198 protein-coding genes and 2 pseudogenes are annotated in these 217653 nt (G+C 59.6%); 84 read left to right on the forward strand and 116 right to left on the reverse strand.

Annotated elements, in window-relative coordinates; genetic code table 11:
• Window positions 1-295: 295 nt before the first annotated feature.
• Both KBY02_RS18400 and KBY02_RS18405 read right to left on the reverse strand, forming a co-directional pair.
• Complete coding sequence (locus tag KBY02_RS18400) at window positions 296-1519, reverse strand: CaiB/BaiF CoA transferase family protein (RefSeq protein WP_225650690.1); 1224 nt, start codon at window positions 1517-1519, stop codon at window positions 296-298.
• Window positions 1520-1528: 9 nt separating this feature from the next.
• On the reverse strand, window positions 1529-2710 hold the full coding sequence (locus KBY02_RS18405; protein WP_003401217.1) for an acyl-CoA dehydrogenase: 1182 nt from the start codon (window positions 2708-2710) through the stop codon (window positions 1529-1531).
• Window positions 2711-2863: 153 nt separating this feature from the next.
• On the opposite strand from KBY02_RS18405, the gene KBY02_RS18410 reads away from it, so the two are divergent.
• From KBY02_RS18410 to KBY02_RS18455, 10 genes are all read left to right on the forward strand, one after another.
• Window positions 2864-3778, forward strand: coding sequence for a LysR family transcriptional regulator (locus KBY02_RS18410; RefSeq protein WP_057458169.1), 915 nt, complete (start codon window positions 2864-2866; stop codon window positions 3776-3778).
• A gap of 419 nt (window positions 3779-4197) precedes the next feature.
• Complete coding sequence (locus KBY02_RS18415) at window positions 4198-5319, forward strand: Re/Si-specific NAD(P)(+) transhydrogenase subunit alpha (RefSeq protein WP_003401222.1); 1122 nt, start codon at window positions 4198-4200, stop codon at window positions 5317-5319.
• A 10-nt stretch (window positions 5320-5329) separates the two neighbouring features.
• Window positions 5330-5653 (forward strand): NAD(P) transhydrogenase subunit alpha, encoded by a 324-nt coding sequence (locus KBY02_RS18420; RefSeq protein WP_002555867.1) that lies wholly within the window; start codon window positions 5330-5332, stop codon window positions 5651-5653.
• Window positions 5650-7104, forward strand: coding sequence for an NAD(P)(+) transhydrogenase (Re/Si-specific) subunit beta (locus KBY02_RS18425; protein ID WP_225650676.1), 1455 nt, complete (start codon window positions 5650-5652; stop codon window positions 7102-7104). The genes KBY02_RS18420 and KBY02_RS18425 overlap by 4 nt, the downstream gene beginning before the upstream one ends.
• 179 nt (window positions 7105-7283) lie before the next feature.
• A complete protein-coding gene (locus tag KBY02_RS18430) occupies window positions 7284-8777 on the forward strand; it encodes an acetyl-CoA hydrolase/transferase family protein (protein ID WP_003401225.1) in 1494 nt (497 codons plus the stop codon).
• Between the two features lie 320 nt (window positions 8778-9097).
• A complete protein-coding gene (locus KBY02_RS18435; protein WP_002555870.1) occupies window positions 9098-9313 on the forward strand; it encodes a DUF1127 domain-containing protein in 216 nt (71 codons plus the stop codon).
• A gap of 310 nt (window positions 9314-9623) precedes the next feature.
• Window positions 9624-9941 carry a DUF2388 domain-containing protein gene (locus tag KBY02_RS18440; protein ID WP_003340363.1) on the forward strand — a complete coding sequence of 106 codons (318 nt, stop codon included), beginning with the start codon at window positions 9624-9626 and terminating at the stop codon, window positions 9939-9941.
• 86 nt (window positions 9942-10027) lie between these two features.
• Window positions 10028-10333: a DUF2388 domain-containing protein gene (locus KBY02_RS18445; RefSeq protein ID WP_003401226.1), complete on the forward strand. Its 306-nt coding sequence runs from the start codon at window positions 10028-10030 to the stop codon at window positions 10331-10333.
• Between the two features lie 38 nt (window positions 10334-10371).
• Complete coding sequence (locus KBY02_RS18450; protein WP_003316115.1) at window positions 10372-10692, forward strand: DUF2388 domain-containing protein; 321 nt, start codon at window positions 10372-10374, stop codon at window positions 10690-10692.
• A complete protein-coding gene (locus KBY02_RS18455; RefSeq protein ID WP_225650677.1) occupies window positions 10689-12650 on the forward strand; it encodes a DUF4105 domain-containing protein in 1962 nt (653 codons plus the stop codon). Before KBY02_RS18450 ends, KBY02_RS18455 begins: the two co-directional genes overlap by 4 nt.
• Here the strand turns inward: KBY02_RS18455 and KBY02_RS18460 are convergent, their stop codons facing one another.
• From KBY02_RS18460 to KBY02_RS18480, 5 genes are all read right to left on the reverse strand, one after another.
• Window positions 12651-13028, reverse strand: coding sequence for a hypothetical protein (locus tag KBY02_RS18460; RefSeq protein WP_011269382.1), 378 nt, complete (start codon window positions 13026-13028; stop codon window positions 12651-12653). It abuts the gene before it with no gap.
• Window positions 13029-13193: 165 nt separating this feature from the next.
• Window positions 13194-13637: a hypothetical protein gene (locus tag KBY02_RS18465; RefSeq protein WP_003401233.1), complete on the reverse strand. Its 444-nt coding sequence runs from the start codon at window positions 13635-13637 to the stop codon at window positions 13194-13196.
• Window positions 13638-13884: 247 nt separating this feature from the next.
• The gene (locus KBY02_RS18470; RefSeq protein ID WP_011269383.1) at window positions 13885-14160 is read right to left on the reverse strand and encodes an HU family DNA-binding protein; all 276 of its coding nucleotides are present in this window, start codon (window positions 14158-14160) and stop codon (window positions 13885-13887) included.
• Window positions 14161-14352: 192 nt separating this feature from the next.
• Window positions 14353-15501, reverse strand: coding sequence for an NAD(P)/FAD-dependent oxidoreductase (locus KBY02_RS18475; protein ID WP_011269384.1), 1149 nt, complete (start codon window positions 15499-15501; stop codon window positions 14353-14355).
• Between the two features lie 63 nt (window positions 15502-15564).
• Window positions 15565-15732, reverse strand: a complete 168-nt coding sequence (locus KBY02_RS18480; protein WP_003401239.1) for a rubredoxin — start codon at window positions 15730-15732, stop codon at window positions 15565-15567.
• Between the two features lie 189 nt (window positions 15733-15921).
• Between KBY02_RS18480 and KBY02_RS18485 the strand changes: the two genes are divergently transcribed.
• The 5 genes from KBY02_RS18485 (at window position 15922) to KBY02_RS18505 (ending at window position 21052) form a co-directional block, all read left to right on the forward strand.
• The gene (locus KBY02_RS18485; protein WP_011269385.1) at window positions 15922-16482 is read left to right on the forward strand and encodes a chorismate--pyruvate lyase family protein; all 561 of its coding nucleotides are present in this window, start codon (window positions 15922-15924) and stop codon (window positions 16480-16482) included.
• Window positions 16482-17372, forward strand: coding sequence for a 4-hydroxybenzoate octaprenyltransferase (ubiA, locus tag KBY02_RS18490; RefSeq protein ID WP_003401244.1), 891 nt, complete (start codon window positions 16482-16484; stop codon window positions 17370-17372). The genes KBY02_RS18485 and ubiA overlap by 1 nt, the downstream gene beginning before the upstream one ends.
• 167 nt (window positions 17373-17539) lie before the next feature.
• Window positions 17540-18229: a phosphate regulon transcriptional regulator PhoB gene (gene phoB, locus KBY02_RS18495; protein ID WP_002555882.1), complete on the forward strand. Its 690-nt coding sequence runs from the start codon at window positions 17540-17542 to the stop codon at window positions 18227-18229.
• A 60-nt stretch (window positions 18230-18289) separates the two neighbouring features.
• A complete protein-coding gene (gene phoR, locus KBY02_RS18500; protein ID WP_003401247.1) occupies window positions 18290-19612 on the forward strand; it encodes a phosphate regulon sensor histidine kinase PhoR in 1323 nt (440 codons plus the stop codon).
• A gap of 99 nt (window positions 19613-19711) precedes the next feature.
• On the forward strand, window positions 19712-21052 hold the full coding sequence (locus KBY02_RS18505; RefSeq protein WP_003367992.1) for a hemolysin family protein: 1341 nt from the start codon (window positions 19712-19714) through the stop codon (window positions 21050-21052).
• 170 nt (window positions 21053-21222) lie between these two features.
• Here KBY02_RS18505 and KBY02_RS18510 read toward each other — a convergent pair whose 3' ends face one another.
• From KBY02_RS18510 to KBY02_RS18545, 8 genes are all read right to left on the reverse strand, one after another.
• Entirely contained in the window at window positions 21223-22125 is a 903-nt protein-coding gene (locus KBY02_RS18510; protein ID WP_011269387.1) for a peptidoglycan DD-metalloendopeptidase family protein, read from the reverse strand.
• Between the two features lie 190 nt (window positions 22126-22315).
• Window positions 22316-23200 (reverse strand): response regulator, encoded by an 885-nt coding sequence (locus KBY02_RS18515; protein WP_003401252.1) that lies wholly within the window; start codon window positions 23198-23200, stop codon window positions 22316-22318.
• Between the two features lie 204 nt (window positions 23201-23404).
• The gene (gene phoU / locus KBY02_RS18520; protein ID WP_003401254.1) at window positions 23405-24166 is read right to left on the reverse strand and encodes a phosphate signaling complex protein PhoU; all 762 of its coding nucleotides are present in this window, start codon (window positions 24164-24166) and stop codon (window positions 23405-23407) included.
• A gap of 70 nt (window positions 24167-24236) precedes the next feature.
• Window positions 24237-25070: a phosphate ABC transporter ATP-binding protein PstB gene (pstB, locus tag KBY02_RS18525; RefSeq protein WP_003401255.1), complete on the reverse strand. Its 834-nt coding sequence runs from the start codon at window positions 25068-25070 to the stop codon at window positions 24237-24239.
• A gap of 66 nt (window positions 25071-25136) precedes the next feature.
• Window positions 25137-26753 carry a phosphate ABC transporter permease PstA gene (gene pstA / locus KBY02_RS18530; RefSeq protein ID WP_173645876.1) on the reverse strand — a complete coding sequence of 539 codons (1617 nt, stop codon included), beginning with the start codon at window positions 26751-26753 and terminating at the stop codon, window positions 25137-25139.
• A 69-nt stretch (window positions 26754-26822) separates the two neighbouring features.
• Window positions 26823-29108: an ABC transporter permease subunit gene (locus KBY02_RS18535; protein WP_225650678.1), complete on the reverse strand. Its 2286-nt coding sequence runs from the start codon at window positions 29106-29108 to the stop codon at window positions 26823-26825.
• 143 nt (window positions 29109-29251) lie between these two features.
• On the reverse strand, window positions 29252-30250 hold the full coding sequence (locus KBY02_RS18540) for a phosphate ABC transporter substrate-binding protein PstS (RefSeq protein ID WP_024639001.1): 999 nt from the start codon (window positions 30248-30250) through the stop codon (window positions 29252-29254).
• A 166-nt stretch (window positions 30251-30416) separates the two neighbouring features.
• Window positions 30417-31706 (reverse strand): MFS transporter, encoded by a 1290-nt coding sequence (locus KBY02_RS18545; protein ID WP_011269391.1) that lies wholly within the window; start codon window positions 31704-31706, stop codon window positions 30417-30419.
• Between the two features lie 430 nt (window positions 31707-32136).
• On the opposite strand from KBY02_RS18545, the gene KBY02_RS18550 reads away from it, so the two are divergent.
• Together KBY02_RS18550 and KBY02_RS18555 are read left to right on the forward strand one after the other, a co-directional pair.
• Window positions 32137-32538, forward strand: coding sequence for an acyl-CoA thioesterase (locus tag KBY02_RS18550; protein WP_003316086.1), 402 nt, complete (start codon window positions 32137-32139; stop codon window positions 32536-32538).
• A gap of 91 nt (window positions 32539-32629) precedes the next feature.
• Window positions 32630-33541: a D-hexose-6-phosphate mutarotase gene (locus KBY02_RS18555; RefSeq protein WP_024651544.1), complete on the forward strand. Its 912-nt coding sequence runs from the start codon at window positions 32630-32632 to the stop codon at window positions 33539-33541.
• Window positions 33542-33565: 24 nt separating this feature from the next.
• Here KBY02_RS18555 and KBY02_RS18560 read toward each other — a convergent pair whose 3' ends face one another.
• The 4 genes from KBY02_RS18560 to purE form a co-directional block, all read right to left on the reverse strand.
• Window positions 33566-34108, reverse strand: a complete 543-nt coding sequence (locus KBY02_RS18560; RefSeq protein ID WP_003401267.1) for a DUF3299 domain-containing protein — start codon at window positions 34106-34108, stop codon at window positions 33566-33568.
• Between the two features lie 83 nt (window positions 34109-34191).
• A complete protein-coding gene (locus tag KBY02_RS18565; protein WP_003401269.1) occupies window positions 34192-34437 on the reverse strand; it encodes a GlsB/YeaQ/YmgE family stress response membrane protein in 246 nt (81 codons plus the stop codon).
• Window positions 34438-34774: 337 nt separating this feature from the next.
• The gene (locus tag KBY02_RS18570) at window positions 34775-35857 is read right to left on the reverse strand and encodes a 5-(carboxyamino)imidazole ribonucleotide synthase (protein WP_003401272.1); all 1083 of its coding nucleotides are present in this window, start codon (window positions 35855-35857) and stop codon (window positions 34775-34777) included.
• A gap of 9 nt (window positions 35858-35866) precedes the next feature.
• A complete protein-coding gene (gene purE / locus KBY02_RS18575) occupies window positions 35867-36358 on the reverse strand; it encodes a 5-(carboxyamino)imidazole ribonucleotide mutase (protein WP_003340324.1) in 492 nt (163 codons plus the stop codon).
• Between the two features lie 360 nt (window positions 36359-36718).
• Between purE and KBY02_RS18580 the strand changes: the two genes are divergently transcribed.
• Window positions 36719-37333, forward strand: a complete 615-nt coding sequence (locus KBY02_RS18580; protein WP_003401274.1) for a reprolysin-like metallopeptidase — start codon at window positions 36719-36721, stop codon at window positions 37331-37333.
• Window positions 37334-37383: 50 nt separating this feature from the next.
• Here the strand turns inward: KBY02_RS18580 and KBY02_RS18585 are convergent, their stop codons facing one another.
• Window positions 37384-38283: a LysR substrate-binding domain-containing protein gene (locus tag KBY02_RS18585; RefSeq protein ID WP_003401277.1), complete on the reverse strand. Its 900-nt coding sequence runs from the start codon at window positions 38281-38283 to the stop codon at window positions 37384-37386.
• 318 nt (window positions 38284-38601) lie between these two features.
• On the opposite strand from KBY02_RS18585, the gene aspA reads away from it, so the two are divergent.
• The 3 genes from aspA to KBY02_RS18600 all read left to right on the forward strand — a co-directional run bounded on the left by aspA (window position 38602) and on the right by KBY02_RS18600 (window position 42793).
• On the forward strand, window positions 38602-40026 hold the full coding sequence (gene aspA / locus KBY02_RS18590; RefSeq protein ID WP_024651546.1) for an aspartate ammonia-lyase: 1425 nt from the start codon (window positions 38602-38604) through the stop codon (window positions 40024-40026).
• Between the two features lie 281 nt (window positions 40027-40307).
• Entirely contained in the window at window positions 40308-41759 is a 1452-nt protein-coding gene (locus KBY02_RS18595; protein ID WP_032654703.1) for an alanine/glycine:cation symporter family protein, read from the forward strand.
• A gap of 29 nt (window positions 41760-41788) precedes the next feature.
• Window positions 41789-42793 (forward strand): asparaginase, encoded by a 1005-nt coding sequence (locus KBY02_RS18600; RefSeq protein WP_011269397.1) that lies wholly within the window; start codon window positions 41789-41791, stop codon window positions 42791-42793.
• 55 nt (window positions 42794-42848) lie between these two features.
• Here the strand turns inward: KBY02_RS18600 and KBY02_RS18605 are convergent, their stop codons facing one another.
• The 3 genes from KBY02_RS18605 to KBY02_RS18615 form a co-directional block, all read right to left on the reverse strand.
• A complete protein-coding gene (locus tag KBY02_RS18605; RefSeq protein WP_003316074.1) occupies window positions 42849-43736 on the reverse strand; it encodes a bestrophin family protein in 888 nt (295 codons plus the stop codon).
• Between the two features lie 119 nt (window positions 43737-43855).
• Window positions 43856-45067 (reverse strand): YeeE/YedE family protein, encoded by a 1212-nt coding sequence (locus tag KBY02_RS18610; RefSeq protein WP_116893928.1) that lies wholly within the window; start codon window positions 45065-45067, stop codon window positions 43856-43858.
• Window positions 45068-45121: 54 nt separating this feature from the next.
• Window positions 45122-46684, reverse strand: a complete 1563-nt coding sequence (locus KBY02_RS18615) for a PLP-dependent aminotransferase family protein (protein WP_225650679.1) — start codon at window positions 46682-46684, stop codon at window positions 45122-45124.
• Between the two features lie 90 nt (window positions 46685-46774).
• Between KBY02_RS18615 and KBY02_RS18620 the strand changes: the two genes are divergently transcribed.
• The 3 genes from KBY02_RS18620 to KBY02_RS18630 are packed head-to-tail and all read left to right on the forward strand — an operon-like array spanning window position 46775 to window position 48540.
• On the forward strand, window positions 46775-47413 hold the full coding sequence (locus KBY02_RS18620) for an FMN-binding negative transcriptional regulator (RefSeq protein ID WP_011269399.1): 639 nt from the start codon (window positions 46775-46777) through the stop codon (window positions 47411-47413).
• Complete coding sequence (locus tag KBY02_RS18625) at window positions 47410-47856, forward strand: GNAT family N-acetyltransferase (RefSeq protein ID WP_011269400.1); 447 nt, start codon at window positions 47410-47412, stop codon at window positions 47854-47856. The genes KBY02_RS18620 and KBY02_RS18625 overlap by 4 nt, the downstream gene beginning before the upstream one ends.
• Window positions 47857-47871: 15 nt before the next feature.
• The gene (locus tag KBY02_RS18630; protein WP_011269401.1) at window positions 47872-48540 is read left to right on the forward strand and encodes a GNAT family N-acetyltransferase; all 669 of its coding nucleotides are present in this window, start codon (window positions 47872-47874) and stop codon (window positions 48538-48540) included.
• A gap of 152 nt (window positions 48541-48692) precedes the next feature.
• On the opposite strand, the gene oadA is transcribed toward KBY02_RS18630, so the two are convergent.
• Together oadA and KBY02_RS18640 are read right to left on the reverse strand one after the other, a co-directional pair.
• Window positions 48693-50501 (reverse strand): sodium-extruding oxaloacetate decarboxylase subunit alpha, encoded by a 1809-nt coding sequence (gene oadA / locus KBY02_RS18635; RefSeq protein WP_011269402.1) that lies wholly within the window; start codon window positions 50499-50501, stop codon window positions 48693-48695.
• Between the two features lie 100 nt (window positions 50502-50601).
• On the reverse strand, window positions 50602-52017 hold the full coding sequence (locus tag KBY02_RS18640; RefSeq protein ID WP_003401293.1) for an acetyl-CoA carboxylase biotin carboxylase subunit: 1416 nt from the start codon (window positions 52015-52017) through the stop codon (window positions 50602-50604).
• Window positions 52018-52177: 160 nt separating this feature from the next.
• Here KBY02_RS18640 and KBY02_RS18645 point away from each other — a divergent pair, with 160 nt between their 5' ends.
• A complete protein-coding gene (locus tag KBY02_RS18645) occupies window positions 52178-53128 on the forward strand; it encodes a LysR family transcriptional regulator (protein WP_011269403.1) in 951 nt (316 codons plus the stop codon).
• Here the strand turns inward: KBY02_RS18645 and KBY02_RS18650 are convergent.
• Window positions 53082-53267, reverse strand: a complete 186-nt coding sequence (locus KBY02_RS18650) for a PA3496 family putative envelope integrity protein (RefSeq protein ID WP_003401296.1) — start codon at window positions 53265-53267, stop codon at window positions 53082-53084. The genes KBY02_RS18645 and KBY02_RS18650 overlap by 47 nt on opposite strands.
• A 256-nt stretch (window positions 53268-53523) precedes the next feature.
• On the opposite strand from KBY02_RS18650, the gene KBY02_RS18655 reads away from it, so the two are divergent.
• Window positions 53524-53835, forward strand: a complete 312-nt coding sequence (locus KBY02_RS18655) for a hypothetical protein (protein WP_003401298.1) — start codon at window positions 53524-53526, stop codon at window positions 53833-53835.
• 92 nt (window positions 53836-53927) lie between these two features.
• On the opposite strand, the gene hexR is transcribed toward KBY02_RS18655, so the two are convergent.
• The gene (gene hexR / locus KBY02_RS18660; RefSeq protein ID WP_003401299.1) at window positions 53928-54794 is read right to left on the reverse strand and encodes a transcriptional regulator HexR; all 867 of its coding nucleotides are present in this window, start codon (window positions 54792-54794) and stop codon (window positions 53928-53930) included.
• A gap of 312 nt (window positions 54795-55106) precedes the next feature.
• Between hexR and uvrD the strand changes: the two genes are divergently transcribed.
• From uvrD to KBY02_RS18675, 3 genes are all read left to right on the forward strand, one after another.
• Window positions 55107-57290, forward strand: a complete 2184-nt coding sequence (gene uvrD, locus KBY02_RS18665) for a DNA helicase II (protein WP_104684686.1) — start codon at window positions 55107-55109, stop codon at window positions 57288-57290.
• A gap of 211 nt (window positions 57291-57501) precedes the next feature.
• A complete protein-coding gene (locus tag KBY02_RS18670; RefSeq protein ID WP_011269406.1) occupies window positions 57502-58347 on the forward strand; it encodes a Tim44 domain-containing protein in 846 nt (281 codons plus the stop codon).
• A gap of 130 nt (window positions 58348-58477) precedes the next feature.
• Complete coding sequence (locus tag KBY02_RS18675; RefSeq protein ID WP_003316056.1) at window positions 58478-58885, forward strand: SMI1/KNR4 family protein; 408 nt, start codon at window positions 58478-58480, stop codon at window positions 58883-58885.
• A 37-nt stretch (window positions 58886-58922) separates the two neighbouring features.
• Here the strand turns inward: KBY02_RS18675 and KBY02_RS18680 are convergent, their stop codons facing one another.
• Window positions 58923-60686, reverse strand: a complete 1764-nt coding sequence (locus KBY02_RS18680; protein WP_111522543.1) for a cation:proton antiporter — start codon at window positions 60684-60686, stop codon at window positions 58923-58925.
• A 291-nt stretch (window positions 60687-60977) separates the two neighbouring features.
• Between KBY02_RS18680 and KBY02_RS18685 the strand changes: the two genes are divergently transcribed.
• A complete protein-coding gene (locus KBY02_RS18685) occupies window positions 60978-61463 on the forward strand; it encodes an acyl-CoA thioesterase (RefSeq protein WP_003316052.1) in 486 nt (161 codons plus the stop codon).
• 47 nt (window positions 61464-61510) lie between these two features.
• Here the strand turns inward: KBY02_RS18685 and pdxY are convergent, their stop codons facing one another.
• On the reverse strand, window positions 61511-62377 hold the full coding sequence (gene pdxY / locus KBY02_RS18690) for a pyridoxal kinase PdxY (RefSeq protein WP_024642075.1): 867 nt from the start codon (window positions 62375-62377) through the stop codon (window positions 61511-61513).
• A 118-nt stretch (window positions 62378-62495) separates the two neighbouring features.
• Between pdxY and KBY02_RS18695 the strand changes: the two genes are divergently transcribed.
• A complete protein-coding gene (locus tag KBY02_RS18695; RefSeq protein WP_003401310.1) occupies window positions 62496-62888 on the forward strand; it encodes a DUF3301 domain-containing protein in 393 nt (130 codons plus the stop codon).
• A 136-nt stretch (window positions 62889-63024) separates the two neighbouring features.
• Here the strand turns inward: KBY02_RS18695 and KBY02_RS18700 are convergent, their stop codons facing one another.
• Entirely contained in the window at window positions 63025-63996 is a 972-nt protein-coding gene (locus tag KBY02_RS18700) for a CobW family GTP-binding protein (protein ID WP_058399177.1), read from the reverse strand.
• Window positions 63997-64048: 52 nt separating this feature from the next.
• On the opposite strand from KBY02_RS18700, the gene KBY02_RS18705 reads away from it, so the two are divergent.
• Window positions 64049-64423, forward strand: a complete 375-nt coding sequence (locus KBY02_RS18705) for a hypothetical protein (RefSeq protein ID WP_011269409.1) — start codon at window positions 64049-64051, stop codon at window positions 64421-64423.
• A gap of 3 nt (window positions 64424-64426) precedes the next feature.
• Here the strand turns inward: KBY02_RS18705 and KBY02_RS18710 are convergent, their stop codons facing one another.
• Window positions 64427-65077 carry a DUF1826 domain-containing protein gene (locus tag KBY02_RS18710; protein WP_058822543.1) on the reverse strand — a complete coding sequence of 217 codons (651 nt, stop codon included), beginning with the start codon at window positions 65075-65077 and terminating at the stop codon, window positions 64427-64429.
• Window positions 65077-66285: a zinc metallochaperone GTPase ZigA gene (gene zigA, locus KBY02_RS18715; protein ID WP_058399163.1), complete on the reverse strand. Its 1209-nt coding sequence runs from the start codon at window positions 66283-66285 to the stop codon at window positions 65077-65079. Before zigA ends, KBY02_RS18710 begins: the two co-directional genes overlap by 1 nt.
• A gap of 140 nt (window positions 66286-66425) precedes the next feature.
• Between zigA and KBY02_RS18720 the strand changes: the two genes are divergently transcribed.
• Window positions 66426-66809 (forward strand): hypothetical protein, encoded by a 384-nt coding sequence (locus tag KBY02_RS18720; protein ID WP_024651559.1) that lies wholly within the window; start codon window positions 66426-66428, stop codon window positions 66807-66809.
• Window positions 66810-66814: 5 nt separating this feature from the next.
• On the opposite strand, the gene KBY02_RS18725 is transcribed toward KBY02_RS18720, so the two are convergent.
• Both KBY02_RS18725 and KBY02_RS18730 read right to left on the reverse strand, forming a co-directional pair.
• A complete protein-coding gene (locus KBY02_RS18725; protein WP_024638986.1) occupies window positions 66815-68041 on the reverse strand; it encodes an N-acetylmuramoyl-L-alanine amidase in 1227 nt (408 codons plus the stop codon).
• A gap of 200 nt (window positions 68042-68241) precedes the next feature.
• Complete coding sequence (locus tag KBY02_RS18730) at window positions 68242-68763, reverse strand: DUF3617 domain-containing protein (RefSeq protein ID WP_003316040.1); 522 nt, start codon at window positions 68761-68763, stop codon at window positions 68242-68244.
• A gap of 169 nt (window positions 68764-68932) precedes the next feature.
• Here KBY02_RS18730 and cls point away from each other — a divergent pair, with 169 nt between their 5' ends.
• On the forward strand, window positions 68933-70372 hold the full coding sequence (gene cls, locus KBY02_RS18735; protein ID WP_024641007.1) for a cardiolipin synthase: 1440 nt from the start codon (window positions 68933-68935) through the stop codon (window positions 70370-70372).
• Between the two features lie 46 nt (window positions 70373-70418).
• Here cls and cfaB read toward each other — a convergent pair whose 3' ends face one another.
• The 5 genes from cfaB to hflK (KBY02_RS18760) all read right to left on the reverse strand — a co-directional run bounded on the left by cfaB (window position 70419) and on the right by hflK (KBY02_RS18760) (window position 77863).
• On the reverse strand, window positions 70419-71606 hold the full coding sequence (gene cfaB / locus KBY02_RS18740; protein WP_024641006.1) for a C17 cyclopropane fatty acid synthase CfaB: 1188 nt from the start codon (window positions 71604-71606) through the stop codon (window positions 70419-70421).
• A 236-nt stretch (window positions 71607-71842) separates the two neighbouring features.
• Entirely contained in the window at window positions 71843-73807 is a 1965-nt protein-coding gene (locus KBY02_RS18745; RefSeq protein ID WP_032654732.1) for a heavy metal translocating P-type ATPase, read from the reverse strand.
• The gene (hflK, locus tag KBY02_RS18750) at window positions 73804-74874 is read right to left on the reverse strand and encodes a protease modulator HflK (RefSeq protein WP_003401338.1); all 1071 of its coding nucleotides are present in this window, start codon (window positions 74872-74874) and stop codon (window positions 73804-73806) included. The genes KBY02_RS18745 and hflK (KBY02_RS18750) overlap by 4 nt, the downstream gene beginning before the upstream one ends.
• Entirely contained in the window at window positions 74871-75905 is a 1035-nt protein-coding gene (hflC, locus tag KBY02_RS18755; protein WP_003401340.1) for a protease modulator HflC, read from the reverse strand. Before hflC ends, hflK (KBY02_RS18750) begins: the two co-directional genes overlap by 4 nt.
• An 11-nt stretch (window positions 75906-75916) precedes the next feature.
• Complete coding sequence (hflK, locus tag KBY02_RS18760; RefSeq protein ID WP_058822546.1) at window positions 75917-77863, reverse strand: protease modulator HflK; 1947 nt, start codon at window positions 77861-77863, stop codon at window positions 75917-75919.
• 528 nt (window positions 77864-78391) lie between these two features.
• Between hflK (KBY02_RS18760) and KBY02_RS18765 the strand changes: the two genes are divergently transcribed.
• The 3 genes from KBY02_RS18765 to KBY02_RS18775 all read left to right on the forward strand — a co-directional run bounded on the left by KBY02_RS18765 (window position 78392) and on the right by KBY02_RS18775 (window position 83861).
• Window positions 78392-80011 carry a glucan biosynthesis protein D gene (locus KBY02_RS18765; protein ID WP_003401346.1) on the forward strand — a complete coding sequence of 540 codons (1620 nt, stop codon included), beginning with the start codon at window positions 78392-78394 and terminating at the stop codon, window positions 80009-80011.
• 588 nt (window positions 80012-80599) lie between these two features.
• Window positions 80600-81883 (forward strand): hypothetical protein, encoded by a 1284-nt coding sequence (locus KBY02_RS18770; RefSeq protein ID WP_060409287.1) that lies wholly within the window; start codon window positions 80600-80602, stop codon window positions 81881-81883.
• Window positions 81884-81977: 94 nt separating this feature from the next.
• Complete coding sequence (locus KBY02_RS18775) at window positions 81978-83861, forward strand: acyltransferase family protein (RefSeq protein WP_225650680.1); 1884 nt, start codon at window positions 81978-81980, stop codon at window positions 83859-83861.
• A 102-nt stretch (window positions 83862-83963) separates the two neighbouring features.
• Here the strand turns inward: KBY02_RS18775 and KBY02_RS18780 are convergent, their stop codons facing one another.
• The 8 genes and pseudogenes from KBY02_RS18780 to KBY02_RS18810 form a co-directional block, all read right to left on the reverse strand.
• On the reverse strand, window positions 83964-84602 hold the full coding sequence (locus KBY02_RS18780) for a response regulator transcription factor (protein WP_003401355.1): 639 nt from the start codon (window positions 84600-84602) through the stop codon (window positions 83964-83966).
• Complete coding sequence (locus tag KBY02_RS18785; RefSeq protein ID WP_011269420.1) at window positions 84602-85669, reverse strand: sensor histidine kinase; 1068 nt, start codon at window positions 85667-85669, stop codon at window positions 84602-84604. The genes KBY02_RS18780 and KBY02_RS18785 overlap by 1 nt, the downstream gene beginning before the upstream one ends.
• 51 nt (window positions 85670-85720) lie before the next feature.
• Window positions 85721-87025, reverse strand: coding sequence for an AAA-associated domain-containing protein (locus KBY02_RS18790; RefSeq protein WP_024640682.1), 1305 nt, complete (start codon window positions 87023-87025; stop codon window positions 85721-85723).
• Window positions 87026-87047: 22 nt separating this feature from the next.
• A complete protein-coding gene (locus KBY02_RS18795; protein ID WP_003401364.1) occupies window positions 87048-88802 on the reverse strand; it encodes an ABC transporter permease in 1755 nt (584 codons plus the stop codon).
• A 469-nt stretch (window positions 88803-89271) separates the two neighbouring features.
• Window positions 89272-90135: a methyl-accepting chemotaxis protein gene (locus KBY02_RS26605; RefSeq protein ID WP_371136417.1), complete on the reverse strand. Its 864-nt coding sequence runs from the start codon at window positions 90133-90135 to the stop codon at window positions 89272-89274.
• A 39-nt stretch (window positions 90136-90174) separates the two neighbouring features.
• Window positions 90175-91194 (reverse strand): annotated as a pseudogene (locus KBY02_RS26610) (methyl-accepting chemotaxis protein); the annotation flags it as partial.
• 181 nt (window positions 91195-91375) lie between these two features.
• On the reverse strand, window positions 91376-93406 hold the full coding sequence (locus KBY02_RS18805; RefSeq protein ID WP_104684692.1) for a methyl-accepting chemotaxis protein: 2031 nt from the start codon (window positions 93404-93406) through the stop codon (window positions 91376-91378).
• A gap of 426 nt (window positions 93407-93832) precedes the next feature.
• Window positions 93833-94057 (reverse strand): DUF6555 family protein, encoded by a 225-nt coding sequence (locus tag KBY02_RS18810; RefSeq protein ID WP_003316018.1) that lies wholly within the window; start codon window positions 94055-94057, stop codon window positions 93833-93835.
• A 426-nt stretch (window positions 94058-94483) separates the two neighbouring features.
• Here KBY02_RS18810 and KBY02_RS18815 point away from each other — a divergent pair, with 426 nt between their 5' ends.
• The 3 genes from KBY02_RS18815 to KBY02_RS18825 all read left to right on the forward strand — a co-directional run bounded on the left by KBY02_RS18815 (window position 94484) and on the right by KBY02_RS18825 (window position 96189).
• Window positions 94484-95365: a manganese catalase family protein gene (locus KBY02_RS18815; RefSeq protein WP_024660760.1), complete on the forward strand. Its 882-nt coding sequence runs from the start codon at window positions 94484-94486 to the stop codon at window positions 95363-95365.
• Between the two features lie 36 nt (window positions 95366-95401).
• Window positions 95402-95599, forward strand: coding sequence for a hypothetical protein (locus KBY02_RS18820; RefSeq protein WP_024640376.1), 198 nt, complete (start codon window positions 95402-95404; stop codon window positions 95597-95599).
• 92 nt (window positions 95600-95691) lie between these two features.
• A complete protein-coding gene (locus KBY02_RS18825) occupies window positions 95692-96189 on the forward strand; it encodes a ferritin-like domain-containing protein (protein WP_011269425.1) in 498 nt (165 codons plus the stop codon).
• Window positions 96190-96257: 68 nt separating this feature from the next.
• On the opposite strand, the gene KBY02_RS18830 is transcribed toward KBY02_RS18825, so the two are convergent.
• Complete coding sequence (locus KBY02_RS18830) at window positions 96258-96776, reverse strand: DUF4142 domain-containing protein (protein WP_010428410.1); 519 nt, start codon at window positions 96774-96776, stop codon at window positions 96258-96260.
• Between the two features lie 334 nt (window positions 96777-97110).
• Here KBY02_RS18830 and KBY02_RS18835 point away from each other — a divergent pair, with 334 nt between their 5' ends.
• From KBY02_RS18835 to KBY02_RS18880, 10 genes are all read left to right on the forward strand, one after another.
• Window positions 97111-98562 carry an iron-containing redox enzyme family protein gene (locus tag KBY02_RS18835; RefSeq protein WP_104684749.1) on the forward strand — a complete coding sequence of 484 codons (1452 nt, stop codon included), beginning with the start codon at window positions 97111-97113 and terminating at the stop codon, window positions 98560-98562.
• Window positions 98559-99506 (forward strand): methyltransferase, encoded by a 948-nt coding sequence (locus tag KBY02_RS18840; protein ID WP_104684694.1) that lies wholly within the window; start codon window positions 98559-98561, stop codon window positions 99504-99506. Before KBY02_RS18835 ends, KBY02_RS18840 begins: the two co-directional genes overlap by 4 nt.
• Before the next feature lie 159 nt (window positions 99507-99665).
• The gene (locus KBY02_RS18845) at window positions 99666-100079 is read left to right on the forward strand and encodes a VOC family protein (RefSeq protein WP_058822552.1); all 414 of its coding nucleotides are present in this window, start codon (window positions 99666-99668) and stop codon (window positions 100077-100079) included.
• 212 nt (window positions 100080-100291) lie between these two features.
• The gene (locus tag KBY02_RS18850; RefSeq protein WP_024640373.1) at window positions 100292-101620 is read left to right on the forward strand and encodes a UDP-glucose dehydrogenase family protein; all 1329 of its coding nucleotides are present in this window, start codon (window positions 100292-100294) and stop codon (window positions 101618-101620) included.
• Window positions 101617-102612, forward strand: coding sequence for an NAD-dependent epimerase (locus KBY02_RS18855; RefSeq protein ID WP_024640372.1), 996 nt, complete (start codon window positions 101617-101619; stop codon window positions 102610-102612). Before KBY02_RS18850 ends, KBY02_RS18855 begins: the two co-directional genes overlap by 4 nt.
• An 11-nt stretch (window positions 102613-102623) precedes the next feature.
• The gene (locus KBY02_RS18860; protein ID WP_024640371.1) at window positions 102624-103367 is read left to right on the forward strand and encodes a glycosyltransferase family 2 protein; all 744 of its coding nucleotides are present in this window, start codon (window positions 102624-102626) and stop codon (window positions 103365-103367) included.
• Entirely contained in the window at window positions 103364-103648 is a 285-nt protein-coding gene (locus tag KBY02_RS18865; RefSeq protein WP_003367870.1) for a lipid-A-disaccharide synthase N-terminal domain-containing protein, read from the forward strand. Before KBY02_RS18860 ends, KBY02_RS18865 begins: the two co-directional genes overlap by 4 nt.
• Window positions 103645-105174, forward strand: a complete 1530-nt coding sequence (locus KBY02_RS18870; RefSeq protein WP_096126716.1) for an ArnT family glycosyltransferase — start codon at window positions 103645-103647, stop codon at window positions 105172-105174. The genes KBY02_RS18865 and KBY02_RS18870 overlap by 4 nt, the downstream gene beginning before the upstream one ends.
• A 41-nt stretch (window positions 105175-105215) precedes the next feature.
• Window positions 105216-106196 (forward strand): SdiA-regulated domain-containing protein, encoded by a 981-nt coding sequence (locus KBY02_RS18875; RefSeq protein WP_111522534.1) that lies wholly within the window; start codon window positions 105216-105218, stop codon window positions 106194-106196.
• 350 nt (window positions 106197-106546) lie between these two features.
• Window positions 106547-107272, forward strand: a complete 726-nt coding sequence (locus tag KBY02_RS18880) for an NAD-dependent epimerase/dehydratase family protein (protein ID WP_096135240.1) — start codon at window positions 106547-106549, stop codon at window positions 107270-107272.
• Window positions 107273-107378: 106 nt separating this feature from the next.
• Here the strand turns inward: KBY02_RS18880 and glmS are convergent, their stop codons facing one another.
• The 21 genes from glmS to rpmH form a co-directional block, all read right to left on the reverse strand.
• On the reverse strand, window positions 107379-109214 hold the full coding sequence (gene glmS / locus KBY02_RS18885; protein ID WP_057444971.1) for a glutamine--fructose-6-phosphate transaminase (isomerizing): 1836 nt from the start codon (window positions 109212-109214) through the stop codon (window positions 107379-107381).
• Between the two features lie 9 nt (window positions 109215-109223).
• The gene (locus KBY02_RS18890; protein ID WP_225650681.1) at window positions 109224-109991 is read right to left on the reverse strand and encodes a DeoR/GlpR family DNA-binding transcription regulator; all 768 of its coding nucleotides are present in this window, start codon (window positions 109989-109991) and stop codon (window positions 109224-109226) included.
• Window positions 109992-110327: 336 nt separating this feature from the next.
• The gene (gene glmU, locus KBY02_RS18895; protein WP_111522533.1) at window positions 110328-111695 is read right to left on the reverse strand and encodes a bifunctional UDP-N-acetylglucosamine diphosphorylase/glucosamine-1-phosphate N-acetyltransferase GlmU; all 1368 of its coding nucleotides are present in this window, start codon (window positions 111693-111695) and stop codon (window positions 110328-110330) included.
• Between the two features lie 125 nt (window positions 111696-111820).
• Window positions 111821-112246 (reverse strand): F0F1 ATP synthase subunit epsilon, encoded by a 426-nt coding sequence (locus KBY02_RS18900; protein WP_003413751.1) that lies wholly within the window; start codon window positions 112244-112246, stop codon window positions 111821-111823.
• 43 nt (window positions 112247-112289) lie between these two features.
• Window positions 112290-113669 carry a F0F1 ATP synthase subunit beta gene (atpD, locus tag KBY02_RS18905; protein WP_002555982.1) on the reverse strand — a complete coding sequence of 460 codons (1380 nt, stop codon included), beginning with the start codon at window positions 113667-113669 and terminating at the stop codon, window positions 112290-112292.
• Window positions 113670-113696: 27 nt separating this feature from the next.
• Window positions 113697-114557: a F0F1 ATP synthase subunit gamma gene (gene atpG / locus KBY02_RS18910; protein ID WP_003367855.1), complete on the reverse strand. Its 861-nt coding sequence runs from the start codon at window positions 114555-114557 to the stop codon at window positions 113697-113699.
• A 50-nt stretch (window positions 114558-114607) separates the two neighbouring features.
• Window positions 114608-116152 carry a F0F1 ATP synthase subunit alpha gene (atpA, locus tag KBY02_RS18915; protein ID WP_002555984.1) on the reverse strand — a complete coding sequence of 515 codons (1545 nt, stop codon included), beginning with the start codon at window positions 116150-116152 and terminating at the stop codon, window positions 114608-114610.
• A 21-nt stretch (window positions 116153-116173) separates the two neighbouring features.
• Window positions 116174-116710, reverse strand: coding sequence for a F0F1 ATP synthase subunit delta (locus KBY02_RS18920; RefSeq protein ID WP_003315956.1), 537 nt, complete (start codon window positions 116708-116710; stop codon window positions 116174-116176).
• A 12-nt stretch (window positions 116711-116722) separates the two neighbouring features.
• Window positions 116723-117193: a F0F1 ATP synthase subunit B gene (locus KBY02_RS18925; RefSeq protein WP_003401414.1), complete on the reverse strand. Its 471-nt coding sequence runs from the start codon at window positions 117191-117193 to the stop codon at window positions 116723-116725.
• 57 nt (window positions 117194-117250) lie between these two features.
• Window positions 117251-117508: a F0F1 ATP synthase subunit C gene (atpE, locus tag KBY02_RS18930; RefSeq protein WP_002555987.1), complete on the reverse strand. Its 258-nt coding sequence runs from the start codon at window positions 117506-117508 to the stop codon at window positions 117251-117253.
• Between the two features lie 138 nt (window positions 117509-117646).
• A complete protein-coding gene (gene atpB, locus KBY02_RS18935) occupies window positions 117647-118516 on the reverse strand; it encodes a F0F1 ATP synthase subunit A (protein WP_003315954.1) in 870 nt (289 codons plus the stop codon).
• 16 nt (window positions 118517-118532) lie between these two features.
• Entirely contained in the window at window positions 118533-118940 is a 408-nt protein-coding gene (locus tag KBY02_RS18940; protein WP_002555989.1) for a F0F1 ATP synthase subunit I, read from the reverse strand.
• 146 nt (window positions 118941-119086) lie between these two features.
• Window positions 119087-119959: a ParB/RepB/Spo0J family partition protein gene (locus tag KBY02_RS18945; protein ID WP_003315951.1), complete on the reverse strand. Its 873-nt coding sequence runs from the start codon at window positions 119957-119959 to the stop codon at window positions 119087-119089.
• A 9-nt stretch (window positions 119960-119968) separates the two neighbouring features.
• Window positions 119969-120760, reverse strand: a complete 792-nt coding sequence (locus KBY02_RS18950; RefSeq protein ID WP_002555991.1) for a ParA family protein — start codon at window positions 120758-120760, stop codon at window positions 119969-119971.
• A gap of 18 nt (window positions 120761-120778) precedes the next feature.
• Complete coding sequence (gene rsmG, locus KBY02_RS18955; RefSeq protein WP_225650682.1) at window positions 120779-121423, reverse strand: 16S rRNA (guanine(527)-N(7))-methyltransferase RsmG; 645 nt, start codon at window positions 121421-121423, stop codon at window positions 120779-120781.
• Window positions 121420-123312: a tRNA uridine-5-carboxymethylaminomethyl(34) synthesis enzyme MnmG gene (mnmG, locus tag KBY02_RS18960; RefSeq protein WP_057457258.1), complete on the reverse strand. Its 1893-nt coding sequence runs from the start codon at window positions 123310-123312 to the stop codon at window positions 121420-121422. The genes rsmG and mnmG overlap by 4 nt, the downstream gene beginning before the upstream one ends.
• A gap of 588 nt (window positions 123313-123900) precedes the next feature.
• Window positions 123901-125271 carry a tRNA uridine-5-carboxymethylaminomethyl(34) synthesis GTPase MnmE gene (mnmE, locus tag KBY02_RS18965; protein ID WP_024639356.1) on the reverse strand — a complete coding sequence of 457 codons (1371 nt, stop codon included), beginning with the start codon at window positions 125269-125271 and terminating at the stop codon, window positions 123901-123903.
• A gap of 78 nt (window positions 125272-125349) precedes the next feature.
• On the reverse strand, window positions 125350-127041 hold the full coding sequence (gene yidC, locus KBY02_RS18970) for a membrane protein insertase YidC (RefSeq protein WP_225650683.1): 1692 nt from the start codon (window positions 127039-127041) through the stop codon (window positions 125350-125352).
• Window positions 127042-127043: 2 nt separating this feature from the next.
• Window positions 127044-127289, reverse strand: coding sequence for a membrane protein insertion efficiency factor YidD (gene yidD, locus KBY02_RS18975; protein ID WP_002551313.1), 246 nt, complete (start codon window positions 127287-127289; stop codon window positions 127044-127046).
• A complete protein-coding gene (gene rnpA / locus KBY02_RS18980; RefSeq protein WP_002551314.1) occupies window positions 127282-127683 on the reverse strand; it encodes a ribonuclease P protein component in 402 nt (133 codons plus the stop codon). Before rnpA ends, yidD begins: the two co-directional genes overlap by 8 nt.
• A 16-nt stretch (window positions 127684-127699) precedes the next feature.
• Entirely contained in the window at window positions 127700-127834 is a 135-nt protein-coding gene (gene rpmH / locus KBY02_RS18985; RefSeq protein ID WP_002551315.1) for a 50S ribosomal protein L34, read from the reverse strand.
• A 584-nt stretch (window positions 127835-128418) separates the two neighbouring features.
• Here rpmH and dnaA point away from each other — a divergent pair.
• Genes dnaA through gyrB form a run of 4 tightly spaced genes read left to right on the forward strand, consistent with a single transcriptional unit; the run spans window position 128419 to window position 134644 of the window.
• Window positions 128419-129954, forward strand: coding sequence for a chromosomal replication initiator protein DnaA (gene dnaA, locus KBY02_RS18990; RefSeq protein WP_003401422.1), 1536 nt, complete (start codon window positions 128419-128421; stop codon window positions 129952-129954).
• 38 nt (window positions 129955-129992) lie between these two features.
• The gene (gene dnaN / locus KBY02_RS18995) at window positions 129993-131096 is read left to right on the forward strand and encodes a DNA polymerase III subunit beta (protein WP_003421522.1); all 1104 of its coding nucleotides are present in this window, start codon (window positions 129993-129995) and stop codon (window positions 131094-131096) included.
• 22 nt (window positions 131097-131118) lie between these two features.
• Window positions 131119-132222 (forward strand): DNA replication/repair protein RecF, encoded by a 1104-nt coding sequence (gene recF / locus KBY02_RS19000; protein ID WP_111522531.1) that lies wholly within the window; start codon window positions 131119-131121, stop codon window positions 132220-132222.
• A gap of 4 nt (window positions 132223-132226) precedes the next feature.
• Window positions 132227-134644 (forward strand): DNA topoisomerase (ATP-hydrolyzing) subunit B, encoded by a 2418-nt coding sequence (gene gyrB, locus KBY02_RS19005; RefSeq protein WP_003340175.1) that lies wholly within the window; start codon window positions 132227-132229, stop codon window positions 134642-134644.
• 54 nt (window positions 134645-134698) lie between these two features.
• On the opposite strand, the gene KBY02_RS19010 is transcribed toward gyrB, so the two are convergent.
• Genes KBY02_RS19010 through KBY02_RS19020 form a run of 3 tightly spaced genes read right to left on the reverse strand, consistent with a single transcriptional unit; the run spans window position 134699 to window position 137660 of the window.
• The gene (locus KBY02_RS19010; protein WP_024639357.1) at window positions 134699-135586 is read right to left on the reverse strand and encodes a transporter; all 888 of its coding nucleotides are present in this window, start codon (window positions 135584-135586) and stop codon (window positions 134699-134701) included.
• Window positions 135587-135613: 27 nt separating this feature from the next.
• Window positions 135614-136648: a phenylacetaldoxime dehydratase family protein gene (locus KBY02_RS19015; protein WP_111522530.1), complete on the reverse strand. Its 1035-nt coding sequence runs from the start codon at window positions 136646-136648 to the stop codon at window positions 135614-135616.
• A 1-nt stretch (window position 136649) separates the two neighbouring features.
• On the reverse strand, window positions 136650-137660 hold the full coding sequence (locus KBY02_RS19020) for a nitrilase (protein WP_003401434.1): 1011 nt from the start codon (window positions 137658-137660) through the stop codon (window positions 136650-136652).
• A gap of 166 nt (window positions 137661-137826) precedes the next feature.
• Between KBY02_RS19020 and KBY02_RS19025 the strand changes: the two genes are divergently transcribed.
• Window positions 137827-138816 carry a helix-turn-helix domain-containing protein gene (locus KBY02_RS19025; protein WP_024639360.1) on the forward strand — a complete coding sequence of 330 codons (990 nt, stop codon included), beginning with the start codon at window positions 137827-137829 and terminating at the stop codon, window positions 138814-138816.
• Between the two features lie 126 nt (window positions 138817-138942).
• Here KBY02_RS19025 and KBY02_RS19030 read toward each other — a convergent pair whose 3' ends face one another.
• From KBY02_RS19030 to glyQ, 4 genes are all read right to left on the reverse strand, one after another.
• Complete coding sequence (locus KBY02_RS19030; protein WP_011266128.1) at window positions 138943-139713, reverse strand: lysophospholipid acyltransferase family protein; 771 nt, start codon at window positions 139711-139713, stop codon at window positions 138943-138945.
• Between the two features lie 65 nt (window positions 139714-139778).
• Complete coding sequence (gene gmhB / locus KBY02_RS19035; protein WP_032654805.1) at window positions 139779-140321, reverse strand: D-glycero-beta-D-manno-heptose 1,7-bisphosphate 7-phosphatase; 543 nt, start codon at window positions 140319-140321, stop codon at window positions 139779-139781.
• A gap of 12 nt (window positions 140322-140333) precedes the next feature.
• Entirely contained in the window at window positions 140334-142388 is a 2055-nt protein-coding gene (gene glyS, locus KBY02_RS19040) for a glycine--tRNA ligase subunit beta (protein WP_225650684.1), read from the reverse strand.
• Window positions 142385-143332 (reverse strand): glycine--tRNA ligase subunit alpha, encoded by a 948-nt coding sequence (glyQ, locus tag KBY02_RS19045; RefSeq protein WP_002551326.1) that lies wholly within the window; start codon window positions 143330-143332, stop codon window positions 142385-142387. The genes glyS and glyQ overlap by 4 nt, the downstream gene beginning before the upstream one ends.
• Before the next feature lie 80 nt (window positions 143333-143412).
• On the opposite strand from glyQ, the gene KBY02_RS19050 reads away from it, so the two are divergent.
• Window positions 143413-143964, forward strand: a complete 552-nt coding sequence (locus KBY02_RS19050) for a DNA-3-methyladenine glycosylase I (RefSeq protein WP_024642347.1) — start codon at window positions 143413-143415, stop codon at window positions 143962-143964.
• 38 nt (window positions 143965-144002) lie between these two features.
• A complete protein-coding gene (locus tag KBY02_RS19055) occupies window positions 144003-144890 on the forward strand; it encodes a lysophospholipid acyltransferase (protein WP_003401447.1) in 888 nt (295 codons plus the stop codon).
• Between the two features lie 219 nt (window positions 144891-145109).
• Here the strand turns inward: KBY02_RS19055 and KBY02_RS19060 are convergent, their stop codons facing one another.
• The 5 genes from KBY02_RS19060 to def form a co-directional block, all read right to left on the reverse strand.
• Window positions 145110-147473, reverse strand: a complete 2364-nt coding sequence (locus tag KBY02_RS19060; protein WP_225650685.1) for an FdhF/YdeP family oxidoreductase — start codon at window positions 147471-147473, stop codon at window positions 145110-145112.
• A 154-nt stretch (window positions 147474-147627) separates the two neighbouring features.
• Window positions 147628-149001 carry a Trk system potassium transporter TrkA gene (gene trkA, locus KBY02_RS19065; RefSeq protein ID WP_024659693.1) on the reverse strand — a complete coding sequence of 458 codons (1374 nt, stop codon included), beginning with the start codon at window positions 148999-149001 and terminating at the stop codon, window positions 147628-147630.
• A 4-nt stretch (window positions 149002-149005) separates the two neighbouring features.
• Window positions 149006-150331 carry a 16S rRNA (cytosine(967)-C(5))-methyltransferase RsmB gene (rsmB, locus tag KBY02_RS19070; RefSeq protein ID WP_024641173.1) on the reverse strand — a complete coding sequence of 442 codons (1326 nt, stop codon included), beginning with the start codon at window positions 150329-150331 and terminating at the stop codon, window positions 149006-149008.
• On the reverse strand, window positions 150328-151272 hold the full coding sequence (gene fmt / locus KBY02_RS19075; protein WP_004403438.1) for a methionyl-tRNA formyltransferase: 945 nt from the start codon (window positions 151270-151272) through the stop codon (window positions 150328-150330). Before fmt ends, rsmB begins: the two co-directional genes overlap by 4 nt.
• A gap of 53 nt (window positions 151273-151325) precedes the next feature.
• Window positions 151326-151832, reverse strand: coding sequence for a peptide deformylase (gene def, locus KBY02_RS19080; RefSeq protein WP_003401459.1), 507 nt, complete (start codon window positions 151830-151832; stop codon window positions 151326-151328).
• A 125-nt stretch (window positions 151833-151957) separates the two neighbouring features.
• Between def and KBY02_RS19085 the strand changes: the two genes are divergently transcribed.
• The 3 genes from KBY02_RS19085 to KBY02_RS19095 all read left to right on the forward strand — a co-directional run bounded on the left by KBY02_RS19085 (window position 151958) and on the right by KBY02_RS19095 (window position 154821).
• The gene (locus KBY02_RS19085) at window positions 151958-152983 is read left to right on the forward strand and encodes a LysM peptidoglycan-binding domain-containing protein (protein WP_003401462.1); all 1026 of its coding nucleotides are present in this window, start codon (window positions 151958-151960) and stop codon (window positions 152981-152983) included.
• A 123-nt stretch (window positions 152984-153106) separates the two neighbouring features.
• The gene (dprA, locus tag KBY02_RS19090; RefSeq protein WP_104683522.1) at window positions 153107-154225 is read left to right on the forward strand and encodes a DNA-processing protein DprA; all 1119 of its coding nucleotides are present in this window, start codon (window positions 153107-153109) and stop codon (window positions 154223-154225) included.
• A gap of 38 nt (window positions 154226-154263) precedes the next feature.
• On the forward strand, window positions 154264-154821 hold the full coding sequence (locus KBY02_RS19095; RefSeq protein WP_003340101.1) for an L-threonylcarbamoyladenylate synthase: 558 nt from the start codon (window positions 154264-154266) through the stop codon (window positions 154819-154821).
• A 36-nt stretch (window positions 154822-154857) separates the two neighbouring features.
• On the opposite strand, the gene KBY02_RS19100 is transcribed toward KBY02_RS19095, so the two are convergent.
• A complete protein-coding gene (locus KBY02_RS19100) occupies window positions 154858-155835 on the reverse strand; it encodes an NADPH:quinone reductase (RefSeq protein ID WP_104683523.1) in 978 nt (325 codons plus the stop codon).
• A 171-nt stretch (window positions 155836-156006) separates the two neighbouring features.
• Here KBY02_RS19100 and hemF point away from each other — a divergent pair, with 171 nt between their 5' ends.
• Together hemF and aroE are read left to right on the forward strand one after the other, a co-directional pair.
• Window positions 156007-156921 (forward strand): oxygen-dependent coproporphyrinogen oxidase, encoded by a 915-nt coding sequence (hemF, locus tag KBY02_RS19105; protein WP_104683524.1) that lies wholly within the window; start codon window positions 156007-156009, stop codon window positions 156919-156921.
• Window positions 156921-157745 (forward strand): shikimate dehydrogenase, encoded by an 825-nt coding sequence (gene aroE / locus KBY02_RS19110; protein WP_103359891.1) that lies wholly within the window; start codon window positions 156921-156923, stop codon window positions 157743-157745. The genes hemF and aroE overlap by 1 nt, the downstream gene beginning before the upstream one ends.
• A 257-nt stretch (window positions 157746-158002) precedes the next feature.
• Here aroE and KBY02_RS19115 read toward each other — a convergent pair whose 3' ends face one another.
• The 4 genes from KBY02_RS19115 to betC all read right to left on the reverse strand — a co-directional run bounded on the left by KBY02_RS19115 (window position 158003) and on the right by betC (window position 162599).
• Entirely contained in the window at window positions 158003-159571 is a 1569-nt protein-coding gene (locus KBY02_RS19115) for a SulP family inorganic anion transporter (RefSeq protein ID WP_104683525.1), read from the reverse strand.
• A gap of 71 nt (window positions 159572-159642) precedes the next feature.
• Entirely contained in the window at window positions 159643-159960 is a 318-nt protein-coding gene (locus KBY02_RS19120) for a hypothetical protein (protein WP_096126637.1), read from the reverse strand.
• Window positions 159961-160130: 170 nt separating this feature from the next.
• Window positions 160131-161057, reverse strand: a complete 927-nt coding sequence (locus KBY02_RS19125; protein ID WP_110392892.1) for a choline ABC transporter substrate-binding protein — start codon at window positions 161055-161057, stop codon at window positions 160131-160133.
• 36 nt (window positions 161058-161093) lie between these two features.
• Complete coding sequence (betC, locus tag KBY02_RS19130) at window positions 161094-162599, reverse strand: choline-sulfatase (protein ID WP_024651199.1); 1506 nt, start codon at window positions 162597-162599, stop codon at window positions 161094-161096.
• Window positions 162600-162713: 114 nt separating this feature from the next.
• Between betC and KBY02_RS19135 the strand changes: the two genes are divergently transcribed.
• From KBY02_RS19135 to KBY02_RS19165, 7 genes are all read left to right on the forward strand, one after another.
• Complete coding sequence (locus KBY02_RS19135) at window positions 162714-163664, forward strand: choline sulfate utilization transcriptional regulator (protein WP_024651198.1); 951 nt, start codon at window positions 162714-162716, stop codon at window positions 163662-163664.
• 442 nt (window positions 163665-164106) lie between these two features.
• Window positions 164107-165936 carry a hypothetical protein gene (locus KBY02_RS19140; protein ID WP_225650686.1) on the forward strand — a complete coding sequence of 610 codons (1830 nt, stop codon included), beginning with the start codon at window positions 164107-164109 and terminating at the stop codon, window positions 165934-165936.
• A gap of 39 nt (window positions 165937-165975) precedes the next feature.
• Window positions 165976-167715, forward strand: coding sequence for an RHS repeat protein (locus tag KBY02_RS19145; protein ID WP_225650687.1), 1740 nt, complete (start codon window positions 165976-165978; stop codon window positions 167713-167715).
• A gap of 23 nt (window positions 167716-167738) precedes the next feature.
• Window positions 167739-168689, forward strand: a complete 951-nt coding sequence (locus KBY02_RS19150) for an RHS repeat domain-containing protein (RefSeq protein WP_104683527.1) — start codon at window positions 167739-167741, stop codon at window positions 168687-168689.
• A gap of 14 nt (window positions 168690-168703) precedes the next feature.
• Window positions 168704-169009 carry a hypothetical protein gene (locus tag KBY02_RS19155; RefSeq protein ID WP_003401510.1) on the forward strand — a complete coding sequence of 102 codons (306 nt, stop codon included), beginning with the start codon at window positions 168704-168706 and terminating at the stop codon, window positions 169007-169009.
• Between the two features lie 523 nt (window positions 169010-169532).
• Complete coding sequence (locus tag KBY02_RS19160) at window positions 169533-169865, forward strand: DOPA 4,5-dioxygenase family protein (RefSeq protein WP_058822568.1); 333 nt, start codon at window positions 169533-169535, stop codon at window positions 169863-169865.
• 213 nt (window positions 169866-170078) lie between these two features.
• A complete protein-coding gene (locus tag KBY02_RS19165) occupies window positions 170079-170903 on the forward strand; it encodes an alpha/beta fold hydrolase (protein ID WP_104683528.1) in 825 nt (274 codons plus the stop codon).
• A 224-nt stretch (window positions 170904-171127) separates the two neighbouring features.
• On the opposite strand, the gene KBY02_RS19170 is transcribed toward KBY02_RS19165, so the two are convergent.
• From KBY02_RS19170 to trpB, 3 genes are all read right to left on the reverse strand, one after another.
• Entirely contained in the window at window positions 171128-171658 is a 531-nt protein-coding gene (locus KBY02_RS19170) for an anti-virulence regulator CigR family protein (protein ID WP_011266142.1), read from the reverse strand.
• A gap of 125 nt (window positions 171659-171783) precedes the next feature.
• Window positions 171784-172593 carry a tryptophan synthase subunit alpha gene (trpA, locus tag KBY02_RS19175; RefSeq protein WP_003318459.1) on the reverse strand — a complete coding sequence of 270 codons (810 nt, stop codon included), beginning with the start codon at window positions 172591-172593 and terminating at the stop codon, window positions 171784-171786.
• The gene (gene trpB / locus KBY02_RS19180; RefSeq protein ID WP_024640017.1) at window positions 172590-173819 is read right to left on the reverse strand and encodes a tryptophan synthase subunit beta; all 1230 of its coding nucleotides are present in this window, start codon (window positions 173817-173819) and stop codon (window positions 172590-172592) included. The genes trpA and trpB overlap by 4 nt, the downstream gene beginning before the upstream one ends.
• Window positions 173820-173898: 79 nt before the next feature.
• Here trpB and KBY02_RS19185 point away from each other — a divergent pair, with 79 nt between their 5' ends.
• On the forward strand, window positions 173899-174855 hold the full coding sequence (locus KBY02_RS19185; protein ID WP_060409256.1) for a LysR family transcriptional regulator: 957 nt from the start codon (window positions 173899-173901) through the stop codon (window positions 174853-174855).
• Here the strand turns inward: KBY02_RS19185 and KBY02_RS19190 are convergent, their stop codons facing one another.
• The gene (locus tag KBY02_RS19190) at window positions 174856-175182 is read right to left on the reverse strand and encodes a DUF883 family protein (RefSeq protein WP_003318456.1); all 327 of its coding nucleotides are present in this window, start codon (window positions 175180-175182) and stop codon (window positions 174856-174858) included.
• 165 nt (window positions 175183-175347) lie between these two features.
• Between KBY02_RS19190 and KBY02_RS19195 the strand changes: the two genes are divergently transcribed.
• Window positions 175348-175563 carry a dodecin gene (locus tag KBY02_RS19195; RefSeq protein ID WP_003318455.1) on the forward strand — a complete coding sequence of 72 codons (216 nt, stop codon included), beginning with the start codon at window positions 175348-175350 and terminating at the stop codon, window positions 175561-175563.
• Window positions 175564-175711: 148 nt separating this feature from the next.
• Window positions 175712-175936, forward strand: a complete 225-nt coding sequence (locus KBY02_RS19200; protein WP_003318454.1) for a DUF1161 domain-containing protein — start codon at window positions 175712-175714, stop codon at window positions 175934-175936.
• A gap of 137 nt (window positions 175937-176073) precedes the next feature.
• Here the strand turns inward: KBY02_RS19200 and KBY02_RS19205 are convergent, their stop codons facing one another.
• Window positions 176074-177075 carry an LLM class flavin-dependent oxidoreductase gene (locus KBY02_RS19205; RefSeq protein ID WP_003401526.1) on the reverse strand — a complete coding sequence of 334 codons (1002 nt, stop codon included), beginning with the start codon at window positions 177073-177075 and terminating at the stop codon, window positions 176074-176076.
• 212 nt (window positions 177076-177287) lie between these two features.
• Here KBY02_RS19205 and KBY02_RS19210 point away from each other — a divergent pair, with 212 nt between their 5' ends.
• A complete protein-coding gene (locus KBY02_RS19210; protein WP_003340074.1) occupies window positions 177288-177719 on the forward strand; it encodes an OsmC family protein in 432 nt (143 codons plus the stop codon).
• A gap of 118 nt (window positions 177720-177837) precedes the next feature.
• Window positions 177838-178071, forward strand: a complete 234-nt coding sequence (locus tag KBY02_RS19215; RefSeq protein ID WP_003318449.1) for a DUF1161 domain-containing protein — start codon at window positions 177838-177840, stop codon at window positions 178069-178071.
• On the opposite strand, the gene KBY02_RS19220 is transcribed toward KBY02_RS19215, so the two are convergent.
• Window positions 178072-178437 (reverse strand): hypothetical protein, encoded by a 366-nt coding sequence (locus tag KBY02_RS19220; RefSeq protein ID WP_024640020.1) that lies wholly within the window; start codon window positions 178435-178437, stop codon window positions 178072-178074.
• 77 nt (window positions 178438-178514) lie between these two features.
• Window positions 178515-179183, reverse strand: coding sequence for a hypothetical protein (locus tag KBY02_RS19225; protein WP_024651192.1), 669 nt, complete (start codon window positions 179181-179183; stop codon window positions 178515-178517).
• A 288-nt stretch (window positions 179184-179471) separates the two neighbouring features.
• On the opposite strand from KBY02_RS19225, the gene KBY02_RS19230 reads away from it, so the two are divergent.
• A complete protein-coding gene (locus KBY02_RS19230) occupies window positions 179472-180527 on the forward strand; it encodes an aminopeptidase (RefSeq protein ID WP_096135228.1) in 1056 nt (351 codons plus the stop codon).
• A gap of 171 nt (window positions 180528-180698) precedes the next feature.
• On the opposite strand, the gene KBY02_RS19235 is transcribed toward KBY02_RS19230, so the two are convergent.
• On the reverse strand, window positions 180699-181244 hold the full coding sequence (locus KBY02_RS19235) for a gamma carbonic anhydrase family protein (RefSeq protein ID WP_058822572.1): 546 nt from the start codon (window positions 181242-181244) through the stop codon (window positions 180699-180701).
• Between the two features lie 76 nt (window positions 181245-181320).
• On the opposite strand from KBY02_RS19235, the gene prlC reads away from it, so the two are divergent.
• Complete coding sequence (gene prlC, locus KBY02_RS19240; protein WP_161632401.1) at window positions 181321-183408, forward strand: oligopeptidase A; 2088 nt, start codon at window positions 181321-181323, stop codon at window positions 183406-183408.
• Window positions 183405-183695, forward strand: a complete 291-nt coding sequence (locus tag KBY02_RS19245; protein WP_024651191.1) for a YheV family putative zinc ribbon protein — start codon at window positions 183405-183407, stop codon at window positions 183693-183695. Before prlC ends, KBY02_RS19245 begins: the two co-directional genes overlap by 4 nt.
• A 44-nt stretch (window positions 183696-183739) precedes the next feature.
• Here KBY02_RS19245 and KBY02_RS19250 read toward each other — a convergent pair whose 3' ends face one another.
• From KBY02_RS19250 to KBY02_RS19275, 6 genes are all read right to left on the reverse strand, one after another.
• Entirely contained in the window at window positions 183740-184042 is a 303-nt protein-coding gene (locus tag KBY02_RS19250; protein ID WP_024651190.1) for a hypothetical protein, read from the reverse strand.
• 93 nt (window positions 184043-184135) lie between these two features.
• Window positions 184136-184363, reverse strand: a complete 228-nt coding sequence (locus KBY02_RS19255) for a hypothetical protein (RefSeq protein ID WP_003401541.1) — start codon at window positions 184361-184363, stop codon at window positions 184136-184138.
• A 214-nt stretch (window positions 184364-184577) separates the two neighbouring features.
• On the reverse strand, window positions 184578-186476 hold the full coding sequence (locus tag KBY02_RS19260) for a cytochrome c/FTR1 family iron permease (protein ID WP_104683529.1): 1899 nt from the start codon (window positions 186474-186476) through the stop codon (window positions 184578-184580).
• 156 nt (window positions 186477-186632) lie between these two features.
• A complete protein-coding gene (locus tag KBY02_RS19265) occupies window positions 186633-187265 on the reverse strand; it encodes a LysE family transporter (RefSeq protein ID WP_096135226.1) in 633 nt (210 codons plus the stop codon).
• A 67-nt stretch (window positions 187266-187332) separates the two neighbouring features.
• The gene (locus KBY02_RS19270; RefSeq protein WP_024651188.1) at window positions 187333-187926 is read right to left on the reverse strand and encodes a mechanosensitive ion channel family protein; all 594 of its coding nucleotides are present in this window, start codon (window positions 187924-187926) and stop codon (window positions 187333-187335) included.
• A gap of 16 nt (window positions 187927-187942) precedes the next feature.
• The gene (locus tag KBY02_RS19275; RefSeq protein ID WP_024640024.1) at window positions 187943-189853 is read right to left on the reverse strand and encodes an ATP-binding cassette domain-containing protein; all 1911 of its coding nucleotides are present in this window, start codon (window positions 189851-189853) and stop codon (window positions 187943-187945) included.
• Between the two features lie 46 nt (window positions 189854-189899).
• Between KBY02_RS19275 and KBY02_RS19280 the strand changes: the two genes are divergently transcribed.
• Window positions 189900-190376 (forward strand): TIGR02444 family protein, encoded by a 477-nt coding sequence (locus KBY02_RS19280; RefSeq protein ID WP_024651186.1) that lies wholly within the window; start codon window positions 189900-189902, stop codon window positions 190374-190376.
• Here the strand turns inward: KBY02_RS19280 and KBY02_RS19285 are convergent.
• Window positions 190373-191386 carry an AlgP family protein gene (locus KBY02_RS19285; RefSeq protein ID WP_104683530.1) on the reverse strand — a complete coding sequence of 338 codons (1014 nt, stop codon included), beginning with the start codon at window positions 191384-191386 and terminating at the stop codon, window positions 190373-190375. The genes KBY02_RS19280 and KBY02_RS19285 overlap by 4 nt on opposite strands.
• Window positions 191387-191602: 216 nt before the next feature.
• Here KBY02_RS19285 and KBY02_RS19290 point away from each other — a divergent pair, with 216 nt between their 5' ends.
• Window positions 191603-192280 (forward strand): FKBP-type peptidyl-prolyl cis-trans isomerase, encoded by a 678-nt coding sequence (locus KBY02_RS19290; protein ID WP_003401556.1) that lies wholly within the window; start codon window positions 191603-191605, stop codon window positions 192278-192280.
• Between the two features lie 77 nt (window positions 192281-192357).
• Here KBY02_RS19290 and KBY02_RS19295 read toward each other — a convergent pair whose 3' ends face one another.
• From KBY02_RS19295 to KBY02_RS19330, 8 genes are all read right to left on the reverse strand, one after another.
• Complete coding sequence (locus KBY02_RS19295; protein WP_003340038.1) at window positions 192358-192831, reverse strand: Rsd/AlgQ family anti-sigma factor; 474 nt, start codon at window positions 192829-192831, stop codon at window positions 192358-192360.
• A 174-nt stretch (window positions 192832-193005) separates the two neighbouring features.
• Window positions 193006-193533 carry a disulfide bond formation protein B gene (locus tag KBY02_RS19300; protein WP_104683531.1) on the reverse strand — a complete coding sequence of 176 codons (528 nt, stop codon included), beginning with the start codon at window positions 193531-193533 and terminating at the stop codon, window positions 193006-193008.
• A 216-nt stretch (window positions 193534-193749) separates the two neighbouring features.
• A complete protein-coding gene (locus KBY02_RS19305) occupies window positions 193750-194994 on the reverse strand; it encodes a heme biosynthesis protein HemY (protein ID WP_003401559.1) in 1245 nt (414 codons plus the stop codon).
• Entirely contained in the window at window positions 194991-196112 is a 1122-nt protein-coding gene (locus KBY02_RS19310) for a uroporphyrinogen-III C-methyltransferase (RefSeq protein WP_024641405.1), read from the reverse strand. Before KBY02_RS19310 ends, KBY02_RS19305 begins: the two co-directional genes overlap by 4 nt.
• A 53-nt stretch (window positions 196113-196165) precedes the next feature.
• Window positions 196166-196939, reverse strand: a complete 774-nt coding sequence (locus KBY02_RS19315) for a uroporphyrinogen-III synthase (RefSeq protein ID WP_225650688.1) — start codon at window positions 196937-196939, stop codon at window positions 196166-196168.
• Window positions 196936-197877, reverse strand: a complete 942-nt coding sequence (hemC, locus tag KBY02_RS19320) for a hydroxymethylbilane synthase (protein WP_003318426.1) — start codon at window positions 197875-197877, stop codon at window positions 196936-196938. The genes KBY02_RS19315 and hemC overlap by 4 nt, the downstream gene beginning before the upstream one ends.
• 233 nt (window positions 197878-198110) lie before the next feature.
• Window positions 198111-198857, reverse strand: a complete 747-nt coding sequence (locus KBY02_RS19325; RefSeq protein WP_003401565.1) for a LytR/AlgR family response regulator transcription factor — start codon at window positions 198855-198857, stop codon at window positions 198111-198113.
• Window positions 198854-199936: a sensor histidine kinase gene (locus tag KBY02_RS19330; RefSeq protein WP_116893976.1), complete on the reverse strand. Its 1083-nt coding sequence runs from the start codon at window positions 199934-199936 to the stop codon at window positions 198854-198856. Before KBY02_RS19330 ends, KBY02_RS19325 begins: the two co-directional genes overlap by 4 nt.
• A gap of 133 nt (window positions 199937-200069) precedes the next feature.
• Between KBY02_RS19330 and argH the strand changes: the two genes are divergently transcribed.
• Together argH and KBY02_RS19340 are read left to right on the forward strand one after the other, a co-directional pair.
• Complete coding sequence (gene argH, locus KBY02_RS19335) at window positions 200070-201464, forward strand: argininosuccinate lyase (RefSeq protein WP_003401567.1); 1395 nt, start codon at window positions 200070-200072, stop codon at window positions 201462-201464.
• A gap of 546 nt (window positions 201465-202010) precedes the next feature.
• On the forward strand, window positions 202011-203252 hold the full coding sequence (locus tag KBY02_RS19340; RefSeq protein ID WP_011266161.1) for a nucleoside recognition domain-containing protein: 1242 nt from the start codon (window positions 202011-202013) through the stop codon (window positions 203250-203252).
• Between the two features lie 4 nt (window positions 203253-203256).
• Here KBY02_RS19340 and KBY02_RS19345 read toward each other — a convergent pair whose 3' ends face one another.
• The 6 genes and pseudogenes from KBY02_RS19345 to KBY02_RS19365 all read right to left on the reverse strand — a co-directional run bounded on the left by KBY02_RS19345 (window position 203257) and on the right by KBY02_RS19365 (window position 211237).
• Window positions 203257-204450, reverse strand: a complete 1194-nt coding sequence (locus tag KBY02_RS19345; RefSeq protein ID WP_003401574.1) for a DUF5924 family protein — start codon at window positions 204448-204450, stop codon at window positions 203257-203259.
• 96 nt (window positions 204451-204546) lie between these two features.
• Complete coding sequence (locus KBY02_RS19350; RefSeq protein WP_225650689.1) at window positions 204547-205923, reverse strand: M16 family metallopeptidase; 1377 nt, start codon at window positions 205921-205923, stop codon at window positions 204547-204549.
• Between the two features lie 57 nt (window positions 205924-205980).
• Window positions 205981-207633, reverse strand: coding sequence for a Na/Pi cotransporter family protein (locus KBY02_RS19355; protein WP_024642305.1), 1653 nt, complete (start codon window positions 207631-207633; stop codon window positions 205981-205983).
• 520 nt (window positions 207634-208153) lie between these two features.
• Window positions 208154-209014: a methyl-accepting chemotaxis protein gene (locus tag KBY02_RS26615; RefSeq protein WP_370661165.1), complete on the reverse strand. Its 861-nt coding sequence runs from the start codon at window positions 209012-209014 to the stop codon at window positions 208154-208156.
• Window positions 209009-210130: pseudogene (locus KBY02_RS26620) on the reverse strand (Cache 3/Cache 2 fusion domain-containing protein); the annotation flags it as partial. The pseudogene KBY02_RS26620 and the gene KBY02_RS26615, both read right to left, overlap by 6 nt.
• 186 nt (window positions 210131-210316) lie before the next feature.
• The gene (locus KBY02_RS19365) at window positions 210317-211237 is read right to left on the reverse strand and encodes a LysR substrate-binding domain-containing protein (protein WP_024641759.1); all 921 of its coding nucleotides are present in this window, start codon (window positions 211235-211237) and stop codon (window positions 210317-210319) included.
• A 158-nt stretch (window positions 211238-211395) separates the two neighbouring features.
• Here KBY02_RS19365 and KBY02_RS19370 point away from each other — a divergent pair, with 158 nt between their 5' ends.
• Window positions 211396-212778, forward strand: a complete 1383-nt coding sequence (locus tag KBY02_RS19370; protein ID WP_024641760.1) for a NorM family multidrug efflux MATE transporter — start codon at window positions 211396-211398, stop codon at window positions 212776-212778.
• 12 nt (window positions 212779-212790) lie between these two features.
• Here the strand turns inward: KBY02_RS19370 and KBY02_RS19375 are convergent, their stop codons facing one another.
• A complete protein-coding gene (locus KBY02_RS19375; protein ID WP_024660940.1) occupies window positions 212791-214455 on the reverse strand; it encodes a putative bifunctional diguanylate cyclase/phosphodiesterase in 1665 nt (554 codons plus the stop codon).
• Between the two features lie 204 nt (window positions 214456-214659).
• On the opposite strand from KBY02_RS19375, the gene rep reads away from it, so the two are divergent.
• Window positions 214660-216669 (forward strand): DNA helicase Rep, encoded by a 2010-nt coding sequence (gene rep, locus KBY02_RS19380; RefSeq protein ID WP_003401585.1) that lies wholly within the window; start codon window positions 214660-214662, stop codon window positions 216667-216669.
• A 51-nt stretch (window positions 216670-216720) separates the two neighbouring features.
• The gene (locus tag KBY02_RS19385; RefSeq protein WP_003401587.1) at window positions 216721-217290 is read left to right on the forward strand and encodes a xanthine phosphoribosyltransferase; all 570 of its coding nucleotides are present in this window, start codon (window positions 216721-216723) and stop codon (window positions 217288-217290) included.
• Window positions 217291-217653: the final 363 nt, after the last annotated feature.

The following is a 217653-nucleotide window of genomic DNA, read 5'->3' on the forward strand; positions in this document are numbered from 1 at the left end:
AGTTGCTCATCAGCGGGAGGCGAATTCTACAGCGTTACAACCGCGTGTCAAACTCTTTTTTCTCACCGCTGTCGATCACTCCAGACCCGACCTCTTTCCTCGCTGACTCTTCACTCCAAAAACTTGCAAACTATTGATCTACAAGGCTTTTTCGTTTCCGTCTGCGCCGGAAGTGGGGCGAATTATAGACACCTCACAGAGGGCGTCAACCGTTAATTTCAAAATTGCCAAAATTAACCTTAAAGGCCCCTTGGCTATATAGAAGAGCCCGTCGCAAACGCTTTCTTCTATATAGCTACAGCACCCCTGCCTCGCGCAGCAGAGTGATCTCTTCCTCACCCATCCCCAGCAGCGCCTGCAGCACTTGCGCCGTATGCTCTCCCAGCAACGGCGGCGCCCTTGTGTATTCGACTGGCGTCTCAGACAGCCGTATCGGGCTGGCGACCTGCGGAACACGCCCGGCCAGCGCATGGGGAAGCTCTATGGCCAGGACACGCGCTACCACGTGCGGATCGGCAAACACCTGGGCCAGGTCATTGACCGGCCCGCAAGGCACACCGGCGGCCTCCAGCTCACTGACCCACTGGGCAGTGGTCTTGAACACCGTTACCTGGCGAATCAACGGAATCAGCTCGGCACGATGAGCCACTCGTAGCGTATTGGTCAGGAAGCGCGGATCGTCCGCCCACTGCGGCTGCCCCGCCACAGCGGCAAACTTCCTGAACTGACTGTCATTGCCGACGGTAAGAATCAGGTCGCCATCAGCCGTAGGGAAGTCCTGATACGGCACGATGTTGGGATGAGCATTTCCCAAACGTTTTGGCGCTACCCCTGTCGTCAGGTAGTTCATGGCCTGATTGGCCAGACAGGCTACTTGTACATCCAGCAGCGCCATATCGATATACTGGCCGATATCGCTTTGATCACGATGCGCCAGAGCAGCGAGAATGGCCGTCGTCGAATACAGCCCCGTCAGAATGTCAGTCAATGCGACGCCGACCTTCACCGGCCCGGCCCCCTCTTCACCGTCCGGCAGACCGGTAAGGCTCATCAAGCCACCCAGCGCCTGGATCATGAAGTCGTAACCCGGACGCCGCGCATACGGCCCGCTTTGCCCGAAGCCGGTAATGGAGCAATAGATCAGCCTCGGGTTGACCGCCCTCAGCGACTCGTAATCCAGTCCGTAAGCCGCCAGCCCGTCGACCTTGAAGTTTTCGATCACGATGTCGGACTTCGCTGCCAGTTCGCGCACCAGCCTTTGCCCTTCAGAACGCGTGAAGTCGATGGTCACTGACTGCTTGTTGCGATTGGCGGACAGGTAATAAGCCGCCTCGCTGGTGTTCTGCCCCGCAGCATCCTGAAGGAACGGCGGCCCCCACGAGCGCGTATCATCGCCACACCCGGGGCGCTCGACCTTGATGACGTCAGCGCCGAGGTCAGCAAGGATCTGCCCGGCCCATGGCCCGGCCAGGACTCTCGACAGGTCGAGCACCCGGATATGCGAAAGCGCCCCCATGATCAGCCCTCCTTAATAGAAAGCCTGAATGCCGGTCTGCGCACGCCCAAGGATCAACGCATGCACGTCGTGCGTGCCTTCGTAGGTATTCACCACTTCCAGGTTGACCAGATGCCTGGCGATGCCAAACTCGTCCGAGATGCCATTGCCGCCCAGCATGTCGCGGGCCAGACGCGCGATATCCAGCGACTTGCCGCACGAGTTGCGCTTCATGATCGAGGTGATCTCCACGGCAGCCGTACCTTCGTCCTTCATGCGCCCCAGACGCAGGCAACCCTGCAAGGCCAGAGTGATTTCGGTCTGCATGTCTGCCAGTTTCTTCTGGATCAGCTGATTGGCCGCCAAAGGACGGCCGAATTGCTGGCGATCCAGGGTGTATTGTCGCGCGGTGTGCCAGCAGAACTCCGCGGCACCCAGCGCACCCCAGGAAATGCCGTACCGTGCCGAGTTGAGGCAGGTGAACGGCCCCTTCAGACCGCGCACGTCGGGGAAGATGTTCTCTTCGGGGACGAACACGTTATCCATGACGATCTCGCCGGTGATCGATGCGCGCAAACCAACCTTGCCGTGAATGGCCGGAGCGCTCAGGCCTGCCCAGCCTTTTTCGAGAACGAAACCGCGAATATCGCCGGCATCGTCCTTGGCCCACACCACAAACACATCGGCGATCGGGCTGTTGGTGATCCACATCTTGCTGCCGCTCAAGCGGTAACCACCCTCGACACGCCGGGCACGGGTAATCATCGCTCCAGGATCGGACCCATGATCAGGCTCGGTCAGGCCGAAGCAGCCGATCCATTCGCCCGAAGCCAGTTTGGGCAGGTACTTCTCTTTCTGGGCCTGCGTACCGAACTCGTTGATCGGCACCATGACCAGCGAGGACTGCACACTCATCATTGAACGGTAGCCCGAGTCGATACGCTCGACTTCACGCGCGATCAGCCCATAACACACATAATTCAGACCGCTGCCGCCGAACTCTTCCGGGATGGTCGCCCCCAACAGCCCCACTTCGCCCATCTCGCGAAAGATGGCCGGGTCGGTTTTCTCGTGACGGAATGCTTCCAGCACGCGCGGGGCCAGCTTGCTCTGGGCGAACTGCTCGGCCGTGTCGCGGACCATGCGCTCTTCTTCAGTGAGCTGTTGATCCAGCAACAAGGGGTCAATCCAGTTAAAGCTTGCCTTACCGCTCATGCCAGTTCCTCGCATTCAGATGAAATCATGCAGCGATCCTAGTCCCGGCCCATGCCAGCGACAAACGAGGTTTTATCAAGCGTCTGTGCTAATTTCTCACTCCGTGATACCAAAATTCGCTCTAAAACAAAAATATCAGTGAGAAGAAAGTACATGAGACGCAAGATACCCAGCACCACTGCACTGGTCAGTTTCGAGGCAGCCGCCCGCCACGAGAGCTTCACCAAGGCCGCCAATGAGCTGTCCCTCACGCAAGGCGCTGTGTGTCGGCAAATCGGCGGACTGGAGGAGTTTCTCGGCGTTGAGCTGTTCCGGCGTTCGCGCAGGGGCGTAAAGCTCACGGAAGCGGGGCTTTCCTATAGTCGTCGTGTGTCCCAGCAACTGGACGCGGTCGAGCGTGACACACTGTCGGTCATGGGCCAGCAAGGTGCCAACGCCATCGAGCTCGCCGTGGTGCCGACCTTCGGAACTCAGTGGCTGCTGCCGCGCCTGAAGGACTTCCAGCACAGGCACCCCGACGTCACGGTCCACCTGACCAACCGCACCCGCCCGTTCCTGTTTGCCGACACCGACTTCGATGCCGCGATCTACTTTGGCGATGCCGACTGGTCCGGCACCCAGTCGCATCGGCTGATGGGTGAAAACTCCATGCCGGTCTGCAGCCCCTCCTTTCTTGAAGGTCGCGACAGCCTGGAAGCACGCGAACTGGCCGAATTGCCGCTGCTGCAACAGACCACCCGGCCCTACGCCTGGCGGCAATGGTTCAACGCACAGGATCTGGATGTAGCGCGTGACATGACCGGTCCGCGCTACGAGCTGTTCTCCATGCTGGCGCAGGCGGCCATGCACGACATGGGCATCGCCCTGATTCCGCCCTTCCTCATTCAGCGTGAACTGCAGGAAAGGCGCCTGGTGATCGCAAACACCCGCGCACTGCCCGGCAGTAGCAGTAAGGCCTATTACCTGATGATTCCCGAGCGCAAAGTGGAATCGGCCTCGCTGACTGCATTTCGTGACTGGCTGATCGAACAGGCCCAGCGCTACCGGCTGCCCCAGGAACAAGCCTGAAGCCGTTCAAAGGTAGTCCATAGCGAAAGTCGCCTACAGATATAAGCTTATGTCGCAATGAAGAAACTTCCCACTGTTCACAAAAATCCGGCATCCCCCTTTGTTTATAGGGACTTTAGTGCTATTCGCTGCTTTTCCCGGTTTTCCGCCAGAAAACTTCTATCACCTGTTTTTTGTAAGGAATAGCGCCACAAGCCTTACAAATAAAGGTCCTCGTCAGATCAGTGCGACAATAGGTCACAGTATGACTTGTAGTTCATCTATAGTTTCGTTACAGAATGTATTGAAGCCCGCAAACTTCGCCTGCAAAATGCCCCGCCCCTGCTGCACAGGGGTGTGCTGATTGGCCAAGCCAGACGCACCAGCCGTAGTGCACTGGCCTACATACGAACGATAAAAAATCGCGCAGGAGATTTGTCGTGCACATTGGTGTTCCTCTCGAAACACAAGCGGGCGAAACCCGGGTAGCTGCTACCCCGGAGACCATCAAAAAGCTGATCAGCCAGGGTCACAGGGTTACGGTGCAAAGCGGCGCGGGCCTTCATGCCAGCGTTCCGGACAGCGCTTACGAGGCTGCTGGCGCAGTGATCGGTGACACTGACGAGACCTATGCGGCCGAGCTGATTCTCAAGGTCGTCGCACCTGACGATGAGGCGCTGAGTCTGATCAAAAGTGGCTCGGTGGTCGTCGGCATGCTCAACCCCTTCAACAATGAACTGATCGGCAAGATGGCCGCACGCGGCATTACCGCGTTCGCCCTGGAAGCCGCGCCGCGCACATCGCGCGCGCAAAGCCTTGATGTGCTGTCTTCGCAAGCCAACATCGCGGGCTACAAGGCAGTACTGCTCGCCGCACATCATTACCCGCGCTTCATGCCCATGCTGATGACCGCTGCCGGCACCGTCAAAGCTGCCCGGGTGCTGATCCTGGGCGCCGGCGTTGCCGGTCTGCAGGCCATTGCCACCGCCAAAAGGCTGGGCGCCGTGGTAGAAGCCTCGGATGTACGTCCGGCAGTGAAGGAGCAGATCGAGTCGCTGGGCGCAAAATTCATCGATGTGCCCTACGAGACCGACGAAGAGCGCGAATGCGCCGAAGGCGTCGGCGGCTACGCGCGGCCCATGCCGGCCAGCTGGATGCAGCGCCAGGCCGCCGCCGTTCATGAGCGCGCGAAATTGTCGGACATCGTCATCACGACCGCACTCATTCCCGGCCGCAAGGCACCGGTGCTGCTCGGCGCAGAAACCGTGGCGCAGATGAAACCAGGCTCGGTGGTGATCGACCTGGCCGCTGCACAGGGCGGCAACTGCCCGCTGACCGTTGCCGATCAAGTGGTTGTCGAGCACGGCGTGACCATCGTCGGCCACACCAACCTGCCCGCTCTGGTCGCAGCCGATGCATCGGCGCTCTACGCCCGCAACCTGCTGGACTTCATGAAGCTGCTGTTCGACAAGGACGGCACATTCTCGATCAACCTCGAAGACGACATCGTCGCCGCATGCCTGATGTGCCGCGACGGGCAAGTTGTCCGCAAGAACGGCTGAGGACACACCAATGGAAGAGCTGATTTCCCCCGGCGTCTACAACCTGATCATTTTCGTACTGGCGATTTATGTCGGCTACCACGTGGTCTGGAATGTCACGCCTGCGCTGCACACGCCACTCATGGCGGTCACCAATGCCATCTCCGCCATCGTCATCGTCGGCGCCATGCTCGCCGCTGCGCTCACGGTCACCCCGCTGGGCAAGACCATGGGCACGCTGGCGGTCGCACTGGCGGCCGTGAACGTGTTTGGCGGGTTTCTGGTCACTCGGCGGATGCTGGAGATGTTCAGGAAAAAGGCCCCCAAGGCAAAGGATGAGGCGCCCAAGTCATGAGCATGAATCTGGTTACTCTGCTGTACCTGATCGCATCGATCTGCTTCATCCAGGCACTCAAAGGCTTGTCGCACCCGACCACCTCGCGCCGTGGCAACCTGTTCGGCATGCTCGGCATGGGCCTGGCGGTCATCACCACAATCGGCCTGGTGTTCAAACTGGCGGCACTGTCTAGCGCTGAAGGGACCAGCGCAGGCATCGGCTACATCGTGGTCGGCCTGCTGGTGGGCGGAACCGCTGGCTCGATCATGGCCAAGCGCGTCGAAATGACCAAAATGCCGGAGCTGGTGGCGTTCATGCACAGCATGATCGGTCTGGCAGCGGTGTTCATCGCTATAGCAGCCGTGGTCGAGCCTCAATCGCTGGGTATCGTTCGCAATCTGGGCGATGCGATTCCGGCCGGCAACCGTCTGGAGCTGTTCCTCGGGGCAGCCATCGGTGCGATTACCTTCTCGGGCTCGATCATCGCTTTCGGCAAACTCTCGGGCAAGTACAAATTTCGCCTCTTTCAAGGCGCACCGGTACAGTTTGCCGGCCAGCACACGCTCAATCTGGTCCTGGGTCTTGCCACGCTGTTCTTCGGCCTGACCTTCATGTTCACCGGCAGCCTCACTGCCTTTGCGATCATGCTGGCGCTGGCCTTCGTCATCGGTGTGTTGCTGATCATCCCGATTGGCGGGGCCGATATGCCAGTGGTGGTCTCGATGCTCAACAGCTATTCAGGCTGGGCAGCAGCCGGCATCGGCTTTTCGCTGAACAACTCGATGCTGATCATTGCGGGCTCACTGGTAGGCTCCTCGGGCGCGATCCTTTCCTACATCATGTGCAAGGCGATGAACCGCTCGTTCTTCAACGTGATCGGCGGTGGCTTCGGCGGCGCAACGGAGTCGGCAGGCCCGGCGGGTGCCAAGGAAGCGCGCCCGGTGAAGTCAGGTTCGGCAGACGACGCAACCTTCTTGCTGACCAATGCCGATACCGTGATCATCGTGCCCGGCTACGGCCTGGCAGTGGCTCGTGCCCAGCATGCGCTCAAGGAACTGACCGAGAAGCTCGTACACCGCGGCGTCACTGTGAAGTACGCCATTCACCCGGTGGCCGGACGCATGCCGGGGCACATGAACGTGCTCCTGGCCGAAGCCGAAGTGCCTTACGACCAGGTCTTCGAGATGGACGACATCAACTCCGAATTCGGTCAGGCCGATGTGGTGCTGGTGCTCGGCGCCAACGACGTGGTCAACCCGGCCGCCAAGAACGATCCGAAATCCCCTATCGCCGGGATGCCCATCCTGGAGGCGTTCAAGGCCAAGACCATCATCGTCAACAAACGCTCGATGGCCAGTGGTTACGCAGGTCTGGATAACGAATTGTTCTATCTGGATAAAACCATGATGGTGTTCGGCGACGCCAAAAAGGTGATCGAGGACATGGTGAAGGCCGTCGAAAACGCCTAGCCTCACAGCGCTCCATTGAAGCCCCGGCTCGCTTGGCGACCGGGGCTTTTTACATTCCGCGCAACAGTGTTTTGCGCTGGAACCCGCCAATCAGAGCGCTCAAATGCGACCTTGGTAGCAGGACGAAGCCCGTCCAAGGCTCTAGACTTGTCGTTCGCTTCTATCTACGAGACAGACCCATGTACCGTGACCGTATCCGCCGGCCCTCCCTGATGAGCAAGGTTATGAGCGCAGCCGACGCTGCCGCCTTGATTGAAGACGGCATGACCGTCGGCATGAGTGGCTTCACCCGTGCAGGCGAAGCCAAGGCCGTACCCCACGCGCTGGCCGAGCGCGCCAAAGTGACGCCGCTGAAAATCAGTCTGATGACCGGCGCCAGTCTGGGCAATGACCTGGACAAGCAACTGACCGAGTCCGGCGTTCTGTCCCGGCGCATGCCCTTTCAGGTCGACAGCACGCTGCGCAAGGCGATCAACAACGGCACGGTGATGTTCATCGATCAGCATTTGTCCGACACCGTCGAGCTGCTGCGCAATCGGCAGATCAAGGCTGTGGACCTGGCCGTGATCGAATGCGTGGCGATCACCGAAGAGGGTCATCTGGTGCTGAGTACCTCCGTGGGCAACTCGGCCAGCTTCGCCATTCTGGCCAAACAGGTCATCGTGGAAATCAACCTGTCCCAGCCACTGGAGCTGGAAGGCCTGCACGACATCTATATACCCAGCTACAGACCGACACGCCTGCCGATTCCGGTCCTGGAGGCCGATTCGCGTATCGGCAGCCACGCGGTGAAAATCGACCCGGCAAAAATAGTCGGCATTGTCATCAGCAACCAGCCCGACTCGCCTTCCACGGTAACGCCACCTGACGCGGACACGCAGGCCATCGCCAATCATCTGGTGGAGTTCTTCAAGAAGGAAGTGCGCGAAGACCGCCTGACCGACAAGCTGATGCCATTGCAGGCCGGTATCGGCAACATTGCCAACGCCGTGATGCATGGCCTGCTGGCGTCGCCCTTCACCGACCTGACGATGTATTCCGAGGTGCTGCAGGACTCGACCTTCGACCTGTTCGATGCAGGCAAACTGACTTTCGCCTCGGGCAGCTCCATGACCTTGTCGGCGGCCAAGCACGCCGAGGTCTTTGCCGACTTCAATCGCTACAAGTCCAGGCTGGTATTGCGCCCCCAGGAAATCTCCAACCACCCCGAGGTGATCCGCCGTCTGGGCATCATCGGGATCAATACCGCGCTGGAGTTCGACCTGTACGGCAATGTGAACTCCACCCACATCTGCGGGACACGCATGATGAACGGCATCGGCGGCTCCGGAGATTTCTCGCGCAACGCGCACCTGGCGATCTTCGTCACCAAATCGATCGCCAAAGGGGGCGCGATATCCAGCGTTGTGCCGATGGTCAGCCATGTCGACCACACCGAACACGACGTCGACATCCTGGTCACCGAGCAGGGCCTGGCGGACCTGCGCGGTCTGGCGCCTCGCGAGCGCGCCAGGGTGATCATCGACAACTGCGTGCATCCGGATTATCGCGACGCGCTGAACGCCTATTTCAGTGCTGCTTGCGCTGTGGGCGGGCACACCCCGCACATCCTGCGCGAAGCACTGAGTTGGCACATCAACCTGGAAGAAACCGGGCGGATGTTGCCAGCCTGAACAGGACAGTTGGAAGTGAGCAAGACCTTTTCTGGCTCACTTGTCGCGAGTACTTGCACGCTTATCGAAAAACTGTACTTCTGTACCGGTCATAAAAACGCCTTAAAAGGCCAAAATCACTACAATCGACCACAAAATGCACCCATAAAGTGCAGACCGGTACAGTTGCCCCATTTATGAACAAAACAGTGCCCGATCACAGTTAACTGAACCCTCACAATACAGGTGAACTGTGTCTATGGAAGCTGGACGCGCACGAGGAAAATGGGCACCAGTCAAGCAACTCACTTATCCCGCCACAAGCGGAAGGAAGTCACACCATGGAACGTACAATCAGTTCCGATCTGTTCAGCGAAAGCACCGTTACCACCGCAAAAGCCTCTCTGCCTCTGCGCGTATTCGCCAACCTGATGCTCTGGCAGCGTCGCCTGTCCAGCCGCCACCAGCTGGCCCGTCTGGATGCACGCCTGCTGGCTGACGCCGGTATCAGCGAATCCCAGCGTTACGAAGAGCTGAGCAAGCCGTTCTGGCGCTAAACATGCGCCCGCTGGTTCTTGACCTTTAGGTCTCCTGCCAGCACCCCGAATTGCTTCATACAAGACCCGTCTCAGGCAACTGAGGCGGGTTTTGTCGTTTCAGGGGGCGATTAAAGAGTTCTGGCTAGACAGGTACAGTTTTTAAGAAGTCTCAAACTGCAGGTACAGTTACCAAATATTGCAAACTGTGTAAGCCGAAGCCATCGACCGTCATGACAACTGCGGTATCGGTGGGATAGTCTAGCGCTCTACCTCAGCCCTTCGGCTTCGCAGGCAGTCTGTGCCCACTTGTCCACAACGGAACTCGATCATGTCTCTGCTACGTAACCTTGGCGCTGTCTTTCTGTTGACCGCCGCAGCCGGTGCAAACGCCTCCAGCTTCATTGTCACCACCGACGCAGTGGTCGATGCCGTCAATGCAGCGACGCGCGCGACCTCCAACGTTTCTTCTTCCCTGAAAGACGACAAGATCGTTCTTGCCGCCCGTGACGACGCCGCCAGCTTCGTGGCCAGCTCCGGCGACATCCGCAGTGCTCGACTCGAAGGCGCGCTGCAGCATATCCGCCAGGTTCTGCCTGAACTGCAAGCCAGCGACAGCCAATTGGCTCAAGCCATCCTGGCCATCTGACCGCTGCGCCCCGGCCATGTGCCGGGGTAGCTCTGGCCCGCGCATTGCGCTAGCCTTGGAGGCTGTTTTGCCGGTTCGTGAAAGTCATGCGTTTAGTGCACCTTCTGTATATCGCTCCCTTTGCCAGCCTGATGTACGTCAGTCAGGTTCAAGCGTTCGATACGACCACGCAAGGCCTGGTCAAGACCGGCTACGCCACCAGTCAGGTTTCGACAGGACCGTTCGATAACAAACTGATCATGGCTGCCCGTGACGATGCTGCTGCATTCATCGCCAGCGGCGGAGAAATGCGCGGTGCCCGGCTTGAGTCAGCGCTGCACGCCCTGCGTCAGGCAGATGCAAAACTTCATGCCAGCGACCTTGAACTGGCGCAGGCAATCCTCGTCCAATAGCCACTTTCCCCTCTTCGCGTAACTGGAGACGTCACTACATGCGTACCCCGCTGATTGCTGCTTCCCTTGGCCTGCTCTTGCTGGCCGATTTTGCCCAGGCCCAGACTGTTGTGGCCACGAGCAACATCATCGTTCGTGCGTTCGGCCGTACCATCGATTTCACTTCCGACACCACCACATCGATCCGCGATTCCAAGGTCGTTCTCCAGGCCAAGGACGATGCTGCCAGCTACGTTGCCACCGGCGGTGATATCCACGGTGCCCAACTAGATGCTGCGTTCGACACGCTGCGTACCCGCGTGCCGGAAGCGCGCGGTGCAAGCGATCAGACCCTGGCTGAAGCAATCCTCGCATTGTGAGGCGGCTTCGCGCCTGGCTGCTCGCTGGCGCGCTGTCGCTGGTCGGTACGCATGCCTTTGCCAGCCTGAAGCTGGAACTGCACACCGACGGCCTCGATGCACCTCAACAGCAAGCCAGCCAGGCGCTGCTCGACGAAGCCCTGCATGCGTTACCGCCCAGCTTCGTCGAAGCACTGGACCGCACCGTCGAGGTGAGCTGGTCCGCTGACATGCCGCAGAATGCCTACGGTCAGGCTGCCGGTCCCTATCAGCTGTACCTCAACAACCACCTGCTGGCGTCATTGACGGACGGCTCGGCCGCCACCGCCCAGACGGGCCGGCCACACGGCACGGTGCGTCGTGAGTTGCTCGCCACTGTCCTGCATGAGCTGACCCACGTCTACGACCGCGCCCGCCTGTGGTCGCCCAGCGAGCGAGCGGCGATTTTTCGCTGCACATCACGCAGCAGTTCGCTGGGCAAGGTCGGCCTGCCTGACAACTGCCGCGGCCAGACCGAGCGACGCTTCACCCTGAGTGACGATCCACGCCTGCTGGACCTGGCGGGCTGGCAGCAATATGTCGGACGTCGTGGCGACCGCGAGGAACATAACGGCCAGGTTGCCCGCAGCCCGGACATCTACGAAACCACCAGCCCGCTGGAATTCGTGGCGGTGAACATGGAGTACTTCCTCCTTGATCCGGCCTACGCCTGCCGTCGCCCTGCCCTGTATGCGTATTACAAGGAGCGTTTCGGCTGGGCACCTGCAGCCCATAACGAATGCCCAAAGTTTTACCCCTACCTGAACGCCGGCAGCGACTTCGGCCGGGAGCCGCTGGGCAAGCTGGACCCGGAACGGGTCTATGCGGTGGACTATCTGCTGGCCGAGGCGAACCAGAACTGGGCAAGCCGCTGGGGCCACAGCATGTTGCGCCTGGTGATCTGCAAACCCGGTCGCCCGCGCGGCCCGGATTGCCGATTGGACCTCGATCAGCATCTGGTGCTGTCTTACCGGGCGTTTGTCGGCGACGTGCAGCTGTCCAGCTGGGACGGCCTGATGGGGGCCTACCCGTCGCGCCTGTTCGTCCTGCCACTGGCGCAGGTCATCGATGAATACACCAAGACCGAACTGCGCAGCCTGGCGTCGGTACCGATCAAGCTGTCGCGTCCGGAAATAGAAGGGCTGGTGCAGCACGCTGCCGAGATGCACTGGAGCTACGACGGCAACTACTACTTCCTTTCGAACAACTGCGCCGTTGAAAACCTCAAACTGCTGCGCGCCGGTACGCACAACCCCAAACTCGTCGGCCTGGACAGCATTTTGCCCAACGGTTTGCTTGAAGTCCTCGAAGGCCGTGGGCTGGCTGACACCAGCGTACTGGATGATCCCAAGGAGGCGCTGCGTCTGGGCTATCGGTTCGACTCCTATCGCGACCGCTATCAGGCGATGTTCGAAGTGCTGAAGAAGCACCTGCCGATCAAACAGAACACCGTGGAAGACTGGATGGCCCTGCCAGCCAGTGAGCGCAGCCAGTGGTTCGCTAAAGCCGATCTACGTACCAGCGCTGCGATTCTGCTGCTCGAGCAGGCCAGCCTGCGCAGGCAACTGCTGTTGGCCCAGGACGAAGTGAAACAGAGCTACCTGGGTGCACGGGAATTGAAAGACGGCAAAGTCTCCAACGCGACCAAAACGCTGCAGGAAATCCTCGCCAGCAGCGGGTTCCTCAGCCGGCCTGCCGAGCTGCTGGGCAGCGACGGGTACGGTTTGCCACAGGCGGGTGAATGGCAGCGTCTTGAGGCAGAAAGCAGTCAGCGCCAGAACCAGCTCAAGCGCCTGACCGGCGATCTCGACAAGGAAGTGCGAGCCCTGCTGGAGCCTGAGCGCGCCAAAGAGATTGCCGCCAACGAAGCCAACCTCAAACAGGTGTCCGAGCACCTCAGGGCGTTGCACAAGGCTGCAGGCGGGCTGCAGCTGCCGTGATCAGGCGGCTTTCTTTCTCGGTTTGAGGTATTTGACCAGGCCCTGGAACCAGATCACCAGGGCCGGGTTGCCCTTGATCTGAATATCCTTGTCCTGAATGCCCTTCATGAACGCCAGCTGCTTGTTCTTCGCCTGCAGGGTATCAAAGCCGAAGGCTGCATCACGAAACACGATGGCAAAGGCCGGCTCTGCAACCGTGCCGCTTGCACTGCGGATCCGCTGATCGTGGACCATGAAGTGACGTGCAACCTTGCCATCTGCGGTCTGCAACTGAAAGGTCAGGTCCTTGCCAGCCAGTTGCTGCTGAAACGCAGGGTTGTTACGACTGGCGCGAGCCATCAGCAGGCCCAGCATCCACAACAGAAAACGAAATTTCATACACGGCCTCTGAACACGCGGGTTCCGATTCGGGATCGGCGTGGCAGTGTAGCGGGTTATCGGCGCAAAACCTGTAGAACAAAATGGATATCGAAGGAGATCGGCACTAAACGGCCGTTGAGCGCGAGGATGCTGCTCCGCGTGGGAAGCAGCATCACACTGACATCAACGAATGCTGTTGATGCTGCCTTTGTTACCCGTGACCTTTACATCGACCTTCTTGAAGATGAAGTAGTCCTTGACGCTGACTTCGTAGCGCGGCGCGACGATCAGATCGGCGCCGGAGGATTTGACCGCTTTGAAGGCGGCTGCCGCTTTGGTCGTCGAGACAGGATCAGGCAACGCCAGACCCAGGCCGCCACCGCCACTTGCGCCACCGTAGGTCACGCCATCGGCGAACTGATTATCGCCGCCGAAGCTCAGGAAATTGAACAGCACGTTGGTGGACGACTCGCCGCTGATGGTGCCGCCAACCTTGACGTCAGCCTTCAGGTCGGTTTTGACCGTGCCTTCCAGCGGTGCGCTTGGCTGGCTGACGTTGTAGCTCACACAACCGCTGGTCGTGGCGATCAGCGCCGCAACAGCAGCAAACTTCCATGGCTTTTTCATTCGAGATTTCCCAAGAGTAATTGAAGGGGTGCAGCAGGGGCGGCACTCTAAGGGAATCAACAACAAGAAGAAGTCAGGCAAAGCTGGGGCTTTGGAAGGCAATTACACGCAATGGGGTAGGACAATTCTCGCAGGGAGCGAAAGGCATCATCGGCGTCATACGACAGAAACAAGAAACGGGCACCCAATCCGATTGGTGTGCCCGCCTGTGGGTCGCGCGCCTCCCGCCGAGGCGCACAACAGGGTGTCAAGGATTGACGCTGTCTTTCAGGGCTTTCCCCGGTTTGAAGGCAACCGTGTTGCTTGCCTTGATTTTAACCGGCTCCCCGGTCTGTGGGTTCTTGCCAGTGCGAGCGCCGCGGTGGCGTTGCAGAAAAGTACCGAAACCTACCAGCGTGACACTGTCCTTGCGGTTCAGTGCGCCAGTAATCTCTTCAAGGATGGCATTGAGAACGCGATTGGATTGTTCTTTGGTGAGATCCGCCTTTTCAGCGATGGCGGCTGCAACATCTGGTTTGCGCATATGAAGCCTCTTTTACGGTTTTTTGTTTTTATGTCCCGCGCCGCTTTTGTAAAACAACGGCAACAAGGCGCCGCGACAGCTCTACGTAGCGGCAGACAAGACCGAGGATGGCATGCCGAACTGACCCGCGCCAGTGCATGAACGCGGTTTATTGGCAGAAATACAGGGTCAATCCGACAAAATGACGAGAAATCACGCCAATAACGCAGGTAACGCCTTGTTGAGTGCGAGTTTTTCCATAACCGCAGCGCCTGTCAGGGCATAGCCCAGCAGATGGCCATCAGCGTCGTGACACAGCGCCTTGATGTCAGCGCCCTGCCCTTCGACGCTCCAGTGGCCATCGCTGCCACGCGGCGGCGGCGAAACCACCAGCGGGCAGGCGGGCGTCTTCACGGTGATCGGCATGGGCCCGTATTTGACGGAAGTCGGGTTTCCGGCCAGCGTCTGGGCCAACGCACGAGCGCAGCTCATCAACGGCATCACGTAGAGCAGGTTCAGGCCATCGACTTCAGCGCAATCACCCAGCGCGTGGATGTTGGCGTGGGAGGTTTGCAACAGGCGGTCGACCAGAATGCCGCGCCCGGTCTGCAGCCCGGCGGCAGCGGCCAGTTCGATGCGAGGACGCAGGCCGATGGCTGACACCACCAGGTCGCAGTCCATCACCTGCCCGTCCGACAAGTGCGCTTGCAGGCCATCACCATTGCGATTCAGACGGGTCAGCACCGGCCCCAGATGGAAACGTGCACCCAGGCTTTCAAGGCCGGACTTCACAGCAGCCGCAGCCTCAGGGGGCAACAGGGTCGGCATGACCTGTTCGCACGGCGCCACCAGATCCACTTCATAGCCGCCCAGGATCAGGTCGTTGGCGAACTCACAGCCAATGAGCCCTGCGCCGAGAATCAGCACCCGGCGTTTGCCCGCCGCAGCCGCCCGGAAACGGGCGTAATCCTGAAGATCGTTGATCGGGAAAACCGCGTCGCCGGCGTCGCCTTCCACCGGTACACGAATGGTTTCGGCGCCCCAGGCCAGCACCAGATCGCGGTAATACACCGCCTCTTCGCCGATCCACAGGCGTTTGTGGCCGGCATCGATCCCGCTGATGCGCGTGTGCGTACGAATCTCGGCCTTGAGCTGATCGGCCATGGCGCCGGCTTCAGCCATGCTCAGGCCGTCAGCCTCCTTGTTTTTGCCAAAGCCGGTAGAGAGCATCGGCTTGGAGTAGGAACGGCCATCGTCGGCCGTGATCAATAGCAGCGGCGTGTCCACGTCCAGCTTGCGAAACTCTCGGGCGAGGTTATACCCCGCAAGGCCGGTGCCGATGATGACGACAGGTGCGCTCATTGTTCTTCCCTATTTCACTGTGCCTGGTGCTCGTTGTTGCCAGCCCTTGTTTGCGGGCAGCAATCAGCCGATTTCGATCATCTCAAAGTCCATCTTGCCCACGCCGCAATCCGGGCACATCCAGTCTTCAGGCACATCCTGCCAGAGGGTGCCGGGCGCAATTCCGTCATCCGGCCAGCCATCGGCTTCGTTATAGACCAGGCCGCAGACGATGCATTGCCACTTCTTCATGTCAGGTTCTCTCGTTTATCAGGCTCAATAGCGTACGACGGTCGGTTGCCGTCTTCTGAAGGGGCGTTGTACTGATCGGCAGGCGCGGATGCAAGTCTGATTCTATAACCCGACGCTCTATCGACCGTCGGTCGAGACCGGCAATCATGCTAAGCTCGCGGCCTCGTTGGCTGCCGGAACTGGCTTACCGTGACCCAGCAATCCCCCGCATTCATTGGCCCTGCCTGGCTTGAGCGCGAGCAATTGATCGACGCACCGGACCCGGTAATGCTCGACTGGTTGTTCAATCAGGACTCCCTCACTCGTCGGTTGGACCGTTTGTCTGACGGTCGTTTCAGCGTATTTCCGCAGTTTGAAGGCTGGCAGCCCTTGCGCCCTGACGAGTGCCTGGCGCTGGGCCTGCCAGAGGCTGGCGAAGGCTGGGTGCGCGAGGTGTACCTGCGTGGTAACGGCAACAACTGGGTGTTCGCGCGCAGTGTCGCCGCCCGCAGCGCCCTGCAGGATGGTGGCCTGGATATGGACGAGCTGGGCACTCGCTCGCTGGGTGAGTTGCTGTTCAGCGACCCGGCGTTCGTGCGCGGCACGCTTGAAGTGTGTCATTACCCCGAGGCCTGGCTGCCGGCTGCCGATGCAGCGCGCGGACTGTGGGCACGGCGCTCGCGCTTTGATCGCGATGCCTTGAGCGTGCTGGTCGCCGAAGTTTTCCTGCCTGCCCTGTGCACTGCGATTCATGACAAGGACCACGTCTGATGTACCTGTCCCTCCTCAAATCCCTCAATCGTCTGAGCCCGCGCGCCTGGGACTTCATCCAGCTGACGCGCATCGACAAGCCCATCGGCGTCTACCTGCTGCTGTGGCCGACCCTGTGGGCGGTCTGGATTGCAGGCAAAGGCGCGCCGTCGCTGCAGACCGTGTGCATTTTTGTGCTCGGCGTCTTTCTGATGCGCGCGGCAGGCTGTGTGATCAATGACTTCGCCGACCGCAAGGTGGATGGCCACGTCAAACGCACCGAGCAGCGTCCGCTGGTCAGCGGCAAAGTCAGCCCCCGGGAAGCGCTGGTGCTGTTTGCGGTGCTGGTCGGCCTGAGCTTTGTGCTGGTGCTGTTCACCAACGCGGCGACTATCTGGCTGTCGTTCGGCGGTCTCGCCCTGGCGGCCAGCTATCCGTTCATGAAGCGCTACACCTATTACCCGCAAGTGGTGCTGGGGGCTGCGTTCTCGTGGGGCATGCCGATGGCCTTCACTGCCGAAACCGGAGAGCTGCCCGCTGCAGCCTGGCTGCTGTACATCGCCAACCTGCTGTGGACCGTGGGCTACGACACCTACTACGCCATGGTCGATCGCGACGACGACCTGAAAATCGGCGTGAAATCCACGGCCGTCCTGTTCGGCGATGCCGACCGGGTCATCATCCTGACCCTGCAAGGGCTGGCACTGGGCTGCCTGATGCTGGCCGGTGCGCGCTTCGAACTGGGCGCGTGTTTCTACATCGGTCTGCTGGCAGCGGCAGGCTGCTTTGCCTGGGAATTCTGGAGCACCCGAGAGCGCGAGCGAGACGCCTGCTTCAAGGCCTTCCTGCACAATCACTGGGCCGGGCTGGCGATATTCCTGGGCATCGTCGCCGACTACGCGGTGCGCTGAAAACAGCCAGCGCCAGCCTGGGCACGAATTAAATAACTTCAGGATCGCGGGGCCTGCGGGCCCCCGCAGCCTGTCAGCGTGCTAGCCTCATTCAGACCTGTCACACGACTGCAATAATTCCGTTATCTAATGCGCCCCAAGACAGTTAAATGACAAGAGGTTCGAGCATGGCTGGCAGGAGCATCCTGATCGTTGACGACGAAGCGCCAATTCGCGAAATGATCGCCGTTGCGTTGGAAATGGCTGGATACGACTGTATTGAAGCCGAAAACTCTCAGCAGGCCCACGCGATCATCGTGGACCGCAAGCCTGACCTGATTCTGCTCGACTGGATGCTGCCTGGCACGTCCGGCATCGAACTGGCCCGGCGCCTCAAGCGTGATGAACTGACCGGGGACATCCCGATCATCATGCTCACCGCCAAGGGTGAAGAGGACAACAAGATTCAGGGCCTGGAAGTCGGCGCCGACGATTACATCACCAAGCCTTTCTCGCCCCGCGAGTTGGTGGCACGCCTCAAGGCTGTGCTGCGTCGCGCTGGCCCGACTGACGGCGAAGCGCCCATCGAAGTCGGCGGCCTGCTGCTCGACCCGATCAGCCACCGGGTCACCATCGACGGCAAACCGGCCGAAATGGGCCCGACCGAATACCGTCTGCTGCAGTTCTTCATGACCCACCAGGAGCGCGCCTACACGCGCGGTCAGTTGCTGGATCAGGTATGGGGCGGCAACGTCTACGTCGAGGAACGCACCGTCGATGTTCACATCCGCCGCCTGCGCAAGGCTTTGGGGGATGCGTATGAAAATCTGGTACAAACCGTACGCGGCACTGGCTATCGTTTCTCGACCAAAAGCTGACAACCGCTGCGTCGACGCAGGGCAAGGGCCGGTGCAGACCAGACAAGGATTTACCCCTAATTGAATCAAAATTGGCACGGCACTCTGATACGCCACATGTTGTTGCTGGTCACCGCCTGCCTGTTGGTCGGCCTGATCAGTGGGCAATATGCCTGGAGCCTGGCCGCCGGGCTGGGGCTGTATCTGGCCTGGACCCTCAAGCAACTGTTGCGCCTGCATGAATGGCTGAGCAGCCACAAGGCCGACGAGCCGCCTCCGGACGGTTACGGTCTGTGGGGCGAGGTCTTCGATAGCATTTATCACCTGCAACGTCGTGATCAACGCGTCCGCGGTCGCCTTCAGGCGGTCATCGACCGCGTGCAGGAATCCACCGCCGCGCTGCGTGATGCGGTGATCATGCTCGACAGCGACGGCAATCTGGAGTGGTGGAACCGTGCCGCTGAAACCCTGCTGGGCCTGAAGACGCCGCAGGACAGCGGGCAGCCCGTGACCAACCTGGTGCGGCATCCACGTTTCAAGGAATACTTTGCGTTGGGCGACTACAGCGAGCCGCTGGAAATCCCGTCGCCGACCAACGACCGCCTGCGCATTCAGTTGCTGATCACCCGTTATGGCAACAATGAGCATCTGATGCTGGTGCGCGACGTGACGCGCATTCATCAGCTGGAGCAGATGCGCAAAGACTTCGTCGCCAACGTGTCTCACGAGTTGCGGACGCCGCTCACGGTGATCTTCGGCTACCTGGAAACGCTGCTCGACAACGTGGACGAGGTCAATCCACGCTGGGTACGTGCGCTGCAACAGATGCATCAGCAGGGCGGGCGCATGCAGACGCTGCTCAACGACCTGCTGTTGCTGGCCAAGCTCGAGGCCACCGATTACCCCTCGGACAACCACCCGGTGGTCGTCAATTCCCTGCTCAAGACCATCACCGCCGATGCCAACGCGCTGTCGGGCAGCAAGAACCAGCAGATCCACCTCAGCCTGGAAAGCGACATGCGCCTCAAGGGCAGCGAAAGCGAACTGCGCAGCGCGTTTTCCAACCTGATTTTCAATGCCGTCAAATACACCCCGGCCGAGGGCGTGATACGTGTTCGCTGGTGGGCCGACGAACGGGGCGCGCACCTGAGCGTGCAGGATTCAGGGATCGGCATCGAGACCAAACACCTGCCGCGCCTGACGGAGCGCTTCTACCGGGTCGATACCAGCCGCGCGTCCAATACCGGCGGTACAGGGCTCGGTCTGGCCATCGTCAAACATGTGCTGCTGCGCCATCGCGGCAACCTTGAGATCAACAGTGTTCTCGGCAAGGGCAGTGTTTTTACCTGTCACTTTGCCAGCGCTCAGTTGTCCAAACCCGCGAGCGACGATTCAGACTACTAGGCAATCCCGCTTCGAGCCGCTACATTGCCGGGTTCATAGCGTCCTCTCTGGCGTGACACGACCCTCTTCCTGTTAATACGGACCCTGCAAAACCCAATCATGGACCCTTCCCCTAGTTTTAACCTGTCTTCACTCTTCGCCGATTTCGGCATGATTCTTTTTGCTTTGTTCCTGGTCCTGCTCAACGGCTTTTTCGTTGCGGCAGAGTTCGCCATGGTCAAACTGCGCTCGACCAAGGTTGAAGCCATTGCCGACAAGAACGGCTGGCGCGGGCACATTCTGCGCAAGGTCCATGGCCAGCTGGACGCCTACCTTTCGGCCTGCCAGCTGGGGATCACCCTCGCCTCTCTGGGCCTGGGCTGGGTCGGTGAACCGGCCTTCGCGCACCTGCTGGAGCCGTTGCTCGCGGCGATGGGCGTGGACACTCCGGAATTGATCAAGGGCGTGTCGTTCTTTACCGCCTTCTTCATCATTTCCTATCTGCACATCGTCATCGGCGAGCTGGCCCCCAAATCCTGGGCGATCCGCAAACCGGAGCTGTTGTCGCTGTGGACAGCGGCGCCGTTGTACTTCTTCTACTGGTTGATGTACCCGGCCATCTACCTGCTCAACGCCAGCGCCAACGCCATTTTGCGCATCGCCGGCCAGGGTGAGCCCGGCCCGCACCATGAACACAGCTACAGCCGCGACGAATTGAAACTGATCCTGCACTCCAGCCGTGGCCAGGACCCCAGCGATCAGGGCATGCGTGTGCTGGCGTCGGCTGTGGAAATGGGCGAGCTGGAAGTGGTCGACTGGGCCAACTCCCGCGAAGACATGGTGTCACTGGACTTCAATGCGCCGCTCAAGGAAATCCTTGCCTTGTTCCGCCGTCACAAATTCAGCCGTTATCCGCTGTATGACGCTGAACGTGGCGAGTTCGTCGGCCTGCTGCACATCAAGGACCTGCTGCTGGAGCTGGCAGCGCTGGACCATATTCCGGAATCGTTCAACCTCGCCGAGCTGACCCGCCCGCTGGAACGTGTTTCCCGGCACATGCCGCTGTCGCAATTGCTCGAGCAGTTCCGCAAGGGTGGCGCGCACTTCGCCGTGGTGGAAGAAGCCGACGGCAAGATCGTGGGCTACCTGACCATGGAAGACGTGCTCGAAGTGCTGGTGGGCGACATCCAGGACGAACACCGCAAGGTAGAGCGCGGCATTCTTGCCTATCAGCCCGGCAAACTGCTGGTACGCGGTGACACGCCATTGTTCAAGATCGAGCGCTTGCTGGGCGTCGACCTGGATCACATCGAAGCCGAGACACTGGCCGGTCTGATCTACGACACACTCAAGCGCGTGCCGGAAGAAGAGGAACAACTGGAAGTCGAAGGCCTGCGCATCATCATCAAGAAGATGAAAGGCCCGAAAATCGTCCTGGCCAAGGTGCTGAAGCTGGACTGACCCGATCAGCGGCGCCTGTTCAGCATCGGGCGCAGGGTGTTCTACCGGACGCCCATCGTTCCTCACGCTCCAGTGGGAATGCCTTGCGTGACGCTCCGCGTCACAACTCTGTGCCGCGCCCCATGTTCAGGATCGGACGCAGGGCGTGGGAGCTATGAATGGCCCCCTGCTCAATTCCCGCCGACGGCGAAGTTGGGCAGGCTCTGCACCGGTGTGGCGAATTCGTAGGGGATCGAGACCAGTTCATTGCCCGAGTTGCGCTGCACGACAAAGTGCAGGTGCGGGCCGGTGCTGTTGCCGGTGTTGCCCGACCGTGCCAGCGCTGTTCCGACACTCACCCGCTGACCTTCCCTGACACTCACCGAGCCGCGCATCAGGTGCAGGTAGACGCCCATGGTGCCGTCGTCGTGCAGGATGCGCACAAAGTTGCCTGACGCATTCGAGCCCCGCCCTGACTGGCTGTTTTCGATCTTCACCACCGTGCCGCCGCGCGCGGCAATGATCGGCGTTCCCTCCGGCATGGCGATGTCCATTGCATAGCGCCCCTTGACGCCGTAATGGCTGTACCTGCCATTCGGGCCCTGAGTCAGGCGGAACGGGCCGCCAATCCACGGCAGCGGGTATTTGTAGGCCTGCACCGAGCCTTTGGGGTCTCCCAGAGTTGAAGTCAGCATCGAGGCGTAGTTCATCGGCTTGCTGCCCACCTTGGGGCTCAAGACCACCACGCGCTGGTTGCTGCGCGCAGCGATCGTGCGGCGCAGCGTTGCCGACGAGCCAGAGACCCCCAGCACGTTGGTCACACTGGAAAGCTTGAGTTCGACCTCGACCGGGGCATACAGATCATTGCGCACGTACAGACTGTGTACGCCCTTTTCACGTCTGACACTCAAGTGCACCTGGCCGTCGATACGCTCGACCATGCGGTCCCGAAACACCATGACCGATGCGCCGGGCGTCGGCCGGTCCGAGAAGGACACCACGCCATTGGCATCGGTGAATTTATAAATCGTGACCGCCCCGGCCGACTGCACAGTCAACGTCAGGGCAAACAGGATAAGCAGGCGTTCAAGCATCGGGATGGTCGGGTTCAAGGGCACTGGGTGCCAAGCCTAGCAGCCTTGCAGGCAGAAGAGGACGCAAGGGTATCAATCGGACATGAATGAAGCGTCAAGGAAGGCACGCCAGAGCGCCGGTACGCGGTGTTGTGTAACACCGCGCAAGGCTGACGCAGCGTGGGCACGCCGTTCAGCTCAGAGGTGGATGTCAGGCACCCGGGATAAAGTGCTTCTGCGCCGTACCGCGTGCAATCAGACGCGACAGATAGTCGAGCTTCTGCGCATCCTGGTCGACGAAACGGAAAGACACCTGCAGCCATTCGCTGTCGGGCTTCTGCTCGAACGCGGCAACCGAGTGCAGGTAGCCATTCAGGCGCGCGACTTCGTTGCTCTCGCCCTGCTCAAGGTCCAGCACCGCGCTGTCGAGTACCTGCGGCAGGTTTTCGCTGACGCGAATCACCAGCGTGGCGTCTTTCAGGGTGAGGGCCTTGATCACGCACGACTGAATGCCGTTGGGCAGACGCAACTGGCCCTGTCCGCGACCGGTCGGCTCTGCCGATCTGGCGGGTGCAGGTGCTGGCTTGGGAGCTGCGGCAGCAGCAGGCGCGCTACGAACCACTTCGGCCTTGCCACCGGTCAATGCACTCAGCGAGTCATTGAGCGGCGAGTTCATGCGTGCCGGGGCTGTGGACATGACAGCGTCAAGCTTGCCGACTTTTGCCAGCGCTTTCTTGACCTTGGTCAGCAACTGTTCATTGGTGAACGGCTTGCCGACAAAATCGGTCACTCCAGCCTGAATGGCCTGCACGACGTTTTCCTTGTCACCACGGCTGGTCACCATGATGAACGGAACGGTTCTCAGGTAATTGTCTTGCTGGCGGCACCATGTCAACAGCTCAAGGCCGGACATTTCTGGCATTTCCCAGTCGCACAGGATCAGATCGAACGCCTCTTTGCCCAGCAACGTCTGAGCCTTGCGACCATTGACCGCGTCCTCGGTATGAATCCCGGGAAAATAATTGCGCAGCCCTTTCTTGACCAAGTCGCGAATGAAAGTCGCGTCATCCACCACCAATACACTGACCTTACTCATCGACGCTCCTGCGGGCGTGTTCACCTGGAGGCGAACTGCGGTATGCCAACACGCCCTTTGTTTCGGCAAGCATAGCGTTGACTGATAGCCAACTGCCATATTGATTGACTGCGCCGCGGCATTTAATCCGCTGGCGACGGGAAATACTGATCTGCACAACGAAAAACGCCCAGCGCGTGCTGGGCGTTTTTCTCGCAGGCAATCTTACTTATCGTCAGCGTCGCCCGGAACATTAGCGGTTTCGCTCGATATACCCTGCACTTCTTCCTTCATGCGCTTGAGACCCATGTGCCGCACGTCGGTCCCGCGCACCAGGTAGATCACCAGTTCGGAAATGTTGCGTGCATGGTCGCCAATTCGCTCCAGAGAGCGCAGCACCCAGATGATGTCCAGTACCCGGGAGATCGAGCGTGGATCTTCCATCATGTAGGTCGCCAGCTCGCGCAGAGCCGTCTTGTACTCGCGGTCGATGGTCTTGTCGTACTGCGCAACCGACAGGGCCAGCTCGGCGTCGAAGCGGGCGAACGAGTCCAGCGCATCGCGCACCATGTTGCGCACCTGATCGCCGATGTGACGCACCTCGACGTAACCACGCGGCGCCTCGCCCTCTTCGCAAAGCTTGATGGCACGGCGTGCGATCTTGGTGGCTTCATCACCAATGCGCTCCAGGTCGATCACCGACTTGGAAATGCTGATGATCAGGCGCAGGTCGGACGCCGCAGGCTGGCGACGAGCCAGAATGCGCAGGCACTCTTCGTCGATGCTGCGTTCCATCTGATTGATCCGGTCGTCGACCTCGCGAACACGCTGGGCAAGACCGGAGTCGGCCTCGATCAACGCCGTGACCGAATCGTTCACCTGCTTCTCGACCAGGCCACCCATTTCGAGCAAATGGCTGCGAACATCTTCGAGTTCAGCGTTGAACTGTTGGGAAATGTGATGCGTATGGCTGTCTTTGTGGATCATGCTGGGTGTCCTTGGAACGTCCGGTTAATTGCGAAAACGCAGCGGTGGTTCAGGGCTGACGAAGCACGTACTACCCGTAACGACCGGTGATGTAGTCTTCTGTCTGTTTTTTTGCCGGGTTGGTGAACAAGGTATCCGTATCACCGAACTCGACAAGCTTGCCCATGTACATAAACGCGGTGTAATCCGACACCCGAGCCGCCTGCTGCATGTTGTGGGTAACGATCACAATGGTGTATTTCGATTTCAGTTCGTAGATCAGTTCTTCGACCTTGAGAGTCGAAATCGGATCAAGTGCCGAACAGGGTTCGTCGAGCAGCAGGACTTCCGGCTCCACGGCGATCGTTCGGGCAATGACCAGACGCTGCTGCTGCCCCCCGGACAAACCCAATGCCGACTCATGCAGTCGATCCTTGACTTCATCCCAGAGCGCAGCGGCTTTCAGCGCCCACTCGACAGCTTCATCGAGCACGCGCTTCTTGTTGATCCCCTGAATGCGCAGCCCGTAGACCACGTTTTCATAAATCGTCTTGGGGAACGGATTGGGCTTCTGAAACACCATGCCGACGCGTCGACGCAACTCGGCGACTTCCTCGCCCTTGGTGTAGATGTTGTGCCCGTACAGGTTGATCGCGCCCTCGACACGGCAACCATCGACCAGGTCGTTCATGCGGTTGAAGCAGCGCAACAACGTCGACTTGCCGCACCCGGAAGGGCCGATGAACGAGGTCACCTTCTGCTTCGGGATATTCAGGGCAATATCGAACAGCGCCTGCTTGTCGCCATAGAACAGATTCAGGCCTGGCACTTCGATGGCCACGCTCTCGTCGGCCAGATCCAGGCGTTGCTTGTGCCGCCTCAGGGCCGACATGTTCATGCCACTCGTCGGGCTTTCATGCTGCATGGATTGCTCCTGTGCGAACAGTTCGCGTCATCGAACGGCCGCGTTTGCCAAAGGGCGAATTCGGAATCAATTGTCGAGCGCCTTGTACTTTTCCCGCAAATGGTTACGGATGCTCACCGCCGACAGATTGAGCAAGGCGATGACCAGTACCAGCAGCAGTGCGGTGGCATAGACCAGCGGGCGGGCTGCCTCGACGTTGGGGCTCTGGAAGCCGACGTCGTAAATATGGAAACCCAGGTGCATGATCTTCTGATCGAGGTGCAGATAAGGATAGTTGCCGTCCAGCGGCAGTGACGGCGCCAGCTTGACGACGCCCACCAGCATCAAGGGCGCAACTTCCCCGGCGGCACGCGCCACCGCGAGAATCAGCCCGGTCATCATTGCCGGGCTAGCCATCGGCAGTACGATCTTCCACAGCGTCTCGGCCTTGGTTGCACCCAGTGCCAGCGAACCTTCACGCAGGGTCAGCGGAATGCGCGCCAGCCCTTCTTCGGTTGCCACAATCACCACCGGCACGGCGAGCAGTGCCAGGGTCAGCGAGGCCCATAACAGGCCAGGCGTGCCGAACGTCGGAGCCGGCAGCGCTTCAGGAAAGAACAGCCGATCCACCGAACCGCCCAGTACATAGACGAAAAAGCCCAGGCCGAACACGCCGTAGACAATCGCAGGCACACCGGCGAGGTTGTTCACCGCGATGCGAATCAACCGGGTCACCGGCCCCTGACGCGCGTACTCACGCAGGTAGACCGCCGCCAGCACACCGAACGGCGTGACGATCACGGCCATGATCAGGGTCATCATCACCGTGCCGAAGATCGCCGGGAAGATACCGCCTTCGGTGTTGGCTTCGCGTGGATCGGCACTGAGAAACTCCCACAGCTTCTCGAAGTAGAAGCCGAGCTTGGTCACCGTGCCCATCGCATTGGGCTGATAGGCACGCACCACTTTGCCCAGGCTGAGTTCGATCTCTTTGCCGCTGCCATCACGCGCGGTCAGGCTGTCGCGATCAAAGGCCTGGTGCAGCCCGTCAAGACGCGCCTCGATCACCTTGTAACGCGCATCCAGCTCGGCACGCTCGGCGGCCATGTCCGCTTGCGCGGCGGCATCCAGCCGGCCATCGAGCTCCAGCTTGCGGGCCTGCAGACGCAGGCGCTCGATGCTGTGATTGATGGCACCAATGTCTTTCTTTTCCAGGGTATAGAGTTCGTCAGCCAGCTTTTCGACGCGTTTGATGCGCTCTTGCAGGACCGGCCAGGCCGCCTCGCCTTCGGCCACGATGCGTCCGCCCTCCTTGACGTTGACCAGATAGCCGTAGAAATTGCCCCACTCGCGCCGCTCCAGCGTCATCAGGTCTGCAGGCCGGCTCTGCCCGGTCAGCCATTCGCCTACCACCCAGTTGAAGTCACTGGGGTTGATATCCCGATTGCCGACCTTGTACAGCTCGCGGGTCATGAATTCCGGCCCTTGATCAGGCACCGGCAGGCCCGCGCTTTTCAGGCGCGCACGAGGTACCTGCTCCTGCTCGACCCGTTCACCGACCAGAACACTCGATTCCTGATTGGGTACCGCGTACTGCGCGCTCACCAGATCGGCGGGCCAGAAATGCCCAAGGCCGCGCACGGCGATCACCGCCAACAGGCCGATGGTCATGATCACAGCGATGGATACGGCACCCGCACTCATCCAGACGCCGGGGGCGCCACTTTTGAACCAGTTCCTGAGGGAGTTCCGCTTCACCAATGCTTACCTTCCTTACAGCGACGAGTATTGCTTGCGCAGACGCTGACGAATCAGCTCTGCGAGGGTGTTCATCACGAAGGTGAACATCAACAGCACCAACGCCGCCAGAAACAGCACCCGATAATGGCTGCCGCCCACTTCCGACTCCGGCATCTCCACCGCGACATTCGCCGCCAGCGTACGCATGCCTTCAAACAGGTTCATGTCCATGATCGGCGTATTGCCGGTCGCCATCAGCACAATCATGGTTTCCCCCACGGCCCGGCCCATGCCGATCATCAAGGCGGAAAAGATGCCGGGGCTGGCGGTCAGGATCACCACCCGCGTCAGGGTCTGCCACGGCGTTGCGCCCAGTGCCAGCGAACCCAGCGTCAGGCTGCGCGGCACGCTGAACACGGCATCTTCGGCAATCGAATAAATGTTGGGGATCACTGCGAACCCCATGGCGATACCGACCACCAGCGCATTGCGCTGATCGTAGGTGATACCCAGGTGGTCGCGAATCCAGGTGCTCATGTCCCCGGCGAAGAACCAGCTCTCCAGGTGCGGGCTCATGCTCAACGAGAACCAGCCCACCAACAGCACGACAGGAATCAGGATCGCGCTTTCCCAGCCATCGGGAATACGCAGGCGAAGCGAATCAGGCACGCGGGTCCAGAAAAAGCCCGCCAGCAAAATGCCGATCGGCGTGAGCAGCAGCACACTGAAAATGCCGGGCAGATGCCCTTCCAGATACGGGGCCAGAAACAATCCGGCAAAAAAGCCGAGAATCACCGTCGGCATCGCTTCCATCAATTCGATCACCGGCTTGACCTTGCGGCGCATGCCCGGGGCCATGAAGTAGGCGGTATAGATCGCCGCAGCCACGGCCAGCGGCGCGGCCAGCAACATGGCGTAGAACGCCGCTTTCAGCGTGCCGTAGGTCAACGGTGCCAGGCTCAGCTTGGGCTCGAAGTCGGAGTTGGAGGCCGTGGACTGCCAGATGTACTTGGGCTCATCGTAATTCTCGTACCAGACCTTGCCCCACAGCGAACTCCAGGAGACTTCCGGGTGTGGGTTGTCCAGCGTCAGCGGCAGCAGCTTGCCAGCGCTCTCGATCAGAATCCGGTTGGCGCGCGGCGACAACGCCAGAATGCCGGGCCCCTCGGCAACCTGGTCGATCAACAGGGTGCGGTGCGCAGTGCTGTGGAATACGCCCAGCTTGCCGGAAGTATCCAGAGCGATGAAGCCCTTGCGGCGCTGCTCGGCCTTGATCTGCGCGATAGGTGCGCTGCCCAGGCCGAAATCGCGGATGCGCATCAGGCGCTGCTCACCGTCGGTGCCACGGGCCATGAACCACTGGGACAGGCTGCCCTTGGAGTTGCCGATGATCAGCGAAATGCCGCCGACCAGTTGAGCGCTCGCCGTGATCTCGGCGTTGCCGTCTTCCAGCAATTTATAGCGGCCATTGAGGCTGCGATCGCGCAGGCTGAACACATCCGCCTGCGCGCGCCCGTTGATGACATACAACCATTGCTGGCGCGGGTCGATGTAGATCGCCTTGACTACAGCAGACATCTGCGGCAATTCGATGCGCGTCTGCTCGCGGGTCATCTCGCCGGTCATCATGTTTTCTTTCTGTTCGAGCGAGACGACATGCAACTGAGTGCCGGTCGCCCCTGCCAGCTTCAGGCTGTCGCCATCGGAGCTGACGGTGACATGCTCGACCGCACGCCCGGCCTCATCCAGTACCAGGGGCGCTTCGCCGTAGGGCCAGGCCACGCTCGGGGTGATGGTTTTCTGATCGTTCGGGTAGGTCGTCAGGTACGAGTGCCTGAACACCAGCACCTGACCGTTGGACAAGCCCAGGGCTATCAATGGCGCGCCGGGCTGGTCCTTGCCGATGGACGCGACGGACACGCCCGCGGGAAGCGGCAAGGCAATGCGCTGCAGCTCTGCGCCGTCCTCGAGGTTGAAAAAGACCACTTCGCCCTTGTCGGAAATGCGCATGCCGATCTGGTTCTGCTCTTCGATGGTGATCATCAGCGGCGCACCAGCGTCCTGCAGCCAGGCGGCATTCAGCGCAGGCTCGGCGGTCAGGCTGGCGCCTTTGAAAAGCGGCGCAACGACATAGGCAAGGTAGAAGAAGATCAGCGTGATGGCCGCCAGCACGGCAAGGCCACCAATGGCGACGTACCAATGAGTGAGACGATCCTTCAACGCACGGACACGACGCTTTCGCACCATCGCTGGCGTATTGAAATCAATACGCTCTGGAGGCGAAATCTGGTCCATCGTCGATTTGAACAGCTCATTCATGCGCACACACCGTAGACGCCTTGTATGACAGAAACATTACAGCAAGGTGACACAAGAAAGCCCGCTGCCTGCGCAACCGGCGGCGGACTGTTCAATTTTGTGTGCAGGCCAGTCCATCGAGCCTCGCCCCAACGCGTACGCGATTACTTTAACGCCACGCCGCTCGCGCCCTGCAGGCCAAGATCGGCCAGCGTCTTTTCCACGACACGCGCAGGCAGCGGGATGTAACCGTCCTTCATCACCACTTCCTGGCCCTGTCTCGACAGCACCAGTTTCACGAACTCGGCTTCCAGCGGCGCCAAGGGCTGATTCGGCGCCTTGTTCACATACACATAAAGAAAGCGCGACAGTGGATAACTGCCGTTCAGGGTATTGGCTTCGCTGTCTTCGACAAACTCGCCCCCTTCCTTCTTCGCCAGCGCAACAGCCCTGACGTTGGATGTCTTGTAACCGATCCCCGAGTAACCGATGCCGTTACGCGAATTGCTGATCGCGCTGACTACCGAAGCAGAGCCGGGCTGCTCGTTGACGTTGGCCTTGAAGTCGCCTTTGCACAGGGCTTCTTCCTTGAAGTAACCGTAAGTGCCCGACACCGAGTTACGACCGAACAACTGGATCGGTTTGCCTGCCAGATCGCCGGTCACACCGACATCACCCCAGGTTTTCGCATCTGCCCTGGCACCGCACAGGCGGGTCGCGGAAAAGATCGCGTCCACTTGCTGCAGGGTCAGGCCCTTGATCGGGTTGTCCTTGTGCACGAAAACCGCCAGGGCGTCCACCGCGACCGGAATCGCGGTCGGCTTGTAGCCATGTTTCTGCTCGAAAGCCGACAACTCGCCGTCTTTCATCTTGCGGCTCATCGGGCCCAGATTGGCCGTGCCCTCGGTCAGCGCGGGTGGCGCCGTGGAGGAGCCGGCCGCCTGGATCTGGATGTTCACGCTCGGGTATTCTTTCTTGTAGGCCTCGGCCCACAATGTCATCAGATTTGCCAGGGTATCGGAGCCGACACTGGAGAGATTGCCCGACACACCGGAGGTCTTGGTATAGGCCTTGATGGCAGGGTCGACCGCAGCCAGCGTATTGGCTGCCGTCACTCCGGCGGCAACCAGGGTCAGTGCAGTCATCAAACGCTTGAGTGTCATCCTTGCGCTCCTGGCAGGGTGTGTCGGTGTCCACGAGCCTTTTTTGGCCAGTCTTGTGACTACTCTATGAATTGATTATGACAATAAGATGAAAAGGCTATCGACCTGTGCAGGTAGATAGCCTTTGGCTGTAGCGGTGCCAGAGCGATTCAACAGTGGGCGATGATCAACGCTTTCGGCTCAGCAAGAACGCACCGATGGCCATGCCCAGGCCGCAGAGGATCGCGACGTACCACGCCGGCCCCATCGGACTGCTCTTGAGCATGAAGGTCACGACCATCGGCGTCAGACCGCCGAAGATCGCATACGCCAGGTTGTAGGAGAACGACAGCCCCGAGAAGCGCACCACAGGCGGGAACGCCTTGACCATGACGTAGGGAACTGCGCCGATCGTACCGACGAACAGGCCCGTCACCGCATACAGCGGGAACAGCACTTCCGGATGGCTGCCGAGGATGTGATAGAACGTCCAGGAACTGATCAGCAGACCTGCGCTGCCCAGCAGAAACACCCAGCCTGCGCCGAAGCGATCCGCCAGTGCGCCCGCGGCGATACAGCCCACGCTCAGGAAGACAATGGCCAGGCTGTTGGCTTTCAGCGCCGTAGCAGCCGGAAAGCCATAAATGGTCTGCAGAATGGTCGGCGTCATCAGGATCACCACGATGATCCCGGCAGACAGCAACCAGGTCATCAGCATCGACAGCGCAACGGCGCCACGATGATCGCGCAGCACCGCCTTGAGCGGCACTTCCTCGGCCAGTGCCTTGCGCAGTTGCAGCTCGGCGAAGACCGGCGTTTCATGCAGCAGGCGGCGCAGATACACCGACATCAGGCCGAACACGCCACCCAGCAGGAAAGGGATACGCCATGCGTAATCCGATACCTCGACCGGGGTGTAGATGCTGTTGATCGCCGTGGCGACCAGCGAGCCCAGCAGGATGCCCGCTGTCAGGCCGGCGGTCAGGGTGCCGCAGGCATAGCCGACACGACGTGCAGGCACATGCTCGGACACGAACACCCAGGCGCCCGGCACTTCACCGCCAATGGCGGCACCTTGAATGACGCGCATCAACAGCAGCAGAATCGGCGCCCACATGCCGATCTGTGCGTAGGTCGGCAGCAGACCCATGATCAGGGTCGGCACCGCCATCATGAAAATGCTCAGCGTGAACATTTTCTTGCGCCCCAGCAGATCGCCGAAGTGCGCCATGATAATGCCGCCCAGAGGCCTCGCCAGATAACCGGCGGCGAAAATGCCGAACGTCTGCATCATGCGCAGCCAGTCGGGCATGTCCACCGGGAAAAACAGTTTGCCGACCACCGCCGCGAAAAACACGAAAATGATGAAGTCGTAGAACTCCAGCGCACCACCCAGAGCCGACAGCGACAGGGTTTTGTAATCGCTGCGAGTCAGAGGCCGCGCAGGCTGCGTGGAACTTGGAGGAACAGATGACATGACAAGGCTTCTCTTTACGTGTTCTTTGAAAAGGGGCGAGCGACAGCAACGCTGGCTGCTGCGGGGTGCCGTGCAGAAGCGATTGTCGGGAGCAACGGTGCAGATAGGCACCAAAATTGCGTGTACAGGCAGTCTTGTCACCTGTAGAGGTCCAGCAAGATAGCAAATTGCTACAAAAAACACATGGCAGAACTGCCACTGACACAAAATGAAGACCCACGGTCGTTCTATGACGCAACGCCCGATATACTCGCAAGTCGTCAACAGCCTTGGGAAGCTGTGCGAAAACGTCTGAATCAGCGGGTTTCGCAGAGTTTCCCTTTGGGCCACACCGGCGCTGAACACATAATGTTCATGCTCATGGTTTTGAATGGCACCTGTTAACCGCGACATACAATAATGAGAGTCATGGGTCAGAGGCACCCTAGGCATGATCGAGCTCGAACAAGAAGACCCAACCCCGCAAGGCGACCTTGCACTGCAAATCACCGCCCTTCCCCGCGAAACCAATGGCTTTGGCGACATCTTTGGCGGCTGGCTGGTGTCCCAGATGGACCTGGCAGGCACAGCGATGGCCAGTAAAGTGGCGGGTGGCCGTGTGGCGACCGTCGCCATCGATCGCATGGCGTTTCTGGTCCCGGTCGCAGTCGGCGAACAGCTTTCCTTCTACACCCGCACCCTCGAAGTCGGACGCACCTCGATCAAGATGATGGTCGAAGTGTGGAGCGACGACCCGCTCACCAGCGAATGGCGCAAGGTCACCGAGGCTGCGTTCGTGTTCGTGGCCATAGATGCCAGCGGCCGGACGCGCTCGGTTCCTGCGCGACGGTAAATTGTCGTTCGGTCATGGATTGGCTGCACGGGTAAACTCACCGAGCGTGAAGCGGTCTATTTTCGTCACGGTCATTGAGTGAGAACTTTGCATGCCAACATCCCCGGTTGAACCCACCGTTGAATCCATCCTTTACGATGAGCTGAACTGCTGGCGTATTTGCCACGGCGAAGCAGAGCTGCTGGTTGCGCAACAAGGCGCACACATCCTCAGCTATCAAGTGGCCGGGCAGCAGCCGCTGGTGTGGCTGAACGAAGAGGCGGTTTTCAAACGCGGCAAAGCCATTCGTGCCGGCATGCCGATCTGCTGGCCGTGGTTCGGTAACCTGGAGCGCAACCCGCAAAGCGTGCAGGCGATGCGCGACAGCAGCGAACCTGCCAAGGCGCATGGCGAAGTGCGGGCGCTGGACTGGCAGTTGCTGGGTATTGGCGCAGATGGCGACGCACTGCTGGTGGAGTTCGTGCTTCCCGAAGCCGAAGGCCACTTGCCCGGCTGGCCGCACAACGTCGCCCTGAAACTGAGCATTCGTCTGGACCACGCACTGAATGTCAGTCTGGTCAGCTACAACTGCGGCACTGAGCCAGTAGTGATCAGCCAGGCGCTGCACACCTATTTCGCCGTCAGCGACGTACGTCAGGTCAGCGTCGAAGGGCTCGACGGCCTGCGTTACATCGAAACCCTGGCAAACTGGGAAGAACGCGAGCAGAGCGGCGACCTGACCTTCACAGGCGAAACCGACCGCATCTACAAGGACACGCCGGGCGTGCTCAGCATCGTTGACCCCGAGTGGCAGCGACGCATCCACATCCGCAGCACGGGCTCGAACTCAGCCATCCTGTGGAACCCGTGGATCGAAAAGACCGGCAAGTTCACCGACATGGCAGCAGACGGCTGGCAGCGCATGGTTTGCGTCGAAACCGCCAACGTGCTGGACGACGTGGTCACGCTGGCACCGGACCAGATGCATGTGCTGGGTGTGAGTATCTGGAGCGAGGCGCTCTGATCGATCAGTAATCGATCAAGCCCATCAAAGGTCCGACTCAACCACCACACGGACCTTTGATGCATCCATCGCATACGCCGCATCGGCAAGGTCGTTACTGACCTTCTCGATTTTCAGGGTGCCTTCTACCCACAGTGGTGTGTAGATATCATCCAGTTTCAGACCCTTGGGGTAACGCACCAGCACCAGCTGGTTGGGCGGCGGTGGCGGAACGTGGATGCAGGCGCCTGGGTAAGGCACGATGAAGAACAGCGTACTGCGGCCCTTGGCATCGGTTTCGAGAGGCACAGGGTAGCCGCCGAGACGAATCGTCTTGCCATTCATTGCCGGGACAGTTTTGGTCGAATACATGACTGCTGGCAGACCCTTGCTCTGCTTCAGCCCACCCTTGCTGTCGAACGTGCCCATGGCTTCCGGAGAATTGTGGTCAATCTCGGGCATGGCTTCGAGGGCTTTTTGATCGGACTTGGGCATCAGCTCAAGCCAGTCGGTTTCCGGCAACTGGGCGAGTGCGGGACCGGAGAGCGCGGATAACAGCAGAAGAGTCATCAACAGGAAGCGACGCATGATAAAGCTCGGCAAAGGGGTGGAAAGTTGCCGAGCATTCTAGCCCTCTGCGCACTGTAAAACAGAGGGCTGACGCATAAGCGTTATTTCTTTCTGATCATGCCGTAGATAACCAGCAGGATGATTGCACCTACCAGCGCGCCGAGGAAACCTGCACCCTCGCCTGCCTGATAGATACCCAGCGCCTGACCACCGTAAGTGGCTGCAAGCGAACCGGCGATACCCAGCACGATGGTCATGATCCAGCCCATGCTGTCGTCGCCCGGCTTCAGAAAGCGAGCCAACAGACCAACGATCAGGCCGATAAAGATGGTTCCAATGATACCCATGCCATTTCCCTCTGTATTAAGTGAATATGCCCGGGCTAATAGCAGCCCCGACCTACTGCTATCTGAGAACAGCGACAGGGAATGGTTCCGGCGCGATGGCGAGTTTGAGTCGAGGTGGAGAATTCTTCATGAATGACGGGGCTGAACCGACCTGAGCTGAGGCCAGGCGTCTCGAACGGCGCTGCAACGCAGAAGCATAGGTACGACAGTTCAAAACGCTCGTTCCGCACGCTCTGCGTGGGAATGCAGTTCTCGACGCTCCGCGTCGCAAAAGGACGCGGAGTGTCCTGAAACTGCATGCCAACGCGGAGCATCGGCACGCTAGCCTTGGGCCGGATCAGCCCTTGATCAGCGACTCTACCAACTTCACCTGACGATCCAGCGTTGCGCGGTCTACGCTGCGGACCGTGGCGTGTCCTACCTTGCGGCCAGCCTTGAAGGCCTTGCCGTAGTGATGCAGGTGGCAGTCTTCGACCGCGATGACCTTGTCCACTGCGGGCACTTCACCGATGAAGTTGAGCATGGCGCTTTCACCGACCTTGGCCGTAGAGCCCAGCGGCAGACCGGCAACCGCACGCAGGTGGTTTTCGAACTGGCTGCACTCGGCGCCTTCGGTGGTCCAGTGACCGGAGTTGTGCACGCGCGGCGCGATCTCGTTGGCTTTCAGGCCACCGTCGACTTCAAAGAATTCGAATGCCAGCACACCCACGTAATCCAGCTGCTTCAGAACGCGGCCGGCGTAGTCCTCGGCCAGTGACTGCAAAGGATGATCGGTGCTGGCGATGGACAGACGCAGGATGCCGCTGTCATGCGTGTTGTGCACCAGCGGGTAGAACCGGGTCTCGCCATCACGCGCACGCACGGCAATCAACGACACTTCACCGCTGAACGGCACGAAACCCTCCAGCAGGCAGGGCACGCTGCCCAGCTCGGCGAATGTGTCGACCACATCGGCCGCCGAACGCAGGACCTTCTGGCCCTTGCCGTCATAACCCAGGGTTCGGGTCTTGAGCACGGCAGGCAGACCGATGCTGGCTACCGCGGCATCCAGGTCGGCCTGCGACTGGATATCGGCGAATGCCGGCGTCGGGATGTCCAGGTCCTTGAACATGCTCTTTTCGAACCAGCGATCACGCGCAATGCGCAACGCCTCGGCGCTCGGATAGACCGGTACGAACTGTGACAGAAACGCCACGGTCTCGGCGGGAACGCTTTCAAACTCGAAGGTCACCAGATCGACTTCATCCGCCAACTGACGCAGATGATCCAGATCGCCGTAATCGGCACGCAGATGCTCGCCAAGTGCCGCAGCACAGGCGTCCGGCGCGGGATCGAGAAAGGCGAAGTTCATGCCCAGCGGCGTACCTGCCAATGCCAACATGCGGCCCAGCTGGCCGCCACCGATTACACCGATCTTCATGGAAAAACCTCAGGCGTGGCGTGGGTCTGGATTATCCAGGACGCTGTCTGTCTGTTCAGTGCGAAATTTCTTCAGCGCTGCGTGGAATTGCGGGTGCTTTGCGCCAAGGATGCTGGCTGAAAGCAGCGCTGCGTTGATTGCACCCGCCTTGCCGATGGCCAGGGTCGCGACCGGGATACCGGCCGGCATCTGCACGATCGACAACAGCGAATCGACCCCCGAAAGCATCGACGACTGCACCGGAACACCCAGCACAGGCAGGTGGGTCTTGGCAGCGCACATGCCCGGCAAGTGAGCGGCACCGCCGGCACCGGCGATGATCACTTCAATGCCACGGCCTTCCGCTTCGTCGGCGTACTGAAACAGCAGATCCGGTGTGCGGTGAGCTGACACCACCTTGACTTCAAAAGGGATGCCGAGCTTTTCCAGCATATCGGCGGTGTGGCTAAGGGTGGACCAATCGGACTTGGAGCCCATGATCACGCCAACCAGTGCGCTCATCGTCGTGCCTCTCATCGGGCGCCCGCAGGCGCGTCTGAAAACAACAAGCCACGCGGGGGAACCGGCGTGGCTTGTTGTACGAATAATGACCGATTTAACCGGCCAAAGGCCGCGCAGTATACCGCAAAGTGGGGCGTTTAAAGCACCTGCAATCACCTTCTGTCAGCAGCCCTGCAAGACGTCGACACAGACAGTGCCTGCAGTCCCCAAGGGAGCCTGTGCATCTTACGTCATGACAGCCCATGCCCTACCGTGTCAGGCGCAGAGTGCGACTGTCAGACACAAACAGTATTTGTTTAACTGCCTCGTCGACATTTGAAGTCGCTATTTAACCTGACGCTCAAGGATGAGAACGTACCCATGAAGAACACACTGAAAATCTGGCTGTCACTGGCCGTCTTTTTTTACCTGCCGTTTGCCAGCGCCGGCGGTCCCAATCTGGGACTGTTCCTGATCATGCACGATCAACTTACAAAACATGAACGCGCTGAACTGGCGGACAGCTACTTGAATCCCCTGCTCGCTCAGCTGGAGGAAATCACCGGGCGCAGGACAACGGTCACGTTCATCGAAAACGAACCGGGCCTGACAAACTTCGCCTATCGCGGGGAGAAGCTGGACACTGTGCTCTACCGGTTGTCCAGGGAGAGCATCGAATATGCAAACGCAAAGAACCTGCCGCGCCCTTCGGAGCGGCATAAATATGTGCTGATCACTTCCAATAAAATCAACGGGACAGTACACGGCGTCACGGCAACGAGCCATAACGTCGCAATGGCGTCCCTTAAAGATTACAACACGCTGCCACATGAGGTCGGTCACCTGTTTGGTGCTGAACATGAGGCTGCAACCGGTTTTCCATGCCAGACGACAATGTGGGAAAACTCCACTACATCGATTATCCCCTGCTATTACTTCAGCGACGCCAACAAGGAACTGATCCGCAAATACGTCGACAACCTGTCTGTTCGCTGAGCAATCGGCCTGACGTTATGCCTCACACGCCAGGCCACGCTTGCCTCGTCCTACGAAGCCGCACTCTCAAGCTTGCGCCAAAGCAGACGCACATTGGCCTTGCGCACCAATGCGCAACGGTACAGGCGGATCTCCAGCGGCACATGCCATTGCGGTCCGCCACACACCACCAGCTCACCGCGCGCCAGTTCGGCGCGCACACTCAGTTGCGGCACCCAGGCGATGCCCAGACCTTCAAGCGCCATGCTTTTCAGGCTGTCAGCCATCGCCGTTTCGTAGACCGTGGTGAAGCGCAGATTGCGCTGACGCAGCAACAGGTTCACCGAGCGTCCGAGAAAGGCCCCGGTGCTGTAGGCAAGCAGCGGCACACTGCCCTCACCTTCCATATCGAATAACGGTCGCCCCTCGGCATCGGCGGCACAGACCGGCAACATCTCGGTATGCCCCAGATGCAGCGAGGGGAAGATTTCCGCGTCCATCTGCAGCGCGGCATCGGGATCGTAGAACGCCAGCATCAGGTCACAGCCACCTTCACGTAACGCATGCACCGCATCACCGACGTTGGTCGCCACCAGACGGGTCGCAATGTTCAGCCCCTCGTTGCGCAACTGGGCGATCCAGCGCGGAAAGAACCCCAGCGCCAGCGAATGCGCCGCAGCTACCTGCATCACCTCGCCCTGCCCACCTTCCAAGTGATGCAGATGGCGCACGACTTCGCCCAGTTGCTCAACCACCGTGCGGGCCGTAACCAGAAATAATTGTCCGGCGGCGGTCAGCTCGATGGGGGTACGCGAGCGATTGACCAGCGTCAGCCCCAGCGCCGACTCCAGACTGCGAATCCGCCGGCTGAATGCCGGCTGGGTCACGAAGCGACGCTCGGCGGCCTGAGAAAAGCTGCGAGTGGCGGCCAGGGCGCTGAAATCCTCCAGCCATTTGCTTTCCAGATTCATCAGGTCCTCCCGGACAATGGATGACGGCCTCGACAGGCCATTGCGCATGCCCTGCAAACACCCGGTTTGAATCGCTCCAGTGGGACGACCGGCGAAGCGCCGCGGGTACATGCCTGGACGGCTCTGGAGGAACGACCGAAGAAACGTGCCGGTGCGACATTTTGCCCCCTTTACGCACTGAACGGAATCCAGGTCACGCCCTGATTATGCCGTTATTGCATAGGCCAGCGTTTAACAGCATTGGTCAACCGAGGACGGCAAGCCCACTATTCGTGGCGTTCCGGCATTGTCCGTGCCTTTTTTGAGACTTTTTTTATCATGTCCTCGCCTGCATCATCGCGCATCGAAAAAGACCTGCTTGGTGTTCTCGAAGTACCTGCCAACGCTTATTACGGCATCCAGACCCTGCGAGCGGTGAACAACTTTCACCTCTCCGGCGTGCCACTTTCGCACTACCCGAAACTGGTAGTGGCGCTGGCCATGGTCAAGCAGGCGGCGGCGGATGCAAACCATCAGCTTGGACACCTCAATGCCGCCAAGCATGCGGCCATCAGCGAGGCCTGCGCGCGCCTGATCCGCGGCGACTTCCATGATCAGTTCGTGGTCGACATGATCCAGGGCGGCGCTGGCACGTCCACCAACATGAATGCCAACGAAGTCATCGCCAACATCGCTCTGGAAACCATGGGTTTCGAGAAAGGCGAATACAAACACCTGCACCCCAACAACGATGTCAACATGGCGCAGTCGACCAACGACGCCTACCCCACTGCGATCCGTCTGGGTCTGCTGCTGGGTCACGACGCCCTGCTCGCCAGCCTGTCCAGCCTGATTCAGGCGTTCGCCGCCAAGGGCGAAGAATTCAACCACGTGCTGAAGATGGGCCGCACCCAGTTGCAGGACGCCGTTCCGATGACTCTGGGTCAGGAATTCCGCGCCTTCGCCACCACCCTGACCGAAGACCTCAACCGCCTGCGCAGCCTGGCCCCCGAGCTGTTGACCGAAGTGAACCTGGGCGGAACCGCCATCGGTACCGGCATCAACGCCGACCCCGGCTATCAGAAGCTGGCGGTCGATCGTCTGGCGCTCATCAGCGGACAGCCTCTGGTGCCCGCCGCCGACCTGATCGAAGCGACCTCCGACATGGGCGCCTTCGTGCTGTTCTCGGGCATGCTCAAGCGTACTGCAGTCAAGCTGTCGAAAATCTGCAACGACCTGCGTCTGCTGTCCAGCGGCCCGCGTACCGGCATCAACGAAATCAACCTGCCGGCACGCCAGCCTGGCAGCTCGATCATGCCCGGCAAGGTCAACCCGGTGATCCCGGAAGCGGTCAATCAGGTGGCTTTCGAAATCATCGGCAACGACCTGTCGCTGACCATGGCTGCCGAAGGCGGGCAATTGCAGCTCAACGTGATGGAGCCGCTGATCGCCTACAAGATCTTCGACTCGATCCGCCTGCTGCAACGTGCCATGGACATGCTGCGCGAGCACTGCATCGTCGGCATCACGGCCAACGAACAGCGCTGCCGCGAGCTGGTCGAGCATTCGATCGGTCTGGTCACCGCCCTGAACCCTTACATCGGTTACGAGAACTCCACCCGTATCGCCCGCATCGCGCTGGAAACCGGCCGCGGCGTGCTGGAACTGGTGCGTGAGGAAGGTCTGCTCGACGACGCCATGCTCGACGACATCCTGCGCCCGGAAAACATGATCGCTCCGCGTCTGGCCCCCTTGAAGGCCTGACAGGAATGACCTGCGCAACCTGCTCACCAGATTGAGGGCCTAGACACCCCTCAATTTTTTGAGGGTCTGGGAGTGATTCTCCAGACCCTTTTTTTTGCCTGCAGCAAAGGGCTCCGACACTGGACCCAGAGCCTTCGGCACCCTACTTTTGCGGAGCCATCCGTGGAAGTATTCATTCATCGTCGCGAATGAAGAATCAGCCGTCCAAGAAAGCGACTACAGACGTAAAAACTTTGCACCGGTATAGTGCGCCCCCTCAAAAGTAGCGAGGAATAACAAAAATGCTGGAAATGATTAACGACTTTCTCTCCGGTAAGGTACTGATCGTCCTTATCGTAGGCCTGGGTAGTTACTTCACGATCCGCTCGCGTTTCGTTCAGTTTCGACACTTTTTCCACATGTTCTCGGTTTTTCGCGACAGTCTGCGCAGCAGCGCGGGTCAGTTGAGTTCGTTTCAGGCCCTGATGCTCAGCCTGGCGGGCCGCGTCGGTGCCGGTAACATCGCAGGCGTCGGCATTGCCGTGACGCTCGGCGGGCCGGGTGCCGTGTTCTGGATGTGGGTGACCGCACTGGTCGGCATGGCCAGCAGCTTCATCGAGTGTTCACTCGCTCAGCTCTACAAGCGCAAGGATTCCGAAGGCCAGTTCCGTGGCGGTCCGGCGTTCTACATCCAGCACGGTCTGGGCAAGCGCTGGCTGGGCATGGTCATGGCCGTACTGCTGCTGGTGACCTTCGGTTTTGCTTTCAACGGCCTGCAATCGCACGCTGTGACCGACTCGCTGAAAAGCGCGTTCAACGTCGACACCCGAACCACCGGCATCTGCCTGGTCGTGCTGCTGGGCCTGGCGTTCGTTGGCGGCATCAAGCGTATCGCGGCGATTTCCGACCTGCTGGTTCCGGTCAAGACCCTGATCTACATCGCGGTCACCATCTACGTCATCGTCCTGCAGATCGACCACGTTCCCGGCATGCTTATGACGATCGTCAGAAGCGCCTTCGGCCTTGATCCGGTCTTCGGCGGCCTGATCGGCAGCGCGATCGTGATGGGCGTCAAACGTGGCGTCTTCGCCAACGAAGCCGGTCTGGGCAGTGCGCCCAACGTGGCTGCCGTGGCACAGGTCGAGCACCCGGTGGCACAGGGCGTGGTTCAGGCGTTCAGCGTGTTCCTCGACACCTTCGTGATCTGCACCTGCACCGCCTTGCTGATTCTTCTGTCCGGTATATACGACATCGGCTACGACGGCAACGGCATCGTTCTGGCACAGAACTCGCTGGCAGCCGTGGTCGGAGACTGGGGCCGGGTGTTTATCAGCGTAGCGCTGGCACTGTTCGTCTTCACCTCGATTCTCTACAACTACTACCTGGGCGAAAACAGCCTGCGGTTCCTGTTTGGCGAGAAGATGCAGACCATCATCATCTACCGCATCGCGGTACTGGTATTGATCATGTGGGGTGCCGTCGTCGACCTGAAAGATGTACTGGCATTCGCCGACATCACCATGACCATGCTGGCGTTCGTCAACCTGATCGCCCTCGCCATGCTGTTCAAAGTCGTCAAGCGCATTTTGAATGACTACGATGCGCAACGTCGGGCCGGGGTCAAGACGCCGGTGTTCGATTCCAGTCAGTTCCCTGATCTGGACCTGGACCGCAACGCATGGCCAGCCAATCCGACCCGTCAGTCGACGCAGGATGCCGAAGCGGCAGCCAAGCCTGCGCCCGAAGCACGATAACCACCGCGACACTACGCCGGAGAAGAGCCATGCCTGATGACGCACAACAACCCGCCCAACGCGTGATGGTTCTTTACACCGGCGGCACCATCGGCATGCAGGCCAGCGCCAACGGCCTGGCACCGGCCTCAGGTTTCGAAGCGCGAATGGCCGGGCAACTGGCCGAGCACCCGGAACTGGTGGTGCCGCAGTGGCGCTTTCGCGAGATGTCGCCGCTGATCGACAGCGCCAACATGACGCCTTCCTACTGGCTGCGCCTGCGCGCGGCGGTAATCGAGGCGGTTGAGGTCGACGGCTGCGATGCGGTGCTGGTCCTGCATGGCACCGACACCCTGGCGTACAGCGCAGCGGCGATGTGCTTCCAGTTGTTGGGGTTCAGCGCGCCGGTGCTGTTCACCGGTTCGATGCTGCCTGCCGGCGTGCAGGACAGCGATGCCTGGGAAAACGTCAACGGCGCTCTGCTGGCGCTGGGTTCGGGTCTGGTGTCAGGCGTTCAGCTGTATTTCCACGGGCAACTGATGACACCCGTACGCTGCGCGAAAATTCGCAGCTTCGGTCGTCAACCCTTCGCACCGCTGCAACGCTCGCGGGGTGGCCATGCGGTGATTTCGCTCCCTGACGCACTGAACTATCGCCAGCCCAAGACACTTACAGAGGTGGCGGTATTGCCGCTGTTTCCCGGTGTCGGTGCTGCCCAGCTGGACGGTCTGATCAACAGTGGTATCCGCGGTCTGGTGCTCGAATGCTTCGGCAGCGGCACCGGCCCCAGTGACGATCCGCAATTTCTGGCCAGTCTGGAGAACGCACGAGCGCTGGGTATCTGTGTGGTAGCGATTACCCAGTGCCATGAGGGCGGTGTCGAACTTGATGTCTACGAAGCGGGCAGCCGTCTGCGCAGTGCAGGCGTGCTCTCCGGTGGTGGCATGACCCGTGAAGCAGCGCTCGGCAAACTGCATGCGCTGCTGGGCGCCGGCCTGACGACCGAAGAGGTCCGCCGCCTGGTCGAACTGGACCTGTGCGGCGAGCTGCGTTAAGCGGCTGCCTCTGCTTTACCCGAGGCGTCACGCACTCGCGCGACGCCTCACCCCTTCATGAAGCCTTGCATTCTTCCTGCGCGCCCCTGAGCATCGAATCCAGATTGCGCTCGATGTTTTCGCACAACGCCGTCATCTGAATCTCATGTTCACTGGCACGGAACGGGCTCTGCAGGTCGGTGCCGATCTTCTCGATCGCCAACAGCATGAAACCCACCACCGTCGACGCCAGTGGCGTGAACCAGCCAAGGGTCTCCACCAGGCCAATCGGTACGATCAGACAGAACAGCGTGATGAACAGGCGCGGAAAGGCCACGTACGGATAAGGCAACGGTGTATTGGCAATACGCTCCATGCCGCCCTGACAATTGGAGATATCCACCATGGTCGACTCCAGACGCGCCAGACGAATGCTGTCGAGCCGCCCGGCCTGATACTCCTTGGCCAACAGCGCCGCCGACGTATTGAGCAGGTCGTTAGGAAAATTGTTGGTGTCGTGACGACGTTCGAATTCCTCGCGAGGGATCAGCATCTGCACCTCGTCACCACACTTGGCGCCCTTCAGGTGCGCAGACAGGCACTTCACATAGGCGACGTGACGACGCAACAGCGTGGCCTTGACCGGGTTGATCCCGTCGTCATCCTCGACCAGCGTCAGCACTTGCCGAGCGAAGCTGCGTGAACTGTTGACCAGCGCACCCCACAGCGTCCTGGCTTCCCACCAGCGGTTATAGGCACTTGAATTGCGAAAGCTGGTCAGCACCACCAGCGCCGAGCCCAGCAGGGTCAACGGCATGGACGGCAAGGTGATCTTGCGTTCCAGGTAGAGCATGAAGTCGACCGTGACAATCACGTCCCAGATCAACAGCCAGAAAAGCGACCATCCTACATAGCCGATGGTCTTGCCGAGAAAACGGATTTTCGAAATGATCGTTTGCTGCAAAAGAACCACCCCATCGAAAAATAAGCGAACCGCATACGCACAGTTACCGCATGGCCTTTGAATACGAAACCGGCAGTTGGTTCGCAAGCGGCCCGCTTATCTCGGGGTTTCGGACGTTTTCAGCAGCCGCTCAGGGCCACCTGCGGACGCTCGCCGGTGAAGAAAACCGGCCGCAGGCGGACACCGATCACGTTACCGGCGTAGGCCGCCACCAGCCACAGCCAGCCGTGCAGGCTGCCGGAGGCAATGCCGCTGAAGTACGCACCGATGTTGCAGCCGTAGGCCAGGCGCGAGCCGTAGCCGAGCAACAAGCCACCGATGACTGCCGCCACCAGAGAGCGCGTGGGGATGTCGAGGCTGGGCGCAAAACGACCCGCCAGGCCTGCCGCCAGCAAGGCACCGAGCATGATGCCGATGTCCATCACACTGGTGATGTCTTCCCACACCGGAGCCGCCAGCGCCTTGGCGTTCGCAGCGCTCTGCCAGAACACCCAACTGCCGACGTCCACGCCCAGACCACTGGCCGCTTTCGCGCCCCACAGCGCGAACGCCGAGGTGATGCCCCACGGGCGACCGGCCAACGCCAGCGTTGCGTAATTGAGCAGTGCCAGCGCGACAGCGCCCCAGACCAGAATCCACGGCCCGCGCAGCACGCGACTCAGGCCACGACGGTCCGTGGCTGGCGGCACTTCAAGCTGGCCGTGACGGCGCTTTTCGAGCTTGACGGTCACCAGCGCGATCAAGCCGAACAGCGCCAGATTGACCAGCAGCGCAGGCAGCACGCCGAAGGTCTTGACCACCGACACCGCCGGGAACGAAGGCAGGGCAAACCACCAGTCGACGTGATGGGTGGCAATCAGTGAGCCGAGGATGAAAAACAGCAGTGTCACCAGCATCCGCGCATTGCCACCACCGGCAGTGAACAGTGTGCCGGACGCACAGCCACCGCCCAGCTGCATGCCGATGCCGAAAATGAACGCGCCGACGACGACCGAAACCCCGGCAGGCGCAACCAGGCCGGTGACTGGCTGGCCGAACAGCGTGCCCGCACCGAGTGCCGGGAAAAACAGCACCACAGCGACCGCCAGCATGACCATTTGCGCGCGCAGGCCAGCACCCCGCCGCTCGCGGATGAACACCCGCCACGCCGAGGTGAAACCGAATGCCGCGTGATACAGCGTTACGCCCAACGCCGCGCCGACGATCCACAGCATCACCTGGCGGGTGCCGACACTGAGCAGAAGGAACTGGGCACCCATCAGCAGCAGGAACAGCGCAGCCAGCGGCGCGCCGAACTTGCGTCCGGGTGTTGCAGTAAGAGAGTTGTTCATGGGTATCTCAAGGACAGGTAACAGTAAGCGCAGATTATACGCCTGCCAACGGGACTACTCGGACCAGGCCTCGCGCAGCCTGTTCAATGCATCGAGCATTTCGTCCTCGGGCACTGCGGCAAAGCCCAGTACCAGCCCGGCGCGGTTATCCACAGGCTCAGTGGAGTCAGGCAGCCAGTAATCACTCAGGGCATTCATTTCGACACCGACGCCATTGGCCTTGGCAATCAGCGCCTGCTCGCGCGCCACGCTGTCGACCTTGACCATGACATGCAGCCCGGCAACCACTCGGGGCATTGCCGAGCATCCCGGGATATCGGCAGGCCAGTTATCCAGCAGCACATTGCGACGACCGAGCGCCGCACGGCGCATGCGACGTATGTGTCGTTGAAAATGACCCGACGCAATGAATTGCGCCATGACCGCCTGAACCCCTATTTCGGTATGACGCATGTCCACGGCCTTGCGCTGGCTGAACACCGGCACCAGTGGCTCTGGCAACACCAGATACCCAAGGCGCAGCGCCGGGAAGGCGATTTTGCCAAACGTCCCGACGTACAGCACTCGCGCGTTGCGGTCGAGCGCGGCCAGGGGGGCCAAGGGTGAACCGCTGTAGCGATACTCACCGTCGTAATCATCCTCGACGATCCAGCCCTTGTGCTTCTCGGCCCAGGCCAGCAATTCCAGGCGCCGCGCCAGGCTCATCACCACGCCGGTCGGGTATTGGTGTGAAGGCGTCACGTAGGCCAGTCGACAGTCTGCCTGCTCAAGGTCGGCGCAACGCATGCCCTCGTTATCCACAGCCACGCCGTGCAATCGAGCACCTGCCAGTGCAAACGCATGACCGGCCGCCCGATAACCCGGATTCTCCACGGCAACGCCCTCGCCCGGCGTCAGAAGCAACTGTGCACAAAGGCTTATCGCATGCTGCGCGCCGCTGGTGATCACAATTTGCTCAGCACTGCACTGCAGCCCACGCGATGAGCGCAGGTAGACCGCGATCAATTCGCGTAACCGCGAGTCTCCCGCTGCCGAGCCATAACCGAGCTGGGCAAGGTCCGGCTTGCGCCAAAAAGCGGCATACAGCTTGCCCCACAAGGCAAAAGGGAAAAGATCGAACGCCGGAACGCCTACCCGAAAGGCTTGTGGCTGACCCGTCGGTGGTTCATGCAGATGATGTTTTTCGAGCAGCGCCAGTGCCGGGCTGTGGATAACTTCACAGCAGGCATCCGACGGCATTTCAGCCGCGATTGTGGACAAACCTGTGCGTAACCCTGTGGATACACCTGTGGGTAAGTTGGTGGATAGTTTTTTACGGCTCGCACGCCGAGACGCATCGCCTGGTTCCGCGAGCTGCGCAACATAGGTACCGTCGCCAACGCGTCCTTCGATGAAACCCTCGGCATACAGCTGGTCATAGGCGCGTATGACGCTGTTACGGGAGATGCCCAGTGAATGCGCCAGATCGCGACTGGCTGGCAGACGCGTGCCGCCGCTCAGACGCCCATCGAGGACCTGCTGGCGCAACAACCCATAAAGCTGCTTGCTCAGGCCCTGATTCGGGTTCAGCGCGATACCAGTGAGGGTGGACGCAAACGCAACGGGGAGATCAGGCATGCATTGGCCCTGTTAAAACGATCAAAAATGGATCTTACATCAGACCAATGCCTTGCCTACGATCCTGTCACTCGCCAAGGAACAGTCCCCATGTACATCCCTGCCGCTTTCAACGATAACGACACGCCGAGCCTGCACCAGCAGATGGAGCAGACGCGCCTGGCGATCCTGGTCACCGACGGCGCAGAAGGATTGCAGGCAACCCACCTGCCGCTGCTGTTGCGCCGCGATGAAGGTTCGTATGGCACGCTTTACGGGCATCTGGCCAAAGCCAATCCGCAATGGCAGCAACTGAGCTCAGGTGCCGAAGCACTGGTGATTTTTCCTGGCGGCGATGCCTACGTGAGCCCGTCGTTCTATCCGAGCAAGAGGGAGCATGGCAAGGTCGTACCCACGTGGAACTATGTGGCCGTGCATGCTTATGGGCAGGCCGAGGTTTTCACCGACGCCGCGCAATTGCATCAATTGCTGGCTGACCTGACCCATCGCCATGAATCCGACCGAGCGCAACCCTGGTCCATTGACGATGCGCCAGCGGACTACATCGCGAAGATGCTCGGAGCGATTGTCGGATTCGCCATTCCGGTGCAGCGGCTGCAGGGCAAACGTAAACTCAGTCAGAATCGCAGCGCTGCGGACATGGCCGGTGTGCGCGACGGCCTTGCCGCAAGCCAGGATGCAAATGACCAACACATCGCTCGCCTGATGAGCGAAGGGAGCAGCTCATGACCGATATCCGGATTCGCCGCGTTACCGTCGACGATCATCACGCGTGGCTGCCTCTGTGGCAGGCCTACCTGCGCTTCTACAACACCGAGTTGGCCGAAGGCGTCAGCGACACCACCTGGCAACGCCTTATGGACGCGAACGAACCAACTCACTCGGCGCTCGCCTGGCGGGGTGACGAGGCGGTGGGCATGGTGAACTTCATCTACCATCGCTCCAACTGGAGCATCAACAACGCCTGTTACCTGCAGGATCTGATCGTCGCGCCCGAACAACGCGGAACAGGCATCGGCAGGCAACTGATCGAGTTTGTCTACGCCACGGCCAAGGCAGACGGTTGCGACAAGGTGCACTGGCTGACCCACGAAACCAACGCCACGGCCATTCAGTTGTACGAGCGAATCGCCGAACGCCCCGGCCTCATACAATTTCGTAAAGCACTCTGAAACAGGAAGTGACTGATGTCCGACACTCTGCTGGACTGGCAAGCCGCTGCACTGCCCACGGCCCATACACTGACAGGCCGTTTCATTCGCCTGGAAAAACTCGATGCCGCGCGTCACGCCGATGACCTGTGGGCGGCACTCGAAGGTCCGAATGCGGACCCGAAGCTGTGGGATTATCTGCCGTACGGGCCGTTCAGTGACCGTGGCGCATTTGGTGCGTGGCTGGTCGGGCACCAGGCGGCCACCGATCCGTGGTTTTACACCGTGGTCGATCAGCAGACCAATAAGGCCGAAGGCGTCATCAGCCTGATGTCGATCGTCGCTGCCCATGGGCGTATCGAGATAGGTCATGTCACCTTCGGCGCGGCCATGCAACGCACGCCCAAAGGCACCGAAGCCATTTACCTGCTGGCCAGAGAGATTTTCGCACTGGGCTATCGCCGCCTGGAGTGGAAGTGCAACGCCAACAACGCCCGCTCCAAACGCGCTGCCGAGCGATTCGGCTTCAGCTACGAAGGCACCTTCCGCCAGCACATGGTGGTCAAAGGCCAGAGCCGGGATACCGAGTGGTATTCGATCCTCGATAGCGAATGGCCTGAGCGGCAGAACGCCTTTGCGCGCTGGCTGGCTGTGGATAACTTCAAAAACGGGCAACAGATCAAGGGGCTTGAGGCGTTTCGGTAATCCTGAGGACGCAGAGCGTCCAGAACTGCATTCCCACGCTGGAGCGTGCGGAACGATAGTCGTGACCACTGGCCGCACCTGCACAGAATAAAAAAAGGGAAGCCACGAGTGCTTCCCTGAGGTAAACCTTTGGATGATGCGCGGGTGTCAGCTCAACCTTCGATCTCGATCAGCACTTCGCCCGGATTGACGCGGTCGCCCTTGGCGACGTGGATGGCGACGACCTTGCCGGCGACCGACGCCTGAACCTCGGTCTCCATCTTCATCGCTTCAGTGATCAGCACTGCCTGACCGGCCTTGACCACATCGCCCTCCTTGACCAGCACATCGACGATGTTGCCGGGCATGGTGGTGCTGACGTCGCCCGGTGCGTGGGCCTGCTTGCGTTTGCTGGCCCCGCCGCCGACAAATTCGTTGAGCGGCTCGAACACCACCTCTTCCGGCATGCCGTCTATGGTCAGGTAGAAGTGGCGCTTGCCCTCGGCCTTGACGCCCACACCGGTGATGTCGACCCTATAGGTTTCGCCGTGCACATCAATAACGAACTCGGTCGGCACGCCCTCACCGCCGGCCCTGGCCACGCTTCCGGCTTCGGGAATCGGCAGCAGCACTTCCGGCGCCAGCGTCCCGGCTGCACGTTCCTCAAGGAACTTGCGGCCAATGTCCGGGAACATGGCAAACGTCAGCACGTCCTCTTCGGACTTGGCCAGCGCGCCGATATCAGCCCTTAGCTTGGTCATCTCCGGTTTGAGGAGGTCGGCCGGACGAACATCGATCAGCTCTTCATTGCCGATCGCCTGACGACGCAGTTTTTCATCCACCTGACCCGGCGCCTTGCCGTAGCCGCCTTGCAGGTAAAGCTTCACTTCATTGGTGATGGTTTTGTAACGCTCCCCGGCCAACACATTGAAGAACGCCTGAGTACCGACGATCTGCGAGGTCGGGGTTACCAGCGGCGGATAGCCGAGGTCTTTACGTACGCGCGGAATTTCAGCCAGCACTTCGCTCATGCGGTTGAGTGCGCCCTGCTCTTTCAACTGATTGGCCAGGTTGGAAATCATCCCGCCAGGCACCTGGTTAACCTGCACCCGCGTGTCGACTGCAGTAAATTCGCTCTCGTACTGATGATATTTCTTACGCACCGCGTAGAAGTACAGACCGATTTCCTGCAGCAGCTCCAGGTCCAGCCCGGTGTCGAACTCGCTGCCCTTGAGCGCAGCCACCATCGATTCGGTGCCCGGATGGCTGGTGCCCCAGGCAAAGCTGGAGATCGCCGTGTCGATATGGTCTGCGCCGTTTTCAATCGCCTTGAGCTGACACATGGCAGCCAGACCGGCCGTGTCATGCGAGTGGATGAACACCGGCAGCGACTGCTCGGCCTTCAGCGCCTTGACCAGCTCACCCGTGGCATAAGGCGTCAACAGGCCGGCCATGTCCTTGATCGCCACCGAATCACAGCCCATGGCTTCCATCTGCCGGGCCTGCGCCACGAAGGCCTCGATGGTGTGCACCGGGCTGGTGGTGTAAGCGATGGTGCCCTGTGCGTGTTTGCCCGCCGCTTTCACCGCCTCGATGGCAACCCGCAGGTTACGCACGTCGTTCATGGCATCGAAAATACGGAACACATCAATACCGTTGACCGCCGCCTTGGCGACGAACGCCTTGACCACGTCATCGCTGTAGTGCCGATAACCCAGCAGGTTCTGCCCACGCAGGAGCATCTGCAACCGGGTATTGGGCAAGGCCGCACGCAGCTGGCGCAGGCGTTCCCACGGGTCTTCCTTGAGAAAACGCACGCAGGCATCGAAGGTGGCGCCGCCCCAGACTTCCAGCGACCAGTAGCCGACCTGGTCGAGCTTGTCGCAGATCGGCAGCATGTCTTCGGTACGCATGCGCGTCGCCAGCAACGATTGGTGAGCGTCACGCAGGATGGTGTCGGTTACAAAGATCTTCTTGGTCATGGGTAGTCCTTTCGAGCTGCAAGTTGTCAGCTGCAAGCTTCAAGTAAGAGCGACTCGGCTTTTACTTGCGGCTGGTAGCTTGAAACTTGCAGCTGCTTATTCATAAGCCTGCATGGGCGGCAATGGCGGCGGCGATGGCCAGGGCCAGCTCTTCGGGTTTGCGTTTGATCGAATAATTGGTCAGCTCGGGATGGCTCTCGACAAAGCTGGTGTTGAACTCACCGCTGCGAAACTCCGGGTTGCGGAGGATTTCCTGGTAGTAGGCAGCCGTGGTCTTGACCCCTTGCAGGCGCATGTCATCGAGCGCACGCAGGCCGCGGTCCATGGCCTCTTCCCAGGTCAACGCCCAGACAATCAGCTTCAGGCACATCGAGTCATAGAACGGCGGAATGGTGTAGCCGGTATAAATCGCCGTGTCGGTGCGCACGCCAGGGCCACCGGGCGCGTAATAGCGGGTGATCTTGCCGAAGCTGGGCAGGAAGTTGTTCTTCGGGTCCTCGGCGTTGATCCGGAACTGCAGGGCAAAACCGCGATGGATAATGTCTTCCTGCTTGACCGACAGCGGCAGGCCGGAGGCGATACGGATCTGCTCGCGAACGATATCAATGCCGGTGATTTCTTCGGTGATGGTGTGCTCGACCTGCACCCGGGTGTTCATTTCCATGAAGTACACCTCGCCCTCGGCGAGCAGAAACTCCACGGTGCCAGCGTTCTCGTAACCGACGGCCTTGGCCGCACGTACCGACAGATCGCCGATGTAGGCGCGCTGCTCGGGGGTCAACTGCGGGCTGGGAGCGATTTCGATGAGCTTCTGGTTGCGTCGCTGAATCGAACAGTCGCGCTCGAACAGGTGCACCACGTTGCCGAAGCTGTCGCCCAGAATCTGCGCTTCAATGTGCTTGGGATTGACGATGCATTTCTCGAGAAAGACTTCTGCCGAGCCGAAGGCCTTGGTCGCTTCGGAAATCACTCGCGGGAAGGCCTGCTCGAGTTCTTCGCGGCTGTTGCAGCGGCGGATGCCACGTCCACCGCCCCCGGAGGTGGCCTTGAGCATCACCGGGTAACCGATACGCTCGCCTTCGGCCAGCGCCTCATCGATATCTGCCACGTTGCCTTCGGTGCCGGGCGTGACCGGCACACCGGCCTTGATCATGCTGCGCCGGGCCTCGGTCTTGTCCCCCATGCGGCGAATCACTTCTGCCGAGGGACCGATGAATTTGATCCCTCGCTCGGCACAGATATCGGCCAGTTCGGCATTCTCGGAAAGAAAGCCATAGCCGGGATGCAACGCATCGCAACCGGTCTCCACTGCCAGATTCACCAGTTTGCGCGGGTTCAGGTAACCCGCCAGAGGTTCGGCACCAATGCTGTAGGCTTCGTCGGCACGTTTGACATGCAAGGCATGCCGGTCCGCTTCGGAAAAGATCGCCACCGAGCGAATGCCCATCTCGGCGCATGCACGCACGATGCGAACGGCAATCTCCCCGCGGTTGGCGATCAGAATTTTTGTTATCACTGACGTTTCCCTCGACCCACACTTGTAACCGTGTATGTGACTGAATGTCGCAGGGCCACCCTATGCCGAATCGAGGATTAACAAAAATGAGTAAAAGTTGGGAAGTGCATAAGTAAAAGCTTATAGTTGAGGCTTCAGCAGCGTCAGGAAGCTTTTATAAATGCGTAAGTCATTGATGCGTATGACATTGCGTCAGTTGCGCATTTTCAATGAAGTGTGCGATCTGCGCTCCTACAGCCGTGCGGCCGAAGAGATGTCGCTGACACAGCCCGCTGTCAGCCTGCAGATTCGCCAGCTCGAAGAGCTGATCGGCCAGCCGCTGTTCGAATACGTCAGCAAAAAGCTCTACCTGACCGAAGCGGCGCAAGCGCTACAACAGGCCAGTCGGGATATTTTCGGGCGCCTGGAAAGTCTCGACATGCAGCTTTCCGACATGCAGGGCTCGCTGCAGGGCCAGTTGAAGCTCGCCGTCGAGTCGAGCTGCAAGTACTTCATCCCTCACCTGTTCGCCGCCTTCAAGCGCCAGCACCCGGAAGTCAGCCTGAGCCTGATGGTGGTCAATCGCGCGCAAGTCATCAGACGCCTGGCGGATAACCGCGATGATCTAGTGGTGATGTCGGCAGTGCCACTGGACATGGGCCTGGAGTTCCTGCCGTTCCTGAATAACCCGATTGTCGCCGTCGCGCCGCCTGACCATCCGCTGAGCAGCCGCGCGACGCTGAATCTGAAAGATCTGGAGCCATGGCCACTCCTGACCCGGGAAACAGGATCGGGCACACGTCGGGCCTGCGAGGAGTTTTTCAAGGAGAAGCGCGTGCATTTCACGCAGACGCTGGAAGTCTCTTCCAGCGAAGCACAACGTGAATGCGTGGTTGCCGGGCTGGGCCTGGCGATGCTGACCCGACACGCGGTCTGCCAGGAACTCGCCACAGGCGCCCTGGTGGAGCTGCCCGTGGCGGAGTTGCCGCTGTATCGCAGCTGGTGTGTGGCTCAAGCCGGGGACAAACGCCTTTCACCCGTAGCACATGCGTTTCTTGCGTTCATCCGCAGCGAACGTGCGCAGATCAGCCAGCTTGTCGAGCGTTTCGACGGTCGACCGCGGGCAACTTGATCGCCTGCCAGACGGCGTTGTCCATGCCGTCCATGTAGTCGCACAACTCCTGATTGAGCTGACGTGCCTCGCTGTAGCTTTCAATTGCCCGACGAAACTCCATGCGACGCTGATCTTCCTGCTGACGGCGGGTTTTCACGGTGCTGGTAGGTAAATCATCGTAATGCCGAGCCATATCCTGTCTCCCAATACGTTTTGTAGGAGCACCAGCATGGAGCGAGGCAATGACAATCAGGCGGCGGGCATATGACAGCTTGGTTAAATTTTGAAACGTGGTAGCCGGAAAAGAGCCGCGAAAAATATATATCTACCGCATTCCGGTGCTCTAACGATAGAAACTGGCCCTGCAGGATGCAATTCACTCATTACATCAATTAATAGCAAGGAGCTACCTAATGACTATCGCAAACAAAAACTGGCAGGCACGTGATGACAGGATGCCAGGCGTTAACACCTTGAAAGTTTCCGGCATCGTGACTGCCCCGCAGGCAAATTCGGTTCCGGTACTGGTCAAGAGCGCCAGACCAGCCGCTTTCAGCCATCTGGGTCTGGATCTGACGTTTGAAGCCCAAGGCATCGGCGCCCAGGTGCTTACCGACAAAGAAGTTGTCTATACCCAGCCAAGTGGTGCCGATATCACGACTGTCAGCGTTTACTACAACGGCGAGCTGCTGGCGTCCATCAATGCAGTAGAAGTGACACATTGATCAACGCAAAATAGCATCTGATTCACGGCTCCCGCCAATCACCTCAGGTCATTGGCGGGAGCTTTGGCGTCGTTTTCAAATTGAAAACGGCGTCAGTCTTCGTGGGTCTTGATCGACTTCGGTGACAGGCGCAAGCCGCGCAGGCTGCGTTTGACGCTCTTGAGGTGGTTGACCAGACCTGGGCCGCGGGCCATTGCGACGCCCATCGCCAGCACATCGATCACCACCAAATGTGCGATGCGCGAGGTCAGCGGCGTGTAGATTTCGGTGTCTTCATGCACATCGATGGCCAGATTGACCGAAGACAGCTCGGCCAGCGGCGTCTGACTGGGGCACAGGGTGATCAGTGTGGCGCCGCTCTCGCGGACCAGATTGGCGGTGATCAGCAAATCCTTCGAGCGACCTGACTGCGAAATGCACACCGCGACATCCGTCGGCTTGAGCGTGACAGCTGACATCGCCTGCATGTGCGGATCGGAATACGCCGCAGCGGTCAGCAGTAGACGAAAGAATTTGTGCTGCGCATCAGCGGCCACTGCGCCGGACGCGCCAAACCCGTAGAACTCGACCCGATTGGCCCCGGCCATGGCCGTGACCGCCAGTTGCAGCGCATGGGGGTCGAGGTTTTCGCGCACTTCCATGAGCGTGTGCAGCGTGGTGTCGAAAATCTTCAGGCTGTAGTCGGCAACCGAATCGTCTTCGTGAATCGCGAACTGTCCAAAACTTGCGCCCGCCGCGAGGCTCTGCGCCAGCTTGAGCTTGAGGTCCTGAAACCCGGTGCAGCCAATGGCCCGGCAAAAACGTACGATGGTCGGCTCACTGATACCGACGCTGTGCGCCAGGTCTGCCATGGAACTGTGCATCACGGCCGCAGGGTCGAGCAGCACATGGTCAGCTACCTTGAGCTCCGATTTGCGCAGCAGATTACGTGACTGGGCGATGTGTTGCAGCAGATTCAAGGGGCAGACTCGGCAAAAGAGAAGTGGGCTGGGTTGTAGCTTTCTTGTAGTTATACTACATGACCTGCCAGCCGCCCAGTTAAACGAAGCTGTCACGGGCTGGCTGTGCTGGCTTTATCAGCGGCATTTGTGGGAATAATCCTACATTAGGCCGGATTCCCTGTCAGACCCTGACTGTTCACGAATAACGGTAGACGCAACGCATTCGCTCCCGGCGACAGGCGACGACCGGTCGTCAGCGCCTCCGCCATTTTTATTGCCTGACGCAAAGCATGGTTTGCCCGTCATCGCGCGGCACCCTAGAATGCGCTGATGCGCGATGATCTCTCTCTTCTTCTGAATTCCCTCAACGATGCCCAACGTCAGGCCGTAGCTGCCTCTCTGGGTCGTCAGTTGGTCCTGGCTGGTGCTGGCTCCGGCAAAACCCGTGTGCTGGTGCATCGCATCGCCTGGCTGATGCAGGTCGAGCAAGCCTCCCCGCATTCGGTCCTGTCGGTGACGTTCACCAACAAGGCCGCCGCCGAGATGCGCCACCGTATCGAGCAGCTGATGGGCATCAGCCCGGCTGGCATGTGGGTGGGCACCTTCCACGGTCTGGCCCACCGCCTGCTGCGTGCGCACTGGCAGGAAGCCGGGCTGGTACAGACCTTCCAGATTCTCGACAGCGACGACCAGCAGCGTCTGGTAAAGCGCGTGATGCGCGAGCTGGGCCTGGACGAACAACGCTGGCCTGCACGTCAGGCCCAGTGGTTCATCAATGGTCAGAAAGACGAAGGCCTGCGCCCGAAACATATTCAGGCCAGCGGCGACCTGTTCCTGACCACCATGAAAAGCGTTTACGAAGCCTACGAGATCGCCTGCCAGCGAGCCGGCGTCATCGACTTCTCCGAACTGCTGCTGCGCGCACTCGACCTGTGGCGCGATAACCCGGGCTTGCTGGCGCATTATCAGCGCCGCTTCCGTCACGTTCTGGTGGACGAGTTCCAGGACACCAACGCCGTGCAGTACGCCTGGCTGCGCCTGCTCGCCCAGGGGGGCGACAGCCTGATGGTGGTCGGCGACGACGATCAGTCCATTTACGGCTGGCGTGGCGCGAAGATCGAGAACATCCACCAGTATTCCTCTGACTTCCCGGACACCGAAGTCATCCGCCTGGAGCAGAACTACCGCTCCACGGCGAGCATCCTCAAGGCCGCCAATGGCTTGATCATCAATAACAGTGGTCGCCTGGGCAAGGAATTGTGGACCGACGTCGGCGATGGCGAGCTGATCAATCTGTATGCCGCGTTCAACGAGCACGATGAAGCGCGTTACGTGGTCGAGACCATCGAGAGCGCGCTGAAAACCGGTATTTCGCGTAACGATATCGCCATTCTGTACCGCTCCAACGCCCAGTCGCGGGTGCTTGAAGAAGCCCTGCTGCGTGAGCGTATTCCGTACCGCATCTACGGCGGACAGCGCTTCTTCGAGCGCGCCGAAATCAAGAACGCCATGGCCTACATGCGCTTGCTGGAAGGCCGTGGCAACGATGCGGCACTGGAGCGGGTGATCAACGTGCCGGCGCGCGGCATCGGCGAAAAGACCGTCGAAGCGATTCGCGAGCATGCGCGTCATGCCGATGTGTCCATGTGGGAAGCCATGCGCCTGCTGGTGGCCAACAAGGGCCTGACCGGACGCGCCGCCACTGCCCTGGGCGGTTTCATCGAGCTGATCGAGAACCTCGCGGCCAAGGTCATGGAAATGCCGCTGCACCTGATGACCCAGACGGTGATCGAACAGTCCGGGCTGATTACCTATCACGAGCAGGAAAAAGGCGAGAAAGGTCAGGCGCGGGTAGAAAACCTTGAGGAACTGGTCAGCGCTGCGCGTGCCTTCGAGAATCACGAAAGCGAAGAAGACCTGACGCCGCTGGCAGCGTTCCTGGGGCATGCCTCGCTGGAAGCGGGCGACACCCAGGCGCAGGAGCATGAAGACAGCATTCAGCTGATGACCCTGCACAGCGCCAAGGGCCTGGAATTCCCGCATGTGTTCCTGGTAGGCATGGAGGAAGGGCTGTTCCCGCACAAGATGAGCCTGGAAGAACCGGGCCGTCTTGAAGAGGAACGGCGTCTGGCCTATGTCGGCATCACCCGGGCCATGAAACATCTGGTGATGACCTACGCCGAGACGCGTCGTCTGTACGGCAGCGAAACCTACAACAAGGTCTCGCGTTTCGTACGGGAGATCCCGCCTGCGCTGATTCAGGAAGTCCGGCTGTCCAACAGCGTCAACCGTCCGTTCGGCGGCACGCCGAAATTCAACAGCAGCAGCCTGTTCAACGGCACGGGCATTCCGGAAACCGAGTTCACCATGGGCCAGCGCGTCCAGCATGCGGTGTTCGGCGAAGGCGTGATCCTCAACTTCGAAGGCGCCGGCGCCCAGGCACGGGTGCAGGTCAACTTCCCCGAGGGCAGCAAGTGGCTGATGATGGGCTACGCGAAGCTGGTGCCGTTGTAGGCCGGTCAATCATCGTCCATACGCCCCTGACTGCCACTGACTATCGTTCCCGCGCTAAGCGTGAGGAACGATAATCCTCGTACACATCTTACGAAGCGCGTAGAAAAGTCCTACGCTGTTTATGTAAAAGTCCGAAACACTAACGCGCTGGTCATGTCGCCATCCGCTGTGCAACATGGCGCGCGTGCAATCACAAAACGGGAATACCCTTATGCAACGTTTTCTAAGCATCGCGATGGCGCTGTGCATCGGGCTCACCATGAGCCTGGATGTGAACGCCGCGCGCTTTGGTGGCGGCAAGAGCATGGGCTCGGCGCCTACGCATCAGACACGTCAGGCCGCGCCTTCCACACCTGCGGCAGCGCCTAACGCTGCGGGTCGTCCTGCCGCTGCGGCAAGCGGTGCTTCGCGCTGGCTGGGCCCATTGGCCGGTATCGCTGCCGGTGGCCTGCTCGCATCGATGTTCATGGGTGACGGCTTCAACGGCCTGCAACTGTTCGACATCCTGATCATGGGCCTCATCGCCTTCCTGATCTTCCGCTTCATTGCGCGTCGTCGTCAGCAGCAACAGCCGAAAATGGCTGCTGCCGGTGCGCCGCCGTACCAGCGCGAAACCAGCCAGCCTGCACAGAACCCGATCTTCGGCAGTTCGTCGCCTGCCTCTGCTGCGCCAGTGATCAACGCACCGGCCTGGTTCAATGAACAGCGCTTTCTGGACGCTGCCCGCGGCCACTTCCAGTCGCTGCAGGAGCACTGGGACGCCAACGAGATGGACAAGATCGCCGAGTTCGTCACCCCGCAAATGCTGCAATTCCTGAAAAAGGAACGTGCAGATCTGGGCGACGGCTTCCAGTCGACCTTCATCGAAAACCTTCAGGTTCAGCTGGACGGTGTGGATGATCGTGCCGACAAGACCATTGCCACCCTGACCTTCTCGGGCGTGTCCAAGACGTCGCGTTTCGATCAGGGCGAAGTGTTCAGCGAAAGCTGGAACATGGAACGTCCGCAAGGCGACAACCAGCCTTGGCTGGTGGCAGGAATTCGCCAGAACGGTTGAACCAGAACCCGTTCTCGCGTTCAGAACCCCGGACATGTCCGGGGTTTTTGTTTATCCGTTCGGATAGTTATTTTGAGAAAGGCTTTACGCTACTGTATAACCCGCGCCATCAAGTGAGAGGATCTGTGTCGTGGAAGAAGTCATTGAACAACTGCGTGAAGCAAATGAACCGGTTCCGGTTCCGCTTGAGCTGCCTGACGAAGACCAACTGGTCGAGATCGAGGAACAGCTGTTCATCAACATTCCGTTTGTCTTCAAGGAATTTCTCCTGACAGTCAGCGATGTGGTGTATGGCAGCCTTGAACCCGTCACAGTGACCGACCCGCAGTCGCACACCTACCTGCCAGACGTGGCCGCCACGGCCTGGGACCTGGGCGTACCACGCGAGCTGATCCCGATCTGTCAGGACGGTGACGACTACTACTGCGTCGAGGAAGACGGCACTGTATTGCTGTGGTCCGCCGAAGAAGAACTGGTCACCGAAGACAGCTGGGAGTCGGTCTGGCACTGGGCCCGGGATGTCTGGCTGGAAAGCTGAGACACCCCGCCGCGCGCGTTTGAAGGATCTCCGGGCGCTAATGCCCGGGGGATTCCGGATGATTCCCCAGCGTCTCAAGCAACGCAATCTGCATCCGTGTATGCACACGGATCAGCCAGCGCCACAGCAATGCAGCGACCAGCGCAGCAACCAGAGCGACCACCAGCAGCAGTTCGTTGGCGGGCAGAATGCTTGCCGACAGCGCCGCCAGCATCACGAAAATCACCACCAGCGACAACAACGGAATCACCTCGGCCACGACCTTGCGCACGCGCACGGTATGCCGGCCCGCCATCTCAGGTTTCACGCCCATCTCGGCCAGCAGCATCGACAGCGCCTTGAGCTTGCGGTACGCGGCAATCAGAAACGGCAGTGACAGCAGCAGTGCAGCGCCGCAGATCCAGGCTTTCTGATGGCTGACATCGCTCACCCATTCGCTCATGTAGCCGCCCAGACGCTCGGCGAAGTAACCACCACTGAAAAAGATCGCCATCACCAGCGCCAGGTTGACGCCGACCTGCAAGAGAATCCGCCTGATCATCCCGGCCAGCACTGCACTCTGGCCTTGCGGCTGAATGCTGCGCAGCCACTCGCCGTACATGCCGAACACCCGCGCAACGCGCCGGGGCATGATCGCCGCCAGCTTCAGCGACAACGGGTCTGCGCCACGAATCAGGTAGGGTGTCAGCAGGGTGGTGATGGCGGATACGGCGACTGCCACCGGGTACAGAAAGTCGCTGGTGACCTGCAGGGTCATGCCCAGCGCCGCGATGATGAAGGAGAACTCGCCAATCTGCGACAGTCCCATGCCCACGCGCAGCGAGGTACGGCCATCGTTGCCAGCGATAAAAGCGCCCAGCCCGCAGGACAGCATCTTGCCCAGCACCACGGCAACGGTAATGACGGCGATCGGCCAAGCGTATTGCAGCAGGATGCCCGGATCGATCAGCAAACCGATGGCGACGAAAAAGATCGCGCTGAACATGTCGCGAACCGGCTCGATCAGGCGCTCGATCTTCAGTAACTCACGCGACTCGGCCATGATCGCGCCGATCAGGAAGGCGCCCAGTACCATGCTGTATTCCAGCTTGACCACCAGCAGGCAAAAGCCGAAACACAGGCCCAGCACGGTGATCAGCAACATCTCGTTGCTTTCGAATCTGGCGACATAGGACAGCAGTCGAGGCACCACAAGGATCCCGATCACCAGCGCCACAATCATGAACAGCGACAGCTTGCCGACGGTGGAGAACACTTCGCCGGAACTGACCGAGCCGCTGACAGCGATGCCGGACAACAGCGCGATGATGCCGATACCGAGAATGTCTTCCACGATCAACACACCGAAGATCAACTGGGCAAAGCGCTGGTTCTTCATCTTCAGGTCGTTGAGCGCCTTGACGATGATGGTGGTGGAAGAAATCGCCAGAATCGCGCCGAGAAACAGCGAGTCCATGGTTTTCCAGCCAAAGAACTGCCCGATCTCGTAACCGATCCAGATCATCAGGGCAATTTCCAGGAAGGCCGCGATGAACGCCGTGGCGCCGACCTTGAACAGCTTGCGCAGGCTGAACTCCAGCCCCAGGCAGAACATCAGGAAGATCACCCCCAGTTCGGCCAGAATTTTGATGGTCTCTTCGTCGTGGATCAGACTGAATGGCGGGGTGTGCGGACCGATGATGAACCCGGCAACGATATAGCCAAGTACGACCGGCTGCCGGAGTCGATGGAACAGGATGGTCACCACACCGGCCACCAGCATGATCACTGCCAGGTCCTGAATGAAATTGATGGCATGCATGATGGCGAAGCTCCTTGTGATGATGACGTTGCAAGCCGATATCGCCGTGCCCTACAGGGCGACAGCTATCCTTTTCGTCACTAAAATCAGATAAAGACGCAGGAAAAGACCCGATCCACAGGTTTTTGCAGGTTAACACCGCCCCCTTCGACATAAAGGCGGTGCAATATATGGAAACAGATAGTTATGACGCGTGACGGCCGCCTGCTGGCCAGCGTCCCGATAACTGTCGCAAGCCCCTTGAGCGCCAGCATAGGCGCCCCTTGAACACCTTGACCGTGTGAGTACGCTATGGAACCCGGAAACGCCCAGCTGTCGATGACTGTATTGATGACCCCGGACATGGCCAACTTCTCTGGCAACGTACACGGCGGCACGCTGCTCAAGTACCTGGACGAAGTGGCCTACGCATGTGCCAGCCGCTACGCCGGACGCTACGTGGTGACGCTGTCGGTAGACCAGGTGATTTTCCGTGAGCCGGTGCACGTCGGTGAACTGGTGACCTTTCTCGCCTCGGTCAATTACACCGGCAACACGTCCATGGAGGTGGGCATCAAGGTGGTCACCGAAAATATCCGCGAGCGCTCGGTACGCCATTCCAACAGCTGCTTCTTCACCATGGTTGCCGTGGACGACAATCGCAAGCCCGCCAGCGTCCCGCCCCTGGAGCCCGAATCGGCCGATGCCAAGCGGCGTTTCATCCAGGCGCAGCAACGCCGCCAGATTCGTCAGGAACTGGAAAAGCGCTATCAGGACATCAAGGAAGAAGCGTTGTAAGAGGCAGACTCGGGCACGGATGCCCGAGTCGTCGATGGCAGCCGGGTTTACAGACGCACGGCGTCGAACCTGACCCGCGGATGCGCAATACGATCCTGAGCGCGCACCAGTTCCAGTTCATAGCTGCCACAGGCCTGGGTTTCCAGCAGCACTTCGTGGACGGCGGCCGCAGCGAACTCGAACGCGGCAACCAGATCGTCGCCCAGCAGCACACGCGACAGAAACAAACCGGAGGTCAGATCACCCACGCCGACCGGCTGACGCGGAAACGCCAGTAACGGGCGGCGCAGGTGCCAGCTCGCCTCGGCGGTGACCAGCAGCATTTCGAAGCCATCGGCGGCCTTGCCGGGGTAATCGAGGTGTTTCACCACAATCGCCTTGGGACCACGCGCCAGCAAGGCACGCGCCATCGCCAGGCAGTCGTGCAGTGATTCGGGCTTACGACCCGAGAAGCTGTCCAGCTCCAGTTGATTGGGGCACATGAAGTCCGCCATGGCCGCCGCTTCCTGCAGCAGGAAATCACTGACTTCGGGCGCAACGATGCAGCCTTTTTCAGGATGGCCCATCACCGGGTCGCACAGGTACAGCGCTTTCGGATTGGCCGCCTTGATACGTGCCACGCCCGTGAGGATCGCCCTGCCCTGCGCCGCACTGCCCAGATACCCCGACAGCACCGCATCGCAGTTGCCCAGCTCGCCGATGGCGGCAATGCCGTCGATCAGCGCAGGAATCTGCTGCGGAGCCAGCACTTCGCCGGTCCACTGCTTGTATTGCGTGTGGTTGGAGAACTGGACCGTGTTGAGCGGCCAGACGTTGACCCCGATACGCTGCATCGGGAACACCGCTGCGCTGTTGCCGGCGTGGCCGAATACCACATGGGACTGGATAGCGAGCAAATGAGGCGTACGTTTCATGGGGGGCGGAATCCTGAACACGATGCAAATGCAATAATGAGAAATATAAGTCGCGCAGTATGGCTGTAAATCACTCAGGACAGTTAAGCTGACGACTCCTACGCTGGAGCACTCCGTCATGCTGACCCTGGGAAACATCTTCGTGCTGATGCTGTTCGCGAGCGCCGCGGCCTGGTGGTGGCACGCCCATGGTCTGCGCGAAAAGGCCCTGGCACGCGTCAAGCAGCACTGCGCACGCCTCGAACTGCAACTGCTGGACGACGCGGTTGCCCTGCGCCGCCTGACCTTCGCCCGCGACGCTCAAGGCCGCAAACGCCTGGCCCGGGTGTATGGCTTCGAGTTCACGGTGACCGGCGAGCAACGTCACCCTGGCACCATCACCCTGTTCGGCGCGCACACTGCGCAAATCGAACTGGCACCCTACCCGTTTGAAATCAAAACACCACCGCCCAGCGCTGAAGTTATTCAGATGAGCGAATGGCGTCAATCGCATCAGAAATGGAAGCAGTAGCCGCGCACGACGCTCGTCGCCGCGATTCAGCGCTCATGTCCATGCCTGAACCCGACTGACTATCGTGCCAATGCTCCGCGTTGGCATGCCGTTCCGGACGCTCTGCGTCCTGCCCTCAGCTATCAACTGACACCTGTCACGCCAGACACTCCAGCATCTGCGCCTGCAACTTATCCACATCCTGCGCGGTGGAAAAAATCAATTCCAGGCGTGAGTCCTGACGCCATTCGCTGATTTGCCAGGCCAGCGGAGCACCATCAACGACGTTGCCGGAATACCAGCCGCCCTCGCTGTGGATAACCATCTTCGCCCGTCGCCAATCAAAGCTTTCCAGCCAGCGCAGGATGCGCTGCAGGTCGAAGCGCTGCGAGGGATGCCAGCGCCAACCGATGCTCCAGCCTTCAGCACTGACCTGACTCAGACAGATCGGCAACTTCGGGTCGGTCCATAGCGCGGGCAAGTGGCCGACGCCGTTGGGCAGCATCAGCTTATCCACAGCCTGTTTATCCACAGCGGTGCCACTGGCGAACCCCGGCACACGGCTCAGGGGCAGCTCGCCGTGTCGGGTCCAGATCAAGGCGTGCGGCAGCAACTGTTCGGTCAATGCCTGACGAGAGATATCATCCAGTTGCTCGGACTTGTTCATGACCACCAGCCCGGCATGCGCCAGGGCTTCCTGCTGAGTACTCGGCAACGGTTGTCCGGCGAGCATTGCCTGCGCGTCCAGCACCACCACGCCGGGCTGGACATCCAGGACGCCGCGCCACGGCGCTTCGCGCAATTGCGTCATCAGCTGCGCGGGATGGCCCAGCCCCGAAGGCTCGATCAACAGACGGTCCGGTCGCGCCTTGCGCAACAAACGCCCCAGGCCGATCTGAAAGGGCACGCCATTGACGCAACACAGGCAGCCGCCAGCCACTTCGCCAAGTGCGATACCATCGGCATCCGTAGTCAGCAGCGCGGCGTCCAGGCCGATCTGCCCGAACTCGTTGATCAGTATGGCCCAGCGCTCATGGGCAGGTTTCTGCGCCAGCAGGCGCTTGATCAGGCTGGTCTTGCCGGCGCCCAGCGGGCCACCGATGACATGCGTCGGTATGTTTTGCAGCATGAGATCACTTTTGGCGAATGCGTGGTTCATTGAAGAGCAAGGAAGGATAACGATGCAAGTAATGCGGCTGTCTGCCCGCCTGGCGTTGATGCTGCTGACAGTGTCTTGCGGCTCAGCGTGGGCCGAAGCGTGCCTGGTCCACAGCCAGGCCGAAAGGCTCGACGTGAAGGTCTGCCAGGAAAATATCAACATCCCGGCAAACCTGTTTCACGACAGCTTCTGCCAGCCGCAACTGGCCGGGCAGAAGACTGAGACCGTCTATTCGCAACAGTGCCCGACAGGTGCGTTCGGCGTCTGCCGCAATGCGCAGGTTGCCAATATGCCGTATCGCGAGCACATCCACTATTACGGCGTCGCCGGTGATGCGCTGTACCTCAAGCCCTTCTGCGAAGGCCAGAGCAAGGGGCAGTGGCTAACGCCTGACTGAACCTCAGGCCAGCCAGTCCAGCGTCAGAATCAACCTGCGCTCGTTGCGCAGCAGTTGCGGCGAGCGGTGGATCAGACCAAAACCTTCATTGCCGTGCCAGCGCTCGCCCTTGAGCAGCGCCACTTCACCGCTGTTGATCTGCTGGATATGGGCAGCATCCGTCGGCTCGGCGTCCAGACGCCCCAGTTGTTTGCGGTCCATCACCCCTTCATGCAGCCATTGACTGCCAACCCCGCCGTAAGTGGTGATGAGACGCACCGGCACGTGGTCGACATGGAAGCGCGGGCACATGGCCTTGTCGAGCACCCGCAGGCGCAGGCCAACGCATTCGGCACCCAGCAGACAGGCATAGGCGCTGACCAGCCAGGAAACGTCGGCAATGAACCCCTGATAGCCCAGCAGGTCGGAATAGCCCGATGCCAGCGCGCTCAGGTCAGGCTCGACCTCGCCGCCCTGCACTTCCAGGGTCATGGACTCGGCAAGAGGCTCACCCATCGACAGCAGCAAGGCACCGAAATCTTCTATATGCGCAGGCAACTGACGCTGCCAGAGCGCCAGGTTGACGCCATCCTGCAGAATCTCGCTCAACACATCGGGCGTAGCGCCCTGTACCTGCCGGACTGCGGTTTCAGGTTTAAAACGATAGGCCAGCATCAGGCAGCCACCTCTGCGTGCCATTCGCCAAACGGATCGGCCAGCGCACGCCAACGCTCGACACCCGCCTCCATCTCCGCATCAGTGAGCAGGCAGTTGTCCAGCTCGGCGGTCAGCCGCGCAAAATCAATGTTCTGGCCGATGAACACCAGTTCCTGCCGACAGTCGCCAGTCTCAGTCGACCAGTTCTCCAGAATGGAACTGACGCTTTCCTTGTCCTCGGGCCAGCTGTCGCGGTTCACGAAACGCCACCAACGCCCGGCAAAGCCATGGCGCATCAAACCGCCTGCCTGCGACCAGCTGCCCGCATCCTTGTATTTGCTGGCCAGCCAGAAGAAGCCTTTGGAGCGCAGCAGCTTGCCGTTGCTCCAGGGACGATTGATGAAATCGAAAAAGCGCTCCGGATGGAACGGCCGGCGAGCACGATAGGCGGTTGATGCAATGCCGTACTCTTCGCTTTCCGGCATGTGTTCGCCGCGCATTTCCTTGAGCCAGCCCGGTGCCTGGGAAGCACGCTGGAAGTCAAAGCGCCCGGTGTTGAGAATCGTCGCCAACGGCACCTGACCCATCACCATCGGCACAATCTCGGCCTCCGGGTTGAGGCGCTTGAGGATCGCCATCAGCTCTTCACGCTCAATGGAACTGATCAGGTCGATCTTGCTAAGCAGGATGACGTCGGCAAACTCGATCTGCTCGATCAGCAGGTCGGTAATCGAGCGATCATCGTCTTCACCCATGGTTTCACCGCGTGTGGACAAGCCGTCTGCGGCCTCGTAATCGAGCAGGAAGTTCACGCCATCGACCACGGTGACCATGGTGTCCAGGCGCGCCAGGTCCATCAGGCTTTTGCCGGCCTCGTCGCGGAAAGTGAAGGTTTCAGCCACGGGCAACGGCTCGGAGATTCCCGTGGATTCGATCAATAAGTAATCAAAACGACCGTCCTGTGCCAGGCGGCTGACCTCTTCGAGCAGATCCTCGCGCAAGGTGCAGCAGATGCAGCCATTGCTCATCTCGATCAGCTTTTCTTCGGCGCGGTTGAGGCTGACATCACGCTGAACTTCGCTGCCGTCGATGTTGATCTCGCTCATGTCGTTGACGATCACCGCAACCCGCAGGTTTTCACGGTTGCGCAGCACGTAATTGAGTAAAGTGCTTTTTCCGGCCCCGAGAAAACCGGACAGAACGGTAACGGGTAGAAGATTTGCCATCAGGATTCTCCAGGCAGCTGCAAGGCTTGAACCTTGTTCATGTCGGCTGCGACGAATCCCTCTGGCAGCCCACTCCAATCACATCAGGATGTTATAGTATAACAAGCCGAAATAGCTATGGCCTTGGTGAAGGGATCTTCATGAGACGGGTTTCGACAGGTTTGATGGCGATGCTGATCAGCACGCATTTGATGGCTGCACCACCAAGACCCTCCGCCGACCTCGCTACCTGTACCCGCAGCGCGACGCTGCTGGCGTGCAACGATGCGCAGGGCAATAGCTACAGCGTGGCAGCCGCCGGATCAACGACGTGGTTAAAGGGCTACGAGGTACTCGACAAGCGCCGTTGGGCGCAGACCAACAGTCGCTATGGCCAGTTGACGTTTTTTACCGGGCTGGCTTCTGATGGCGAAGCCTGGGTAGGCACTGTGCAGCGTGTGGGCTGGACGACAATCACCCGGGTATCCAGCTCAAGCGGCACGCGCAGCAAGATCACCTGCAGCCGCTTGAATGGCTGCCGCTGAGCCGATCAGACCGGCTGTTCCTGCTTCTGCGCCTGCAGCCAGGCCATGTGCGAGTCGACTGGCGGGTTACGCTGGAAATAGCGCTGCAGGCCATCGAACAGACCATCGGCAACGGCCTGTTGATGACGCGCCGTGACCAGGCGCTGGCTGTCGCGGCTGTTGGAGATGAAGCCGGTCTCGACCAGAATCGACGGCACATCCGGTGATTTGAGAACGGCGAAACCGGCCTGTTCAACGCGCTTCTGATGCAGCGTGGTGATGCCTTCCAGACTGCCCAGGACGGTGTGACCCAGTTGCAGGCTGGCCGCAATGGTGGCGTTCATCGACATGTCGAGAATCACCCCGGCGAGCATCGGGTCCTTGTCCTTCAGATTCAGCAGCGACGTGGCACCCAGCAGGTCCGCACCGTTTTCCCGCTGAGCCATGAAACGCGCGGTTGCCGACGTTGCTCCGCCTTCGGAAAGGGCAAACACCGACGCACCCGATGCCGTCAGCCGAGGCGCAGCATCGGCATGCACGGAGATGAACATGTCAGCGTTGGACTTGTGCGCGAACTCGACGCGCTTGCGCAGCGGTACGAAAAAGTCATCGTTGCGCACCAGACGTACGTCGAAGCCCTTCTCGCGCTTCAAGCGTCTGGCCAGCAACTGAGCAATGGACAGCACCACATCTTTTTCACGCTCACCCCGCGAACCAACAGCGCCAGGATCCTTACCGCCATGACCGGCATCGACTACCACCATGATGTCGCGTCCGGTGTGCGCCTTGCTGGTCGGGATCGGCACAGGCACTGGCGGCGGCAGCTCAGCCATCTGCACAGGCGCATGAGCCGTGGAACTCATGTCCAGCACCAGCCGATGCCCCTGCCCGCCTTCCGGACCAAGCAGGAAACTGTTGAGCTGTACCGGTGCGGTGAGGTCCAGCACGATGCGCGTGTCGTCACCCTGGCCGTAGTGCCCGGAGCGAATCGATTTTATGACGGTACGGTCCAGCGCCAATTGGCTGAAGTCGCCGGTCAGCCGCGAACCGCTGACGTCGATGATCAGGCGGTCGGGAGCTGTCAGAGTGAAGGTCTTGTATTGCACCGGGCCGCTCAGGTCGAGGACCAGTCGCAGCTTGTCGTTGGTACGCCAAAGACGGGCGTTACGAATCTGCGTGGCGTAGGCACCCAACGGCAACGTCAGGGCCGCACTGGCCAGCAGCATGTTGAGCAACACTTGGCGTCGGTGCATGGAACGTCTCAAAGAGCAAATTGAGCATCCCGGCTCACGAAGGGTTCATCCACATCATTAGTAACAATATAACATGCAGTTACGAGCGAAAGATGAGGCCCTTCATGAAGATTAAGTCATCTGAAACGCTGTCAGAGGCGACAAAAATTCATCACCTCTGCGCGGCGTGTTCCACGTGGAACATAACTCTCTGAATTTGATCAGGTACGCGGGGCAACGTTGCCACATTGCGGCCCCAGCCACACCGCGCGGGTGTCCATGCTGCCGTTCTGTTGCTGACCGGTGGCGTTGAATGTGCCGACGACGTTGGTGGTGAACTCGCGATCACTCAGGAACTGCGCCTGCCCGGTGCCCTTGGCTTTCGGGCAGCTGAACTGGAAGTTCCAGGTCTTGCCGTTGCGCGCCGTGATCTTTTGCGTGCATCCGGATGCCGGGTCAGTCAGGGGAATGTCGTCCGACTGCACCTGAGCCTGAGTCAGGCAGGCCCTCACACCTTTGCCGCCCAGGGTGACGCCCTGCTTCTTCATCATCTGTTCCATCATCGCACGCTGCTCGGGCGGCAGATTCTGCAACTGCCCCAGCATCAACTGCATGTCCGGCAGCTGCTGTCCGTCCACTTTCATATTGCTGGACGTCAGCTCCCACAAACCCGGTTGCAGCATCTGCGCCTGAGCCAAAGGAGCCGCCAGACAAAACATCCAAGCCAACATGCGTTTGTTCATTTCAAGATTCCTGATCGGGCATTACGGATGAAAACGAGACTGGAATAATCCAGCCAAAAGATAAACCTTAGACGGCACACATGTCGCCCAGTTGCACCCGGAATTAAATAGCGACATTCCTGTTCAGCTGTGGTCTGTTAGGCAGCAAAGGCGAGGAGCATTGTTCCACATGGATTATCACGACCCGTACTTTTTCGGTTACGTCCTGGGTTTCATTCATTTACTCGGTACAGGTGCCGCCATCCATGCATTGCTGACCGTGCGGACTTCCCAAGGCGCAATTGCCTGGGCGATGCCGCTGCTGTTCATTCCCTATTTCACCTTGCTGCCTTATCTGGTGTTCGGCCGAAGCTCATTCGATGCGTACATCAAGGCGCGTCGCCAGGCCAACCAGGAAATGCGGATCGCGATCGGCAGCCTCAACTGGCGGCCATGGATGGAAGAGGCCGTGGCTGCGCGTCGATCGGATGCCTATGCGGCGCTGCGGGCAATGCCCAAGCTGGGCAACATGCCGGCGCTGGCCAACAACAAGGTCAGGCTGCTGATCAACGGCGAAGAAACCTTCGGGGCGATTTTTCAGGCCATCCGTGAAGCGAAAAAGACCATCCTGATTCAGTTCTTCATCATCCATGACGACAAACTCGGCCGCGAGCTGCAGTCGCTGCTGCTGGAAAAAGCCGCCGAAGGTGTAGCGATCTTTGTGCTTTACGATCGTATCGGCAGCCACGCCTTGCCGGGCGTCTATATCGATAAACTGCGCGACGGTGGCGTGCAGATAAAAGCCTTCGCCACACGCGGCGGCTGGCTCAATCGCTTTCAGATCAACTTCCGTAATCACCGCAAAATCGTTGTCGTCGATGGCCTGAAAGGCTATATAGGCGGTCATAACGTGGGTGATGAATACATGGGGCTGAAGCCGCCGCTGGCCCCATGGCGCGACACTCATGTGCAAGTCATCGGCCCGGTGGTCGCCTGCTTGCAGGAGTCGTTCGCCGAGGACTGGTTCTGGGCCACCCGCGAACTGCCACCGCTCAGCCTGCCTGATGAATTTCCCGAAGACGGTGTGCTTTGCCAGTTGCTGACCAGTGGCCCGGCTGATGCGCAGGAAACCTGCTCGCTGTTCTTCGTTGAAGCCATCCATGCTGCCGAAGAGCGCGTGTGGATCACCAGCCCCTACTTCATACCTGACGAAGCCGTCAGCGCTGCGCTGACCCTGGCGGTATTGCGCGGCGTGGACGTGCGCCTGCTGCTGCCGTCGCGCCCCGATCATTACGTGGTGTACGCCGCTTCAAGTCTGTACGCCTTCGATGCTGTGCGTGCCGGCGTACGGGTGTTCCGCTACGAACCGGGCTTCCTGCATCAGAAGGTCGTCCTGGTCGACAACGAGATTACCGCCATCGGCAGCGCCAACCTCGACAACCGCTCGTTCCGCCTCAACTTCGAATTGATGCTGCTGACCGTCGACAGCGACTTTTCCAGCCAGGTGGAATCCATGCTCACCGCCGACTTCAACCTCGCCCGCGAAATCTCCGTACAGGAAAGCCACGAAACGCGGCGTCTGCATCAACTGGGTATGCGCGTGGCACGGCTGATTTCACCGATTCTGTGAGACCTGTGCTCGCTACGCTGCTTGCCTTGAGGGGCTAAACGGGACGTCACCCATAAATATCCTCACGCGTCAGTGGCAGTCCGGTCTTGCCGTCGGCGAAGGGTTTTACGGCGAGTATCTGGTGCAGGTTGATCCAGCCTTTGGTGAATCCATAGGCGCAGCCTGCGAGGTACAGCCGCCAGATGCGCAGGGTCTGTTCGGGCACGATGCGCGCGGCTTCGTCGAGCCGGGATTCCAGTCGTGCGCTCCAGTGCTCCAGGGTTTTCGCGTAGTGCGGGCGCAGGCTTTCTACGTCGACCACTTCAAGCCCGGCTTCGCTGATCTGGGCGCTGATCATGGCCATGTGCGGCAGCTCGCCATTGGGGAAAACATAGCGATCGATGAACTCGCCGGCACCACGCCCGACAGGACGACCGTCGGTGTGCCGTGCGGTGATGCCGTGATTCATCACCAGGCCGCCCTCCTTCACTGCACCGAACAGGCGTTGCGCGTACAACGGCAGGTTGGCGTGCCCGACGTGCTCGAACATGCCGACACTGACCACCTTGTCGAAGCGCGCATCCCGCGGCAGGTCGCGGTAGTCGAGCAGTTGCAGGTCGACCTTGTCCTGCAGACCTTCGGCTTGCACGCGTTCGCGGGCCAGCGCCAATTGTTGCTGGCTCAGGGTGATGCCAAAGACCTTCGCGCCGTATTCACGAGCCGCAAAACGCGCCAGCCCGCCCCAGCCGCAGCCGACGTCCAACAGGTACTCACCGCGCTTGAGCCGCAACTTGCGGCACAGGTGGTGGAATTTATCCTGCTGCGCCTGCTCCAGCGATTCGTCGCCGGTTTTGAAATACGCGCAGGAGTAGACCATCTCCCTGTCGAGCCAGAGCTGGTAGAAGTCGTTGGAAACATCGTAGTGGTAGGCAATCGACGCCGCATCAGTGTCTTTGTCATGCTCGACCCGGACCGGATTGCCTGCGCTGTCGTCATCGTCCACCAGCGCGTGGGTCAGTTCATCGCAGACCCGGACCACTTCGCTGATTGAACCCTCCAGTTCCAGCCTACCCTCAACGAACGCGCTGCCAAGCAGGCCCAGACTGGGGTGGCTGAAGTCGGAGACCAGTTGCGGATCCTTGACGACTATCGTGACGCTGGGCGAAGGCCCGAGGTCCATCTGATGACCGTCCCAGAGCCGGAGCCGCAACGGCAGATGAAGATTCTGCAAGGTCGTTGGAAGTTGTGTAAGCATTTCAAAATCACCCCCTTATCCAGAGACTCAAAAAAGAGTAATCCAGCAAGGACCCTGCAAAAGGGCCCGAAAAGGCATTGGCGACGGCAAAACTGCTATGAATCAACTGCGGGGGAACAGCCCTGTGCCCTCTGATTCGAGCCGAGAGTCAGCCTGAATCTGGATCATGCAATGAAACATAGCGCTTAATCTGTAACAGATTTTGTCAAAGCTCAAGCCATTTGACGCACTGACCCTCAGCGCAAACGCGAGCCCTGATGCTGCACGCCCGCGTCCTCGAGCTTGAGCAATGGCTCCTGAAAGCGCAGCAAACGTCCGGCGTTGCCCAATACCAACAGGGTGCTTAGATTGTGCAGGATAGCTGCGACCATCGCGCCCGCAGCGCCAAGCAGACCAAAGGCGGCGAGTGCCACGATGGCCAGCGTCCAGCCCAGCCCGATGATGACGTTGACCTGCAGGGTCTGACGACACTGACGGCTGAGTCGCACGCAGGTGCCGAGGCGGCGCAGGTCGCTGCCGATCAGCACGATGTCGGCAGACGCCAGCGCGATATCCGCCCCGCCCGCGCCCATCGCCACGCCGACCACGCCCGCCTTCAGGGCCAGTGAATCGTTGACCCCGTCGCCCACAACCATCGGCCGGAAGCCATTGGCAATCTCGCCCATGACGCGGTTGAGCTTATCCTCGGGCAACGCCTGTGCCTGAACGTCGGCGATGCCGATATCGTGCGCCAGGCTGTCGGCCACGCTCTGCCGGTCACCGGTCAACAGCAACTGTCGGCCCAGGCCCAGCCCGCGCAATTCGAACAGTGCCGCCTGCGCTTCGGGTTTGACGCTGTCGGCGAGCAGCAGCCAGGCCAGAAAAACCCCATCCAGCGACAGCCCGGCCAGCGGGCCGTCATGTGCCGGGACGGCAGGCGTGACGATGCCCATCTGAGCGAACAACTCCGGGCGGCCCAGTGCTGCATCGCCCTGCCCGGTCGACGCCACTACACCCAGGCCCTGGCGCTCTCGGGTGTCGGTCAGCGGCAACAGTCGGGCATTGTCCACCAGCCCGGCCAAAGCCCGACTCACCGGGTGGCTGCTGGCCGACCCGAGGCTCGCAGCCAGCTCCAGCAATTGTGGATGCTGTGGACCGTCAGCCTGTACGGACTGCAGGCGCAGGCGGCCGTAGGTCAGGGTACCGGTCTTGTCCACAACCAGTGAGTTGAGGTCCGCCAGTTCTTCAAGAAACGCCGAACTGCGGATCAGAATGCCGTGCCGCGCCGCGACCGCAATACCTGCAATGGCGGTGGCCGGGGCCGAAAGCACCAGCGCGCAGGGACAGGCCGCGACCAGCACCGCCAGCATCGCCTGCGCATCCTGAGTGATGAACCAGGTCAGCGCCGCGATCAGCAAGACCAGCACCATGTAACTGCCTGCGTAACGCTCCAACAGACGCGTGATAGGCGGCTTGGAACGCTCCGCGCTCTGCATCAGCGCGATGACCTTGCCCAGCGTGGACTGATCGCCGATGCGGGTCACTTCGATGCGCAGCAGGCCGTCCAGGTTGATGGCGCCACCGAACACTTCGACCCCGATACTGGCTTCCAGAGGGACCGATTCGCCGGTGATCGACGACGTATCCAGACTGGCTTGCCCGGACAGTACCCGACCGTCCGCCGGAACCCGGTCGCCCGCCCGCACTTCCACCTGATCGCCGGCTTTGAGCGTCGCGTTGTCGACCTCGCGCACGCTGCCGTCGGCGCCCAGCAAACGCGCCTGGCTGCGGGTCAGGCGTCCCAGCGCTTCGATGGCCTCCTGCGAGCCGATCACGCTGCGCTCTTCCAGCACATGCCCGAAGATCATGATGATCGGCAGCAAGGCGGCGGTCATCAGGTCACCGGTGGCCCAGGCACCGAGCATCGCCAGCGCAATCAACTGATCGGTGATGCCGTGCAGGCTCGGATGCCGCAGGCTGTGCCAGCCGGCGCTGATCACCGGTATCGCCACCAACAGTGATGCAGCGCCCAACAGCAACTGGCTGACACCTTCCTGCTCCGGGGCGAAAAACCGCCAGACCAGTCCCAATCCCAGCAAGCCCAAGGCCAGCATCGCGAGGGTCAGTTGCCGGGCCGCACTGCGCTGCTCGGCGCTGCTCAGCAGACTGCCAGGCGCTTGCGGCTGTTCGGCGTCGTGGGTGTGAACGGCTTCGCCACTCATTGTGGTGCTCCCTGAATGATCAGGCGGGAATCGTCTTTGGGGTCGATCGTGGTCACCGAACCCGCCTGATGCAGAATGGCCGGTACGCGTTCACGGTAGAGGCGTTGCAGCAGACCGGGGTCGCTGCGGGTTTCGGCCGATTGCGTCAGGCTGACGACCGTTGCGGTGGCCGCCTGCGCCTTGGCCAGACGCTCGGACGCCTGTGCGTGCGCCACTTGCAGGGTTCGGTCGGCCTGTTGATTGGCGGTCTGGGTCAGCTTTTCGGCATCCGTGCGTGCATTGGCCACGGCCTGATCGGCCTGCTGACTGGCCGTCAGTACGGCATTGAACGCATTGACTGCGGAGGTCGGCAGGCTCGACTGCACATCCACCCGAGCGACCTCGACACCGATGCCCATGCCTGTCGCCTTGAGCTCGGCCAGACGCTGATTGATGCCGCGCACCAGGTCGCCACGCAGCCGCTCACGGCGCTCGGCGGCCTGGCTGTCAGCACCGATCAGCTCGGGACGGGCAACCAGAATGGTGTCCAGATCCCGCGCCGCGGTCAGCGCCACAGCGCTGCGATTGACCAGCCGGTCCAGCGCGGGCAATACATGCTCGCCCTGCAATACGAAGGCAGTGGGGTCAGTCACTTTGTAAAACACCGTGACGTCCAGTTGCACCACACCGGCATCGCCAGTCAGCAGAAAACCTGAGCCTGCCAGTGCATCGCTCATGGGTGCCGACAGGGTCGCGACTTCATCGGCCTTCAACGCGGCAGGCGAACGCAGCAGGGTTTCCACGCGCCGCTCTATCACCCGATCAGCCGAAGGCAGCAGCACCACCTGTTCGAATGGCTGCGGCCAGGCGACCAGCAATCCTGCGTTCTGAACCCGTTCGATCGCGCCGAAGTGCATGACCACCGCGCGATTCTGTGGATCGATCTGGCGTATGTTGGACGTCGCCCAGGCCAGCGCGGCGAGCAGTGTCACGCCATACAGCCCCAGAAACGCCAGACGACTCGCCTGCAACCAGGGGCTGTTCACTGGCGGGCGCTGCGCCACGGCTTCGTCGAGCGGCTGGCTCATGGCTGCGTTCCGCTCTTGCCATCCAGCGTCGGCGGGCCGTCCACCAGCACGCGAAACGGCGCAGCGTCGGTGCGCAGTATCAGACGCGTGCCCGGCGTCACGATGGTGCCCAGCGTGTCCAGCGAGCGCAGCAGGTTGTAGAGCTGCGGCGAGCCCGCATAGGCACGCCCATAGATCTGCGCGGCTTCGACCCGCGACTGTGCTTCGATATCAGCCGCCTTGACCGTGGCATCGGCTTCGACAATCCGTGCGTCGCGCTCGGCGGCCGAACGAATCTGCGCCGCCTCTCGCTTGCCCACGGCGGTGCGCTCGGTGGCGATGGTCTCGCGTTCGGCGCGCATGCGGTCCACCGTAGCGTTGAGCGTCACTGACGGCAGGGTCAGTCGTTCAACGCCAACCTGCAGGACACGCACCCCGTAAGTCGCCAGCAGTTGCTGATCGATCTGCTGGCGCAGCTGATTTTCGAAGGCGGTGATATTCACCTTGCTGGCGTCGGTATTCACCAGGCTGGAGAGGTCGAAACTGCTCGCCGTGGTTTCCAGCGCCGAGCCGACAAAGGTGCGGATCTGCCGCGCCGCTTCATCTGGCTGGTTCTGTACCGCGCGCATAAAACGCTGCACGTTGTCGGCATCGCCCTGCACCTGCCACGCCACATAGGCCTGCACGATGATGCGCAAGCCATCGCGGGTACCGACGTCCTGCAGACCGCTGGAGGTGGTACGCAGGCGCAGATCCACCGGGATGGTCGCCTCGAACGGTGCCGGCCAGCGCCAGTTGAGGCCAGGCTCCAGCAGGACGCGGGACGGGTTGCCGAAGCGCGTGACGACGGTCGCCTCGCCCGAACGCACCTGCACCAGGCTCGCTGCCGCAATCGCAAACGCGATCAGCAGCGCAGCCAGGCTTGCCCGTCGCCAGGGGAACGCGGCGGGGCCGCTCGCGCCATGATGGTGGTGGTGATGACCGTGGCCGCCATGGCCGTGACTGTCATGGCTATCGTGGTCGGCGTGATCGTGATGATGGAACAGACTCAAGGGACGACTCCTTACTGAACGGCTTTACGCGGCGCCGTTGGGTCTGCCGGTGGGGTGAAGGTACGCAGGTCGATGGTCGGCGCACTGTCGCCGCCCAGACGGTGATCAAGTATCAGCAATTTCGCATTGCCCAGGCCCTCGGTCAGTTGGGCCAGGTATTGCTCCAGCAAAAACGCCTGGCCTGCCTTGGCATAGGCCTGACGTTCAGCACTGAAGCGCAGGTCCGCACCCTGTGCGCCGGCCAGAATCTCGCGGGCGGCGGCACTGGCCTGATCACGCGCCACGCTGGCGTTGAGCTGCGCCTGATTGGCCTTGTCGCTGGCCGCGCCGCGCTCGCGGGAGATCAGCGCCTGTGCACCAATCTGCGCAGCCTGCACAGCATGATAGGCATTGGCAGCACCGGCGGGCGGGTGGATGGCTTCGACCACCGTGGCGAGCAATTCGACGCCGCTGTCCAGACGCTGCAAGTCGGCCTGCACGGCCTTGCCGATGTCATCGGCCAGGCCGCTGCGCTGTTCGCCGAGCAGCTCATCCAGCGTGCGCGAGGCAAAGTCGTGCACCAGCACGCGGCTGGCCGTGCTGCGAATCAAGGCCGGAATGTCAGCGCTGTTATAGGTCGACGCCATGGCTGCGGCATCTGTCAGGCCGATGCGGTAGACGAACCGCACGTCCATGTTGACGATCTGAAAGCTCTGCTTGTCGCCTGCACTGCTGGCAATGACCTGGGATTTTTCGTTGATATGGCTGGCATCCCACAGACGGTTGGCGCTGCCAGGCGGCGGGCCTTCGGCAGGGTCCAGCGTCTGCTCGAAAGTGTCGGCGGCCGAAACGCTGGTCGCCAGTTCATGAACCACGCCGTTTTCAACCGCCAGCACGCGCCCGAACGGCCACGGCAAACCCACATGCAGACCGGGTCCGAATACGTCGACCGGCTTGCCGAAGCGCTCATAAATGCCCCGCCCCTGCATGGGAATTTCATGCACGCCGCTCAGCACCCAGCCCAGCGCTGCGACCACCGCCAACACCGGCAAAAAGGCGCGACGCATGTAGGTAAAGGCCCAGATCTGGCGCAGATCGATGCCGAAACGGTTGTGCAGTTCGTGCTGCAAGGCGAGCAGCGGGCGCGGTGGCCAGCGCAACAGGTCAGCGATGAAACTGGCGGCCAGCAGGCGTGGTTCGCTACGTGGGTTGCGCGGGCTGAACACCGACAGCACAGCGCGCAGCAGGAACTCCAGCGCCACGCCAAGCGGCAGCAGGCCGATCAACACCGCCAGCCGCGCAGGCCAGACACGCTCTGCGCTGGAGAAAAACAGGCACAGCGCGCCGATCAGCAGAACGATCAGCGTCATGCGCACCAGTTGCGCCAGCGCTCCGGCCTCCGGCGACTGACTTTCGGACTCGCTGCTCAATTGCCGCTCGATGACCAGCAGGCCGAACGCCAACAGCAGCATGACACTGCCGGCCAGGCTACCAGCCGTGGAGAGGTCGGCGCCGAACAGCGCCAGGTTCCAGAAGGCGCGAACGACGATCAACGCCAGCACCGCCCAAGCGGCAAGCCACAGGGTCGAACTGCCCACATGCCTGACCAGCGATTTGCCGGAGTCACTCAGCCGTTCAAGCAGGCGCTCGTACCAGCCGCTCTCGTCGGCAGCAGACAGGCTTTCGTCGAAGGTGTCTGCATCCGGCGAACGCAGCGCGCGAGCCCGCCACAGCGCGACATGCCGCGCCGATTGCAAGCCCGCCGTGAGCAGAAACAACGCCGCCGAGGCGTTGCACAGCACAGCCATCCACAAAGAGCCGGGGGAAAACAGATCGATGGACAACGCCAGCAGCAGCCCGAACGCCCCTGCCCCACCGGTCACATACATCAATCGTCCCAGACGCCGAACCTGTTGCACCGCCATTTGAAAACGCGGCAGGCCTTCAAGGCCTTCGTGCTCATCCAAATCAACCCGCATCACTACCCCGGCACCCGCTTATTTATCGCCCTTTGGAGAGCCCTGCATTGGCATCTGAATGCCAGTGAATCATAGCGTTACGATATAACACGCGGAATGAAACTTTCGTCAGGACTATTAGCTGAACGAATGTGCGATAGCGGTGCTGCCCAGCGGTCGATTCGACCTGAAGTCGTACAGATGATGAGCCCGCACGCCCGAAAAATGTTTGCTGAATATTGCCTGGCAAAAAAGTTTTTAGCGTCGTCCGAAGGCACCCAGTTGATCGGCGCTTCTTGCCCCGATCGGCTGGAAGCCTTGCGCCACGCGGCGATGCGCTTAATCGATTAGTCTAAAGCGCTGCAAAAATCCGCGTTATAGCCGTCAATACGCCGGATTCATTACCCCTGATCGGCGTTTTTTTTTGGCCGATTTCCGAACCGTATCTCGTCTTTGTTATCTGTTGTGGGTAGTTTGCGTTCGGCAAGGAGTCGTTGGCGCGCCATTTTTTGTGCAGGACGCACAGAATTACTCAGAGGCTTCACCTTTATGAATCGCAGAAATCTCCTGAAAGCGTCCATGGCGTTGGCCGCCTACGGCAGCGTATCGGCCTCAGGGCTTTTTGCTGCGCGGGCACTGGCCGCCGCAGCCGATGGCGAGATCGAACACTTCGATTTTGCAGAGTTGCAGGCGCATGCCAAGAAGCTTGCGAGCAAAGGGTATGTGAGCAACAAGCAGGTGCTGCCACCGGTACTTGCGAACATGACGCCGCAGCAATTCAATGCCATCCGCTACGACCCGAATCACTCGCTGTGGAAAGACGTCCACGGCCAGCTCGACGTGCATTTCTTCCACGTCGGCATGGGTTTCAAGACCCCCGTACGCATGTACAGCGTCGATCCGCAGAGCAAGCAGGCGCGCGAAGTGCATTTCCGCCATGACCTGTTCAACTACGAGAACAGCGGCATCGACAAAAACCTGGTCAAGGGCGACCTGGGCTTTGCCGGTTTCAAGCTGTTCAAGGCGCCTGAAATCGCCATCAATGACGTCGTTTCGTTCCTCGGCGCCAGCTACTTCCGCGCGGTGGACAGCAACAAGCAATACGGTCTCTCGGCCCGCGGCCTGGCCATCGACAGTTACGCCAAGCGTCAGGAAGAATTCCCGGACTTCACCAAGTTCTGGTTCGAAACACCGGACAAGAACGCGACACGTTTCGTGGTCTACGCACTGCTCGACTCGCCGAGTGCAACCGGCGCCTATCGCTTCGACATCGACTGTCAGGCCGGCCAGGTGGTCATGGAAATCGACGCGCACGTCAATGCGCGTACCGATATCCAGCAGCTGGGCATTTCGCCGATGACCAGCATGTTCAGTTGCGGCACCCACGAACGCCGCATGTGCGACACCATCCACCCGCAAATCCACGACTCGGATCGCCTGTCGATGTGGCGTGGCAATGGTGAGTGGATCTGCCGTCCGCTGAATAACCCGGCCAAACCGCAATTCAGCGCGTTCTCCGACACCGATCCGAAAGGCTTCGGGCTGGTACAGAGCGATCACGAATTCTCCAGCTATCAGGACACGGTCGTCTGGTACAGCCGCCGTCCAAGCCTGTGGGTCGAGCCGATCACGGCGTGGGGCGAAGGCGAGGTCAGCCTGCTGGAACTGCCGACTACCGGCGAGACGATGGACAACATCGTGGTGTTCTGGACACCGAAGACGCCGGTCAAGGCCGGGGATTCGATGAACTACGGCTACAAGCTGTTCTGGAGCCCACTGCCGCCGGTGAGCACGCCGCTGGCACAGGTCCACGCGACACGTTCAGGCATGGGCGGTTTCCTCGAAGGCTGGGCACCGGGCGAGCATTACCCGACAACCTGGGCACGCCGCTTTGCGGTGGACTTCAACGGCGGCGGTCTGGATCGCTTGCCGGAAGGCACCGGGATCGAACCCATCGTCACGGTCACCCATGGCAAGGTGCAGGACTTCAACATCCTCGTGCTGCCGGACATCAAGGGCTACCGCGTCACCTTCGACTGGGTACCGGACAGCGACTCGGTCGAGCCGGTTGAAATGCGCATGTTCATCCGCACTGGCGACCGTACGCTGAGCGAGACCTGGCTCTATCAGTACTTCCCGCCCGCACCGGACAAACGCAAGTACCCGTAATCCGCAGCTGGGTGACGCAGAGCGTCACGAAAGGCATTCCCACGCGGAGCGTGAGGAACGATAAGTGTCTGGGCTGGGGCATGAGGAGCGATAGGTGTCTGCAGGATCGCGTCCGCAGGAACACTATCGTGCCCATGCTCCAGCGTGGGCACGCTGTTCTGGACGCTCCGCGTCCTTTCCTCGGTACTGCAGCGCAGCGCAGATTTGTGACGCAGAGCGTCACGAAGGGCATTCCCACGCGGAGCGTGAGGAACGATAAGTGTCTGGGCTGGAGCATGAGGAACGATAGGTGTCTGCAGGATCGCGTCCGCAGGAACACCATCGTGCCTACGCTCCAGCGTGGGCACGCCGTTCTGGACGCTCCGCGTCCTGTCCCGGGCACGGGGCGTGCGGCGCATAACCATTAATCCTGACTAATTAATTGACAGTTGCCCCAACTGCGACTGATATACCTGTTGTCATGCCGTTGCGAGCGTCCGCTCCAGACCCCCATCTCACAAAGCCTGCCTGTGTCGACACGTCCCCGTGATCGTCGGGCGGTAGCTTTGTCCGCGCAATTCCCCTGACGTATTTCACAAGGCAGCCAGCATGGCGTTGAATACTGCGAACGGCGTCGACGCCAGGTCGTCGTTGATGTCCTTTGACAAGTCCACGGTGGTGGTGTGGGTCGCCATCAGCCTGATTCTGGTCGAGACCTTTTCCGGGGCCTTGCGCTTCTACTTCGATCAGGCAGGCCTCAGTCCCCTGCTCTATCTGCCCAAAGCCGCCTGCATCCTGCTGTTTGCGCTTGAACTGTGCACCTTCAGAGCAGGAAAGCTGTTCTGGACATTCATGATCCTGTGGCTGCTTTCCGGGCTGCTGGCCATGCTGCATCGCGCCAGCGTGCACAACCTGGCGTTCAGCCTGTTCGCGCTGAGCCCGCTGGTGTTCGGCCTGGTATGTGGCCGGCACCTGCTGTATCGCCGCAAGCTGCTGTACCGCGCCATTGCGCTCTGCCTGCTGGCCTCACTACTGGGGATTGCCCTGGACAAGCTCACCTCCGTGCCCTGGAAGGGCTACAGCTACAGCGTCGGTGAGACGCAGTTGAGCGCCAATACCTCATGGAGTGCGGACGAGGTGGATCGCATTGCCGGTTTCGCCAGAGTGTCCAACGTGCTGTCGATCATGATCGCCTTCTACACGCTGTACCTGATCATGTTCCTGCGCTCGCGCCTGATGATGGTGTTGCTGAGTGCGGTGGCGCTTTACGCCATCGTGCTGACCACCAGCAAAGCGCCAGCCGCGGCCTTCGCCCTGACCATCGTGCTGCTGTTGTTGCGGCGGATGAGCTGGACCTGCAGGACAGTGTGCACCGTGGTGGTAGGCATCGGTCTGCTGTTGCCGGCACTGGGGCTGATTGTGAGTCCTGATGCCTACGCGGTCAGCAGCGGCGGCTCGCTGGCCTCGCTGTATGACCGGCTGATCAACACCTGGCCCGGCCTGATCAATGCGATGAGTCGCGAAGGCTGGATGATCAGCGGCGCAGGCTTCGGCATGGTCGGCAGCACGATGGGGCTGTTTCCAGTGGACGGTGCCGGGGTATTTCTCGGCATGGACAGCTCCGCCCTGTACCTCTGGGCAATGCTGGGCGTGCTCGGCTTGCTGCTGTATGTGCTGCAGATTCCGCTGTTGTTCCGCCTGATCGATGATCAGACCCGTGTCGGCCATATGCTGCTGGCGATCAGCTTCTGCTGGTGCCTGATCAGCTGGACCACCGACATGTTCGAGGTCGCTGTCGCCAACCTGTTCATCGGCCTGGCGATTGGTCATGTGATTGCCGGCAGAGAACCTTCTGCGAGCCATGCGCCCGGACTGTCGCCGGCTGCCCGCTGACCGCCACCCCATCACCACCACGCTGGCCGCCGATACGTTTCGGCTGATCCCGGCACCCTCTCCCTCACGATCAGCCAACGGATGGCGTTCTCAAATGGACTTCAGAAAAGACATCAATGGCCTGCGCGCCATCGCAGTGATCGCGGTACTGCTCTTCCACTTCCACCCCGACTGGCTGCCTGGCGGCTTTGCCGGTGTCGACGTGTTTTTCGTGATCTCGGGGTATCTGATCACCGGGATCATCCTGCGCGGCTTGAGGAGCGGTAAATTCAGGCTGGCGGCGTTCTACACGTCACGGGCCAGACGCATCGTCCCGGCCCTCGCTGCGCTGTGTTTTGCCTTGCTGCTGCTGGGCTGGTTCGCCCTGCTGCCGCTGGATTACAGTGCGCTGGGCACACATGTGGCGAGCAGCCTGGGGTTCGTTTCCAACGTTGTCTATTGGCGTGAGGCAGGGTATTTCACCGCCAGTGCCCATGAGAAATGGCTGCTGCACACCTGGTCGTTGTCAGTGGAATGGCAGTTTTACCTGCTGTACCCGATTGCGCTGCTGATGCTCAGCCGCTTTGTCGCGCTGCACAACCTGCGCTGGTGGATACTCGGAGCAAGCCTGGCAGGCTTTGTGGTCTGCATACCTGCCTCCTCACAATGGCCGGAGGCGGCGTTTTACCTGCTGCCGACCCGCGCCTGGGAGTTGCTGGCAGGTGGTGTGGCCTGCCTGTTCCCGCTGCAATTGAAGGCCCTGCAGCAGCGCGCTCTGGAACACATCGGCCTGACGCTGATCGTGGCCGGTTTCTTTCTGCTGTCCGTGCAGGACACATGGCCGGGTTATCTGGTGCTGATGCCGGTGCTGGGGACATTCGCGGTGATCATCGCCGCGCGCAACGACTCGCTGCTGACCTGTAACCCGCTGGCCCAATGGACCGGCACACGCTCGTACTCGCTGTACCTGTGGCATTGGCCGGTGGTGGTGTGGATGAATGACGCCGGGTTGCTGGGCGAGACCCGCATGGTGCTGGTGGGCATCGGCGTGGCCGTGACGCTGGGTCTGGTTTCATGGCGGCTGATCGAGCAGCCCGTCAGCAGGCCGTTGTCCGATCAGCGCAGCAGACGTGCCACGTTCGGCGCGCTGATCGCTCTGCTGTTCGTCGGCGGAGCGCTGGTGAGTGCGACTGGCGGCGCGGTATCGCCACTGCGCCCGGTCAGTGTTTCAGACAAGGCGCGTTTCATTCAGGATTACGCTGATCGTCAGCACAACCTGTACGAGCCTTACTGGCTGAAATGTGACGCTTTCTCGGCCCTGACCCAGCGCGGCCAATCAGGCATCGACGAAGCCTGCACCCGCAAACAGGGGGTGGGCGGCGTGTTCCTGTGGGGTGACTCTCATGCACAGGCGCTGTCGCTCGGCTTGCGTACCTTGCTGACGCGCAATACGCCCTTCTATCAGGTCGCCTCGGCCAGTTGCCGTCCCGGTCTGAGTGACCATCAAGGACGTACCTCTGCGACCAGCAGGGCCTGTGACTACTCCAACAGAACGGCCCTGCAGGGCATCGAAAAGCTGCGTCCGGATATCGTGGTCATCGCGCAGAAGGATGGGCACGACAAGACTGACTGGACGCAGATCGCGACCCGGCTCAAGGGCTTGGGCGTGAAGCATATCGTGCTGATCGGCCCGGTCCCGCAGTGGAACCCGTCGCTGCCCAGCGTCATCGCCAACCGCCATTGGGGGCTGAGCGAATCGCACATCCGCGATCCGGCTCTGGATCAAAGCATCATGCTGGTGGATCAGGCGGCCCGCAATTTGGCCGCATCGGCAGGCATCCAGTTCGTGTCGCTGATCGACAAACTGTGCATCGCCGATGCCTGCCTGGTACGCCTGGAAGACAACCGCTCGCTGCTGCAGATCGACTCGGGGCACTTGAGCGCAGAAGGTTCGCTGTACGTCGTGCGCAACTATGTACTGCCGCAATTGGTGAATTAACAAACGTCATGTTTCTGGAGGCTGTAGCGGCCTCTTCGCGAGCAAGCGAAGCGTCGTCCGGCTCGCTCCCACGAGACAGGTGTATAACGATGGGGTCGTCGATCAATGCAGCTCTTTGAGGCGCTCGGCAAACTTAACGAGGTCGGCCAGGGAATCGGCTTCCATCTTGCGCATCACCGAGCCACGGCGGACCTTGACGGTGATTTCGCTCACGTTCAGCCGGGCTGCAATCTGTTTGTTGAGCAGGCCGCTGACCACCAGCTCCATCACCTGCTGCTCACCGAGATTGAGGCTTGCGTGGCGGCGCCGCAGTTCGGCTTCGACGGCGGCACTCTGGCGCCGGCTGCGATCCTGCGCCAAGCCCTGCTGAATGGCGTCGAGCAAGTCCTGATCGCGAAAGGGCTTGGTCAGAAACTCCACCGCACCGGCCTTCATCGCCCGCACGGACATGGGGATGTCACCATGCCCGGTGATGAAAATGACCGGCAGGGAAATCCCCGACCTGGCCATATGTTCCTGGAAATCCAGGCCGCTCATGCCCGGCATGCGGATGTCCAGAATCAGACAGCCCGGCGCGTCAGGGCGCGGGGTGTCCAGGAACTCGCGGGTCGAGCCGAACAGCATGCTGCGCAATCCGACCGAGGCCAGCAGGTCCTCCAGCGAGGAGCGCACCGACAGGTCGTCATCGAGGACGTAGATGATCGGCTCTTCGGTCGGTGATGCAGTGGCAGCTGTGCTCATCAGGTTTCCATCTTTCCAGTAGGCAGGGTGAAGTGAAACGTAGCACCGATTGACGGGTTGGGCGTGACCCAGATGCGCCCGCCATGGGCCTCGATGATCGAACGACTGATCGCCAGGCCAATCCCCATCCCTTCCTCCTTGGTGGTGTAGAACGCGTCGAACAACTGGTGGATGTTTTCCGGCAGCACGCCGATCCCATTGTCGCTCACCGCAAATCCGATATCGCCGCCGTCTTGCAAGCCCACCCGAACCTCCAGTTGCGCCTGTTCCGCCTTGAGCTTTTTCATCGCATCCACGCCATTGAGCATCAGGTTCAGCAACACTTGCTGGATCTGCACCCGATCAGCCAGCAGCGGCGGCAGGCCCTCCGGCACGTCGACCAGCAGTGCGACGCCCTGCCCTTCTATCTCGCTGTGTGCCAACGCGACGATCTCGGCGACGGTATCGGCCACGCTGATCCACTCCTTGTGAGTGGACGAACGCTTCGCCAGGGCGCGCACTCGCACGATGATGTCCCCGGCGCGGTTCGCGTCACTGATCATGCGCTCGACCGCCTGGCGGGCCTTGTCCAGGTTGACCGGCTCGGTGGCCAGCCAGCGCTGACAGGCATTGCCACTGGTGACAATGGCCGACAGCGGCTGATTGACCTCATGAGCAATGGACGCCGTCAGTTCACCCAGTTGATTGACCCGTGCGATCCGCGCCAGCTGCGAGCGCGCTTCGTGTACCGAACGGATGGCCAGCGCCATGCGCAGCGCCAGCCAGGTGGTCATGGCGATGGCCGCCAGGCTGATGATGCAATTGATCAGCCCGGACGCCTCACTGCCTCTGGAGGTCGTCATCTCGTAACTGATCACGGTCAGCACCATGCACAGCAACGCCATCGCGATAACGCCTGTGGCCGGCAGGAACCTGACCGCCAGCAGCACCACCACAATCTGAAATACGCCCACGGCGATTTCCAGGTCGGTCAAGGTGTCGGCAACCGCAATGACCAGCGCCAGCATCAGCAACGCGATCAGCCGCACTGCCATAGCGGCCTTGCCGTAGGATTCAGGTTCACGCATGCGCATCATCCCGCTGGTTGCAAAAGGCCCGTTGAGTATGTCCTACAAACCTCAGGACGGGTTGTCCAGGCTGAACTGATCGGCCAGTTCGTCATAGGCGAACAACTCCGCGTAGCGCCCCCATTGAATCACTGCATTGAGGGTCTGCATGGCGTCGCTTTCGGACATGAAGTCTTCGAGTTGATCACGAAAGCGCCGTGCCGGTGCCGTGTGCGTGGGACGATCATCCAGCACTCGACGGATATGCGCCACCAGCGGCACGAAGCTCAGCAGGTGCTGGGCGAACAGTTGCTTGCGCTCGTCGACATCCGCCAGCGCATAGCGATTGGCGGCAGGCAGCAGGCGAATGTCGCCGCCCTTCAGTTCAGCGAAGCGCAATAGTTGCAGCACCTCGGCAATCGGGAACAGCTCGTCGGCGTTGTAGTGCAGCGCCGCGGCCAGCTCCGGCAGGTCGGCTTTCAGGCTATAGGGCGGCGCGTGAATCGCCTCGATCAGCCCGGCCAGTGCGTTGGTGGAAACCTGTGGCAACACCATCCCCAGCCCGGTGCCCGGAAACACGCCCTGACGAATCTCGCCGGCGTCGTTGTCCTGGGTCATCAGCACGTAGATTTCTTCCACCAGCGCCCGAAAGATCGGGTCCTGGCGGTTACGTGGCTGGGGCAGATCGACCTTGATCTCGCTGATCACCCGCCCAGGATTGGAGGAGAACAGCAGGATGCGGTCGCACATCAGCACGGCTTCGGCGATGTTGTGCGTCACCATCAGGATCGACTTGATGGGCATGCGCCCTTCGCTCCACATGTCCAGCAAGTCAGTGCGCAGGGTTTCGGCAGTGAGCACGTCGAGCGCGGAAAACGGTTCGTCCATCAACAGCACGTCAGGATCGATGACCAGCGCGCGCGCCATGCCCACCCGCTGGCGCATCCCCCCGGAAAGCTCCTTGGGGTAGGCGCTCTCGAAACCGTCCAGGCCGATCAGATCAATCGCCGCCAGTGCGCGCTTGCGGCGGACCGCGGCGGGCACACGTTGCGCTTCGAGGCCGACTTCGACGTTTTCCAGCACGGTCAGCCAGGGAAACAGCGCAAAGCTCTGGAACACCATGCCCACCGACATCGCCCGCCCTTGCGCACGGCGCGGGAAATTCACCTCACCTTCGGTGGGCACCACCAGCCCGGCGATGGAGCGCAACAGGGTCGACTTGCCCGAACCGGACCGGCCCAGCAGGCCCACTATTTCGTTCTCGTTGAGCGTCAGGGTCACGTCATCCAGCACCAGGCGCTCTTTGCTGCCTTTGCCGTACACATGTCGGACCTTTTGAACATCTACCAGGCAACGCGTTTCGACAGCCATCATGATGGCGCCCTCCCCTTACACAAGATCAGACAAGACTCAGACGTCGCTCGGCAAACCCGTACAGCGGGCGCCACAGCAACCGGTTGAACGCAATCACGAACACCGACATGACCACGATGCCCAGCGCGACGCGTGGAAAGTCGCCCGCCTGGGTCGCATTGGCGATGTACGACCCCAGGCCTGCCGCTTCCAGATGCTGATCGCCCCAGGAAACCGCTTCGGCGACGATACTGGCGTTCCACGAACCACCCGACGCGGTCAGCGCCCCGGTGATGTAGTAGGGAAACACGCCGGGCAGCGCGACACGCCGCCACCATTGCCAGCCACGCATGTTGAACATGGTCGCCGCTTCGCGCAGATCAGTCGGCAAGGCACTGGCCCCGGCGATCACGTTGAACAGGATGTACCACTGGGTGCCGAGCACCATCAGCGGCGACAGCCAGATATCCGGGTTCAGGTGCAGGCCGACAATCGCGATCACCGCAAAAGGGAACAGAACGTTGGCCGGGAACGCCGCCATGAACTGCGCGATTGGCTGCAAGCGTTCAGCCCAGACCGGACGCAGGCCGATCCAGATACCCACAGGCACCCAGATCAGGCTGGCGACGACGATCAATACGATCACGCGCACCATCGTCGCCAGGCCCAGGCCAAAGGCAGTGACCATGTCGCTGGCGCCCAGTGACGCCTCGATGAACCTGAACAGGTACACGCTGCCGGCCAGGCAGGCGGCCATGACCAGACCCAGCCACGCGTAGTCGAGCACGCGGGCGACGCCTGGGGTGAGCTTCACTTTCCACAGCCGGGAGATCACGCGCCCGTCGATCAGCATCAGGCATTTCCACGGTGCAGCCAGGACCGAGCCCAGCATCGGTGCGACACGGGAGCGGCCCAGCACGCTGTACATCCACGAGCGCGGACGCTTCGACGATGCGGTTTGCTCGAAGCGGAATTTGTCCGCCCAGGCGACGATCGGCCTGAACAGCAATTGGTCATAGGCCAGAATCACCAGCGCCATTGCGCCCACTGCCCAGGCAATCGCAGCCAGGTTTTTCTGCTCGATGGCCAGCGCCAGCCAGGAACCGATGCCCGGCAGATTGACCGTGGTATCGCCGACCGAAATGGCCTCGCAGGCGACCACGAAAAACCAGCCGCCGGACATCGACATCATCATGTTCCACACCAGCCCCGGTATGGCGAACGGCAGTTCCAGGCGTGTAAAGCGCAGTACTGCAGATAACCCGAACTGACGGCTGACTTCATTCAGGTCACTGGGCACAGTACGCAGTGACTGATAGAAACTGAACGCGAGATTCCAGGCCTGGCTGGTGAAGATGGCAAAGATCGCTGCGCATTCAACGCCCATCTGCCGACCGGGAAACAGGCCCATGAAGAAGGTCACGGTGAACGTCAGAAAACCCAGCACCGGTACCGACTGAAGAATATCCAGCGCCGGGATGATCACCTGCTCGGCCTTGCGACTTTTGGCTGCCAGCGTGGCGACGACAAAGGTAAAGATCAACGAAGCGGCCAGCGCGATGAACATACGCATTGTAGTGCGCAATGCATATTCGGGCAGGCGCGCCGGATCGAGGCTCATGGGGCTTGAATTAAGCACCGCCAACGGCTGCATCATCTGGCCAAGGCCATAGATGAACAGGCCAATGAACAGAGTCAGGATGGCCAGGCAAATACCATCGGCCCAATAAGGCGTGCGTGCACCGGGTTTGACGAAACGGGGCGTCCGCAGGCTTTTACCGAATTCAAATATCGAATGCATTGCTCACCTCGAGCCGGCCGCGCAGGCGCAGACCCACCCGCTTTATAAGCAAACAGGCAGTCAGCGATAACAGATAAAGGCCGTGAGTTAATAGTTGCCGGACAGTGAGGTAAAGCTTATAGCGTTTCGATCAACAGTAGAAACCTGCATAAGTAGCTCATGTTTATCTGTCAGTATCAGTGATATATACCAACGTATAGTTATATAACTGTGGCTCTGTTGTTCAGGCCAGTTAAGCGTTGTACAAAAGAACATTATCGTGCCCATGCTCCTCCGGGCATGCCGTTCCGGACGCGACTATCGTGCGACGCTCCGCGTCGTATGCCGTTCCGGACGCTCTGCGTCCTCACTTGAGAAAGCGGTGCGGCCTGGAGCTGTGACGCGGAGCGTCACGAACTGCGTTCCCACGCGGGAGCGTGCGGCACGACAGATGTCCGGCTGCTCCGCGTGGGCACGAACGTCAGGTGGATCACACCCGGAAGTGGCTGACCATCATCTGCAGCTGGCCACCGAGACGTGCCAGCTCGACGCTGGAGGCTGCGGTTTCTTCGCTGGCTTCGGCCGTCTGTTCGGATACATCGCGAACGTTGACGATGCTGCGGCTGATTTCGTCGGCCACCGAGCTTTGCTGTTCGGCAGCGGCAGCGATCTGCTGGTTCATCGCCTGAATGCTCGAGACGGTCCGGGTGATGCTTTCCAGCGACGTACCGGCCCTGCGCGTCAGCTCAACACTGCTGTCTGTCAGGGTGCGGCTGCCGAGCATGATGCCCGACACCTGACGCGTGCCGTTCTGCAATGCCGCCACCAGCCCTTCGATTTCTTCGGTGGACTGCTGGGTACGCTGCGCCAGGCCGCGAACTTCGTCGGCGACCACGGCAAAACCCCGGCCGGCTTCCCCGGCACGTGCTGCTTCGATAGCAGCATTGAGGGCCAGCAGGTTGGTCTGCTCGGCGACCGCCTTGATCACATCCATGACCTTGCCGATCTTGTCACTGTCCTGCTCCAGCACGTTCATTGCGTCAGATGAGCGAACCACTTCGGCGGCCAGTCGCTCGATCTGCTGGATGGCTTCGCCGACGACCTTATCGCCGTCGCGCGCCTGCTGGTCGGCATCGGAAGCCGCCACGGAAGCCTGCTCGGCATTGCGCGCCACTTCGTGCACCGTCGCCGACATTTCATGCATGGCGGTGGCCACCTGGTCGGTCTCGACCTTCTGACTGTTGACCCCTGCACTGGTCTGCTCGGTAACTGCCGACAGCTCTTCAGCCGCGCTGGCAATCTGTGTGACGCCATCGCGTATACCGGAGATAAGTTCGCGCAGGGTTGTCCCCATGCGCTGGATGCCTTGCTGCAAGACGCCCAGCTCATCGCGTCGGGTGACCGCTTCGGTATGCGTCAGGTCGCCGGACGCAATACGCTCGACGATGGCCAGCGTATCGCGCAATGGCCGGGTGATCTGACGCGTGATGATCACCGCGGCAAGTATGCCCAGAAGCATGACCAACACCACACAACCTATCTGCAGGCTGCGCGCGTGAGCGGTGTCTTCCTTGCCCATCTGCATCTGCAGGCCGTACAACTCTTCGCCCAGCTTGACGATGGTGGCGCCCTGGGTGGTCAGATCCTTGCGCACGCTCGCTGCTGTCTGAGTGGTTGCCTTGAAGGCATCGACCGAGCTGCGGTAAGTGCGTAAAGCGCTTTCAAACTGTGCGATCTGTTCGCGGTTGGCAGGACCAAAAGCGGCCTTGAACCTGTCCAGATGACTGATCGCGCTATCCAGTTGCTGGAAGGCTGCTGTCTCGGTCTTGTCGTTCGGATTGCCGGTATAGCCGCGCACTTCATAACGCACCAGAACCAGGTCTTGCCGAGCGCTGTTCGCCAACTGGGCCAGATCGAAGCGTGCCGGGTCAGCAGGATCTATCTGCAGGACGGCATTGTTCAACGACTCGACGGCCTGCATCGCTGCTGTGCCATTGGCGGTCATCTCATTGCGCACTTTGGCACCGGCCTGATACACGGCGCGCATGCTGTTCAGGGATGCTTCATAGTCGCGGGTGACATCGGCCAGTTCGCGCAGCGGCTTGAGATTGACCGGGTTGTTGAAGCTGACGAGCAGTGATTGCTGCTGTGCCTTGAACACATCCAGCTTGCTTTGCATATTCTGTGCTGCGGTTTCATCGCCGTCAGTCAGCATGTATTGCAAACGCGCGACTCGCAGATTGGTCAGGTTGTCACTCAGCCTGGTGATATCGCCGATGCGGTCGGTGCGATAGATGAGCTTGTCGAGGCTGGTCCAGCCAACAAGGGCGAGGACAGCCGTGAAGAAAAGAACGGTCCCAAAGCCCAATGCCAACTTCATGTTGACGCTGATATTCGCAAATCTGCTGTTCATAAAATCTCCTGAAGATGCTTTTTTGTGCGCAACGAAAGAGCTGAGATTTGTTTTTATGGACAGCAAACCCGCGCGCCAGAGCTATCGGCCGCAGAAGAGCAAAACTTGATCGGAAAAAGGCAATCCGCGCGAGCGCGCCGATTCGGGAGGGAAATCGGGGGCTGAACAGCCCCCGACTCAATCAGGCAATCAGTTTGAAACGCGCCACGACATTGCGCATGTCGCTGGCGACCCGCGCCAGTTCATCGGCGGTAACCGCGTTGTTGTCGATACCCAGCATCAACGTCCCGGAGCTGTTACGAATCTCCATGACATTGCGGTTGATGTCTTCGGAGACCGCATGCTGCTGCACGGCGGCACTGGCGATCTGCGTGTTCATCTCGACGATACGCTCCACGCCCTGACTGATGCTCGACAGGCTGCCCGAGGCATCGCTGGCGGCACTGATGCACGCATGAGCCTTCTGCTGCCCGGCCTGCATCTGCTGCACGGCAGCGTCGGTCGCACCTTGCAGTTGCTGAATGATGCCGCGAATTTCTTCGGTCGACGCCTGGGTGCGCGAAGCCAGCGTGCGGACTTCATCAGCCACCACGGCAAACCCGCGACCCTGCTCACCCGCCCGTGCAGCTTCGATGGCGGCATTGAGGGCCAACAGGTTGGTCTGATCGGCAATGGTGCTGATGACCTGGATAACGCCACCAATCGACTGACTGTGCAGGGCCAGCGCCTGGACCTTCTGGGCACTGAGTTCAACTTCTTCGGCCAGCGCCTGAATGGTCGAGTGTGCCTGGTGCATGATGCGCAGTCCGTTACGTGATGCGGTGTTCGCTTCATCGGCGGCCAGCGCAGCACCTTCGGTGTTCTGCGCCACGTCGGCGACGCTCGCGGTCATCTCGTTGATCGCGGTCGCCACTTGCTCCGTTTCAGCCTGCTGCGCGTTCATCGACTGCTTGGCCAGGCCGATGGATGCGCCCAGCCGGGACGCTACATCCGTCAGTTCGTAAGAGGTGCGGTCCATGTGCGAGATGGAACTGGCGAAGGCGTCGGCCATCAGGTTCAGGCCGTTGGCGATATCCGCCACTTCGTCTTTGCTGACGACCGCTACGCGTGCACTCAGATCGCCCTCGCCCAGACGTCGGGTAACGCCCAGCAGGCTGTCGATGGTCAGGCGCAAGGCGCGGTAGATGCTGCAGAATGCGTAGAGCAGCAACAAACCCATGATCACACACATCGCAATGACTATTTCGCGTTGCAGCACCAGGGCGTCGTAGCGCGTATTCAATTCATTCTGAAGCGCGGTCTGAATTTCGTCCTGAGCCTTGTAGAGACCCGAGACAACGACATTGCCGCGCGCACTCAGCGCCTGACCCTGCTGCACCGAAAACTCTGTGCCTTTTACGTACGCGTGCAGGTCGCCGCGAAAGCTGTCCATCGCTGCAGTAGCGGTAGTGATCGGGTCACTGATGCGCGCGGCCAGCTCTGGCGAACGGCGCTTGAGCAGTCGAATGCTTTGCTCCAGCTCCGCCCGAAATTGCAGTTCGATCTTCAGCAGGCTTTCCAGCGAGCCGCGCATCGATACACTCAGCCCCTGACCGGTTACCAAACCTGCCGTGATGCCGCGGATCTGACCGGCGACGTTGATTTCCCGAGGCATACGGATGGTGCTCAGGTCGATCAGAAACAGCGAGGCGTAATCTTCGTCCAGCACCATGCCTGAGGTCGCCGAGACGTAGTAGATAAAGTTGAGAGTCTGGGCCAGTTGCTCGTTCCACTGGGCGAATACTTCATCCTGCGACAGGCCTGGCTTGATACTGTCCATCAGGGAGCGGGTGCTTTCACGCAGGCGCTGTACGCGGTTCTCGGTTTCCAGCTGCTGCCCTTGGCGTGCGTCCATGTCGGCAAGATTGGCAAGAGCGGTTTCGAGCTGAGCGCGATTGCTGATCACATCCTGAGCGGCAGAGGCATCGCCGGCGAGCAGACGGTTAGTGGCCGCGCGCTGGAGCATGGAAAGTCGCAGAACGGGGGTGGTCAATTGCAGGTATTCACGGCCGACGCGCTCTTGCGCGACCGTGTCGATGCTTGCATTCAGGCTGTTGAAAACCCGAAGACCGAGAACGATCAGCGGGATAACGATAATGATGGCTAAAACGGCAAACTTGGCAGGGAAACGCAGGCGATTGGTCAGGTAGATACCAGGCGAAAGGATGTTCATAGTGTTCTCTTTTTAATTAGGGTGTCCGATCCGGGCGGAAAAGCTCCTTTCTTTGCATCACGGGTAGTACAGGGCAGCTATGCCGTGCTGAACGAGGTCATCCATTCAGATAGAGGCACATTGACATCACTTGAGAGCAGTGGCCTGTCAGGAAGTTCAATGGGTGCTATAGCCTGATACCCGGGCTATCGACCAAGCCACGGTTAACGTGAGGTCAGGATCATGGGGCGAATGGCGGGCGAGAGCGCTTTACCGCTAATACGCTTGCGGCAGGCATGATCCGAATGAGGGTATTCAGGTCAATCAGGCGGGAAACAACTGTTCATCTGACAGTCTGGCGACCGTAGACTTTGCAAAAGAGAAATACCGTCGTGCGACATCGTGACGCACGACGGTAGGTGTCGTATCGAGGTGATCGAGGGCTCTTCAAGCCCTCGCCCACTCCACGTTCGACAAACCGAGCTTTTCCGCCTGAGGCTTGCTCAGCTTCGGCACCGGGTCGGAACGGTACTTGGGGATCGCACCGAACCCGGCATCCACTGAAGCCCAGTGCCAGGCCTCTTTATTGTCCATGGCGCCTGCTCTTATGTAGAACGTCTTGTAACTGCCATGCAGCAGGTAATCGATACGGTAGTGTTTTTCATCAGCCATTGTGGTGCTCCTGCTTTGTCGACTCGCAAAACAGATCACAGCAGTTTCAAAAAATTCAAAATATTAATGTTATCATTTAAATGATATCATTTAGCCACACCCCGATGTATCTTTATAACTGAACCCTAGGGTTTAGTTGGCGATAGAGTTTGTTTATAACTGCACTTTTACGCTATTTTCAGCGGGAAACAGTGACGGCCGCCGAGCCGGTTCAAACAGGCTTCTCCGCCACGATGAACGGACATTCAGCGCAGCATAGGGAATAATAAAATTCTATTGAACTGCAGTTTAAACACCGTCGGTCCCCTTTAAAAAGTTAGCAGTAACGATCGTGCTCCTCAGTCTCTCATAACCTGTGACTGCGTTGAATCGAGCCCATGCACATGGGTTGACGCTTCCCGAGAGATCAAAGCCTGAGGATACGACATGTTCATGTATAACAAGCGACTTCAATATACCGTACGCGTAGCAAGACCCAATCCTGGACTGGCCAACCTTCTGCTTGAGCAGTTCGGTGGGGCTCAGGGTGAACTGGCCGCCGCCGGCCGCTATTTCACGCAAGGGTTGAGTGAAGAAGATCCAGGCCGTAAAGACCTGCTGATGGATATCGCCACCGAAGAACTGAGCCACCTTGAAATCGTCGGTTCCATTATTGTCATGCTCAATAAGGGCGCCAAAGGTCAATTGGCTGAAGGCACCGAAGAAGAAGGCGAGTTGTATCGCTCTATCAACGGTAACGGCAATGACTCACATATCACCAGCCTGCTGTACGGCTCCGGTGCGCCGCTGACCAACTCTGCCGGCGTGCCCTTTACAGCGGCTTATATCGATACGATCGGCGAGCCAACAGCGGACTTCCGTTCCAACATCGCCGCAGAATCAAGAGCCAAGATTGTTTACGAGCGATTGATGAACGTGACCGATGACCCTGGCGTTAAAGAAGCGCTGGGCTTTCTCATGACTCGGGAAATCGCACACCAGTTGTCGTTTGAAAAAGCCCTGCACGCCATCCAGCCCAACTTCCCGCAGGGCAAGCTGCCGGGCATGCCGGAATTCACCAACAAGTACTTCAACATGTCCGGCGAATCCAATGTACGCGGCGCCTGGAATCAAGGCGGCGATTGGGAGTATGTGGAATCCCCACAAGCGGCTGTCGATGGCGGCGATGGTACGGCCTCGGTCACGCTCAATGAAAAGGACACCGAGGCGCTGGAAATGATGAAGGAACGGACCCAGTCCGACCCGGCCGCCAACCCGATCACCGGGGCGGACTTGGGTTCTGGTCTGGTCCAGGGCAAAGATGCCTGAAACGGCAACCCTTGTTATGTCCAGGAGAATGGAATCATGAAGAAACTTCGCTCCAGCACATCCCCTTCGCCGCAGGGCGAGTTCGATACCGCCTTGAGCGATGCGGTATTTGTAAACGGGCTTCGTGCCTTCGAAGCCCAGGCGCTGCTTGCACGCCGAGGCTTCCAGGTGGTGATGGCGATCAAGGGTTTCGGCGTTGGAACCCTGCTTGAAAACAACCTGCCACGGCGCTGATCTCACAGCGCATCAAACCCGACTTGTCCACAGGCCAGCAGGCAATCCGCTCGTCTGTGGACAAGTCTCTCTTCGCTGAAAAGGGCAAGAACATGACTCGCACGACGATAGAAGATTTGTTCATTCACGAACTTTCAGACGTTTACAGCGCTGAAAAGCAAATTACCAAAGCACTCCCGCGTCTGGCACGCGCTTCGACCAATCCACTGCTGGCAGAAGCCTTCAAGGCTCATCTTGAAGAAACTCAGGGTCAGATCGATCGTATCGATGAATTGGTGGAAGGCGCTGGTCTGAAGCTGAAACGCATGAAATGCGCGGCCATGGAAGGTCTGATCGAAGAAAGCAAGGAATTGCTGGAAGAGATCGAAAAAGGTGCAGTGCTCGATGCCGCGTTGATCGGCGCATGCCAGAAGGTCGAACATTACGAGATCGCCAGTTACGGCACACTCATCGCAATGGCCAGACATTTAAATATGAAAGAGGCAGCCGCTTTGTTGAGTGCCACGTTGGCGGAAGAAAAAGGCGCAGATGAAAAGCTCACGGAGATCGCCGAACAGGGCGGAACCCAGGCGGCCACTTCGAAAAAGTAATCATGGTTCACAGCGTCAGCCGCATGACGGTCTACAGGGTGTAGATCCCGTCATGCGGGCCAGTGGAATTACTTCTTGGCAGCATCACCGCCATGCGCAGCAGCGAGTTTTTTCGCATGCTCCAGATGCTTCTCCAGCGTAGGCAGCGTTGCCTTTGCAAACGCCTTCAGCTCTGGATCCTTGCCATTCTCGGCCTCTTCCTTGTACAGCTTGATCGCCTGCTCATGCGCGGAGACCTGATTGTTGGCATAAGCCTGGTCGAACGACTTCTCGCGCATCTCCAGAATCATTGCCTTGGCTTTGTCCATCAGCATAGGGTCTTCGGACACTTCAAGGTTCTTGCTTTTTGCGATTGCAGCCAGCTTCTCATTGGCAGCGGTGTGATCCGTGACCATCTGCTTTGCAAATTCCTTCACATCTGCAGAGACACCTTTCTCATCCTGTGCGAGCTTGCCAACCTGAACTTCGGCGATGCCTTTAGCAGAAGCGTCTTCTACGAAATCATCAGCGTCCTGAGCAGCAACAGCCATTTGCGAACCTAGCGAAAGTACAACGGCAATGGCGCTCATGCGAAAATAATTGGTCATTTTCGGTCATCCTTTTATGGGCTGAATACGTCATCGTTATCGACGACATGAACGTTACGACCTGCTTCAAATACCTGCGTTCAGCCTTTTTGATCAGACGCGGCATACGCCGGTACCACGGCCACCTGATGCTGATGTAAACCCGAACCGGCAATGCATTTTTTCCGCGCGACCATCGCCCCCTGGAATAAGCACGATCGCCACCTATCGGCGCCCGGAAAATTACGCTGAATTTCCCTGTACCGAGGCACTCACTTATCTACGCTGCATAGAAAAACAGAAAGTCCCGAATGACTGCGTCAACGTGATGTTCAACTGCCGAGGTACGATTTTCATGACGTCTCTTCAAGTGATGACAGGCGATGCCGTCGTCAAAACCGTCGTTGAAGAAGCCCGTTCAAAAACCGTCTATCAATCATGGATGAATGAACGTGCTCCCGAACATCAACACGATGCGGTCATGTTTCTGAATCACTGCCTGGTCTTGGCCGAGCGGGAACACTGCGACCTTCCGGCCCAGCCTGAAGCGCTTGAACAGTGGATGGAGCAGAACGTAGGGGTCGTGGCTGATCAATATGCGCTCTATCTCGAGCAACGCCGCGCTGGAAAACCGAGACGGTTTTTCAAGAACAAAGCGCACGCGATGTATTTCATTCAGCAGGTCGCACCGACCAAAATGGTCGACGGCGCCTGGCTATATGGATTGCTGCCGCGCTGGGCAGACTACCGCTTCCACGGCCTGATTCGTACGTATCTTGAAGAGCTCGGTGACGGCGAACAGGCGCAGAATCATGTCTCGCTGTACCGGAAACTGCTGGCGGATCTGGACTGCGATACCAACGCGCCACTGGCAGACGACGCTTACCTGCAGGGTGCGATTCAGCTGTCACTGGGGCAACTGAGCGAGCAGTACCTTCCCGAGGTCATTGGTTACAACCTGGGCTATGAACAGCTGCCGCTGCACTTGCTCATCACATCGTTCGAGCTGAATGAACTGGGCATAGACCCTTACTACTTCACCCTGCATGTGACGATCGATAACGCCAGCACCGGTCATGCGCGCAAGGCTGCGCAGAGCGTCCTTGAGTTGATGCCTGTTGGCCAGGAGCGCGACGAGTTTTACCGTCGTGTCGCCAGTGGTTACCGGCTCAATGAGCTGGGCATGGGTTCAACTCAGGTGATCCAGTCGTTCGACCTGGAGCAGGAAGTGATCGCCATGCTCGAGCGCAAGCGCACGTTCGGTCAGCACATGCATTCCGACTACTGCCGTCTCGATGGCAAGACTGTCAACGAATGGCTCGCCGAGCCCGATCAGATCCCGGAATTTCTTGCTGTACTGCAGAACAGAGGCTGGATCAAGCGTCACGAAGACCCTCTGCACAGCCGCTTCTGGAAGCTGTTCGAGGGCGCCGGCGCACCGATGTTCGGCGTCTTCAACGGTTATGAAAAGCAACTCGTGCACGACTGGATCGCCGGTGACTGGCTGTCGGATGGCAGCGCTCAGCCCACGGTTGGCAAACGGCTTCCGGAAGCCTTTCGCTCGCGCTTCCGCAACCTGCAAGATGGCGCTCAGCCCTCCCCCGCGCTTGCAGTGCCTGCCTCGGCAGACGCTGACCCGGACGTGCGCGAACTGCACATGAAACTGGAATCTGCGCCCGCCTCGGAGAAGATGTCCACGTTGATCGAAAGCATGTCGCCGGCAAGACACGCGACCGCCGCCGGCCTGCACGCGACGCGTCTGTTTGTGAACAGCATGGCCGAGCGCATGACAGGAGCCCACGCATGAGTCATCCCCTCCCCGACAGCGCCGCGCTGATTGCCCTGGCGCAGCGTCTTGAAACCAGCGGCTATCGCTTTATCACGCCCACGCCCCTGACTCATCAACACGTCAATCAACGCCCGGAAAATCGTACTGCCGCGTCACTGCGCGATGTGTTCGGCTGGAGTCGGCTGATACCGGAGTCCATGCTGCCGGTCGAGGAGGCTCAAGGGTTGCTGGCTGCCGGTATTCTGGAACGTAAGGAAGACAGCTTGAAAAGCCGGGTGAGATTTTCCAGCCTGGATGATCTGTTGCTGGTGCATTCGGCGTTTCCTACCTCAGATGAAGACTCAGTGTTTTTCGGTCCGGATACCTACCGCTTCGCGCAGTCCATCAATCGCCATCTGCAAGGTACGTCGCACCCGGTCAACCGCGCCGTCGACATCGGCTGTGGCACGGGTGCCGGCGCCATGTTGATCGCGGTCGCCCGTCCGCAGGCACAGGTCCACGCCGTCGACATCAACCCCAAGGCGCTGCATTTCGCACAGACCAATGCGGCAGTCGCCGGGCTGAAGAATATGGAGTGCTGCCACAGCGATATTCTCTCGGGCCTGAGCGGAAATTTCGACCTGATCGTCGCCAACCCGCCCTACATGAAAGACACCCAGCGCCGCGCCTACCGCCACGGAGGTGATGCACTGGGCGCAGACCTGTCTGTGCGCATCCTGCGCGAGTCACTGGACCGCCTGACTCCTGGCGGCTCGCTGGTGCTTTACACCGGCGTGGCCATGGTGGGCGAGCACGATCCGTTCTTCGAGGCGGTGCAGGCCGATATCGACCATGCGGCACTGACATGGACCTACCGTGAACTGGACCCGGATGTCTTCGGCGAAGAGCTGCTTGAAGAGGGTTACGAAGACGTGGACCGTATTGCAGCGGTGGAGCTGGTGGTCACCCGACGCCCCGCATGACCCACCGAAATATCTTCAATAGTTCATGCTTATAACGCGCATAAGAACCAAGCATTGGTCAGCCTGACCGCATCCCGGTGAAACTTGCCACGAGCCATCGATCAACACCCTGCTGTTGATCGATGCAGGCTCGTAGCACACCGAAAAGGATGACGACACATGCCACGCCTGAACCGGATTATCGAAACAGCCCTCTACGTAGACGATCTGGCGAACGCCAGGGAGTTCTATTCCGACACCCTTGAACTGGAAGTGATGTTCGAAAGCGCGACATTGGTGGCGTTCAACGTCGGCGGTGTGAGCACCCTGCTGTTGTTCAAGCGCGGCGCGTCACTGCAGACCCAGTACCTGAGCGGCGGAGAGATACCACCCCACGATGCACAGGGCCGGATTCATGTGTGCTTCGCCATCAATGCCGACGAGATGCAAGCCTGGGCGGATCGCCTTGCCAGGGCCAGCGTCGCCATCGAAGGCCGCACCGAATGGCCCAAAGGCGGATCGAGCGTCTATTTCCGCGACCCCGATGAAAATCTCGTCGAACTCCTGACGCCGGGCTGCTGGGCGATTTATTGAATCGTTACGGGATGCGCGCACCGCACGCAGTCCCCATAACCCGTCATTTTGAAATGACGACTGCCTGCGGCTTTTTTGCTACATGACAAACTCGTGTCATCGTTCCTTAACACCTTTATGACATTTATTTTGCGCTGGTTATTTCAGGCTGCCGAGGCGCCTGAGCACAAACCGGCTCATCCATTCATGTCATGAGGCGGAAGGAGCGGCACTTGAAAGTGACAGTGTTCGGAACCGGTTATGTGGGGCTTACTCTTGCCGCCTGTCTGGCTGAAGTAGGCCATACCGTCTGTTGCATGGATGTCGACAGCAAGCGCATTGATGCGCTGCGCGAAGGCATATGTCCGATATTCGAACCCGGTCTTGGCGAACTTCTGCGCAACGGCCTGGACTGCAAAAGACTGAGTTTCACGACCGATGAGGTACACGCCAGTCGCTTTGCAGAGTTGGTCTTCATCGCCGTCGGTACGCCAGCGCAAGCCGACGGCAAGGCGGACCTGAGCCAGGTGCTTGCCGTACTGCGCTGCGTGATCAGACACGCCGAAAGTGCCCCGATCATTGTCAACAAGTCGACCTCGCCAGTGGGCACCGTTGACCGCCTGCTCGCTGAGATAGCTGCCAGTGCGCGATGCGATGACGGCTTTGAAGTGATCAGCAACCCCGAGTTTTTCAAGGAAGGCTGCGCAGTCAGTGACTGCCTGCGTCCGGATCGCATTATCGTCGGCGGGGCCAGTCCGCGAGCGCTGGAGCAGATGCGCGAGTTGTATCAGCCCTTCAGTCGCAACCGCGAGAAGTTTGTGGTCATGGATGCGCGCAGCGCAGAGCTGTCCAAATATGCTGCCAACTGCCTGCTGGCGACCAAGATTTCGTTCATCAACGAGATCGCCAACCTGGCTGAACAGGTGGGTGCCGACATAGAACAGGTCCGGCTTGGCATCGGCTCCGACCCTCGTATCGGTTATGACTTCATTTACCCGGGCTGCGGCTTCGGTGGCTCATGCTTTCCCAAGGACTTGCAGGCGCTGATCGGCACGGCCAGCGAGCACGGCGTGGAGACGGCGTTGCTCAACGCCGTGGAACAGGTCAATCGCCGCCAGAAGCACCGCCTGTTCGAAAATATCCACACGCATTATCACGGTGATCTGAGGGGCAAGGTCTTCGCTGTCTGGGGACTGGCCTTCAAGCCCAATACCGATGACATTCGCGAAGCAACCAGCCATACCCTGCTCAAAGCACTCTGGGCAGCCGGTGCCAGGGTTCAAGCGCACGACCCTCAAGCAATAGAAGCGGTCAGGCATCATTACGGCGAGCGAAACGACCTGCAACTGGTGCAGTGCAAGCAAGATGCACTGGAAGGCGCAGACGCTCTGGTGGTGGTGACCGAATGGCAGGACTACCGGGTGCTGGATCTGGACGCGCTCGGCGAAACGCTCGGTGATCGCGTGGTGTTCGATGGCCGCAACCTGTTCGACCCGTTGCAGCTGCGTGAGGCGGGCTTTACCTACTACGGCATTGGTCGTGGCCAGGCGACGCCGGCATGACGGTACTGGTGACAGGTGCTGCAGGGTTCATCGGGTTTCATGTCGCCAAGCGTCTGTGCGAGCTCGGCGTAGAGGTCGTCGGCATCGACAACCTCAACGATTACTACAGCGTCGAGCTCAAACAATCGCGCCTGGCCCTACTCCAGCGCCTGCCAGGTTTCACGTTCCACAGGCTGGACATCACCGATGCCGAAGGGCTGTCCGCGCTCTTCGCGCAAAATGGCTTCGAACAGGTCATTCATCTGGCGGCTCAGGCCGGTGTGCGTTATTCGCTTGAACAACCGAATGTTTACGCCCAATCCAATCTGGTCGGCTTTATCAATGTGCTCGAGGCCTGTCGGCAGTATCGACCGGCGCACCTGATCTACGCGTCGAGCAGCTCGGTCTACGGCGCCAATACGCGCATGCCGTTTCAGGTCGAGGATGCGGTCGACCGGCCGCTGTCCCTGTATGCCGCCACCAAGCGCGCCAACGAACTCACCGCCTACAGCTATTGCCACTTGTACGGCCTGCGCGCCACAGGACTGCGCTTTTTCACCGTCTACGGCCCCTGGGGCCGGCCGGACATGGCGCTGTTCAAGTTCACCAAAGCCATGCTGGCCGGGCAGCCTGTGGATATCTACAACCACGGCGAAATGGCGCGGGACTTCACCTACATCGACGACATTGTCGAAAGCATCCTGCGCCTGCGTCTGCTACCGCCCGATGCGGTTGGCAGCGAGCCGCCCCATCGACTCTTCAACATCGGCCGGGGTCAGCCCGTCAAGCTGCTGGAGTTCGTCGATTGCCTGGAGGCCGCGCTAGGTCTGCGCGCTGAACGGCGCTACCTGCCCTTGCAGGCGGGCGACGTGCTGCAAACCTGGGCTGACGTCAGTGCGCTGAGCCAATGGATCGACTTTCAACCACAGGTCTCGGTCGACACTGGCGTCAGGGCCTTCGTCGACTGGTATCGGGAGCACTATCAGGCCCGGATCTGCGAGCCACTTCAATAACAAGGACTTCCATGACCACGCCCACTTTTCTCTCCGTCGTGATCCCGGCCAAAAACGAAGCCGATAACCTGCCCAGCCTGATAAAAGAAATTTGCACAGCGCTGGACGGGGAACGCTACGAGATACTGGTCGTTGACGACGGCAGCACAGACGACACCTTGAAAGTGCTGACTCACCTCAAGGACAGCGGGCTGACCATGTTGCGGATCCTGCGCCACGAGCGATCACTCGGGCAGAGCACCTCGGTCTATCACGCAGCACTGGCAGCCAACGGCACCTGGCTGGCAACCCTGGACGGTGACGGTCAGAACGACCCGGCGGACATTCCGGGGATGTTGGCGCTGGTACGCGCTCACGCAACGGGCTCGGAGGCGATACAGCTGGTGGCCGGTCACCGGGTGAATCGGCGCGATACCGCCAGCAAACGCTGGGCCTCGCGCTTTGCAAACGGCCTGCGCAGCCGGCTTCTCAAGGACGCGACTCCAGACACCGGGTGCGGCCTGAAACTGATCGAGCGAGCCGCGTTTCTGCGCCTGCCGTACTTCGACCATATGCACCGGTTCATTCCAGCGCTGATTCAGCGACATAACGGCCGTATGGTTACGCACCCCGTCAACCACCGTCATCGCCAGGCTGGCGTGTCCAAGTACGGCAACCTGGACCGCGCGCTGGTAGGCATTCTTGATCTGGTCGGCGTCTGGTGGCTGATCCGTCGGACTCGCCTGGATGTTCAGGCACAGGAACTGCGGCCATGAAGCCGGACAACGAGACTTTCTGGCTGATCCTCGGCTTTGTCGGGCAGGCGGTTTTTACCGGCCGCTTTGTCCTGCAATGGCTGTACAGCGAATTCAAGAAGCGCAGCATCATCCCGGTAGGCTTCTGGTACCTGAGCATGCTGGGCAGCACGATCCTGCTGGCCTACGCCATTTATCGACAGGACCCGGTCTTCATCGCCGGCCAGGCCTTTGGCCTGCTGGTGTACATGCGCAACCTGCAGCTGATCAGCCGACAGGCCAAGACACCTGAGGAGCAATGACAGTGCGAACTCACCTTTCGCCTCGCCTCGAGGGATGGCTACTGGTCGCGCTGGCCGTTTTACTGGTCGGGGGCGGCCTGGGCTTGCGTCTGCCGCAGAACGTGGACGAAGAGCGTTTTCTCGGCGTCGCCCTGGAAATGCTGCAGAACGGCTCATGGTTCGTCCCGCACCGGGCCGCGCAGATTTATGCCGACAAACCGCCGCTGTTCATGTGGGCGACGGCATTCTTCATTTGGCTGACGGGCAGCCCGAACATCGCGCTGTACCTGCCCGGGCTGCTCTCTGCAGGCGCGACCACCGCAGTCCTCTACGATCTGGGCACCCGCCTGTGGAACCGACGCATCGGCCGGTACGCCGCCTTGCTGTTCCTGGCCACCTATCAGACCTACAGCATCCTGCGCACCGGGCAGATCGACAGTTTTCTGTGCCTGTGGATTGCGCTGGGCTTCTACGGCCTGGTTCGCCACGTGTTGCTCGGGCCGGCCTGGGGCTGGTTCTATTTCAGCTGTGCGGCGATGGGCCTGGGCATTATCACCAAGGGCGTCGGTTTTGTTCCCGCGTTGATGTTGATCCCTTACGCCTATGCCGCGCACAAAGGTTGGCACGGTGTCGTGGCCATGCCTGGACAGGCCGCGCGCTGGGCGCTGGGTCTGCTGGTGTTATTGCTGGCCTGCTGCCTGTGGCTGGTGCCTATGATTATCTCGGTCGTGCGTGACGGCGGCCCGGAAGGCTTCGCCTACGTGCAGGAAATACTCTTGCACCAGACCGCCAATCGCTACGCCAGCGCCTGGGACCATCGCGAGCCCTTCTGGTATTTCTTCGTCAAAGTCATCCCGCAGTATTGGCTGCCGCTGGTGCTGGCGCTGCCCTGGCTGATCCCGGCCTGGCGCCGACAGTTGAGCAAGCACGATGGCCGGGTGTTGGTACTGCTCGGGTGGGTGTTGCTGGTGCTGCTGTTCTTCAGCCTCTCCAGTGGCAAACGCAAAATCTACATCTTTCCGGCGCTGCCCGGCCTGGTACTGATAGCCGCCCCCTTGCTGCCCTGGTTATTGAAACGCTGGTTCCATGACCGCATACGGGCTCGGCGAATCGTCCCGGTGGTGGTGGTTATCTGGCTCGGTCTGTGGTTCGCCAGAGGGTTCGTCGAACCCGTCATAGAAGGCCAAAACCCACACAAGGAATTGATGGAACAGGCCGCTTACGTCACTCAAGGTGCTGATCTGGTGCTGGTCAACTGGCGCGAGGGGCACTGGCTCTATGCACGCCAACCCATTGTGCATTTCGGTTTTGCCAAGCCGTCGGCAACCGAACAGGCCGCCCGCTGGCTAAGAGAACACCCCGGCACCTTTGCGCTGGTGCCAGGCGAGCAACTGGCCAATTGCTTCTTGCCGGAAAAAGCCCGGCCGCTGGGCCAGACCTCCAGAGCTGACTGGTTCATCGTCGATGCCGATGCCGACAATGGCCGGTGTAAACCGCAACGCCCTATGCAGGCCTATCGCTTCGCCTGGCAGCAGAATGTTGATTAATCCCCCGCCCAGCCACCCAACACGCGGGAGTGCCTGAAGCCATGCAGCTGGAAACGATCAAGGCAAAGCGCCTGACGTGGTCGAACGTCGCTCGAAGGCAGGTATCACTCGCACAACTCGTGTTGAGTGCAGCTGCTCTCGGGCTGCTGATCCTGGCCTACGCCGTGTCGACACACTTTCAGGTCCACCAACAGCTGTATCAGTACGGTCGCACCTGGTTAAAGGGCAATACGGCAGCCGACAAGAATATCTGGCTGCCGGATTTCCAGGTGGTTATCGACGCCAAACCACTTGCCCCGGACGTCGCCAATATCTCCGGGATCACCTACGACTACGACAATGACCGACTGCTGGCAGTGACCAACAAAGGCCCCATGCAACTGCTGGCGCTGGACGTGAACGGCGACATAATCGCCCACTACCCATTGATCGGTTTCGACGACACAGAAGGTGTGGCTTATCTGGGCAACGGTCGCATCGTGCTGTGCGATGAAGATCTCCAGCAACTGGACATCATCACGTTGCCGACGCAGGCACGCCCCATCCACGTCGAGGAAGCTCAGTTCATTGCGCTACTGATCAACCCCAGCATTCATAACAAGGGATTCGAAGGCGTGACCTACGATCCCGCCAACGACCGCCTGTTCGCGATCAAGGAACGCGATCCACGGCAGATGTTCGAGGTTTCCGGCGTCCTGCGCTCCATCGATCAAGGCCGTTTGCAGATCAAAATTGCCGACCGGCTGGACTGGATCACGAAAAGTGTCGCTGCACGCGACCTTTCAGACGGCTACTACGACCCGCGAACCGGCCATTTACTGCTGCTCAGCGACCAGTCGCGCTCGATCACAGAACTGGACAGCAAGGGACGATTCGTCAGCATTCGATCACTGCTGGCTACCTTCTCCGACCTCAAGCACAGCGCCCCCCAACCCGAAGGCCTGACCATGGATCGCGCAGGCAACCTGTACGTCGTGAGCGAGCCGAATCTGTTTTACAAGTTTTCGAAAGTGCCGGAATAGGTAGTGAAGAAACCAGGCCTTGAGGGTGACTTTCGGGGAGTGGGGGTAGGGTCTTTTTTGGGAGAGCTAATGGAATTCGGAAAAATGTGCGAGTTGCTCAGGACGTGAGCCGTGACAGATCGGGTTTCGCGATAGTTGCCATTATGAAATGCTCCTGATTGTCACTCGATTCAAAGTTAATCACAGTAAATAATCTAGCATCCTCAAGCGCGCTGTCAGGCCGAGCCTATTCCTAGGCCTAGTCGATAACCTACCCGATAGAATCCACGGCTTTTATTAGAGGGTATCGACACAGTATCAGGCGAGTGACTGCCTTGCTTCTGCAATGAAACCTCAAGGAGATGAGTGCAATGTCGCGTAAAGTTTTTGTAGCCGGCGCGTCCGGTGTAATCGGCAGAGCCCTGCTCAAGCTCTTGGTGGCTGCGGGCTACAGCGTGTATGGCGCTACCCGCCGCGCCGAAAAAGTGAAGGACATAGAGGTCACAGGTGCTACGGCAGTGGTGGTTGATGTCTATGACGCCGAGCGTTTAAACGAAGAGTTGGTCCGAATCCAGCCATGGGCTGTTATTCATCAACTGACAGATCTGCCTCGTGGCCTAAGTCCCGAATTGATGGCCAAAGCGGTCGAGAACAACGCTCGTATCCGTACAGAAGGAACGCGCAATCTGGTAGCCGCCGCTCGAGCCGCTGGCGCTACCCGTCTGATAGCTCAAAGCATCGCCTGGGCCTACCGTCCAGGCGACACCCCTTATCTGGAAACCAGCCCTCTGGACGTAGAGGCACAAGGCAGCCGTGGCATCAGCGTGGAGGGTGTGGCGGCCCTGGAACAGCAAGTGCTCAGCGAGCCTGCATTGAACGGCACCGTCTTGCGCTATGGTCAGTTGTACGGGCCCGACACCGGCACTGACGAGCCGACCGGTACCAGCCCAGTACACGTACAAGACGCTGCGCGTGCAGTACTGCTGGCGTTGCAAAAAGAGCAAAGTGGTATTTTTAATATCACTCAGGACAGCCCGACCGTCAGCAACGAAAAAGCCAAGCGCATACTGGGGTGGTCTCCTTCCATGGAGGCTTGACGCCACAACGCAGTTACTCCGTACGAAGGAGTGACCGCGTTAGGACTTATTTTGAATAAATCTGAGTCTGCTCTAATTTACTGAAGCCCTCACCCCTGTGGATAACTCACTCCACCGTCACCGACTTCGCCAGGTTCCTCGGCTGATCGACATCCGTCCCCTTCAACACAGCCACATAATACGAAAGCAACTGCAGCGGAATGGTGTACAGAATCGGTGCCAGGGCATCGATGATGTGTGGCATGGCGATGACGTGGGTGCCTTCGCCGTTCTTCATGCCGGCTTGCTCGTCTGCGAATACGATCAACTCGCCGCCGCGTGCGCGCACTTCCTGCAGGTTGGATTTGAGTTTCTCCAGCAGTTCGTTGTTCGGTGCGACGGTGACGACTGGCATGTCGGCGTCGACCAGCGCCAGCGGGCCATGCTTGAGTTCGCCGGCCGGGTAGGCTTCGGCGTGGATGTAGGAGATCTCTTTGAGCTTGAGCGCGCCTTCCATTGCCACCGGAAACTGTGCGCCGCGCCCGAGGAACAGGGTGTGGTGCTTCTCGGCGAACAGTTCGGCGACTTTCTCGACCGTGCCATCCATTGCCAGAGCTTCGCCGAGGCGGGTTGGCAGGCGACGCAGTTCTTCGACCAGTTGCGCTTCGACACCCTCCTCCAGCGAACCCTTGACCTGACCCAGCGACAGGGTCAGCAGCAACAAAGCAACCAGCTGGGTGGTGAAGGCTTTGGTCGATGCCACGCCGATTTCCGGACCGGCCTGGGTCAGCAGGGTCAGGTCGGATTCCCGGACCAGTGAGCTGATGCCCACGTTACAGATCGCCAGGCTGGCCAGAAAGCCCAGTTCCTTGGCGTTGCGCAGCGCTGCCAGGGTGTCGGCGGTTTCACCGGACTGCGAGATCGAGACGAACAGGGTGTCCGGCTGAACCACTACCTTGCGATAGCGGAACTCGCTGGCCACTTCGACCTGGCAAGGGATGCCGGCCAGGCCTTCAAGCCAGTAACGCGCGACCATGCCTGCGTGGTAGCTGGTGCCACAGGCCACGATCTGAACATTGCGTACTTTGGCGAACAGCTCGGCAGCCTGTGGGCCGAATGCGTGGACCAGCACTTGCTGCTGCCCCAGACGACCTTCGAGGGTGCGCTGTACGACCTTGGGCTGCTCGTGAATTTCCTTGAGCATGAAATGGCGGTACTCGCCCTTGTCGGCGGCTTCGGCGCCTTCATGGTATTGCACCACTTCGCGCTCGACCGACACTCCGTCGACGTTCCAGATCTGCACGCTGTCGCGACGGATCTCGGCGATGTCGCCCTCTTCCAGGTACATGAAACGGTCGGTGACCTGACGCAGCGCCAGTTGGTCGGAGGCCAGGAAGTGTTCACCCAGGCCTATGCCGACAACCAGCGGGCTGCCACTGCGGGCTGCCAGCAGGCGATCCGGCTGCGCGGCATTGATGACCGCAAGCCCATAAGCACCGTGAAGCTCTTTCACCGCAGCCTTCAGGGCAACCGCCAGATCGGCGGTGTCCTTGAGCTTATGGTGCAGCAGATGGACGATGACTTCAGTGTCGGTATCGGATGCGAAGACGTAACCCAGGCCTTTCAGCTGTTCACGCAGCGCTTCGTGATTCTCGATGATGCCGTTGTGGACAACTGCCAGCGTGTTGGCCGAGAAATGTGGGTGGGCGTTACGCTCACACGGGGCGCCGTGGGTTGCCCAACGCGTGTGGGCGATGCCCAGACGGCCGATCAGCGGCTCGCCGGCAAGTGCCTGTTCCAGCTCACTGACCTTGCCGGAGCGACGACGGCGCTCAAGGGAGCCCTCGTTGCTGAAGACTGCCACGCCCGCGCTGTCATAACCGCGGTATTCAAGGCGCTTGAGGCCTTCGAGCAAAATGGCCGTGATATTACGTTCAGCAACGGCGCCGACGATTCCACACATGGTTATCTCCTAGCTGACAGCAGCACAAATCAGATTGATGCCGCGGGCCTGTATCTGATCGCGTGCCTCACTGGACAGGCGATCATCAGTAATAAGGGTGTGGATACTGCTCCAGGGCAGTTCCAGATTGGGGATCTTGCGACCGACCTTGTCGGCTTCGACCATGACCACCACTTCCCGGGCGACTTCCGCCATGACCCGGCTCAAGCCCAGCAGTTCGTTGAAGGTGGTAGTGCCACGCACCAGATCAATGCCGTCGGCACCGATGAACAGCTGATCAAAGTCGTAGGAACGCAGTACCTGCTCCGCGACCTGCCCCTGAAAGGACTCCGAGTGCGGGTCCCACGTTCCGCCCGTCATCAACAGGACCGGTTCGTGTTCCAGCTCGGTAAGGGCGCGCGCAACATGCAGGGAATTGGTCATGACCACCAGGCCGGGTTGCTGGCCCAGCTCAGGGATCAATGCCGCCGTGGTGCTGCCACTGTCGACGATGATTCTGGCGTGCTCGCGAATCCTGGAAACCGCAGCGCGGGCGATGGCCTGTTTGTAGCGCGAAACTGGCTGACTGCCATCGCTTATAAGCTCGTGAGGAAGCTGCACTGCTCCCCCGTAACGGCGCAACAGCAGGCCGTTGGTTTCAAGCGCAGCGAGGTCCTTTCGAATCGTAACTTCGGAAGTTTCAAAGCGTCTGGCCAAGTCGTCCACACTGACTTCGCCTTGCTCGTTGAGCAGGGCGAGAATGTTGTGGCGACGTTGTGGTGTATTACGCTTCGACATGACTGCCTTAAGTTTCGTTTCGAAAGATAACGAAGGCAATCAAAACCTATTTTTTGGGTTTGGTCAAGGTTTCAGGATGGGGCGGCGCAATTTCTGTCGGATACTCGTGACACCGGCTTTTGAGCCTGGGGTTTGACGCGGAGCGTCAAGAACGGTATTCCCACGCTGGAGCGTGAGGAACGAGAGGTGTCTGCCGGAACGCTATCGTACCCATGCTCCGCGTGGGTATGCGGTTCTGGACGCTCTGCGTCCTGGCTTGAGTGTCAACTGTGAATAGTTATGGACGCGTGCCAATGCTGAGCATCGGCACGCGGGTCATCAGGAACTGTGGATAACTCAGTCTTTGCTGATTTTCACCGGACGCTTCCAGCCTTCGATATTACGTTGGCGGGCGCGGGCTACGCCGAGTTGTTCAGCAGGCACGTTCTGGGTGATGGTCGAACCGGCTGCAGTCGTCGCACCGTCCAGGATATCCACAGGCGCAACCAGAGAGTTGTTGGAACCGATGAAGACGTCTGCACCCAACGTGGTCTTGTGCTTGTTGGCACCATCGTAGTTACAGGTGATGGTACCGGCGCCGATATTGGTGCGTGCGCCAACTTCAGCGTCGCCCAGATACGTCAGGTGGCCGACCTTGGCGCCCTCGCCCAGGTTCGCATTCTTGAGCTCGACAAAGTTACCCACATGCGCCTTGGCACCCAGCACGCTGCCTGGTCGCAGGCGTGCAAACGGGCCGGCATCGCTGCCCTCACCCAGGATCGCGCCTTCGATGTGGCTGTTGGCTTTAACGACGACACCCTTGCGCAGGGTGCTGTCCTTGATGACGCAGTTCGGACCGATGACCACGTCATCCTCGATCAAGACCTTGCCTTCAAGAATCACATTGATATCGATCAGCACATCGCGACCGACGCTGACTTCACCACGCACATCGAAGCGCGCAGGGTCACGCAGGGTCACACCAGCCGCCATCAGACGACGGGCTTCGCGCATCTGGTAATGACGCTCCAGCTCGGCAAGCTGCTTGCGATCATTGGCGCCCTGCACTTCCATCGCGTCGTGGGGCTGCTCTGTGGCAACCACCAGGCCGTCATTAGCCGCCATGGCTATCACGTCGGTGAGGTAATACTCGCCCTGGGCATTGTTGTTGGACAGCCGCCCCAGCCAGTCAGCGAGATGAGCGGCCGGCACGGCGAGAATGCCGGTATTGCCTTCGGTGATAGCCTTCTGCGCGTCACTCGCGTCTTTATGCTCAACGATGGCACAAACACGATTCTGATCATCGCGAACGATACGGCCGTAACCGGTAGGGTCATCCAGCGTAACGGTCAGCAGACCCAGTTGCTGCGGGTTGACCCGTTCGAGCAGGCGCGAAAGCGTTTCCACTTCGATCAACGGTACATCGCCATAAAGAATCAATACGGTGTCAGCCGTGAGCGCGGGCAGCGCCTGAGCAACCGCATGGCCGGTACCGAGTTGCTTGTCCTGCATCACGAAATTCAAGTCATCGGCTGCCAGCTGCTCACGCACGGCATCAGCGCCGTGGCCGATCACGACATGTATGCCACTTGGGGATAACTGACGCGCGCTGTGGATAACATGACCCAGCATGGAATTGCCGGCCACAGGGTGTAGAACCTTCGGCAGCGCGGAACGCATCCGGGTACCTTGGCCAGCAGCGAGAATAACGATATCGAGAGACATGATAGGACTACCAACTGAGCGGCAACCGGACCGAAGGCGGGCTGACTTGAAAGAGGAAATCTGAAAAAAGAAAAAGGGTAGCCGAGGCTACCCTTTTTCTCAATCGCGCATCGAGTGCAGCAGGGTTAGCCGCCGAACTTCTTGCGAATTTGCTGAACGGTGCGCAGCTGAGCTGCAGCCTCGGCCAGACGAGCAGTTGCAGATCCGTAATCGAAATCTGCGCCCTTCTCGTTCAGGGCCTTCTCTGCAGCCAGTACGGCCGCCTGAGCAGAAGCTTCATCCAGGTCGGCAGCACGTTGCACAGTATCGGCAAGCACCTTGACCATGTTCGGCTGAACTTCAAGGAAACCACCGGAGATGTAGAACACCTCGGCTTCCCCACCCTGCTTGATCAAGCGGATCGGGCCCGGCTTCAGATCAGTGATCAGCGGCGCGTGGCCTGGAGCGATACCGATATCACCCAGGTTGCCGTGCGCAATCACCATCTCGACCAGACCGGAGAAGATTTCCCCTTCCGCGCTGACGATGTCGCAATGGACTGTCATAGCCATTTGCTTGCCTCAACCTAATAGCGCCCGTTGCCGGGCGCCGGGATTACAGTTTCTTGGCTTTCTCGATCGCTTCTTCGATGCCGCCGACCATGTAGAACGCTTGTTCTGGCAGGTGGTCGTAGTCACCGTTGAGGATGCCTTTGAAGCCAGCAATGGTGTCTTTCAGGGAAACGTATTTACCCGAAGCACCGGTGAAGACTTCTGCCACGAAGAAAGGCTGGGACAGGAAGCGCTGGATCTTACGAGCACGGTTAACCAACTGCTTGTCGGTCTCCGACAGCTCGTCCATCCCCAGGATCGCGATGATGTCTTTCAGCTCTTTGTAGCGCTGCAACACGTACTGAACGCCGCGAGCGGTGTCGTAGTGTTCCTGGCCAATGACGTTCGGGTCCAGCTGGCGCGAAGTCGAGTCCAGTGGATCTACCGCCGGGTAGATACCCAGGGAGGCGATGTCACGGGACAGTACGACGGTGGCGTCCAAGTGGGCAAACGTGGTCGCTGGCGACGGGTCAGTCAAGTCGTCCGCTGGTACGTATACGGCCTGGATCGAGGTGATCGAACCATTCTTGGTGGAAGTGATGCGCTCTTGCAGAGTGCCCATCTCTTCAGCCAGGGTCGGCTGGTAACCTACTGCGGAAGGCATACGGCCCAGCAGTGCGGATACTTCGGTACCGGCCAGGGTGTAACGATAGATGTTGTCGACGAACAGCAGAACGTCGTTACCTTCGTCACGGAACTTCTCGGCCATGGTCAGGCCGGTCAGTGCTACGCGCAGACGGTTACCCGGCGGCTCGTTCATCTGACCGTAGACCAGTGCCACTTTGTCCAGAACGTTGGAGTCCTTCATCTCGTGGTAGAAGTCGTTACCCTCACGAGTACGCTCACCCACACCGGCGAACACGGAATAACCGCTGTGCTCGATGGCGATGTTACGGATCAGTTCCATCATGTTTACGGTCTTGCCGACACCGGCACCACCGAACAGACCGACTTTACCGCCTTTGGCGAACGGGCAGACCAGGTCGATAACCTTGATGCCGGTTTCCAGAAGGTCGTTGCCGCCTGCCTGCTCAGCGAAGGACGGTGCAGGACGGTGAATGCCCCAGCGCTCTTCGGTGGCGATCGGGCCAGCTTCGTCGATCGGGTTGCCCAGCACGTCCATGATCCGGCCCAGCGTCGCTTTACCGACCGGTACGGAGATGGCTGCGCCAGAGTCTGTGACTTCCAGACCACGCTTCAAGCCCTCGGTGGAGCCCATCGCAATGGTACGAACCACGCCGTCGCCCAGCTGCTGCTGAACTTCCAGGGTGGTTCCTGCCGCGCTCTGAACTTCCAGCGCGTTGTAGATACTCGGTACGCTATCGCGTGGGAATTCCACGTCGATCACGGCGCCGATGATTTGAACGATACGTCCGCTACTCATTAGCTGGTTCCTCTAATATTTGAACCGTTAAACCGCGGCAGCGCCGCCGACGATTTCCGAGATCTCTTGGGTGATCGCTGCCTGACGCGCCTTGTTGTAGATCAGCTGCAAATCGCTGATCAAATCACCGGCGTTGTCTGTGGCGTTCTTCATCGCGATCATCCGCGCTGCTTGTTCAGCTGCGTTGTTCTCGACCACCGCCTGGTACACCTGCGATTCCACGTAGCGAACCATAAGGCCGTCTAGCAGCTCTTTGGCATCGGGTTCGTAGAGATAGTCCCAGTGGTGCTTGAGCCCTTGATCCGGGGTTGCCACCAGCGGAATCAATTGCTCCACTGTTGGTTGCTGGGTCATGGTGTTGATGAACTTGTTGGATACCACGGACAGGCGATCAATACGGCCATCCAGGTAGGCATCCAGCATCACCTTGACGCTGCCGATCAAGTCGTTGATCGACGGCTCTTCGCCCAGGTGGCTGATCGCAGCGACGACGTTACCGCCGAAGTTGCGGAAAAATGCCGCACCTTTGCTGCCGACCACGCACAGATCGATCTCTACACCGTTTTCACGGTTCACCGCCATGTCCTTGACCAGAGTCTTGAACAGGTTGGTATTCAAGCCACCACACAGACCACGGTCACTGCTCACTACGACATAACCGACGCGCTTCACAGGGCGCTCGATCATGAACGGGTGGCGGTACTCCGGGTTGGCGTTTGCCAGATGACCAATCACCTGACGAATGCGCTCCGCGTAAGGACGGCTAGCAGCCATGCGCATTTGAGCCTTGCGCATTTTGCTGACCGCCACTTTTTCCATGGCGCTGGTGATCTTTTGCGTGCTTTTGATGCTCGCAATCTTGCTGCGAATCTCTTTTGCGCCTGCCATGTAACACCTATCAGGTTAGCAAGCGGGAGCCTTGCGGCCCCCGCTGCGGCTTACCAGGTTTGGGTGGCCTTGAACTTCTCGATGCCGGCTTTCATGCCAGAATCGATTTCGTCATTGAAGTCACCCTTCACGTTGATCTTCGCCATCAAATCGGCGTGATCGCGGTTGAAGTAAGCAATCAGCGCTTGTTCAAAGCTGCCGATCTTGGCGATTTCGACGTCAGTCAGGAACCCACGCTCAGCGGCATACAGCGACAGCGCCATGTCAGCGATCGACATTGGTGCGTATTGCTTCTGCTTCATCAGCTCGGTAACGCGCTGACCATGCTCAAGTTGCTTGCGGGTCGCCTCGTCCAGGTCAGAAGCGAACTGGGCGAATGCCGCCAGTTCACGGTACTGAGCCAGAGCGGTACGGATACCACCGGAAAGCTTCTTGATGATCTTGGTCTGAGCGGCACCACCCACACGGGATACCGAAACACCGGCGTTCACAGCCGGACGGATGCCGGAGTTGAACATGGCCGATTCCAGGAAGATCTGACCGTCGGTGATGGAAATCACGTTGGTCGGAACGAACGCGGAAACGTCGCCAGCCTGGGTTTCGATGATCGGCAGTGCGGTCAGGGAACCGGTTTTGCCGGTCACTGCGCCGTTGGTGAACTTCTCTACGTACTCTTCGGAAACACGCGATGCGCGCTCCAGCAGACGGGAGTGGAGATAGAACACGTCGCCTGGGTAAGCTTCACGGCCTGGTGGACGGCGCAGCAGCAGGGAAATCTGGCGGTAAGCCACTGCTTGCTTGGACAGATCGTCATAAACGATCAGCGCGTCTTCACCGCGGTCGCGGAAGAACTCGCCCATGGTGCAACCCGAGTACGGTGCAAGGAACTGCAGCGCAGCGGATTCGGAAGCACTTGCAGCCACGACGATGGTATTAGCCAGTGCGCCGTTTTCTTCGAGCTTGCGAACAACGTTGGCGATGGTCGATTGCTTCTGACCGATCGCTACGTAGACGCAGAAGATGCCGCTGTTCTTCTGGTTGATGATTGCGTCGATGGCCAGAGCGGTTTTACCGATCTGACGGTCACCGATGATCAGCTCACGCTGGCCACGGCCGACAGGAATCATGGCATCGACAGCCTTGTAGCCAGTCTGTACAGGCTGGTCTACCGACTTACGCCAGATCACGCCTGGAGCAACTTTCTCGACCGCATCGGTCTCGGTGTTGTTCAGCGGACCTTTGCCGTCAACTGGGTTACCCAGTGCATCGACAACGCGACCCAGCAGTTCCTTACCCACCGGAACCTCGAGGATGCGGCCAGTGCACTTGGCGCTCATGCCTTCAGCCAGAGTCGTGTAAGCGCCCAGTACAACGGCACCCACGGAGTCTTGCTCAAGGTTCAGCGCCATACCGTAGACGCCGCCCGGAAACTCGATCATTTCGCCGTACATTACGTCGGCCAGACCATGAATCCGCACGATACCGTCAGACACGCTGACGACTGTGCCTTCGTTACGGGCTTGGGAGGTTACATCGAGCTTGTCGATGCGACCCTTGATGATTTCACTTATTTCGGAAGGATTGAGTTGCTGCATTGCTCTGCTGCCCCTTCAAACTCAAGATTTCAATGCTTCGGCTAGTTTCGCGATCTTGCCACGAACTGAGCCATCGATAACCAGGTCGCCGGCGCGGATGACGACACCCCCTATAAGAGAGGCATCCTCCGCAGCATGCAGGCGCACTTCCCGGCCGAGCCGTGCACTGAGAACCTTGGCGAGTTTGTCTTGCTGTTCTTGGTTCAATGCAAAAGCACTGGTGACATCCACATCGACCGATTTTTCCTGCTCGGCCTTGTACAGGTCGAACAGTTCGGCGATCTCCGGCAAAAGCGGGAGGCGGTCGTTTTCAGCAACGACGTGAATGAAATTCTGTGCCTTGGCATCGAACTTTTCGCCACACACTTCAATAAAAGTGGTGGCCTTTTGTGCGCTCGTCAGTCGCGGGGCCTTGAGCATGCGCTGCATGGTGTCGTCTTGCGACACCGCAGCAGCCAGGCCGAGCATGGCTGACCAATTGGCCAGCTGCTGGTGGGCCTGCGCATGCTCGAAGGCCGCCTTCGCGTAAGGTCGGGCCAACGTGGTCAGTTCTGCCATGATCGCCCTCGCTTAAATTTCAGCAGCCAGTTTGTTAACCAGCTCCGCGTGCGCGTTTTGATCGATTGTGGCACCCAGGATCTTCTCTGCGCCATTGACTGCCAGGCTACCCAACTGGGCGCGCAAGGCGTCTTTGACACCGTTCAGTTCCTGCTCGATCTCGGCCTGAGCCTGAGCCTTCACACGGTCAGCTTCAACGCGTGCCGTTTCACGGGCTTCGTCGACAATCTGAGTACCGCGTTTCTTGGCTTGCTCAATGATCTCGGCTGCTTGAGCTTTAGCTTCGCGCAGTTGTTGACCCGCTTTTTCTTGGGCCAGCTCCAGGTCGCGAGCTGCTCGGGAAGCAGCGTCCAGTCCATCCGCGATCTTCTTCTGACGTTCGTGCAAAGCCGCGATGACCGGAGGCCACACGAACTTCATGCAGAACAGCACAAAAATGAAGAACGCAACGGACTGGCCAATCAGGGTTGCATTAATGTTCACGCCAACACCTCGCTCGTTCGTTGTCCATCACACCAATCAACTCGAAAATTCGAGTGATCAGCCAGCGAGTTGACCAACGAAGGGGTTCGCAAAGGTGAAGAACAGAGCGATACCAACACCGATCATGGTCACGGCGTCGAGCAGGCCCGCAACGATGAACATTTTAACTTGCAGCATTGGAACCATTTCCGGCTGACGCGCTGCGCCTTCCAGGAACTTGCCGCCCAACAGGCCGAAACCGATTGCAGTACCCAGTGCGCCCAGGCCGATCAACAGTGCAACAGCGATAGCGGTTAGACCAACTACAGTTTCCATCTTTCCTCCCGACTTTTACGTCGTATTGGTTAGGTTTTTTTAATTGAAGCGGTAAAACAAAATCGTTTCTACATCAGCCCTTGCGGGCACCGCCTCGCCACTGGCGAGACGGTCATCAGACGCGTCCTGAGACGAATCTCAATGGTTATCTTCGTGAGCCATCGACAGGTAGACGATGGTCAGCATCATGAAGATGAACGCTTGCAGGGTGATGATCAGGATGTGGAACACAGCCCACGCCCACTGCAGCACTACACCCAGACCGCTGAGCCACAACAGACCGCTGCCGAACATCACGGCGATCAGGATGAAGACCAGCTCGCCAGCATACATGTTGCCGAACAGACGCAGAGCCAGGGAAATCGGCTTGGCGATCAGCGTCACGAATTCCAGCAGGAAGTTGACCGGGATCAACAGCGCCTGAACGAACAGGTTCTTGCTGCCGAACGGGTGAAGGGTCAGCTCGCCGATGAAACCGCCAATGCCCTTGACCTTGATGCTGTAGAAAATGATCAGTGCGAACACGGACAGGGCCATGCCCAGCGTGGCGTTCGGGTCAGTGGTCGACACGGCACGGAACGGAATGTGCGAGTCACCCGAGATCATCATCGCCAGCTGTGGAATCCAGTCCACCGGTACCAGGTCGACCGCGTTCATCAGGAAGACCCAGACGAAAATGGTCAACGCCAGTGGCGCGATAACCGCGCTGCGGCCGTGGAAGCTGTCTTTCACGCTGCCGTCGACGAACTCGACCAGCACTTCGACGAAGTTCTGCAGTGCGCCAGGCTGACCGGAAGTTGCCTTCTTGGCCGCCATGCGGAAGATCAGAACGAAAATCAGACCCAACGCAACCGACCAGCCGAGGGTATCGACGTGGAAGGCCCAGAAACCCATTTCCTTGGCTTCCGCTGCGGTGTGGGCAAAGCCCCATTCGCCATTGGGCAGGTGCCCGAAGGTAAGGTTCTGCAAGTGGTGCTGGATATAGCCCGAAGCTGTTTGCTCTGCCATGGTTGCCTCAAACGCCCTAAGGTCTCGAAAGTCTTGTTCTCGTAAGCAGGGGAGCGAACCAGTTGACCACCTGGATCAACATGAACACGCCGAATACAGCCAGCGGCGCCAAAGGCTTCACACCTGCGAACGTCAATGCAAAAAGCACTGCCGTGAAAATCAGTTTGCCTGCCTCGCCGGCGTAGAACGACCGAACGATGGCTTGCGCTGCTCTGGCCCCGGAAAACCGGAATGCCTTGTGAGCAAAGTATAAATTGGGTAGCCAGGCTATCAGGCCTCCGCAGAGTCCCGAATATCCTGCAACGACTCCTTGCCACTGCCACAGCACCAATGCGGCCATGAGCAGCACGATCAATTGAGCCAGCAAAAGCGGGAAAACCGCCAGGCGATAGAACGGCAAGCGGTCTGGCATGCGGGATTCCATCGCAACTGCTCCTTTGATGTCGGTCGCCATAATCAATAACTTGGCATAATTTGTGCCGACAAAATGCGCGCAGAGTATAGGGGCGGTTAAGCCCCTATTCAACAGTCGGGTAGTGATTTCCGACTATACGCTACAGAGCAATTGTTTCAGCGGATGTGAGCGAGCACTCCCTGAAGCTCGTCCAGCGAGTTGTAACGGATGACCAATTGCCCTTTGCCCTTCTGACCGTGACGAATCTGCACTGCAGAGCCCAGACGCTCGGCCAGGCGCTGTTCCAGGCGGCTGATGTCCGGGTCGGTCTTCACCGGCTCGGCAGCCTCTGCCTTGCCGCTCAGCCACTGCCTGACCAGTGCTTCGGTCTGGCGCACGGTAAGCCCGCGTGCGACAACGTGTCGCGCACCTTCGACCTGCCGATCTTCACCCAGCCCGAGCAAGGCGCGAGCATGACCCATTTCCAGGTCGCCATGAGACAGCATCGTCTTGATGGCCTCCGGCAAGGCAATCAGGCGTAACAGGTTGGCGACACTGACTCGCGACTTGCCGACGGCATCGGCCACCTGCTGCTGGGTCAGTTGAAACTCCTGCTGCAGGCGCTGCAGTGCCATGGCCTCTTCGATCGGGTTGAGGTCCTCACGCTGGATGTTCTCGATCAGCGCCATCGCAATCGCGGTTTCGTCCGGCACATCGCGGACCATCGCCGGGATCGTCTCGACTCCCGCCTGCTGGCTGGCACGCCAGCGACGCTCGCCCGCAATGATCTCGAAGCGGTTGTCACCGATAGGACGCACCACGATCGGTTGCATCACGCCCTGCGACTTGATCGACTGCGCAAGTTCTTCGAGTGCCTGCGGGTCCATGTCACGGCGCGGCTGGTACTTGCCGCGCTGGATCAGGTCCAGCGGCACATGCTGCAACTCACTTGGCGGGGCCTTGACGGCCTGTTCTTCCAGCGAACTGACGGTTGGACTGCTCAGAAGTGCGTCCAACCCACGTCCGAGACCTCGTTTCTTGACGGCCATGGGAATTCCTTAGGTTGGCTGAGCGGTTTTTGCGCCGCGACGTTGACGACGAACCAGTTCACTTGCCAGGGCCAGATAGGCCAGCGCACCGCGAGACGACTTGTCATACGCCAGCACGGGCATGCCGAAACTCGGAGCCTCGGCCAGACGGATGTTTCTCGGGATCACGGTGTCGTACAACTGCTCGCCGAAGTGTTCCTTGAGCTGCGCCGAAACGTCGTTGATCAGACTCAGCCGCGGATCATACATGGTGCGCAGCAAACCTTCGATTTTCAGCTGCGGGTTGAGCAGTTCAGCGATGCGCTTGATGTTATCCACAAGGTCACTGAGACCTTCGAGTGCAAAGTATTCGCACTGCATGGGGATAATTACGCCGTCTGCCGCGACCAGCGCGTTCAGAGTCAGCATCGACAGCGAAGGTGGGCAATCGATGAGAATGTAATCGTAATTCTCGCGGATGGGCGCCAGCGCATTGCGCAGACGACTCTCTTTCATCTGCATTTCCAGCAGAACCACTTCACCCGCCGTCAGATCACGGTTGGCCGGAAGCAGTTGATAACCACCGTGCTCGGAAAACTGCATGGCCTCGCCCAGATCGCATTCGCCGATCAACAGGTCGTAGACGGAGTTTTCCAGGTTGTGTTTATCCACACCGCTGCCCATGGTCGCATTGCCCTGGGGATCGAGGTCGATCAGCAGCACACGGCGCTTGGTCGCGACCAGTGACGCGGCGAGGTTGATGCATGTGGTGGTCTTGCCGACCCCACCTTTCTGGTTCGCTATCGCGAATACCTTAGCCATTCTTGCTTGTGTTCCCAGTCATGCCGTGCGGCGCAGTATCAGCAGATGGCGTTGGCCTTGGCAACCCGGAACGGTCAAGGCGTGTGCGCTATCGAGGTGAAAATCCGAGGGCAATGCTACCAGCTCATCGTCAGGATGCAGCCCTTTCATTGCCAGCCAGCGTGTATTGACGTCGCCCATGTGACGGGTCCAGCCGGTGAAGTCTTCCAGGCTGCTGAACGCACGGGAGATGATCCCGTCGAAAGGCACTTCGGGCTGATAACTTTCTGCACGGCTGTGGATAACTTCAAGATTATCCAGTTTCAGCTCAAGTTTGACCTGGGTCTGAAACCGGGTTTTCTTGCCATTGCTGTCCAGCAGCGCCACTTTGCGCTCCGGAAACAGAATGGCCATGGGAATGCCGGGCATCCCACCGCCGCTGCCGACGTCGATCCAGCGTGTTCCTTCGATGAAGGGCACCACACTGAAACTGTCGAGCAGATGCCTCGATACCATTTCGTCCGGGTTGCGTACCGCAGTCAGGTTGTAGGCCTTGTTCCACTTGATCAACAACGCCAGATACGCCAGCAATTGCTCGTGCTGGGCCGGACTGAGGTCAATCCCCAATTCCTTGGCACCGGTGGATAACTCTTGGGCGTGTTGCGGGGTGACCATAGAACTCAAGCGCTTTGCTCCAACTGACGGCCCGCGCCGCGTTTTTTCAAATGAATCATCAACAGCGATATCGCTGCAGGCGTAACACCGGGGATGCGCGATGCCTGTCCGAGCGTTTCCGGACGAGTTATCCCCAGCTTGCTCTGGATTTCTTTTGACAGGCCGGATATCGCGGCGTAATCGATGTCTTCCGGCAGGCGGGTGTCTTCACTGGCGCGCAGACGGGCAATTTCATCCTGCTGGCGATCAATGTAACCGGCGTATTTTGTCTTGATCTCGACCTGCTCGGCGACCTGGGGATCGGTGCAGCCCTGGCCAGTGATTGAAATCAGGCTGGCATAGTCGATTTCCGGACGGGTCAGCAGGTTGAGCAAATTGTATTCGTGGGTCAGTGGCGTGCCGAAGTGTGCGGCAATCGCATCGCCCTGCTCGGTACCGGGACGCACCCAGGTACTTTTCAAACGCTGTTCTTCCAGCTCGATGCTTTCACGCTTGGTGCAGAACGCAGCCCAGCGGGCATCGTCGACCAGGCCCAGTTCGCGGCCTTTTTCGGTGAGTCGCAGGTCAGCGTTGTCTTCGCGCAGGATCAAACGGTATTCGGCCCTGGAGGTGAACATCCGGTAAGGCTCTTGCGTACCAAGCGTGATCAGGTCATCGACCAGAACGCCGATGTACGCTTCATCGCGACGCGGGCACCAGCTGTCTCGACCCTGTGCGCGCAGCGCGGCATTGGTCCCGGCCAGCAAACCCTGGGCACCAGCCTCTTCGTAACCGGTCGTGCCGTTGATCTGGCCAGCGAAGAACAGACCGCCGATGACCTTGGTTTCCAGGCTGTATTTCAGATCACGCGGGTCGAAATAGTCGTATTCGATGGCGTAACCAGGGCGAACGATGTGTGCGTTCTCCATGCCGCGAATCGACCGGACGATCTGCAGTTGCACGTCAAATGGCAACGACGTGGAAATACCGTTCGGGTATAGCTCGTGCGTGGTCAACCCTTCCGGCTCGATGAAGACCTGGTGGCTTTCCTTGTCGGCAAACCGGTGGATCTTGTCTTCGATCGACGGGCAGTAACGTGGACCAATACCTTCGATCACGCCCGAATACATCGGCGAGCGATCAAGGTTGGACGCAATGATCTCGTGAGTCCGCGCGTTGGTGTGGGTAATCCAGCAACTGACCTGCGGCGGATGCTGTTCCTTGTTGCCCAGGAACGACATGACCGGGATCGGCGTGTCACCTGGTTGCTCGGTCATCACCGAGAAATCCACAGAACGCCCGTCAATGCGTGGCGGGGTCCCGGTTTTCAGGCGGCCGACGCGCAGCGGCAGCTCACGCAGTCGTTGCGCCAGTGCGATCGAAGGAGGATCACCTGCCCGACCGCCCGAATAATTTTGCATACCGATGTGGATAAGTCCGCCAAGGAACGTACCTGTGGTCAACACCACGGAATCGGCAAATATGCGCATACCCATCTGGGTCACGACGCCGCGCACTTGATCCTGGTCGACGATCAGGTCATCGCAGGCTTGCTGAAATATCCACAGATTCGGCTGATTTTCCAGGGTTTCACGGATGGCTGCCTTGTACAGCACGCGATCGGCCTGTGCACGGGTTGCACGTACGGCAGGCCCCTTGCGGCTGTTCAGCACGCGGAACTGGATACCGCCCTTGTCAGTAGCCATGGCCATGGCGCCGCCCAGCGCGTCGATTTCCTTGACCAGATGGCTTTTACCGATACCACCGATGGCCGGGTTGCAACTCATCTGGCCGAGTGTTTCCACGTTGTGGGTCAGCAACAGGGTTTTGACACCCATGCGTGCCGACGCCAGTGCGGCCTCGGTACCGGCATGACCGCCACCGATGACGATCACTTCAAAACGGGAAGGGAAATCCACCACGCACCTCGTGCCTGTTGTCGATGAGAAATTGGGATAGCTGACAAGTATAGGGACTTACCCCACCTGAATGAAACCCGCTGGACAAAATTTAACCAGCTGTGGAAAAGTCACGGATAAAGAAAATAAAAAGGAAAGAAAGTTTATAAAGCCTTGTTTTTATGTTTATTCTTACTGAGCCACCTTTCTGTGGATAGATTGCTACAGGCCTTTATTTTCAATGTGTACAGAGATTCAAAAGTCTGTGTTCATGTGGGGATGAGGGGGTTGGATAACCGTCCTGAGCCTGTTGATAAGATAGCCACTTGTCCACAGGGGGATTTATCTTCAGGTTTGCACCCTGCTTACCCACCGAGCTAAAGGGCAGTTATTCACAGGGCTTAATCCACAAAAAAACGGCTATTCAGCAAAAATCAGGCACGGAAAATCCATCCCTCGGGCATTCCTGCTCGTCAGATTCAGGTGTCGAGACAAAATTAAAGGAGGAAATGGCGGAGTATGTGGATAACGCTGCCGCTGAAAGAGGCGTCTTGTGGTGCTTGAAGGCATGACCCAGGGCGGGCCATGCCTTGTCTTAGTCGGGAGTGATCACTTGCCTATGCAGAAGCTGGAGAAGATTCTGCCAAGCAGGTCGTCGGAACTGAATGCGCCGGTAATCTCGCCAAGCGCTTGCTGTGCCTGACGCAAGTCTTCGGCCAGCAGCTCTCCAGCGCCCGCCAGGGTGAGTTGAGCCCTGCCGTGTTCCAGCGAGTCACTGGCATGGCGCAGCGCCTCAAGGTGGCGTCGACGCGCGCTGAAGCTGCTTTCCGAGGTTTGTTCATAGCCCATGCAGGCCTTGAGATGTTCGCGCAGCAGTTCAAGCCCTTCGCCACCAGACCTGGCGCTCAGGCTGATGGTGACGTGGCCATCAACGCTGGTCTGCAGATTGATGGGGTCTCCACTCAGATCTGCCTTGTTGCGTATCAGCGTGACTTTCGACGGGTCCGGGCGCTGCTCGAGAAATTCGGGCCACAGTGCAAACGGGTCGGCTGCCTCCGGCGCGGTCGCATCCACCACCAGCAGAATCCGGTCAGCTTCGCCGATGGCCTTGAGTGCGCGCTGCACGCCGATCATTTCCACCTGGTCTTGAGTATCCCGCAGCCCTGCGGTGTCGACGACATGCAAGGGCATTCCATCTATGTGGATATGTTCTCGCAGTACATCGCGGGTGGTGCCGGCGATCTCGGTGACAATCGCCGCCTCCCTGCCCGCCAGAGCGTTCAGCAGACTGGATTTGCCCGCATTGGGGCGTCCGGCAATCACCACGGTCATGCCGTCGCGTAACAAGGCACCCTGCCCGGCTTCACGCAGCACTGTGGATAACTCGGCACGCACGTCATCGAGCATGTTCAGAACGTGGCCATCGGCAAGGAAGTCGATTTCCTCTTCGGGGAAGTCGATTGCAGCCTCTACGTAGATACGCAGGCTGATCAATTTCTCGGTCAAGTTATCCACACGCCGCGAGAAAGCGCCTTGCAGCGAGCGCAGTGCATTGCGCGCTGCCTGTGCAGAACTCGCCTCGATCAGGTCGGCAATCGCTTCCGCCTGGGCAAGATCGAGCTTGTCATTGAGAAACGCACGCTCACTGAACTCTCCCGGACGAGCCAGGCGGCTGCCCAGTTGCAGGCAGCGCTGCAGCAGCATGTCCAGAACGATGGGGCCGCCATGACCCTGAAGTTCCAGTACATCCTCGCCGGTGAACGAGTTGGGTCCCGGAAAATACAGTGCGATACCTTCATCGAGCACCTGCCCGGTGCCATCTACAAAAGGTCCGTAGTGGGCAAATCTTGGCTTGAGGGTCCGACCGATAATGGCTTCGGCGGCCTTGCCCGCCAGAGGACCTGACACCCGGACGATACCCACACCGCCACGCCCTTGGGCTGTAGCAATGGCGGCAATGGTTTCACGAGGAACGTTCATGCTCCGGCTCCCGGACAAATGACGGATAGCAAAACGCCCCACGAGGGGGCGTCTTGTAGAACTTATTCACAGGTTAGATCAGACAGCTGCTTTCTTGGTAGCTGCTTCGATCTTGCGAGTGATGTAAGCCTGCTGAGCGATCGACAGGGTGTTGTTCACAACCCAGTACAGAACCAGACCGGCAGGGAACCACAGGAAGAAGAACGTGAAAATGATCGGCATCATTTTCATGACCTTGGCCTGCATCGGATCCGGCAGAGTCGGGTTCAGACGCTGCTGGATGAACATGGTCGCGCCCATGATGATCGGCAGGATAAAGAACGGGTCCTTGATCGACAGGTCGGTTATCCACAGGATCCACGGTGCCTGACGCATTTCCACGCTTTCCAGGAGTACCCAGTACAGCGAAAGGAAAACCGGCATCTGCACAAGAATAGGCAAGCATCCACCCAGCGGGTTGATCTTCTCTTTCTTGTACAGCTCCATCATTGCCTGGGACATCTTCTGACGATCATCGCCATGCTGTTCCTTCAGCAGTGCAAGCTTCGGAGCCACGGCGCGCATGCGTGCCATCGACTTGTAGCTGGCTGCGGACAGCGGGAAGAACAGGCCTTTGATCAGCATGGTCAGAACAATGATCGACCAGCCCCAGTTGCCGAGGATGGCGTGGATGTGTTGCAGCAGCCAGAAGATAGGCTGGGCAATGAACCACAGGAAGCCATAGTCGACGGTCAGCTCCAGGCCTGGGGATAACTCTTTGAGTACCGCCTGGCTTTTCGGACCTGCGTACAGGGTGGCGCTGGTTTCACCTTGTGCACCGGGTGCGACCGACAGAGTCGGGCTGGTGAAGCCGATGATGTAGTTGCCCTGGCTGTCTTTGCGGGTCTGAACGGCGTTGGTTGCGTTGTGATCCGGAATCCACGCAGTCACGAAGTAGTGCTGCAACCATGCAACCCAGCCGCCCTGGACAGTTTCCTTGACCTGGCCCTTGTCGATATCTTTCATCGACACTTTCTTGTACGGCTCGGCCGCAGTCCACAGGGCAGCGCCCAGATAGGTAGCAGTGCCGGTAGCAGTCGTCGAAGAAGGATCGGAGCTTGCATCGCGCTTCAATTGCGCGAACAGATTGCCGGACCAGGGTTGTGCGCTCTGGTTATCCACAACGTAAGTCATGACCAGATCGTACAGACCGCGCTTGAACGTGAAGCGCTTGATGTAATTGACGCCGTTTTCCGAGAATTTCAGATCCACGACCATCGTGTCCTGGCCGTCAGCCAGTTGATAAGTCTTTTGTGTGGAGGTGTAAACCGGACGACCGGCAGCGCGAGCATCAGGACCATTGGTCCCGGTCAGGCCACTTTGTGCCAGAAAAGTACGCTCGCCACCGTTGTCGAACAACTGGAACGGAACGTCAGGACGATCCTGACGACGCGGGTACAGAGGCAAACGAAGCTGAACGACGTCGCCACCCACCGGATCGATCGCCAGATCGAGCACATCGGTCTTGACGTGGATAAGGTCTTTGCTGGCTACGGCCGGAGTTTCAAGAGGTGCTGCAGCCGTATTGGCCGTAGCGTTTGCGCTTGGAACATCGGCACTTGCAGAACCATTAGTACCAGCGGCCGTATCCGGAATACCCGGTGCGGTGGTGCTGGCTGCAACATTCTGGGTCGGCATGGCAGCCTGGCCATAGTCTTGGTTCCATTTCAGAACCCCGACGTAGGTCACGATTGCCAGGGCGACGATCAGGATCGTGCGTTTAATATCCATGATTACTCGGCCATCGAAGAAGAACGGGAGGTGGGGACAGCTGGAACCGGGTCATAACCACCGGGATTCCATGGGTGACAGCGACCAAGACGACGAATTGACAGCCAGCCACCGCGCAAAAGGCCATGATTCTCGATGGCTTCATACGCGTAGCAGGAGCAACTGGGGTAGAAACGACAGTGACTGGCCATCAGCGGGCTAATGGCATAGCGATAAAACTGGATCGGAACGAGTGCCAGTTTACGCATCTGGACTGTCTACCCCTGCAGGTTCGGATTTTTCTTCCGGAATGGGTCGGCTACGCGCCAGACGTTTCCAGAGCTTGCCGAAATGCTGAATCAGTTCAGGGTTTTCTACGTCACCCAAGCCTTTACGCGCGACGATAACGATATCCCAACCGACCAAACTGTCTTGGTGTTGGCGAAATGATTCGCGCATCAGGCGTTTCAAACGATTGCGCTCGACGGAGAGCTTCACGCTCTTTTTACCTATCACAAGCCCCAGGCGGGGATGATCAAGGTCGTTGTTGCGCGCAAGGAGCAGGAGATTTTTCCCCGGAACCTTGCCGGTAGGGGAGTCAAAGACTGCCTTGAAATGCCGGGGAGTGAGCAAACGCTTTTCCCGACTGAAGTCTCGACTCACCTCCTGTGCCGATTTATCAAACTGCCAGACGCTTACGGCCTTTGGCACGACGACGCGAAAGAACTGCGCGGCCGTTTTTGGTGGCCATGCGTGCACGGAAACCGTGGGTGCGGGCGCGCTTGATAGTGCTGGGTTGGAAAGTACGTTTCATGGCGTGTTACCTGGTTCGTCCACTACGGGCCGGAATGGCCCCCGTTTTAAGAGACCGGGGATTCTAGAGAAAGCGGGCCCGCAGGTCAATTTCCAACCAGCTTTTCTTCATGGGCGTCTTTTTATAGCTGAACGTCCTCTTCCTCTCGTTCACCGCTAGGCTGACCCGATCCTGTTATAGAAATAAAAAGAAGAGAGTATTTAAAGCTTCTTTATAAAGCTTATAACTCTTACGCAGCGCTTTTCTGTGGATAACCTCTCACAGCCCTTGTTATTCAATGTGTACAGAGGTTAGAAAGGTTGTCGAGAAACGGTGCCCTGCCTGTGCCGGACCCTCGGAAAAGCTGTGCATGGAACGCTGTTTTATCCACAGGCGAGTTATGCACAGAGTTCAAGCCTGACTTATGCAATGGGCTGAAGACGGGTTATCCACAGAGCTTAGGCATCGACCGTTTGTCGTGTGCTTCAGGCATAAATCGTTGATTTATAGCTGTCTGTGAGCAACCTACATGTGGATAAGTCGCCTCTGGGTCGTTACAATGGCGGCTGTTTTTGCCTCACCGGCTTTCAACTCAGGGGATATCCGTGTCAGTGGAACTTTGGCAGCAGTGCGTGGAGCTTTTGCGCGATGAGCTGCCTGCCCAGCAATTCAACACTTGGATCCGTCCGCTACAGGTCGAAGCCGAAGGCGACGAGTTGCGTGTGTACGCACCCAATCGTTTTGTTCTCGACTGGGTCAACGAAAAGTACCTTGGTCGTCTGCTCGAGCTTCTCGGCGAACACGGTCAAGGCATGGCCCCTGCTCTTTCCTTATTAATAGGAAGCAAGCGCAGCTCAGCACCGCGTGCTGCCCCGAATGCACCCTTGGCCGCTGCAGCCTCACAGGCGCTGTCTGCCAATTCGGTCAGCAGCGTCTCGGCCCCGGCTCCTGCCACGGCTGCTCCAGCTGCTGCTGTAGCGACGCCTGCACCGGTCCAGAACGTTGCAACACACGACGAACCGTCGCGTGATAGCTTCGATCCGATGGCCGGTGCCAGCTCGCAACAAGCGCCCGCCCGCGCTGAACAACGTACCGTCCAGGTAGAAGGTGCGCTCAAGCACACCAGTTACCTGAACCGTACGTTCACGTTCGAAAATTTCGTCGAGGGTAAGTCCAACCAGCTGGCACGCGCTGCGGCCTGGCAGGTTGCCGACAACCCCAAGCATGGCTACAACCCGCTGTTCCTTTATGGTGGCGTGGGTCTTGGTAAAACTCACTTGATGCATGCGGTGGGTAACCACCTGCTGAAGAAGAACCCGAACGCCAAGGTCGTGTACCTGCATTCGGAGCGCTTCGTTGCAGACATGGTCAAGGCCTTGCAGCTCAATGCAATCAACGAGTTCAAGCGCTTCTACCGTTCAGTCGATGCGCTGCTGATCGACGACATCCAGTTTTTTGCCCGCAAGGAACGTTCGCAGGAAGAGTTTTTCCACACGTTCAACGCGCTGCTGGAAGGCGGACAGCAGGTCATTCTGACCAGCGACCGCTATCCCAAGGAAATCGAAGGCCTTGAAGAGCGACTCAAATCGCGTTTTGGCTGGGGCCTGACGGTTGCCGTCGAGCCTCCGGAGCTGGAAACCCGCGTGGCGATCCTCATGAAAAAAGCAGATCAGGCCAAGGTCGATCTGCCCCATGACGCAGCGTTCTTCATTGCCCAGCGAATTCGCTCCAACGTCCGTGAGCTGGAAGGTGCGCTCAAGCGCGTCATCGCTCACTCGCACTTCATGGGCCGCGACATCACCATCGAGCTGATTCGCGAGTCGCTGAAGGACTTGCTGGCGTTGCAGGACAAGCTGGTCAGTGTGGATAACATTCAGCGCACTGTCGCCGAATACTACAAGATCAAGATTTCCGATCTGCTGTCCAAGCGTCGTTCCCGCTCTGTCGCCCGGCCTCGTCAGGTCGCGATGGCGCTCTCCAAGGAACTCACCAACCACAGTCTTCCGGAAATCGGTGACGTGTTTGGTGGCCGTGACCACACGACTGTCTTGCACGCATGCCGAAAGATCAACGAGCTCAAGGAATCCGATGCGGATATCCGCGAGGACTACAAGAACCTGCTGCGCACTCTGACTACGTGATAACGCCAGTGCAGCTCATCAAGGCAAGGGACTAGACCATGCATTTCACCATTCAACGCGAAGCCCTGTTGAAACCCCTGCAATTGGTCGCCGGCGTCGTCGAACGCCGCCAGACCTTGCCGGTTCTTTCCAATGTGCTCCTGGTCGTCGAAGGTCAGCAACTGTCGCTGACCGGTACGGATCTGGAAGTCGAACTGGTTGGCCGCGTCCAGCTGGAAGAGCCTGCCGAACCTGGAGAAATCACGGTTCCTGCGCGCAAGCTCATGGACATTTGCAAAAGCCTGTCCAATGACGCGCTGATCGACATCAAGCTCGATGATTCGAAACTGATCGTCAAGGCCGGTCGTAGCCGGTTCACCCTGTCGACTCTGCCTGCCAATGATTTCCCTACCGTCGAAGAAGGCCCGGGTTCGCTGACGTTCACTCTGGTGCAGAGCAAACTGCGCCGCTTGATCGAGCGCACCAGCTTTGCGATGGCCCAGCAGGACGTTCGGTACTACCTCAACGGCATGCTGCTTGAAGTGAGTGCCGGTATCTTGCGTGCGGTTGCCACCGACGGCCACCGCCTGGCCATGTGCTCGATGTCTGCCGATATCGAACATGCCGATCGCCATCAGGTGATCGTTCCACGTAAAGGTATTCTTGAAATGGCGCGCCTGCTGACCGAGCAGGACGGTACGGTCAGTATCGTTCTGGGTCAGCATCACATTCGTGCGACGACTGGCGAATTCACCTTCACCTCCAAACTGGTCGATGGCAAGTTCCCGGATTACGAGCGTGTGCTGCCTAAAGGTGGTGACAAGCTGGTGCTCGGTGATCGTCAGGCACTGCGTGAGGCGTTCAGCCGCACGGCGATTCTGTCCAACGAGAAGTACCGCGGCATCCGTCTGCAACTGGCCAGTGGTCAATTGAAGATTCAGGCCAACAACCCTGAGCAGGAAGAAGCAGAAGAGGAAATCAGCGTCGAGTACAACGGTGACTCGTTGGAGATTGGTTTCAACGTGAGCTACTTGCTCGACGTGCTGGGCGTCATGACCACCGAACAGGTGCGCCTGATTCTGTCTGACTCCAATAGCAGCGCCCTGGTGCAAGAGTCCGATAACGACGACTCCGCCTACGTTGTCATGCCGATGCGTCTGTAACTTCATGTCCAGCGCAACCTAGATGTCTCTTAGTCGCGTCTCGGTCACCGGGGTGCGCAATCTGCACCCGGTGACCCTCTCCCCCTCCCCGCGTATCAATATCCTCTACGGCGCAAACGGCAGTGGCAAAACCAGCGTGCTGGAAGCTATCCATCTGCTGGGCATTGCTCGCTCGTTCCGCAGCAGTCGCCTGCTGCCCGTCATTCAGTACGAGCAGCCTTCCTGCACCGTCTTCGGTCAGGTCGATCTTGCACAAGGTGGACACAGCAATCTGGGTGTTTCACGCGACCGCCAAGGCGAGTTCCAGATTCGTATCGATGGGCAGAACGCCAGAAGCGCTGCGCAGCTTGCAGAAATTCTGCCGCTGCAGCTCATCAACCCCGATAGCTTCCGATTGCTTGAAGGTGCGCCGAAGATACGCAGGCAGTTTCTGGATTGGGGAGTGTTCCACGTGGAACCTCGCTTTATGGCCACGTGGCAGCGCCTGCAGAAGGCCCTCAAGCAGCGAAACTCGTGGCTTCGGCATGGTACACTTGACGCCGCTTCACAGGCGGCATGGGACCGTGAGCTGTGCTCGGCAAGTGACGAGATCGATGAGTTCCGCCGGGCTTATATCAAGGCATTGAAGCCAGTCTTTGAACAGACTTTGAGCGAACTTGTTGAGCTTGAAGGTTTGACCCTGAGCTACTACCGAGGATGGGACAAGGAAAAAGAGCTAAGTACAGTGCTCGCCTCTTCCCTCCACCGCGATCAGCAAATGGGCCACACCCAGGCCGGACCACAGCGAGCTGACCTGCGCCTTAGATTAGGCGCGCACAATGCGGCAGATATTCTGTCTCGCGGTCAGCAAAAGCTGGTGGTCTGCGCACTGCGTATTGCTCAGGGACATCTGGTCAGCCAGGTCCGTCGCGGCCAGTGTATTTACCTGGTAGATGATTTGCCCTCCGAACTGGATGACAACCATCGACGCGCGCTTTGCCGCTTGCTGGAAGAATTACGCTGCCAGGTGTTTATCACCTGTGTAGATCAAGAATTTTTGAGGGAAGGCTGGCAGACGGATACGCCAGTCGCTTTGTTCCACGTGGAACAAGGCCGTATCACCCAGACCCACGACCATCGGGAGTGATTGCATGAGCGAAAACCAAACGTACGACTCGTCCAGCATTAAAGTGCTGAAAGGACTTGATGCCGTACGCAAGCGTCCCGGAATGTACATCGGTGATACAGACGATGGCAGCGGTCTGCACCACATGGTGTTCGAGGTGGTTGATAACTCGATCGACGAAGCATTGGCAGGCCATTGCGACGACATCAGCATCATCATCCACCCAGACGAATCTATCACCGTGCGCGACAACGGCCGCGGTATTCCGGTAGACGTGCATAAAGAAGAAGGCGTGTCGGCAGCCGAGGTCATCATGACCGTGCTCCACGCTGGCGGTAAGTTCGATGATAACTCCTACAAAGTATCCGGTGGTTTGCACGGTGTAGGTGTATCTGTGGTTAACGCCCTTTCAGAGCTTCTGTTACTGACGGTTCGTCGTAGCGGCAAGATCTGGGAACAGACCTATGTTCATGGTGTTCCACAGGAACCGATGAAGATCGTCGGTGAAAGTGATAGCACAGGCACTCAGATCCACTTCAAGCCTTCCGCCGAAACCTTCAAGAACATCCACTTCAGCTGGGACATTCTGGCCAAGCGGATTCGTGAGCTGTCCTTCCTGAACTCCGGTGTAGGCATTGTCCTCAAGGATGAGCGCAGCGGTAAGGAAGAATTGTTCAAATACGAAGGCGGTCTGCGCGCATTCGTCGAGTACCTGAACACCAACAAAACGCCGGTCAACGAAGTGTTCCACTTCAACATCCAGCGTGATGATGGCATTGGTGTCGAGATTGCTCTGCAGTGGAACGACAGCTTCAACGAGAACCTGCTGTGCTTCACCAACAACATTCCGCAACGTGATGGCGGTACTCACCTGGTGGGCTTCCGCTCTGCGCTGACGCGTAACCTGAACAACTACATCGAGCAGGAAGGTCTGGCCAAGAAGCACAAGGTCGCGACCACCGGCGATGACGCGCGTGAAGGTCTGACTGCGATCATTTCGGTCAAGGTGCCTGATCCTAAGTTCAGTTCGCAGACCAAGGACAAGCTGGTTTCGTCCGAAGTCAAAACGGCTGTCGAACAGGAAATGGGCAAGTACTTCTCCGACTTCCTGTTGGAAAACCCGAACGAAGCCAAAGCGGTTGTCGGCAAGATGATCGACGCTGCCCGTGCCCGTGAAGCTGCGCGCAAGGCGCGTGAGATGACTCGTCGTAAAGGCGCGCTGGATATCGCCGGCTTGCCGGGCAAACTGGCGGACTGCCAGGAGAAGGACCCTGCCCTTTCCGAACTGTACCTGGTGGAAGGGGACTCTGCTGGCGGATCAGCCAAGCAGGGGCGTAATCGTAGAACCCAGGCCATCCTGCCGCTCAAGGGCAAGATCCTGAACGTTGAAAAAGCGCGTTTCGACAAGATGATCTCTTCGCAGGAAGTGGGCACCTTGATCACTGCGCTGGGCTGCGGTATTGGCCGTGAAGAGTACAACATCGACAAGTTGCGTTATCACAACATCATCATCATGACCGATGCTGACGTCGACGGCTCGCACATCCGTACCCTGCTGCTGACCTTCTTCTTCCGTCAGTTGCCCGAGCTGATCGAGCGTGGCTACATCTACATCGCTCAGCCGCCGCTGTACAAGGTCAAGAAAGGCAAGCAGGAGCAGTACATCAAGGACGACGAGGCCATGGAAGAATACATGACCCAGTCGGCCCTTGAAGACGCCAGCCTGCACCTCAGCGAATCGGCGCCGGGTATCTCCGGTACCGCACTGGAGAAGCTGGTCAACGACTTCCGCATGGTCATGAAGACGCTCAAGCGCCTGTCGCGTCTGTACCCACAGGAACTGACCGAGCACTTCGTCTACCTGCCGCCGATCACGCTCGAACAACTGTCGGATCACGAGGGCATGCAAGCCTGGCTGGCACTGTTCGACGCGCGTCTGCGCACCGGCGAGAAGTCAGGTCTGGTCTACAAGGCCAGCCTGCGTGAAGACCGTGAACGTAACGTCTGGCTGCCAGAGGTCGAACTGATCTCCCACGGCCTGTCGAACTACGTCACCTTCAACCGCGACTTCTTCGGCAGCAACGACTACAAGACCGTTACCGCTCTGGGGGCGCAGATCAGCACGCTTCTGGAAGAAGGTGCCTACGTGCAACGTGGCGAGCGCAAGAAGCCCGTCAACGAGTTCAAGGAAGCCCTCGCCTGGTTGATGGCCGAAAGCACCAAGCGCCACACCATCCAGCGCTACAAAGGTCTGGGTGAGATGAACCCGGACCAGCTGTGGGAAACCACCATGGACCCGAGTGTGCGCCGCATGCTGAAAGTCACCATCGAAGACGCCATCGGCGCTGACCAGATCTTCAACACCCTCATGGGTGATGCGGTCGAGCCACGTCGTGACTTCATCGAGAGCAATGCGCTGGCAGTGTCCAACCTGGACTTCTGATGAGCGTATGAGCAAACATCAACCCCGGCGAAAGCCGGGGTTTTTGTTTGTGCTCTAAAACAGTTTCGCCAGTCGCAGATTCAAGCGGGACTTTTCCCGGAAGCCCTCCTCCACTTCTACATCCCTGCCGAGTACGGCCTGGACCTGAATCGACGGGGTCAGCATGTGAGTAGCACTCACACGCAGGTAGGTAGTGCTTAGTTGATCGTCTTGATTGACGCCACCCACCCGGTTTTCTCCGCCATCAATATGGCCTCCACCAACGGCAAACCGGGTTTGCGGCGAAACGTTGTAGCTCAGGTAAGCCTGATATTCGTAGCGGGTCTTCTGTGCCAATGTGTCACTGCCTGAACCGTAATCATCGTTATCGCTGAACCATGAGACATCCGCAGCGGTGTCCAGAGCCCATCTGGCATTGAAGTGATGGATGTAGGCTGCTTGCAGCAAAAGACGCCAGCGGTTTTCACCCAGGTTGAGTGTGTCGTCGTTTTCGTAACTGCCGGTAGGCAAATAAAGGTAAGGCGCCACGGAAAAGACATCCTTATTTGCAGTGGCTAAGGTCCACTTTACCGGTGCGCCGAGAATCAGATCTCCGGCGCCGGTGGTCTGGCCAAGCGCGTTTGCCTCACCACCAGCTTTCAGATGTCCATAAGGCAGGATGAACTGTGGCTCTATCACCGCGTTGTTGCTCAGCGCAAACGAGTGGATATAGCGAACCAGGCTGACATCGGTCTTGAGTCGAAAATCGTCCGAGACTTTGTGACCGTTGCTGTAAAAGTCCGAGCTTTCAGCGTGTTGTGCATAAACCAGCAAAGCGTTCATGCCGACAGGCAGCGGCTCATAATCGCCTGCGGTGATTTCCAGGGCATGAGTCACGGTCGACCAACACAGCATGGTAGAGCTGGCCAGCACTGAACGAGCAACCAGGTTGAGTCTTTGCATATCTGTTTCCTCAAGGATTAATGCGTGTCAGCGGCTCAGCAAGCCGCTGCCGGGGTGGCAATTGAGGTATTCGAAATACTGGGCCTCACGGGGGATCACCGCGATCTCATGGTAGAGGCGTAACTGGACCTGGAAGTTGAGGGTCTGTACGTACTGCATGAAGCCGCCGAAGATCGCCACATGAGTGGGATGGGTCTTTGCCCAACGCTCCAGGTTGCTCAGGTGATCGAACCAGGCGAGGCCGAAGCTCTTCTCCAAAGGCTCGCCGCTCTCGTTGTCCAGCGCTTGCATGAAGCGACAGCTCAGGCAGCCGACGGTGGCGCCTTCGTCGCGCAGAAACGTCATGCCGGTCTGCAGCACGGGCTGTATGTCGTTCAGGTACAGATCGCGTTCCTGTCCGGTGGTGCTGCTCCAGTCCTGCCCGGAGCGAATCAGGCACAGGTTGTCGCGACCGGACATACGCACCCTGCCGGCACGCAGCACGTCCGCACTTGAAGGATTGCTGCTACCTGCCAGTGCATCAGTCTGGGCAAAAGGGATACGGTCGCGGGAACTGCCCCAGTACGCGTGTTCCTGAATAGGCTCACTCATGTGAGTGGCCAGGTGAGTAACACCTTCGGGCACATCCGGGGCGGAAAACAATGTTTCGAAACGCTCGGTGCTGGGGCAAACGACCTCTAGGAACCATCCCAGCGGCCCTGTTTCACGAGCCGGATCCTGCCACCAGCGCAAGAACCCCGAGCTGTTTCGCCACTGATTGAAAGCGTCCACGTCGTGCCAGTAAGCGATGGCTATGCAGGTATGGAAACCATCGGCGTCCACGCAACATGCGCTGTCCCAATACCGCGGGCCTGAGTCGCTATCAAACCGAGCGGTTATCGCTGCCAGTTCTGGCAGACCTACCGGACGCAGGGACTGGACGCCGAAATAAGCCATCACCACCTGCCCTGCCAGCGGATCGAAACGCGCGGACCATGCAGGAAAAGGTGGTTGATAGCCCTCGGGCAGATTGCTGTTCAGCTCACGTGGCTTGCGCAGATGTTCAGGAATCGCTGAGTGCATGTCACACCTCCAGCGCGATGTCAGGCCGAAGCAGCTCGATGGACTCGCTGCTGATCGGCAGGCCTGGCAGATCGACTACACATGGAGCGGGATTGGGATTGAACATCAGACGAGTCACGTCGGGACGTGAGTAATGTCCAGCCGGGTCGGCTGCTACTTTGGCGAAGGTCAATGCGGCTGGATCAAGTGTTGCGTAGAGCAGACCTTCCTCATGTTCGCTCAATGGGGTCGCCAGATCACTTCCGTCCGGACCGAAAATCCGTGCGTGTCCGCCACCGGCCTGCAGCAGGCTGCGTTTGGCATCACTGTCGCAAAGCATTTCGATCATTTCAGGGGAAACGATTGCACAGGGTGCGAGGACGAAGCATTGCCCTTCTGCGGCATAAACCCGCGAAGCCGCAGTATTGACCTCGGGGCCCAGGGCGCTCGTGGCGTTGCGGTACAGGCTGAAGCTTGGCCAGGCCGCTACGTGAATCTGTTCGTTCTGTGCGTACATGGCGTACTTGGAAAGCGGTTGCAGGTGCTCCCAGCAGCAAAGCGCACCGAGAACACCGACAGGGGTTTCAAAGGTACGCAATGATGCCCCGTCGCCTTCGCCAAACATCGTACGTTCCACATGAGTAGCCTTGAGCTTGCGACGCACGCCAACCGTTTCACCGTGATCGTCGATGATCCACTGACCGATATACAGCGACGCGTTGTTGCGCTCGCTGTAACCGAGCACCACATAGAGACCGAGATGGCGAGCCGCATCGCTGATACGTCGGGCCTGAACACTGTCCAGCACCAGAGACTGCTGGTGATAACGCTGCACCAACGGCATGTTCCAGGCCGGTGCGTCGAGCCACAAGAACCACGGATAGCCCGGAATCCACGTTTCCGGGAATGCAATCAGACCGGCTCCGGCGGCTGCCGCCTGCTCCATCAGGGTTATGGTCTTGTCTACGGTGGCGTCCAGATCCAGGAACACGGGCGCAGCTTGCACACAGGCGACTTTCAGAGGGTCTTTCATCGTCAAAACTCGAATGGCTGTTGGATGGCCACAGGCTATGAGCTTTCCTGACGACGGTATTAGGACGAAAAGGAACGGCTTTTTGACTGGAAGGGATAGGCTGACAGGGATGGTTTCAGACTTGCATGGCGATTGGCTCGACGCATCGAAGTGCAGGTTGAACGCGATGAGCATCTATTTCGATACCAACAGCATTGTCGTGCGGGAACGGGCAGAGTTCTGGCAGGAAGTGGTGTGCAGTACTTTCGTGCCATTGGAATGTGCCTTCCCGGATCGACAAAACTTCCAGGGTCGTTTGCGCTCGCATAGCGTCGCAGGGCTTGGCTTGGTTGAAGTACAGGCCTGCGAGCAGACGGTCGTTCGAGATACCTCGAGTATTTCGCGCAGTGACGACGAGTTCGTATTGGTGAGTCTGGCGCTTGAAGGCCGGGCGCAGGTTTCTCAAGAGGGACGCGAAGCGATATTGGAGGTCGGCGACTTTGCTATCTACGACACTCGTCGCCCTTACCGACTGCACTTCGACAGTGCGTTCAGTCAGACCGTGGTGCAAATCCCGCGCAACAGTCTGCAGCAGCGCCTGTGCAATCTGGAGTATCTGACCGCTTTATCCATGTCTCGCGATAACCCGCTCAATGGACTGGTCTTCGACTTTTTTACCGGTCTCGCTGCACTCGAGAACCGGGTAGGCGAATCGCAGCAGGCGCGGATAACCGAGCAAGGGCTGGACTTGTTGGCAATGGCTTTGTCCGAAAGAGTCAAAGGGCAGGCACAAGGTTCGAGACGCAGTGGCTTACTGCTGCGCATTAAGGACCATATTCAGGCCAACCTGGCAGATACAAAACTGTCTCTGGCCAGTGTCAGCGTCCGATTCGGAGTCAGCACGCGCTATGTCAGCAGCCTGTTTCAGGATGAACAGACCTCGTTCGGGCGCTACCTGTTGGGCTCCCGGCTACAACGCTGCGCCAGTGATCTGCGCGAGCCATTACTCGCCAATCGACAGATCAGCGAGATCGCCTGGCGTTGGGGATTCAGTGATGTCGCTTACTTCAGCAGAGTCTTCCGCCAGCGCTTCGGAGTGCCTGCAAGGGAATATCGGCTTGAAACTTCGCCAACCCCCGGGCATAAAAAAACCGACCTCTTAAAGGTCGGTTTCTGATACATCATCAAAACTTATGCACGTTTTTCCGGTTTTTATAGCCTGAAAAAATATGTATACGAATTAACAGGTTAGACAGTCTTTTTCAGCGATTTCAGAAAAACCGTACACAGGTTATCCACAAAATCACGCCGGGACTTTTTCGGGGGTGGCTGCAGGCTCGACAGGCGAACCCATTGCGCGTTGTGTGTCTTCATTCCAGGCCTGCACACGCTCATTCAACGCAGCAATGGCACGTGGGCCTGTGCCTTCTGCATACATCGGCTCGCCGATCACCACCTGAATGGTACCTGGCTTTTTCGCCCAGCCGTCGCGAGGCCAATACTTGCCTGCGTTGTGCGCGACAGGCAGCACGGGCAGGTCGGCGTTCACTGCCAGTGCAGTTCCACCGCGTGAGAATTTGCCGACCTGGCCGTAAGGCACGCGTGTGCCCTCCGGGAAGATCAATACCCAGACGCCGTCCTTGAGCAGCTCGTCGCCCTTCTTGGCAATCTCCCTGAGTGCGGCTTTCGGGTTTTCGCGGTCGATGGCGATCGGGCGCAGCATTGCCATCGCCCAGCCAAAGAACGGCACGTACAGCAGTTCACGCTTGAGGACCTGACTCATCGGCTCGAAATACGCCGACAGAAAAAAGGTCTCCCAGGTGCTCTGATGGTTGGAGATGATCACGCAGGGGGTTTTCGGTACGTTCTCGGCGCCAGTTACTTCAACCTTGATGTTCAGAAACACCTTGGTCAGCCAGATGGCGCAGCGGCACCAGTAGACGTTGATGAAGCGATAGCGGGCTTTGAACGGCAGAAAAGGCGCAATGAAAAAACTCAACGTGCACCACAGCAGCGAGCTGGTGCCCAGCAACAGGTAAAAGAAGAAGGTCCTGATTGCCTGCATGATCGACATAGTTACGTTTACCGTACGGGCAGGTGCCCGCTCCTTGAGCGTCCTGAACCTGAAGAGCTGATTGTTCAGTGAGTGCTGTTGTGGATAAGTTCTGCGGCAACTGCCGCCAGATCGTCAAAAATCAATGTGCCTGCCGGCACTCCGCCTTCCATCGTCTTGCGGCCTTTGCCGGTCATTACCAGCACAGGCTGAGAATCGATGGCCAATGCGGCTTGCAGGTCACCCTTGCTGTCGCCCACGAACCAGAGACCTTTGAGGTCCGCTGCGTAATGACGGGCGATGGCCTGCAGCATGCCGGGTTTTGGCTTGCGGCAGGTACAGCCATCGTCTGGCCCATGCGGGCAATAGACGATCAAACCGAGCTCGCCGCCCTGCTCTGCCACCAGCTTGCGCAAGCGCACGTGCATGGCATCCAGAGTGGCCAGATCGTAATAACCTCGGGCAATGCCCGACTGGTTGGTGGCGACGGCCACCGTCCAGCCGGCCTTGCTCAGCGCTGCGATAGCTTCGATCGAGCCAGGAATGGGCAGCCACTCCGCCACCGACTTTATGTAAGTGTCGGAGTCATGATTGATCACGCCATCCCGATCGAGTATCAGCAGTTTCACAGCGACTCCTTGTCAGCCCAGCAGCGAGATGTCGGCGACGCCGAGGAACAGGCCGCGCAAACGCGACAACAGGGCATAACGGTTGGCACGCACGTTGGCGTCTTCTGCGTTGACCATCACGGCTTCGAAGAACGCATCGACCGGCTCACGCAACATCGCCAGACGCGCCAGCGATTCGCTGTACTGACGCTCGGCAGCCATAGGCTGGATCGCGTGATCGGCCTGCTGGATGGCCGAGTACAGCGAGAACTCGTTGGCGTTGTCGAAATACTTGGGCTCGACGGTCTGGGCAATGCTGCCCTCGGCCTTGCTCAAGAGGTTCGATACACGCTTGTTCACTGCGGCCAGTGCAGCGGCCTGTGGCAGTTTGCGGAAGGCCTGGACCGCCTGGACGCGCTGATCGAAATCCAGCGCCGAAGCCGGTTGCAGGGCACGTACCGAGAGGTACACCGCCACGTCGACGCCTTCGTCTTCATAACGCGCACGCAGACGATCGAAGATGAAGTCGAGAACCTGTTCCGCCAGACCGGCCGGCTTGATCTTCGCGCCGAACTGCGCGACGGCGAATTTCACCGTTTCGACCAGGTTCAGGTCGAGCTTCTTCTCGATCAGGATGCGCAGGATGCCCAGTGCTGCACGACGCAGGGCATACGGGTCCTTGCTGCCGGTAGGCAGCATGCCGATACCGAAGATACCGACCAGCGTATCGAGCTTGTCGGCAATGGCCACCGCAGCACCGGTCAGTGTGGTCGGCAGTTCGGCACCCGCGCCACGTGGCATGTACTGCTCGTTGAGCGCCAGCGCGACATCTTCCGGCTCGCCGTCGGCCTTGGCGTAGTAGTAACCGGCAATGCCCTGCATTTCCGGAAACTCGCCGACCATCTCGCTCGACAGGTCGCACTTGGAGAGCAGACCGGCCCGCGCAGCACGCTGGGCGTCGCCGCCGATGCGCGGTGCGATGTAAGCGGCCAGCTTCGACACACGCTCGGCCTTGTCGAACACGCTGCCCAACTGCGCCTGGAACACGACGTTCTTCAGGCGATCGTTGAAGGTTTCGAGCTTCTGCTTCTTGTCCTGCTTGAAGAAGAACTCGGCGTCGGTCAGGCGTGGACGAACCACCTTCTCGTTACCGGCGATGATCTGTGCCGGGTCCTTGCTCTCGATGTTGGCCACGGTGATGAAGCGCGGCAGCAGCTTGCCGTCGACATCCAGCAGGCAGAAATACTTCTGGTTGTCCTGCATGGTGGTAATCAAGGCTTCCTGAGGGACTTCCAGGAAGCGCTCTTCGAACGAGCACACCAGCGGAACCGGCCACTCGACCAGACCGGCCACTTCGTCCAGCAGGCTTGGCGGCACGATGGCGGTGCCTTCCTGCTGGGTGGCCAGCTCGTCGACGCGCTTGCTGATGATCTGGCGACGTTCGTTGAAGTCGGCCAGTACATGAGCGGTGCGCAGGTCACTGAGGTAACCGGCAGGCGAAGAAATGCGCACGTCTTGCGGATGATGGAAGCGATGACCGCGCGAATGACGACCCGCGCTCTGGGCGAGGATCGTGCAGTCCACCACCTGATCACCGAACAGCATCACCAGCCACTGGGTCGGCCGCACGAACTCTTCCTTGCGAGCACCCCAGCGCATGCGCTTGGCAATCGGCAGGTCGTTCAGCGAGTCTTCGACGATGGTCGGCAACAGCGACGTCGTCGGCTTGCCGAGGATGGTCTGGCTGTAACGCAGTTTCGGACCGCTCTGATCGATTTCGCTCAGGTCGACGCCGCACTTCTTGGCGAAGCCCAGGGCGGCCTGAGTCGGGTTGCCGTCGGCATCGAACGCGGCCTGACGCGGTGGGCCGTCGAGGTTGACGCTGCGATCCGGTTGTTGCGTGGCCAGTGCGGTAATCAGCACGGCCAGACGACGCGGTGCGGCGTAGACCTGTTTGGCGCTGTAGGTCAGACCTGCGCCTGCGAGACCTTTTTCAATACCGGCGAGAAACGCATCGGCCAGCGAGACGAGGGTCTTGGGTGGCAGTTCTTCGGTGCCCAGTTCGACCAGAAAATCTTGAGCACTCATTGCGCTGCCTCCAGCTTGGCCAACACTTCATCGCGTAGATCGGGCGGCGCCATCGGGAAGCCGAGACGTGCCCGAGCCTGCAGGTAGGCCTGAGCCACCGAACGGGCCAGCGTGCGCACGCGCAGAATGTATTGCTGACGCGCCGTCACGGAAATCGCGCGACGGGCATCCAGCAGGTTGAAGGTGTGCGAGGCCTTGAGGACCATTTCGTAGCCGGGCAATGGCAGCTCCAGCTCGATCAGGCGTGCGGCTTCGCTTTCGTAGAAGTCGAACAGCTCGAACAGTTTGTCGACGTTGGCGTGTTCGAAGTTGTAGGTCGACTGCTCCACTTCGTTCTGGTGGAACACGTCGCCGTAGGTCACTTTGCCGAACGGGCCGTCAGCCCAGACCAGATCGTAGACCGAGTCCACGCCCTGCTGGTACATCGCCAGACGCTCGAGGCCGTAGGTGATTTCGCCGGTAACCGGGTAGCACTCCAGACCACCGACCTGCTGGAAGTAGGTGAACTGCGAGACTTCCATGCCGTTGAGCCAGATCTCCCAGCCCAGACCCCAGGCGCCCAGCGTCGGCGATTCCCAGTTGTCTTCGACGAAGCGCACGTCGTGCACCAGCGGATCGAGACCGATGTGCTTGAGCGAGCCCAGGTACAGTTCCTGGAAGTTGTCCGGGTTCGGCTTGAGAATCACCTGAAACTGGTAATAGTGCTGCAGGCGGTTCGGGTTTTCGCCGTAACGGCCGTCAGTCGGGCGACGGCTTGGCTGTACGTAAGCGGCGTTCCAGGTTTCCGGGCCTACGGCGCGCAGAAACGTGGCAGTGTGGAACGTGCCGGCGCCTACTTCCATATCGTAGGGCTGAAGTACCACGCAACCTTGTTCTGCCCAGTATTGCTGGAGGGCGAGGATCAAGTCTTGGAAGGTACGCACGGCTGGCGTAGGCTGGCTCACAAATTTCACCTGTGCTGGGCTGCGATTCAAAGAGCGGGAGTATACCCGATTCGGCCGCACGTCCACTCCTTGGGAGCCCTATGACACGCTGCTTTTGGTGCAACGAAGACCCCCTGTACATCGCATATCACGATCAGGAGTGGGGAGTGCCGCTGCGCGATGCGCAGAAGCTCTTCGAGTTGCTTTTGCTCGAAGGGTTCCAGGCCGGGCTGTCGTGGATCACGATTCTCAAGCGGCGCGCGCGTTATCGCGAAGTGCTGCACGGTTTTGACGTCGAGCGCCTGGCGCAGCTGAGCGATGCCGAAATAGAGGCGCTGATGCTTGATCCGAGCATCATCCGCAACCGCCTCAAGCTCAAGGCGGTGCGCACCAATGCGCGGGCCTGGCTGGAACTGGAAGACCCGGTCGCGCTGCTCTGGTCGTTTGTCGGTGGTACCCCGAAGATCAATCACTTCAAGGATCGCAGCGAAGTCCCGGCGATTACCGCCGAGGCCGAAGCGATGAGCAAGGCACTGAAAAAGGCCGGTTTCACCTTTGTCGGGCCGACCATCTGTTACGCCTACATGCAGGCCAGCGGCATGGTCATGGACCACACTGTCGATTGCGATCGGTATGCGATCCTGAGCCGCTGACGGTTACACTACCCGCCTCGAGAATCTGGGAGTCATCTGTGGATAAGTTCAAAGGCGCCGTAATGGTCGGGGCGTTGCGATTGTTTGCGCTGTTGCCATGGCGCGCGGTGCAGTGGACAGGCACCGCGATTGGCTGGCTGATGTGGAAGCTGCCCAACCGCTCGCGGGAAGTGGCGCGGATCAATCTGTCCAAGTGCTTCCCCGAGCTGAGCGAGCCCGAGCTGGAAAAGCTCGTCGGCCGCAGCCTCATGGACATCGGCAAGACCTTGACCGAAAGCGCCTGTGCGTGGATCTGGCCGGCACAGAAATCGATCGACCTGGTGCGTGAAGTCGAAGGGCTCGATGTGCTCAAGGACGCGCTGGCGTCCGGCAAGGGCGTGGTCGGCATCACCAGTCACCTGGGCAACTGGGAAGTGCTCAATCACTTCTACTGCAGCCAGTGCAAGCCGATCATTTTCTATCGTCCACCCAAGCTGAAAGCCGTGGACGACCTGTTGCGCAAGCAGCGTGTGCAGTTGGGCAACCGGGTGGCGGCGTCGACCAAGGAAGGCATTCTCAGTGTCATCAAGGAAGTGCGCAAAGGCGGCTCGGTGGGTATTCCGGCCGATCCGGAGCCGGCTGAATCAGCGGGTATCTTCGTGCCCTTCTGCGGCACCATGGCCCTGACCAGCAAGTTTGTGCCGAACATGCTGGCAGGCGGCAAGGCAGTCGGCGTCTTCCTGCACGCCATGCGCCTGCCGGATGGCTCGGGTTACAAAGTGGTACTCGAAGCGGCGCCCGAAGCGATGTACAGCACCGACACCGAAACCTCGGCAGCGGCGATGAGCAAAGTGGTCGAGAAATACGTGCGGGCGTATCCGAGCCAGTACATGTGGACCATGAAGCGCTTCAAGAAACGCCCGCCAGGTGAGGCGCGCTGGTACTAGAAAGGACCGGACGCGGAGCGTCCGCAACGGCGTGTCCACGCTGGAGCATGGGCACGATCGTGTTCCTGCAGACACCTATCGTTCCTCACGCTCCGCGTGGGAATGCAGTGCGTGACGCTCTGCGTCACAAATCTGCGCCGCACCACAGTTCTCAGGATAGGACGCAGAGCGTCCAGAACGGCATGCCCACGCTGGAGCATGGGCACGATAGTGTTTCCCTCAACTGGCGGCCGCAATCAATCCGCGTCGCTCCAGCGCCACCTGAGTCCCTTCCGGACTCATCCGCACCAGGTTCACCGGGATGGATTTGGCCGCAGGGGTGTTGCCGTGTTTATCCCGATTGGCCAGTGGTAGCAGGCCGTTGGTCTCCGGGTAGTACGCTGCGCAGCATCCCTGCGGCACGTCGTAGGGGATGACCTTGAAACCCGCTGCTCGCCGCGCGGTGGTCGGGTCGAGCGCCGTCTGAAACTCGATGTAGTCCCCGGCCTTCAGCCCCAGGCGTTCGATGTCCTGCGGGTTGAGCATCACCACCATGCGGTCGCCAAAGATGTCCCGATAGCGGTCATCGTTGGAATACACCGTGGTGTTGAACTGGTCATGGCTGCGGATCGTCATCAACTGCAGATGCTCGGCCCCCGGCGGCGTGTCGTCTTCGTCGTAGATGCCTTCGGGAAAGAGGAAGTTGGCCTTGCCCGACTCGGTGTCCCACTTGCGCTCACTGGCGGCATTGGGCAATCGAAAACCTCCGGGTTCGAGGATGCGCTGATTGAAATCGTAAAACTGCTCGGGCAGTACTTCTTCGATCTTGTCGCGAATCCTGGCGTAGTCACCCACATAGCTGTCCCAGTCCACCTTGGGATTGGGCGCAAGCGTCGCTTTGGCGATACCGGCAATGATCGCCACTTCGGAAATCAGATGTTTCGACGCAGGCTCGAGCATGCCGGTCGAGCCGTGCACCATCGACATCGAGTCCTCCACCGTAATGGTTTGCGCCACACCGTTCTGCAGGTCGCGCTCCGAACGTGCCACGCACGGCAGCAGAAAGGCCTTCTGACCATGGACTGTCGCGCTGCGGTTGAGCTTGGTGTTGACCAGCACCGTCATTTTCAGACGGCTGACGGTCGGGCAGATCACATAGGTGTCCGGAATGGCACGGAAAAAATTACCGCCCATGGAAATCAGCGCTTCCACCTCGCCACGCAACAGGGCTTCGCAGGTCTCGGCCACAGCGTGACCTTTTTTTCTGGACGCCTCGAAACCGAACACCTTGCTCATGCTGGCCAGAAACGGTTCGCCGGCCTTTTCGTAGATGCCCATCGTCCTGTCGCCCTGTACGTTGGAATGCCCACGCACCGGACACGCCCCCGCACCAAGCTTGCCGATGTTGCCGCGTAACAGCAGCAGGTTGATGATCTGCTGCATGGCGTCACCGCCGCGCTTGTGCTGAGTGATGCCCATTCCCCAGCAGCAGATGACCCCCTTCGAGCGCTTATAGACCGCCGCCACCTCTTCGATGGCCTGACGCGTCAGGCCCGAATGGCGCTCGATGATGTCCCAGGGCAACTGTCGGCAGTAATCGGCGTACTGCTCGAAGCCATGGGTGTGTTCTTCAATGAACGCCACATCGAGTACACGTGGCAGGTGTTCACGCTGCGCCACGTCGTCGGCTTCGATCACGGCCTTGCAAACGCCTTGCAGGGCGATCATGTCGCCGCCGATCCTGACCTGATGGTACTGCGAGCTGATTTCCACCCCATGCAGACTGAGCATGTCGCGCGGGTCCTGCGGCGCCGCAAAACGTACCAGCGCCCTCTCCCGCAGCGGGTTGAACGAGATGATGCTCGCGCCCCGGCGCGCGGCGGCGTGCAGCTCGGACATCATGCGCGGGCTGTTGGTCCCGGGGTTCTGGCCGATGATGAAAATCGCGTCGGCGCTCTCGAAATCCTCCAGCGTCGTGGTGCCTTTGCCAACCCCGATCGACTCGGGCAGCGCCGCGGTGGTGGTCTCATGGCACATGTTCGAGCAGTCAGGGAAGTTGGCCATGCCGTACATCCGGCCAAACAGCTGATACAGAAAGGCGGCTTCGTTCGATGTGCGCCCTGAGGTGTACAGCTCCAGCTTCCACGGGTCGCTCAGGTTGCGCAGTTCTTCGCCGATCTCGGCGAACGCCTCGTCCCAGGTGACGGGCAGGTATTTGTCACTGGCGGCGTCGTAGCGCATCGGCTCGGTGATACGGCCTTCTGCTTCCAGCTCGTGGTCGCTCCAGGTGGCCAGTTCGCTGACCGTATGCCGGGCGAAGAACTCAGGAGTCACGCGTTTCTTGGTCGATTCCCAGGCCAGTGCCTTGGCACCGTTCTCGCAGTATTCAAAGGTGTGCGGCTTTTTCGGGTCCGGCCAGGAGCAGCTGGGGCAGTCGAAGCCTCCAGGCTTGTTCATGGACATCAGCGTGCGGTTGCCCTTGATCAGCACATGCTGGTGCAACAGGTGCTTGTTGACCGCACTGAGCGCGGCCCAGCCACCTGCCGGCGTGCCGTCGGTCTGTGATCCCTGAAGCGGGGCCTGGGAGTTTTCCGATTCGGACATGGGGTGTGTTCTCTCTCATAAAGCCCGTGAAGGCATGAAGCTCGTGTGTCTGAGATACACGGGCTCAGAGAGAATTCGCCCGAGTCGACGAGCGTTGCCGACAGGGCGCGTCGGCAAGAGGTTCAGTCAGGGTCATGCCCTGTTCAGCAGCGGTTCAGAAAAAGCTCAGGCCGACCTGAAACAGCCGCTCGACATCGCGAATGCACTTCTTGTCTACAAGGAACATGATCACATGGTCACCGGATTCGATCACCGTGATGTCATGGGCAATAAGCACTTGTTCGTCGCGGATCACTGCGCCGATTGCCGTACCGGTCGGCAGGTTGATGTCCTTGATCGCACGGCTGACGACCTTGCTGGATTTCGAGTCGCCGTGAGCGACGATCTCGATGGCTTCGGCTGCACCGCGTCGCAGCGAATGCACGCTGACGATATCACCGCGGCGCACGTGGGCCAGCAGCGTGCCGATGGTTGCCAGTTGCGGGCTGACCGCAACGTCGATTTCGCCACCCTGCACCAGGTCGACGTAGGCCGGGTTATTGATCAGCGTCATCACCTTGCGTGCGCCCAGACGCTTGGCCAGCAGCGACGACATGATGTTGGCTTCATCGTCGTTGGTCAGCGCCAGGAACAGGTCGGTGTTGCCGATGTTTTCTTCCAGCAGCAGGTCGCGGTCCGATGAGCTGCCCTGCAGCACCACCGTGCTGTCCAGGTGTTCCGACAGATAGCGGCAGCGCGCCGGGCTCACTTCGATGATCTTCACCTGATAGCGGCTTTCGATGGCTTCAGCCAGACGCTCGCCGATGTTGCCGCCGCCGGCGATGACGATACGTTTGTAGTTCTCGTCCAGGCGCCGCAGCTCGCCCATCACGGCGCGAATGTCAGCCTTGGCGGCAATGAAGAACACCTCGTCGTCGGCCTCGATGACCGTGTCGCCATGCGGCAGTATCGCCCGGTCGCGGCGATAGATCGCCGCGATGCGCGTTTCGACATTCGGCATGTGCGCTCGTAGCTGACGCAGCGGCTGACCGACCAGCGCGCCGCCGTAGTAGGCTTTGACCGCGACCAGTTGCGCTTTGCCTTCGGCGAAGTCGATCACCTGCAGCGCACCGGGGTACTCGATCAGACGCTTGATGTAGTTGGTGACGACCTGCTCCGGACTGATCAGCACGTCGACCGGGATCGCGTTTTTATCGAACAGGCCTGCGCGTGTCAGGTACGCCGCTTCACGGATGCGCGCGATCTTGGTCGGCGTATGGAACAGCGTATGGGCCACCTGACAGGCAATCATGTTGGCTTCGTCGCTGCTGGTCACCGCGACCAGCATGTCGGCGTCGTCCGCGCCGGCCTGACGCAACACCGCCGGGTAGGAGCCCTTGCCCTGCACGGTGCGGATGTCCAGGCGGTCGCCCAGATCGCGCAACCGGTCGCCGTCAGTGTCGACCACGGTGATGTCGTTGGCTTCGCCCGCCAGATGCTCGGCCAGCGTACCGCCTACCTGCCCTGCACCCAGAATGATGATTTTCACGCGCTTACTCCCGCGCCGACGCGATCTTGATCAGTTTGGCGTAGTAGAAACCGTCGTGGCCGCCTTGCTGGGCCAGCAGCTGGCGACCATGGGCTTGCTTGATACCCGCGGGCGGCTGTCCGGCCTGCCCGGCGATGTCCAGCTCTCTGGCCCCGGAGGTACGCGCCAGAAACGCCTCGATGACGTCGGTGTTTTCGGTTGGCAGTGTCGAGCAGGTCGCGTACACCAGCATGCCGCCTACCTGCAGCGTAGGCCACAACGCATCGAGCAGCTCGCCCTGCAAGGCCGCCAGCGCGGCGATGTCATCTGCCTGACGAGTCAGTTTGATGTCCGGATGCCGACGAATCACGCCGGTCGCCGAGCACGGTGCGTCGAGCAGGATGCGCTGGAACGGTTTGCCGTCCCACCACTGCGCTGTCTCGCGGGCGTCGGCTGCAATCAGCTCGGCATCCAGTCCCAGGCGATCGAGGTTTTCACGCACGCGCACCAGACGCTTGGCTTCCAGATCCACCGCCACCACGCCGTCCAGTTGCGGCTGTACTTCCAGCAAGTGGCAGGTCTTGCCGCCCGGCGCGCAGCAGGCATCGAGTACCCGTTGCCCGGGGGCCAGCTCCAGCAGGTCGGCGGCCAGCTGCGCGGCTTCATCCTGCACGCTGATCCAGCCTTCGGCAAAACCGGGCAGCGAGCGCACATCGCACGGCTCGGCGAGGACGATGCCGTCCTGGCTGAAGATGCACGCGCTGGCTTGCAGGCCGGCAGTGTCGAGCAGTTCGAGGTATTGATCGCGACGGTGATGGCGTCGGTTGACGCGCAAGATCATTGGCGGGTGCGCATTGTTGGCTGCGCAGATGGCTTCCCACTGTTCCGGCCAGGCGGCTTTCAAAGCTTTCTGCAGCCAGCGCGGGTGGGCGGTACGCACCACCGGGTCGTGTTCCAGCTCGATCAGCAGCGCCTCGCCGTCACGTTGCGCATTGCGCAGCACGGCGTTGAGCAAGCCTTTGGCCCACGGCTTTTTCAATTTGTCGGCGCAGCCCACGGTTTCGCCAATCGCAGCATGGGCCGGAATGCGGCTGTAGAACAGTTGATAAAGGCCGACCAGCAACAAGGCTTCAACGTCGGCGTCGGCGGCCTTGAAGGGCTTCTGCAGCAGCTTGGCCGCCAATGCCGACAGACGCGGCTGCCAGCGCGCGGTGCCGAATGCCAGGTCCTGCGTCAGGCCACGATCACGCACCTCGACCTTGTCCAGTTGAGTCGGCAACGAGCTGTTCAGCGAGGCCTTGCCGCTGAGCACGGCAGCCAGTGCCTTGGCGGCGGCCAGACGCGGGTTCATTGGCCCAGCACCGTGCCGATGGCAAATTTCTCGCGGCGGCTGTTGAACAGGTCAGTGAAGTTCAGCGGCTTGCCGCCCGGCAATTGCAGACGGGTCAGGCGCAGCGCGTTCTGCCCGCAGGCGACGATCAGGCCATCCTTGCTGGCGCCGAGAATCGTCCCCGGCGCGCCCTGCCCTTCGGCCAGATCGGCGGCCAGGACTTTCAGGGTTTCTTCGTTCAGCGTGCTGTGACAGATCGGCCAGGGGTTGAAGGCGCGGACCAGGCGTTCAAGCTCATCGGCCGGACGCGTCCAGTCCAGGCGCGCTTCGTCCTTGTTCAGCTTATGGGCGTAGTTGGCCAGGCTGTCATCCTGAACCTCGCCGACCAGCGAGCCGTCCGCCAGACCGGCAATAGCCTGCAACACAGCAGGCGGACCGAGTTCGGCCAGGCGATCATGCAGCGTGCCGCCCGTGTCCTGCGCGGTAATCGGGGTGACCGCCTTGAGCAGCATCGGCCCGGTGTCCAGGCCCGCTTCCATGCGCATCACGGTTACGCCGCTCTCGGCATCACCGGCCTGCACCGCGCGCTGAATCGGCGCCGCACCGCGCCAGCGCGGCAGCAGCGACGCATGGCTGTTGATGCAGCCCAGGCGCGGAATATCCAGCACCACTTGCGGCAGGATCAGGCCGTAGGCGACGACCACCATCAAATCGGGTTGCAGCGCTGCCAGTTCAGCCTGCGCAGCAGGATCGCGCAGTGTGGGCGGCTGCATGACCGGTACGTCATGTTGCAGCGCCAGTTGCTTGACCGGGCTGGGCATCAGCTTTTGTCCACGACCGGCCGGGCGATCGGGCTGGGTGTACACGGCGACGATCTGGTGAGGGCTGTCGAGCAGGGCCTTGAGGTGTTCGGCGGCGAATTCCGGGGTGCCGGCGAAGACGATGCGCAGTGGCTCAGTCATGGAGTTCTCATTATAAAAAAAGGCCTGTTCAGGCCTTTTGGGGTAACGACGGATCAGGCGTTGAGCTTGTGCTGCTTTTCGAGCTTCTTCTTGATCCGGTCACGCTTGAGGTTGGAAAGGTAATCGACGAACAGCTTGCCGTTCAGGTGATCGCATTCATGCTGGATACAGATGGCGAGCAGGCCCTCGGCAACCAGTTCATAAGGCTTGCCGTCACGGTCCAGCGCCTTGACGCGGACCTTTTGCGGACGGTCGACGTTCTCGTAGAAGCCCGGCACCGACAGGCAGCCTTCCTGATACTGATCCATTTCATCGGTCAGTTTTTCGATTTCAGGATTGATGAAGACCATCGGTTCGCTACGGTCTTCGCTCAGGTCCATGACGACCACGCGCTTGTGGACGTTGACCTGAGTCGCGGCCAGGCCAATACCTGGCGCTTCGTACATGGTTTCAAACATGTCGTCGACCAACTGGCGAATGCCGTCGTCTACCATCGCCACAGGTTTGGCGATGGTGCGCAGGCGCGAATCGGGAAATTCGAGGATGTTTAGAATGGCCATATACGTAAGAGCTGCACTGTTAAGGTAAAGTCAATGTTGGGTGCCGGGCCCGGGAGTTCAAGGCAGGCAGCCCAGGACAGGACTCTAGGGTTCGCGTGAGGCAACATGATAAAGGGATTCACCGCATGAGGAAATCACTACTCGCCCTGCTGCTGCTGACCGCCAGCGGTCTTGCGCAGGCGCAAGTGCAACTCAGGGAAGGCTATCCACAGAGCTACACCGTTGTCGCCGGGGACACACTCTGGGACATTTCCGGCAAGTTCTTGCGTGAACCGTGGAAATGGCGCGAGATCTGGCGGGCCAATCCGCAAGTCCATGATCCTGACCTGATCTACCCCGGTGACACTCTCGCGCTGACCTGGGTCGATGGTCAGCCGCGCGTGACGCTCAATCGGGGCCAGTCGCGTGGCACCATCAAATTGTCACCGCGGGTGCGCAGTACGCCGATGGTCGAGGCCATTCCGAGCATTCCGCTGGGCGCGATCAACGCCTTCCTGATCAACAATCGGATTGTCGACAGCGCCGAGCAGTTCGAAAAAGCCCCCTACATCGTTGCGGGCAACGCCGAGCGCGTGCTCAGTGGCAACGGTGATCGTGCCTATGCACGGGGCGCGCTGGACCCGGCGCACAGCGTCTATGGCATCTTCCGTCAGGGCAAGACCTACGTCGATCCCAAGACCCAGGAAGTGCTGGGGATCAATGCCGATGACGTCGGCAGCGCCGAGGTGGTTGCCACCGAGGGTGACGTCTCGACCCTGATTCTGCAGCGCTCCACACAGGAAGTGCGTCTGGGCGATCGTTTATTCAGCAGCGAAGAGCGGGCCATCAACTCGACGTTCCTGCCCAGCGCTCCGCAGGCGCCGATAGACGGTTTGATTCTGGATGTGCCACGCGGCGTCACTCAGGTCAGCGTGCTGGATGTGGTCACGCTCGACAAGGGCAAACGCGACGGCCTGACCGAGGGCAACGTGCTGGCGATCTACAAGACCAGCGAGACCGTGCGCGACCGGATCACCGGTGAACAGGTAAAAATCCCCGACGAACGGGCCGGCCTGCTGATGGTTTTCCGTACCTACGACAAGCTTAGTTACGCCTTGGTCCTGCAAGCCAACCGATCTTTGGCCATCATGGACAAGGTTCGCAACCCGTAGACGCATGTTTCAGATCTGACACGGATTTGTGCGACGAACCAGACACTTATCAAATTGTTGTCAACAGAGTTATCCACAGGTTTGTGCATCCCTCGGGATGCACGATGGATCAGGGACGATCTCATGCCATTGTTCGAAAATGCCCCCTCTTCACCCGCAGAGCTGGAAGCGCGTTTGCGCATGCACCGCTTGCCCGAGATAGGGCCGAAACGCTTTTCCAGACTGATTGAAGCCTTCGGTTCGGCCTCGTCGGCGCTCAGTGCGCCGGCCAGCGCATGGCGTGCGCTGGGTATTCCTGGTGCCTGTGCCGAGGCGCGTCGTGACCCCTCCGTACGTGATGGCGCCAGTGCCGCATTGGCCTGGCTGGAGCGTCCGGCCCAGCATTTGCTGATGTGGGACGACCCTGGCTACCCCGCATTGCTGGCGCAGATCGCTGATCCACCGCCGCTGATCTTCATTGCCGGCGACCCTTCGATCCTTGAGCGTCCGCAGTTGGGAATGGTCGGCAGTCGTCGCGCTTCACGACCCGGGCTGGACACCGCCAGCGCTTTTGCGCGCAGCCTGGCGGCTGCCGGTTTTGTGATCACCAGTGGCCTGGCGCGGGGTATTGACGGCGCCGCGCATCAGGGCGCATTGGATGTCGGGGGGCTTACAATCGGCGTGCTTGGCACCGGGCTCGAAAAACTTTATCCACAGCAGCATCGCGCGCTCGCAGCGCAGATCGCGGCACAGGGCGGCGCAGTGATTTCCGAGTTCCCGCTGGACGCCGGACCGCAGGCCAGCAACTTCCCTCGGCGTAACCGAATCATCAGCGGCCTGTCGCTGGGCATACTGGTGGTCGAGGCCAGTGTCGCCAGCGGCTCGTTGATTACCGCGCGACTGGCCGCCGAGCATGGACGAGAGGTGTATGCGATACCTGGCTCGATTCATCACCCTGGCGCCAAGGGCTGTCATCAGTTGATACGTGACGGCGCGACACTGGTCGAGACCGTCGAGCACATTCTTGAAGGCTTGCAGCACTGGAAACGTGTTACGCCCGACATCGATCCTGTCACGCCGGCGAAGCCTGTCCCTTGCGATCATCCTTTATTGGCGCTGCTGCACGCCGCACCGCACACCAGCGAGGGGCTGTCGGTGTCATGCGGCTGGCCATTGCCCAAGGTATTGGCTGGCCTGACCGAGCTGGAACTGGACGGACGCATAAGCTGTGAAGCAGGACGATGGTTCGCCAGAGCGCCCTGAGGTTAAACTGCCGCCAGGATTCAGTGGAGAGACAAACAATGGTCAGCAGTTGGCGAGTGCAACAAGCCGCTCAGGATATTCGAGCCGGTGCGGTGATTGCCTACCCGACCGAGGCAGTCTGGGGGCTGGGGTGCGATCCGTGGGATGAAGAAGCGGTCTATCGTCTGCTGGCGATCAAGTCACGGCCGGTGGAAAAAGGCCTGATCCTGATTGCCGACAACATTCGCCAGTTCGACTTCCTGTTCGAAGACTTCCCCGAATTGTGGCTCGACCGCATGGCCAGCACCTGGCCTGGGCCCAACACCTGGCTGGTACCGCATCAGAACCTGCTGCCCGAGTGGATCACCGGTATTCACGAAACCGTGGCGCTGCGTGTTACCGATCACCCGACCGTACGTGAGCTGTGCGCACTGGTCGGTCCGTTGATTTCCACCTCCGCCAACCCGGCGGGCCGCCCGGCTGCGCGTTCGAGATTGCGCGTCGAGCAGTACTTCCGTGGGCAGATCGACGGGGTTCTCGGCGGCAGCCTGGGCGGGCGTCGAAACCCCAGCGTGATACGTGACATCGCCACCGCGCAGATCGTGCGCGCCGGCTGACGCTGGCGCACACAGCGCGGGTTCAGTGGTAGACGATCAAGGGATCAGAATGGTCGAGCCAGTGGTGCGCCGGGCCGACAGCTCGGTCTGCGCCCTGGCGGCGTCCTTCAGGGCGTACTGCTGAATGCCGTCGACCTTGAGCTTGCCGCTGGCGAGCATGTCGAACAGCTCGTCAGCCATGGCCTGCAGGTTCTGCGCATTGTTGGCGTAAGAGCCCAGCGTCGGGCGGGTGACATACACCGAACCCTTTTGCGCCAGAATCCCGAGATTCACGCCCGAGACCGGCCCGGAGGCATTGCCGAAGCTCACCACCAGCCCGCGTGGCGCCACGCAGTCGAGCGACGTCAACCAGGTGTCCTGGCCCACCCCGTCGTAGACCACCGGGCATTTCTTGCCGTCGGTCAGTTCCAGCACGCGGCTGGCGACGTCTTCGTGGCTGTAATCAATGGTTTCCCAGGCTCCAAGCGCCTTGGCGTGAGCGGCCTTCTCCGGCGAACTGACCGTGCCGATCAGTTTGCCGCCCAGGGCCTTGACCCATTGACAGGCCAGCGAGCCCACCCCGCCTGCGGCGGCATGAAACAGAATGATCTCGCCCGGCTTCACCTGATAGGTCTGACGCAGCAGATACTGCACCGTCAGGCCCTTGAGCATCAGGGCTGCGGCCTGCTCGAAACTGATCGAGTCCGCCAGCTTGACCAGATTCGCTTCAGGCAGCACGTGCACTTCGCTGTACGCCCCCAGCGGCCCGGTGCCATAAGCGACACGATCACCGACCTTGAAGCGCGTCACCTCGGCCCCCACCGCCTCGACCACCCCCGCCCCTTCTGCACCGAGGCCGGAAGGCAGCGACGGCGCCGGATACAGCCCGTTGCGGTAATAGGTATCGATGAAATTCAGGCCAATGGCCTTGTTACGCACCACCACCGCCTGCGGCCCCGGAGCCTCCGGCTCGAAATCGACATATTCAAGAACCTCGGGTCCTCCGACAGTGCTGAACTGGATACGCTTTGCCATGTGCTCTCTCCTTGATGGTTAAAACAAGCTGCGAAAGCCCCCATCGGACTCCTTCCCCGGACCTTCGTCAACTGCCAGCCCGCGCCGCCGATGGTATGCTACGCGCCAATTTGCCTGCGCCTCTTTTGCTGCGGGGGCTCAGCCGTTTGACGTCAGCCGTAAGGGATCCTCATGAGTACCCGTACCGAGGCCGTAAAAGCCTACCTGCTCGACCTGCAAGACCGTATCTGCACTGCGCTTGAACAGGAAGATGGCAGCGCACACTTCATGGAAGATGCCTGGACGCGTCCGGCGGGCGGCGGTGGTCGTACGCGGGTGGTCGAGAATGGCACGGTCATCGAGAAAGGCGGTGTCAATTTTTCCCATGTTTTCGGCAGCAATCTGCCGCCGTCTGCCAGCGCTCATCGGCCTGAACTGGCCGGGCGTGGTTTCGAGGCGCTGGGCGTTTCGCTGGTGATCCATCCGCACAACCCGCATGTGCCGACGTCCCACGCCAACGTGCGCTTCTTCATTGCCGAGAAAGAAGGTGAAGAGGCCGTCTGGTGGTTCGGTGGCGGTTTCGACCTGACGCCCTATTACGGCGTCGAGGAAGACTGCGTGCACTGGCACCGGGTTGCCGAGCGCGCCTGTGCGCCCTTCGGCGACGATGTCTACCCGCGCTACAAGGCCTGGTGCGACAGTTACTTCCACCTCAAGCATCGCGATGAACCGCGCGGCATCGGTGGTCTGTTTTTCGATGACGTGAACCAGTGGGATTTCGACACCAGCTTCGCCTTCATCCGCGCCATCGGTGATGCGTTCATCAATGCCTATCTGCCGATCGTGCGGCGGCGCAAGGCGGCGGCCTATACCGTGCAGCAGCGTGAGTTTCAGGAATTCCGTCGTGGTCGCTACGTCGAGTTCAACCTGGTGTATGACCGCGGCACGTTGTTCGGTCTGCAATCGGGTGGGCGTACCGAATCGATCCTCATGTCGCTGCCGCCGCAAGTCCGCTGGGGTTATGACTGGAAGGCCGCGCCGGGCAGCGAAGAAGCGCGTCTGACCGAATACTTCCTGACCGACCGCGACTGGCTGGCGGAAAACTGATGGACCGGTACGTCGTCTTCGGTAATCCCATCGGCCACAGCAAGTCGCCGTTGATTCATCGCCTGTTTGCCGAGCAAACCGGGCAAACGCTGGATTACCAAACCTCACTGGCACCGCTGGACGATTTCACCGCGTTTGCCCAGGCGTTTTTCCAGGCCGGGCGTGGCGCCAACGTCACCGTGCCGTTCAAGGAACAAGCCTGGCGCCTGGCCGACAGCCTGACCCAACGTGCGCAGCGCGCCGGGGCGGTCAACACCCTGAGCAAGCTCGACGACGGAACTCTGCTGGGCGATAACACTGACGGTGCGGGGCTGGTACGCGATCTGACGGTCAATTGCGGGCGCAGCCTGCGTGGTCAGCGCATTCTGTTGCTGGGCGCAGGCGGTGCGGTGCGTGGCGCGCTGGAGCCGTTGCTTGGGCAACAGCCCGCTGCGTTGGTGATCGCCAATCGTACGGTCGAGAAAGCCGAGCGGCTGGCGCAGGAGTTCGCCGACCTCGGGCCGGTATTCGCCAGCAGCTTCGACTGGCTTGAAGAGTCGGTGGACGTGATCATCAATGCCACCTCTGCCAGCCTGGCCGGAGAGCTGCCACCGATCGCGCCCAGCCTGATCCAGCCGGGAGTGACCTTCTGCTATGACATGATGTACAGCAACGAGCCTACTGCTTTTTGCCGTTGGGCCACCGAGCACGGCGCGGCGCGGGCGGTGGATGGTCTGGGCATGCTGGTCGAGCAGGCCGCAGAAGCCTTTCTGCTGTGGCGCGGTGTGCGTCCGGAGTCGACTCCGGTGCTGGCGGAGTTGCGCAGATTGCTGGCTGCGGGTTGATCGGCTATCTGCGAACTATCGTGCCAATGCTCCGAGTTATACACAAGTCCGCTTTTGATTCTGGCCGAAGGCCGTGGGAGCGAACCGGGCGACGCTTCGCTTGTTCGCGAAGGCGGTATTTCAGATGATGTATTTTCGACGATTATACCTGCCCTTTCGCGAACAAGTTCGCTCCCACGCCCTCCGGGCAGAAGCCAAATCTACGGCCTTATCGGGACCTTTGTAGAACGCAGAGCGTCGCGACGATGAGTTACAGCTCAATCCTCAAACAGAATCGGGCACTTCTCCGCGCCTTCCAGCTTGTGCAGCTCTTCGATCACTTGCGGCCTGGCATTGCGCAGGACCAGCACTCTGCCCTGCCGGCCCAGACGTCTGGCTTCCTGATGAAGCATCTCCACGCCTGAGTAATCGATGAAGTTGATCTGCTGCGCATCGATCACCACTCGCACACCTTCGGTACGTTGCAGGCGGGTTTGCAGGTAGTGGCTGGCGCCGAAGAAGATCGATCCGCCGACCCGCAGGACCTCCTCGTCGCCCTCGCGCCATTGCTGGACGCGCGGTTGCGAGGTGCGCTTGAGGTAGAAGAACAGCGAGGCCAGTACACCGGCGTAGATCGCGGTTTGCAGCTCCAGCAGCAGGGTGGCCAGGCAGGTCAGCGCCATCACGAAAAACTCGGCGCGGCTGACGCGGAACAGTGCCCGAATGCCGCGGCGATCCACCAGCCCCCAACAGATCAGCAGGATTGAGGCGGCCATGGCCGGGATCGGAATGTGCGATATCAACGAGGCACCGGCGACCGCGAACAATGCCACCCACAACGCAGAAAACACACCCGCCAGCGGCGAGCGCGCACCAGCCTCGTAACTCAATGCCGCCCGGGTAAAAGACCCGGCTGACAGGTAGCCGGAGAACAGCGAGCCGACCATGTTCGACAGCCCCTGGGCACGCACTTCCTGATTGGCATTGAGCATCTGCTGCGAACGAGCCGACAGCGAGCGGGCAATCGACAGGCTGTTGACCAGCCCGAGCATGCCCACCGCCACGGCGGTCGGCAGCAGCTTGAGGATCAGTTCGAGGTCCAGCGGCAACGGGCTGAAGGGCGGCAGATGGCCGACGAAGGCGCTGACCACACGGACATGGCCGAACATCGCTGGCCACAGCCACACCAGCAGGCTGCTCGACACCAGGGCGATCAACAGCGTCGGCCAGCGAGGCACCAGAAGCTTGAGTCCGATGCCCAGCGCCAGGGTTAACAGGCCGAGCACCAGCGAAGACAGATCGACTTCACGCCAATGCTCGAGCACGGCGGTCAGGCTTTTTAGCGCGGTGGTCTGACTTGGCAGATCGATGCCCAGCAGATTGGGCATCTGCCCCAGCGCAATCACCACCGCAGCGCCCAGCGTGAAGCCCAGCACTACCGAATGCGAAACGAAATTGACCAGCGCACCGAAGCGCATCATCCCCAGCAACAGCTGAAACACACCGGCGATGAAGGTCAGCAGCAGGATCAACATGATGTAGTCCTGACTGGCCGGGACGGCGAGCGGGCTGACGCTGGCGTATAGCACGATGGATATAGCCGCGGTCGGCCCACAGATCAGGTGCCAGGACGAACCCCACAGACAGGCAATGAGGACTGGAACAATCGCAGCGTACAGACCGTATTCAGGCGGCAGCCCGGCGATCAGTGCGTAAGCGATGGATTGCGGCAGCGCCAGAATGGCGCCACTCAGGCCCACCAGCGCATCACCCCCGACGCTGGCGCGATTCTGCTGCGGCAGCCAGGCGAGAAAGGGTAGAAATTTATGGCGATTGAGCCAGCGCATCGGTCCCTCATGTTGGATGGGTCACTGCATCACGACGTCAGACCGTTTCTGCCCGGAGCCGCGAGCGAACGCTAGTTCATGGCGTAGCATTTCGAGGTGGCGACGTTCGTATCTGACCCGGTTCCAGCACCTCTGAGCATGCAGATAACATAGTGTTTCTTGTTCTTGAGGGTCACTACCGGACCAATGTCTGCCACGTACGAAGAAACGACCGTTGCTCCTGCGTTGAGCATCTCTTCCATAGAGACATTGACGGCCTCCAGCCTGGTCGGATATTCCAGCGCGTTTCCAGGCACTTTGGCGCTGGTTTCTGGTGGCCAGCTACCCGCAGAGGCAAAGGATGCGCTCAGAATCAGGGCCAGCGAGAGGGGTATAAGTGACCTTTTCATACTGTTCTCCAGAGTTAGCGGATAGGCCGCACGGCAGTCTAGTGGTTTGTCCCCTTTCGTTGGTTCCTTATTGCTATTCCAGAATGACGCTTCGGAGCGCTAACATTGCTGAAAAACCGGCGCAGTGGAAACTCCTGACGCCGGGTCACTACTTAGTTTAGTGTCGAGGCCTACAATTTCGCCTTCACCGCTGCCAGCCCGTCCTTGCCATCAACCGTCTTCACGCCCTCCAGCCACTTTTCCAGCACCGCCGGGTTGGCCTTGATCCAGGCCTTTGCCGCCTCGCTGTTGCTGACCTTCTTGTTGACCACCTCGGCCATGATGCTGTTTTCCATGTCCAGGGTGAAGCTCAGATGGGTCAGCAGCTTGCCGACGTTCGGGCAGGCTTGAGCATAACCTTTGCGGGTCAGTGTAAAGACCGAGCCGGTGTCACCAAAGTATTTCTCGCCGCCCTTGAGGTAGTGCATGCCCTTGATCTGTACGTTCATCGGGTGCGGCGTCCAGCCGAGGAACACCACAAAGGCCTTTTTCTTCACGTTGCGATTGACCTCGGCCAGCATCGCGGTCTCGCTGGATTCCACCAGCTTCCATTTGCCCAGATCGAATTCGTTCTTCTTGATGATCTCCTGCAACGACAGGTTGGCAGGCGCGCCAGAACCGATGCCATAGATCTTCTTGTCGAACTTGTCAGCAAATTTGCTCAGGTCGGCAAAGTCATGCACACCGGCATCCCAGACGTAATCCGGCACGGCCAGGGTGAATTCGGTGCCCTCAAGGTTCTTCGCCAGTTGCGTCACATCGCCGATGGCCACGAACTTGTCGTAGAAGCCCTGCTGCGCCGGCATCCAGTTGCCCAGAAACACATCCAGCTTGCCGTCTTTCAAACCGCCATAGGCGATCGGCACGGCCAGGGTATCGACCTTGGGCTTGTAGCCCAGACCTTCGAGTACCACGCTGGTAATGGCGTTGGTGGCCGCAATGTCACTCCAGCCGGGATCGGCCATCTTCACGGTGCTGCAACTGGCGTCCTCTGCCTGTGCTGCAAGGCTGCCGAGGGTCATGACCGCGACCGCAACGGCTGTGGATAACTTCTTCATTGATGTACCCCTTTGGTTTTTTTGGTGTGGGCAGGGTCAAGGTTGCGGAAAACGTGCCTTGCGCTCCAGATCGTCCAGATCAATGTGGTTGCGCATGTACTGCTGACTGGCGTCGACCAGTGGCTGGTGATCCCAACTCTTCAGCTTGCCGGTTGCCAGCGATTTGGCGACGAAGCGCCTTCTGCGCTGGCTGGCGAGCACCTGTTGGTGTATCGCCGGGATGTCCCACTTGGCCCGAGCTTCGGCCAGGAAATCGTTGAACAGCTTTTCATGGGTGGGTGACTGGCTCAGGTCCTTCTGCTCTTTCGGGTCCTTTTTCACATCGAACAGCAGGCACGGGTCCTGCTCCGAATAGATGAATTTGTACGCGCCACGACGGATCATCATCAGCGGGCTGGTGGTGCCTTCGGCCATGTACTCACCGAACACCTCATCGTGCCCGCCCTTGCGTTTCAAATGCGGCATCAGCGAACGTCCGTCCATTGGCAAACCGGCGTCCAGTTTGCCTTTGGCCATTTCGACGAAGGTCGGCAGCAAGTCGGCAGTCGACACCGACGCACTGACCCGTCCCGGTTTGAACTGGCCCGGCGCGTACACCACCAGCGGCACGCGCGCGGCCATTTCGAACCAGTGCATTTTGTACCAGAGGCCCTTCTCGCCCAGCATGTCGCCGTGATCGCCGGAGAACACCACGATGGTGTCTTCCGCCAACCCGACTTCATCGAGCGTCTGCATCAGTTTGCCGACGTTGAGGTCAATGTAGCTGCACGCACCGAAGTAGGCGCGGCGGGCATCACGAATCTTGTCGGTCGGCATGGGCTTGTCCCACAGGTCATAGACCTTGAGCAGCCGTTGTGAATGCGGGTCCAGCGCGGCCTGGTTGGCGTGCGGCGTGGGCATCGGTATTTCGTCGTCGGCGTACAGGTCCCAGAACGGCAGAGGGATGGTGTACGGGTCATGAGGGTGAGTCATGGAAACGGTCAGGCAGAACGGCGCATCCCCGTCCTGGCGCACATGGTCATAAAGGTATTGCTGGGACTTGAACAGCACCTCTTCATCGAAGTCCAGCTGGTTGGTGCGAATGCACGGACCGGCCTGCAACACCGAAGACATGTTGTGATACCAGCTTGGCCGCACGTCCGGCTCGTCCCAGTTGACCGACCAGCCGTAATCGGCCGGGTAGATGTCACTGGTCAGGCGTTCTTCGTAGCCGTGCAGTTGATCCGGTCCGCAGAAATGCATCTTGCCTGCGAGGGCGGTCTTGTAGCCCAGCGCACGCAGGTAGTGGGCATAGGTCGGAATATCGGCCGGGAAGTCGGCTGCGTTGTCGTACGCGCCGATCCTGCTCGGCAGCTGGCCGCTGACCAGGGTGAAGCGCGACGGTGCGCATAGCGGGCTGTTGCAATACGCCGAGTCGAACACTACGCCGTTGGCAGCCATGCGGCTCAGGTTCGGCATCAGAATCGGGGACCGGGCGTAAAACGGCAACATTGGCGCGGCCATTTGATCGGCCATGATGAACAGAATATTTTTGCGCTTCATGTAATCGCTGCGTCCCATTGTGAAAAGTTATGCGAAAGTGCCGGGTATGAGGATGGAGTCCATAAGTTTCAGGGTAAAGCCCATACACAGCAATGCCTAGGATAAGCCCAGCTAATGTTTGAATCTTTCGGCGATGTGTCACTCGACCTGCTGCGTGCCTTTGAGGTCGCGGCGCGCTTGCGCAGCTTCACCGCGGCAGCCCTCGAACTGGGCACGACACAGCCCGCTGTCAGCCAGCAGATCAAGCGTCTCGAAGAGCAACTCGCTACCCGATTGTTCGACCGCATCTACCGTGGCATCGAATTGACCGACGCCGGTGAAGTGTTGTTCAGCCATGTGCAGGCCGGGCTGCAATCCATCGACAGCGGAGTGATAGCCATCACCGAACACCACCAGCACGAAGTGCTTCAAGTGGCGACCGACTTCGCCTTCGCCGCTTACTGGCTGATGCCGCGTCTGCACCGCTTCCACAAGGTCAACCCGGACGTGGACGTCAGCCTGGTCACCAGCGAGCGTACCCACAGCATGTTACGCGCCGATATCGACGTTGCCGTGCTGTTCGGTGACGGGCGCTTCAAACAGGGAGAAAGCCACTGGCTGTTCAGCGAAGAAGTCTTCCCGGTGTGCAGCCCGCAACTGCTCGCCGGGCGCCAGACGCCGCTGCCCACCGATGCGCTGCGCGACTTTCCACTCCTGCACCTGCGTGGCGAGAGCATCAACAACTGGTTCGACTGGGCGGGTGTATTCCGCGCGCTGGACATCCCCCAGGCCCCCGCGCCCGGTCAACTGCGCTTCGACAACTACACCCTGCTGATCCAGGCGGCCATCGGCGGACAAGGCATCGCCATCGGCTGGAAGCACCTGGTCGACGATCTGCTCGATCAAGGCCTGCTCTGTCGCCCTATCGCCGGCGCGGCGATTTCCGGTCAGGGCTATTACGTGGTCCTGCCCCAGCGCAAACGCCGCGTGCAGATCGTTCAGCAGTTCGTGGACTGGCTGGCCAGCGAGCAGGCGTTGAGCGGGGTTTCGCTGGCGGGTAGGCCATTGCCGTCGATTGCGGTTTAGGGAGGCGGTGTTCAAGGTTGAATTAAATATAAGTTCGAAGCAATTAGTGGTTAGATAGGAAATTTCTTACAAGTTTTACGGAAGTAAGCGGGTTTACTTTTGTTCTCATATAGTATTACTTAGGTTGTGTATTAGATGGCGGCTGCATCTGGAATGACTTTAAGTTATGGCTTTCTCAAATAGACGTGTGTGACGCGATTTGATAGTTTCAATCATCATGGATCTTGCTTAAAAGCGCATAAAGCGAGTATTTGAGATTTAACTTATAGATCAGTTTAAGTGCTCCTAAATAGAGCGCTTTGCCCATGCCGTATCAATACTGACCAGTTTATGGCATGCAGCGAGTGATCATAGGCCCAAAAATCTATATCAAATCAATAAGGCTGTAGAAGGCTGCTATGAACTTTGCTTTTTACTATTTAAGATAATGGATGGATTTAACGTGCTTGGAAAAAAGAAAAACAATATTATGAAAGTTTTGCTGTTTGGCGCGCTATTGGGAAGTCAGCTTGGACATTCTGAAGAGTTAGAGTCTACGCCGTATGATTTAGCACCGAAGAAAAATCGTGGGCTGGTTTCTAATGCGGTTGACAGCGTTGACCCTTGGTCCGGGAATCTCAAAGTCAGTCATATTGATTTAAGTATTCCTGGGACGGCAGGCATGGATATCAATATTCATCGAAGCTACGACCTACAGCGTTTAACCGCCGGGCTTGCTGCGCCTTATAGGCAAAGTACGGAATGGACCGCTTTAGGACCCGGTTGGACAATCGCGGCAGCGCCGAAGATTTATCATGCCACCAATTATCATCTTCGTGATCGTAGCGGGACACCTAACTATTACATGAACTCAACTTTTCAGTTGTGTCACAATCAAGGGGAACGTCCCAGTGCCCGATTTAATTTAAGACTTCCGGATGGTAGTAGCGAAAAATTTTATCGTGTTGCACCTTATGAAGACAGAACCAAATCAAATTGGCGTTTACGTTGCGATTCAATGGTGCTTACGCTAACGTCACCATCTGGAATTAGGTATGACATGGGGCGTGCCGATGTAGATATGAAATTTAGTGCTTCAGTTACATCGTTTCCTAACGAAGATCCAGATTTTACAGAATCTATTTTTCTGACAAAAAAGGCAACTGACCTTAATGGTAACTGGATTGCTTACGACTATACTCAATTTGGCCCCCCTTTAAGCGTTCCAATTTCAGGGAGTGTTTATATTGACCACTGTCTTCAAGCCAACCTTGAAGACGCCGCCAATTGCGAAAAATCCGATATGCTTTTATCTAGGATAACGTCCAGTGACGGCAGAGCTGTTGATTTTAATTACGACCCTGCGACAGGCCGCCTTCTTTCGCTGGTCGATAATAATCAGCGCATGGTTCAGTATGGATATACCGCGAAAGACCATCTGAACTCTCAGGCCCTGGCTCAGGTAACTGGACCTACTGGAGAAGTCTGGAAGTATGCCTATCACCCTGGAGAATGGTTTCAGATAGTAGTTTCCAATGAAAGTTATGCGAATGATCAAAGAGCTGCCGCTCGCAAACTTATATCGATTGAGCAGCCCAGCGGTGGAAAAACGACATATGAATACTCATATGTGGATCTAGAAGGCCATCTTGGTGGACGCTTTGTCTGGTCGCGTTTCGAGCGTATAAGCCGCAAAATTGATGCAGCCGGAAATCACTGGGCTTATGCCTATAATCGTGGAAATATTGGACAATACGATAGTACAGTTATCACCGGGCCGGATGGCACAACCATCCATGAGTTCATTGGCCCTGGATACAGTATTGCTACAGATGGAAACACTATAAATAATACCGTGTGGAGTATAGGAAGTCCGGTTAAAATTACCCGCCCGGACGGGAGTTATGAAACATACAAGTGGCAGCAACGGTTTATTTCACATGGAAGAGAATATGTGTTTGAACTCGGTGTAGTCACGGACGATACAATCTGGGCAGCTGACCTTCAAGAGCGAACTTTTTTCCGTGATGGCGCAACCTACAGTAGTCACTACTCTAACTACGATGCTTATGGCAATCCTGGAATACTGACTGAAACAGGTCCTAATAGTGATGGTCGAACTACCACGCTGACTTGGTATAATAATACTGATAAATGGATAATAGGTCGCCCTATAGATCAGATGTCACCTGATAGTTCTGTACATCGTATCTACGATGAGAACGGTAAGCTAATCAATTACAATCGCGATGGTGTTGCGACTGCGTATACCTACGATGCGCAAGGTAATTAAGCGACGCAAATTCGCCCGGGTGATCGTCATTACAGCTACATGAATTATAAACTCGGTACTCCGCAAACTGAGGTTCAGCCAGAGGGTATTACTATTTCGCGTGCAGTCGACGACGCTGGCAATGTTACCTCTGAGACCAACGGTGAAGGCCACACAACGCACTACGAATACGACAGGTTGAATCGCGTAACCTCTATCACTCCGCCGCAAGGCGCTGGTCAAAAAATAATATACACACCCACCAGCAAGACAAATCTGCGCGGCAATCTGTCCGAGATAACTCAATATGATCTGTCTGGTCGTGTCTCCAGTATTGTTAGAGGTGATATAACAACCACCTATGCGTACGATGCCTATGGCCGCGTAACGTTTACTTCAGACCCTAACTCAAGTATGGGAACCAGTTATCAGTATGATGCGCTGGGTCGCGTCATTCGGATCACCCATGCGGACGGTACCTACCAGAGCACTGCCTACGGTTTTGCCCACAAAGTCATAACTGACGAACGAGGCAATTCCACTACTTATAACTATCGTGGCTATGGCGACCCCGAAAAATTGTCTCTGATGTCATTTCAGCCGTCGAATCCGACAGCCAGTATAACCTTGACTCGAAATGGTCGCGAACAAGTGACGTCGGTTACACAAGGCAATTCCACACGCCATTACGGCTATAACGCAAATGGTTATTTGATCTCGGTCAGCAATCCCGAAACTGGAGACACCGTCTACGGTCGAGACATTGCAGGCAATATGACTTCAAAGCAGGTGGGGCAGTCAGATATTACAACGTACACATACGACGGGCAGAATCGACAAACTGCAATCGATTATGCGCAAGGCACTCCCGCTATCAAAAATACTTATGATAAACAAAATAATCTGCTAATAGCGGACAGCAGTACGGGTATTCGAAGCTTTACATACAATCCTGCAGGGTTCGTCATAACGGAAAGCCTTTCTATTGAAGGTAAGCTGTTTGAGCTTTTTTATGGCTACGATGAAAATGATCGGCTGAAAAGCCTCACTTATAATCCGTCTGGTCGCATAGTTGAATATGCGCCAGACGTATTAGGCAGGCCCACAATGGTATCGGGCTACGTTAGCAATATTGCTTATTGGCCGAACGGTATGATTAAACAGGTCATCTATGCCAACGGTGCGGCGGTCAGTTACGAACAAAATAGTCGTCTCTGGCCAGCTTCTTTCAACATTACCTCACCCGCTGGAGTCGATTACCTGAAAAGCATTTACGACTATGATGGTGCGGGTAACTTGTTGACCGTCAGGGACGGTGTGGACAACAGCATGGACCGTACCCTTGCTTACGACAGCCTTGATCGTTTGGTGAGTGCCGATGGTTTCTGGGGGGTAGGAACCCTCGCCTACGACGGTGTAGGAAACTTGACCCAAAAAACGTTTGGCGATTCAAGCCTGAACTATAACTACGATATACAAAACCGCCTGACTTCTGTCGATGGACAGCGCATTGATAGTATAAACTACGATGCTTATGGCAACGTCAGCAGTAGTGCTGACAACGCTTACCTTTACAATAATGTTCCCAATCTTGTATGCGTTAACTGCGAGAGTCCCGACAAAAAAGTTGAATATCAGTACGATGGTTTGAATCAACGCAGTTCCGTCAGTTCTGCGGGCAACAAAATATACGAGATGCAAGATGCCGATGGAAGGTTACGGATGGAACTCGAGGGAGACAAGCTAACCGAGTATTTCTATTTGGGTGGCCAGCGCATTGCACAGCAGGTAAGCCCATGATCGGGTGTCAAGGAAACCGAACCATGCAAATTATAAAAAAGCTATTTCGCAAAGTCAGTGTCGCGATGCTGGCACTCGTGGTGACTCATGCCGCTTTGGCAAACACCGTTACCTATTTTCATAATGATATAGCCGGCAGCCCTATGGTTGCGACCGATGAAACTGGCAATCTACTCTGGAAAGAGAGCTATAAGCCGTACGGAGAAAAATTAACCCAAACGAGTCCAAGCAGTAGCAACAAGATTGGCTTTCATGGGAAAGTATTTGACGATAATAGCGGCCTTTCTTATATGGGGGCACGGTATTACGATCCACTGCTCGGTCGCTTCATGGGTGCTGATCCGGTCGACTTTCAGGAAGGTAATCTGCATAGCTTTAATCGATATGCTTATGCTAACAATAATCCATATAAGTTCTCTGATCCTAGCGGTATGTATGCTGACCTCATTATCGAGACGATGAGCTTAGCGGTTGGTATGGCTAGTTTTCATCAGAATGTAAAAGAGGGGAATTATGGCGCAGCGGCCTTAGATGGTGTCGGTATCGCTGCAGATGGGGTACTCGCTGCGATTCCCATGGTACCTGGAGCAGCAGGTTTGGCCATTCAGGGAGTACGAGGACTGGAAAGGGCATCCGATATACGTCCGCATGTCGACAACGCTACATCATCCGCAGCCCCTGACTTCTTGATATCACCCAACGGGACTGTCTTTCCTGTGCCCAAGGATGCGACGGGCCCTTCGGCTAGTGTGAATCCTGCAGGGAATGTCACAGGTTCTGCTTTCACTAATGGTAGGGGTGGCGATAACGGACAGGTTAATGTAATGCGCGTTATGCAGCCGACACCTCCGAGAGGCAGTAGCCCGGGCTATAAAAATGGATACATTAAATATGAGAATAGGTCAGGTCAGGGTGTCGACCCTTATACAGGACGGACGTTGCCAAATTCAAAAAGTCATTTTCCAATCAAATAATGGAGTGTTGTGCGATGAGCGTACTTACCAGTCTTGTTGGGTCTAATGTTGTAGGTGCATGTATAGTGCATGACTACTTTCAAATATCTTTTGCTGAAGGCATCATATTAAATATCAACAATTCATATCGTATTGTTGGCTCGACAGTGAAGAGCCTGCGTGGGAAAAAACTTGTAAACGTCTCAGAAGACGAGCAAGAAGTTGAGTTGGTTTTCGAAGGTTTAACAAGAATTAGAGTTGATATGAGTCCGGATGGATTTCAAGGGCCGGAGGCTATGCAGCTTTTGAGGCCAGGATTTCCTATGGTTATCTGGAATTAGCTTTACTTGGTTTAAGATGCATGGGCTTGTATGGATAAGTATAAGCCTTGCTCTGCTAGCTGTAGATGGGTTAAGAGTTTTTACACCGCGTCGAGAGGAGTAAAGGGTGAAGATAGATTTTTTCGATGCCAGTAACGATCAAGAAGTAGAAATTGCGCGCCGTTTGGTTTTCTGATGCGGGGCGCAATCCTCAACCAGAAGACTTGAAAGACGCTGGCTTCTTACAGAAGCCGGACCTAGTTCTCATCGGTAAGCTTGTCTTGTTTGAGCTTGAGGATATTTACGGTGCAACATTTATTGTGTTGGCGGAGAGCGTTAGTTTAGACTCTTTGACACGATGTAGCGTTGTGCGTTTAGAAGGTCATCCAACTCCAGCGTTATGGGTTGGACGGCTTTTTTGTGAGGCCGCTTTACCAACCATCATGCAGGATCTACGATCGATCTACACACGAGAAAAACGAGCAAGGCTGGTCACACACCTGCACCAGTAAGGTCTTCAGCCGCAAAATGAGCCCCTACCTCAATGCAAGAAATCCACGGCTACCACGCTCACATCTATTTCAACGCCCAAACCCTCAATCAGGCGCGAGCGTTGTGCGAAGCCGCGACCGAGAAATTTGCCGTGCAGATGGGGCGCGTCCATCAAAAGCTGGTTGGGCCGCATCCGGACTGGAGTTGTCAGTTGGCGTTCGGGCATGAGCAGTTGGCTGACGTTACGTTGTGGCTCGCGCTGAATCGCGATGGGCTGGTGGTGTTTCTGCATCCTCTGACGGGCGATGAGCTGCGCGACCATACCGATCATGCCATCTGGATGGGCGCGGTCAGGCCTCTGAATTTGAGCTCGCTGGCTGGCTGATAGCCAGCTTCCTGGCCATTTTCCTTCTGCGGTTACTAGCGCATCCATCGTTGAAAAGATCGATGTAAGATAGCTCCGCTGAAAAATGACCGCTAGGTCCGTTACAGCGCAAACTTCCACAAGATGGTCATGCATACGCTTCAACATGATAATTCGCCTGCTACGGGCGGCTTGAATCGAATGCTGAAAGACCAGAATAGAGGATCATCAGAAATGCCGGATCTACTCATCGACGGTAAGACACTTCACTATTCCGACCAAGGCGCCGGACCGGTGGTATTGCTCGGTCACAGCTATCTCTGGGACAAGGCGATGTGGAGTGCACAGATTGATACGCTGGCCAGCCAGTATCGGGTGATCGTGCCGGATCTGTGGGGTCATGGCGATTCCAGCGGGTTTCCTGAGGGCACTCGCAATCTCGATGATCTGGCGCGGCATGCGCTGGCGCTGCTGGATCATTTGAATATCGAGCGTTGCAGCATCGTCGGGCTGTCGGTCGGCGGTATGTGGGGCGCAATCGCTGCGCTGCTCGCGCCAGAGCGCATCACCGGGCTGGTGCTGATGGACACCTATCTGGGCAAAGAGACCGAGGCCAAGAAAGCCTACTATTTCTCGTTGCTCGACAAGCTGGAAGAAGTCGGGAGCTTTCCTGAGCCGCTGCTGGATATCGTCGTACCGATCTTCTTCCGTCCCGGCATTGATCCGCAGTCGCCTGTGTACAGGTCGTTTCGTGCAGCGCTTGCCGGCATGAATGCCGAGCAGTTGCGTCAGTCCGTCGTACCACTGGGAAGGATGATTTTCGGTCGTGATGACCGGCTCGGGTTGATCGAGCAATTGAATGCAGACACCACGCTGGTGATGTGTGGCGATGCAGACATTCCGCGCCCGCCCGAGGAGACGCGTGAAATGGCGAACCTGATCGGCTGCCCTTACGTGCTGGTGCCTGAAGCAGGGCATATCGCCAATCTGGAAAACCCGGATTTTGTGTCAGGGGCGCTGATGACGTTCCTGGCGCGGGTTAACCAGAAGCAGGGTTGAGCTGAGCCGCGCCTTCAGGGACGGATGCAGACCCTCCGGAGCGGCGCTACCACGCTGTAGTGCTCACTTTTATACACAGAACCGGGAATGCAGCGCTTTCAGGCTTCCACGGCCTTCGGCCAGAATCAAAAGCGGACTTGTGTATAACGATGAGGAATGCCTTGCGTGACGCTCCGTGTCACACGTTTGCGCGTCGCCGCGCATTCAAGGACGTCAGCACCCCATCAATTCAACACACCATCCAGAATCGCGTACACAATCCCCGAACCCACGGCGATCAGCACCACGTCGGTGCCCAGGCGGCGCCATTCGTAGCCGTCATACTGTGGCAGGTATTGCAGCGAGCGGCTGTCCAGACGTTTACCGTAACCAGGGGGCAACGGACGGCCCTTGGCGATGTGTACGCCCGGCGGCAATGGCTGGCCCCGACCGATGACGTCGCGGTGTTGCTGGAAAGTCTCGCGTACCGGGCCGAAATCCTGCGGTGGGCGGTTGCCGCCACGGTTGTCCTGATGCGCCTGTCTGCCTGGTTGGCTGGCCGGGCCTTTGTCCGGACCCCTGCCATTGTCATTGCCCGGTCCACGGTCATTACCACGCTGGTTATGCCCACCGTCGTTCTGCGGTCCCGGCTGTTGGGCTCCACGGTTGTCGTCCGGGCCATCACCGCGTTGATCGGGTGGTGCAGCTTGCAGCAGCGGACTGGCGCTGATCATCAAGATACCCAGTCCGGTGATAAAACGGTTTGGCAGTTTCATGGTGTTTCCTCGGCCTCACGCGATGCAGCAAAAAGGGGTTCATGACGTTGGTCATGAACCCCTTGTGTCTTGCTACATAGAGCCGCTGCTCAGGCTTTGATTCCTCTGTATCAGAAACTTTACCCTCAGCGACGAGCGCTACGTACGCCCTCGGCCAGTGCCGCGCACAGCGTCAGCACGCCGTCGATGGCATGCTCCGGCGACTCGGCGCTGGCGATCTTGTCGACGAAGGCCGAGCCCACGACCACACCGTCAGCCAGACGCGCAATCGCCGCGGCCTGCTCGGGGGTGCGGATACCGAAACCGACGCTGATCGGCAGATCGGTGTGGCGGCGCAAGCGAGCGATGGCTTCGGTGACGTGCTCGGTGGTGGCCGAGCCTGCACCGGTCACACCGGCAACCGACACGTAGTAGACGAACCCGGAGCTGCGCTCCAGCACACGCGGCAGACGCGCATCGTCAGTGGTCGGTGTGGTCAGGCGGATGAAGTCGATGCCGGACGCCTGTGCAGGCGTCGCCAGCTCGGCGTCGTGCTCGGGTGGCAGGTCAACGATGATCAGACCGTCAACGCCTGCTTCCTTTGCCTGCGCCACGAAGGCTTCGACGCCAAAGCGGTGGATCGGGTTGTAGTAACCCATCAGCACAATCGGTGTGGTCTGATCGTCGACACGAAATTCGCTGACCATCTGCAGGGTTTTCTGCAGAGTCTGGCCAGCGTCCAGAGCACGCAGAGTCGCCAGCTGAATCGCCACACCGTCGGCCATCGGATCGGTGAACGGCATGCCCAGCTCGATCACGTCAGCACCCGCCGCAGGCAGGCCCTTCAGGACTTTCAGCGAGGTGTCGTAGCCAGGGTCACCGGCGGTGATGAAGGTGACCAGCGCCGCACGACCTTCGGTTTTAAGCTGGGCGAAACGATGTTCTAGACGGCTCATACCAGCTGCTCCTGAGTGTGTTCGGCGGCGGCCATGTGGTTCATGACGGTTTGCATGTCTTTGTCGCCGCGCCCGGACAGGCACACGACCATCAGGTGATCATCGCGCAGGTTGGTCGCGCGCTTCATGGCTTCGGCCAGGGCGTGAGCGGTTTCCAGCGCCGGGATGATGCCTTCGAGCAGGCAGCACTGATGGAAAGCGTCCAGCGCTTCGTCATCGGTGATGCTGACGTATTCGACGCGCTTCACTTCGTGCAGGAATGCGTGTTCAGGGCCGATGCCGGGATAGTCCAGGCCGGCAGAGATCGAGTGCGCATCGGTGATTTGTCCGTCGCCGTCCTGCAGCAGGTAGGTACGGTTGCCGTGCAGCACGCCCGGTACGCCGCCGTTCAGGCTGGCCGCGTGCTTGTCGGTGCTGACACCATGACCGCCCGCCTCGACGCCGATGATTTCCACGCTGGCGTCATCCAGAAACGGATGAAACAGGCCCATGGCGTTGGAACCACCACCGACACAGGCAACCAGGCTGTCCGGCAGACGACCTTCCTTCTCCAGCATCTGCTCTTTGGTTTCCTTGCCGATGATGGCCTGGAAGTCACGGACCATCGCCGGGTAAGGGTGCGGGCCTGCCACGGTGCCGATCAGGTAGAAAGTGTCGTCGACGTTGGTCACCCAGTCACGCAGCGCTTCGTTCATCGCATCTTTCAGGGTGCCGGTGCCGGAGGTGACCGGAACGATTTCAGCGCCCAGCAGCCTCATGCGGAACACGTTGGCCTGCTGACGCTCGATGTCGGTAGCACCCATGTAGATTACGCAAGGCAGACCGAAACGTGCAGCAACGGTAGCAGTGGCAACGCCGTGCATGCCGGCGCCGGTTTCCGCGATCAGGCGTTTTTTGCCCATGCGCTTGGCCAGCAGCACCTGGCCGATGCAGTTGTTGATCTTGTGCGCGCCGGTGTGATTGAGCTCTTCGCGCTTGAAGTAGATCTTCGCGCCGCCGCAGAATTCGGTCAGGCGTTCGGCGAAGTACAGCGGGTTCGGACGGCCCACGTAATCGCGCTGAAAGTAGGCCATTTCTTTGATGAATTCCGGGTCTACCTTGGCGGCTTCGTACTCGCGGTTGAGGTCGAGCACCAGCGGCATCAGGGTTTCAGCCACGTAGCGGCCGCCGAATGAGCCGAACAGGCCGTTGGCGTCGGGGCCGCTGCGGAAATTGGTCTGGGTCATGAAGTGCTCCAGTTGCAGTATTGGGCGAATAGGTTGAGCCGTATTGGCAATGGGTTCACTTTAACCAGCGCAAGGCCGGATGAAAACCGATAAGATCGCTGCAACCTGTCAGGAAAACTCACAGATCATGAGCCGCGACCTTCCTCCCCTCAATGCATTGCGCGCCTTTGAAAGCACTGCCCGGCTTGGCAGTGTCAGTAAGGCGGCGGAACAGCTGAACGTCACACATGGCGCTGTCAGTCGCCAATTGAAAGTGCTTGAAGAACACCTGGGTGTGAGCCTGTTCAGCAAGGACGGACGAGGCTTGAAACTCACAGATGCAGGTATTCGTCTACGCGATGTCAGCGGCGACGCGTTTGATCGGTTGCGCGGTGTATGTGCAGAGCTGAGCAAGGGCAGCGCAGACGCGCCGTTCGTGTTGGGGTGCTCCGGCAGCCTGCTGGCGCGCTGGTTCATCCCGCGCTTGAGTCGCCTGAATGCCGAGCTGCCGGACCTGCGTCTGCACTTGTCGGCGGGCGAAGGTGATCTTGACCCGCGTCGACCAGGTCTTGATGCCCTGCTGATATTCGCCGAGCCGCCATGGCCGGCAGACATGCAGGTCTTCGAACTGGCAAGCGAGCGGATCGGCCCGGTGTTGAGCCCGCGCTTCGCGCGGTTCGAGCGTTTGTGCGATGCACCTGCCGAGGCGTTGCTGGAAGAGTCGCTGCTGCAAACCACATCGCGTCCGCAGGCGTGGCCAAGCTGGGCGCAGCAGAACGGCATCGACCCGCAGTCATTGCGTTACGGACAGGGGTTCGAGCATTTGTATTATTTGCTGGAGGCGGCCGTGGCAGGCCTTGGCATCGCGATTGCGCCGGAACCTCTGGTCATCGATGACCTGAAAGCCGGTCGCCTGGCTGCGCCATGGGGCTTCAGTGAAACCCCGGCGCAGCTGGCGCTTTGGGTACCCAGACGTGCGGCCGATGGACGGGCGCAGCAGCTTGCTCAGTGGTTGAAAAATGAGCTGAAGCGGTCCGGGGAACCGATCAGAAACTGATCAGTTACCGCGCTTGAACAGCATGTAGGCAGCGATCAGGCCGATGGCACCTACCGCAACGCCAGCGGTGGTCCAAGGGTGTTCCTGAGCGTAGTCACGGGTTGCCAGCGCGTTCTCGCGGGTTTTCTCTTTGACGTCTTCGTAGACATCGCTGAGCAGGCTGCGCGAATGGCTCAGCGCGCTTTCAGCGTTGGCTTTCAGATTCTTCAGTGTCTTGCGCGACTCGTCGGTAGCGTCGGCTTTCAGGCCCTCGAGGGACTTCAGGAGGCTCTCGATTTCAGCTTCCATACTCTGCAACGAGGCTTTGCGAAGTGACGTAGTAGCCATGGTGTTTCTCCTGCAATGATGATTGGGCGTGTTGTTTCGGACTCCGCGCTTTTTGGAAAGTGCGATGGGATTTTTGCAAAGGTCTGAACTTTTGCGCGCGTTCTCCTGACAGAAGCAGGGAGCGCGCTCTATATCGCGTCTTTTTCAGACCTCAGGAGAACTGCCATGTCCGATCATCACACGTACAAGAAAGTTGAAATCGTCGGCTCTTCCACGACCACCATCGAAGACGCCATCAACAATGCCCTGGCCGAAGCCAGCAAAAGCCTCGACCTGATGGAATGGTTTGAAGTGACCGAAACCCGCGGCCATATCGAAAACGGCAAAGTCGCGCACTTCCAGGTAACGTTGAAAGTGGGCTTCCGCATCACCAACAGCTAAGGGTGATCTGAACCTTTCGACTGGCCGATTGCCATAACCTGCGCTACACACACTGATATGGCCACACGGTTGATGTGTGAGCGTGGGGATTTTCAATGGGCGCCTGTTCCGATGGCGTCTTCATTTGGCCGGACGAGAGGGATTACCCATGAAGAAGTTTTTGTTGGCTGTAGGCTTGCTGAGCATTGCAGGCACTGCCCTCGCGGCAGGCAAGCCATGTGAAGAGTTGAAAAGTGAACTCGACGCCAGACTCCAGGCGAAGGGCGTAACGTCCTACACGCTGGAAGTGGTCGAGAAAGGCAGCGCGGCCGACAAGCAAGTCGTCGGCACCTGCGAAGGCGGCACCAAGGAAATCGTTTACCAGCGCGGTTGATTGCCAACCGGGCAAGGCTCAGGCCGGTTGGCCCGGTTAATCCCGTTTGCAGGTTTCACGAACAGAATCGCCCCGGACTGTCATCCAGTCCGGGGCGATTCTGTTTGTGGCTGGTTTTTTCCGATTCGGAAAGTCGCTTAACCGTGCGCGACCTGCGCCAGAATCTCGTAGGAACGCAACCTGTCTTGGTGCTCGTACATGTCGCAGGTAAAGAGCAACTCGTCAGCGTCGGTCTGCTCGAGCAGCACATCCAGTTTGGCGCGGATCTTCTCCGGGCCACCCACCATCGCCAGCCCGAGGAAGCTTGCTACTGCCTCACGCTCGTGTGGCAGCCACAGGCCGTCCATTGACTCGACAGGCGGGCGCTGCATCAGGCTGTGCCCACGCATCAGCGCGAGAATGCGCTGATAGACCGATGTCGCCAGGTATTCGGCATGCTCGTCGGTGTCGGCCGCCGACAAGGGCACGCCGAGCATCACATAAGGCTTGTCGAGCACTTCCGATGGCTGGAAGTGATTGCGATACACGCGAATCGCCTCGTGCATGTAGCGCGGCGCAAAGTGCGATGCGAACGCATACGGCAAGCCGCGCATGCCTGCCAGCTGGGCGCTGAACAGGCTCGAGCCCAGCAGCCAGATCGGCACGTTGGTGTTTGAACCGGGTACGGCGATCACTTTTTGATCAGGCGTGCGCGGCCCCAGGTATTCCATCAGCTCGGTGACATCATCCGGGAAGTCATCGGCACTGCCGGAGCGCTCGCGGCGCAAGGCACGCGCAGTCATCTGGTCGGAGCCCGGTGCGCGGCCCAGACCCAGGTCGATGCGGTCGGGATACAGGCTGGCCAGGGTGCCGAACTGCTCGGCGATCACCAGCGGCGCATGGTTGGGCAGCATGATCCCGCCAGCCCCGACACGAATGGTCGACGTGCCGCCTGCCAGGTAGGCGAGCAGCACCGAGGTCGCTGAACTGGCGATGCCGTCCATGTTGTGGTGCTCGGCCACCCAGAAGCGGTTGTAGCCCAGCTTTTCGACATGCTGGGCAAGGTTGAGCGAGTTGCGCAGCGATTCGGCGGGGCCTTTGTCGTGGCGCACCGGCACCAGATCAAGGGTGGAAATTTTTACATCTGCCAGACGTTTCATAGGCCGGGGTAGCTCCTCGAATTGTGATGGGCCGGCTGCTGGAGCTGCCCACGATGAAACAGCAGTGCGGGCGCAAGTCCGGCTTTTCAATGGGGCAGTGTAGAAAAACCTACTGAAACGGTAGGTCTTTCCGACGGTTGAACTTTCCAGAGCCGTCTATCCTCAGAATGCTGTAACAGCAACGATCCAAATTCATTCCAAAAGGAGCCACCATGAGCATCGTCAAGAAAGCATCCGCCCACTGGGAAGGTGATCTGAAAAGCGGTATCGGCAGCATCTCCACGGAAACCGGCGTATTGCGCGAAGCACCTTACGGCTTCAAGGCACGTTTTGAAGGCGGCAAAGGCACCAACCCTGAAGAATTGATCGGCGCAGCCCATGCAGGCTGTTTCTCGATGGCCTTGTCCATGATTCTGGGCGGTGCAGGCCTGACTGCTGAAAGCATCGATACTCAGGCTGAAGTGTCGCTGGATCAGGTAGAAGGCGGTTTCGCGATCAGTGCTGTGCATTTGACCCTCAAGGCCAAAGTGCCAGGCGCGACCCAGGAGAAGTTCGACGAACTGACCAAGCAGGCCAAAGAAGGCTGCCCGGTTTCGAAAGTGTTGAACGCCAAGATCACCCTGGACGCTACATTGCTGAGCTGATTCACAGCCAGCCTTGCGGGGGCGCCTTGTGCGCTCCTGTATCTGCTGTATAAAGCTGGCTTGCTTCATCGGTCATGCGTTGGTTGACGCATGGTTTGATTATGATCAGGAGTCGAGCATGAAACGTTTTATTCTGGCAGCGACCTGCACCCTGCTGGCAACCAGCGCCCTGGCGGCACCGAAATCCTGCGAAGAGCTCAAGGCTGAAATCGAGGCCAAGATCCAGGCCAACAATGTCACGTCCTACACGCTGGAAATCGTGAGTAACGAAGAAGCCACCGATCCCAGCATGATCGTCGGCAGCTGCGACAACGGTACGAAAAAAATCATCTATCAGCTCAACGGTCGCTGATCAGATGCAGTGCACCCCGCCCTCTTCTTCCTCCTCGGCCACCACCTTGCGCTCTGCATCGTAAAGCCACGCGTCGACACTGTTCGCCAGTGAGCGTACCTCCAGCACGTAACGCTGCCCGGCAGCGAAGTGGTCGTAACGAACACTGACGTAACAGGTGATCTCGGTGTACTCGTCGCCGATCATCCCCATGCCGCCCGAGCGATACTCATAGTCATAACGCACCTGCAACTCATGGCTGCCCGGGGTGACCTGAAAATAGCGCCCGTCGTAAGTGTTCCTGCCATCGAGCTTGTCGCCCATGATCAACTGGCCGGTGATGGTGCGCATGTCGACCCACGCCATGTCCGGATTGACGGCAGGCAAGGGGCCGGCGCATCCGGCGAGGGTGAGTGCGGTTATCAGTATCAGAAGACGGAATGGCACCGAAGTTGTACCTCTGCTTAAAAAGGTTTAGTGGCGACCGTTGACATGACTTGCTGTTGGCCATTCATCCAGTCTGCAGAGACCGCGCAGCGTGTTTCAGTCAAGCGTTGGATAACGGCAAAATCGCTTCTCAGGTTTCGTGAAAATATCGGCTCATGGTGAGCAATTCGATTTCGAAGCAATCGAATTTGTTCGAGATCAGCCGCGATCTTTGCTCGGTGGGCAGATACAGTGAAACACTTTTCGAGGTTTGGAAAAAAGCGGTATAGATAGGTGGCCCAGATACGGCCTTCAAACCGTTTTGTGAACATTTTTTCCCAAAAGACGAATTTCAACTCTGCGATAACGGCGCCGGTTGTGCCACATTTCTGTCTGGCTCTTGCAAGCTCTTGTTTTGGCTTGAAAACCGGACCTGTAACATTCGGCAAGCTCTGCTCGAAGCCGGGACTCCAAGGCCACCGGGGGCCGTAAACCGAAGCGATTGCGTCTGCAACACCGTTACGGACAATCACCTCGCACAGGTGTAGAGGCGTAAGGAACGCTCCAGAGACGAGGGCGTTCCAGGCATATAAAGTTATGGCCTCATCAAGACCTCGGCCCACAGCGAGCGCTGCGTTTTCATACGTCGAAATCCGGGCAGATGAAATGGATAATCTGATTGCTTTTGCGACCTCTAAAGCTGACATTGACGACAACTGCAAATCTCCCTATAGTCCGTCCACTAGCCGAGGGCCTAGCTGGCTTATGCCTCCCCCCACGGACAGATGATATAGCAATACCCAAAGCCCACCTGCACGGTGGGTTTTCTGTTTGTGTCTAATGAAAATGGCGTTCTGCACGGGCGCGCAGCTTGGTACGTTCGAGTTCGTCCATGGATTGAGGCTCTATACCTTGCAATCCTTATAAGAGTTGCACATCCCCACTCCCCTCCGGCATAACATCACCGCACCCAAGCCACCAAAACCCTTCCCTTCATGGCCACATTCGCCCTGCCACGCCTTCGCCACCTGCTAGCGCTGACGGCCGTCACGCTGCTGACCGGCTGCTCCAGCGTTTCCTACTACAGCCAGTTGGCGCAGGGTCAGTGGCAGTTGCTGCAGGCCCGTGAGCCGGTGGAGAAGATCATTGCTGACCCGACTCGGGATGCAGGTTTGCGCAGGCATCTGGCCCGGTCACAGTTGGCGCGGGCGTTTGCCAGCGAGCATTTGCATCTGCCGGATAACCAGAGTTATCGCCTGTATGCGGATCTGGGCCGCCCTTATGTGGTGTGGAATGTGTTCGCGACGGATGAGTTCTCGCTGGAGCCGGTCACGCATTGTTTTCCCATTGCCGGGTGTGTCGCGTATCGCGGTTATTACAGCCCTGGCGGGGCGCGTGGCGAGGCGGCGTTGCAGCGGCAGGCGGGCAAGGATGTGTATTTGAGTGGCGTGGAAGCCTATTCGACGCTGGGTTGGTTCAATGATCCGATTCTCAGTTCGATGATGGGCTGGGGTGACGAGCGTCTGGCCACGCTGATTTTTCATGAATTGGCGCATCAGCGTTTTTATGTGAAGGACGACACGGAGTTCAACGAGTCCTACGCCAGTTTCGTCGAGCAGGAAGGTACGCGGCAATGGCGTGCGGCGCGGGGATTGCCGCCGGAGAGTGTTTCGCAGTCGGCACGGCGTGATCAGTTTACCCGGCTGGTGCTCGACACCCGGGAGCGACTCAAGGCGCTTTATCGTCAGCCGCTGTCGGCCGAAGTGATGCGCGCGCGCAAGGCTGAGGAATTCGAGCGGATGCGCCGTGACTACCGCGCGTTGCGGGATGAGCAGTGGGCTGGCGACAAGCGTTTCGATGCCTGGATCAACAGCCCGATGAACAACGCCAAACTGCTGCCTTTTGGTCTTTACGATCAATGGGTGCCAGCGTTCGAGACGTTGTTCAGGCAGGAGAATGGCGACTGGCAGGCGTTTTATCGAGCGGTGGAGAAGCTGGGCGGGATGCCGGTCGAGGCACGCAAGGCGGCGCTGCAGGCGTTGATGCCTTGAAGCTCCCGTGGGAGCGAGCTTGCTCGCGAAGAGGTCGGTACAGCGCCCACACAAAGGGCGTTTGAACCGCGGTCTTCGCTAACAAGCGAAGCGTCGCCCCGGCTCGCTCCTACGGCCTTCGGCCAGAATTGAAGGCCGACTGAGTGCAGAGCGCAGTATTCATAGCGGGCCTCAACCCTTATCAAACCCTTCCGCCAGATGCTGATCCTTGAGCTTCACGTAATTAGTCGCGCTGTACGGGAAGAAGGCGATTTCCTTTTCGGTCAGGGCGCGCACCTGTTTGACCGGGCGACCGACGTACAAAAAGCCGCTTTCCAGCACTTTGCCCGGCGGCACCAGGCTGCCGGCGCCGATGATCACATGGTCTTCGACGACCGCGCCGTCCATGATGGTGGTGCCCATGCCGACCAGGATGCGATTGCCGATTGTGCAGCCATGCAGCATGGCCTTGTGGCCGATGGTCACTTCATCGCCGATCAGCAGCGGAAAACCGTCCGGGTTGAAGGGGCCGGCGTGGGTGATGTGCAGCACGCTGCCGTCCTGCACGCTGGTGCGGGCGCCGATGCGGATCCGGTGCATGTCGCCGCGCACCACGGTCAGCGGCCAGACGGAGCTGTCGGCGCCGATTTCGACGTCACCGATTACCACCGCTGAATGATCGACAAAGGCCCGTTCGCCGAGGGCTGGGGTGTGCTCCTGAAACTTGCGAATGGCCACGATAGGCTCCTTCTTTGGCAGTGATAGGCGTGTAGAGCGGGTTTGGTTGCTGCGGTCGGCGTCGATTGTAATTAAGATGGCTGAGTGTTTCTTCAAGGCAAGGTGCAAAACCGTGAGCGCGAACAACCCTCTTCTGCAATCGTACGACCTGCCACCCTTTTCGGCGATTCGTGCCGAGCATGTCAAACCTGCTATCGAACAGATCCTGGCGGATAACCGCGCCGCGATTGCCGACATCCTCGCCAAACAGGGTTCGACACCGACCTGGGCCGGGCTGGTGCTGACCATGGACGAGCTGAACGACCGCCTGGGCGCTGCCTGGAGCCCCGTCAGCCACCTCAATGCCGTGTGCAACAGCGCCGAGCTGCGCGAAGCGTATGAATCGTGCCTGCCGGCCTTGAGCGCCTACTCCACCGAGATGGGCCAGAACCGCGCGCTGTTCCAGGCCTATGAAGCCTTGGCCAATGGCCCCGAGGCCGCCAGTTTCGACGTTGGCCAGAAGACCATTCTGGAGCAATCGCTGCGTGACTTCCGCCTGTCCGGTATCGATCTGCCGCCTGAGCAGCAGAAGCGCTATGCCGAAGTGCAGAGCAAGCTGTCGGAGCTGGGCAGCCAGTTTTCCAACCAATTGCTCGATGCCACTCAGGCCTGGACCAAGCTGGTTGCCGATGAGTCCGCCCTCGCCGGCCTGACCGACTCTGCCAAGCAGCAGATGGCCGCCGCGGCCAAGGCCAAGGATCTGGAAGGCTATCTGATCACGCTGGAATTCCCGAGCTACTACGCGGTGATGACCTACGCCGAAGACCGCGCACTGCGCGAGGAAGTCTATGCGGCGTACGCCACCCGCGCATCGGATCAAGGCCCGAACGCCGGCAAGAACGACAACACGCCGGTCATGGAGCAGATCCTCGACCTGCGTCAGGAACTCGCGCAATTGCTCGGTTATGCCAACTACGCTGAACTGAGCCTGGCGACCAAGATGGCCGAGTCCAGCGATCAGGTGCTGAGCTTCCTGCGTGACCTGGCCAAGCGCAGCAAGCCGTTTGCTGCCCAGGACCTGGAGCAGCTCAAGGCTTATGCCGCCGAACAGGGCTGCCCGGATCTGCAAAGCTGGGACAGCGGTTTCTACGGCGAGAAGCTGCGCGAGCAGCGCTACAGCGTTTCCCAGGAAATCCTGCGCGCCTACTTCCCTGTCGATAAGGTGCTCGGCGGCCTGTTCACCATCGTTCAACGCCTGTACGGCATCGAGATTGCCGAGCAGAAAGGCTTCGACACCTGGCACCCGGATGTTCGTCTGTTCGAGATCAAGGAAAACGGCCAGCACGTCGGGCGTTTCTTCTTCGATCTGTATGCCCGCGCCAACAAGCGTGGCGGTGCCTGGATGGACGGCGCGCGTGACCGTCGCCGTACGGCGCAAGGCACGTTGCAAAGCCCGGTGGCCAATCTGGTGTGCAACTTCACACCCGCTGTCGCAGGCAAGCCTGCGCTGCTCACCCACGACGAAGTCACCACGCTGTTCCACGAATTCGGTCATGGCCTGCATCACCTGCTGACCCGCGTCGAGCATGCCGGGGTATCCGGTATCAATGGCGTGGCTTGGGACGCGGTCGAGTTGCCGAGCCAGTTCATGGAAAACTGGTGCTGGGAGCCCGAAGGCCTGGCGCTGATCTCCGGTCATTACGAAACCGGCGAGCCGTTGCCGCAGGATCTGCTGGAGAAGATGCTCGCTGCCAAGAACTTCCAGTCCGGCCTGATGATGGTGCGTCAGCTGGAGTTCTCGCTGTTCGACTTCGAACTGCATGCCACGCATGGCGACGGCCGCAGCGTGCTGGACGTGCTGGAAGGCATTCGCGACGAAGTGTCAGTGATGCGTCCGCCTGCCTACAACCGCTTCCCGAACAGCTTCGCGCACATCTTCGCAGGTGGTTACGCCGCCGGTTATTACAGCTACAAGTGGGCTGAAGTGCTGTCCGCCGATGCGTTCTCGAAGTTCGAGGAAGATGGCGTGCTCAACGCTGAAACCGGACGCGCCTTCCGCGAAGCCATTCTGGCACGTGGCGGTTCGCAGGCACCGATGGTGCTGTTCGTCGACTTCCGCGGACGCGAGCCGTCGATTGACGCATTGTTGCGTCACAGTGGCTTGAGCGAGGACGCGGCAGCATGACCGATACACCGGTAGTCATTACCAGGAAACGCTTCATCGCCGGGGCGGTTTGCCCGGCATGCAGCGAGCCCGACAAACTGATGATGTGGAACGAAAACGACGTGCCGCATCGCGAGTGCGTCAGTTGCGGCTACAGCGATACGCTCAACGAGCAGGGTATTTCGATACCGAAGGAGTTGGGTACGCGGGTCAACAAGGCGGTGGTCAAACCGGCGGATCCCAAGGTTCAGGGTGTACAGTTCTTCCCGAACCCGAAGTTGAAGAAGCCGGTTGATTTGAGCGACTAGAGTCAATTATGTATGGGGGGCGGTAAACGCCCCCTCTCACACTATTAGTTAACTGGCTCTTCTGTACCCGTATCGTTGGTTTTTTCTTCTTTCGGCTTTATGGAAAGATTCATGACCGCATAGGCTTGGGCCAAGGCAAGTATTGCAGTGATGTCCTGGGTATTGGTGACGCCGTCTTCGTTGATGTCGGCTCCACTTTTTACTGTGTCGAAACCTTTATATTTATCGGACGCTGTTACATAAGCCATGCCATCCATCTTGTCTCCGTTCCAGTGTTGCACCAGTATTTCGGGAATACCGTCGCCTTCAAAATCTTCCATGGACAACCTGATTTCATAATTAGCCATGTTCTCAATCCTCTTTTATTGATTGAGATGCCAGTACTGCCAGCCTCTCCGGCACCTGTGTAGGTCAGGTTTTGTTACAGGCGTAACCAGGCTTTACCAATCCACCAACTCAGCCACCTTCTTCCTGAAGGCCAATGCCAGGTCGGTCAGAACTTCCTCGTCCCTTCCCAGTTCGCCGCGAATCTTGTGCTTGCCATGAGGGTGCAGCCTGACCCAGGCATGCTCTTGCAAATCATCGTTTTCATAAAATTCAATGGCTATTTCAGGATGGTCATGTTCCTCAATGTCTTCAGCCCACAACCGAATCTCATACTTGGCCATCACCCACCTCGTTCTCAGGTAAATGCGCCAGTACCCGATAGCCGAGTTGGCGTTTCGCTACACTAGGCTTGAAGAAAAAGGGTGTCTACTGGCAGAAGTAACAGGTGGTTTTTTATACAGGGCGGGAACTATCTAAAGAAGGGCTTTAATAGCACTTAAACATACAGTCAGGACAAGCGGCGGGCGCCGCTTGTCCTTGAGCACGCGTGAAGTTTCAGTCTGCTGTCTGAAGCCTGCGCTTCTCGGCCAGACGACTTCTGCCGTACAGCACGGCAATGGCGATCAGGGCGATGGCCTGTGCGCCGAGCGAGTACAGGTCGGCGTGAATGCCCAGCCAGTCGAACTCGAAGAACGGCACCGGCCTTGTGCCGAATATGCCCGCCTCTTGCAACGCCTTGACGCCGTGACCGGCAAACACCACCGACAGTGCGCAGAGCAGCGCAGCGTTGATGCCGAAGAACAGCGACAGCGGCAGCTTCGCCGAGCCGCGCAGGATGATCCACGCCAGGCCCACCAGCAGCACCAGCGCCGTGGCACCGCCCGCCAGCACGGCGTCGTGCCCGGCCGGTCCTGCCTGCAGCCACAGGGTTTCGTAGAACAGGATGACTTCGAACAGCTCGCGGTAGACCGAGAAGAACGCCAGCACCGCGAAGCCGAAACGACCGCCGCCGCCGACCAGGCTGCTTTTGACGTAGTCCTGCCACGCAGCGGCGTGGCGACGGTCATGCATCCACACCCCGAGCCAGAGCACCATCACACTGGCGAACAACGCGGTGGCGCCTTCCAGCAATTCCCGCTGTGCGCCGCTGACGTCGATGACATACGCCGCGAGCGCCCAGGTGGCCAGCCCGGCCAGCAGCGCCAGACCCCAGCCGATGTTGACGCTGCGTACGGCAGACTGCTGGCCGGTGTTGCGCAGAAACGCCAGAATCGCCGCCAGTACCAGAATCGCTTCCAGCCCTTCACGCAGCAGGATCAACAGGCCCGAGATGTAGCTCAGTGACAGGCTCAGGCCGTCGCTGCCCAACAGGTCCGCCGACTCCTTGAGCTTGCCTTTGGCCGCTTCCAGCTTCTGCGCAACCTGAGGTAGCGGCATGCTGTCCTGCAAGGACTGCCGGTAAGCCATCAGGCTCTTTTCAGTGTCCTTGCGCACATTGGCGTCGACGTTATCCAGCGAGCTTTCGACCAGCTCGAAACCCTCCAGATACGCCGCGACCGACAAATCATAGGCCTGCTCGCGATCACCGGCCTTGTAGGCTGCCAGGCTCTTGTCCAGCGTTACACTGGTGTAATCCAGCAGTTGCGCCGGGCCGCGCTGTACCTGTGGTGGCTGCGCGCGCTGGGCCCGGAAGGTGGCGGTAGCGTCCGGACCTTCGGCTGCCTGGATTTCGGCCGGTGTCTGGCGACCCAGGTCGGCAAGGTTGAAGGTCTTGGCAGGCTGGGCGACTGGTTGCGCGCTGAAGCTGGCGATATAGGTCGCTATATCCCAGCGCTGGCGATCATCCAGCTGGTCGGCGAACGCGGGCATATCGGTGCCGGCAATACCCAGCCCGGTCGCGTTGTAGAGATCGTAGAGACTCAGGCGATCCAGCCGCGCGGTATCCCGCAGGTTCGAGGGCGGCGGTTCCAGGCCAATACCTGCCGGTCCATCCCCTGCACCGCTGTCGCCATGGCACACCGAGCAATGCTGGGCGTACAAAGGCGCGCCACGGGCGGGGTCCGGCGTAATGGCCGGGGCCTGACTGACCTCGTAGGCAAGCGCGAGCTTCGCACTCAACTGCCGCGCCTGACGCGTGACCTGCGCAGCGTCCTGTCGACCCGCCACAGCGCTTTTCAGCTGGGTGACCGCCTGCTCCAGAGCATCCCGCCCGGCGCGCTGCGGCAAGGCAACGACCAGGCCCTGCAACGCAGTCAGGTTATCGACCTGCTGCTGGTACTTGACGGTGTCCACAACCTTGCCATCCGCCACGGTCGCCGGGTAATCGGCCCCCAGGTAATCCAGCAGATGCAGCGCCTGGGCGGCACCCTCGACCGGGTCGGCCAGCGCAACGCAGCTGCCCAACGCCAGGAGCGGCAACAGTAACCAGGCAAGAAAACGAGAATGGACGGGCATTGCAGAATCTCGACGGGAATGCGAAGCGTTGCATTGTTAACGCCGCAACGGCACTACTCAATAGTCGAGGTCTATTTTTGTTACAGAATCTTACGTTCAGCCTTCAGTCGCCCTGAGCAGAACGGGTGTCTGCTCAGGGCTCGAGACCGACACGTTTCAGGCCGTACCGCGATGCAACGTCGCGAGGAAACCTGCCGCGCCCACGAACAGGCTGGCGAAGGTGCGATTCATGCGACGTTGCTGGCGAGGCGTCTTGAGCAGGCGCAACACTTTGGATGCCAGCCCGGTGTAGCCCGCCATCACGATCAGATCGACCACCACCATGGTCGCCGCGATGATCGCGTACTGGATGAGCAGCGGAGCGGCCGGGTAGATGAACTGTGGCAGGATCGCCAGAATGAAGATCAGCGCCTTGGGGTTGCTGATATTCACCAGAAAACCACGCAATACCAGCGTCATCGGTTTGCCCATCGGGCGCACGGCTGATTCGTCGGCCAGGTCGGCTGGCAGGGCGCGCCATTGCTTGATGCCGAGATAGACCAGATACGCGACGCCGAACCACTTGATCAGTGTGAACGCCATATCGGAGGCCGCCAGCACGGCACCCAGACCTGCCGCGACAATCGCGATCTGTGCCACCAACGCAATCTGCAAGCCCAGGGCATTCCAGTAGCCACGCCAGAAACCGTATTGCAGGCCGCAGGACATCGAAGCGATGGCGCCCGCGCCGGGAGACAGACTGATAATCCAGCAGGCCGCAAAAAAGCCCAGCCACGTTTCAAGCGCCATCGTGCACCTCAAGCAAAGTCCAATGCTCAGTAAATTAATGCGGGTTGCTTTGCAAAGCTAACGATTTCTAATCCTGCTCGTCCGGCTGCTTTGCGACCACCATCTGCGCAAACAGATCGCTGCCACGCCAGCGGCGCACCGACTTCTGGAAAAACTGGCTGTTGGGCACCTGGACCAGCGCGCCACCGGCTTCCGGGGTCTCGATCAGGGTGGTGAACATCAGATTGATGGCGACCACCCGCCCCTTCACGCCCGGCTTGTCCAGCGTATCGACCAGCTCGACCATGTCACCGATGCGGAACGGGCCGATGGTGAAGATCAGAATGGCGCAGAGCAGGTTCGACAGCACGCTCCACATGGCGAAGAACGCCACCGCCGCAACGGCGACGAAGCCGGACAGTGCAGTCCACAGCACCGTGGCCGACACCCCGAGTCGACCCAGGACGAGGACAAAGGCGCTGCCCATGATCAACCAGCGCAGGCCGCCGCGAACCGGCACCAGCAATTCTGGCGGCAACGGATAGCGCTCGCCCAGCCCGGTCAGAAAACCACCCACGATGCGTTGCAGTACGTAACCGGCCAGCAGGATCAGCAGAATCTGCGCACCCACCAGCAGCGGTTCAAGCCAGTACGCGGATACCGGCAAGCCCAACATGTCCATCACTTCCCTGCCTCACTCACGACAATGCTTCCAGTTCGGCCTGCATTGATTCCAACAGTTCCAGCGCTTGCATCCAGGCGTCTTCCAGCTCGGCTTCGCGCACTTTCAGCTTCGCCTGTTCGGCCAGCAGATCGCGCAGCTTGTCCTTGTTGGCCGCCTCGTAGTTGGTGCTGTCAGCCAGCGCTTCTTCGACCTTGGCGAGTTTCTCATTCACCAGCCCGAGATCACGCTCCAGCTTGTCGGCTTCGCGCTTGTGCGGCGCCAGTTGCTGACGCAAGGCCGCTGCCTGCTGGCGCTGGGCTTTCTTATCGGTCTTGTCGGCGTTGACGGGCGTGTTGCTGACCGGAGCGTTGCGCAGCCGGTAATCGGCCAGCCAGCGCGTGTAGTCATCCAGATCGCCGTCGAACGCCTGCACGCGGCCGTCGGCCACCAGCAGGAAGTCATCGGTCGTGCTCTTGAGCAAGTGCCGATCGTGAGACACCACCAGTACCGCGCCACCGAACTCCTGCAAGGCCATGGTCAGCGCCAGGCGCATCTCCAGGTCGAGGTGGTTGGTCGGTTCATCGAGCAGCAACAGATTGGGCTTTTCCCAGGCAATCAGCGCCAGCGCCAGACGGGCTTTCTCGCCACCGGAGAAATTCAGCACCGGCTCATCCAGACGCGCGCCACGGAAGTCGAAACCGCCCAGGAAATCGCGCAAGGTCTGTTCACGCTCGGTCGGTGCCAGGCGCTGCAGGTGCAGCAACGGCGTCGCCTTGGCGTCCAGTGAGTCGAGCTGATGCTGGGCGAAGTAGCCCACGGTGAGGTTTTCGCCACGCACCAGCCGACCGCTTTGCGGCTCAAGCTCGCCGGCGAGGTTTTTGATCAGCGTCGACTTGCCTGCGCCGTTCGGACCCAGCAGGCCGATGCGTGCACCGGGCGTGAGTTGCAGCTTGACCTTCTCGAGGATGGTCTTGTCGCCGTAACCCAGGCGCGCATCGGACAGGTCCAGCAAGGGGCTGGAGATCTTGTCGGACTCACGGAAGACGAAGTTGAACGGAGAGTCGACGTGCGCGGCCGACAGCTCTTCCATGCGTTCCAGCGCCTTGATCCGGCTTTGTGCCTGACGGGCCTTGGTGGCCTGGGCCTTGAAGCGCGCGATGTACTTTTCCATGTGCGCACGTTGCGCCTGCTGCTTCTCGTAGGCCTGTTGCTGCTGGGCCAGACGTTCGGCACGGGCCCGCTCGAACGCGCTGTAGCCGCCGCGATAGAGAGTGATCTTGCGTTGCTCGACATGGGCGATGTGATCGACCACGGCGTCCAGAAAATCCCGGTCGTGGGAAATCAGCAGCAAGGTGCCGGGGTAACTCTTGAGCCAGTCTTCAAGCCACAGAATGGCGTCGAGGTCCAAGTGGTTGGTCGGTTCGTCGAGCAGCAGCAGGTCCGAGGGGCACATCAATGCCTGCGCCAGGTTCAGGCGCATACGCCAGCCACCGGAGAAACTGCCGACCTGACGCTCCATCTGTTCGTTGGTGAAGCCCAGCCCGGCCAGCAGCTTGCGAGCGCGTGCGTCGGCGGTATAACCGTCGGCGCTGTCGAGCTCCGAATGCAGACGGGCCTGAGCGGCACCGTCCTGCGCGGCTTCGGCCTCGGCCAGCGAGCTCTGTACCTCGCGCAGGCGCTCGTCGCCATCGAGCACGTAATCCACGGCCAGGCGTTCGAGCGTGTCGACCTCCTGGCGCATGTGCGCGATACGCCAGTCGGCGGGCAGCAGGCAGTCGCCGGCGTCCGGCGTCAGTTCTCCACGCAGCAGGGCAAACAGGCTGGATTTACCGGCGCCATTGGCACCGATCAGACCGGCTTTATGGCCGGCGTGCAGAGTCAGCTCGGCGTCTTCTAGCAGACGTTGCGGACCACGCTGTAAGGTAAGGCTTTGAAGTCGAATCATAATGGCGGCGGAGTCTACCAGCTTCGTCCTGAACAGGTGGATCACTATGCCTTCAGCGCTCTGGAGTTTCACCCTCGATTTCTACGCCCGACCGGGTGTGGAACAGGCTTGCCTGACGCTGCAAGCCAACGGGGCCAACGTGTGCATGGTGCTTTGCGGGGTGTGGCTGAGCACGCGCGACGTGGAGTGCGATGCTCAGCGAGTAGCGCAAATAAAGCAGTTGGCGACACCCTGGCATGACGATGTGGTGCGTCCGTTGCGGGATTTGCGTAACCAATGGCGCCATGCGGCGCTTGAAGACGCACAGCTCAGTGCATTGCGAATGAAGGTCAAGGCGCTGGAACTGGAGGCCGAACAGGGTCTGATGATGAAGCTTGAGGCACTGACCGGGGACTGGCCGGCGGGTGAGGCGAGGAATGCAGAGGAGTGGCTGCTCGAACTTGCCGAAGGGGACGCAGAAAAAAACCGCGATGCGCTGCATGTGCTGCGCATCGCGGTTGGACTTGCCGTCGACCAGACTTAGGAAGCGCTGGTTGGCGTTGCGCCGTTGGCAGGTGTTGCCGGTGCGGCGGCGGGCGCGGCAGGTGCAGGCGTTGTCGGCTTGGCTGCAGCAGGCGCTGGCGTGGCCGGTTTGGCGGCGGCTGGCTTCACGGCAGGCTTGGCCGCAGGTTTGGCGACAGGCTTGGCTGCTGCTTTCACAGGTGCCTTGGCAGGTGCTTTGGCCGGAGCCTTGACGGGCGCTTTCACAGGCGCTTTCGCCGCAGGTTTGGCGGCCGCCGCTTTTGCTGCTGGTTTGGCAGCGCTGCTGGCGGTGGTCTTGGCAACCGGCGCCTTGGTGGCAGCAGGCTTGGCCGCGGCCGGTTTAGCAGCCGTTGTCCTGGCTGCAGCAGGCTTGGCGGCCGTTGTCTTGGCTGCGACAGGCTTGGCTGCTGCAGTCGCCCGGGGGGCCGGTTTGGCAGCGGCTTTTACCGGGGCCTTGGCAACAGCAGTTTTTGCGGCTGGCTTGGCAGCTGCGGAAGGCTTGGCTGCGGCCTTGGCGACGGCTGTTTTAACCGGCGCTTTCGCTGCGGTTTTTGCCGGGGCTTTGGCAGCAGGTGTCTTGGCGACCGCTTTCGGTGCGACAGGCTTGGCATCGCGAGTGGTCAGGATCTTGCCGACCGCCTCTTTCACGCGACCAATACCCTGAGCCAGTTTCAGGCTTTCCTGGGCATCACGCTTGAGGTGCAGGATGTAAGTGCGGGTTTCGGTCTGACGATCCTTGAGAGCGTCCAGCAACTCTTCCAGCTCGGACACGGCGCCTTTGGCCTTGGCCTGCGCCTTGGATTTTCCGGCGGTGGCAGCATCCTGCAACTTGATGCGGGAGTTGTGCAGTTTTTCCTGCGCCTTGCCGCGCTGTTTCTCAAGCTTGGCGAGCAGTTTCTCGGCATCAGCCAAGGCTTGGGAGCAGGCGTCTTCCAGATGTTCAAGCAAGCTGCCCGATAATTGTTGGAGCAAATGCAACGGAGTATTTACTGGCTTCTTTTTGGCCGACATGACTTACCTCCTGGGTGACGAAATTGCGGCTCATACTAGGCTTCTGCGCGCATCGCCGCTAGGGCATCTTGACAGCATCCATGGGGCGCTGTTGCATACTCAGAGAAATGATTGCTCGGCACGATGCAAAGGCATTGTGAAATTCACATCACAAGACTCGTCACTACTCGCGCTGGCGCTGGCATAATCGCTGCCTTCCCAGGCCGGAGAGCATTAATGTCGCGCTACCTGTTAACGTCGTTGTTCCTCTTGCTACCCCTGGCTCAGGCCGCCGAGGCGCCGCCTGCGTCCAGCGACGGCCACGATCTCGCCTACAGCCTGGGCGCAAGCCTTGGCGAGCGGTTGCATCAGGAAGTCCCTGACCTGGACCTCAAGGCGCTGGTAGAAGGCTTGAAGCAGGCTTATCAGGGCAAGCCGCTGGCGCTCAAGCAGGACCGCATCGACCAGATCCTGCGCGAGCATGACGCCGCGATCGCCCAGGCCGAGACTGCCGGTACGGATGCGCCGACCGAGGCGGCCCTCAAGGCCGAGCGCACGTTCATGGACAGCGAGAAGGCCAAGCCGGGTGTGAAGGTGCTGGCTGACGGGATTCTCATGACCGAGCTGACTCCTGGCACCGGCCCCAAGCCCAGTGCCGATGGCCGGGTTGAAGTGCGTTATGTCGGTCGCTTGCCGGACGGCACCATCTTCGATCAGAGCACCCAGCCCCAGTGGTTCCGGCTCGACAGCGTGATCAGCGGCTGGACCAGCGCCTTGCAGAACATGCCGACCGGCGCGAAGTGGCGGCTGGTGATCCCTTCGGATCAGGCCTATGGTGCCGAGGGCGCTGGCGATCTGATCGATCCGTTTACACCACTGGTATTTGAAATCGAGCTGGTTGCGGTTTCACAGTAAGCGGACGGAAACCGGCGTTCAGAAATGCGAAAGGGTGCAATAAGCACCCTTGGCGTGTAGCGCTTGCACTAACAAGGTCACGCCTGAGCGGCGATCTCTTCCTTGTGCGAGTTGTGCAGTACTTCAATCAGGCAATCTTCCAGCTCGAAACGCTCGTGCAGCAGTTGCCCCAGCTGGTTGAACTCCCGGGCTACCACCGCCGCATCCGAGCAGTCGCCCTTTTCGCAGCGATCATTGAACGTCAGGGCAAACTTGGTGATGACGTCCAGACGTGGATAGATCGTGTCTGCCAGTTCGAGCCCACGCTCGTCATTGAACGCCCGGGCTTCATCACCCAGTTGTTCGTAGACTTCAAAGTGCCCGGCAGAGACGTAATCCACAAGAATCCCGCAGAAGTTCTGCAGGCCTTCGAGGTCGGCTGCCAGCGCTTCGGGCGTGTCGCCCAGCGCATCGTAGGCTTCGACCAGTTCGAGACGGCTTTGAAGCCAGCGATCGATCAGCTTGTTCACTCCGCCCCAGCGTTCCTGAGCATTCTGACAACTTTCCAGCATGGTCTTCTCTCTTCCCTTCAGGGGCATGCAGTCCTGTGCCGGTCCGGGTTATTGGCCGGGACCAGGCCTGATAAATGCGTCAGGACAGCATATTTCCAGTGACGCGTGCGGCCCAGATTATGCCCGCTCGACAAGGCCATCAAGGTACGCAGGAGATAAAGTTCATACAAGCGTTTAATGGTCGCCCCGATCTCTGGTCGCCAGCCAGTGGCTGAATTCGCTGAAAAGAGGATACAGCGGCAACAGCGCCAGACCCGTAAATGCCAGCAGACTCCACTCCGGCAGGCTGATACCGAACAGTGTCCAGGTGATTTCGGCGCAAAACAGCGCGTCGCTTCGCAGCCGGTCGATGCACATGTCCAGGGAGAGCAGGCTCAATATTTGCTCCAGTCTGGTAATGAACGGTATCAATTGATCGGCCGAAGCGGTTTGCAGCCACACCTGTGTGCCTGCGCCAGCAAGCCCTGCCAGGGCGACCAGCAGAAGCCCCAGGCTGTAGCGCCGCGTGCCTGTCGGGCCAGGAGCGTGGCAGGCAGCACAGAGCGCCAGTACACCACAGACGATGAATGCAGCTCGCTGCACCATGCACAGAGTGCAAGGGTCGAGACCTACGGCTTGCTGCAGGTAAAAGGCGACGCCAATGATTGATGCACAGGCCGGCGATGCCAGGAAGAACAGGAAGCGTGTGCGAGCCAGATACATGGCAAATCCGTAACAAAGGACGAGACGATTACGGTAGAGGAAAGGGTGCGGCGCATTCAAGGTGGCGGCGTACGGATGCGTCGCTGTTTACCGAGGAAAAAGAACACGCCGCTGCGTGGTTCTTTTACACATGGATGTAGGACGATTCTCACGCATTGATCTTGACGGGCTGGTGAGGCAGCACGGAGAGCCCTCACAGAGGACTCTCCGGCGGATTCAGGCCTTGGTCAGCACCGGCAAAGGGCGCGACAGGAGGCGCTCGTCGAGCAGGCCCAGACCTTCCTGAAACAGCTGATTGCTGCGATCCGTCTCACCCAGTTGGCCGAGCAGGCGAGCCAGCTCGGCGCAGGTTTCGGGATTGCGTTCCAGGCGCAGACTGCTCTCCAGATAATCCCGCGCCTTGCCCCACAGGCGGCCTTGCAGACAGATACGTCCCAGGCTCAGCAACAGGCTTGGATCAGCAGGATGCTGCTTGAGCCAGCCCTCCGCCGTTTGCAGCTGCTTCAACGGGTCGTTGCCGCGAACCAGTCCATACAGACGCGCCAGATGGCTGTTGTACTCGCGCTTGAGGGCGCTACGAAGCACCTCTTCGGCCTGGGCTTCGGCACCCAGACGGCGCAATTGATCGGCATACGCCAGCACCAGTTGCGGCTCCTGACGTTGCGCAGAACCCAGCCCCTGCCAGGCGCTTTCCAGTGAAGGCAGACCGGTCGGTGCGCCTTCGATGCCTTCGCGGTACGCCGCCAGGCTAAGGTTTTCGCCCCAGGCGCGGCGTTCCAGCTCGGCCAGTTCCTTGGCTGGCAGGACCTTGTCCTTGCGCAGCTCCGGCATCAGACGGACCACATCGGACCAGTCACCACGTTGCTGATACAGGCGTTGCAGTTGACGAAGCACCTGAGGGTTGTGCGGATGACGCTCTTTCATGGCCAGCAGTGTGGTCAGCGCACCTTCGGTGTCGCCACGGTCCTGCTGCAGTTGAGCGTGATTCAGGGCAATCGCCAGCTCGGCTTGTGGCTGACGCTCGAGCGCGCGTTCCAGCAAGGCGTCGCAGTCTTCGTAACGGCCCTGCTCGTTGGCAGCACGTGCAGCGCCGATGTAGTAGAGCAGCGGATGCGTATCGGCTTCGGCGGCGCGTTGCAGATGACGTTGGGCGCTGGACCAGCGTCCCTCGGCAAGGTCCATCTGGCCTTGCTCGATAGCTATTTGCACGCGACGACGGCGGTTGCGGCGCGACCATGGGTTGACCACGCGGCCTGAGGTCGTCAGCAGGGTGATCAGCAGCCTCAGCAGTGCGATCACCAGTAACGCAACGACCAGCAACGCCAGGGTTGCCCACAGACTCGATTCATAGCGGAAGTTCTGATAGGCGATCAGGACATAGCCGGAATGCTCGGCGATGGCGACCCCGATCAGCGCCGCAGCGGCGATCGCGATGAATAACAGCACATAGAAGCGCTTCATCGGCTGGTCCCCTGTTGCGCCTCGGCTGGCTGGCCGGCAGCGTGACGGCGTTCAAGGTAGGCCTGCACGGCGCTCAGGGTTGGTGCCAGATCCGGTGTCTTCACCGATACCGGCTGGCTGGCAACGGCATCAAGCCCTTGGCCGAGCGCCTTGCCCTGTGGGTCGTCCTGATCGAAGTTGGCTTTCAGAACGCTCTGCGCTTCGGTGATGGCCTTGGAATAAACCTCGGGCTCGCCGTTAAGCGCTGCCCACTGCGCCTGCTCCAGCGCCAGGCTCAGGGCCAGACGCACCTGCGAAAGGCTCTGGCCGGCGAGTACCGGGCGGATGTCCTTGTCGGCGTTGAAATCGATACGGAAGTAATGGGAGATCTCGTCCCACCACTGCGACCACCGGCTGGTTTCGGTCTTGTCAGCGGTCAGCCCCATAAGCGACTCGCCCTTGTCTGCGTATTCGGGAGCCAGCTTGTTGAGCTGTACAGCCTGCTCACGCAAGGCAGCCAGTTGCAGAAACAGCCCGGTGCGGTCCGGCTGCTCGACGCTGCGCAGGGCGGCAAGGCTCTTGGCCAGTTGCTCGCGGGCAGCGAAGGAGCCTGGATCATCCTGCTCACGCAGAATTTCGTCGGCACCCTGAACCAGCGCCTGCGCACTGTTGATGTCCTGCAGCGCTGAAAGGCGCAGGCTGGCCAGACGCAGCAGATGTTCGGCCTCGGCCAGACGCCAGTCCTTGCGGCTCGCCCCCAGCACGGTTTCGAGTCGCTGGCTGAGACGCTGCTGATCGCCTTGCAGTTGCGCGACCAGACGGCGGCTGTCTTCCAGTTGGTTGGCTGGCGGGAATTGCGCGATACGTGCGCTCAGTTGCTGGTCATTCTGCGCCAGCACCAGGGTCTGTTCGGCGATGTCCTCGACCTGTCCGCGCTGTTGCTGGTGCCCGGCCTGCAACATGCGCAGTTGCCAGACTCCCCAGCCGGCGACGGCGATACCGGCAATTGCCAGCAGCAAGGCCAGGAATACCAGGCCACTGTTGCGGCTGCCGGTGCGCTCGGTGCGGACTGGCTCAGGCTTGGATGCAGGCGTTTTCAACACCGATTCTTCGTCTTTAGGCAAGGCTGTTTCGCTCACGTATCCCATCCTTTGCATTTTGGCGTAATAGCGTAAACGACAGGTGTCGATCATTACGCCTTGACGGCAGGCTGAGGTTGTTCCCGCAACGCTGCCAGCAATGCCGCGGCGCTGGCGCCACGACAATCAATAACGGTCCGTGCTCCGGCTGCCCGCGCAATGCTGGCAACCCGGGGGCTCGGTACAAACAGCGGCAGATCGGCCAGGTCCGGCCATGAATCCCCCGCCAACTCAAGCAAATGTTCAAAACCCTGCCCACTGCTGACCACCAGCCCGTTCAAGCGTTCCACCGCGACACGTTGCGCCAGGGCGCCGGGCGCATGCTGCGGCAGGTAGCGACGATACAGCGGCAGGTAATCAACGCCCACCCCCAGCCCGCGCAGTTGCTCGGCCAACAGTTCGCGTCCCTCGTCACCGCGCATGATCAACACACGGCTTCCCGGTACGGCAATCGCCTGTTTGAGGCGCGGCAGTTCAAGCAAGGCTTCGCTGTCGTCGCCCTGCTCCGGCCAGCTCGCATCGAGCCCGTAATCGACCAGTATCTGCCCGGTTGCTGAACCCACACTGAACCAGGGTTTTAGGGGCGGTTGCGGCCATACTTCGTCGATCAGTTCGATGGCCAGTCGCGCGGCCGGCTTGCTGACCACGATCACTGCACAATAATTGAGCAGCTCGAAAATGATCGAACGCTGTGCAGGCGTCAAGGGCAACGGCTCGGTTTCAAGCAGCGGCAGGCTGCTGCTGAAGATACCGGCCTCGGCCAGCACCCTGGCCAGCGCTGCCGACTCTTCGGCCGGGCGGGTCAGCAGCAGACGCCAGCCATTCATTCGTTATTGGCCTCGCCGTAGACCGCTTTCAGAATGTCGGCGGCACCCTGCTCCAGCAGCGCTTCGGCTACTTGCACACCCAGTGCCTGGGCGGATGTCTGGGGTGCCCGGGCATCTGCGTGCAGCAACACGCTGCCGGACGGATCGCCCACCAGGCCGCGCAACCAGACGTCATCGCCTTCCAGTACGGCGTAGCAGGCGATCGGCACCTGACAGCCACCGTTTAGGTGCTTGTTCAGCGAACGCTCGGCAATCACGCGCACGGCGGTGTCTTCGTGGTGCAGAGGGGCAAGCAGCGCATGAATTTCGGCGTCGACGCTACGGCATTCGATACCCACCGCGCCTTGGCCACCGGCTGGCAGGCTGTCATCGACGCTGATCGCCGAGGTGATGCGGTCTTCGAAACCCAGGCGGATCAGGCCGGCGGCGGCGAGGATGATGGCGTCATATTCGCCGGCATCGAGCTTGGCCAGACGGGTATTGACGTTGCCGCGCAGGAAACGGATCTGCAGGTCGGGTCGACGCGCCAGCAATTGGGCCTGACGGCGCAGGCTGGAGGTGCCGACAATGCTGCCCGCCGGCAACTGGTCCAGGCTGGCAAAGGTGTTGGAGACGAATGCATCGCGCGGGTCTTCACGCTCGCAGATGCAGAACAGGCCCAGACCTTGTGGAAAATCCATCGGCACGTCTTTCATCGAATGCACGGCGATGTCGGCGTTGTTTTCCAGAAGCGCGGTTTCCAGCTCCTTGACGAACAGGCCTTTGCCACCGATTTTCGACAGCGGGGAGTCGAGCAGTTTGTCGCCACGGCTGACCATGGGCACCAGCGTCACGAGCAGGCCGGGGTGGGCCTGTTCCAGGCGGGCCTTGACGTATTCTGCCTGCCAGAGTGCCAACGCGCTTTTGCGAGTGGCGATGCGGATTTCGCGAGAGGACATTGAACAATCCGTACTGAGTGAATGCGACGGATAATAACAGCTCAATCCCGGTCAGGGCGGCTTCGGCGCCGATTGGGAATTGCTTCAGACACCAAGCCGATCAATCAATCGGCAGTGCCTGAGGGGCGCATGAGGAAGGCTGCCCGCGGGCCAGCCGAAAAACACATGAATCCGGGATTGCCCCCCCGTTCCATGAATCGGCCCGCGCGCAGAGGCTCCAGAGCGGCGAAGCGCTAGAGCTGCTGCATCATTTTGCGGACACCGGCGACGTGGCGGCGGCTGACGATCAACGCATCGCCATTGAGGCCTCTGAGGAACAGCTGGAAATGCCCCAGCGGGGTGCGCTGCAACCGTTCTATTCGCTCGCGGGCCACCAGCGCATTGCGGTGGATGCGCACGAAACGGTCACCGAATTCGTCTTCCAGTGCCTTGAGCGGTTCGTCCAGCAGCACTTCGCCGCCCTCGTGGCGCAAGGTCACGTACTTGTGATCGGCGATAAAGTAGATCACCTGATCCAGCGGAATCAGCTCGATGCCTTTGCGGGTACGCGCGCTGATGTGGCTGCGTGGGCCTGATCCGCTTTCGGCAGCCGGGCGGGTCAACGCCGCCAGTTGCACACGGTTCGGCCGCTCGGCTTTGCGCAACGCTTCGACAAGGTGCTCGGAACGCACGGGCTTGACCAGATAGCCCACCGCACTGACCTGGAAAGCTTCCAGGGCGAACTCATCATGGGCGGTGCAAAAGACCACTGCAGGCGGTGCTTCCCGCTCGCACAGCCGCGCTGCGACCTGGAGGCCATCGAGACCCGGCATGCGGATATCGAGCAGCACTACGTCCGGTTTGTGGGCCTCGATCAGCGCCAAGGCTTCTTCGCCATTGGACGCGCTGGGTTCCAGTACTCGATAACCCTCGATTTCATTGACCATGCGGCTCAATCGCTCGCGGGCCAGGGGTTCGTCATCAACGATCAGGACATTCATATAGCTCTGGCTTCCTGCGTGAGTCTCGCACAAGGATAGCGTAGACAGGTGTAGTGACGACCGTCACGGCGCTCCACGCTCAGACTGGCGTGCGGGCCAAAAAGTGCCGCAATTCGTGCGCCTATATTCGTCAGAGCTTGCTGAGTACCGTTGGAAGTCTGCCGATTGGCAACTTCTTCATAGGGATTGCTGACGCTCAATATGAACTCTCCCCCTTCATAGTTCGCTTCGACTGTTACAACGCCCCCTTCGACCCGCGGAGCAATGCCATAAATCAAAGCGTTTTCAAGTAATGGCTGCAAGGTTAGCTGGGGGATCGGCAAGTCATCGGGAATTGCGCTCACCCTCCAGTCCAACTGTAGACGCTCGCCAAGACGATATTGCTCAATCGATAAATATCGTTTTGCCAATGCCAGCTCTTCACCCCATGTCACCAGGCTGCCCGGCTTGGCCAGACTGGCGCGAAACAGGTCCGAAAGATCCAGCACCGCCTGCTCGGCCTTGACCGGGTTGCTGGCCACCAGACTGGCGATACTGTTGAGTGTGTTGAAGAGGAAATGCGGGCGGATGCGCGCTTGCAGCGATTCGATCCTGGCGCGCAGTTCGCCCTGTTGCTGCTTGCGCCACTGACTCTGCAGATAGAAATAGCGCAGCATCAGGGCCGACATGATCAGGGCAATCGTCGAGTAGCGCAGATAACGCTCGACCATGCCGCTGACCGAAATCCGCCCGGTAAGCTGACAGACATCGGTAACGGCTGTGCACAACAGCGTCAGGCCGACCACCAAAAGGCAACTGAGCATGCCTGCCAGCCCCGGCGTCAATCGCGCCAGCCAGGGCCGCAACCCGCACAGCAGCGCCGCGGACAGTAGCACGATCCATTGCACGAACAGCGACATCAACGCCAGGCGTACCCAGTCGAAGCCGCTGCGCATCGGTTCCACCAGCACCAGAACCAGCACCAGCAGCTCCGCCAGCACGACGAGCACCAGCAATGCCTGCGGCAGGCACAGTTCAGGGAGGAAAAAGTCTTTGCTGGGCGCGGGCCGGGCGTCGTGTTTCACAGGTTCGATTCGCATGACTCCAGTCTCTGCCCTGGCCTCGTCAGCGGCAAGCTGTCCGGGGATAAATATGCATCAACCCTGTTATCATCGCGTTCGTTCTTGTGCCAGGTATCGGGCACGTCACTTTCAGTCAGCAACGAGCGAATCCATGAGCACCGACAAGACCAACCAGTCCTGGGGCGGCCGCTTCAGTGAACCCGTCGACGCGTTTGTCGCGCGTTTCACCGCCTCCGTCACCTTCGATCAACGCCTGTATCGCCACGACATCATGGGCTCCATCGCCCACGCCACGATGCTGGCCAAGGTGGGCGTACTGACCGACGCCGAGCGCGATACCATCGTTGACGGCCTGAACACCATTCAGGCCGAGATCGAGGCTGGCCAGTTCGACTGGCGCGTCGATCTGGAAGACGTGCACATGAACATTGAAGCACGCCTGACCGACCGCATCGGTATCACCGGCAAGAAACTGCACACCGGTCGCAGCCGCAACGATCAGGTCGCCACCGATATCCGTCTGTGGCTGCGCGACGAAATCGATCTGATCCTCAGCGAAATCACCCGTCTGCAGCAAGGCCTGCTGGGCCAGGCCGAGCGTGAAGCTGAAACCATCATGCCCGGTTTCACCCACCTGCAGACGGCCCAGCCGGTAACATTCGGTCACCATATGTTGGCCTGGTTCGAAATGCTCAGCCGCGACTACGAGCGTCTGGTCGACTGCCGCAAGCGTCTCAACCGCATGCCGCTGGGCAGCGCGGCACTGGCGGGCACCACCTACCCGATCGACCGCGAGCTGACCTGCACACTGCTGGGCTTCGAGGTGGTGGGCGGCAATTCGCTGGACGGTGTATCGGATCGCGACTTCGCCATCGAATTCTGCTCGGCTGCATCCATCGCAATGATGCACCTGTCGCGCTTTTCGGAAGAGCTGGTGCTCTGGACCAGTGCGCAGTTCCAGTTCATCGACCTGCCGGACCGCTTCTGCACCGGCAGCTCGATCATGCCGCAAAAGAAAAACCCCGATGTCCCTGAACTGGTTCGCGGCAAGAGCGGCCGTGTGTTCGGTGCCTTGATGGGCCTGCTGACCCTGATGAAAGGCCAGCCGCTGGCTTACAACAAGGACAACCAGGAAGACAAGGAGCCGCTGTTCGACGCCGCCGACACACTGCGTGATTCGTTGCGTGCGTTCGCCGACATGATTCCTGCGATCAAGCCCAGGCACGCGATGATGCGTGAAGCGGCGCTGCGCGGCTTCTCGACCGCCACCGATCTGGCCGACTATCTGGTCCGCCGTGGTCTGCCGTTCCGTGACTGCCACGAAATCGTCGGTCACGCGGTGAAATACGGTGTGGAAACCGGCAAGGACCTGGCAGAGATGAGCCTGGAAGAGCTGCGTCAGTTCAGCAACCAGATCGAACAGGACGTCTTCGCCGTGCTGACCCTGGAAGGCTCGGTGAATGCCCGCAACCACATCGGCGGCACCGCCCCCGAACAGGTCCGCGCCGCCGTGATTCGCGGTCAGGAACTGCTGGCCGGGCGCTGAACAGACCCCGCACAGCCCCTGATGACGCGGAGCATTGGCACGATAGAAATCTCAAGGTTTTCATCGTTCCCATGCTCCGCGTGGGAATGCCGTTCTGGATGCTCCGCGTCCGATCCTGAGCGTGCGTAGCGCAACGGATATGTGACGCAGAGCGTCACGAGCTGCATGCCAACGCAGAGCATTGGCACGATAGTGATCTCAAGTTTTCATCGTTCCCATGCTCCGCGTGGGAATGCCGTTCTGGACGCTCTGCGTCCGCTTCTGAAGGTGCGCCGCGGCATAGATGTTTGACGCAGAGCGTCACGACCTGCATGCCAACGCGGAGCATTGGCATGATAGTGATCTCAAGTTTTCATCGTTCCCATGCTCCGCGTGGGAATGCGCTTCTGGACGCTCTGCGTCCTGTCCTGAATGTGCGCCGCAGAGCGTCACGAAACGACCGTGTTCTCGTGCACCTATCATTCCTACAACTCTTTCAGCACCTGCCGATTTCCCTCCAGCGCACCCCGCCGCTATCATCCCCGCTTCTTGTGGGGGACTTATCCGATGCTCAATGGCCTGTGGCTTGGTTTTTTTGTCGTGGCGACGATTTCCGCGCTGGTGCAGTGGCTGGTGGGCGGCAACGCCGGCATTTTTGCCGCGATGGTCGAAAGTATCTTTGCCATGGCCAAGCTGTCGGTCGAGGTCATGGTGCTGCTGTTCGGCACGCTGACTCTATGGCTGGGCTTTTTGCGCATCGCCGAGAAGGCCGGCATCGTCGACTGGCTGGCCAAGGTTCTCGGGCCGCTGTTTCTGCGCCTGATGCCGGAGGTGCCGCCCGGCCACCCTGCGCTCGGGCTGATCACCCTCAACTTCGCCGCTAATGCCCTGGGGCTCGACAACGCCGCCACGCCGATCGGCCTGAAGGCCATGCGCTCGCTACAGGAACTCAACCCCAGCAAGACCGCCGCCAGTAACGCGCAGATCCTCTTTCTGGTGCTCAACGCCTCATCCCTGACCCTGCTGCCGGTAACGATTTTCATGTACCGCGCCCAGCAGGGTGCGCCTGACCCGACCCTGGTATTCCTGCCGATCCTGCTGGCCACCAGTGTCTCGACCATCGTCGGTCTGCTGTCGGTCGCGTTCATGCAACGTCTGCGTCTGTGGGACCCGGTGGTGCTCGCCTACCTCATCCCCGGCGCCCTGCTGCTGGGCACCTTCATGGCCTTTCTCGGCACACTGTCGGCGGCTGCGCTGGCGGGTCTGTCGTCGATTCTGGGCAACCTCACGCTGTTCGGCCTGATCATGATGTTTCTGATCATCGGCACGCTACGCAAGGTGCTGGTCTACGAGGCCTTCGTCGAAGGTGCGAAGGAAGGCTTCGACGTCGCCAAGAGCCTGCTGCCTTATCTGGTCGCCATGCTCTGCGCCGTGGGCGTGCTGCGCGCATCCGGCGCGCTGGACTTCGGTCTGGAAGGCATTCGGCATCTGGTGCAGTGGCTGGGGCTGGACACGCGCTTCGTCGATGCGCTGCCGACCGCCATGGTCAAGCCCTTCTCGGGCAGCGCCGCCCGTGCCCTGTTGATCGAAACCATGCAGACCCAAGGCGTGGACAGCTTCGCTGCATTGGCCGCTGCCACGATTCAGGGCAGTACCGAAACCACGTTCTACGTGCTTGCCGTGTACTTCGGCGCCGTAGGCATTCAGCGCGCCCGCCATGCTGTGGGCTGCGCGCTGCTGGCCGAGTTTTCCGGCGTCGTGGCCGCGATCTTCGTCTGCTACTGGTTCTTCGGCGCGACCGCCTCCTGAAACATTACTGCGCCGGAACCTGAGGCGCAGATTCAGCGGGGGCTGGCTCTGCAGGCGCAGCCTCCTGCTTCTCCTGTTTCGGCTCAGTTGCAGGGGCTGATTCAGGTGTAGCCTCTTCGGCCGAGTCGCCGCCTGGCTTGAGCTTGATTATCCGTCCGGTAGGCCGCTTCACTGCCGGTTGATCATCGTCAGTGACCACAAAACGCAGCACGCCTATCATCTGGCCGTCTTCGGTCAGCACCCTCACCTGCCAGCGTCCTGTCACGTCCTCCGGGAAGTTCTGCTTGCGCGTCCAGGCGCGATAGCCTTCCTTGCGGCCGCCGTGGATATCCAGCGCGATGCGGTCCATCTCTTCGCCTTCATGCCACCACACATGGTAGATACGCTCGTCCAGGCCACGCGGCGCATTGATGGCGGTGTACGCATACAGGCCGCCGTTGCGCAGCTGCTTGGCGCTGATCAGCGAAATGCTGTCGCCCGGCGTACGGTTCTTGTTATCGAAGTCCGGGCTCACCGCCACTTCGGTCAACCACAGCGTCGCAGGCGGCACCCAGGAGCGCAGCAACCAGCCCGCCGCGCCGATGGCCAGGATGATGCTGATCACGGCCAGTGCGCTGCGCCAGGTATTGAGCGGGAAATTCGCCATCAGGCTGGGCGCCGACAGCAGCATCGCCACGCCCAGGGCCAGTTTGTAACTCTCGGCGGTGGTCAGGTGCAGGATGATCGGCAGTGCGGTCAGCAGTGCCGCGAACAGCGTCAGTGTGTGCAGCGTCATGAACAGCCAGCGCCTGGGCGCCAGCCATTTGTAGTAGAGAGGGTCGATGATCGAGATCAGCCCGGCGGCGCCGAGCACCGCAGTGAACACCGCCTGACCACTGTTCCAGGTGGTGGTGATGAAAAAGAACGGCAGCACGAAGAACAGGCTTTCCTGATGAATCATCTGCGTGCCGTAGCGCAGCAAGCCCTGCGGAATCTCGCGGCCCAGCGCCTTGTTAAGTAACCCGACCATGGTGTTTTCGACCATCAGCCACAGCCAGCTGATCAGCATCACCACCGCGATCCAGGTTGCCAGCCCCGCCTGGCGATCGACCAGAATGAAACTGGCGATACCGGAAACGAAACCAAACGCTGCAATGAGCCCCGGATAGCGCTGCATCAAGTTGAGCACGGGCGTCACATAGCGATTCACGTCAAGCATCGGAGGGGTCACTCGGTTCTGTTCATACAAAAAAACGCGCTGCGTAACAAACGCAGCGCGGAGCCTGCACCCTGGGTGCAGTTCGGCGTCAGGATTCTATGTGCTGCGTGCACGCCAGCGCCACAGGGCCAGCAGTGCGATGAAACCCAGTACCCCACCAATCAGCCAATACAGGCCGTCATAACTGAACAGCGGCTTTTCAATGCGCATGTAACCCGGCTGGGCTAGCAATTGGCGCAGCGCCTGATTGGCCGTCTCCAGCTTCACCGCCTTGATTCGCTTGGCGGGATCCTCGAAACGCCCGTTTTCATAATCGTTGAGCGCGCTCCAATAGTAGTCCGCCAGCGCGCTATTGCCTTGTGTGGCCCATGACTGCCGATCAATGGCGAGCTGTTGCAGACGCGCAAACGTAGCGGGCTGCATGCCTTCTTTTTGCAGGCGCTCGACCAGGCCGCGTATGTCGCGCTCGGCCTCATCGACATCGTCACGCTCGACATCGGCGTTCAGGCTCAGAAACCCGACATCGCCAAACACTTCGCGCTCTGCAGAAGGCCCGTAGGACAGACTGTGTTTCAGGCGCAGCTCAGTGTAGAGCGTCCAGTCCAGATAGGCTTTGACCAGATCCCAGGTTTCGTTGTGCTGATCGTCGAGCTGCGGCTCGGGGTAGATCAGGTGCAGCTTGGCACTCTCGCCCAGCCCGCCGCGCTCGAGCTCGCGTCGCGGTTCGGCCGAGCCGTTGCCTTGCGCCAGTGGCGGGTGGTCGATCGGGTCGGTGGGGGCGAGCTTGCCGTAGGTGCGCTCCAGATAGGCTGGCAGCAGCTTGTCCAGATCACCCACCACAATCAGCGTCATGTTGTTGGGGGCGTACCAGTTGGCGAAGACGTCTTCGATGTGCTCCAGCTTGATGCCTTCCACCTCGGGGCGTTCGGCGCATTTGAGGCCCAGTTCCACCGCTAACTGACTGCTGGCGCTGCGCCCGGAATCTCGTCGGTCAAGCAGGCGCTGCAAGTGGGAAAAGTGCCCGCCATCTTCGCGCTCGACCACGCGTTTGACGCCATCCAGCCGCGCCTGGCTCAGCTCGGTTTTGGTCATGATCTCCAGCAGCAGGTCGAGCACCTTGCGCTGGTTGCGCGCAGGCGCTTCGATCACGAAGGTGGTGTCGGCGTTGCTGGTGAAGGCGTTCCACTCGCCGCCCAGTGCCTGCATACGCTCTTCCAGCCCGCCTTCACCGCTGTCATCCACGCCGCTGAACAACAAGTGTTCCAGCAGATGCGGCAGTTCCTTGTCCTGGCACGGGAAATCATCGAAGCCGATACCCACCACCAGGCGGATGGCGACATGACCCTTGTCGTCACCGGGTTTGAGAAGGACTTGCAAACCATTGGGCAGCAGGTAGCCCTCGACCTGAAGACGGTCAAGGGCGAATGAGGGGAGTGAACCGAGGAGCAGACAAGCGAACAGCAGGCAACGCATAAAACAGCTTTCCTGGCGGGCCGGTATGTTTAACAGACTTCACCTGCGCCCTTACGTTCAGAGTGATCTGTCGGCCTCGACCTCGCTCGACAAGGCGCCTGTGTCAGCGGTTTCCAGCACCACGTAGGCGCTGCTGCAGAACAGCGAGTTCAGACGCTTCATGTCGGCAATCAGTTCCAGGTGCAGCGAACTGGTTTCGATACTCTGGACCACCTTGTTGCGCAGGCGGCTGACATGGGCGTGTGCCAGGCGTCGCTCCTCGGCCCTGAACTGACGCTTTTCGCGCAATAACTGACGGGCGCTCTCGTGATCGCCGCTGAGGAACACCGAGAGGCCCAGACGCAGGTTCGACTGTAATTGAATCTGCAGATCGGCAAGTTCTTCAAGACCGACTTCAGAGAACGACCGGCGATGCGCCGTCTTCTGTTGCTGGATCTTGCGCAGCATGCGTTCGATCAGGCCGCTGGCCAGCTCCAGGTTGATGGTCAGCTCGATGATCTCGGCCCAGCGCCGGTTATCGTGCTCGCCGAGGTCTTCACGCGGCATCTGCGCCAGGTACAGCTTGATCGCGCTGTACAACGCTTCGACGTCGTCGTTGAGGCGGCGCACTTCCTGGGTCACTGCGGTTTGCGTGCCGCGCAGCACCGCCAGCATCGAGGCGAGCATGCTTTCGATCAGATCGCCCATACGCAGGGTTTCACGCACTGCGTTGGCCAGCGCAAGGCTGGGCGTCGACAGGGCGGTCAGGTCCAGATGACGCGGTTTGGCCAGGCCGCCGACTTCGTTCTGTTGCGGCAGCAGATACGAACAGAGCCGCGCCATCGGAGCCACGGTAGGCAGCATGATCAGGCAGCGTACCGTGTTGTAGAGCAGGTGGAAGCCGATCACCAGTTCCTGCGGACTAAAGCCCAGCGTGTCGATCCAGGCAACCAGCGGATCAAGCACCGGAAAGATCAGCAACAGGCCGAACAGCTTGTACAACAGACTGCCCAGCGCCACCTGCCGACCGGCAACGTTCTGCATGCTGGTACTGAGGAAGGCCAGCAGGCCGCTGCCGATATTGGCCCCGATCACCAGGCCGATGGCCACCGGCAAGCCAATGACCTCGGTGCCCGCCAGTGTCGCCGTCAGCAGCACTGCTGCCAGGCTGGAATAGGAGATCAGCGCGAACATGGCGCCCACCAGCGCATCCAGCAGCAGGTCGCCGGTCAGCGAGGCGAACAGCACCTTGACCCCCGCGGCCTGGGTGATCGGTGCAGCGGCCGCGACGATCAACTGCAAGGCCAGCACGATCAGGCCCAGACCAATACCGACCCGCCCCAGTTGGCCGGCACGGGTCTGCTTGCGCGACAGAAAGAACACCACGCCAAGGAAAATCAGCAGCGGTGACAGCCATGACAGATCGAAGGTCAGCACGCGAGACATCAAGGCGGTGCCGACATCGGCGCCAAGCATGATCGCCAGCGCAGGCGTCAGCGTCATCAGCCCCTGGCCGACAAACGATGTCACCAGCATGGCGGTGGCGTTACTGCTCTGCACCAGTGCCGTCACCAGAATGCCGGCGATGAACGCGAGCGGTCGTTTGGACATGTTCTGGCTGAGCACACGACGAAGTTGTGTACCGTAAACACGAAGGATGCCAGTGCGCACGATATGCGTGCCCCAGATCAGCAGGGCGACGGCGGATAGCAAATCGAGCAGGGTCAGCATGCGAAAAGCCCCCTGAGGTTTGCCCATACAGGCGATGAATTGAAAGATGCAGCGTGTAGCGAGCGGGGATGGGTGTAACGCTCTACTAAGCTTTTAGTCGGCCATGGGCCTTGGCGCCAGCATCGCACAGCGCGGAATTCATTGAAATAAAAGTGTCATAAATCAGCGCCCATTCGCGTCTCGTTCTTCACGCTCCCAAATGGGGATGCCCTTTGTAGCGCTTCGCGCCACGTTACACGCTCAAAATCGGACGCAGAGCGTCCAGAACGGCATACCCACGCGGAGCATGGGTACGATGATGTCCTTGAGAGCACCTATCGTTCCTCACGCTCCAGCGTGGGAATGCTCTTCGTGACGCTCCGCGTCATAACTCTGCGCCACGCCACACATTCAGGACCGGACGCAGAGCGTCCAGAACGGCATACCCACGCGGAGCATGGGTACGATGGTGTTCTTGAGAGCCGCTATCGCTCTCCGACGCAGAGCGTCGGCGCGATAATCGTGCGCCCTTCAGCAGCCATCAACGGAACCGGTCAACCTCGTGACGCAGTTCTGTCGCCAGGCCATTCAGCTCCTGGGCGGTGATGGCCAGGTTGGACATGACCTGGCGCTGTTCACTGTTGGCCATGGCGATGCTTTGCAGGTTGCTGCTGAGCATGGTCGCAGTGCTGCTTTGTTCCTGGGTGGCGGTGGTGATGGCGGCGAACTGGTGACCGGCCGAGCGACTTTGCTCGTCGATCTGGGCCAGCGCGGAGGCCACTTTGGCGTTGAGCGACAGGCCTTCCTGCATCAGTGTATTGCCCTGCTGCATGGTGCTGATGGCGTTGCCGGTTTCCTGCTGGATGCTGGCGATCATGCCGGAAATCTCATCGGTGGCTTCACGGGTGCGCGAGGCCAGGCTGCGGACTTCGTCAGCCACCACGGCAAAGCCGCGACCTTGTTCGCCGGCGCGCGCGGCCTCGATGGCAGCGTTGAGCGCGAGCAGGTTGGTCTGGTCGGCAATCGAGGTGATTACCCCGACGATGCTGCCGATTTCCTGCGAGCGCTGGCCCAGCGTGTCGATGACTTTGGCGGTGCTGCTCAGCGAAGTGGCGATCTGTTGCAGCGACGAAGACGCCTCTTCCATCGAGGTGCGACCGATGCGTGTCTGCTGGGCATTTTCCTGGGCCAGGCGCTCGGTATTGCCCATGTTGTCGGCGATGTTCATCGACGTGGCGCTGAACTCTTCGACGGCACCGGCCATGCTGGTGATCTCGCCGGATTGCTGTTCCATGCCCTCGAACGCACCGCCCGACAGGCCGGACAGCACGTTGGCGCGGGTGCTGACTTCCTGCGCCGCGGTACGGATATGCGACACCATCGATGACAGTGCTTCGCTCATCTTGTTGAAGCTGCCGGACAGCTGCCCGATCTCGTCGTTGCTGGTCACATTCAGGCGTACGCTCAGGTCGCCCGCACCCAGTGCGTCGGCCTGGCGTACCAGTTCAGACAATGGGCGCAGCTTGCTGCGCAGCAGCCAGATGGCGCTGATCACGGCGATGAGCATGGCCAGCAGACTGCCGATCGCCAGTTGCGTGCCGACGTGCCAGGTCACTTCGCTGATTTCCTTGCGCGGCATGCTGGCGATGACGGTCCAGGGGCCGCCGGCGAACGGCTGGCCGACGCTGTAATAGTTGTCATCCCCGTCATCCCAGAACTGCGCCTTGCCTGGTTTGCTGGCAAGCTCGGCAACGGACTTGGCGGCACCTTCCAGGGATTTGACGCCCGCCGGTGGAACCAGCCAGGTGCCCTTGTCGTCGAGCAGCGCCAGCGAGCCGGTAGAGCCGATGCGGAAGCTCTTGAGGTTATCGAACTGGGTCTTCTGCGCATCGGTGTAATCGAACCCTACGAACAGCGCCGCAATGATCTTGCCGCTGCTGTCGCGGACCGGGCTGTACTGGGTCATGTAATAGCGATCGAACAGCACCGCTTTGCCGACATAGCTCTGCCCGGCGATCAGGCGCTCGTAGGCTGCGCCCTTGCGGTCCAGCACGGTGCCGATGGCGCGGGTGCCATCCTGCTTGCTCAGGGAGGTGCTGATCCGGATGAAGTCGTCGCCGCTGCGCACGAAAATGGTCGCGACGCCGGCGGTCATCGAGCGGAATTCATCGACTTCGGTGAAGTCGTTGTTCAGCGCGGCATCACGCAGGAACAGGCCTGGCGTGGACGTGCCCGCCACGGTGACCGGCTTGTCGGCTTGCAGGCTCAGGCCATCGGCGAAGCGTTTTTCGAACAGGCCACTCAGGCGCTGAGTGCTGTCGCGCAGCGTGCTGTGGAAAGTGTTGAGCTGGTCAGCGAGGAGCCTGGCTTCACTCGACATGTGCTCTTCACGAATGACCAGGTTGGACGCGTCCAGAGACCTCAACGCGAACAGGGTACTACCACTGATAACCACCGCCAGGATCACGGCCAGAGCAATACCAAGTTGCGAAGCAATTCGGGTACGAGGCTTGGACATAGAGACTCCGTGCCGAATGATTGGAGTCGCCGGGTCCGTGGCTTACCATTCAGCTGATAGATTTAGTTGGTGTTTTTACGCTATTTGAACGAGCAATCTTCAAGCAATGCTTCGGCCATCAAGGTCGTTACTTGAGAGCGGAGCGAGACATTTACAGATGATGGCAGTTCAATATTAAACTAAATTTTAATAGAGTACTTCAACTAACGGCAACTTCATGGCACCCACCTCCGCCTGAAGAAAATCGCTGAGGCGTCGCAACCGCTCTGCGCCGGGCCTCGTACGCGGCCAGACCAGATAATAGTTTTCGCCACTGAACACCGCCGTGCGCCACGGCAGGCTCAGACGCGCCTGCGCCACGTCCTCGGCGACCATCAGCAGATCACCCATCGACACACCGTAGCCGCGTGCTGCGGCAATCATTCCCAGCTCCAGGGTGTCGAACACCTGCCCGCCTTTGAGCGACACCTGATCGGCCAGACCCATGCGGTTCAGCCAGGTGCGCCAGTCACGGCGATCAGGGGTGGGATGCAGCAATTCAGCCTTTGCCAGCCGTTCCACGTCCCATGGCGGGTCCTGCAACAAGGTGGGCGCACCGACCGGAATCAGCAATTCGGGAAACAGCAGTGTGGCTTCCCAGTCCGACGGGAAATGCCCCTGGCTGAGTAGAATCGCGCAGTCGAAAGGCTCCTGGGTAAAGTCCACCGCATCGATTTCCATCCACGCGCTGGTCAGTTGCACTTCGTTGCCCACCTGCAGATGACGAAAACGGCTGAGCCGCGCGAGCAGCCAGCGCATGGTCAGGGTGGACGGGGCTTTCATGCGCAGAATGCCCTCGTCGGTCTGCAAGGTGCTGCAAGCGCGTTCCAGTGCCAGGAACCCGTCGCGCACGCCGGGCAACAGCGCGCGTGCCGATTCGGTGAGCTGCAAGTTACGCCCGTTGCGCTGAAACAAGCGGCAGGCAAAGTGCTCTTCCAGGGTACGAATATGCCGGCTTACTGCACTTTGGGTGATCGAAAGTTCCTCGGCCGCTCGGGTAAACGAGGTATGCCGCGCAGCTGCTTCAAAAGCCCTTAGTGCGTAAAGAGGAGGGAGACTGCGAGGCATGAGGGTGCTTCCTGCGGACGATTAACGGTTACTTTACTGCAAATTGCTTCAGATGAGTTTTAGTCATGCTGAGCATCGGATTTATCGTTTTGTGTTTAGTCGAGCAACTGCCCAGAATACGTCGCTCATTCGTCCCTTTGCCGTAGAGCACCGTCACCATGCAGCCGTCCGCCCTCAAAGAACTCTGGATCATCCTGCGCCTGGCGGGGCCGCTGATTGCGTCACAGATGGCGCACATGCTGATGGTCTTCACCGACACCGTAATGATGGGCAAGATCGGCCCGGAAGCCTTGGCCGGCGGTGGTCTGGGCGCTGCCACGTATAGCTTCGTGTCGTTCTTTTGCGTCGGCGTGATGGCCGCAGTCGGCACGCTGGTTTCGATCCGTCACGGCGCTGGCGACACCGAAGGCGCGACTCGTCTGACCCAGGCCGGTCTGTGGCTGGCCTGGGGCATGGCGCTGGTTGCTGCACTGTTGCTGTGGAACCTCGAACCCATCCTGCTGCAGTTCGGTCAGGCCGAAGCCAACGTGCACATGGCGGCTCAATTTCTGATCACCCTGCCCTTTGCCCTGCCCGGCCTGCTCAGCTTCATGGCATTGCGCGGCTTCACCAGCGCACTGGGTCGCGCGGGGCCGGTGATGACCATCAGCCTGGCCGGTGCGGCAGCCAACTTCGTGCTCAATTACGCGTTGATCCATCAATGGCTGGGGCTGCCCAACCTGGGGCTGATGGGCATCGGGCTGGTCACCGCGATCGTCACCAACTGCATGGCCCTGGCGCTGGCGCTGCATATCAGGCTGCATCCGGCCTACGCCGCGTACCCGATCAGAAAGGGGCTTTCGAAACTGTCACGCAGCCACCTGGGCGAGCTGTGGCGCCTCGGTTTGCCGATTGGCGGCACCTATGCAGTGGAAGTCGGGCTGTTCACTTTTGCCGCGTTCTGCATGGGCGCGATGGGCAGCACGCAGATGGCGGCGCACCAGATCGCCCTGCAGACCGTGTCCATGGCGTTCATGGTTCCGGTGGGGATGTCCTACGCGGTCACCATGCGTATCGGCCAGCATTATGGCGCGGGCAACCTGTTGATGGTGCGCATGGCCGGGCGTCTGGGTATCGGTTTCGGCGGCTGTGTGATGCTCATGTTCGGGCTGCTGTTCTGGCTGGCACCGCATCTGGTCATCGGCCTGTTTCTGGACATCAATGACCCGGCGTTCGCCGAGATCGTGGTACTGGCCACAAAACTGCTGGCGATTGCCGCCTTGTTCGAGTTTTTCGACGGCACGCAGACCATTGCCATGGGCGCCATTCGTGGGCTCAAGGATGCGCGCACCACCTTCCTGATCGGCCTGGGCTGCTACTGGCTGATCGCTGCGCCTGCCGCGTGGTTGCTCGGCTTCTCTACCGATGCTGGCGCTTCAGGCGTGTGGTGGGGGCTGGCGCTGGGCCTGTTCTGCTCGGCCGTGGCACTGACCTACGCGTTTGAATGGAAGACGGCGCGGCTGTTGCGTCAGGACGCAGCCGGGTTGGCGGTGCCGGGCTGATCCAGTGCACCGTCACCCGGATCTGGAGGTATCGGCGTGTGCCACTTCCGAACGCAGATAGGTCACCAGTTCTTCCACCGGCAGCGGCCGGCTGATCAGATAGCCTTGCACCTGATTGCAGCCGAAACTGCGCAGCAACTCCAGTTGCCCAGCAGTTTCCACACCCTCGGCGACCACTTCCAGGTTCAGGTTGTGCGCCAGATTGATCATGGCGTTGACCAGCTTGCGGTTCTCTTCGCGTAACTCCATCTGCCCGACAAAAGTCATGTCGATCTTGAGCAGCGCGATGGGCAGGCTGTTGAGGTGCATGAACGACGAATAGCCGGTGCCGAAATCGTCCAGCGAAAAGCGCACGCCCAGTTGGCGCAATGCGTCCATGGTCTGCCTGACCTGATCGCTGCGCCGCATGACCGCGGTTTCGGTCAGTTCGAACTCCAGCCAGCGCGCGTCGACATCGTGTTCCGCGATCAGGCGAGTCAAGGTCGGCAGCAACTGGCTGTCCTGAAACTGCCGGAACGACAGGTTGATCGCCATGTGCAGCGGGGCAAAGCCCTGTTCGCGCAGGGCCTGCATGTCACGCAGGGCGCGGAAGATGACCCAGTAGCCGAGCGGCACGATCAGGCCGCTTTGCTCGGCCAGTGGCACGAATTTGCTGGGCGGCAGCAGCCCGCGTTCCTGATGGCGCCAGCGCACCAGTGCCTCCAGGCCGACGACACGCCCGCTGTCCAGGCACAGGCGCGGCTGGTAATGCAGTTCCAGCTCATCGCGGCGCAAGGCACGGCGCAGTTCACCTTCCAGATCGGCGAGGCTGCGGGCGTTGCGATTGATGCGCTCGTCGAACAGGTGATAGGTGCAGCCCTGCATGCTCTTGGCCTGACGCATGGCGATATGTGCATGCCACATCAGCGGGTCGGCTTCGGGCTGGGCCTGGGAGTGAGCGATGCCCAGGCTGCAACCCAGCAACAGGCTTTCGCCATCGACCCAATAGGGTTCGGCCAGCACGTCGGTGATACGTTCGGCCATTTGCAGGGCGCGTTCGGGGGCTGTTCGGGTGTCGATCAACAAGGCGAATTCGTCGCCCCCCAGGCGGGCGATCTGATCACCGGCATCGAGCTGGTTTTTCAAGCGCGCCACCACTTGCAGGATCAGTCGATCACCGGCCTGATGCCCCAGTGAATCGTTGGCGCGGCGAAAATTGTCCAGGTCCAGATGCCCCAGCGCCACGCTGCCGCCTTCGCTCAGGCGAGCCGAGAGCAGCGCCTGAAACCCCTGGCGGTTGGCGATGCCGGTCAACGGGTCCTGGCCGACCAGACGTCGCAGGCTGTCTTCCAGGCGACTGCGCTCGTGGACATAGCGCAGGCAGCGCCGAAGCGTGTCGCCGGTCAAGGCGTCGCGCACCAGCCAGTCACTGACGCCGGTCGGCCCGACCAGCGGTTCGGCCTCGAGCAGCACCACGGTAGGCAGCAGGCAGGCTCCGGTCCTGGGCTGCAGGTCAGGCGTGGTCAGCAGCACGGTGTTGCGCTCGTTAGCGTAGCGGGCGCTGAAAACGTCCCAGTTCGCGCCATGCAGAAGTATCACGTTGCTTCCCGGCGCAGTGAGGCAGCCGCTCAGCAGCGCCTGCCAGAAGGGCTCGTGCGCCAAAAGCAGCAATCGCAAGGGTTCGACAGGTGTAGGCAATCTAACTTCCTAAGTGCAAAGGAAAAACCGGTGGCCGCTCTCTCGCAGGAGCGCGACAAATACACGTATCGCGCGTCGCGGCGCAAATGTAACAAAAACAGAAGAATTAGATAGCTGTCACTGTCTGACGACGATGAGCACTGCACAAAACCGTGGGCCTGTTAAAATGCCCGACCTTTTTTACAGACGACTCTTCATACCGCCATGTCCCGACTCAATCCCCGGCAGCAGGAAGCCGTGAACTACGTCGGCGGCCCTCTTTTGGTGCTCGCCGGTGCCGGTTCCGGCAAGACCAGCGTGATCACCCGCAAGATCGCGCACCTGATCCAGAACTGCGGTATTCGCGCCCAGTACATCGTCGCCATGACCTTCACCAACAAGGCCGCGCGCGAGATGAAAGAGCGGGTCGGTACGCTGCTCAGAGGCGGTGAAGGACGCGGCCTGACGGTTTCGACCTTCCACAACCTGGGCCTGAACATCATCCGCAAGGAGCACACACGGCTGGGCTACAAACCGGGCTTCTCGATCTTTGACGAAACCGACGTCAAGGCGCTGATGACCGACATCATGCAGAAAGAGTATTCCGGCGACGACGGCGTCGACGAGATCAAGAACATGATCGGCTCGTGGAAAAACGACCTGATCCTGCCTGCCGAGGCGCTGGAAAACGCCCGCAACCCCAAGGAACAGACCGCCGCCATCGTCTACACCCACTATCAGCGCACGCTCAAGGCGTACAACGCGGTGGACTTCGACGACCTGATTCTGTTGCCGGTCAAACTCTTCCAGGAACACGCCGACATCCTGGAAAAGTGGCAGAACAAGGTGCGTTACCTGCTGGTGGACGAATATCAGGACACCAACGCCAGCCAGTACCTGCTGGTGAAGCTGCTGATCGGTACGCGCCATCAGTTCACCGTGGTGGGCGACGACGACCAGTCGATCTACGCCTGGCGTGGTGCGCGGCCGGAAAACCTGATGCTGCTCAAGGACGACTACCCGTCGTTGAAAGTGGTGATGCTGGAGCAGAACTACCGCTCGACCAGCCGTATTCTGCGCTGCGCCAACGTGCTGATCTCCAACAACCCGCACGCCTTCGAAAAACAACTGTGGTCCGAGATGGGCCATGGCGACGAGATCCGCGTGATCCGCTGCCGTAACGAAGACGCCGAGGCCGAGCGGGTGGCCATGGAAATCCTCACCCTGCACCTGCGCACCGACCGCCCGTACAGCGATTTCGCCATCCTCTATCGCGGCAACTACCAGGCCAAGCTGATCGAGCTGAAATTGCAGCACCACCAGGTGCCGTATCGACTGTCGGGCGGCAACAGCTTTTTCGGCCGCCAGGAAGTGAAGGACCTGATGGCTTATTTCCGTCTGCTGGTGAACCCGGACGACGACAACGCCTTCCTGCGGGTGATCAACGTTCCGCGTCGCGAGATCGGCTCGACCACGCTGGAAAAGCTCGGCAACTACGCCACCGAGCGCAAGGTGTCGATGTACGCCGCCACCGACGAGATCGGTCTGGGCGAGCATCTGGACAGCCGATTCACCGACCGCTTGCAGCGTTTCAAGCGCTGGATGGACGGGGTGCGCCAGCAGTGCGCGCAGAACGATCCCATCGCCGCGCTGCGCAGCATGGTCATGGACATCGACTACGAGAACTGGCTGCGGCAGAACAGCTCCAGCGAAAAGGCCGCCGATTATCGGATGAGCAACGTCTGGTTCCTGATCGAGGCGTTGAAAAACACGCTGGAGAAGGACGAAGAAGGCGGCATGACCATCGAGGAAGCCATCGGCAAGCTGGTCCTGCGCGACATGCTCGAACGTCAGCAGGAAGAGGAAGACGGTGCCGAGGGTGTGCAGATGATGACCTTGCACGCCTCCAAGGGCCTGGAATTCCCTTACGTGTTCATCATGGGCATGGAAGAAGAAATCCTGCCGCACCGCTCCAGCATCGAAGCCGACACCATCGAAGAAGAGCGCCGCCTGGCCTACGTGGGCATCACCCGCGCACGGCAGACCCTGGCGTTCACCTTTGCCGCCAAGCGCAAGCAGTACGGTGAAATCATCGACTGCGCGCCAAGCCGCTTTCTGGATGAGCTGCCCCCGGACGACCTGGCCTGGGAAGGCAATGACGACACCCCGACGGAAGTCAAAGCGGTTCGCGGCAACACTGCGCTTGCCGACATTCGCGCCATGCTGAAACGCTAGCCGACACCCTATTGATCATTTATTGCGCAATGGCGCAGCCAAGGAATTTAAGTGGAAGCACTGCACAAGAAAATTCGCGAAGAAGGCATCGTATTGTCCGATCAGGTGCTGAAGGTCGATGCGTTTCTCAACCATCAGATCGATCCGGCGCTGATGAAGGAAATCGGCGACGAATTCGCCCGACTGTTCGCCGACGCTGGCGTGACCAAGATCGTGACCATCGAAGCGTCCGGCATCGCGCCGGCAGTCATGGCGGGTTTGAACATGGGCGTGCCGGTGATCTTCGCCCGCAAGCACCAGTCCCTGACCCTGACCGAAAACCTGCTGACGGCGAGTGTGTACTCATTCACCAAGCAGGTGGAAAGCACCGTGGCAATCTCGCCGCGCCACCTGAGCAGCGACGACAACGTGCTGATCATCGATGACTTCCTGGCCAACGGCAAAGCCTCGCAGGCGCTGATCTCGATCATCAAACAGGCCGGCGCCACGGTGGCCGGGCTGGGCATCGTGATCGAGAAATCCTTCCAGGGCGGCCGCGCCGAACTGGACGCCCAGGGCTATCGCGTCGAATCCCTGGCGCGGGTCGAGTCCCTGGCCGGTGGGGTTGTGACGTTCAAGTAAGGCTCCAGAGGGCGTTCTCCCGGACACCTATCGTTCCGCATGCTCCAGCGTGGGAATGCAGTTCGTGACGCTCTGCGTCGCAAAAGAGGACGCGGAGCGTCCAGAAAGGCATGCGACGCGGAGCGCCGCACGATAGTTGTGATGATCGTCCCGCGCGCTCCAGCGTGGGAATGCAGGTCGTGACGCTCTGCGTCGCAAAAGAGGACGCGGAGCGTCCGGAAAGGCATGCGACGCGGAGCGCCGCACGATAGTTACGATGATCGTTCCTCACGCTCCAGCGTGGGAATGCAGGTCTCGACGCTCTGCGTCGTCAAGAGGACGCGGAGCGTCCAGAAAGGCATGCGACGCGGAGCGCCGCACGAT

Source organism: Pseudomonas sp. P129, assembly GCF_020312195.1.
Taxonomy (GTDB): Bacteria; Pseudomonadota; Gammaproteobacteria; order Pseudomonadales; family Pseudomonadaceae; genus Aquipseudomonas; species Aquipseudomonas fragariae.

Excerpts from the sequence above, each read along its gene's own strand:
- KBY02_RS18475 (WP_011269384.1), bottom strand. The coding sequence starts at position 15,501 with ATGAGCGCACCTGTCGTCATCATCGGCACCGGCCTTGCGGGGTATAAC.
- rpmH (WP_002551315.1), bottom strand. The coding sequence starts at position 127,834 with ATGAAACGTACTTTCCAACCCAGCACTATCAAGCGCGCCCGCACCCAC.
- KBY02_RS19050 (WP_024642347.1), top strand. The coding sequence starts at position 143,413 with ATGACACGCTGCTTTTGGTGCAACGAAGACCCCCTGTACATCGCATAT.
- KBY02_RS19195 (WP_003318455.1), top strand. The coding sequence starts at position 175,348 with ATGTCCGATCATCACACGTACAAGAAAGTTGAAATCGTCGGCTCTTCC.
- KBY02_RS18620 (WP_011269399.1), top strand. The coding sequence starts at position 46,775 with ATGTACATCCCTGCCGCTTTCAACGATAACGACACGCCGAGCCTGCAC.
- rep (WP_003401585.1), top strand. The coding sequence starts at position 214,660 with ATGTCCCGACTCAATCCCCGGCAGCAGGAAGCCGTGAACTACGTCGGC.
- KBY02_RS18425 (WP_225650676.1), top strand. The coding sequence starts at position 5,650 with ATGAGCATGAATCTGGTTACTCTGCTGTACCTGATCGCATCGATCTGC.
- KBY02_RS18670 (WP_011269406.1), top strand. The coding sequence starts at position 57,502 with ATGCAACGTTTTCTAAGCATCGCGATGGCGCTGTGCATCGGGCTCACC.
- KBY02_RS18410 (WP_057458169.1), top strand. The coding sequence starts at position 2,864 with ATGAGACGCAAGATACCCAGCACCACTGCACTGGTCAGTTTCGAGGCA.
- hemC (WP_003318426.1), bottom strand. The coding sequence starts at position 197,877 with ATGTCCTCTCGCGAAATCCGCATCGCCACTCGCAAAAGCGCGTTGGCA.
- KBY02_RS18730 (WP_003316040.1), bottom strand. The coding sequence starts at position 68,763 with ATGAACAAACGCATGTTGGCTTGGATGTTTTGTCTGGCGGCTCCTTTG.
- KBY02_RS18765 (WP_003401346.1), top strand. The coding sequence starts at position 78,392 with ATGAATCGCAGAAATCTCCTGAAAGCGTCCATGGCGTTGGCCGCCTAC.
- KBY02_RS19230 (WP_096135228.1), top strand. The coding sequence starts at position 179,472 with ATGGCCACATTCGCCCTGCCACGCCTTCGCCACCTGCTAGCGCTGACG.
- KBY02_RS19025 (WP_024639360.1), top strand. The coding sequence starts at position 137,827 with ATGAGCATCTATTTCGATACCAACAGCATTGTCGTGCGGGAACGGGCA.
- KBY02_RS19165 (WP_104683528.1), top strand. The coding sequence starts at position 170,079 with ATGCCGGATCTACTCATCGACGGTAAGACACTTCACTATTCCGACCAA.
- KBY02_RS18440 (WP_003340363.1), top strand. The coding sequence starts at position 9,624 with ATGTCTCTGCTACGTAACCTTGGCGCTGTCTTTCTGTTGACCGCCGCA.
- KBY02_RS19305 (WP_003401559.1), bottom strand. The coding sequence starts at position 194,994 with ATGAAGCGCTTCTATGTGCTGTTATTCATCGCGATCGCCGCTGCGGCG.
- dnaN (WP_003421522.1), top strand. The coding sequence starts at position 129,993 with ATGCATTTCACCATTCAACGCGAAGCCCTGTTGAAACCCCTGCAATTG.
- KBY02_RS19300 (WP_104683531.1), bottom strand. The coding sequence starts at position 193,533 with ATGTATCTGGCTCGCACACGCTTCCTGTTCTTCCTGGCATCGCCGGCC.
- KBY02_RS19325 (WP_003401565.1), bottom strand. The coding sequence starts at position 198,857 with ATGAATGTCCTGATCGTTGATGACGAACCCCTGGCCCGCGAGCGATTG.
- atpA (WP_002555984.1), bottom strand. The coding sequence starts at position 116,152 with ATGCAGCAACTCAATCCTTCCGAAATAAGTGAAATCATCAAGGGTCGC.
- KBY02_RS19250 (WP_024651190.1), bottom strand. The coding sequence starts at position 184,042 with ATGGCTAATTATGAAATCAGGTTGTCCATGGAAGATTTTGAAGGCGAC.
- trpB (WP_024640017.1), bottom strand. The coding sequence starts at position 173,819 with ATGACCCAGACCAATTTCCGCAGCGGCCCCGACGCCAACGGCCTGTTC.
- KBY02_RS19030 (WP_011266128.1), bottom strand. The coding sequence starts at position 139,713 with ATGTCGATCATGCAGGCAATCAGGACCTTCTTCTTTTACCTGTTGCTG.
- KBY02_RS19255 (WP_003401541.1), bottom strand. The coding sequence starts at position 184,363 with ATGGCCAAGTATGAGATTCGGTTGTGGGCTGAAGACATTGAGGAACAT.
- KBY02_RS18515 (WP_003401252.1), bottom strand. The coding sequence starts at position 23,200 with ATGAGTAAGGTCAGTGTATTGGTGGTGGATGACGCGACTTTCATTCGC.
- atpE (WP_002555987.1), bottom strand. The coding sequence starts at position 117,508 with ATGGAAACTGTAGTTGGTCTAACCGCTATCGCTGTTGCACTGTTGATC.
- KBY02_RS18775 (WP_225650680.1), top strand. The coding sequence starts at position 81,978 with ATGGACTTCAGAAAAGACATCAATGGCCTGCGCGCCATCGCAGTGATC.
- KBY02_RS18815 (WP_024660760.1), top strand. The coding sequence starts at position 94,484 with ATGTTCATGTATAACAAGCGACTTCAATATACCGTACGCGTAGCAAGA.
- KBY02_RS18585 (WP_003401277.1), bottom strand. The coding sequence starts at position 38,283 with ATGAATCTGGAAAGCAAATGGCTGGAGGATTTCAGCGCCCTGGCCGCC.
- KBY02_RS19330 (WP_116893976.1), bottom strand. The coding sequence starts at position 199,936 with ATGCGAATCGAACCTGTGAAACACGACGCCCGGCCCGCGCCCAGCAAA.
- mnmE (WP_024639356.1), bottom strand. The coding sequence starts at position 125,271 with ATGAACGTTCCTCGTGAAACCATTGCCGCCATTGCTACAGCCCAAGGG.
- KBY02_RS19315 (WP_225650688.1), bottom strand. The coding sequence starts at position 196,939 with ATGAATGGCTGGCGTCTGCTGCTGACCCGCCCGGCCGAAGAGTCGGCA.
- KBY02_RS19345 (WP_003401574.1), bottom strand. The coding sequence starts at position 204,450 with ATGCTTGACGTGAATCGCTATGTGACGCCCGTGCTCAACTTGATGCAG.
- KBY02_RS19010 (WP_024639357.1), bottom strand. The coding sequence starts at position 135,586 with ATGCAAAGACTCAACCTGGTTGCTCGTTCAGTGCTGGCCAGCTCTACC.
- KBY02_RS18625 (WP_011269400.1), top strand. The coding sequence starts at position 47,410 with ATGACCGATATCCGGATTCGCCGCGTTACCGTCGACGATCATCACGCG.
- KBY02_RS18645 (WP_011269403.1), top strand. The coding sequence starts at position 52,178 with ATGCGTAAGTCATTGATGCGTATGACATTGCGTCAGTTGCGCATTTTC.
- KBY02_RS26615 (WP_370661165.1), bottom strand. The coding sequence starts at position 209,014 with ATGAGCGAAGCACTGTCATCGATGGTGTCGCATATCCGTACCGCGGCG.
- KBY02_RS18865 (WP_003367870.1), top strand. The coding sequence starts at position 103,364 with ATGAAGCCGGACAACGAGACTTTCTGGCTGATCCTCGGCTTTGTCGGG.
- KBY02_RS18920 (WP_003315956.1), bottom strand. The coding sequence starts at position 116,710 with ATGGCAGAACTGACCACGTTGGCCCGACCTTACGCGAAGGCGGCCTTC.
- KBY02_RS19290 (WP_003401556.1), top strand. The coding sequence starts at position 191,603 with ATGTCGCGCTACCTGTTAACGTCGTTGTTCCTCTTGCTACCCCTGGCT.
- KBY02_RS19125 (WP_110392892.1), bottom strand. The coding sequence starts at position 161,057 with ATGAAGAAGTTATCCACAGCCGTTGCGGTCGCGGTCATGACCCTCGGC.
- KBY02_RS18845 (WP_058822552.1), top strand. The coding sequence starts at position 99,666 with ATGCCACGCCTGAACCGGATTATCGAAACAGCCCTCTACGTAGACGAT.
- pdxY (WP_024642075.1), bottom strand. The coding sequence starts at position 62,377 with ATGAAACGTACGCCTCATTTGCTCGCTATCCAGTCCCATGTGGTATTC.
- KBY02_RS19115 (WP_104683525.1), bottom strand. The coding sequence starts at position 159,571 with ATGCGCTGGCTCAATCGCCATAAATTTCTACCCTTTCTCGCCTGGCTG.
- KBY02_RS19285 (WP_104683530.1), bottom strand. The coding sequence starts at position 191,386 with ATGTCGGCCAAAAAGAAGCCAGTAAATACTCCGTTGCATTTGCTCCAA.
- KBY02_RS18725 (WP_024638986.1), bottom strand. The coding sequence starts at position 68,041 with ATGCACCGACGCCAAGTGTTGCTCAACATGCTGCTGGCCAGTGCGGCC.
- KBY02_RS18615 (WP_225650679.1), bottom strand. The coding sequence starts at position 46,684 with ATGCCTGATCTCCCCGTTGCGTTTGCGTCCACCCTCACTGGTATCGCG.
- purE (WP_003340324.1), bottom strand. The coding sequence starts at position 36,358 with ATGAGCGCACTGGTTGGCGTGATCATGGGCTCCAAGTCCGATTGGTCC.
- KBY02_RS18720 (WP_024651559.1), top strand. The coding sequence starts at position 66,426 with ATGAGACGGGTTTCGACAGGTTTGATGGCGATGCTGATCAGCACGCAT.
- atpD (WP_002555982.1), bottom strand. The coding sequence starts at position 113,669 with ATGAGTAGCGGACGTATCGTTCAAATCATCGGCGCCGTGATCGACGTG.
- hemF (WP_104683524.1), top strand. The coding sequence starts at position 156,007 with ATGAGTACCCGTACCGAGGCCGTAAAAGCCTACCTGCTCGACCTGCAA.
- KBY02_RS18900 (WP_003413751.1), bottom strand. The coding sequence starts at position 112,246 with ATGGCTATGACAGTCCATTGCGACATCGTCAGCGCGGAAGGGGAAATC.
- KBY02_RS18680 (WP_111522543.1), bottom strand. The coding sequence starts at position 60,686 with ATGCATGCCATCAATTTCATTCAGGACCTGGCAGTGATCATGCTGGTG.
- KBY02_RS19160 (WP_058822568.1), top strand. The coding sequence starts at position 169,533 with ATGCAAGAAATCCACGGCTACCACGCTCACATCTATTTCAACGCCCAA.
- KBY02_RS19020 (WP_003401434.1), bottom strand. The coding sequence starts at position 137,660 with ATGAAAGACCCTCTGAAAGTCGCCTGTGTGCAAGCTGCGCCCGTGTTC.
- KBY02_RS19185 (WP_060409256.1), top strand. The coding sequence starts at position 173,899 with ATGAAAACCGATAAGATCGCTGCAACCTGTCAGGAAAACTCACAGATC.
- KBY02_RS19060 (WP_225650685.1), bottom strand. The coding sequence starts at position 147,473 with ATGTCCGAATCGGAAAACTCCCAGGCCCCGCTTCAGGGATCACAGACC.
- pstA (WP_173645876.1), bottom strand. The coding sequence starts at position 26,753 with ATGAGTGCGGGTGCCGTATCCATCGCTGTGATCATGACCATCGGCCTG.
- yidD (WP_002551313.1), bottom strand. The coding sequence starts at position 127,289 with ATGCGTAAACTGGCACTCGTTCCGATCCAGTTTTATCGCTATGCCATT.
- KBY02_RS19170 (WP_011266142.1), bottom strand. The coding sequence starts at position 171,658 with ATGAAACTGCCAAACCGTTTTATCACCGGACTGGGTATCTTGATGATC.
- KBY02_RS19245 (WP_024651191.1), top strand. The coding sequence starts at position 183,405 with ATGACCGATACACCGGTAGTCATTACCAGGAAACGCTTCATCGCCGGG.
- uvrD (WP_104684686.1), top strand. The coding sequence starts at position 55,107 with ATGCGCGATGATCTCTCTCTTCTTCTGAATTCCCTCAACGATGCCCAA.
- KBY02_RS19200 (WP_003318454.1), top strand. The coding sequence starts at position 175,712 with ATGAAGAAGTTTTTGTTGGCTGTAGGCTTGCTGAGCATTGCAGGCACT.
- KBY02_RS18820 (WP_024640376.1), top strand. The coding sequence starts at position 95,402 with ATGAAGAAACTTCGCTCCAGCACATCCCCTTCGCCGCAGGGCGAGTTC.
- KBY02_RS19280 (WP_024651186.1), top strand. The coding sequence starts at position 189,900 with ATGCCTTCAGCGCTCTGGAGTTTCACCCTCGATTTCTACGCCCGACCG.
- KBY02_RS18890 (WP_225650681.1), bottom strand. The coding sequence starts at position 109,991 with ATGTCGAAGCGTAATACACCACAACGTCGCCACAACATTCTCGCCCTG.
- fmt (WP_004403438.1), bottom strand. The coding sequence starts at position 151,272 with ATGACTGAGCCACTGCGCATCGTCTTCGCCGGCACCCCGGAATTCGCC.
- KBY02_RS18555 (WP_024651544.1), top strand. The coding sequence starts at position 32,630 with ATGCCAACATCCCCGGTTGAACCCACCGTTGAATCCATCCTTTACGAT.
- KBY02_RS18450 (WP_003316115.1), top strand. The coding sequence starts at position 10,372 with ATGCGTACCCCGCTGATTGCTGCTTCCCTTGGCCTGCTCTTGCTGGCC.
- KBY02_RS18785 (WP_011269420.1), bottom strand. The coding sequence starts at position 85,669 with ATGCGTGAACCTGAATCCTACGGCAAGGCCGCTATGGCAGTGCGGCTG.
- KBY02_RS18630 (WP_011269401.1), top strand. The coding sequence starts at position 47,872 with ATGTCCGACACTCTGCTGGACTGGCAAGCCGCTGCACTGCCCACGGCC.
- KBY02_RS18580 (WP_003401274.1), top strand. The coding sequence starts at position 36,719 with ATGAAGAACACACTGAAAATCTGGCTGTCACTGGCCGTCTTTTTTTAC.
- KBY02_RS18435 (WP_002555870.1), top strand. The coding sequence starts at position 9,098 with ATGGAACGTACAATCAGTTCCGATCTGTTCAGCGAAAGCACCGTTACC.
- KBY02_RS18565 (WP_003401269.1), bottom strand. The coding sequence starts at position 34,437 with ATGGGTATCATTGGAACCATCTTTATCGGCCTGATCGTTGGTCTGTTG.
- KBY02_RS19015 (WP_111522530.1), bottom strand. The coding sequence starts at position 136,648 with ATGCACTCAGCGATTCCTGAACATCTGCGCAAGCCACGTGAGCTGAAC.
- KBY02_RS19355 (WP_024642305.1), bottom strand. The coding sequence starts at position 207,633 with ATGCTGACCCTGCTCGATTTGCTATCCGCCGTCGCCCTGCTGATCTGG.
- KBY02_RS18550 (WP_003316086.1), top strand. The coding sequence starts at position 32,137 with ATGATCGAGCTCGAACAAGAAGACCCAACCCCGCAAGGCGACCTTGCA.
- phoU (WP_003401254.1), bottom strand. The coding sequence starts at position 24,166 with ATGATCCACAAAGACAGCCATACGCATCACATTTCCCAACAGTTCAAC.
- KBY02_RS19370 (WP_024641760.1), top strand. The coding sequence starts at position 211,396 with ATGCAGCCGTCCGCCCTCAAAGAACTCTGGATCATCCTGCGCCTGGCG.
- dprA (WP_104683522.1), top strand. The coding sequence starts at position 153,107 with ATGCCATTGTTCGAAAATGCCCCCTCTTCACCCGCAGAGCTGGAAGCG.
- atpB (WP_003315954.1), bottom strand. The coding sequence starts at position 118,516 with ATGGCAGAGCAAACAGCTTCGGGCTATATCCAGCACCACTTGCAGAAC.
- KBY02_RS18700 (WP_058399177.1), bottom strand. The coding sequence starts at position 63,996 with ATGCTGCAAAACATACCGACGCATGTCATCGGTGGCCCGCTGGGCGCC.
- KBY02_RS18420 (WP_002555867.1), top strand. The coding sequence starts at position 5,330 with ATGGAAGAGCTGATTTCCCCCGGCGTCTACAACCTGATCATTTTCGTA.
- glmS (WP_057444971.1), bottom strand. The coding sequence starts at position 109,214 with ATGTGTGGAATCGTCGGCGCCGTTGCTGAACGTAATATCACGGCCATT.
- rsmB (WP_024641173.1), bottom strand. The coding sequence starts at position 150,331 with ATGAACCCGCGTCTGGCCGCCGCCAAGGCACTGGCTGCCGTGCTCAGC.
- hflK (WP_058822546.1), bottom strand. The coding sequence starts at position 77,863 with ATGCGGGTTGATTTGGATGAGCACGAAGGCCTTGAAGGCCTGCCGCGT.
- KBY02_RS18600 (WP_011269397.1), top strand. The coding sequence starts at position 41,789 with ATGCCTGATGACGCACAACAACCCGCCCAACGCGTGATGGTTCTTTAC.
- KBY02_RS18950 (WP_002555991.1), bottom strand. The coding sequence starts at position 120,760 with ATGGCTAAGGTATTCGCGATAGCGAACCAGAAAGGTGGGGTCGGCAAG.
- KBY02_RS18405 (WP_003401217.1), bottom strand. The coding sequence starts at position 2,710 with ATGAGCGGTAAGGCAAGCTTTAACTGGATTGACCCCTTGTTGCTGGAT.
- KBY02_RS18880 (WP_096135240.1), top strand. The coding sequence starts at position 106,547 with ATGTCGCGTAAAGTTTTTGTAGCCGGCGCGTCCGGTGTAATCGGCAGA.
- def (WP_003401459.1), bottom strand. The coding sequence starts at position 151,832 with ATGGCCATTCTAAACATCCTCGAATTTCCCGATTCGCGCCTGCGCACC.
- KBY02_RS19120 (WP_096126637.1), bottom strand. The coding sequence starts at position 159,960 with ATGAAAAGGTCACTTATACCCCTCTCGCTGGCCCTGATTCTGAGCGCA.
- hflK (WP_003401338.1), bottom strand. The coding sequence starts at position 74,874 with ATGAGCCAGCCGCTCGACGAAGCCGTGGCGCAGCGCCCGCCAGTGAAC.
- KBY02_RS19150 (WP_104683527.1), top strand. The coding sequence starts at position 167,739 with ATGCAAATTATAAAAAAGCTATTTCGCAAAGTCAGTGTCGCGATGCTG.
- trpA (WP_003318459.1), bottom strand. The coding sequence starts at position 172,593 with ATGAGCCGTCTAGAACATCGTTTCGCCCAGCTTAAAACCGAAGGTCGT.
- gyrB (WP_003340175.1), top strand. The coding sequence starts at position 132,227 with ATGAGCGAAAACCAAACGTACGACTCGTCCAGCATTAAAGTGCTGAAA.
- glmU (WP_111522533.1), bottom strand. The coding sequence starts at position 111,695 with ATGTCTCTCGATATCGTTATTCTCGCTGCTGGCCAAGGTACCCGGATG.
- KBY02_RS18805 (WP_104684692.1), bottom strand. The coding sequence starts at position 93,406 with ATGAACATCCTTTCGCCTGGTATCTACCTGACCAATCGCCTGCGTTTC.
- KBY02_RS19190 (WP_003318456.1), bottom strand. The coding sequence starts at position 175,182 with ATGGCTACTACGTCACTTCGCAAAGCCTCGTTGCAGAGTATGGAAGCT.
- KBY02_RS18595 (WP_032654703.1), top strand. The coding sequence starts at position 40,308 with ATGCTGGAAATGATTAACGACTTTCTCTCCGGTAAGGTACTGATCGTC.
- KBY02_RS18840 (WP_104684694.1), top strand. The coding sequence starts at position 98,559 with ATGAGTCATCCCCTCCCCGACAGCGCCGCGCTGATTGCCCTGGCGCAG.
- KBY02_RS19085 (WP_003401462.1), top strand. The coding sequence starts at position 151,958 with ATGAGGAAATCACTACTCGCCCTGCTGCTGCTGACCGCCAGCGGTCTT.
- KBY02_RS18480 (WP_003401239.1), bottom strand. The coding sequence starts at position 15,732 with ATGAAGAAGTGGCAATGCATCGTCTGCGGCCTGGTCTATAACGAAGCC.
- KBY02_RS18870 (WP_096126716.1), top strand. The coding sequence starts at position 103,645 with ATGACAGTGCGAACTCACCTTTCGCCTCGCCTCGAGGGATGGCTACTG.
- KBY02_RS18610 (WP_116893928.1), bottom strand. The coding sequence starts at position 45,067 with ATGAACAACTCTCTTACTGCAACACCCGGACGCAAGTTCGGCGCGCCG.
- KBY02_RS18795 (WP_003401364.1), bottom strand. The coding sequence starts at position 88,802 with ATGCATTCGATATTTGAATTCGGTAAAAGCCTGCGGACGCCCCGTTTC.
- ubiA (WP_003401244.1), top strand. The coding sequence starts at position 16,482 with ATGTACCTGTCCCTCCTCAAATCCCTCAATCGTCTGAGCCCGCGCGCC.
- KBY02_RS18540 (WP_024639001.1), bottom strand. The coding sequence starts at position 30,250 with ATGACACTCAAGCGTTTGATGACTGCACTGACCCTGGTTGCCGCCGGA.
- KBY02_RS19225 (WP_024651192.1), bottom strand. The coding sequence starts at position 179,183 with ATGTCAGCTTTAGAGGTCGCAAAAGCAATCAGATTATCCATTTCATCT.
- pstB (WP_003401255.1), bottom strand. The coding sequence starts at position 25,070 with ATGCAGCATGAAAGCCCGACGAGTGGCATGAACATGTCGGCCCTGAGG.
- yidC (WP_225650683.1), bottom strand. The coding sequence starts at position 127,041 with ATGGATATTAAACGCACGATCCTGATCGTCGCCCTGGCAATCGTGACC.
- KBY02_RS19295 (WP_003340038.1), bottom strand. The coding sequence starts at position 192,831 with ATGCTGGAAAGTTGTCAGAATGCTCAGGAACGCTGGGGCGGAGTGAAC.
- KBY02_RS19095 (WP_003340101.1), top strand. The coding sequence starts at position 154,264 with ATGGTCAGCAGTTGGCGAGTGCAACAAGCCGCTCAGGATATTCGAGCC.
- KBY02_RS18940 (WP_002555989.1), bottom strand. The coding sequence starts at position 118,940 with ATGGAATCCCGCATGCCAGACCGCTTGCCGTTCTATCGCCTGGCGGTT.
- KBY02_RS19135 (WP_024651198.1), top strand. The coding sequence starts at position 162,714 with ATGTTTGAATCTTTCGGCGATGTGTCACTCGACCTGCTGCGTGCCTTT.
- KBY02_RS18825 (WP_011269425.1), top strand. The coding sequence starts at position 95,692 with ATGACTCGCACGACGATAGAAGATTTGTTCATTCACGAACTTTCAGAC.
- KBY02_RS19205 (WP_003401526.1), bottom strand. The coding sequence starts at position 177,075 with ATGAAACGTCTGGCAGATGTAAAAATTTCCACCCTTGATCTGGTGCCG.
- KBY02_RS19145 (WP_225650687.1), top strand. The coding sequence starts at position 165,976 with ATGAATTATAAACTCGGTACTCCGCAAACTGAGGTTCAGCCAGAGGGT.
- atpG (WP_003367855.1), bottom strand. The coding sequence starts at position 114,557 with ATGGCAGGCGCAAAAGAGATTCGCAGCAAGATTGCGAGCATCAAAAGC.
- KBY02_RS18510 (WP_011269387.1), bottom strand. The coding sequence starts at position 22,125 with ATGCTTGAACGCCTGCTTATCCTGTTTGCCCTGACGTTGACTGTGCAG.
- KBY02_RS18545 (WP_011269391.1), bottom strand. The coding sequence starts at position 31,706 with ATGTCATCTGTTCCTCCAAGTTCCACGCAGCCTGCGCGGCCTCTGACT.
- KBY02_RS19210 (WP_003340074.1), top strand. The coding sequence starts at position 177,288 with ATGAGCATCGTCAAGAAAGCATCCGCCCACTGGGAAGGTGATCTGAAA.
- KBY02_RS19275 (WP_024640024.1), bottom strand. The coding sequence starts at position 189,853 with ATGATTCGACTTCAAAGCCTTACCTTACAGCGTGGTCCGCAACGTCTG.
- KBY02_RS19365 (WP_024641759.1), bottom strand. The coding sequence starts at position 211,237 with ATGCCTCGCAGTCTCCCTCCTCTTTACGCACTAAGGGCTTTTGAAGCA.
- KBY02_RS18655 (WP_003401298.1), top strand. The coding sequence starts at position 53,524 with ATGACTATCGCAAACAAAAACTGGCAGGCACGTGATGACAGGATGCCA.
- cfaB (WP_024641006.1), bottom strand. The coding sequence starts at position 71,606 with ATGCTTACACAACTTCCAACGACCTTGCAGAATCTTCATCTGCCGTTG.
- KBY02_RS18685 (WP_003316052.1), top strand. The coding sequence starts at position 60,978 with ATGGAACCCGGAAACGCCCAGCTGTCGATGACTGTATTGATGACCCCG.
- phoB (WP_002555882.1), top strand. The coding sequence starts at position 17,540 with ATGGCTGGCAGGAGCATCCTGATCGTTGACGACGAAGCGCCAATTCGC.
- KBY02_RS18705 (WP_011269409.1), top strand. The coding sequence starts at position 64,049 with ATGCAAGTAATGCGGCTGTCTGCCCGCCTGGCGTTGATGCTGCTGACA.
- KBY02_RS18745 (WP_032654732.1), bottom strand. The coding sequence starts at position 73,807 with ATGAGTGGCGAAGCCGTTCACACCCACGACGCCGAACAGCCGCAAGCG.
- argH (WP_003401567.1), top strand. The coding sequence starts at position 200,070 with ATGAGCACCGACAAGACCAACCAGTCCTGGGGCGGCCGCTTCAGTGAA.
- KBY02_RS18875 (WP_111522534.1), top strand. The coding sequence starts at position 105,216 with ATGCAGCTGGAAACGATCAAGGCAAAGCGCCTGACGTGGTCGAACGTC.
- KBY02_RS18570 (WP_003401272.1), bottom strand. The coding sequence starts at position 35,857 with ATGAAGATCGGTGTAATCGGTGGCGGCCAGCTGGGCCGCATGTTGGCA.
- KBY02_RS18560 (WP_003401267.1), bottom strand. The coding sequence starts at position 34,108 with ATGCGTCGCTTCCTGTTGATGACTCTTCTGCTGTTATCCGCGCTCTCC.
- aspA (WP_024651546.1), top strand. The coding sequence starts at position 38,602 with ATGTCCTCGCCTGCATCATCGCGCATCGAAAAAGACCTGCTTGGTGTT.
- KBY02_RS18470 (WP_011269383.1), bottom strand. The coding sequence starts at position 14,160 with ATGCGCAAACCAGATGTTGCAGCCGCCATCGCTGAAAAGGCGGATCTC.
- KBY02_RS19100 (WP_104683523.1), bottom strand. The coding sequence starts at position 155,835 with ATGGCAAAGCGTATCCAGTTCAGCACTGTCGGAGGACCCGAGGTTCTT.
- KBY02_RS18770 (WP_060409287.1), top strand. The coding sequence starts at position 80,600 with ATGGCGTTGAATACTGCGAACGGCGTCGACGCCAGGTCGTCGTTGATG.
- KBY02_RS18465 (WP_003401233.1), bottom strand. The coding sequence starts at position 13,637 with ATGAAAAAGCCATGGAAGTTTGCTGCTGTTGCGGCGCTGATCGCCACG.
- aroE (WP_103359891.1), top strand. The coding sequence starts at position 156,921 with ATGGACCGGTACGTCGTCTTCGGTAATCCCATCGGCCACAGCAAGTCG.
- KBY02_RS18835 (WP_104684749.1), top strand. The coding sequence starts at position 97,111 with ATGACGTCTCTTCAAGTGATGACAGGCGATGCCGTCGTCAAAACCGTC.
- KBY02_RS18535 (WP_225650678.1), bottom strand. The coding sequence starts at position 29,108 with ATGAATGAGCTGTTCAAATCGACGATGGACCAGATTTCGCCTCCAGAG.
- KBY02_RS18855 (WP_024640372.1), top strand. The coding sequence starts at position 101,617 with ATGACGGTACTGGTGACAGGTGCTGCAGGGTTCATCGGGTTTCATGTC.
- glyS (WP_225650684.1), bottom strand. The coding sequence starts at position 142,388 with ATGAGTGCTCAAGATTTTCTGGTCGAACTGGGCACCGAAGAACTGCCA.
- KBY02_RS18710 (WP_058822543.1), bottom strand. The coding sequence starts at position 65,077 with ATGCTGGCCTATCGTTTTAAACCTGAAACCGCAGTCCGGCAGGTACAG.
- KBY02_RS18505 (WP_003367992.1), top strand. The coding sequence starts at position 19,712 with ATGGACCCTTCCCCTAGTTTTAACCTGTCTTCACTCTTCGCCGATTTC.
- KBY02_RS18780 (WP_003401355.1), bottom strand. The coding sequence starts at position 84,602 with ATGAGCACAGCTGCCACTGCATCACCGACCGAAGAGCCGATCATCTAC.
- prlC (WP_161632401.1), top strand. The coding sequence starts at position 181,321 with ATGGCTGAGTGTTTCTTCAAGGCAAGGTGCAAAACCGTGAGCGCGAAC.
- KBY02_RS18810 (WP_003316018.1), bottom strand. The coding sequence starts at position 94,057 with ATGGCTGATGAAAAACACTACCGTATCGATTACCTGCTGCATGGCAGT.
- zigA (WP_058399163.1), bottom strand. The coding sequence starts at position 66,285 with ATGGCAAATCTTCTACCCGTTACCGTTCTGTCCGGTTTTCTCGGGGCC.
- recF (WP_111522531.1), top strand. The coding sequence starts at position 131,119 with ATGTCTCTTAGTCGCGTCTCGGTCACCGGGGTGCGCAATCTGCACCCG.
- KBY02_RS18830 (WP_010428410.1), bottom strand. The coding sequence starts at position 96,776 with ATGACCAATTATTTTCGCATGAGCGCCATTGCCGTTGTACTTTCGCTA.
- oadA (WP_011269402.1), bottom strand. The coding sequence starts at position 50,501 with ATGACCAAGAAGATCTTTGTAACCGACACCATCCTGCGTGACGCTCAC.
- KBY02_RS26605 (WP_371136417.1), bottom strand. The coding sequence starts at position 90,135 with ATGGGGACAACCCTGCGCGAACTTATCTCCGGTATACGCGATGGCGTC.
- cls (WP_024641007.1), top strand. The coding sequence starts at position 68,933 with ATGGATTATCACGACCCGTACTTTTTCGGTTACGTCCTGGGTTTCATT.
- KBY02_RS18460 (WP_011269382.1), bottom strand. The coding sequence starts at position 13,028 with ATGAAATTTCGTTTTCTGTTGTGGATGCTGGGCCTGCTGATGGCTCGC.
- KBY02_RS18695 (WP_003401310.1), top strand. The coding sequence starts at position 62,496 with ATGCTGACCCTGGGAAACATCTTCGTGCTGATGCTGTTCGCGAGCGCC.
- KBY02_RS19155 (WP_003401510.1), top strand. The coding sequence starts at position 168,704 with ATGAGCGTACTTACCAGTCTTGTTGGGTCTAATGTTGTAGGTGCATGT.
- KBY02_RS18445 (WP_003401226.1), top strand. The coding sequence starts at position 10,028 with ATGCGTTTAGTGCACCTTCTGTATATCGCTCCCTTTGCCAGCCTGATG.
- KBY02_RS19260 (WP_104683529.1), bottom strand. The coding sequence starts at position 186,476 with ATGCCCGTCCATTCTCGTTTTCTTGCCTGGTTACTGTTGCCGCTCCTG.
- KBY02_RS18860 (WP_024640371.1), top strand. The coding sequence starts at position 102,624 with ATGACCACGCCCACTTTTCTCTCCGTCGTGATCCCGGCCAAAAACGAA.
- KBY02_RS18945 (WP_003315951.1), bottom strand. The coding sequence starts at position 119,959 with ATGGCCGTCAAGAAACGAGGTCTCGGACGTGGGTTGGACGCACTTCTG.
- KBY02_RS18430 (WP_003401225.1), top strand. The coding sequence starts at position 7,284 with ATGTACCGTGACCGTATCCGCCGGCCCTCCCTGATGAGCAAGGTTATG.
- KBY02_RS19215 (WP_003318449.1), top strand. The coding sequence starts at position 177,838 with ATGAAACGTTTTATTCTGGCAGCGACCTGCACCCTGCTGGCAACCAGC.
- KBY02_RS19350 (WP_225650689.1), bottom strand. The coding sequence starts at position 205,923 with ATGCGTTGCCTGCTGTTCGCTTGTCTGCTCCTCGGTTCACTCCCCTCA.
- KBY02_RS19270 (WP_024651188.1), bottom strand. The coding sequence starts at position 187,926 with ATGGACATGTTGGGCTTGCCGGTATCCGCGTACTGGCTTGAACCGCTG.
- KBY02_RS19340 (WP_011266161.1), top strand. The coding sequence starts at position 202,011 with ATGCTCAATGGCCTGTGGCTTGGTTTTTTTGTCGTGGCGACGATTTCC.
- betC (WP_024651199.1), bottom strand. The coding sequence starts at position 162,599 with ATGAAGCGCAAAAATATTCTGTTCATCATGGCCGATCAAATGGCCGCG.
- KBY02_RS19265 (WP_096135226.1), bottom strand. The coding sequence starts at position 187,265 with ATGGCGCTTGAAACGTGGCTGGGCTTTTTTGCGGCCTGCTGGATTATC.